At 65.9% G+C, this 221,475-nt stretch carries 219 protein-coding genes and 1 tRNA gene (2 of these 220 only partly in view); 91 read left to right on the top strand and 129 right to left on the bottom strand.

The genetic code is table 11. From position 1 onward, the window contains the following. Positions 1 to 820: the 3' portion of an AI-2E family transporter gene (locus ACZ1I5_RS17895; protein WP_465170594.1), read on the top strand. Its footprint begins 260 nt before the window's first position; 820 of the gene's 1,080 nt are visible here — the last part of the coding sequence; its start codon lies beyond the left edge, outside the window; its stop codon occupies positions 818 to 820. On the opposite strand, the gene ACZ1I5_RS17890 is transcribed toward ACZ1I5_RS17895, so the two are convergent. The 3 genes from ACZ1I5_RS17890 to ACZ1I5_RS17880 all read right to left on the bottom strand — a co-directional run bounded on the left by ACZ1I5_RS17890 (position 814) and on the right by ACZ1I5_RS17880 (position 6,803). Continuing rightward, the gene (locus ACZ1I5_RS17890; RefSeq protein ID WP_465170593.1) at positions 814 to 2,187 is read right to left on the bottom strand and encodes an efflux transporter outer membrane subunit; all 1,374 of its coding nucleotides are present in this window, start codon (positions 2,185 to 2,187) and stop codon (positions 814 to 816) included. The two genes, ACZ1I5_RS17895 and ACZ1I5_RS17890, sit on opposite strands and share 7 nt — an antisense overlap. Positions 2,188 to 2,419: 232 nt before the next feature. After that, on the bottom strand, positions 2,420 to 3,604 hold the full coding sequence (locus ACZ1I5_RS17885; RefSeq protein ID WP_465170592.1) for an efflux RND transporter periplasmic adaptor subunit: 1,185 nt from the start codon (positions 3,602 to 3,604) through the stop codon (positions 2,420 to 2,422). Next, a complete protein-coding gene (locus ACZ1I5_RS17880; RefSeq protein ID WP_465170591.1) occupies positions 3,597 to 6,803 on the bottom strand; it encodes an efflux RND transporter permease subunit in 3,207 nt (1,068 codons plus the stop codon). Before ACZ1I5_RS17880 ends, ACZ1I5_RS17885 begins: the two co-directional genes overlap by 8 nt. Positions 6,804 to 6,935: 132 nt before the next feature. On the opposite strand from ACZ1I5_RS17880, the gene ACZ1I5_RS17875 reads away from it, so the two are divergent. Beyond that, the gene (locus ACZ1I5_RS17875) at positions 6,936 to 7,850 is read left to right on the top strand and encodes a LysR substrate-binding domain-containing protein (RefSeq protein ID WP_465170590.1); all 915 of its coding nucleotides are present in this window, start codon (positions 6,936 to 6,938) and stop codon (positions 7,848 to 7,850) included. Positions 7,851 to 7,852: 2 nt separating this feature from the next. Here the strand turns inward: ACZ1I5_RS17875 and ACZ1I5_RS17870 are convergent, their stop codons facing one another. Beyond that, a complete protein-coding gene (locus ACZ1I5_RS17870; RefSeq protein WP_465170589.1) occupies positions 7,853 to 9,256 on the bottom strand; it encodes an epoxide hydrolase family protein in 1,404 nt (467 codons plus the stop codon). Between the two features lie 149 nt (positions 9,257 to 9,405). Between ACZ1I5_RS17870 and ACZ1I5_RS17865 the strand changes: the two genes are divergently transcribed. Both ACZ1I5_RS17865 and ACZ1I5_RS17860 read left to right on the top strand, forming a co-directional pair. Further along, positions 9,406 to 10,818 (top strand): cupin domain-containing protein, encoded by a 1,413-nt coding sequence (locus ACZ1I5_RS17865; RefSeq protein ID WP_465170588.1) that lies wholly within the window; start codon positions 9,406 to 9,408, stop codon positions 10,816 to 10,818. A 25-nt stretch (positions 10,819 to 10,843) separates the two neighbouring features. Then, positions 10,844 to 11,365, top strand: a complete 522-nt coding sequence (locus ACZ1I5_RS17860; RefSeq protein ID WP_465170587.1) for a hypothetical protein — start codon at positions 10,844 to 10,846, stop codon at positions 11,363 to 11,365. A 284-nt stretch (positions 11,366 to 11,649) separates the two neighbouring features. Here ACZ1I5_RS17860 and rtcR read toward each other — a convergent pair whose 3' ends face one another. Then, on the bottom strand, positions 11,650 to 13,230 hold the full coding sequence (gene rtcR, locus ACZ1I5_RS17855; RefSeq protein WP_465170586.1) for an RNA repair transcriptional activator RtcR: 1,581 nt from the start codon (positions 13,228 to 13,230) through the stop codon (positions 11,650 to 11,652). 261 nt (positions 13,231 to 13,491) lie between these two features. Between rtcR and ACZ1I5_RS17850 the strand changes: the two genes are divergently transcribed. From ACZ1I5_RS17850 to ACZ1I5_RS17825, 6 genes are all read left to right on the top strand, one after another. Beyond that, positions 13,492 to 13,569 (top strand) — tRNA-Pro (locus tag ACZ1I5_RS17850). Positions 13,570 to 13,586: 17 nt separating this feature from the next. Next, positions 13,587 to 15,134 (top strand): vWA domain-containing protein, encoded by a 1,548-nt coding sequence (locus tag ACZ1I5_RS17845; protein ID WP_465170585.1) that lies wholly within the window; start codon positions 13,587 to 13,589, stop codon positions 15,132 to 15,134. Between the two features lie 739 nt (positions 15,135 to 15,873). Continuing rightward, positions 15,874 to 17,100 carry an RtcB family protein gene (locus tag ACZ1I5_RS17840; RefSeq protein WP_465170584.1) on the top strand — a complete coding sequence of 409 codons (1,227 nt, stop codon included), beginning with the start codon at positions 15,874 to 15,876 and terminating at the stop codon, positions 17,098 to 17,100. A 35-nt stretch (positions 17,101 to 17,135) separates the two neighbouring features. Beyond that, positions 17,136 to 18,152, top strand: a complete 1,017-nt coding sequence (gene rtcA / locus ACZ1I5_RS17835) for an RNA 3'-terminal phosphate cyclase (protein ID WP_465170583.1) — start codon at positions 17,136 to 17,138, stop codon at positions 18,150 to 18,152. Positions 18,153 to 18,953: 801 nt separating this feature from the next. Then, positions 18,954 to 19,832 (top strand): ABC transporter ATP-binding protein, encoded by an 879-nt coding sequence (locus tag ACZ1I5_RS17830; protein WP_465170582.1) that lies wholly within the window; start codon positions 18,954 to 18,956, stop codon positions 19,830 to 19,832. Between the two features lie 14 nt (positions 19,833 to 19,846). Then, positions 19,847 to 23,431, top strand: a complete 3,585-nt coding sequence (locus tag ACZ1I5_RS17825) for an ABC transporter permease/M1 family aminopeptidase (protein ID WP_465170581.1) — start codon at positions 19,847 to 19,849, stop codon at positions 23,429 to 23,431. Positions 23,432 to 23,434: 3 nt separating this feature from the next. Here the strand turns inward: ACZ1I5_RS17825 and ACZ1I5_RS17820 are convergent, their stop codons facing one another. From ACZ1I5_RS17820 to ACZ1I5_RS17785, 8 genes are all read right to left on the bottom strand, one after another. Beyond that, on the bottom strand, positions 23,435 to 24,190 hold the full coding sequence (locus ACZ1I5_RS17820) for a SagB/ThcOx family dehydrogenase (RefSeq protein WP_465170580.1): 756 nt from the start codon (positions 24,188 to 24,190) through the stop codon (positions 23,435 to 23,437). Further along, positions 24,190 to 25,488, bottom strand: a complete 1,299-nt coding sequence (locus tag ACZ1I5_RS17815) for a YcaO-like family protein (RefSeq protein ID WP_465170579.1) — start codon at positions 25,486 to 25,488, stop codon at positions 24,190 to 24,192. Before ACZ1I5_RS17815 ends, ACZ1I5_RS17820 begins: the two co-directional genes overlap by 1 nt. After that, positions 25,485 to 26,594, bottom strand: a complete 1,110-nt coding sequence (locus ACZ1I5_RS17810) for a TOMM precursor leader peptide-binding protein (protein WP_465170578.1) — start codon at positions 26,592 to 26,594, stop codon at positions 25,485 to 25,487. The genes ACZ1I5_RS17815 and ACZ1I5_RS17810 overlap by 4 nt, the downstream gene beginning before the upstream one ends. Then, positions 26,572 to 28,428 (bottom strand): RiPP maturation radical SAM C-methyltransferase, encoded by a 1,857-nt coding sequence (locus tag ACZ1I5_RS17805; RefSeq protein ID WP_465170577.1) that lies wholly within the window; start codon positions 28,426 to 28,428, stop codon positions 26,572 to 26,574. Before ACZ1I5_RS17805 ends, ACZ1I5_RS17810 begins: the two co-directional genes overlap by 23 nt. Positions 28,429 to 28,504: 76 nt before the next feature. Continuing rightward, positions 28,505 to 28,924 carry a hypothetical protein gene (locus tag ACZ1I5_RS17800; protein WP_465170576.1) on the bottom strand — a complete coding sequence of 140 codons (420 nt, stop codon included), beginning with the start codon at positions 28,922 to 28,924 and terminating at the stop codon, positions 28,505 to 28,507. A gap of 191 nt (positions 28,925 to 29,115) precedes the next feature. After that, positions 29,116 to 29,586, bottom strand: coding sequence for an SRPBCC domain-containing protein (locus tag ACZ1I5_RS17795; RefSeq protein ID WP_465170575.1), 471 nt, complete (start codon positions 29,584 to 29,586; stop codon positions 29,116 to 29,118). Beyond that, on the bottom strand, positions 29,583 to 29,897 hold the full coding sequence (locus tag ACZ1I5_RS17790; RefSeq protein WP_465173992.1) for an ArsR/SmtB family transcription factor: 315 nt from the start codon (positions 29,895 to 29,897) through the stop codon (positions 29,583 to 29,585). Before ACZ1I5_RS17790 ends, ACZ1I5_RS17795 begins: the two co-directional genes overlap by 4 nt. A 14-nt stretch (positions 29,898 to 29,911) precedes the next feature. Further along, a complete protein-coding gene (locus tag ACZ1I5_RS17785; protein ID WP_465170574.1) occupies positions 29,912 to 30,361 on the bottom strand; it encodes a VOC family protein in 450 nt (149 codons plus the stop codon). Between the two features lie 105 nt (positions 30,362 to 30,466). Between ACZ1I5_RS17785 and ACZ1I5_RS17780 the strand changes: the two genes are divergently transcribed. After that, on the top strand, positions 30,467 to 31,099 hold the full coding sequence (locus ACZ1I5_RS17780; RefSeq protein ID WP_465170573.1) for a hypothetical protein: 633 nt from the start codon (positions 30,467 to 30,469) through the stop codon (positions 31,097 to 31,099). A 46-nt stretch (positions 31,100 to 31,145) separates the two neighbouring features. Here ACZ1I5_RS17780 and ACZ1I5_RS17775 read toward each other — a convergent pair whose 3' ends face one another. The 3 genes from ACZ1I5_RS17775 to ACZ1I5_RS17765 form a co-directional block, all read right to left on the bottom strand. Beyond that, a complete protein-coding gene (locus ACZ1I5_RS17775) occupies positions 31,146 to 32,564 on the bottom strand; it encodes an efflux transporter outer membrane subunit (RefSeq protein ID WP_465170572.1) in 1,419 nt (472 codons plus the stop codon). Positions 32,565 to 32,692: 128 nt separating this feature from the next. Continuing rightward, on the bottom strand, positions 32,693 to 35,875 hold the full coding sequence (locus tag ACZ1I5_RS17770; protein WP_465170571.1) for an efflux RND transporter permease subunit: 3,183 nt from the start codon (positions 35,873 to 35,875) through the stop codon (positions 32,693 to 32,695). 4 nt (positions 35,876 to 35,879) lie between these two features. Continuing rightward, entirely contained in the window at positions 35,880 to 37,085 is a 1,206-nt protein-coding gene (locus ACZ1I5_RS17765) for an efflux RND transporter periplasmic adaptor subunit (protein WP_465170570.1), read from the bottom strand. Positions 37,086 to 37,486: 401 nt separating this feature from the next. On the opposite strand from ACZ1I5_RS17765, the gene ACZ1I5_RS17760 reads away from it, so the two are divergent. After that, complete coding sequence (locus tag ACZ1I5_RS17760) at positions 37,487 to 39,412, top strand: hybrid sensor histidine kinase/response regulator (RefSeq protein WP_465170569.1); 1,926 nt, start codon at positions 37,487 to 37,489, stop codon at positions 39,410 to 39,412. Between the two features lie 26 nt (positions 39,413 to 39,438). Here ACZ1I5_RS17760 and ACZ1I5_RS17755 read toward each other — a convergent pair whose 3' ends face one another. Next, on the bottom strand, positions 39,439 to 39,669 hold the full coding sequence (locus tag ACZ1I5_RS17755) for a hypothetical protein (RefSeq protein ID WP_465170568.1): 231 nt from the start codon (positions 39,667 to 39,669) through the stop codon (positions 39,439 to 39,441). A 244-nt stretch (positions 39,670 to 39,913) separates the two neighbouring features. Here ACZ1I5_RS17755 and ACZ1I5_RS17750 point away from each other — a divergent pair, with 244 nt between their 5' ends. The 3 genes from ACZ1I5_RS17750 to ACZ1I5_RS17740 all read left to right on the top strand — a co-directional run bounded on the left by ACZ1I5_RS17750 (position 39,914) and on the right by ACZ1I5_RS17740 (position 45,020). Further along, on the top strand, positions 39,914 to 40,702 hold the full coding sequence (locus ACZ1I5_RS17750; protein WP_465170567.1) for an alpha/beta hydrolase: 789 nt from the start codon (positions 39,914 to 39,916) through the stop codon (positions 40,700 to 40,702). 105 nt (positions 40,703 to 40,807) lie between these two features. Next, positions 40,808 to 42,292 (top strand): ATPase domain-containing protein, encoded by a 1,485-nt coding sequence (locus ACZ1I5_RS17745; protein WP_465170566.1) that lies wholly within the window; start codon positions 40,808 to 40,810, stop codon positions 42,290 to 42,292. A gap of 7 nt (positions 42,293 to 42,299) precedes the next feature. Beyond that, a complete protein-coding gene (locus ACZ1I5_RS17740; RefSeq protein WP_465170565.1) occupies positions 42,300 to 45,020 on the top strand; it encodes a PAS domain S-box protein in 2,721 nt (906 codons plus the stop codon). Positions 45,021 to 45,048: 28 nt separating this feature from the next. Here the strand turns inward: ACZ1I5_RS17740 and ACZ1I5_RS17735 are convergent, their stop codons facing one another. From ACZ1I5_RS17735 to ACZ1I5_RS17665, 15 genes are all read right to left on the bottom strand, one after another. Beyond that, a complete protein-coding gene (locus ACZ1I5_RS17735) occupies positions 45,049 to 45,399 on the bottom strand; it encodes a hypothetical protein (protein WP_465170564.1) in 351 nt (116 codons plus the stop codon). Between the two features lie 73 nt (positions 45,400 to 45,472). After that, entirely contained in the window at positions 45,473 to 46,696 is a 1,224-nt protein-coding gene (locus ACZ1I5_RS17730) for a hypothetical protein (protein ID WP_465170563.1), read from the bottom strand. Between the two features lie 102 nt (positions 46,697 to 46,798). After that, positions 46,799 to 47,320, bottom strand: coding sequence for a hypothetical protein (locus ACZ1I5_RS17725; RefSeq protein ID WP_465170562.1), 522 nt, complete (start codon positions 47,318 to 47,320; stop codon positions 46,799 to 46,801). A gap of 76 nt (positions 47,321 to 47,396) precedes the next feature. Continuing rightward, the gene (locus ACZ1I5_RS17720; protein WP_465170561.1) at positions 47,397 to 48,281 is read right to left on the bottom strand and encodes a sulfotransferase domain-containing protein; all 885 of its coding nucleotides are present in this window, start codon (positions 48,279 to 48,281) and stop codon (positions 47,397 to 47,399) included. 172 nt (positions 48,282 to 48,453) lie between these two features. Beyond that, positions 48,454 to 48,630 carry a hypothetical protein gene (locus ACZ1I5_RS17715; protein ID WP_465170560.1) on the bottom strand — a complete coding sequence of 59 codons (177 nt, stop codon included), beginning with the start codon at positions 48,628 to 48,630 and terminating at the stop codon, positions 48,454 to 48,456. A gap of 14 nt (positions 48,631 to 48,644) precedes the next feature. Beyond that, on the bottom strand, positions 48,645 to 49,079 hold the full coding sequence (locus tag ACZ1I5_RS17710) for a Bbp16 family capsid cement protein (RefSeq protein WP_465170559.1): 435 nt from the start codon (positions 49,077 to 49,079) through the stop codon (positions 48,645 to 48,647). 146 nt (positions 49,080 to 49,225) lie between these two features. Next, the gene (locus ACZ1I5_RS17705; RefSeq protein WP_465170558.1) at positions 49,226 to 50,248 is read right to left on the bottom strand and encodes a major capsid protein; all 1,023 of its coding nucleotides are present in this window, start codon (positions 50,246 to 50,248) and stop codon (positions 49,226 to 49,228) included. Positions 50,249 to 50,251: 3 nt separating this feature from the next. After that, entirely contained in the window at positions 50,252 to 50,872 is a 621-nt protein-coding gene (locus ACZ1I5_RS17700) for a hypothetical protein (RefSeq protein WP_465170557.1), read from the bottom strand. Then, a complete protein-coding gene (locus ACZ1I5_RS17695; protein ID WP_465170556.1) occupies positions 50,862 to 51,182 on the bottom strand; it encodes a Bbp19 family protein in 321 nt (106 codons plus the stop codon). Before ACZ1I5_RS17695 ends, ACZ1I5_RS17700 begins: the two co-directional genes overlap by 11 nt. Before the next feature lie 193 nt (positions 51,183 to 51,375). Further along, the gene (locus ACZ1I5_RS17690; RefSeq protein ID WP_465170555.1) at positions 51,376 to 53,043 is read right to left on the bottom strand and encodes a portal protein; all 1,668 of its coding nucleotides are present in this window, start codon (positions 53,041 to 53,043) and stop codon (positions 51,376 to 51,378) included. Positions 53,044 to 53,045: 2 nt separating this feature from the next. After that, the gene (locus ACZ1I5_RS17685; protein WP_465170554.1) at positions 53,046 to 53,237 is read right to left on the bottom strand and encodes a hypothetical protein; all 192 of its coding nucleotides are present in this window, start codon (positions 53,235 to 53,237) and stop codon (positions 53,046 to 53,048) included. A 60-nt stretch (positions 53,238 to 53,297) separates the two neighbouring features. Continuing rightward, positions 53,298 to 54,878 carry an alkaline phosphatase D family protein gene (locus tag ACZ1I5_RS17680; RefSeq protein ID WP_465170553.1) on the bottom strand — a complete coding sequence of 527 codons (1,581 nt, stop codon included), beginning with the start codon at positions 54,876 to 54,878 and terminating at the stop codon, positions 53,298 to 53,300. Positions 54,879 to 54,919: 41 nt separating this feature from the next. Continuing rightward, positions 54,920 to 55,534 carry a glutathione S-transferase gene (locus ACZ1I5_RS17675; RefSeq protein WP_465170552.1) on the bottom strand — a complete coding sequence of 205 codons (615 nt, stop codon included), beginning with the start codon at positions 55,532 to 55,534 and terminating at the stop codon, positions 54,920 to 54,922. Further along, positions 55,531 to 55,896: a reverse transcriptase-like protein gene (locus ACZ1I5_RS17670; RefSeq protein ID WP_465170551.1), complete on the bottom strand. Its 366-nt coding sequence runs from the start codon at positions 55,894 to 55,896 to the stop codon at positions 55,531 to 55,533. Before ACZ1I5_RS17670 ends, ACZ1I5_RS17675 begins: the two co-directional genes overlap by 4 nt. A 54-nt stretch (positions 55,897 to 55,950) precedes the next feature. Beyond that, a complete protein-coding gene (locus tag ACZ1I5_RS17665; protein ID WP_465170550.1) occupies positions 55,951 to 57,681 on the bottom strand; it encodes a GGDEF domain-containing protein in 1,731 nt (576 codons plus the stop codon). 390 nt (positions 57,682 to 58,071) lie between these two features. Between ACZ1I5_RS17665 and ACZ1I5_RS17660 the strand changes: the two genes are divergently transcribed. Then, positions 58,072 to 59,058: an alpha/beta fold hydrolase gene (locus ACZ1I5_RS17660; RefSeq protein WP_465170549.1), complete on the top strand. Its 987-nt coding sequence runs from the start codon at positions 58,072 to 58,074 to the stop codon at positions 59,056 to 59,058. Between the two features lie 47 nt (positions 59,059 to 59,105). Further along, a complete protein-coding gene (locus tag ACZ1I5_RS17655; protein ID WP_465170548.1) occupies positions 59,106 to 59,255 on the top strand; it encodes a hypothetical protein in 150 nt (49 codons plus the stop codon). Positions 59,256 to 59,274: 19 nt separating this feature from the next. Here ACZ1I5_RS17655 and ACZ1I5_RS17650 read toward each other — a convergent pair whose 3' ends face one another. Then, positions 59,275 to 60,150, bottom strand: coding sequence for an OmpA family protein (locus ACZ1I5_RS17650; protein ID WP_465170547.1), 876 nt, complete (start codon positions 60,148 to 60,150; stop codon positions 59,275 to 59,277). A 44-nt stretch (positions 60,151 to 60,194) separates the two neighbouring features. Beyond that, positions 60,195 to 60,563, bottom strand: coding sequence for a hypothetical protein (locus ACZ1I5_RS17645; protein ID WP_465170546.1), 369 nt, complete (start codon positions 60,561 to 60,563; stop codon positions 60,195 to 60,197). A gap of 187 nt (positions 60,564 to 60,750) precedes the next feature. Between ACZ1I5_RS17645 and ACZ1I5_RS17640 the strand changes: the two genes are divergently transcribed. Continuing rightward, entirely contained in the window at positions 60,751 to 62,220 is a 1,470-nt protein-coding gene (locus ACZ1I5_RS17640; RefSeq protein WP_465170545.1) for an ATP-binding protein, read from the top strand. 17 nt (positions 62,221 to 62,237) lie between these two features. Here ACZ1I5_RS17640 and ACZ1I5_RS17635 read toward each other — a convergent pair whose 3' ends face one another. The 4 genes from ACZ1I5_RS17635 to ACZ1I5_RS17620 form a co-directional block, all read right to left on the bottom strand. Then, positions 62,238 to 63,137: a hypothetical protein gene (locus tag ACZ1I5_RS17635; RefSeq protein WP_465170544.1), complete on the bottom strand. Its 900-nt coding sequence runs from the start codon at positions 63,135 to 63,137 to the stop codon at positions 62,238 to 62,240. A gap of 12 nt (positions 63,138 to 63,149) precedes the next feature. After that, complete coding sequence (locus ACZ1I5_RS17630; protein WP_465170543.1) at positions 63,150 to 63,770, bottom strand: TetR/AcrR family transcriptional regulator; 621 nt, start codon at positions 63,768 to 63,770, stop codon at positions 63,150 to 63,152. A 79-nt stretch (positions 63,771 to 63,849) separates the two neighbouring features. Then, entirely contained in the window at positions 63,850 to 64,314 is a 465-nt protein-coding gene (locus ACZ1I5_RS17625; protein ID WP_465170542.1) for a DUF5991 domain-containing protein, read from the bottom strand. A 52-nt stretch (positions 64,315 to 64,366) separates the two neighbouring features. Next, positions 64,367 to 64,756: a hypothetical protein gene (locus ACZ1I5_RS17620; RefSeq protein WP_465170541.1), complete on the bottom strand. Its 390-nt coding sequence runs from the start codon at positions 64,754 to 64,756 to the stop codon at positions 64,367 to 64,369. A gap of 260 nt (positions 64,757 to 65,016) precedes the next feature. Between ACZ1I5_RS17620 and ACZ1I5_RS17615 the strand changes: the two genes are divergently transcribed. Beyond that, on the top strand, positions 65,017 to 65,742 hold the full coding sequence (locus tag ACZ1I5_RS17615) for a zinc-ribbon domain-containing protein (protein WP_465170540.1): 726 nt from the start codon (positions 65,017 to 65,019) through the stop codon (positions 65,740 to 65,742). A gap of 126 nt (positions 65,743 to 65,868) precedes the next feature. After that, positions 65,869 to 66,072: a hypothetical protein gene (locus ACZ1I5_RS17610; RefSeq protein WP_465170539.1), complete on the top strand. Its 204-nt coding sequence runs from the start codon at positions 65,869 to 65,871 to the stop codon at positions 66,070 to 66,072. Between the two features lie 207 nt (positions 66,073 to 66,279). Here ACZ1I5_RS17610 and ACZ1I5_RS17605 read toward each other — a convergent pair whose 3' ends face one another. Together ACZ1I5_RS17605 and ACZ1I5_RS17600 are read right to left on the bottom strand one after the other, a co-directional pair. Then, on the bottom strand, positions 66,280 to 67,458 hold the full coding sequence (locus ACZ1I5_RS17605) for an alpha/beta hydrolase (protein WP_465170538.1): 1,179 nt from the start codon (positions 67,456 to 67,458) through the stop codon (positions 66,280 to 66,282). An 18-nt stretch (positions 67,459 to 67,476) separates the two neighbouring features. After that, a complete protein-coding gene (locus tag ACZ1I5_RS17600) occupies positions 67,477 to 67,881 on the bottom strand; it encodes a winged helix-turn-helix transcriptional regulator (RefSeq protein WP_465170537.1) in 405 nt (134 codons plus the stop codon). Between the two features lie 72 nt (positions 67,882 to 67,953). Here ACZ1I5_RS17600 and ACZ1I5_RS17595 point away from each other — a divergent pair, with 72 nt between their 5' ends. Next, a complete protein-coding gene (locus tag ACZ1I5_RS17595; protein ID WP_465170536.1) occupies positions 67,954 to 68,547 on the top strand; it encodes an NADPH-dependent FMN reductase in 594 nt (197 codons plus the stop codon). A 48-nt stretch (positions 68,548 to 68,595) separates the two neighbouring features. On the opposite strand, the gene ACZ1I5_RS17590 is transcribed toward ACZ1I5_RS17595, so the two are convergent. Next, positions 68,596 to 70,995, bottom strand: coding sequence for a TonB-dependent receptor (locus ACZ1I5_RS17590; RefSeq protein ID WP_465170535.1), 2,400 nt, complete (start codon positions 70,993 to 70,995; stop codon positions 68,596 to 68,598). A gap of 407 nt (positions 70,996 to 71,402) precedes the next feature. On the opposite strand from ACZ1I5_RS17590, the gene ACZ1I5_RS17585 reads away from it, so the two are divergent. The 3 genes from ACZ1I5_RS17585 to ACZ1I5_RS17575 all read left to right on the top strand — a co-directional run bounded on the left by ACZ1I5_RS17585 (position 71,403) and on the right by ACZ1I5_RS17575 (position 73,656). Beyond that, complete coding sequence (locus ACZ1I5_RS17585) at positions 71,403 to 72,599, top strand: alpha/beta hydrolase family protein (protein WP_465170534.1); 1,197 nt, start codon at positions 71,403 to 71,405, stop codon at positions 72,597 to 72,599. Between the two features lie 335 nt (positions 72,600 to 72,934). Beyond that, a complete protein-coding gene (locus ACZ1I5_RS17580; protein WP_465170533.1) occupies positions 72,935 to 73,435 on the top strand; it encodes a hypothetical protein in 501 nt (166 codons plus the stop codon). Beyond that, positions 73,435 to 73,656, top strand: coding sequence for a helix-turn-helix domain-containing protein (locus tag ACZ1I5_RS17575; protein ID WP_465170532.1), 222 nt, complete (start codon positions 73,435 to 73,437; stop codon positions 73,654 to 73,656). Before ACZ1I5_RS17580 ends, ACZ1I5_RS17575 begins: the two co-directional genes overlap by 1 nt. A gap of 12 nt (positions 73,657 to 73,668) precedes the next feature. Here the strand turns inward: ACZ1I5_RS17575 and ACZ1I5_RS17570 are convergent, their stop codons facing one another. Then, the gene (locus tag ACZ1I5_RS17570; protein ID WP_465170531.1) at positions 73,669 to 74,571 is read right to left on the bottom strand and encodes an HNH endonuclease; all 903 of its coding nucleotides are present in this window, start codon (positions 74,569 to 74,571) and stop codon (positions 73,669 to 73,671) included. Positions 74,572 to 74,776: 205 nt separating this feature from the next. On the opposite strand from ACZ1I5_RS17570, the gene ACZ1I5_RS17565 reads away from it, so the two are divergent. Then, positions 74,777 to 76,135, top strand: a complete 1,359-nt coding sequence (locus ACZ1I5_RS17565; RefSeq protein ID WP_465170530.1) for a choice-of-anchor tandem repeat GloVer-containing protein — start codon at positions 74,777 to 74,779, stop codon at positions 76,133 to 76,135. A gap of 306 nt (positions 76,136 to 76,441) precedes the next feature. Here the strand turns inward: ACZ1I5_RS17565 and ACZ1I5_RS17560 are convergent, their stop codons facing one another. The 3 genes from ACZ1I5_RS17560 to ACZ1I5_RS17550 all read right to left on the bottom strand — a co-directional run bounded on the left by ACZ1I5_RS17560 (position 76,442) and on the right by ACZ1I5_RS17550 (position 79,168). Then, positions 76,442 to 76,720 carry a hypothetical protein gene (locus ACZ1I5_RS17560; RefSeq protein WP_465170529.1) on the bottom strand — a complete coding sequence of 93 codons (279 nt, stop codon included), beginning with the start codon at positions 76,718 to 76,720 and terminating at the stop codon, positions 76,442 to 76,444. Between the two features lie 190 nt (positions 76,721 to 76,910). Beyond that, on the bottom strand, positions 76,911 to 78,557 hold the full coding sequence (locus tag ACZ1I5_RS17555; RefSeq protein ID WP_465170528.1) for a terminase: 1,647 nt from the start codon (positions 78,555 to 78,557) through the stop codon (positions 76,911 to 76,913). Then, complete coding sequence (locus ACZ1I5_RS17550) at positions 78,554 to 79,168, bottom strand: terminase small subunit-like protein (protein ID WP_465170527.1); 615 nt, start codon at positions 79,166 to 79,168, stop codon at positions 78,554 to 78,556. The genes ACZ1I5_RS17555 and ACZ1I5_RS17550 overlap by 4 nt, the downstream gene beginning before the upstream one ends. A 44-nt stretch (positions 79,169 to 79,212) precedes the next feature. On the opposite strand from ACZ1I5_RS17550, the gene ACZ1I5_RS17545 reads away from it, so the two are divergent. Next, positions 79,213 to 79,458 carry a hypothetical protein gene (locus tag ACZ1I5_RS17545; RefSeq protein WP_465170526.1) on the top strand — a complete coding sequence of 82 codons (246 nt, stop codon included), beginning with the start codon at positions 79,213 to 79,215 and terminating at the stop codon, positions 79,456 to 79,458. A 614-nt stretch (positions 79,459 to 80,072) separates the two neighbouring features. Here ACZ1I5_RS17545 and ACZ1I5_RS17540 read toward each other — a convergent pair. From ACZ1I5_RS17540 to ACZ1I5_RS17530, 3 genes are all read right to left on the bottom strand, one after another. Beyond that, entirely contained in the window at positions 80,073 to 80,750 is a 678-nt protein-coding gene (locus ACZ1I5_RS17540) for a transposase (RefSeq protein ID WP_465170525.1), read from the bottom strand. 124 nt (positions 80,751 to 80,874) lie between these two features. After that, positions 80,875 to 81,720 (bottom strand): IS3 family transposase, encoded by an 846-nt coding sequence (locus tag ACZ1I5_RS17535; RefSeq protein WP_465169739.1) that lies wholly within the window; start codon positions 81,718 to 81,720, stop codon positions 80,875 to 80,877. Positions 81,721 to 81,743: 23 nt separating this feature from the next. After that, entirely contained in the window at positions 81,744 to 82,154 is a 411-nt protein-coding gene (locus tag ACZ1I5_RS17530) for a transposase (protein ID WP_465169738.1), read from the bottom strand. 351 nt (positions 82,155 to 82,505) lie between these two features. Here ACZ1I5_RS17530 and ACZ1I5_RS17525 point away from each other — a divergent pair, with 351 nt between their 5' ends. Then, entirely contained in the window at positions 82,506 to 83,897 is a 1,392-nt protein-coding gene (locus ACZ1I5_RS17525; RefSeq protein ID WP_465170524.1) for a radical SAM/SPASM domain-containing protein, read from the top strand. Between the two features lie 543 nt (positions 83,898 to 84,440). Here ACZ1I5_RS17525 and ACZ1I5_RS17520 read toward each other — a convergent pair. The 3 genes from ACZ1I5_RS17520 to blaOXA all read right to left on the bottom strand — a co-directional run bounded on the left by ACZ1I5_RS17520 (position 84,441) and on the right by blaOXA (position 86,805). Then, positions 84,441 to 84,833: a hypothetical protein gene (locus ACZ1I5_RS17520; protein ID WP_465170523.1), complete on the bottom strand. Its 393-nt coding sequence runs from the start codon at positions 84,831 to 84,833 to the stop codon at positions 84,441 to 84,443. Then, on the bottom strand, positions 84,800 to 85,903 hold the full coding sequence (locus ACZ1I5_RS17515; RefSeq protein WP_465170522.1) for a hypothetical protein: 1,104 nt from the start codon (positions 85,901 to 85,903) through the stop codon (positions 84,800 to 84,802). The genes ACZ1I5_RS17520 and ACZ1I5_RS17515 overlap by 34 nt, the downstream gene beginning before the upstream one ends. A 62-nt stretch (positions 85,904 to 85,965) precedes the next feature. Then, entirely contained in the window at positions 85,966 to 86,805 is an 840-nt protein-coding gene (gene blaOXA, locus ACZ1I5_RS17510; RefSeq protein ID WP_465170521.1) for a class D beta-lactamase, read from the bottom strand. Between the two features lie 106 nt (positions 86,806 to 86,911). Between blaOXA and ACZ1I5_RS17505 the strand changes: the two genes are divergently transcribed. After that, the gene (locus ACZ1I5_RS17505; protein WP_465170520.1) at positions 86,912 to 87,778 is read left to right on the top strand and encodes a LysR substrate-binding domain-containing protein; all 867 of its coding nucleotides are present in this window, start codon (positions 86,912 to 86,914) and stop codon (positions 87,776 to 87,778) included. Between the two features lie 91 nt (positions 87,779 to 87,869). Here the strand turns inward: ACZ1I5_RS17505 and ACZ1I5_RS17500 are convergent, their stop codons facing one another. Then, a complete protein-coding gene (locus ACZ1I5_RS17500) occupies positions 87,870 to 89,021 on the bottom strand; it encodes a helix-turn-helix transcriptional regulator (RefSeq protein ID WP_465170519.1) in 1,152 nt (383 codons plus the stop codon). Between the two features lie 164 nt (positions 89,022 to 89,185). On the opposite strand from ACZ1I5_RS17500, the gene ACZ1I5_RS17495 reads away from it, so the two are divergent. From ACZ1I5_RS17495 to ACZ1I5_RS17485, 3 genes are read left to right on the top strand one after another with little or no spacing between them, the layout of a single operon-like run. Continuing rightward, the gene (locus ACZ1I5_RS17495) at positions 89,186 to 89,533 is read left to right on the top strand and encodes a hypothetical protein (protein WP_465170518.1); all 348 of its coding nucleotides are present in this window, start codon (positions 89,186 to 89,188) and stop codon (positions 89,531 to 89,533) included. Between the two features lie 49 nt (positions 89,534 to 89,582). Beyond that, positions 89,583 to 90,332: an energy transducer TonB gene (locus ACZ1I5_RS17490; protein WP_465170517.1), complete on the top strand. Its 750-nt coding sequence runs from the start codon at positions 89,583 to 89,585 to the stop codon at positions 90,330 to 90,332. Between the two features lie 39 nt (positions 90,333 to 90,371). Next, complete coding sequence (locus ACZ1I5_RS17485; RefSeq protein ID WP_465170516.1) at positions 90,372 to 90,887, top strand: hypothetical protein; 516 nt, start codon at positions 90,372 to 90,374, stop codon at positions 90,885 to 90,887. Between the two features lie 67 nt (positions 90,888 to 90,954). Here the strand turns inward: ACZ1I5_RS17485 and ACZ1I5_RS17480 are convergent, their stop codons facing one another. Next, a complete protein-coding gene (locus tag ACZ1I5_RS17480) occupies positions 90,955 to 91,839 on the bottom strand; it encodes an alpha/beta fold hydrolase (RefSeq protein ID WP_465170515.1) in 885 nt (294 codons plus the stop codon). Between the two features lie 129 nt (positions 91,840 to 91,968). After that, entirely contained in the window at positions 91,969 to 92,421 is a 453-nt protein-coding gene (locus ACZ1I5_RS17475; RefSeq protein WP_465170514.1) for an Rrf2 family transcriptional regulator, read from the bottom strand. 116 nt (positions 92,422 to 92,537) lie between these two features. On the opposite strand from ACZ1I5_RS17475, the gene ACZ1I5_RS17470 reads away from it, so the two are divergent. The 3 genes from ACZ1I5_RS17470 to ACZ1I5_RS17460 all read left to right on the top strand — a co-directional run bounded on the left by ACZ1I5_RS17470 (position 92,538) and on the right by ACZ1I5_RS17460 (position 95,322). Further along, positions 92,538 to 93,329 (top strand): class I SAM-dependent methyltransferase, encoded by a 792-nt coding sequence (locus tag ACZ1I5_RS17470; RefSeq protein WP_465170513.1) that lies wholly within the window; start codon positions 92,538 to 92,540, stop codon positions 93,327 to 93,329. A gap of 78 nt (positions 93,330 to 93,407) precedes the next feature. Next, complete coding sequence (locus ACZ1I5_RS17465) at positions 93,408 to 94,307, top strand: diacylglycerol/lipid kinase family protein (RefSeq protein ID WP_465170512.1); 900 nt, start codon at positions 93,408 to 93,410, stop codon at positions 94,305 to 94,307. 280 nt (positions 94,308 to 94,587) lie between these two features. Then, complete coding sequence (locus tag ACZ1I5_RS17460; protein WP_465170511.1) at positions 94,588 to 95,322, top strand: hypothetical protein; 735 nt, start codon at positions 94,588 to 94,590, stop codon at positions 95,320 to 95,322. 32 nt (positions 95,323 to 95,354) lie between these two features. Here ACZ1I5_RS17460 and ACZ1I5_RS17455 read toward each other — a convergent pair whose 3' ends face one another. The 7 genes from ACZ1I5_RS17455 to ACZ1I5_RS17425 all read right to left on the bottom strand — a co-directional run bounded on the left by ACZ1I5_RS17455 (position 95,355) and on the right by ACZ1I5_RS17425 (position 102,172). After that, complete coding sequence (locus tag ACZ1I5_RS17455) at positions 95,355 to 96,788, bottom strand: hypothetical protein (protein WP_465170510.1); 1,434 nt, start codon at positions 96,786 to 96,788, stop codon at positions 95,355 to 95,357. Positions 96,789 to 96,902: 114 nt separating this feature from the next. Then, positions 96,903 to 97,487, bottom strand: a complete 585-nt coding sequence (locus ACZ1I5_RS17450) for a hypothetical protein (RefSeq protein WP_465170509.1) — start codon at positions 97,485 to 97,487, stop codon at positions 96,903 to 96,905. Positions 97,488 to 97,924: 437 nt separating this feature from the next. Then, on the bottom strand, positions 97,925 to 98,404 hold the full coding sequence (locus tag ACZ1I5_RS17445; RefSeq protein WP_465170508.1) for a hypothetical protein: 480 nt from the start codon (positions 98,402 to 98,404) through the stop codon (positions 97,925 to 97,927). A 590-nt stretch (positions 98,405 to 98,994) separates the two neighbouring features. Continuing rightward, complete coding sequence (locus tag ACZ1I5_RS17440) at positions 98,995 to 100,272, bottom strand: hypothetical protein (RefSeq protein WP_465170507.1); 1,278 nt, start codon at positions 100,270 to 100,272, stop codon at positions 98,995 to 98,997. A 67-nt stretch (positions 100,273 to 100,339) separates the two neighbouring features. Further along, entirely contained in the window at positions 100,340 to 100,804 is a 465-nt protein-coding gene (locus tag ACZ1I5_RS17435) for a LexA family transcriptional regulator (RefSeq protein WP_465170506.1), read from the bottom strand. An 11-nt stretch (positions 100,805 to 100,815) separates the two neighbouring features. After that, on the bottom strand, positions 100,816 to 101,289 hold the full coding sequence (locus ACZ1I5_RS17430; protein ID WP_465170505.1) for a hypothetical protein: 474 nt from the start codon (positions 101,287 to 101,289) through the stop codon (positions 100,816 to 100,818). Next, positions 101,261 to 102,172: a hypothetical protein gene (locus tag ACZ1I5_RS17425; RefSeq protein ID WP_465170504.1), complete on the bottom strand. Its 912-nt coding sequence runs from the start codon at positions 102,170 to 102,172 to the stop codon at positions 101,261 to 101,263. The genes ACZ1I5_RS17430 and ACZ1I5_RS17425 overlap by 29 nt, the downstream gene beginning before the upstream one ends. 402 nt (positions 102,173 to 102,574) lie before the next feature. Between ACZ1I5_RS17425 and ACZ1I5_RS17420 the strand changes: the two genes are divergently transcribed. Further along, the gene (locus tag ACZ1I5_RS17420; protein ID WP_465170503.1) at positions 102,575 to 102,904 is read left to right on the top strand and encodes a hypothetical protein; all 330 of its coding nucleotides are present in this window, start codon (positions 102,575 to 102,577) and stop codon (positions 102,902 to 102,904) included. A gap of 101 nt (positions 102,905 to 103,005) precedes the next feature. Here the strand turns inward: ACZ1I5_RS17420 and ACZ1I5_RS17415 are convergent, their stop codons facing one another. Continuing rightward, on the bottom strand, positions 103,006 to 103,473 hold the full coding sequence (locus ACZ1I5_RS17415; RefSeq protein ID WP_465170502.1) for an NUDIX hydrolase: 468 nt from the start codon (positions 103,471 to 103,473) through the stop codon (positions 103,006 to 103,008). A 288-nt stretch (positions 103,474 to 103,761) separates the two neighbouring features. Here ACZ1I5_RS17415 and ACZ1I5_RS17410 point away from each other — a divergent pair, with 288 nt between their 5' ends. Both ACZ1I5_RS17410 and ACZ1I5_RS17405 read left to right on the top strand, forming a co-directional pair. Continuing rightward, entirely contained in the window at positions 103,762 to 106,749 is a 2,988-nt protein-coding gene (locus tag ACZ1I5_RS17410; protein ID WP_465170501.1) for a TonB-dependent receptor domain-containing protein, read from the top strand. A 328-nt stretch (positions 106,750 to 107,077) separates the two neighbouring features. Then, positions 107,078 to 108,568: a DUF4403 family protein gene (locus ACZ1I5_RS17405; protein ID WP_465170500.1), complete on the top strand. Its 1,491-nt coding sequence runs from the start codon at positions 107,078 to 107,080 to the stop codon at positions 108,566 to 108,568. Positions 108,569 to 108,784: 216 nt separating this feature from the next. On the opposite strand, the gene ACZ1I5_RS17400 is transcribed toward ACZ1I5_RS17405, so the two are convergent. Then, complete coding sequence (locus tag ACZ1I5_RS17400) at positions 108,785 to 109,810, bottom strand: hypothetical protein (RefSeq protein WP_465170499.1); 1,026 nt, start codon at positions 109,808 to 109,810, stop codon at positions 108,785 to 108,787. Positions 109,811 to 110,081: 271 nt separating this feature from the next. Here ACZ1I5_RS17400 and ACZ1I5_RS17395 point away from each other — a divergent pair, with 271 nt between their 5' ends. Both ACZ1I5_RS17395 and ACZ1I5_RS17390 read left to right on the top strand, forming a co-directional pair. After that, complete coding sequence (locus tag ACZ1I5_RS17395; protein WP_465170498.1) at positions 110,082 to 110,666, top strand: hypothetical protein; 585 nt, start codon at positions 110,082 to 110,084, stop codon at positions 110,664 to 110,666. 118 nt (positions 110,667 to 110,784) lie between these two features. Next, entirely contained in the window at positions 110,785 to 111,933 is a 1,149-nt protein-coding gene (locus ACZ1I5_RS17390) for an AAA family ATPase (RefSeq protein ID WP_465170497.1), read from the top strand. A gap of 78 nt (positions 111,934 to 112,011) precedes the next feature. On the opposite strand, the gene ACZ1I5_RS17385 is transcribed toward ACZ1I5_RS17390, so the two are convergent. Continuing rightward, on the bottom strand, positions 112,012 to 112,620 hold the full coding sequence (locus ACZ1I5_RS17385; protein WP_465170496.1) for a hypothetical protein: 609 nt from the start codon (positions 112,618 to 112,620) through the stop codon (positions 112,012 to 112,014). Between the two features lie 170 nt (positions 112,621 to 112,790). On the opposite strand from ACZ1I5_RS17385, the gene ACZ1I5_RS17380 reads away from it, so the two are divergent. After that, complete coding sequence (locus ACZ1I5_RS17380; RefSeq protein WP_465170495.1) at positions 112,791 to 113,126, top strand: hypothetical protein; 336 nt, start codon at positions 112,791 to 112,793, stop codon at positions 113,124 to 113,126. A gap of 184 nt (positions 113,127 to 113,310) precedes the next feature. Next, positions 113,311 to 113,799: a hypothetical protein gene (locus ACZ1I5_RS17375; protein WP_465170494.1), complete on the top strand. Its 489-nt coding sequence runs from the start codon at positions 113,311 to 113,313 to the stop codon at positions 113,797 to 113,799. 845 nt (positions 113,800 to 114,644) lie between these two features. Here ACZ1I5_RS17375 and ACZ1I5_RS17370 read toward each other — a convergent pair. The 7 genes from ACZ1I5_RS17370 to ACZ1I5_RS17340 form a co-directional block, all read right to left on the bottom strand. Further along, entirely contained in the window at positions 114,645 to 114,794 is a 150-nt protein-coding gene (locus tag ACZ1I5_RS17370) for an ATP-grasp domain-containing protein (RefSeq protein ID WP_465170493.1), read from the bottom strand. A 16-nt stretch (positions 114,795 to 114,810) separates the two neighbouring features. Further along, a complete protein-coding gene (locus tag ACZ1I5_RS17365; protein ID WP_465170492.1) occupies positions 114,811 to 115,530 on the bottom strand; it encodes an ATP-grasp domain-containing protein in 720 nt (239 codons plus the stop codon). 79 nt (positions 115,531 to 115,609) lie between these two features. After that, positions 115,610 to 116,425 carry a LytR/AlgR family response regulator transcription factor gene (locus ACZ1I5_RS17360; protein WP_465170491.1) on the bottom strand — a complete coding sequence of 272 codons (816 nt, stop codon included), beginning with the start codon at positions 116,423 to 116,425 and terminating at the stop codon, positions 115,610 to 115,612. Next, positions 116,422 to 117,561, bottom strand: coding sequence for a sensor histidine kinase (locus tag ACZ1I5_RS17355; protein WP_465170490.1), 1,140 nt, complete (start codon positions 117,559 to 117,561; stop codon positions 116,422 to 116,424). Before ACZ1I5_RS17355 ends, ACZ1I5_RS17360 begins: the two co-directional genes overlap by 4 nt. A gap of 83 nt (positions 117,562 to 117,644) precedes the next feature. After that, on the bottom strand, positions 117,645 to 118,127 hold the full coding sequence (locus ACZ1I5_RS17350) for a hypothetical protein (protein WP_465170489.1): 483 nt from the start codon (positions 118,125 to 118,127) through the stop codon (positions 117,645 to 117,647). Then, positions 118,124 to 118,570 (bottom strand): helix-turn-helix domain-containing protein, encoded by a 447-nt coding sequence (locus ACZ1I5_RS17345; RefSeq protein WP_465170488.1) that lies wholly within the window; start codon positions 118,568 to 118,570, stop codon positions 118,124 to 118,126. Before ACZ1I5_RS17345 ends, ACZ1I5_RS17350 begins: the two co-directional genes overlap by 4 nt. Before the next feature lie 165 nt (positions 118,571 to 118,735). Next, entirely contained in the window at positions 118,736 to 119,611 is an 876-nt protein-coding gene (locus tag ACZ1I5_RS17340; RefSeq protein WP_465170487.1) for a TolB family protein, read from the bottom strand. Between the two features lie 248 nt (positions 119,612 to 119,859). Between ACZ1I5_RS17340 and ACZ1I5_RS17335 the strand changes: the two genes are divergently transcribed. Further along, a complete protein-coding gene (locus ACZ1I5_RS17335) occupies positions 119,860 to 120,336 on the top strand; it encodes a GNAT family N-acetyltransferase (RefSeq protein WP_465170486.1) in 477 nt (158 codons plus the stop codon). On the opposite strand, the gene ACZ1I5_RS17330 is transcribed toward ACZ1I5_RS17335, so the two are convergent. Beyond that, positions 120,308 to 121,639 (bottom strand): YceI family protein, encoded by a 1,332-nt coding sequence (locus ACZ1I5_RS17330; RefSeq protein ID WP_465170485.1) that lies wholly within the window; start codon positions 121,637 to 121,639, stop codon positions 120,308 to 120,310. The two genes, ACZ1I5_RS17335 and ACZ1I5_RS17330, sit on opposite strands and share 29 nt — an antisense overlap. Positions 121,640 to 121,769: 130 nt before the next feature. Here ACZ1I5_RS17330 and ACZ1I5_RS17325 point away from each other — a divergent pair, with 130 nt between their 5' ends. Beyond that, positions 121,770 to 123,056, top strand: a complete 1,287-nt coding sequence (locus ACZ1I5_RS17325; RefSeq protein ID WP_465170484.1) for a chymotrypsin family serine protease — start codon at positions 121,770 to 121,772, stop codon at positions 123,054 to 123,056. 547 nt (positions 123,057 to 123,603) lie between these two features. Further along, positions 123,604 to 123,729, top strand: coding sequence for a hypothetical protein (locus ACZ1I5_RS17320; RefSeq protein WP_465170483.1), 126 nt, complete (start codon positions 123,604 to 123,606; stop codon positions 123,727 to 123,729). Here the strand turns inward: ACZ1I5_RS17320 and ACZ1I5_RS17315 are convergent. From ACZ1I5_RS17315 to ACZ1I5_RS17305, 3 genes are all read right to left on the bottom strand, one after another. Further along, positions 123,689 to 123,931, bottom strand: coding sequence for a hypothetical protein (locus tag ACZ1I5_RS17315; RefSeq protein ID WP_465170482.1), 243 nt, complete (start codon positions 123,929 to 123,931; stop codon positions 123,689 to 123,691). The genes ACZ1I5_RS17320 and ACZ1I5_RS17315 overlap by 41 nt on opposite strands. Positions 123,932 to 123,934: 3 nt before the next feature. Beyond that, positions 123,935 to 124,204, bottom strand: coding sequence for a hypothetical protein (locus ACZ1I5_RS17310; RefSeq protein WP_465170481.1), 270 nt, complete (start codon positions 124,202 to 124,204; stop codon positions 123,935 to 123,937). A gap of 108 nt (positions 124,205 to 124,312) precedes the next feature. Beyond that, complete coding sequence (locus tag ACZ1I5_RS17305) at positions 124,313 to 124,507, bottom strand: hypothetical protein (protein ID WP_465170480.1); 195 nt, start codon at positions 124,505 to 124,507, stop codon at positions 124,313 to 124,315. Positions 124,508 to 124,922: 415 nt separating this feature from the next. On the opposite strand from ACZ1I5_RS17305, the gene ACZ1I5_RS17300 reads away from it, so the two are divergent. Both ACZ1I5_RS17300 and ACZ1I5_RS17295 read left to right on the top strand, forming a co-directional pair. Further along, positions 124,923 to 125,225: a hypothetical protein gene (locus ACZ1I5_RS17300; RefSeq protein ID WP_465170479.1), complete on the top strand. Its 303-nt coding sequence runs from the start codon at positions 124,923 to 124,925 to the stop codon at positions 125,223 to 125,225. A gap of 277 nt (positions 125,226 to 125,502) precedes the next feature. Then, a complete protein-coding gene (locus ACZ1I5_RS17295) occupies positions 125,503 to 126,507 on the top strand; it encodes a proline iminopeptidase-family hydrolase (protein WP_465170478.1) in 1,005 nt (334 codons plus the stop codon). A gap of 6 nt (positions 126,508 to 126,513) precedes the next feature. On the opposite strand, the gene ACZ1I5_RS17290 is transcribed toward ACZ1I5_RS17295, so the two are convergent. Both ACZ1I5_RS17290 and ACZ1I5_RS17285 read right to left on the bottom strand, forming a co-directional pair. After that, a complete protein-coding gene (locus tag ACZ1I5_RS17290; protein WP_465170477.1) occupies positions 126,514 to 126,987 on the bottom strand; it encodes an SRPBCC family protein in 474 nt (157 codons plus the stop codon). A 25-nt stretch (positions 126,988 to 127,012) separates the two neighbouring features. After that, positions 127,013 to 127,876, bottom strand: coding sequence for an NmrA/HSCARG family protein (locus ACZ1I5_RS17285; RefSeq protein ID WP_465170476.1), 864 nt, complete (start codon positions 127,874 to 127,876; stop codon positions 127,013 to 127,015). 104 nt (positions 127,877 to 127,980) lie between these two features. On the opposite strand from ACZ1I5_RS17285, the gene ACZ1I5_RS17280 reads away from it, so the two are divergent. After that, positions 127,981 to 128,874 carry a LysR family transcriptional regulator gene (locus ACZ1I5_RS17280; RefSeq protein WP_465170475.1) on the top strand — a complete coding sequence of 298 codons (894 nt, stop codon included), beginning with the start codon at positions 127,981 to 127,983 and terminating at the stop codon, positions 128,872 to 128,874. Between the two features lie 89 nt (positions 128,875 to 128,963). Here the strand turns inward: ACZ1I5_RS17280 and ACZ1I5_RS17275 are convergent, their stop codons facing one another. Then, a complete protein-coding gene (locus ACZ1I5_RS17275) occupies positions 128,964 to 130,253 on the bottom strand; it encodes an HWE histidine kinase domain-containing protein (RefSeq protein ID WP_465170474.1) in 1,290 nt (429 codons plus the stop codon). 295 nt (positions 130,254 to 130,548) lie between these two features. Between ACZ1I5_RS17275 and ACZ1I5_RS17270 the strand changes: the two genes are divergently transcribed. Continuing rightward, positions 130,549 to 131,475 carry a ThuA domain-containing protein gene (locus ACZ1I5_RS17270; RefSeq protein ID WP_465170473.1) on the top strand — a complete coding sequence of 309 codons (927 nt, stop codon included), beginning with the start codon at positions 130,549 to 130,551 and terminating at the stop codon, positions 131,473 to 131,475. Positions 131,476 to 131,580: 105 nt separating this feature from the next. On the opposite strand, the gene ACZ1I5_RS17265 is transcribed toward ACZ1I5_RS17270, so the two are convergent. Together ACZ1I5_RS17265 and ACZ1I5_RS17260 are read right to left on the bottom strand one after the other, a co-directional pair. Beyond that, entirely contained in the window at positions 131,581 to 132,282 is a 702-nt protein-coding gene (locus ACZ1I5_RS17265; protein WP_465170472.1) for a VIT1/CCC1 transporter family protein, read from the bottom strand. Positions 132,283 to 132,586: 304 nt separating this feature from the next. Beyond that, a complete protein-coding gene (locus ACZ1I5_RS17260; RefSeq protein ID WP_465170471.1) occupies positions 132,587 to 135,574 on the bottom strand; it encodes a TonB-dependent receptor plug domain-containing protein in 2,988 nt (995 codons plus the stop codon). Positions 135,575 to 136,496: 922 nt separating this feature from the next. Between ACZ1I5_RS17260 and ACZ1I5_RS17255 the strand changes: the two genes are divergently transcribed. Further along, on the top strand, positions 136,497 to 136,847 hold the full coding sequence (locus ACZ1I5_RS17255; RefSeq protein ID WP_465170470.1) for a PadR family transcriptional regulator: 351 nt from the start codon (positions 136,497 to 136,499) through the stop codon (positions 136,845 to 136,847). Between the two features lies 1 nt (position 136,848). After that, positions 136,849 to 138,033, top strand: a complete 1,185-nt coding sequence (locus ACZ1I5_RS17250) for an HAAS signaling domain-containing protein (RefSeq protein WP_465170469.1) — start codon at positions 136,849 to 136,851, stop codon at positions 138,031 to 138,033. Between the two features lie 64 nt (positions 138,034 to 138,097). Here ACZ1I5_RS17250 and ACZ1I5_RS17245 read toward each other — a convergent pair whose 3' ends face one another. Both ACZ1I5_RS17245 and ACZ1I5_RS17240 read right to left on the bottom strand, forming a co-directional pair. Next, positions 138,098 to 139,078 (bottom strand): hypothetical protein, encoded by a 981-nt coding sequence (locus ACZ1I5_RS17245; protein ID WP_465170468.1) that lies wholly within the window; start codon positions 139,076 to 139,078, stop codon positions 138,098 to 138,100. Positions 139,079 to 139,117: 39 nt separating this feature from the next. Continuing rightward, entirely contained in the window at positions 139,118 to 139,738 is a 621-nt protein-coding gene (locus ACZ1I5_RS17240) for a DJ-1/PfpI family protein (protein ID WP_465170467.1), read from the bottom strand. A 138-nt stretch (positions 139,739 to 139,876) separates the two neighbouring features. Between ACZ1I5_RS17240 and ACZ1I5_RS17235 the strand changes: the two genes are divergently transcribed. From ACZ1I5_RS17235 to ACZ1I5_RS17205, 7 genes are all read left to right on the top strand, one after another. Beyond that, positions 139,877 to 140,218 carry an ArsR/SmtB family transcription factor gene (locus ACZ1I5_RS17235; protein WP_465170466.1) on the top strand — a complete coding sequence of 114 codons (342 nt, stop codon included), beginning with the start codon at positions 139,877 to 139,879 and terminating at the stop codon, positions 140,216 to 140,218. A gap of 4 nt (positions 140,219 to 140,222) precedes the next feature. Next, positions 140,223 to 140,699, top strand: coding sequence for an SRPBCC family protein (locus ACZ1I5_RS17230; protein WP_465170465.1), 477 nt, complete (start codon positions 140,223 to 140,225; stop codon positions 140,697 to 140,699). A 17-nt stretch (positions 140,700 to 140,716) separates the two neighbouring features. Then, a complete protein-coding gene (locus tag ACZ1I5_RS17225) occupies positions 140,717 to 141,403 on the top strand; it encodes a DNA alkylation repair protein (RefSeq protein ID WP_465170464.1) in 687 nt (228 codons plus the stop codon). A 153-nt stretch (positions 141,404 to 141,556) separates the two neighbouring features. Next, positions 141,557 to 142,165 (top strand): glutathione S-transferase family protein, encoded by a 609-nt coding sequence (locus ACZ1I5_RS17220; protein WP_465170463.1) that lies wholly within the window; start codon positions 141,557 to 141,559, stop codon positions 142,163 to 142,165. A 180-nt stretch (positions 142,166 to 142,345) separates the two neighbouring features. Next, complete coding sequence (locus tag ACZ1I5_RS17215; RefSeq protein WP_465170462.1) at positions 142,346 to 142,636, top strand: hypothetical protein; 291 nt, start codon at positions 142,346 to 142,348, stop codon at positions 142,634 to 142,636. A 76-nt stretch (positions 142,637 to 142,712) separates the two neighbouring features. Continuing rightward, the gene (locus tag ACZ1I5_RS17210) at positions 142,713 to 143,549 is read left to right on the top strand and encodes a TIGR00266 family protein (RefSeq protein WP_465170461.1); all 837 of its coding nucleotides are present in this window, start codon (positions 142,713 to 142,715) and stop codon (positions 143,547 to 143,549) included. 157 nt (positions 143,550 to 143,706) lie between these two features. Beyond that, positions 143,707 to 144,342: a hypothetical protein gene (locus ACZ1I5_RS17205; protein WP_465170460.1), complete on the top strand. Its 636-nt coding sequence runs from the start codon at positions 143,707 to 143,709 to the stop codon at positions 144,340 to 144,342. A gap of 358 nt (positions 144,343 to 144,700) precedes the next feature. Here ACZ1I5_RS17205 and ACZ1I5_RS17200 read toward each other — a convergent pair whose 3' ends face one another. From ACZ1I5_RS17200 to ACZ1I5_RS17165, 8 genes are all read right to left on the bottom strand, one after another. After that, positions 144,701 to 145,018, bottom strand: a complete 318-nt coding sequence (locus ACZ1I5_RS17200; protein ID WP_465170459.1) for a hypothetical protein — start codon at positions 145,016 to 145,018, stop codon at positions 144,701 to 144,703. Positions 145,019 to 145,308: 290 nt separating this feature from the next. Next, entirely contained in the window at positions 145,309 to 145,680 is a 372-nt protein-coding gene (gene arsC, locus ACZ1I5_RS17195) for an arsenate reductase (glutaredoxin) (RefSeq protein ID WP_465170458.1), read from the bottom strand. Then, a complete protein-coding gene (locus ACZ1I5_RS17190) occupies positions 145,677 to 146,339 on the bottom strand; it encodes an aquaporin (protein ID WP_465170457.1) in 663 nt (220 codons plus the stop codon). The genes arsC and ACZ1I5_RS17190 overlap by 4 nt, the downstream gene beginning before the upstream one ends. Beyond that, positions 146,336 to 146,674, bottom strand: coding sequence for an ArsR/SmtB family transcription factor (locus ACZ1I5_RS17185; RefSeq protein WP_465170456.1), 339 nt, complete (start codon positions 146,672 to 146,674; stop codon positions 146,336 to 146,338). The genes ACZ1I5_RS17190 and ACZ1I5_RS17185 overlap by 4 nt, the downstream gene beginning before the upstream one ends. Then, complete coding sequence (locus tag ACZ1I5_RS17180) at positions 146,674 to 147,102, bottom strand: ArsI/CadI family heavy metal resistance metalloenzyme (protein WP_465170455.1); 429 nt, start codon at positions 147,100 to 147,102, stop codon at positions 146,674 to 146,676. Before ACZ1I5_RS17180 ends, ACZ1I5_RS17185 begins: the two co-directional genes overlap by 1 nt. A 61-nt stretch (positions 147,103 to 147,163) precedes the next feature. Further along, on the bottom strand, positions 147,164 to 148,528 hold the full coding sequence (locus ACZ1I5_RS17175) for a PepSY-associated TM helix domain-containing protein (RefSeq protein ID WP_465170454.1): 1,365 nt from the start codon (positions 148,526 to 148,528) through the stop codon (positions 147,164 to 147,166). Between the two features lie 216 nt (positions 148,529 to 148,744). Continuing rightward, on the bottom strand, positions 148,745 to 151,081 hold the full coding sequence (locus ACZ1I5_RS17170; RefSeq protein WP_465170453.1) for a TonB-dependent receptor family protein: 2,337 nt from the start codon (positions 151,079 to 151,081) through the stop codon (positions 148,745 to 148,747). A gap of 66 nt (positions 151,082 to 151,147) precedes the next feature. After that, positions 151,148 to 151,546, bottom strand: a complete 399-nt coding sequence (locus ACZ1I5_RS17165) for a hypothetical protein (protein WP_465170452.1) — start codon at positions 151,544 to 151,546, stop codon at positions 151,148 to 151,150. 232 nt (positions 151,547 to 151,778) lie between these two features. Between ACZ1I5_RS17165 and ACZ1I5_RS17160 the strand changes: the two genes are divergently transcribed. Continuing rightward, positions 151,779 to 152,225 (top strand): hypothetical protein, encoded by a 447-nt coding sequence (locus tag ACZ1I5_RS17160; protein WP_465170451.1) that lies wholly within the window; start codon positions 151,779 to 151,781, stop codon positions 152,223 to 152,225. A gap of 77 nt (positions 152,226 to 152,302) precedes the next feature. Here ACZ1I5_RS17160 and ACZ1I5_RS17155 read toward each other — a convergent pair whose 3' ends face one another. After that, positions 152,303 to 152,647, bottom strand: coding sequence for a DoxX family protein (locus ACZ1I5_RS17155; protein WP_465170450.1), 345 nt, complete (start codon positions 152,645 to 152,647; stop codon positions 152,303 to 152,305). A 35-nt stretch (positions 152,648 to 152,682) separates the two neighbouring features. Then, the gene (locus ACZ1I5_RS17150) at positions 152,683 to 153,060 is read right to left on the bottom strand and encodes a DUF4267 domain-containing protein (RefSeq protein WP_465170449.1); all 378 of its coding nucleotides are present in this window, start codon (positions 153,058 to 153,060) and stop codon (positions 152,683 to 152,685) included. 98 nt (positions 153,061 to 153,158) lie between these two features. Here ACZ1I5_RS17150 and ACZ1I5_RS17145 point away from each other — a divergent pair, with 98 nt between their 5' ends. After that, the gene (locus ACZ1I5_RS17145) at positions 153,159 to 153,728 is read left to right on the top strand and encodes a TetR/AcrR family transcriptional regulator (protein ID WP_465170448.1); all 570 of its coding nucleotides are present in this window, start codon (positions 153,159 to 153,161) and stop codon (positions 153,726 to 153,728) included. Between the two features lie 24 nt (positions 153,729 to 153,752). Here the strand turns inward: ACZ1I5_RS17145 and ACZ1I5_RS17140 are convergent, their stop codons facing one another. Continuing rightward, complete coding sequence (locus ACZ1I5_RS17140) at positions 153,753 to 154,154, bottom strand: cupin domain-containing protein (protein ID WP_465170447.1); 402 nt, start codon at positions 154,152 to 154,154, stop codon at positions 153,753 to 153,755. Between the two features lie 167 nt (positions 154,155 to 154,321). Between ACZ1I5_RS17140 and ACZ1I5_RS17135 the strand changes: the two genes are divergently transcribed. The 5 genes from ACZ1I5_RS17135 (at position 154,322) to ACZ1I5_RS17115 (ending at position 156,674) form a co-directional block, all read left to right on the top strand. After that, a complete protein-coding gene (locus ACZ1I5_RS17135; protein WP_465170446.1) occupies positions 154,322 to 154,930 on the top strand; it encodes a class I SAM-dependent methyltransferase in 609 nt (202 codons plus the stop codon). Positions 154,931 to 154,975: 45 nt separating this feature from the next. Next, positions 154,976 to 155,512, top strand: a complete 537-nt coding sequence (locus ACZ1I5_RS17130) for an RNA polymerase sigma factor (RefSeq protein WP_465170445.1) — start codon at positions 154,976 to 154,978, stop codon at positions 155,510 to 155,512. After that, the gene (locus ACZ1I5_RS17125) at positions 155,509 to 156,117 is read left to right on the top strand and encodes a hypothetical protein (protein ID WP_465170444.1); all 609 of its coding nucleotides are present in this window, start codon (positions 155,509 to 155,511) and stop codon (positions 156,115 to 156,117) included. Before ACZ1I5_RS17130 ends, ACZ1I5_RS17125 begins: the two co-directional genes overlap by 4 nt. 1 nt (position 156,118) lies before the next feature. After that, entirely contained in the window at positions 156,119 to 156,250 is a 132-nt protein-coding gene (locus tag ACZ1I5_RS17120) for a hypothetical protein (RefSeq protein WP_465170443.1), read from the top strand. A 94-nt stretch (positions 156,251 to 156,344) separates the two neighbouring features. After that, the gene (locus ACZ1I5_RS17115; RefSeq protein WP_465170442.1) at positions 156,345 to 156,674 is read left to right on the top strand and encodes a hypothetical protein; all 330 of its coding nucleotides are present in this window, start codon (positions 156,345 to 156,347) and stop codon (positions 156,672 to 156,674) included. Between the two features lie 147 nt (positions 156,675 to 156,821). Here ACZ1I5_RS17115 and ACZ1I5_RS17110 read toward each other — a convergent pair whose 3' ends face one another. Continuing rightward, positions 156,822 to 158,594 (bottom strand): tetratricopeptide repeat protein, encoded by a 1,773-nt coding sequence (locus ACZ1I5_RS17110; RefSeq protein WP_465170441.1) that lies wholly within the window; start codon positions 158,592 to 158,594, stop codon positions 156,822 to 156,824. A gap of 133 nt (positions 158,595 to 158,727) precedes the next feature. Here ACZ1I5_RS17110 and ACZ1I5_RS17105 point away from each other — a divergent pair, with 133 nt between their 5' ends. Together ACZ1I5_RS17105 and ACZ1I5_RS17100 are read left to right on the top strand one after the other, a co-directional pair. Then, positions 158,728 to 159,399, top strand: coding sequence for a class I SAM-dependent methyltransferase (locus ACZ1I5_RS17105; RefSeq protein WP_465170440.1), 672 nt, complete (start codon positions 158,728 to 158,730; stop codon positions 159,397 to 159,399). A 58-nt stretch (positions 159,400 to 159,457) separates the two neighbouring features. Next, entirely contained in the window at positions 159,458 to 160,546 is a 1,089-nt protein-coding gene (locus tag ACZ1I5_RS17100; protein ID WP_465170439.1) for an NHL repeat-containing protein, read from the top strand. Positions 160,547 to 160,689: 143 nt separating this feature from the next. On the opposite strand, the gene ACZ1I5_RS17095 is transcribed toward ACZ1I5_RS17100, so the two are convergent. Together ACZ1I5_RS17095 and ACZ1I5_RS17090 are read right to left on the bottom strand one after the other, a co-directional pair. After that, complete coding sequence (locus tag ACZ1I5_RS17095; protein WP_465170438.1) at positions 160,690 to 161,724, bottom strand: aldo/keto reductase; 1,035 nt, start codon at positions 161,722 to 161,724, stop codon at positions 160,690 to 160,692. A gap of 184 nt (positions 161,725 to 161,908) precedes the next feature. Beyond that, on the bottom strand, positions 161,909 to 164,833 hold the full coding sequence (locus ACZ1I5_RS17090) for a TonB-dependent receptor domain-containing protein (protein ID WP_465170437.1): 2,925 nt from the start codon (positions 164,831 to 164,833) through the stop codon (positions 161,909 to 161,911). Between the two features lie 283 nt (positions 164,834 to 165,116). Between ACZ1I5_RS17090 and ACZ1I5_RS17085 the strand changes: the two genes are divergently transcribed. Both ACZ1I5_RS17085 and ACZ1I5_RS17080 read left to right on the top strand, forming a co-directional pair. Continuing rightward, a complete protein-coding gene (locus tag ACZ1I5_RS17085; protein ID WP_465170436.1) occupies positions 165,117 to 166,244 on the top strand; it encodes an aldose epimerase family protein in 1,128 nt (375 codons plus the stop codon). A 725-nt stretch (positions 166,245 to 166,969) separates the two neighbouring features. Next, the gene (locus ACZ1I5_RS17080; RefSeq protein WP_465170435.1) at positions 166,970 to 167,104 is read left to right on the top strand and encodes a hypothetical protein; all 135 of its coding nucleotides are present in this window, start codon (positions 166,970 to 166,972) and stop codon (positions 167,102 to 167,104) included. 317 nt (positions 167,105 to 167,421) lie between these two features. Here ACZ1I5_RS17080 and ACZ1I5_RS17075 read toward each other — a convergent pair whose 3' ends face one another. After that, positions 167,422 to 167,829 (bottom strand): MerR family transcriptional regulator, encoded by a 408-nt coding sequence (locus tag ACZ1I5_RS17075; RefSeq protein WP_465170434.1) that lies wholly within the window; start codon positions 167,827 to 167,829, stop codon positions 167,422 to 167,424. A 72-nt stretch (positions 167,830 to 167,901) separates the two neighbouring features. On the opposite strand from ACZ1I5_RS17075, the gene ACZ1I5_RS17070 reads away from it, so the two are divergent. Then, the gene (locus tag ACZ1I5_RS17070) at positions 167,902 to 168,672 is read left to right on the top strand and encodes a MauE/DoxX family redox-associated membrane protein (protein WP_465170433.1); all 771 of its coding nucleotides are present in this window, start codon (positions 167,902 to 167,904) and stop codon (positions 168,670 to 168,672) included. A gap of 169 nt (positions 168,673 to 168,841) precedes the next feature. Here the strand turns inward: ACZ1I5_RS17070 and ACZ1I5_RS17065 are convergent, their stop codons facing one another. Together ACZ1I5_RS17065 and ACZ1I5_RS17060 are read right to left on the bottom strand one after the other, a co-directional pair. Continuing rightward, positions 168,842 to 169,336 carry an SRPBCC family protein gene (locus tag ACZ1I5_RS17065; protein WP_465170432.1) on the bottom strand — a complete coding sequence of 165 codons (495 nt, stop codon included), beginning with the start codon at positions 169,334 to 169,336 and terminating at the stop codon, positions 168,842 to 168,844. Positions 169,337 to 169,408: 72 nt separating this feature from the next. Continuing rightward, the gene (locus tag ACZ1I5_RS17060) at positions 169,409 to 170,038 is read right to left on the bottom strand and encodes a retropepsin-like aspartic protease family protein (RefSeq protein ID WP_465170431.1); all 630 of its coding nucleotides are present in this window, start codon (positions 170,036 to 170,038) and stop codon (positions 169,409 to 169,411) included. A gap of 456 nt (positions 170,039 to 170,494) precedes the next feature. Here ACZ1I5_RS17060 and ACZ1I5_RS17055 point away from each other — a divergent pair, with 456 nt between their 5' ends. Continuing rightward, positions 170,495 to 170,689: a hypothetical protein gene (locus tag ACZ1I5_RS17055; RefSeq protein ID WP_465170430.1), complete on the top strand. Its 195-nt coding sequence runs from the start codon at positions 170,495 to 170,497 to the stop codon at positions 170,687 to 170,689. A gap of 51 nt (positions 170,690 to 170,740) precedes the next feature. Here ACZ1I5_RS17055 and ACZ1I5_RS17050 read toward each other — a convergent pair whose 3' ends face one another. Together ACZ1I5_RS17050 and ACZ1I5_RS17045 are read right to left on the bottom strand one after the other, a co-directional pair. Further along, complete coding sequence (locus ACZ1I5_RS17050; protein ID WP_465170429.1) at positions 170,741 to 171,010, bottom strand: GlsB/YeaQ/YmgE family stress response membrane protein; 270 nt, start codon at positions 171,008 to 171,010, stop codon at positions 170,741 to 170,743. Positions 171,011 to 171,131: 121 nt separating this feature from the next. Continuing rightward, positions 171,132 to 171,335: a DUF6771 family protein gene (locus ACZ1I5_RS17045; RefSeq protein ID WP_465170428.1), complete on the bottom strand. Its 204-nt coding sequence runs from the start codon at positions 171,333 to 171,335 to the stop codon at positions 171,132 to 171,134. Positions 171,336 to 171,496: 161 nt separating this feature from the next. Between ACZ1I5_RS17045 and ACZ1I5_RS17040 the strand changes: the two genes are divergently transcribed. The 4 genes from ACZ1I5_RS17040 to rarD all read left to right on the top strand — a co-directional run bounded on the left by ACZ1I5_RS17040 (position 171,497) and on the right by rarD (position 174,586). After that, a complete protein-coding gene (locus ACZ1I5_RS17040) occupies positions 171,497 to 172,519 on the top strand; it encodes a potassium channel family protein (protein WP_465170427.1) in 1,023 nt (340 codons plus the stop codon). Positions 172,520 to 172,681: 162 nt separating this feature from the next. Beyond that, complete coding sequence (locus ACZ1I5_RS17035; protein WP_465170426.1) at positions 172,682 to 172,816, top strand: hypothetical protein; 135 nt, start codon at positions 172,682 to 172,684, stop codon at positions 172,814 to 172,816. Between the two features lie 35 nt (positions 172,817 to 172,851). Then, the gene (locus ACZ1I5_RS17030) at positions 172,852 to 173,220 is read left to right on the top strand and encodes a hypothetical protein (protein ID WP_465170425.1); all 369 of its coding nucleotides are present in this window, start codon (positions 172,852 to 172,854) and stop codon (positions 173,218 to 173,220) included. A 457-nt stretch (positions 173,221 to 173,677) separates the two neighbouring features. Continuing rightward, on the top strand, positions 173,678 to 174,586 hold the full coding sequence (gene rarD, locus ACZ1I5_RS17025; protein ID WP_465170424.1) for an EamA family transporter RarD: 909 nt from the start codon (positions 173,678 to 173,680) through the stop codon (positions 174,584 to 174,586). 27 nt (positions 174,587 to 174,613) lie between these two features. On the opposite strand, the gene ACZ1I5_RS17020 is transcribed toward rarD, so the two are convergent. Then, a complete protein-coding gene (locus ACZ1I5_RS17020; RefSeq protein ID WP_465170423.1) occupies positions 174,614 to 175,786 on the bottom strand; it encodes a serine hydrolase domain-containing protein in 1,173 nt (390 codons plus the stop codon). Between the two features lie 142 nt (positions 175,787 to 175,928). Here ACZ1I5_RS17020 and ACZ1I5_RS17015 point away from each other — a divergent pair, with 142 nt between their 5' ends. After that, positions 175,929 to 177,041, top strand: a complete 1,113-nt coding sequence (locus ACZ1I5_RS17015) for an extracellular catalytic domain type 1 short-chain-length polyhydroxyalkanoate depolymerase (protein ID WP_465170422.1) — start codon at positions 175,929 to 175,931, stop codon at positions 177,039 to 177,041. Between the two features lie 43 nt (positions 177,042 to 177,084). Beyond that, positions 177,085 to 177,504 carry a GFA family protein gene (locus ACZ1I5_RS17010; RefSeq protein ID WP_465170421.1) on the top strand — a complete coding sequence of 140 codons (420 nt, stop codon included), beginning with the start codon at positions 177,085 to 177,087 and terminating at the stop codon, positions 177,502 to 177,504. Positions 177,505 to 177,651: 147 nt separating this feature from the next. Here the strand turns inward: ACZ1I5_RS17010 and ACZ1I5_RS17005 are convergent, their stop codons facing one another. The 7 genes from ACZ1I5_RS17005 to ACZ1I5_RS16975 all read right to left on the bottom strand — a co-directional run bounded on the left by ACZ1I5_RS17005 (position 177,652) and on the right by ACZ1I5_RS16975 (position 182,774). Further along, the gene (locus ACZ1I5_RS17005; protein ID WP_465170420.1) at positions 177,652 to 177,927 is read right to left on the bottom strand and encodes a hypothetical protein; all 276 of its coding nucleotides are present in this window, start codon (positions 177,925 to 177,927) and stop codon (positions 177,652 to 177,654) included. Between the two features lie 268 nt (positions 177,928 to 178,195). Continuing rightward, positions 178,196 to 178,600 (bottom strand): low affinity iron permease family protein, encoded by a 405-nt coding sequence (locus tag ACZ1I5_RS17000; RefSeq protein WP_465170419.1) that lies wholly within the window; start codon positions 178,598 to 178,600, stop codon positions 178,196 to 178,198. Between the two features lie 112 nt (positions 178,601 to 178,712). After that, positions 178,713 to 179,084: a hypothetical protein gene (locus ACZ1I5_RS16995; RefSeq protein ID WP_465170418.1), complete on the bottom strand. Its 372-nt coding sequence runs from the start codon at positions 179,082 to 179,084 to the stop codon at positions 178,713 to 178,715. A gap of 204 nt (positions 179,085 to 179,288) precedes the next feature. Beyond that, entirely contained in the window at positions 179,289 to 180,182 is an 894-nt protein-coding gene (locus ACZ1I5_RS16990; protein WP_465170417.1) for a hypothetical protein, read from the bottom strand. 3 nt (positions 180,183 to 180,185) lie between these two features. After that, positions 180,186 to 181,181: an SPFH domain-containing protein gene (locus ACZ1I5_RS16985; RefSeq protein WP_465170416.1), complete on the bottom strand. Its 996-nt coding sequence runs from the start codon at positions 181,179 to 181,181 to the stop codon at positions 180,186 to 180,188. A gap of 2 nt (positions 181,182 to 181,183) precedes the next feature. Further along, positions 181,184 to 181,930: an NUDIX hydrolase gene (locus tag ACZ1I5_RS16980; protein WP_465170415.1), complete on the bottom strand. Its 747-nt coding sequence runs from the start codon at positions 181,928 to 181,930 to the stop codon at positions 181,184 to 181,186. Between the two features lie 235 nt (positions 181,931 to 182,165). Then, a complete protein-coding gene (locus ACZ1I5_RS16975) occupies positions 182,166 to 182,774 on the bottom strand; it encodes an FMN-dependent NADH-azoreductase (protein WP_465170414.1) in 609 nt (202 codons plus the stop codon). A 110-nt stretch (positions 182,775 to 182,884) separates the two neighbouring features. Between ACZ1I5_RS16975 and ACZ1I5_RS16970 the strand changes: the two genes are divergently transcribed. Both ACZ1I5_RS16970 and ACZ1I5_RS16965 read left to right on the top strand, forming a co-directional pair. Further along, positions 182,885 to 183,802, top strand: coding sequence for a LysR family transcriptional regulator (locus tag ACZ1I5_RS16970; RefSeq protein WP_465170413.1), 918 nt, complete (start codon positions 182,885 to 182,887; stop codon positions 183,800 to 183,802). 52 nt (positions 183,803 to 183,854) lie between these two features. Continuing rightward, a complete protein-coding gene (locus ACZ1I5_RS16965) occupies positions 183,855 to 185,558 on the top strand; it encodes an SDR family oxidoreductase (RefSeq protein ID WP_465170412.1) in 1,704 nt (567 codons plus the stop codon). A gap of 120 nt (positions 185,559 to 185,678) precedes the next feature. Here ACZ1I5_RS16965 and ACZ1I5_RS16960 read toward each other — a convergent pair whose 3' ends face one another. After that, the gene (locus tag ACZ1I5_RS16960) at positions 185,679 to 186,221 is read right to left on the bottom strand and encodes a GNAT family N-acetyltransferase (RefSeq protein ID WP_465170411.1); all 543 of its coding nucleotides are present in this window, start codon (positions 186,219 to 186,221) and stop codon (positions 185,679 to 185,681) included. Positions 186,222 to 186,334: 113 nt separating this feature from the next. On the opposite strand from ACZ1I5_RS16960, the gene ACZ1I5_RS16955 reads away from it, so the two are divergent. Next, positions 186,335 to 187,345, top strand: a complete 1,011-nt coding sequence (locus ACZ1I5_RS16955) for a M28 family peptidase (RefSeq protein WP_465170410.1) — start codon at positions 186,335 to 186,337, stop codon at positions 187,343 to 187,345. Positions 187,346 to 187,347: 2 nt separating this feature from the next. On the opposite strand, the gene ACZ1I5_RS16950 is transcribed toward ACZ1I5_RS16955, so the two are convergent. Both ACZ1I5_RS16950 and ACZ1I5_RS16945 read right to left on the bottom strand, forming a co-directional pair. Beyond that, positions 187,348 to 188,706 (bottom strand): pectate lyase family protein, encoded by a 1,359-nt coding sequence (locus ACZ1I5_RS16950; RefSeq protein ID WP_465170409.1) that lies wholly within the window; start codon positions 188,704 to 188,706, stop codon positions 187,348 to 187,350. Between the two features lie 17 nt (positions 188,707 to 188,723). After that, on the bottom strand, positions 188,724 to 191,993 hold the full coding sequence (locus tag ACZ1I5_RS16945; RefSeq protein WP_465170408.1) for a TonB-dependent receptor domain-containing protein: 3,270 nt from the start codon (positions 191,991 to 191,993) through the stop codon (positions 188,724 to 188,726). 421 nt (positions 191,994 to 192,414) lie between these two features. Between ACZ1I5_RS16945 and ACZ1I5_RS16940 the strand changes: the two genes are divergently transcribed. Continuing rightward, the gene (locus ACZ1I5_RS16940; RefSeq protein ID WP_465170407.1) at positions 192,415 to 193,059 is read left to right on the top strand and encodes a hypothetical protein; all 645 of its coding nucleotides are present in this window, start codon (positions 192,415 to 192,417) and stop codon (positions 193,057 to 193,059) included. 299 nt (positions 193,060 to 193,358) lie between these two features. On the opposite strand, the gene ACZ1I5_RS16935 is transcribed toward ACZ1I5_RS16940, so the two are convergent. Then, positions 193,359 to 194,597, bottom strand: a complete 1,239-nt coding sequence (locus ACZ1I5_RS16935; RefSeq protein WP_465170406.1) for an esterase-like activity of phytase family protein — start codon at positions 194,595 to 194,597, stop codon at positions 193,359 to 193,361. 37 nt (positions 194,598 to 194,634) lie between these two features. Continuing rightward, positions 194,635 to 194,853, bottom strand: a complete 219-nt coding sequence (locus ACZ1I5_RS16930) for a hypothetical protein (protein ID WP_465170405.1) — start codon at positions 194,851 to 194,853, stop codon at positions 194,635 to 194,637. Positions 194,854 to 195,099: 246 nt separating this feature from the next. Between ACZ1I5_RS16930 and ACZ1I5_RS16925 the strand changes: the two genes are divergently transcribed. Continuing rightward, positions 195,100 to 195,477, top strand: a complete 378-nt coding sequence (locus tag ACZ1I5_RS16925) for a hypothetical protein (protein WP_465170404.1) — start codon at positions 195,100 to 195,102, stop codon at positions 195,475 to 195,477. Positions 195,478 to 195,724: 247 nt separating this feature from the next. On the opposite strand, the gene ACZ1I5_RS16920 is transcribed toward ACZ1I5_RS16925, so the two are convergent. From ACZ1I5_RS16920 to ACZ1I5_RS16905, 4 genes are all read right to left on the bottom strand, one after another. Continuing rightward, positions 195,725 to 196,231, bottom strand: a complete 507-nt coding sequence (locus tag ACZ1I5_RS16920; RefSeq protein ID WP_465170403.1) for an FKBP-type peptidyl-prolyl cis-trans isomerase — start codon at positions 196,229 to 196,231, stop codon at positions 195,725 to 195,727. A 65-nt stretch (positions 196,232 to 196,296) separates the two neighbouring features. Beyond that, positions 196,297 to 196,683, bottom strand: coding sequence for a type II toxin-antitoxin system VapC family toxin (locus ACZ1I5_RS16915; protein ID WP_465170402.1), 387 nt, complete (start codon positions 196,681 to 196,683; stop codon positions 196,297 to 196,299). Further along, positions 196,680 to 196,994 (bottom strand): type II toxin-antitoxin system Phd/YefM family antitoxin, encoded by a 315-nt coding sequence (locus ACZ1I5_RS16910; protein WP_465170401.1) that lies wholly within the window; start codon positions 196,992 to 196,994, stop codon positions 196,680 to 196,682. The genes ACZ1I5_RS16915 and ACZ1I5_RS16910 overlap by 4 nt, the downstream gene beginning before the upstream one ends. 82 nt (positions 196,995 to 197,076) lie before the next feature. Beyond that, positions 197,077 to 197,682, bottom strand: a complete 606-nt coding sequence (locus tag ACZ1I5_RS16905; protein WP_465170400.1) for a DUF4142 domain-containing protein — start codon at positions 197,680 to 197,682, stop codon at positions 197,077 to 197,079. Between the two features lie 196 nt (positions 197,683 to 197,878). Between ACZ1I5_RS16905 and ACZ1I5_RS16900 the strand changes: the two genes are divergently transcribed. After that, the gene (locus ACZ1I5_RS16900; RefSeq protein ID WP_465170399.1) at positions 197,879 to 200,098 is read left to right on the top strand and encodes a hypothetical protein; all 2,220 of its coding nucleotides are present in this window, start codon (positions 197,879 to 197,881) and stop codon (positions 200,096 to 200,098) included. A 29-nt stretch (positions 200,099 to 200,127) separates the two neighbouring features. On the opposite strand, the gene ACZ1I5_RS16895 is transcribed toward ACZ1I5_RS16900, so the two are convergent. After that, a complete protein-coding gene (locus tag ACZ1I5_RS16895; protein WP_465170398.1) occupies positions 200,128 to 200,877 on the bottom strand; it encodes a Crp/Fnr family transcriptional regulator in 750 nt (249 codons plus the stop codon). 384 nt (positions 200,878 to 201,261) lie between these two features. On the opposite strand from ACZ1I5_RS16895, the gene ACZ1I5_RS16890 reads away from it, so the two are divergent. Next, entirely contained in the window at positions 201,262 to 201,540 is a 279-nt protein-coding gene (locus tag ACZ1I5_RS16890; protein WP_465170397.1) for a DUF6894 family protein, read from the top strand. Next, the gene (locus tag ACZ1I5_RS16885; protein ID WP_465170396.1) at positions 201,537 to 202,256 is read left to right on the top strand and encodes a Crp/Fnr family transcriptional regulator; all 720 of its coding nucleotides are present in this window, start codon (positions 201,537 to 201,539) and stop codon (positions 202,254 to 202,256) included. The genes ACZ1I5_RS16890 and ACZ1I5_RS16885 overlap by 4 nt, the downstream gene beginning before the upstream one ends. Positions 202,257 to 202,890: 634 nt before the next feature. On the opposite strand, the gene ACZ1I5_RS16880 is transcribed toward ACZ1I5_RS16885, so the two are convergent. The 3 genes from ACZ1I5_RS16880 to xth all read right to left on the bottom strand — a co-directional run bounded on the left by ACZ1I5_RS16880 (position 202,891) and on the right by xth (position 204,664). Next, positions 202,891 to 203,241 carry a DUF3147 family protein gene (locus tag ACZ1I5_RS16880; RefSeq protein ID WP_465170395.1) on the bottom strand — a complete coding sequence of 117 codons (351 nt, stop codon included), beginning with the start codon at positions 203,239 to 203,241 and terminating at the stop codon, positions 202,891 to 202,893. 289 nt (positions 203,242 to 203,530) lie between these two features. Beyond that, positions 203,531 to 203,704 carry a hypothetical protein gene (locus ACZ1I5_RS16875; RefSeq protein ID WP_465170394.1) on the bottom strand — a complete coding sequence of 58 codons (174 nt, stop codon included), beginning with the start codon at positions 203,702 to 203,704 and terminating at the stop codon, positions 203,531 to 203,533. A 186-nt stretch (positions 203,705 to 203,890) separates the two neighbouring features. After that, positions 203,891 to 204,664, bottom strand: coding sequence for an exodeoxyribonuclease III (xth, locus tag ACZ1I5_RS16870; RefSeq protein ID WP_465170393.1), 774 nt, complete (start codon positions 204,662 to 204,664; stop codon positions 203,891 to 203,893). Between the two features lie 73 nt (positions 204,665 to 204,737). On the opposite strand from xth, the gene ACZ1I5_RS16865 reads away from it, so the two are divergent. The 3 genes from ACZ1I5_RS16865 (at position 204,738) to ACZ1I5_RS16855 (ending at position 206,525) form a co-directional block, all read left to right on the top strand. After that, on the top strand, positions 204,738 to 205,364 hold the full coding sequence (locus tag ACZ1I5_RS16865) for a YbhB/YbcL family Raf kinase inhibitor-like protein (RefSeq protein ID WP_465170392.1): 627 nt from the start codon (positions 204,738 to 204,740) through the stop codon (positions 205,362 to 205,364). Then, on the top strand, positions 205,364 to 205,966 hold the full coding sequence (locus tag ACZ1I5_RS16860) for an alpha-ketoglutarate-dependent dioxygenase AlkB (RefSeq protein ID WP_465170391.1): 603 nt from the start codon (positions 205,364 to 205,366) through the stop codon (positions 205,964 to 205,966). Before ACZ1I5_RS16865 ends, ACZ1I5_RS16860 begins: the two co-directional genes overlap by 1 nt. 169 nt (positions 205,967 to 206,135) lie before the next feature. Beyond that, on the top strand, positions 206,136 to 206,525 hold the full coding sequence (locus tag ACZ1I5_RS16855; protein WP_465170390.1) for a c-type cytochrome: 390 nt from the start codon (positions 206,136 to 206,138) through the stop codon (positions 206,523 to 206,525). Between the two features lie 27 nt (positions 206,526 to 206,552). Here ACZ1I5_RS16855 and ACZ1I5_RS16850 read toward each other — a convergent pair whose 3' ends face one another. From ACZ1I5_RS16850 to ACZ1I5_RS16835, 4 genes are all read right to left on the bottom strand, one after another. Beyond that, a complete protein-coding gene (locus ACZ1I5_RS16850; RefSeq protein ID WP_465170389.1) occupies positions 206,553 to 206,711 on the bottom strand; it encodes a hypothetical protein in 159 nt (52 codons plus the stop codon). A gap of 193 nt (positions 206,712 to 206,904) precedes the next feature. Further along, a complete protein-coding gene (locus tag ACZ1I5_RS16845) occupies positions 206,905 to 209,373 on the bottom strand; it encodes a DUF5117 domain-containing protein (protein WP_465170388.1) in 2,469 nt (822 codons plus the stop codon). Between the two features lie 160 nt (positions 209,374 to 209,533). Then, the gene (locus ACZ1I5_RS16840) at positions 209,534 to 211,126 is read right to left on the bottom strand and encodes an amidohydrolase (RefSeq protein ID WP_465173991.1); all 1,593 of its coding nucleotides are present in this window, start codon (positions 211,124 to 211,126) and stop codon (positions 209,534 to 209,536) included. 44 nt (positions 211,127 to 211,170) lie between these two features. Next, a complete protein-coding gene (locus ACZ1I5_RS16835) occupies positions 211,171 to 214,188 on the bottom strand; it encodes a TonB-dependent receptor plug domain-containing protein (protein ID WP_465170387.1) in 3,018 nt (1,005 codons plus the stop codon). Between ACZ1I5_RS16835 and ACZ1I5_RS16830 the strand changes: the two genes are divergently transcribed. After that, positions 214,187 to 214,420, top strand: coding sequence for a hypothetical protein (locus ACZ1I5_RS16830; RefSeq protein WP_465170386.1), 234 nt, complete (start codon positions 214,187 to 214,189; stop codon positions 214,418 to 214,420). The two genes, ACZ1I5_RS16835 and ACZ1I5_RS16830, sit on opposite strands and share 2 nt — an antisense overlap. A 243-nt stretch (positions 214,421 to 214,663) precedes the next feature. Here ACZ1I5_RS16830 and ACZ1I5_RS16825 read toward each other — a convergent pair whose 3' ends face one another. Then, positions 214,664 to 215,158, bottom strand: coding sequence for an Lrp/AsnC family transcriptional regulator (locus tag ACZ1I5_RS16825; protein ID WP_372850024.1), 495 nt, complete (start codon positions 215,156 to 215,158; stop codon positions 214,664 to 214,666). Positions 215,159 to 215,269: 111 nt separating this feature from the next. Beyond that, a complete protein-coding gene (locus ACZ1I5_RS16820; RefSeq protein ID WP_465170385.1) occupies positions 215,270 to 215,896 on the bottom strand; it encodes a L,D-transpeptidase family protein in 627 nt (208 codons plus the stop codon). A 127-nt stretch (positions 215,897 to 216,023) separates the two neighbouring features. Here ACZ1I5_RS16820 and ACZ1I5_RS16815 point away from each other — a divergent pair, with 127 nt between their 5' ends. Both ACZ1I5_RS16815 and ACZ1I5_RS16810 read left to right on the top strand, forming a co-directional pair. After that, entirely contained in the window at positions 216,024 to 216,695 is a 672-nt protein-coding gene (locus ACZ1I5_RS16815) for a murein L,D-transpeptidase catalytic domain family protein (protein WP_465170384.1), read from the top strand. A 106-nt stretch (positions 216,696 to 216,801) separates the two neighbouring features. Beyond that, positions 216,802 to 217,374: a hypothetical protein gene (locus tag ACZ1I5_RS16810; protein ID WP_465170383.1), complete on the top strand. Its 573-nt coding sequence runs from the start codon at positions 216,802 to 216,804 to the stop codon at positions 217,372 to 217,374. 11 nt (positions 217,375 to 217,385) lie between these two features. Here ACZ1I5_RS16810 and ACZ1I5_RS16805 read toward each other — a convergent pair whose 3' ends face one another. Then, positions 217,386 to 220,289 (bottom strand): M16 family metallopeptidase, encoded by a 2,904-nt coding sequence (locus tag ACZ1I5_RS16805; RefSeq protein ID WP_465170382.1) that lies wholly within the window; start codon positions 220,287 to 220,289, stop codon positions 217,386 to 217,388. A 270-nt stretch (positions 220,290 to 220,559) separates the two neighbouring features. Between ACZ1I5_RS16805 and ACZ1I5_RS16800 the strand changes: the two genes are divergently transcribed. After that, a protein-coding gene (locus tag ACZ1I5_RS16800; protein WP_465170381.1) for an alpha/beta hydrolase crosses the window boundary here: on the top strand, positions 220,560 to 221,475 show its 5' portion. The gene runs 50 nt beyond the window's last position; only the first 916 of its 966 coding nucleotides appear in the window; its start codon is at positions 220,560 to 220,562; its stop codon lies off the right edge, out of view.

The following is a 221,475-nucleotide window of genomic DNA, read 5'->3' as shown; positions in this document are numbered from 1 at the left end:
CATCGCCCAGGCCGCGCGCGAGGCGCATGATGTCTCGGTCTGGATGACCCAGGCGCAGACGAACGGCCTGCCCTTGCCGGCATGGGTGGCGAAGGTGCCCGTCGGCCGCGAGATGCTGACCAATTGGTGGGAGACGAACCTCGCCACGCCCGAGGGCGCGATCCATCAATTCCATCAACTGCGCGCCGTCGCCGACACGCGCCTGATCGGCACCAATGTACTGCACCGGCTGGTGATTTTCGGCTTCACCCTGCTGACCTTGTTCTTCCTGCTGCGCGACCGCGACGCGATCATCGCGCAGATGCGCCGCGCCGGAGACCGGCTGTTCGGGCCCACCGGGGAGCGCGTCGGCGAACAGGCGCTGCGCTCGATCCGCGGGACGATCGATGGCCTCGTCCTGGTCGGCATCGGTGAGGGCGCGGTGATGACGATCGTCTATATCGTACTCGGCGTGCCGCATCCCCTGCTACTCGGCGCAGTGACGGCGGTGGCGGCGATGATCCCGTTCGGCGCGGCATTGGTCTTCGCGATCGCCGGCGCCTTGCTGATCGGTCTCGGCTCAGTCGGCGGCGCGGTCGCGGTGATGGTCATCGGTCTGGTCGTGGTCGGCATCGCCGATCACTTCATCCGCCCCGTGCTGATCGGCGGCGCGACGCGGCTGCCCTTTTTGTGGGTGCTGATCGGTATTCTCGGTGGCGTCGAGACCCTGGGATTGCTTGGCCTGTTCATCGGCCCCGCGACGATGGCGGTGCTGGTGATGTTGTGGCGCGAGTTCCTGGAGGCGCCGGGACAGGCCGAGGAAATTCCCGCGACTCAGTAAACCCCGCCGACTGCCTGCACCGTCGCCACCGCGATCTGCAGCCGGTTGGTGCGCACGTCGAGCAGCGACCGTTGCGCGTCGAGCGCCGCGGTCTGGGCGGTCACCACTTCCAGATAATCCGATGCGCCGTCGCGGTAGCGGATCAGCGCCAGGTCGCGGGTGCGCTCGGCCGCCGTCGTTGCTGCCTGCTGGTCCGCCTCCTGCATGGCGAGATAGCGGGCGCGCGCCAGGTCGTCCTCCACTTCGCGAAAAGCGGTCAGCACGGTCGAGCGATAGCTGGCGGCCGCCTCGTCATAGTGCGCGCGGCTGATCGTCACCCGGGCGCGGCGGGCGCCGCCGTCGAAGATCGACAGCGCCGCGGAGAGTGGACCCAGCGCCCAGAAACCATTGGGGGCGCTGAAGATTCCGCTGTTCCCGGCCTCGAATCCGCCCGATCCGCCCAGCGTAAGCGATGGATACAGCGCGGCGCGTGCCACTCCGATCCGGGCATTGGCGGCGGCGATACGCTCGGCCGAAGCGATCACGTCCGGGCGGCGCTGGAGCAGGTCGGAGGGCACGCCGACCGGAATCACCGGCGGCGCGAGCGGCATCCTGGCCACGGCCAGCGAGAAGCTGGACGGGGACTCGCCGACCAGGATCGCGACGGCATGTTCCAGTGCGGCGCGATCGGCCGCGACTGACGACAATTCGGCCCGGGCGCTCGACAGGATCGAGGAAGCGCGGCTGACGTCGATGCCCGACGCGATGCCGCCGGCATGGCGCGTATCGGTCAGGTCATAGGCGCGCTGGAACGCGGCGACCGTCTGCTCCAGCAGGGTGATTCGCGCATCGAGCCCGCGCATCCGGACATAATTGTCGGCGAGCGATGCTTGCAGACCGAGCCGGACGGCGGCGAGATCCTGCGCACTGGCGCGGGCGTCGGCGGCACTGGCCCTGATCGAATTGCGCACCCGCCCGAACAGGTCGATCTCATAGGCAAGCGACGCGCCGACGCGCAGATCCGTATCGGTCGCCGCCGAGCCCGATCCGAACGGCCGTCCGGCGGAAATGCGCGAGCGCTCCGCGTCCGCGCCGACATCCACGCTGGGCAGCGCTTGCGCGCCTGTTTCGCGCAGGGCGGCGCGGGCCTGGTCATAGCGGGCAACGGCGGCGGCGAGATCCGGGTTGGCCGCTTCGATGCGGGCTTCGAGATCGTTGAGGGTAGGGTCGGCGAACAGGGTCCACCATTTGCCGGGTTCGGGTGGTGTGGTGGCGATGGGCTGCCACGGGCCGAGTTCCTTGTACGCGGCCGCGGCGGGGCTGGGGGGGAGGGCCTCAGGTGGGGCGAGCGAACAGGCGGTGAGAGTCGTGGCGAGCAACGCGGCCAAAAAGCCCCTCCCCTTCAGGGGAGGGGAAAGGGGTGGGGGCGTGCGTCTGCACGCACCAAAAAGATTCGTTGCCTCAAGCTCCGAAGCGCCGAGCAGGGGATCGACCCCTGCCCGCCGCTGCCCCACCCCAAACCCCGCACCGGGTGAAGAGCGCCCCGCGCTCTTCAGGCCATGCCGGGGGCATGGCCGACCCGGTGCGCCTGAAGGGGAGGGGCGTAGAAGAAAGCCCACCTCAACTCGCCGCACGGCTAACCCCCGGCTTGGCCGTCCGCACCGCGTCGCCCGACTGGAGCGAGTCCGGCGGATTGTCGATCACCCGGTCATTGGCGTTCAGACCCGCGCTGATCTCGACATTGTCGCCATTGTCGCGGCCGATCGTGATCGTCTTCAGCAACGCCTTGCCGTCCGGCCCCAGCACCGCGACCTGAGTGCCGTCCGCCCCGATGATCAGCGCGCTCGGCGGCAGGCGGACGCCTGCGCCCGGGCTGCCCGCACCAAGCGGCAGCTTGACCTGGGCATAGGCGCCCGGCTTCAGCGCGCGGTCGCCATTCGCCGCCTGGAATTCCATCAGCACCGTGCCTGATTGCGGGTCGACCGCGCCGGCGCTGCGCACCATCTGGATGTCGAAATCGCGTCCCGGATATTCCGGCACGTTCAGCGACGCGTGCAGGCCCGGATGGAAGGCGCCCGAATAAGGCTGGGGCACGCGCACATAGACGCGCATCCGCCCGATATCGGCGACGGTGAACAACGGCGTCGACGCGGCCGTGCCCGCGGTGACGAGCGCGCCGATCTGAGTCGACCGGCTGGTCACCACGCCGGAAAAGGGCGCGACCAGCCGCGTGAAGCCCTGCAGCGCGCCGAGCCTGCGGACATTCGCGCTCGCCGCATTGGCGATGGCGGTCTTGGCGGCGAGATCGCCGATCTTCTCGTCGGTTTCCTGCTTCGACACCGCGTCCTTCGAGAGAAGATTGTTCCAGCGCGCGGCGGTCGACTGGGCAAGCGCGCGATTGGCCTGTGCGGTCTGGAGATCGGCGCGGGCGGCGGCGACCTGCTGGTCGACTTCGGGCGCGTCGAGCACCGCGAGCACCTGCCCGGCGCGGACCGGGTCGCCGATATCGACGAACCAGCGGCTGATATAGCCCGTCGTCCGGGCATAGATGGCGGCGCTGTTATAGGCCTGGACGCTGCCGGGCAGGGTCAGCGCATCGGCCTTTTCCGCAGGTGTGGGCCGGATGATCGTGACGACGGGGGTGGATTGCGCCTCGGTCCAGGTCGTCAGGCTGCTCTCGGCGCGCATCCGGGTGACAATGCCGAACGCGACGACCAGCAGCGCGACCACCACCGCGACGATCGCATAGGTCCGCAAATGGCTTTTGGGTCGCGTATCGGGCGTATCGGTAGCGACGTCAGGCATGCACTTCCTCCAGCGCGGCGCCCGTGGCGGCGCGCCTGCTTTTCTTTTCCGCATCGCGGCGGTGCGCAATGCTGAAGATCACCGGCACGAACATCAGCGTCGCGATCGTCGCGACGATCAGCCCGCCGATCACCGCGCGGCCGAGCGGCGCATTCTGCTCGCCGCCTTCGCCCAGGCCCAGCGCCATCGGCAGCATGCCGATGATCATGGCGAGCGCGGTCATCAGCACCGGGCGGAACCGCGTCATGCCTGCCTCGAGCGCGGCCTTCATCGCCTCGCCATGTTCCGCCAGCCTCTCGCGCGCGAAGCTGACCACCAGGATCGAGTTGGCCGTCGCCACCCCCATGCACATGATCGCGCCGGTCAGCGCCGGCACCGACAATGTCGTGCCGGTGATGAACAGCATCCAGATGATGCCGGCGATCGCGCCCGGCAGCGCGGTGATGATCACGAACGGGTCGAGCCAGCTCTGGAAGTTCACCACGATCAGCAGATAGATCAGCAGGATCGCGCCGATCAGGCCGAAGAACAGGCCGGAAAAGGCCGTGTTCATCGTCTGGTACTGGCCGCGCAGGGTGACCGTCACGCCCTTCGGCGCCTGGTCCTTCATCTGTTTCAGCACATGGTTGATGTCGCCCGCCACCGCGCCGAGATCGCGTCCGCTGGGCGTCGCGAAGATGTCGATCGCGGGGGCGATATTGTAATGGGAGACGATCGCGGCGGCATTGCCGCGCGACACGGTGGCGATGCCGCCCAGCACCTGCGACCCGGCATGGCCGGCACCGGTGATCGGGATGTTCTGCAATTCGCTGAGCGAGCCGACGCGATATTCCGGCGTCTGCGCGACGACTGAATAGGACACGCCGTTTTCCGGGTTGAGGTAAAAGACCGGCGAGGTCTGGCCCGATCCGGCGAGCGCCCCGGCCAGGCCGTTGGTCACGTCGCGTTCGGTCAGGCCGAACTGGCTGATCCGGCTGCGATCGACCGCGACGCGCATCTCGGGATAGCGCGCGCTTTGCTGGATGCGCGCATCGGCCAGGCCGGGGATCGTCTGCAGCCTGCGCAGGATGTTGCGGGCATAAGCGTAGTTGGCGGCCTGGTTGCGCCCGCCGGTGATCTGCACGTCGATCGGTGCCGGCGCGCCGAAGTTCAGGATCTGGCTGGTGATGTCGGCGGGCAGGAAGGAGAAGGTCGTGCCCGGGAAAGCGCGCGGCAATTCCTCGCGCAGCTTGCGGACATAGCCTTCGGTCGGGGCATGGTCCTTCGACAGCTGGATCAGGATGTCGCCGTCCTGCGGCCCGATCGTGCCGGAATTGTTGTAGACCAGGTTGATGCTGCTGAACGCCAGGCCGATATTGTCGACGATCGAGACCAGCTGGTCCGCCGGGATGATCTGACGGATGCGGCGCTGGATGCGGTCGAATTCGGCCGAGGTCTGTTCGATGCGCGAGCCCACGGGTGCGCGGACATGCAGCGTTATCTGCCCGGCATCGACCGAGGGGAAGAAATTCTGTCCCAGGAACGGCACCAGCAGGAACGATAGCAGGACGACCGCAAGGAAGCCGATCACGAACCGCCGGCCGGCGCCCAGCGCCCGCTCGAGCAGGCTGCCATAGCCGGCGCGGATCCGCTCGAACCGCGCCTCGAACCCGCGCTGGAACCGCACCATCGGGTTGCGCGAGGTTGGGCTGCCCGCCTCATGGATATGCCCCGGCGCATGCGGCTTCAGCAGGAACATCGCCATGGTCGGCACCAGGGTGCGCGACAGGATGAACGACGCGATCATCGCGAACACCACGGCGAGCGCCAGCGGCACGAACAGGAAGCCGGCGATGCCCGGCAGGAAGAACATCGGCACGAACACGATGCAGATGCACAGCAGCGAGACGAACGCCGGCGTCACGATCTGCGCCGCGCCGTCGAGGATCGAGGGGACCACGCCCTTGCCCTGCTCCATGTGCCAGTTGATGTTCTCGATCGTCACCGTCGCATCGTCGACCAGGATGCCCACCGCCAGGCTGAGCCCGCCGAGCGTCATGATGTTGAGCGTCTGCCCGGTCGCCGCCAGCGCGATCAAGGCGGCCAGGATGGCGAGCGGGATCGAGATCGCGATGATCACCGTCGAGCGCCACGATCCCAGGAACAGCAGGATCATCAGGCTGGTCAGCGCGGCCGCGATCGCGCCTTCCCTGACCACGCCGTTGATCGCTGCCTTCACGAACAGCGACTGGTCGCCGATCGGCACGATCTTCAGCGTGTCGGGCAAGGTCGTCTGGATATTCGGCAGCGCGTCCTTGATGCCCTGGACGATCGCCAGCGTCGAGGTCGCGCCGTTCTTCAGGATTGTCATCAGCACCGACCGCGATCCGTCGACATGCACGACATTGGTCTGCGGCGCGGTGCCGTCGCGCACATGGGCGATGTCGCGCATATAGATGGTGCCGCCATCGACCACCTTGACCGGCAGCGCGTTCAGCTCCTCGATCGATCCCGGCGCGTTGTTGAGGCGCACGGTATATTGATAGCCGCCGATCTTCACGAAGCCGGCCGGGTTGATCTGGTTCTGCGCGGCGATGGCGTTGGTCACGTCCTGCGCCGACAGCCCCTTGGACTGGAGCGCCTGCGGATCCATGTCGATCTGGATCTGGCGCGATCGCCCGCCCGAGGGATAGGGGATGGCGGCGCCCGGCACCGTGACGAGGCCGGGGCGGATGCTGTTCTGCGCGAGATCGAACATGCGCCCTTCGGACAGGCCCTTGCCCGACAGGGCGAGCTGCAGGATCGGCACGGTCGAGGCATTGTAATTCAGGATCAGCGGCGGCGTGGTGCCGGGGGGCAGCTGGCGCAGCACCGATTGCGACACCGAGGTCACCTGCGCGGTCGCGGTGCGGATATCGACGCCGGGTTGGAAATAGATCTTCACGATGCCGATGCCGGGCATCGACTGGCTCTCGATATGGTCGATGTCGTTGACCGTGGTGGTCAGGATGCGCTCATACGGCGTGATGATCCGGCCCGACATGTCGTCGGGCGACAGGCCGGCATAATTCCACGCCGCCGCGATCACCGGCACCTTGATCTCGGGGAAGATGTCGACCGGGGTACGCGCGGCCGAGAGTATGCCGACGATCGCGATCAGGATCGCCATGACGATGAAGGTCAGCGGCCGCGTCAGCGCGACCTTGACGATTCCGATCATTTGGGTCCGATCATGGCGGATCTCCGGGCCTGGGGAGGCGCAACAACTGAGTCTTCCGGCGCCGAATGGGCCTTTGCTGCACGTGCGTCCAATATGATTTGACCCCGGATCAAGACGTGGGACATATCGATTATGGAGCTTCGCCACCTGCGTTATTTCGTTGCCGTCGCCGATGCGCTGCACTTCGGCCGGGCGGCGGCGCAGCTCGGCGTGTCGCAGCCGCCACTCAGCCAGCAGATCCGCGCGCTCGAGGACCTGCTCGGCGTGCGCCTGTTCGAACGCAGCAGCCGCAAGGTCGCGCTGACCGAGGCGGGCCGCGTCTTTCTCGACCAGGCGCGGGCGACGCTGGCCCAGGCCGAGCATGCTATCGACGTCGCGAAGCGCGCCGCGCGCGGCGATTTCGGCAAGCTCGCCATCGGCTTCAATCCGTCCGCGCCCTTCGTGCCCGCCGTCGCCCGCGCGATCTTCGCGTTCCGCCAGCTTTATCCCGATGTGCGGATCGAGCTGTTGGAGCTGTCCCCCGGCGCTCATGTCGCGGCACTGGCGGCCGGCGATATCGACATCAGCTTCCTGCGCAGCCCGACGCCGCCGGTGGTGCCACCCGGCATCGTCGCCACGCATGTGCTGGAGGAGCGGCTGTTCATCGCCATGCGGTCGGACCATCGTCTCGCCCGCAAGACCAGCCTGTCGTTCCGCGATCTGCACGGCGAGCCGATGATCTTCTACGCGCGCGACCAGAAGGGCAGCTTCGCGACGAATTTCCTCGAAATGCTTCATGCGGAAGGCGTCGACCCGCTGGTGGCGCAGGATGTGCGGGAGATTTCGACCATGTTCGGCCTGGTCGTCGCCGGCCTCGGCGTCGCGGTGCTCGCTGAATCGCTCTGCGCGCTGCAGCCGGCGGGCCTCGCCTATCGCGCGCTCAGGGGCAAGAAGGCGATCTCGTCGCTATGGATCCTCAGCGCGAAGGATGCCGAAGGGCTCGCCGCGCGGCAGTTCCTGGCGGTGCTGGAAGACGCGGGGCAGCCGTTGGACCGCCCCGCGCCATGACGTCAGCTGCGCAGCGACCGGAAGGTGGCGCGCAGGTCTTCAGTGAAGGCCTGGGGCTGTTCCCACGCGGCGAAATGCGTCCCCCTGGCGTGGCGCTTGTAGAAGACGAGGTTGGGATAGGCCTTGCGCGTCCAGCTTTCCGGGGCCTGGTAGATTTCGTCGGCAAAGGCGCTCACCCCGGTCGGCAGCTCGATGCCCTTGGGCGCGAAAAACGCCAGCTTGCTTTCCCAATAGAGCCGCGCCGAAGACACTGCGGTGTTGGTCAGCCAGTATAGCGTGATATTGTCGAGGATATCGTCGCGCGTCAGCCCTTCGCGCGCGCCGTCGAACACGCGGGCGATCAGCTTGTAGCTTCTGATGTCGTGATCGAGCATCCACGCGGCGAGGCCGACCGGCGAATCCGCGAGCGCGTAGAGCGTCTGCGGCCGTCCCGCCATTTCCTGCGCGTAACCCAGGCCGTGCGCGTAGAAATCGACCAGCTGGTCCCACGCATATTTCTCGTCCGCCGACAGGCCGGCCGGTTCGGGACCGCCGGGCAGCAGCGCGGAGATGCTGTCGGGCACCGTCGCCGGCATGTTGGTGTGAATCCCGACCAGCCCGGCCGGCTTCTGCAGCGCCATCTGCTCGGTGACGGCATTGCCCCAGTCGCCGCCCTGGGCGACATAACGGGTATAGCCAAGGCGGGTCATCAGCACGCCCCAGGCCCGCGCGACGCGTTGCGGGTCCCAGCCGGTCGCGGCCGGCTTGCCGGAAAAGCCATAGCCCGGAAGCGACGGGATCACGACGTCGAACGCATCCGCGGCGGTGCCGCCATGGGCGGTCGGGTCAGTCAGCGGGCCGATGACCTTGAGCTGCTCGATGATCGACCCGGGCCAGCCATGAGTGATGATGACCGGCAGCGCACCGGGATGCTTCGACTTCACATGGATGAAGTGGATGTCCAGCCCGTCGATCGCGGTGATGAAGGCGGGATAAGCGTTGAGCTGCGCCTCGGCGCGGCGCCAGTCGTGATGATGCTGCCAGTAATCGGCGACCTTCTGCATCGTCGCCAGGGTCACGCCCTGCGTCGTATCGCTCACCGTCTCGCGCTCGGGCCATTTGGTGGCGGCGAGACGGCGGCGAAGATCGGCCAGCGCTTCGTCCGGCGCGCGATAGTGAAAGGGACGGATCGACGCGTCGCCGGCCGCTTCGCTGGTTGCCGTGGCGGCACCGATGACGAAGCTGGCCGAGGCGGCCATCTCCGCCTGAGCGGCGCCCGGCGCCGGGGCCTGCGCATCGGCATGCCCGGCAGAGGCTGGCGCGGTGGTTTCGGCATGCGCGCTACCGGACAATATCGCGCCGAACGCACCTACCATGGTCGATGCCAGGAGCTGGCGCCGACCGATCGAACTCCATAACAAGCCCATGATCATTCTCCCCGTTCAGGGCGGGCAGGAATGATGCGTTCGCTTCGAATAGGACCCAGGTGACAGCGCACGCGCTACGGTCCCCGCCCGTGCGGGTATCGTGCCTGACGCCGGCCGAGTCGGTCAAATCGGATCGATCGCACCGGACGTTGTCCGGTCGGCATGTCGTGCCCGGTTGCGGTGGACGCTGGCCTGGACGCGGCCATCTGGAATCCCGATGCATTGACACCCGCTCGGGCCGCCGCGAGGATCGGCCTGTCGGCAGCCAGGCTCCGAGCCGTGTGACGAGGAAGTATCTCGTGGTAGAGTTGACGGACCCGACCGCTGCTCATCGCTGGCCCGCGACAGCAAAAACGGGTGTGTCGAGCGCGATCTCCCTGGCGTGGCTGCTCGACCCGGTTTCGCCCGCGACATTCGTGGCGGACCATTGGGAGCGCGCGCCGCTGTTCGTCAGCCGCTCCAGTCCCGGCCATTATGCCTGCCTGCCGGGCCTGAACGAGGTCGATGAACTGATCACCGCGACCGCGTCGCGCTCCCCGGGCATGACGGAAGATGTGCGCATCATCAGGACCGATGAAAAGGGAGAGCTGTCGGTTCGGCCGCCCCGCATGCTCGAAAACGGATTGCCGGATATCCAGGCGATGTACCGTGACTATCAACATGGCTGCTCATTGTCGGTCAATCATCTGCACCGCCGATCGGCTTCGCTTGCCCGGCTCTGCGGCCGCCTGGAGGAGGATCTCCACCATCCGATCGGGGTCAATCTCTATCTTACGCCGCGCGGATCGCAGGGTTTCCAGCCCCATATCGACACGCACGACGTTTTCATCCTCCAGGTCCATGGCACCAAGGATTGGTATTATGCCGAGCCCGACGATGCGCTGCCGCTGCCGTCCATGAAGCCGCCATGCCATCATCGGCTGGACAGATATCGCAAGATCACGATGCAGCCCGGCGATCTGCTGTACCTGCCGCGCGGATTTCCGCACTTCGCCAAGGCCACCGCAACGTCCTCGCTTCACTATACGGTGGGGCTGGAGCCATATCGATGGATCGACTTCATGTATGATGCGCTCCAGGAAATGGCGCATTCGGACGTCGCATATCGTCATGCCCTTCCCCCCGGCTTTTCCGATCGGCCGGTGGACGGTGCCAGCCCGCGCGCCTTTGCAGGCGAGCTGGTCCGCCAGCTGCAGGACGACGGGTTCCTGGCGCGTGTCGGGCAGCGGCTGGAGGCGCGAAGGCTTCGGCCGGGCAAGGCCACGCCGATCGGGCATTTCGCGTCCATCGACGCGGCCGAACATCTTGCCGCTGAATCCGTCCTGGTCCGCGTCCCGGGCGTCCATTGCCGAGTCCGTCGTACCGAAGATGCGGCCATTATCGATTTCACCGGAAACTTCGTGTCTGGTCCCGATTTTCTGATGCCCCTGCTCCAGTTTATTGCCGAGAATCGCGCGTTTGCTGTAAAGGATTTGCCAGGTACGCTGGCGATGGCAGACAAGCTTGATTTGATTCGGCGTCTGATCGGCGAAGGCCTGCTGCACATCATCCGTACCCGCTAACTCGGACGTCCAAGGAGGAAGTGCCATGAGCAGCGACACAACCCCATATCAGCAGCCCGGCCCATCACATCAGTCCGGCAGAGCCAAGGGCCCTATCGCGGGCGACGACCTGCCCAACGACGCCGAACTGGTGTTCAGCGAATGGCTGGCGAGCCTGGAATATCAGGATGGTCGATATCATGAGAAGGTCATCGGATTGCTCGCCCGCGAGGCGATGAAGGACGAGGCTTTCAGGCACAAGGTCGTGGCCGATCCGGCCGGCGCCTTGTACGATCTCGGATCGACCCTGGCCCTGCCGGAGGATTTTTCGATCAGGTTCCTGGAAAATACCGACAAGGAGCTGAACGTCGTCCTGCCGCCGCTCGCCTCGACGATAACGGACTATCTGGAAACGCTTGGCCGGGAGGACGCCGATTATCCGATAGCATTGCGCGATCGCCTCCAGTCGCGCACCGCCGCGCGGATGCCCACGCTGTTTCAGGACGACTGGAATCTGAGCGACGCGGGCGATGATCTCTCTTTCCTGATGATCGCGCCGCCTGGCTGACCCCTTCGGCGCGTCATCTCGTCGCCGCGCTGGCTGCCGATATCGTCGGCCATCGAGGCGACGCGGCCTAGAGTAGCTTGCATTACATCGGAGCCACCACCACCCGTTCGTCCTGAGTAGCCATCGAGGTGCCGCGCAGCGGCGTATCGAGAGGGCGTATCGAAGGACAGGTTCCGCGCGACAACCTGTCCTTCGATACGGGCTCTCGATACGCTCCTGCGGCGCTACTCGATAGCTACTCGAGACGAACGGCAGGGACCGGATCGACCTGAAGTCATCTCGCTCTAAGCGTGTGAAACGGCGGCCCAGTCCAGCCCGAACCGGCTCAGATATTTGCGCAGCCGGTCGGCGTCATTGGCGCTGCTTCGCCGTGTGCGTGACGCGGCGAAGAGGGTGCGGCCGGCTTCGGACAGCGATCGGCTGGTGCGGCAGACGCGAATGGTCTCGGCGAGCTGAACGCGGTCGAACGGGTCGATGTCGGCATCGAGCAGCTGGGCGAGCACACCCAGCCCGTCGTCGGTCTGGCCCGACCACAGGCGCTTGAGCCGGATGATTTCAGCTTCGACGCAGTCCAGATCGATCCGCCCCTTCGGCGAGAGCGTCGCCATGCGCGTCACGCTGGCGGCAAGGTCGCGAAAATTGCCGGGCCAGCGCGCATCCGCGCCGGTGGCGAACGCCAGATAACGCTGGCGGGCTTCCTTGTTGAAGCTGGCGCGATCCCCCTCGCGCTCGGCGAAGCGATCGAGTTCATAGTCGAGATTGGGCTCGATATCCTCGCGCCGGTCGGCAAGGCCGGGCAGCGTGAAGGTCCACAGGTTGAGCCTTGCGTAGAGATCGTCGCGAAAGCCGCCGGCCGCCACCGCGTCGCCGAGATCGCGGTTGGTGCCGGCGATCAGCTGGAATTCGGATGCCGCTTCCTTGTCCGCGCCTACCGGCAGGAAGCGCTTGTCCTCGATCGCGCGCAGGATCATCGCCTGCTCGTCCAGCCCGAGCTCGCCGATCTCGTCGAGGAACAACATGCCCTTGTCGGCGGCGCGCAACAGGCCGGGGCGGTCAGCGACCGCGCCGGTGAACGCACCCTTGCGGTGGCCGAACAGCGCCGACATCGCGCCGTCGCCCTTCAAGGTCGCGCAATTCACTTCGACGAACGGCCCGGCGACCTGGTGTTTCAGCTTCTTGAGTTCATAGATGCGGCGCGCGAGCAGGCTCTTGCCGGCGCCGGTCGGGCCCATCAGCAGGATCGGCGCCTTGGAGCGCAACGCGACGCGCTCGATCTCGTCGATCATGCGGTTGAAGGCGGCATTGCGGGTGTCGATGCCCGATTTGAGGAACGAGGTGCTTTCGGCGCTGGCCACCGCGAACCGCGTGGCGATGCTGTCGTAGCGCGACAGGTCCAAGTCGATCGTGTTCCAGATCCCGGCCGGGTTGAGCGACCCGCGCTCGGGCTGGGTCTGGAGCAGGCGGCCGGGCAGATACCGCGCCTCGGTCAGCAGGAAGAGGCAGATCTGCGCGACATGGGTGCCCGTGGTGATATGGACCAGATACTCCTCGGTGTCGGGATCGAACGGCTCCGCGCGGGCGAAGTCGAGCAGCTTGCCGTACACTTCCTCGAAATCCCACGGGTCCTTGAAGTCGAGCAGGCGCATTTCGACCGTGGTCTCGGGCGAGACCGCGGCAATGTCCTCGACGACATAGTCCGCGAGCCGGCGATGGGCGCTGCCGTGCAACAGGATGAAGCGATCGACCCTCAGGTCTTCGTGCATGGTCAGGCCCACGCTCGGCCGCCATTTATTCCAGCGCGACGGCCCGAACTTGGCGGCGTCGAGCGTCGAGCCCAGGAATCCGATGACGGTGAGCGGCTTCATTCTTATCCCCTAGGATAAATTCATATCTGTAGCGATAAGAAAATGGAAGACGCCGCAGCGGTGGTCGCGCCCGGACGTCGCTATTATGGCCAATAATATCATGCATTATCAAGTGATTATGAAATTCTTGGCCCGGCCTCGGTCGAACTGGCACGCGATCTGCTCTGTATCCGGCATCGAGCGAGGCGATATTTCGACCTCCTCGGTAGCGGAGCAGAGCAGGGGCGGCCGGAATGGGCCGGCCGCCCCGAAGGATTTTCACAGGGCGTAGCTCAGGCTGCGCAGAGCACCGGCCTTGGGCGCCGGGGGTCGCAGGTTCAAATCCTGCCGCCCTGACCAGTAAGAGGAGTTGGACGATGGCCAACAAGGGACTTTTTGCGTCGGCGGTGGCGAAGCTGTTGCCGCGCACCGACACGGTGAACCGCGAAGGAGCGCCGTCCTATGCCTATGGGCCCCGGGAAAAGCTCGCGCAGCTTGCCGCGACCGGAACGCTGGCGGACAATTTTTACGGCGCGGCGGAGACGCAGCTGGCCGAGGTGCTCGATGCCGCCAGGGCGGTCGATCCCTATTTCGTGGCACAGGCCGCGATCTACGTTCGCAAGTCGGGGGCCATGAAAGACATGCCGGCCTTGCTGGCAGCCCATCTTACGGTCGCCGATCCCGATCTGTCGGTCGCGGTGTTCAATCGGGTGATCGACAACGGGCGGATGCTGCGCACTTTCGTGCAGATCATGCGGTCGGGCCAGGTCGGACGGACGTCGCTCGGCTCGCGGCCGAAGCGGCTGGTTCAGCGCTGGCTGGAGCAGGCAACCATGCCGCAACTGATGGCGGCGGCGACGGGCAAGGATCCGTCGCTGGCGGACGTGGTGCGGATGGTACATCCCAAGCCGGCGGATGCCGCGCGCAAGGCCTTTTACGGCTGGCTGATCGGGCGTCCCTATGACGTTGCCGCGCTGCCCGCCGAGATCGCCGCGTTCGAGGCCTGGAAATGCGACGGCACGCTGCCGTTGCCGCCGGTGCCGTTCGAATGGCTCACTGCTTGCCCGCTGACCGCGGTGCAATGGGGCGAGCTTGCCGGCCGCATCGGATGGCAGGCGCTGCGGATGAACCTCAACACGCTGGCGCGCAATGGCGCGTTCGACGTGGCGGGAGTCACTGATGCCGTTGCCGCTCGACTGACGGATCGCGATGCGCTGCGCGCCGTGCGACCCATGCCTTACCAGTTGATGGTGGCGCTGGGTCAGGTCGGCGATGGCGTGCCGCTCAAAGTCCAGGCGGCGCTGGAGGAAGCGCTGGAGCTGTCGCTCCGGGGCGTGCCGAAGGTGCCGGGCCGGATCGTCGTCTGCCCTGACGTGTCGGGGTCGATGGGGTCGCCGGCGACGGGATACCGCAAGGGTGCCTCGTCGAAGGTCCGGTGCATCGATGTCGCGGCCCTGGTCGCGGCGGCGATGCTGCGGCGCAACCAGGATGCGCGCGTGCTGCCGTTCGAGCAGCGGGTCGTGAAGCTGAAGCTCGAGGCCAATGCCCGTGTCGCCGTGAATGCGGCGAAGCTGGCGGCGGTCGGTGGGGGCGGGACGAACGTCTCGGCGCCGCTGGCGATGCTGAACGCCGAACGCGCGACCGTCGATCTGGTCGTCATCGTCTCCGACAACGAGTCGTGGGTCGATGCCGGCCGGCGCGGCTCGACGGCGACGATGGCGGAGTGGAACGAACTGAAGCGCCGGAATCCGGCCGCCAGGCTCGTTTGCATCGACATCCAGCCATACGGGACCACGCAGGCGAAAGGCCGGGCGGACATCCTCAACGTCGGGGGATTCTCCGACGCCGTATTCGACACGATCGCGCGCTTCGTCTCCGGCGAGACGCGCGACTGGGTCGGGATCATCAAGCAAGTGGAGATATAGGAACAGGCCGTGGCGAATGCCGACGGGATTACATTGCGCCAAGGGGAAACCCGAAAGTCCAGAGTAGAGCGCCCGGGAAGCAGCGATGCCGAACGGGAGATGGGGTTCGAGTCCCCCCGTTGCAGCGGTAGCTCAAGGACGTTCTCGTCACTCTTGTCGCCACGGCCCATTAAACGTCACGGCGAATGCCGGGAAGGACTACACTATGACTGCGGGTGTCGCGGGTGCGAGTCCCGCCCGCTCGAAAGAGCGGTAGCTCAGTCTGGATAGAGCACCGGTCCCCTCGGGGGCGGTCTTTCCCAATCCTCGTCGCCGTGGACGAGATCAACATGGCGAATGCCTGACGGACTACATCGACTCCTAATCGCCAGGTCGCGGGTTCGAGTCCCGCCGGGCCTTTCACGGGCCCGTAGCTCAGTTGGTAGAGCGGGGAAGTCCGTCAAACACCTGGTCGCCATGACCTAATTGAAGCTGGCGAATGCCGGCGGGACTACATCGGTAAAGGCCGAAAGGCCGAGCGGTTCGAATCCGCCCCGGAAGCAATTCCGGGATGTCCCGCCTCACTTTGTCGCCGGCACCGAAATTCAGTCGGCGAATGCCGGCGGGACTACAGGATAGAGCACCTGCCGGAAGGCAGGAGGTCGGCGGTTCAACGCCGCCTCCGGGCAACCGGATAGCTCAGGGAAATGTCTCGCCATGCCTCGTCGCCGACACCATGATTGAACCAAGGGAGGTCGCGATGACCGAGACGACATATGACTACCAGCACGTCGAAGGCGGCGTGCCGATCAAGATGTGGACGCGCGGCGTGCCGGTCGAAGACGGTGCGCGGGCGCAGCTCGCGCGCGCGGCGCAGATGCCGTTCGTGTTCCGGCATGTCGCGGTGATGCCCGATGTCCATATCGGCATCGGCGCGACCGTGGGGTCGGTGATCCCGACCAGGGGCGCGGTGATTCCGGCGGCGGTCGGCGTCGACATCGGCTGCGGCATGATGGCGGCGCGCACCTCGCTGGTCGCAAGCGACCTTCCGGACAATCTGGAGGCGATCCGCTCGGCGATCGAGCGGGCGGTGCCGCACGGCCGCGCCGTGGGACGCAGTAAGCGCGACACCGGCTCATGGGGCGATCCGCCGCCGGCGATCGTCGAGGCCTGGGCGACGCTCGTCCAGCGCTTCGATCGGCTCACCGAGAAGCATCCGCGGCTGAAGAACACCAACAACCTGGTGCATCTCGGCACGCTCGGCACCGGCAACCACTTCATCGAGCTGTGTCTCGACGAGAAGCAGCGGGTGTGGGTCATGCTGCATTCGGGGTCGCGCGGCGTCGGCAACGCGATCGGCACTTTCTTCATCGAGCTGGCCAAGCAGGACATGCGCAAATGGCACATCAACCTGCCTGACCAGGATCTCGCCTATTTCCCGGAAGGGACTGACCATTTCGACGAGTATGTCGAGGCGGTCGGCTGGGCGCAGGACTTCGCCGCGCTCAACCGGCGCATGATGATGACCAATGTCATGCGCGCGCTGCGGAGCCAGATCGCCAAGCCGTTCGAGGCGGAGATGGAAGCGGTGAACTGCCACCACAACTACGTCCAGCGCGAAAATCACTTCGGTGAGAACGTGCTGGTCACGCGGAAGGGGGCGGTGCGTGCGGCAAAGGGCGTGATGGGCATCATCCCGGGATCGATGGGCGCCAAGTCGTTCATCGTGCGCGGGCTGGGCAACCCGGAATCGTTCGACAGCTGCTCGCACGGCGCCGGTCGGGTGATGAGCCGGACCGCCGCCAAGAAGCTGGTGACGCTCGACGAGCATATCGCGGACACCGCGGGCGTCGCGTGCCGCAAGGACGAAGGCGTCATCGACGAGACGCCCAGGGCGTATAAGCCGATCGAGGCCGTCATGGCCGCGCAGGCGGACCTGGTCGAGATCGTCCACACGCTGAAGCAGGTGGTGTGCGTCAAGGGCTAGTCCCCTGGCGCACACCGCCCCATACGAGAAATAGCATGATCATCATCGATGGATCGGAAGGCGAGGGCGGGGGGCAGGTGGTGCGCAATGCGCTCGCCCTGTCGCTGGTCACCGGCCGGCCGTTCCGCATCGCCAATATTCGTGGGCGTCGCGAGAAGCCCGGCCTGATGCGCCAGCATGTGACCGCGGTCGAGGCAGCGCTGACCATCGGCGGCGCGGTGTGCGAAGGCGTGTCGGTCGGATCGTCCGAGCTGAGCTTCACGCCCGGGCGGGTCGTGCCCGGCGACTATCGCTTCGCGGTCGGCACGGCGGGCAGCACCGGCCTGGTGCTCCAGACCATCCTGATGCCGCTGCTGCTTGCGGACGCGCCGTCCCGGATCGTGCTGGAGGGCGGCACGCACAACATGATGGCGCCGCCCTTCGAGTTCATCGAGCGCGCGTTCCTGCCTGTCATCAACCGCATGGGGCCGCACGTCTCCGCGCGGCTGACCCGGCACGGCTTTTTCCCGCGCGGTGGCGGGCGGATCGACATCGACGTCACGCCCGGGAAGTTGACGGCGATGGAGTGTCGCGATCGCGGCAGGCTGACCGCCGTTTCCGCCACGGCGCTGTTCGCCGGCCTTCCGTTCGACATTGCCGAACGCGAGATCGGGACCGCGCGCAAGCTTCTGCCGGACTGGCCGGAGGAGGCATTCTCGGTGCGGCAGCTGCCCGCCGAGCAGGGGCCCGGCAACGCGCTGCTGCTGGAGGCGGCGTTCGAAAACGTCACTGAAATCGTCACGGGCTTCGGCAAGCTGGGCGTCTCGGCGGAGTCGCTGGCCAGGACCGCGGCGCACCGCATGGCGGGATTCCTGGCGTCGGATGCCTTTGCGGGCCCGTATCTGGCCGACCAGTTGCTGTTGCCCTTCGCGCTGGCGGGTGGCGGCAGCTTCACGACGGTCAAGCCGAGCCAGCATGCCCGCACCGCTGCGGACGTGATCCGGCTGTTCACCGGCCAGCAGTGGGTGTTCGAACAGCAGCCCGGTGGCAGTCATCTGGTGCGGCGGAGCTAGGGCGGTTTCGAGCTGGTGTGATTCTCACCAGCCTCTCGAACCGGAAGTCCGTCCACTCTAAACCTGCCGTCATGCTGAACTCGTTTCAGCATCCAAGGTGCAAACAACCGATGCCGACGCTTGTTGAGCGTTGGATGCTGAAACGAGTTCAGCATGACGGAGGTCAATATTATCGAACGACCTTCAGTTACAGGACACCAGTCCCGTTCGCCCTGAGCTCGTCGGGGGGGCGCTGCCGTCTGGCCGCGCTTCCCCCGTCGATTCAACATTCTCGCTTCCCGGTCCATTCCCTGTCGCGATGGGGGCCTGTACCTGGCCGGAGCGCCGACGGGCGGGAAGATGATCCCCAGTCAAAAACATAGGGGTCGCGAAATTCATTACTTGCCAATATTATTGTCCGGCGCCGGCACGATGGATCTCACGGCGAACCGCCGCCATCATTGGCGAGCCGGCGGCGTAATGCGTATGAAGTCGACGTTCACGCCGCGCCCAGACTCGAAAAACGCCCCCTGCTTGATGCCTCTTATAATTCGCCTCCGCGGCAAAGGCGATCTTGTGGTGATCTGTCGGCAGTTGAAGAGATACCTGCCTGTACTGATCCTTTACCTCGACGGCCCGGCCAGTTGCCCTGTGCGATTTCTGCCTTTCGCATCGCTCAACGAGGGGAGGTGCCGCCAGGGCAAGGAACCCTCGCATAATTCGCTCAAGTATAGATGCGCTCGCGTCGATCGCGCGCGCCCGCTTCAACACTGCTTTACAAGCCCAACACACCTGCTAGCCTTCCCCCAAGCGGAGGGAATCATGCTGAAGATCGAGAAGCTCACTCATGTCTATGGCAATGGCACGCGCGCGCTCGACGGCGTCGACCTGACCATCCCGCCCGGCATGTTCGGGCTGCTCGGCCCGAACGGCGCCGGCAAGTCGACCCTGATGCGCACCGTCGCGACCCTGCAGACGCCGACCTCGGGCTCGATCAGCTTCGACGGCCTCGACGTCATCGCCGAACCCGAGAAGCTACGCCGCACGCTCGGCTATCTCCCGCAGGATTTCGGCGTCTATCCGCGCGTCTCGGCCTACGACATGCTCGATCACATGGCGGTGCTGAAGGGCATTGCCGGCCGCGGCGAGCGCAAGACGACGGTCGAGGGGCTGCTCCACCAGGTCAATCTCTGGGACGTGCGCAAAAAGGCGCTGGCCGGTTTCTCCGGCGGCATGCGCCAGCGCTTCGGCATCGCCCAGGCGCTGATCGGCGGGCCGAGGCTGATCATCGTCGATGAGCCCACCGCCGGCCTCGACCCGGAGGAGCGCAACCGCTTCCTCAACCTGCTCGGCGAGATCGGCGACGATGTCGTGGTGATCCTGTCGACGCACATCGTCGAGGACGTGGCCGATCTCTGCCCGCGCATGGCGGTGCTGGCCAACGGGCGCATCCTGCTCGAGGGCGCGCCGCTCGACCTGATCGAGGCGACGCGCGGCAATATCTGGAAGAGGACGATCGATCGCCACGAACTCGATGGCTATCGCGAGCGCTACCGCGTCATTTCGACGCGCCTGTTCGCCGGAAAGACGATCATCCATGTAATGGCAGATGCGTCGCCCGGCGACGGGTTCGAACCGGTGTCGGGCGGGCTCGAGGATGTCTATTTCTCGACGCTCGATTCTTCGCGTCGCGCGGCCTGAGCGGGGTATCCGGCATGTTCGGCGGCGTCTTCGGCTTCGAGCTTCGCTACCAGATGCGCAACCCGGTCTTCTGGGTCGCGGTGGTCGTCTTCTTCCTGCTCTCGTTCGGCGCGACGACGATCGACCAGATCCAGATCGGGTCGGGCGGCAACGTCCACAAGAACGCGCCCTTCGCGATCGCGCAGGTCGTGATCATCATGTCGCTCTTCTACATGTTCGTCTCGACCGCATTCGTCGCCAATGTGGTGGTGCGCGACGACGAGACCGGCTTCGGCCCGATCGTGCGGGCGACGCGGATCACCCGCACCGCCTATCTGCTCGGCCGCTATACCGGGGCCTATGTCGCCGCCGCGATCGGTTTCCTCGCGGTGCTGGCCGGCATCTGGGTCGGCACCTTCATGCCCTGGGTCGACAGCGAAGTGCTCGGCCCGAACGTCTTCTCCTATTATGCCATGCCGTTCCTGTGGATCGGCCTGCCGAACCTGCTGCTGACCTCCGCCCTGTTCTTCGCGCTGGCGACCGCGACCCGGTCGATGATGGCGACCTATCTCGGCGTCATCGCCTTCCTGATCCTGTGGACCATCGCCAGCGTCGTGCTCGATCGCAACCCGGCCTATGAACTGGCGGGCGCTTATGGCGAGCCGTTCGGCATCGGCGCCTTCTCCTATGCGACCAAATATTGGACGGCGGCGGACCGCAACACGCTGGTGCCGCCGCTCGACGGCATGCTCCTGTGGAACCGCGCGGTCATCGTCGCGATCGGGCTCGGCGCGCTGGCGCTGGCGACCGCGACCTTCCGCTTCGGCACCAAGGCCTCGAAGGCGAGCCGCCGCGCGCTCAAGCTGCAGCTCCAGGTCGACGCGCCGGCACCGTCCGGCCCGATCGGTCCGCTGCCCGTGCCCGGCTTCGGGCGCGCGACCGCGCTGGCCCAGCTCCGCGCGCGTACCCGGCTCGAGCTCGGCCAGGTGTTCAAGAGCCCGGCCTTTTTCGTGCTGATGGCGCTCGGCCTGTTCAACGCCGCCGGGGCGATGGTCGATTTCGGGGAGCTGTTCGGCACGCCCGTGCTGCCGGTCACCCGGGTGGTGATCGGGCTGCTGCAGGGATCGTTCGGCATCATCCCGCTGATCATCGCGGTCTATTATGCCGGCGAGCTGGTCTGGCGCGATCGCGACCGCAAGATCCACGAGATCATTGATGCCTCGCCGATCCCGGACTGGGCCTATGTCGTGCCCAAGGTGCTCGCGGTCATCCTGGTGATGTGCTCGATCCTCCTGGTCAGCGTCGTCGCCGGCGTGGTGGCGCAGCTGCTTCACGGCTATGGCGAGTTCGAGCTCGGCAAATATCTGCTCTGGTACGTGCTGCCCGACACGATCAACTTCACCCTGATCGCCGTGCTCGCCGTGTTCATCCAGGCGCTCAGCCCGAACAAATATATCGGCTGGGGCGTGATGGTGTTCTATTTCATCATCGTGCGCGTCACGCTGCGCAATCTCGGCTTTGGCGACGCGCTGTACAATTACGGCCAGTTTCCGCCCGTGCCGCTGTCCGACATGAACGGCATGGGCAAGTTCTGGATCGGCGCCTGGTGGCTCCGGCTCTACTGGTCGGCCTTTGCGGTGATGCTGCTGGTGCTTGCCCATGCCCTGTGGCGCCGCGGTACGGAGACGCGGCTGCGGCCACGGCTGAAGCGTTTGCCGCGCCGTCTCGCTGGTCCGGCCGGGCTGGTCGGTGCCGCGGCGCTCGCGCTGTTCGTTGCCAGCGGGGTGTATATCTTCATCAACACCCATGTGTGGAATCACTATACCACCCAGGTCGCCGACGAAGCCTTCATGGCCGATTATGAAAAGGCACTGCTGCCCTATCGGAAGCTGCCCCAGCTTTCGGTGACGGCCGCGCGCGTCGCGGTCGATCTGCGTCCGCAGGAACCGGGCCTCACCGCTAGGGGCGTGCTCACCCTCGTCAACAGGACGTCCGGCCCGATCCGCGACGTGCATGTGCGCATGGGCGATCAGGTGACGCGGATCGGGTCGTTCGTCATTCCGGGGGCGACGCTCGTCCGCGACTATCCGAAATTCCAGTACCGCATCTATCGTCTCGCGGCCCCGCTCGCGCCGGGCGGCACGACCAGCCTGACCTTCCGCACCGAACGCACTCAGCACGGCTTCCGCAACAGCGGCAGCGACACGCGCGTCGTGCAGAACGGCACCTTCGTCAACAATTTCGAATTCGTGCCGTCGATCGGCATCGACCAGAGCGGCATGCTGCAGGACCGAGTCAAGCGCCGCAAATACGGCCTGCCGCCGGAGCTTCGCCCCGCGAAGCTGGAGGACATGACCGCGACGCGCTTCAACCAGCTCCGCACGGACTGGATAAAGACCGACATCACCGTCACCACCGATGCCGGCCAGACCCCGATCGCGCCGGGCTACAAGGTCAGCGACACGACAGCCAATGGGCGGCGCACGGCGCGCTTCGTCGTCGATGCGCCGATCCAGAATTTCTATTCGGTCCAGTCGGCGCGGTACGTCGAGAAGCACCGGATGCATGATGGCGTCGATCTCGTCGTCTATTATGACGCGCGCCACGGCGCCAATGTCGATCGCATGCTCGCCGCTTTCGCGCACGGGCTCGATTATTATCAGCCCAATTTCGGCCCCTATCAGTTCCGTCAGGCGCGCATCATCGAGTTCCCGGATTACGCGCAGTTCGCTCAGGCATTCGCGGGCACGATGCCCTATTCGGAAGGCATCGGCTTCATCGCCGATCTCTCCGATCCGGAGAAGATCGATTACGTCACCTATGTGACCGCGCATGAGCTGGCGCATCAATATTGGGCGCATCAGGCGATCGGCGCGGACATGCAGGGCTCGACCATGCTGACCGAGACGCTGGCACAATATTCGGCGCTGATGGTGATGGAGAAGCTGTACGGCCGCGACCAGATCCGCCGTTTCCTGAAATTCGAACTCGATCGCTATCTGCGCAGCCGCGGCGGCGAAGTGATCGAGGAGCTGCCGCTCTACCGGGTCGAGAACCAGCAATATATCCATTACCGCAAGGGCTCGCTGGTCATGTACCGGCTGAAGGACGCGCTGGGCGAGGCGCGGGTCAATGCCGCGCTGAAACGCTATCTCGAACGCTTTCGCTTCAAGGGCGCGCCGTTCCCGCGCTCGCTCGACCTGATCGCCGAGTTCCGCAAAGGGGCGAGCCCCGAGGAGCAGGCGCTGATTACCGATCTGTTCGAACGCATCTCGCTCTACGACATCAAGACCAGGGCTGCGGTCGTCAAGAAGCTGCCCGACGGCCGGTTCGAGACGACCCTGACGGTCGAGGCGCACAAGCTCTATGCCGACGGCAAGGGCAAGGAGACCGAAGCGAAGATGGCCGAGACGGCGGAGTTCGGCCTGTTCACCGCGATGCCGGGCCGCGGCGCCTTTGCGAAGAAGGACGTGCTGCTGCTCCAGCGCCTGCCGCTGAAAACGGGCACCCAGACGATCAAGCTGGTCACGGCGAAGAAGCCGGCCTTTGCGGGTGCGGATCCCTATAACGTCCGGATCGATCGCAACTCCGACGACAATGTCATCGCGACGACGGAGTGAGGGTCAGGGCGTCTTCGCGAAACCGGCCGCCACGGCATAGACCACGCCCTCCCGGTGCGGATCGAGCCCGATCAGCCGGTTGAGCGCGCCGTCGCGAAAGCCGCCCATGCAAAGCGTCGCCAGCCCCAGTTCGACCGCGGCGAGGCAGAGATTCTGCGCGACATGGCCGGCCTCGAGCAGAATGTAGCGATAGCCCCGCGGCCCATATTTCTTCTGCGACCGCGGAAACACGGCGCCGATGCAGACGACGATATTGGCGTCGATAATGAACGGCCAGGTGTAGAAGATCGTCGCTGCCTCAGCCTGCCAGTCGCCGGCACGCACCAGTTCGAGCGCAGGCCCGCGCGCATCGAAATGATAGATGCCGTCGGCCAGTCCCTCCACCTCGCGGAGCAGCAGATACAGCTCGAGCGGATAAAGGCCCCCCGCCGAAGGAACGCCCCGCCGGAGAAAGGCATGGCCGCCCTCAAGTGCGGCCCGGTCGACGATGCCATAGGCCGCGTGCAGCAGATCGGAGAGCATCTGCCCGCTCATCGCCCGGGGCTCGAACGCGCGCACCGAATAGCGCGCCGCCGCCAGCGCCACGACGCTACCCGGGACAGGCGGCGGCAACGGGATACGCGCCGCCTCCAGATGATCCTTGAATTCCTGCGCGAAGGGGGCTCCGCGATAGGCCTGTTCGTTCAGCCAGGGCTCGGAATTGAGGTGGAACAGCCGGGAAAGCTGCATGGGATCGTCGACCGGCAGCATCGCAGCCATCAGGCCAGGGGATGGGGGCAGGGGTTGAGCGTCGCCTCGGTGCGCGCCGCGTCGCGCAGGCCCCAGGCGACCGGCGCGTCGAACAGTCGCGTGCCGCCCAGCCGGGCCTCGCCATGGCCGAAATGGATCGGCTGGAAACCCGTGGCGATGCAACGGACGACGCGGATGCCGGTCGCGACGATGTCGGCCCCGGTGATGTCGACATAGGCGACCCGAGCGCCCGCCCGGACCAGCCCGTCGACGACCAGATCGAGCGCCGCCGCGGGATCGGCGGTCTCTGGCCGGGGGAGATCGTCCAGCGCCACGCTGTCGCCCAGGTCGAGAAAGTCGAACTCGCCCAGGTTGCGGCGGAGCGCATGGAAGGCGGGATGATCGTCCAGCCCGCGCACATCCTCATAGCTTCTGAGCCGCTCGGCATGGTCGGACTGCCCGGAGCGCGCCGCTTCGCTCGGACGCGCCTGGCAGGCCTCGAACACGGCCTTGTCCAGCGCCGCGACCGGATCGACATCGCAGCCCATGCCGATCACCCGTGCCGGGCCGGTGCCGGCCAGGTCGTCGAGCACGGCGAGCATCACATAGGGCACCTGGTCGGTCGCCAGGCGATAGAGCCGCAGCTCGACCCCGTGCAGCCGGTAATGCCGCGCGATCGAGGCCGCGTGGCACCCGTTCTGCGGTATCGCGATCCGCGTTGCCGGCAGCTGGTTCATCCAGCCGATCAGCAGCGCATCCCGCTCGATCACCTCGTAAAAACCGCTCAGGATCGCCCGGGTCAGATCGGCCCCTGCGGCAAGCCCGTTGGAGGTCGTCGCGGTGACATGGTCGGCCGCCAGCGGCATCGGCGTGACGAGATAGACCAGCCCCGCCGGCAGCGCGACCTGCGTGCCCGCAGGCAATTCCACGCCCCGGATCCAGGATATCGGCACCTCGGGCGACCAGCGAGCATAACGCGCGTCCGCCTCATATTGTGCTTCCGAATAGAGCACGCAGTCGGCCGGCGTGATCGCATCCGGCTCGGCCGGGCCGGTCCACACGCGCGCCGCGTCCCAGTGATAGGCGCTATAGCGTTCCACCGCCTCGCCGATCGCCGAGAGCTTTGCCTGAGTCTCGGTCGCGCCCTTGCCGCCGCTCAGCCGTTCCGCCGCCGGCGCGGCGCGGAAATCGAAATGCGACAGCATTGCGGTGAACAGATGCGGCGGCACCGGCTCCTCGGCCCCGCGCTGCTGATGCGCGACCTCGGTGATGATGCCGGTCCTGCTGCTGACCAGCAGCTCCATCGTCCGTTCCGCACCGGGGTTCATGCCGCCGCGCCCGTATCGCAGACCGGGCAGCCGGGCTTTTTCAGCACGACATGCTTCTCCTGCCGCAAGGTGAGCAGGCTGGTCACGATCAGCCGGCCGTTGAGCGCGGGCTCGGCGATGCCGGTCAGGATATTGACGGCCTCGGCCACCAGCATCCCGGCCAGGATCTCGGCGCCCCAGGCCAGATTCTCGCGCCTCGCGCCGAGATCGCGGCGCAGCCGGTCGAGCCGCCGCTCCAGCGCGAAGCGCGTCTGCGGATCGGCCGCCGTCGCCACCTCGCGCATCCGGTAGCACATATAGCAGGGGCCATCGGGCGAGGCGTCGAACCCCGGCCCGGCAACGACCTCGCTGCCTTCGAGCGATCCCGTCAGCCAGGCGACCCCGGCGCCGCGACACGCCCGATTGAGCTTCAGCGCGAGATTGAGTTCGCCGGACTCGAGGCAGGAGATGACGAGATCGCTGCCTGCGACCAGCGCGGCGATCGCCTCGCTGTCTTCGGGGCGGTCGCCCGCCCATGCGATCATCGGGTCAGGCATCGTAGCGGCCAGGCGCTCCGCCACCAGCTCGGCACGGTTGCGGCCATTGTCGTCCTCAGCGAACAGCCCCGAAAAATAGGGTGATGTCGCGTCCGCCATAGCGGGATCGATACACAGGATTTGCCCCACGCCAGCGGTGGCGAGCAGCCGCGCGACGCTTGCGCCGGCACCGCCCATGCCGAATATCACAACCTTCGCTGCGGTCAGCCGCGCCTGCGCGCCGCGCCCGTCAGGCGCCGTCTCGTCGAGATAGCCGAGCTGAGTCGCCAGCCGCGCCGGCGGCTCCTCGGCCGCCGCCGCACCGTCGATCAACAACCCCTGTCCCGCCAGCATCTCGATCGCTGCCTCCAGTTCGTCGCGCGGAAAGGCGGAAGCGGCGGAATCGCAGATCTCGTCCACACTGCGGGTGCCGTCGAGCAGGGGGAAGACGATGCGCTCGAACTCGCGAAAGGATCGCCCCTTCATGGTCAGCGACCGGCGCCACGACACGAAGCGGAGCTGCTCAGCGCCCGATGGGTCGGGCGGCTCGGTCCAGGTGAGGAAGCAGCTAGGCAGCAGCGGTTTCTGCAACCCGGACCTCCTGCAGGTCGGCCGCCGGGCGATCCCGGAATACGGCAAGGCTCAGCACCCGGTCGCCATCGCGCGCGACCAGCCGCCGCGCGTCGAAGTCGGCGACGATCGCCTCGATCCCCGCTTCGTCGATGCCCAGGTCCCGGGCGAGATGCGCCACGGTCGCGGCCCGGTCGCACCGTGCATAGACAAGCGCCGCAAGCCCGGCAAAGTCGTGGCGCGCCGCCACGGCCGCTGACCGGCTGTCGAAGATGGTCAGGCGATCACCGGCGAAATGCGCGTCGAGCCGCGGCGGCTCGGCGGCGGCGCGACCGTCGATCCATCGCCGCGTCTCGCGCTGCACCGGCGCCAGATAGGTCTGCGGATCGCGCCGGTCCGGGTAATCGAAATCGAAGAAATAGGCGAGTTTCGACAGGTCGCGCCGGCCGAGCGGGAAGACGTAGAAATAGGCCTGGGCCGGGCGCAAATTGGTGAAGCCGAACCGATCGGGCTCGCCGTGAAACGGGCTGAACCGGTCGAGCCGCACCATGCCGCAGGAACAGGGCGGATCGAGATGCGTGAGCCGCGGGATCAGCGCGGCCATCCGCTCATATTCGGCCGGGTCCTCGCCCGGGAAGCCGCCCAGGATATTCCACGACACCTCGATGCCGACCTCGCGGCACCAGCGCATCAGCTGGATGTTCTGGAATCCGGTGCAGCCCTTGCTCATCAGGGTCAGCACCGCGTCGGAGAAGCTTTCGATCCCCGGCTGGATCTGATTCACCCCGCCCGCACGCAGCTTGACCAGCTGCTCGAGCCGCAGATTGGCCTTCACTTCGTAGAACAGCTTCAGGTCGTGCGGCGACGCGGCCAGGCGCGCAAACAGCGTGTCGATGTAGCGCAGGTCGAGGATGTTATCGACGCAGCCGATATTCTCCGACTCATAATGGGTGAGCAGATAATCGATCTCCTCGAACACCCGGTCGGGCTTCTTGGACCGGAACACCATGGTGTCGCCGTTCAACCCGCAAAAGGTGCAGTGATGCTTCGCGCCCCACCAGCAGCCGCGCGAGGATTCGAAGACGAGATGGCCCTTGAACAGCCCGGCCAGCGCCGAGGTCGCGAGATTGCCGAAATAATCCTCGAAGTCGGGATAGGGCAGGGCGTCGAGATTGGTGACGGCGGGCGACCGCGCCGGCAGCGTCACCTGGCCCTGTTGCAGCACGCCGCCGATCGGCTGCGGATCGGCACCGCCCAGCAGGCGATCGAGCAAGGCGGGAAAGCTCAGATCGGCTTCGCCCGAACAGACATAGTCGATCCACGGAAAACTGCTGATCAGCTGCAGCCCCATCTCGCCTTCGCAATTCGCCCCGCCGAACACGATCACCGGCGGCGCGGGCAGCGCCTTCAGCCGGCGCGCCACCGCCAGGCAGGCGCAGGTCTGGTGGAATACCGTCGAGAAACCGACGATACGCGGGTCGCGCGCCATGATCTTGGCGACGCAATCTTCGAGGAAGCCTGCGACTTGCGTGCGCACCCGCATCAGCGCGGCGATGAAGGCGGGGTCGCCGCCCGCCATCGGCCCGAAGATATCGTCGAAATAATCGGCCGGCGCGGGGATGTCGTCGCCGAACAGGTCGTCCGCGAACACCCATTCGCCGAGCAGCATGTTGGGCGGGAATTCGGAGGCGACGCGCTGATAGTCGCCAATGCCCATCAACCCCGCAAGATCGAGGTTGAAATAGATCGCCTCGGCTGAATGGCCCGCGCGGCGGACCTCGGGTATCAGCAAGCTGACTCCCATTGAGGGCCGCCCCACATCGGCGAACGGCATGATGGGAAAGACGACATCCACGCGCCGTACTCCCGCTAACCGCTCACCGTTTGTTCAGACCCTGCCCCGCGACTGCCGTCTGGAGCAGACACCGGGCTCAACCGCCCAGCGTGCCGAAGCCGCCGCCGCTGATCGGCCCGCCCGGCAGGCCGCCGCCGCATTCGTTGATGCACTGTTCGATCGTGCACGCGCGAATGGTGCATTGCTGGACGACGGTACAGGCCCGGATGGTGCATTGCTGAACCACGGTGCACGCGCGGATGGTGCATTGCTGGACCACGCAGGGATGGACGATGCATTGCTGCACGACACAGCTCGTCACGCACGGTTGTGGTTGCGGCACCGGCGTGAGCGCGGTCGCGCCTCCCTCGGCGCTAGGCGCCACGCCACCGTGTATCAGGGATGCGACCTTGTGATAGGCACGCATCTCTTCCTCCGAGACGTGCAGGCCGCTCAACTTGTCTTCGAGCGCCGCAAGGCGCATCTCGAGAGTCTTCTCGTCGCTTGTTTCAGCCATGGCTGCCTCCATCAGTGTTCAGTAGACACGACGACACAACAGCGCCAAGTTATTTGGCGCGAGTCGTTTTTGCTGGATTGCGGCTATAGTATCAGTTTCGGGAATGTCTTCAACAGAAAGCGCAGAAAAGCGATTGGAAACTATAGCAAGATTCCAACCTATCTTGTCGCTTCTGTCCAATCGCTGGCTGATTAGCCTTCGGCGTCGGCCTTGAGCGCGGCGAGCAGCTTCTGCCACCACTGGCCATGACGTTGCAGGAAGGTCATGCCGACCATCCCATGCCGCGCCGCATGCGGCGCCGGGACACTGTCCCAGCCGAGGTGCTCGACGGTGACCCGCGTCTCCGCGCCGATCGCCTCGAACCGTACATCGACCCGGGTCGACTGATCCTTGGTGAAGCTCGCCTGGCGCCAGGTCAGGCCGAGCCGAACGCCGGGCTCCCAGGTCGTCACCCGCCCGATCTCGAATACCGCGCCGTCCGCCTGGGTCTCGGTGAAGCGCCCGCCCTCCATCGGTTCGATCGCCAGCGTTCCCGGGCCGGCGCGAGTGAAGGCGAACAGCTGATTAGGCCGCCACCAGAGATGGATCTCGCGCGTGAACGCCTCGAACACGCGGTCCGGCGTGGCCGCGATGCGCAGCGCGACCAGGATGCGCGAACTCACGGCCGCGCCTCGACATGCGCCTTGAGCGCGGCGAGCTGATCCGCCCAGAGCTGTTCGGTCTCGTCCACCCAGGATTTGAGCCCCGCCATCGATCCCGCCTTCAGCGCATAGATACGCACGCGCGCGTCATAGTCCGGATGCACTTCCTCGATCAGCCCACCCGCCTTCAGGGTGCGCAAATGCCGGCTGAGCGCGGCGGGGCTGACGCCGACACTCTCGGCCAGTTCCCCGGCACGGTGCGGCCGGTCGCGCAGCAGCTCGACCACGCGCCGCCTTGTCGGGTCGGCGAGCGCGGCAAGCGTGCGATCGATCGCGGTGGCCGCGCTCAGGAGAACATCTCGATCTTGAGGCCGGTCGCCTTCTCCGACTCCTCGACCGAGAAGGGCCGCTTGTTCTGCGCGAAGGTCCAGACATGCCCTTCGGGGTCGCGGGCGCGATAGGTGCGGTCGCCATAGAATTGGTCGGTTGGTTGCTCCACGATCTCCGCGCCGGCCTCCACCGCGTGCGCGCAATGCGCGTCGATGTCGCTGTCCAGGTTCACATGCAGGCCCTGGCTGTTCTTGCCGCCGATGCTCGCCGGACTGGCGGTATAGTCGGCCCATTCATTGCCGATCATGATATAGCCATTGCCGAAGCTCAGCTGGGCATGGACCATCTTGTTGTCGGGATCGGTGATCAGCATCGCGGGCTCGAACCCGAACGCCTTTTCGAGCCAGGTGAAGGCCGCCAGCGGATCGCGGTAGAAGATGGCGGAGGCAAGCGAGGCTTGAGTCATGAGATCATCCTTCACGAGTCGAGAAATATTTAACGTTATAGGCAAATATATTCACGCACGTCAAATTCGCGCGCGCCGCCTATGATCGTGCCAGGGAGATGTCTCATGCGGATCATGCTCGCCACATTGGCGATGGCCATCGCGGTACCGGCCCCGGCGCAGGACCGCGCGGCCTTGGTGGGTGTCTATGACGGCCACCAGACCGAGATGGGCGCCCAGCTCAGCCTGACCGCCGATGGCCGCTTCGAATACGGCCTGGTCTATGGCGCGCTCGACGAGGCGGGGCAGGGGAGCTGGGTGGTGAAGGACGGCCGCGTGCTGCTGACCAGCGACCCAGTCACGCCGCCGCGCTTCGTCTCCACCGGGCAGAAACCCGCGCCGGCCGGCACATTGCGCCTGTCGCTCGAGACGCCCAAGGGCGTGTCGCCGCACTATTTCGATGCGGTCGTCACCTCGGCGAAAGGCACCACCAAAGGCGGGCAGTTCACCGAGGAGGGCCTGTCGCTGCCGCTCGACGCGGCCGACCCGCCAGTCAGCGTACGGCTGTTCCTGCCGATGTTCGATCTGGCGGGCGATATGGTGCCGATCGATCCGACCCAAGGCTATTGGCTGAGCTTCCGCTTCGAGCCGAACGACATCGGCAAGGCCGATTTCCGCGAAACCGCACTGACGATCGACAAGGGCGACCTGGTGTTCGACCGCTTCGGTCGCACGATCCGGTTCAGGAAAGTGGAGTAACTATCTTCCCAACCACTCGCAGACGAAATCGCCGATGCCGCCCGCCCTAAGGCGTCGTCGGATCGCGCCGCACGGGCACCGGCGCGTCCTGCCAGCCGCCGCCCAGCGCCTTGAACAGGCTGATCTGCGCATCCGCCACCGCCGCGTCGGATTGGGCCAGCGCGGCGCGCGCATCGGCGCGGTCGCGCTCGGCCTGGATCAGTAGCAGGAAGCTGTCGGCGCCGTAGTCGAAGCGCATCCGGGAAAGCCGCGCCGCCTCGGTGCTTGCCTGGGCGGCGCGGGCAAGCGCCGCATTCCGGTCCAATGCCCCCGCATAGCGGGCCAGTGCCTGTTCGACTTCCTTCAGCGCGGTCAGCACCGTTCCGTCGAAGCGGGCGAGCGATGCGTCGGCGCCCGCCTCGGCCTGGCGGACACGCGCGCGCGTCGCGGTCATGTTGGGGAAGCTCCACGAGATCAGCGGCCCGAGCGACCAGGAGAAACCGGCCGGCTTGAAGATGTCGCCGGGCTTCTGCGCGCCGAACCCGACCGCGCCAAGCAGACGGATCGAGGGATAGAGATCGGCCGTCGCCACGCCGACGCGCGCCGTGTCGGCCGCCAAGGTGCGTTCGGCCGCGCGAACGTCGGGGCGACGGGCGAGCAGCGCCGCGCCGTCACCGACCGGCACCGTCACGGTCACGCGGGGCGGGGCGGTGCATTTGTCGGCATCGGCATCGATCGCTTCAGGCGTATGGCCGGTCAGCGCCGCCAGTGCGTAGAGCGCGGCGCGGCGTTCGGCCTCGAAGGTCGGGATCTGCGCCTGGGTGCTGGCGAGCAGCACATCGGCGCGTTGTACGTCGCGGCGGGTGCCGCGCCCGGCTTCGAACAACGTATTGGTCAGATCGAGCGTCTGCTGCTGCAGCTTCACCGTCTCGAGTGCGACCGAGCGTTGTGCAGCATTCGAGCAGGCCTGGGCATAGGCGCGTGTCGTCTCCGCCGCGACCGAGACCCGGGCTGCGTCGAGCTGCGCGGCGGCGGCATCGGTGTCGCCTCGTGCCGCCTCGATCGCGCGCGTCACGCCGCCAAACAGGTCGATCTCATAAGAGGAGTCGAAACCAAGCGAGTAGAAGTCGGTCTCGAACGCCTTGCCGGTCGGGCTCTGCGTCGCCGCGGTGCGGCTGCGCGTCGCCTGGGCACTGAGATCGGTGCTCGGCAACCGCGCGCCGCGCTGCTCGGACAGCACTGCCCGCGCGCGCGCGAGGTTCGCCGCGGCGGTGCGGATATCGGTATTGTGCGCCAGCGCGTCGGTGACGAGCCGGTCGACCACCGGATCATTATAGAGCTGCCACCAGTGATCGGGCAGCGGCGTCGCGGCGACGCTGTTGCTGCGGATGGTCTCGGCGAATCCGGCGGCCGAACTGCTTGGCGTGGCGGGGTGCTTATAGTCGGGGCCGACGGTGCAGGCGGACAGGGCGAGGACGCTGGCCACCACCCCTAATGCCTTCCCCGGCGAAGGCCTGGGTCCAGTTGGGATAGCTTCTCGATCAATCGCTGAGGTTCGCCCAACTGGACCCCGGCCTTCGCCGGGGAAGGGGAATGAAGCGGAATAAGAACGCATCATGCCGGCTCTCCCGCAGGCTCGGCATGCGGCGGCTCGGCCTTTTTGTGCGGGATCTTGCTCGACACCCAGTCACCCAGCTTGCGGCTGATGACATAGAAGCTCGGTGTGAACAGCAGGCCGAAGGTGGTCACGCCGATCATCCCGAAGAACACCGCGACGCCGAGCGCCTGGCGCATCTCGGCGCCCGGGCCGGAGCCGATCACCAGCGGCAGCACGCCAAGGATGAATGCGATCGAAGTCATCACGATCGGGCGCAGGCGCTGCTCGGCGGCATGTTCGGCGGCTTCATGCATCTCCATGCCCGCTTCCTCGTTCTGGCGGGCGAATTCGACGATCAGGATCGCGTTCTTCGCCGCCAGGCCGATCAGCACGACCAGGCCGATCTGGGTGAGGATGTTGTTGTCCCCGCCCATCAGGTTCACGCCAAGGATCGCGGCGAGCAGGCACATCGGCACGATCAGGATGACGGCGAGCGGCAGCACCAGGCTTTCGTAATTCGCCGCGAGCAGCAGGAACACGAACAGCACGGCCAGCCCGAACACCAGGCCGGCGGTATTGCCCGCCTGTTGCTGCTGGAACGCCAGCTCGGTCCATTCGAAGCGCATGCCCTTGGGCAGGGTCTCCTCCGCCAGCTTCGCCATGGTCTTCAGCGACTGGCCCGAGGAGAAGCCGCGCACGGTATCGCCCTGGAATTCGGCCGAAGGGTAGAGGTTGTAGCGCACCACACGGTACGGGCCGCTGTCGTTCTTCAGGGTCATTACCGCATCGAGCGGCACCATCTGCCCGCTGGCGGAGCGGGTGCGCAGATGCCCGACATCCGATACCTGGTCGCGGTACGGCGCATCGGCCTGGGCGGTCACCCGATAGGTACGGCCGAGGAAGTTGAAGTCGTTGATATAGGTCGAACCGAGATAGGTGCCGAGCGTCGAAAAGACATTCTCCACCGGCACGCCCAGCTGCTCGGCCCGCTCGCGATCCACATCGGCGAACAGGCGCGGCGTGCGCGTGTTGAAGGTGGTGAAGGCGCTGGTGATGCCCGGCGTCTGGTTCGCCTTCATCATCATCGCAAACGCGGCGCCTTCCAGCGCCTTGTAACCCATGTTGCTGCGGTCCTCGATCAGCATCTTCCAGCCGCCGCCGGTGCCGATTCCGCGCACGGGTGGCGGCGGCACGACCAGGATATTGCCGCCGTTGATACCGCTGAACGCGCCGCGCAGCTCGTTGGCGATCACATCGGCATTCGCGCGGTCGGCATGCGGCTTCAGCGGGATGAACATCGCGCCCGCATTGGGCGCGGTCGAGAAGGTCGCGCCGTCGAGGCCGGCAAAGGCGACGGTGGCCTCGCTCGCCTTGTTGGCCAGCGCGATCTTGCCCGCCTGAGTCATGATCTCGGTCGTCCGTTGCAACGAAGCGCCCGGCGGCAGCTGGATGACGGCGATCAGATAACCCTGGTCCTGCGCCGGGATGAACCCGGTCGGCGTCGCGGTGAAGCGCCACCCGGCCAGTCCGATCAGGCAGACATAAACGATACCGACCAGCGCGAGCGCCCGCACCGCACGCGCTGTGAACTTGCCGAAGCGCGTGCCGACGCGTTCGAAGCCGTGATTGAAGCCGCGCGCGAACCGGCTCGGCAGGCCGAGCACACCCGGGCGCGGTTCGCCCTCATGCTTCGGCTTCAGGATGATCGCAGCCAGCGCCGGCGACAGGGTCAGCGACACGAACGCCGAGATCACTGCGGCCGACACGATGGTAAGTGCGAACTGCTGGTAGAACTGGCCGGAAATGCCGGGGATGAAGCTGGTCGGGATGAACACGCCGCACAGCACCAGCGCGATCGCGATCAGCGCGCCGGACACTTCGTCCATCGTCTCATGCGCTGCTTCGCGGGGTGTTAGCCCCTTTTCGTGCATCAGGCGCTCGATATTCTCCACGACCACGATCGCGTCGTCGACGACGATACCGACGGCGAGCACCATGCCGAACAGCGACAGATTGTTGAGGCTGAAGCCGAACACGGCAAGCATCGCCAGCGATCCGACCAGCGACACCGGCACCGCGATCAGCGGGATGATCGTCGCGCGCCAGCTCTGCAGGAACAGCAGCACGACAAGCGCGACCAGGATGATCGCCTCGATCAGCGTGTGATACACCGCCTCGATCGACGCCTGGATATATTCGGTCGGGTTATAGGGAATGCTGTACGCCATCCCCTGCGGGAAGCTCTTCGCTGCCTCGGCGATGTCGGCGCGCACGGCCGCCGCCGTGGTCAGCGCGTTCGATCCCGGCAACTGAGTGATGGCGATGCCGATCATCGGCTTGCCCGAGAGGAAGGCGTTGATGCCGTAATCCTGCGCGCCGATCTGCACCCGCGCGACGTCGCGCAGGCGGGTCAGCCGCCCCTGGTCGTCGCGCTTGACGATGATCTCGCCGAACTGTTCCGGGGTGGTGAGTCGGCCGGTGGCCTGGATGCCGAGCTGGAACGCGGTGCCGCCCTGGTTGAACGGCGGCGCGCCGACCGATCCGACCGCGACCTGCGCGTTCTGCGCCCGGATCGCGGCGACGATCTCGTCGACGGTCAGGTTGCGCGACGCGGCGCGATCAGGGTCGACCCAGACGCGCATATTGTAATCGCGCCCGCCGAACGCCCGCACGCCGCCGACGCCGGGGATGCGCGCCATGCGGTCGATGATCTGCGTCGTCGCATAGTTGGAGACATATTGCTGCGGCAGCGAGCCGTTGGGCGAGGTCAGCGCGATCACCATCAGGATGTCGGGCGAGTTCTTCAGCACGGTCACGCCGACCTGGCGGACCTCGGCCGGCAGGCGCGGCTCGGCGGTGGAGACGCGGTTCTGCACCAGCACCTGCGCCTGGTCGACATTGACGCCCTGCTTGAACGTCACCGTGATCTGCAGCGATCCGTCGCCGGTGGCGGACGAGGACATGTAGAGCATGTTCTCGACGCCGTTGATCGATTCCTCGAGCGGCGCGGCCACGGTTTCGGCCAGGGTCTCGGCGGTCGCGCCGGGATAATTGGCGGTGACCACCACGGTCGGCGGCGCGATCTCCGGATATTGCGCGACGGGCAGGCCGGGATAGGCGACCAGCCCGAACACGACGATCAGGATCGACATGACGGCCGCGAAGATCGGCCGCTCGATGAAGAAATGGGGGAATTTCACGGGATCAGTTCGCCGTGGCTTCGGACGGCGGCGGGGCCGTGTCCGGTTGCGATGTGGGCCCCGTGTCAGCCGCCTGCGGCTTCATCACGATCTTCTTCGCCTTCACCGCGGCGCCGGGCTGCAGGGTGGTGATGCCCTCGATCACCACCTCGTCGGTCGGCGCCAGGCCAGTCTTGATGACGCGCAGGCCCTCGACCTGCGGCCCGGTCTCGACCGGTCGCGGCGATGCCTTGCCGTCCTTGCCGACGACATAAACCAGCTTGCGGGTCTGGTCGGTGATGATCGCCTCGTCGGGGACGAGCATCGCCCTGTAGGTGCCCGAACCGAGCAGGCGCGCCCGGCCGAACATGCCGGGCGTCAGGAAGCCATCGGGATTGGCGATCACGGCATGCGCGCGGATCGTGCCCGAATTGGTGTCGATCGCATTGTCGACGAACTCCATCCGCCCGCGCCAGCGATAGCCGCTTTCGTCAGCGAGCTGGACCTGGACCGGATTGGGCGTGTTGCGGGAGGACCCGCGTTCGCCCGTGCGCGCCTGGCGGATATATTTGAGGTAAAAGCTTTCCGCGCCCTCGAAGGAGAACCAGATCGGATCGGTCGAAACGACGCGGGTCAGCACCGTCGTGCCCTCGGTCGCGAAATTGCCCTTGGATACGCGCCGGTCGGATACCAGGCCGGTGATCGGCGACCGGACGGTGGTGAAGCCGAGGTTCAGCCGCGCATTGCTGACATTGGCCTGCCCCGCCGCGAGATCGGCCGCGGCGCTGCGCACATTGGCCTGCTTGGTCTCATATTCTTCCTTGCTGATCGCCTGCGCGGCGAGCAACTTGTCGGCGCGGGCAAGCTCGGACCGGGCGTTGATCAGCGCGGCGTTCGCCTTGGCCGACTGCGCCTGGGCCTGGGCGAGCGCGGCGGCATAGGGACGCGGGTCGATCGTGAAGAGCGGCTGGCCGGAGCGGACGCGCTGCCCGTTGACGAACAGTACCTGGTCGATCGTGCCCGACACGCGGGGGCGAAGCTCGACATCCTGGATCGCCTCGAACCGGCCGACATATTCGTCCCAGTCGACCACGTCGCGCTGCAGCGGCACGGCAACGGTGACCTGGGGCGGCGGCGGCGCGGGCGGCTTGCCGCTGCCCGAACAGGCAGACAAGGCGAGCGCCGCAGCGGAAATGAAGGAGGCCGAAGGCCAGCGGAAAACAGTCGGCATCGGTTGGCTCATCCCCTTGTCGGCCAGCTTCTTCTTTTTCCGAGCATCCCCGCAATGATCCTGGGTCTCGCGCCCGGCACATAGTCGTGGTGCAAGTGCGAACGTTGCGAGCGGTTTGCAAGGCCGATCCAGCCGATTTCGACCCCATATTAGCGCTAACATATTGCGGAGGAAGTGTAACTTTCTTTCCGCTTCTTTTCCCAACAATTCTCGTCGACCGGAAAATCGCGACCAGTGTGTCCATCGGGCGGCTCGCTCGGCCATATCGCGCGCTTCAGCAGGACGATGCAACAGGCGGCCCTTGGCAACCGCAGGCAACCGTGTTGCGGGATGCCGCAGGAACAATCCTGCCGGCGGCTGGTTCTCCTTTTCTTGGGCATCGGCCGGAGGGGGCTGGAACGATGGTAAGCGGGGAGGGCGAGGCGCAGCCGACGAGCAGGTTCGAGCTGCTCGTGCAGAGCGTTACCGACTACGCGATCTACATGCTCGACCCGAGCGGGGTCGTGACCAGCTGGAATGCCGGCGCGCAACGCTTCAAGGGCTATACCGAGGAGGAAATCCTCGGCCATCATTTCTCGCGCTTCTATACCGAGGAGGACCGTGCCGCCGGCTTGCCGGCGCGGGCGCTCGCAACCGCCCTGAACGAGGGACGGTTCGAAGCGGAGGGGTGGCGCATACGCAAGGACGGGACGCGTTTCTGGGCCAATGTGGTGATCGATCCGATCCGCGATACGGACGGCACCTTTATCGGCTTCGCCAAGGTGACGCGTGACCTGAGCGAGCGGCGGAAGGCCGAGGAGGCGCTGCGGCACAGCGAGGAGCGATTCCGCCTGCTCGTCCAGAGCGTGACCGATTATGCGATCTACATGCTCGATCCGACTGGCCTGGTAACCAGCTGGAATGCCGGCGCGCAACGCTTCAAGGGCTATACCGAGGAGGAAATCCTCGGCCATCATTTCTCGCGTTTCTATACCGAGGAGGACCGCGCCGCAGGGCTGCCCGAAACCGCGCTCGACACCGCGGCGCGCGAGGGCAGGTTCGAGGCGGCCGGCTGGCGCGTGCGCAAGGACGGCACGCATTTCTGGGCGTCGGTCGTGATCGATCCGGTGCGCGACCCGAAGGGCCGGCTGGTGGGCTTCGCCAAGATCACGCGTGACCTGACCGAGCGCCGCGAAGCGCAGCAGGCGCTGGACCTGGCGCAGGAGGCATTCTTCCAGTCGCAGAAGATGGATGCGATCGGCAAGCTGACCGGCGGCGTCGCGCATGATTTCAACAATCTGCTCGCCGTGATCATCGGCAGCCTCGATCTGGCCCGGCGCCGCATCCCCGAGGGAGCGGATATCGGCCGCTTTCTCGACAATGCGATGAGTGCGGCAGAACGGGGGGCGACCCTCACGCAGCGCATGCTCTCCTTCGCGCGCCGGCAGGAACTGAAGCTCGAAACGGTCGATGTCGGGAATCTGGTGCGCGGCATGGCCGAGCTGCTCCAGCGGACGATCGGTGCGGGAATCAGCATCGACACCGAATTCCCGCTCCGCCTGGCGCCCGCCCGTGCCGATCCGTCCCAGCTCGAGCTGGCGGTGATGAACCTGGTGGTGAACGCGCGCGACGCCATGCCAGACGGCGGCAGAGTGACGATCGAGGGCAAGCAGAAGCGGATCGGGCGCGGTGCGGGGCTGCAACCCGGCGATTATGTCCGCCTGTCGGTGGTCGATCGCGGCCAGGGCATGGACAAGGTGACGCTCGCGCATGCGATGGAGCCGTTCTTCACCACCAAGGGTGTCGGCAAGGGCACCGGCCTGGGCCTGTCGATGGTGCATGGCTTCGCCGAACAATGCGGCGGCCGGCTGATCCTGAAGAGCCGCCCGGGCAAGGGCACCAAGGCGGAACTGTGGCTGCCGCTCGCGACGGCGGTGGCGGATGCCGATCAGCGCGACCAGGCGGCGGCGCCTCATATGGCGATGGAGCCGCTGGTGGTGCTGGCGGTGGATGACGATGCGCTCGTCCTGACCAACACGGCGGCGATGCTGGAGGAAATGGGTCACCGGGTGCTGCGGGCCGCGTCGGCGCGGGAGGCGCTGGCGATTGCGGCGCGGGAGACGGTCGACCTGGTCGTGACCGATTACGCCATGCCGGAAATGACGGGCGCGGACCTCGTCGCCGCGCTCCCTGCCTCGATGCCGGTTCTGATCGTCTCGGGCTATGCGGAAATTCCCGCCGGCGGAGAGGCGATCGGCGCCAGGCTGACCAAGCCATTCCGCGAGGAACAGCTTGCCGATGCGATACGGGACCTGATGCTCCAACGCGAGACGACGGTCGAATCATGACAGGCAAGGACGCGCGCCGGCTTTCGTTATTTGGCGGCGGCGACCTTGTTCGCGACTCGGCTGCCCGATGCAGCCGGACCATGGGCCGCGGTGCGGGTCAGCTCGGTTTGCACCTCGTCGGCCCGGATCCGGTCCAGCAGGAACCACACTGCGGCGGACAGCAGGAAAAGCAGCGCGAAGGTGATCAACACCGGCACTGCCTCGCTGTCCTGTGCCGCGACCGCCTGTTTGGGCTGGTCGTCGGTCTGATCGGTCATACCGTTCCCCATTATCTGGCGGTGCAACGATGCTGCATTCCGCCGGTTCCCTCCGGGAATCGAGCGTATGCGGTCCGCAGGGGTTGAATCCCCGTCACACCGCGATCGCCGATGCCCCTTAATAGGGTCATGAGCGATATAGAAAGCCAAAGGCGTCGGAATGGTATCGCCGGGAGACGAAAATGCGGCAAACCCGTCCCTCGCCGGGCTTGAAACTTCCGGCGCGAAGAATCGTTCGACCCTGATGACCGCAACCGAATACGACTGCCTCGTCGATCGCAAGTCCCTCCCCGATACCGCCGTCCATGCCATTCGTGAATGCTGGTTCCTCGCCCGGAGCCTGGTTCCCGCCGGCAAGACGTTGCGGCGCCGCCTCGCCAACCGGGGCGGGCCGCGCATCCTGCTGCTCCCTGGCCTGTTCGCGACCGATGCGGCGATGCGGCCGATGCGCATGGCGCTGCGCTATGCCGGGTACCGCGCCTATCGCTGGGGCCTGGGGCGCAACATGGGCGCCTCGGCCGATCTGTTCGAACGCCTGGACGCGCGGCTCGACCAGTTGCAGCGTCGCGACGATCGTCCGGTGATCCTGCTCGGCTGGAGCTTTGGCGGGCTCATCGCGCGCGAATATGCCAAGGTCGCACCGCACCGCGTGCGCGCCGTCATCACCCTTGGCAGCCCCTTTTCCGGCGATCTCAGTACGACGATGCTCGCGCGGGTCTATGAATGGATCGCCGGCCACCGCGTCAGCGCGCCGCCGATCCAATGTACCCTGTCGGAAAAGCCGCCGGTCCCCACCGCCGCGATCTGGTCGCGCTGCGACGGCGTCATCCCCGTCTTCGCCGCGCGCGGTGCCGCCGGGGAGGCCGACCACCGAATCGAGGCCGGGTGCGCGCACCTGGCCTATCCGTCCGACGACGGCGCGCTGGTAGCGGTGCTCGACGCGATCGCGCGCTGCTGTCCGGACGAGGCGATCGTGCCGCCTGCTTCCCGGCCGGTATTCACCGGCATGGACATCCCGGGACTTCCGGCCTGATCTACCGACATGCCTCGATGTTAAGGCGCCGCGCACCGGCTGCGTCTAGACCGCGACATTATCTCGCTTGCGTGCTGGTCCGGCGCGGCGAACAATGGAGCCGACATGACTCTTGAAAAAAAGGCGGCGACCGGCGTTGCCGGACTGGATGACATCACCGCGGGCGGCCTTACCCGGGGCCGCCTCTATTTGCTCGAAGGCAGTCCCGGCACGGGCAAGACCACGATCGCGTGTCAGTTCCTGATGGCCGGTGCCGCGGCCGGGGAACGCTGTCTCTATATCACCCTTTCCGAGACCGAGGAGGAGCTGCGCGAAAGCGCGGGCTCCCATGGCTGGGTGTTAGACGACAAGATCGAGGTGTTCGAACTGGTACCGCCCGAAAGTCTGCTCGACGAGGATCAGCAGCAGAGCCTGCTCTATTCCTCCGATCTCGAGCTGGGCGAGACGACCAAGCGCATCTTCGAGGCGTTCGAACGCACCAGGCCCGACCGGGTCGTGCTGGACAGTCTGTCGGAGATCCGCTTGCTCGCCCAGAGCTCGCTGCGCTATCGTCGCCAGATCCTCGCGCTGAAGCATTATTTCTCGCGCCGCGGCACGACCATCCTGATGCTCGACGACCTGACGACCGAAATGCTCGACAAGACCGTGCACAGCGTCGCGCACGGCGTGATCCGCCTGGAGGAATTGTCGCCCAATTACGGCGCAGAGCGGCGCCGCCTGCGCGTGGTGAAATATCGGGGCCAAGCTTTCCGCGGCGGCTATCATGATTTCGTGATCGATACCGGCGGCGTGCGGGTCTTTCCGCGGCTCGTCTCGGCCGAGCACAAGAACAGGTTCAGCCGCGATCTCGTGGCGACCAGGCAGGCGGCGTTGAACGCGTTGTTGGGCGGCGGCTTCGAACGCGGATCTAGCACCCTCATCATCGGCCCGGCCGGTACCGGCAAATCGTTGCTGACCCTGACTTTCGTCGCGGACGCGGTCGCGCGGGGCGAGCATGCCGCGATGTTCATCTTCGACGAGGAAATGGGCCTGCTCACCTCCCGCGCCCGGGCCCTGGGAATCGATCTCGACGCGATGGTCGAAAGCGGGTCGCTGACGCTGGAACAGGTCGATGCGGCCGAACTGACCCCGGGGGAATTCTCCCAGCGCGTGCGGAACTGCGTCGAGACGCACAAGGCGCGTACCGTCGTGATCGACAGCGTCAACGGATACCAGGCGGCGATGCCGGAGGAGCAGGCGCTGATCCTGCACATGCACGAGCTGCTGCAATATCTGAACCGCCAGGGTGCGACGACCTTCCTGACCGTGGCGCAGCACGGCCTGGTCGGCGACATGAGGGCGCCGGTCGACGTGACCTATCTGGCGGATACCGTCATTCTGCTGCGTTATTTCGAAGCCGCCGGGCGCGTGCGCCGCGCGATCTCGATCGTGAAGAAACGCACCGGCGCGCATGAGGACACGATCCGCGAATTCCGGATCGGCAGCGAGGGCATCACGCTCGGCAAGCCATTGACGGAGTTTCAGGGCGTGTTGCGCGGAGTACCGTCGCTGATCGGTTCCACGCCACACGACGGGTTCGCCGACGAATGAGACCTGTGTGACCGGCATATCGGCCCAGCGCGCGATCGTTCTCGCCCCGCATGGACGGGACGCGACGATCGCTGCGACCATGCTACGCGAGGCCGGGATGGAGGCGGTCACTGCGGCAGACCTTCCGGGCCTGGTGGCGGAACTGCAGGTGGGCGCCGGTTTCGCGCTCGTCACCGAAGAGGCATTGCGCGGGGCGGATCTCCATCCGCTCGACGCTTTCCTGCGGATGCAGGAAGAGTGGTCGGATTTTCCCTTCATCCTGCTCACTCAGCGGGGCGGCGGGCTCGAGCGAAATCCGGCGGCGGTGCGGCTGCTCGAAACATTGGGCAACGTCACGTTCCTGGAACGGCCATTCCATCCCACCACGCTGATCAGCCTGGCCAAATCGGCAGTCCGCGCGCGGCTGCGCCAATATGAGGCGCGGGCGCGGCTGGCGGAGATCAATGCCCGTGAAGCGCAGTTCCGCACCTTCGCCGAAGCCATGGCCAACCATGTCTGGACGTCGCCGCCCGGTGGCGGGCTTGACTGGTTCAATCAGCGGACGCTCGATTATACCGGTCTCGCCCCGGCCGACCTGATCGGCGCTGGCTGGACACGCACGGTCCATCACGACGACCTGCCCGATGCCGCCGCCCTATGGGCCTCCTCCATCGCCGCCGGCACCGACTACGAGACCGAGTTCAGAATCCGTCGTGCCGATGGCGAATATCGCTGGCACCTCGTCCGCGCGCTGCCGATCCGCGCGGAGGACGACACGATCCTGCGCTGGATTGGCACCAATACCGACATTCACGAACAAAAACTGTCCGAGGTTGAAAGCCAACGCGACCGCGACCGGCTGTGGATGCTGTCGCAGGACCTCATGCTGGTATGCGATTTCCATGGCGTCATTACCGCGGTGAATCCGTCCGCTACGCGGCTGCTCGGCTGGAGCCAGGACGAGATGGTCGGCCGGAGCATCGTCGATTTCCTCCATGCCGACGACGTCGCCACCACGGCGAAGCAGATCGAGACGCTGTCGGCCGGCGCTCCCACGCTGGCCTTCGAGAATCGCTATGCCCGGAAGACGGGCGGCTATCGCCTGCTGGACTGGACCGCTGTGCCCGATGCCGGGCGGATCCACGCAGTCGGCCGCGACATCACCGAGGAACGCAGTCTCGCGCGAGACCGGGAGCGGATCTGGAACCTCTCGCCGGTGATCAAGCTGGTCGTGTCCACCTCCGGCGAAGTCCATGCGGTGAATCCGTCCTGGACCAAGGTGCTCGGCTGGACCGAGAAAGAGACGATCGGCCGCATGGTGACGGATTTCGTCGCGCCCGAGGATCTGCCGAAGAGCAGGGGGGCGCTGGAGGAATTCTCCGCTGGCGTGCCGATGCTCGAGGTCGAGCGAATCTATATGCACAAGGATGGTGGCCGACACCGCATCGCCTGGATCACGGTGGCCGATGGCGGCACGCTCTACAGCTTCGGCCGGGACGTAACCGCGGAACGCGAAGCGGCCGACGCGCTGGCCGAAACCGAGGCGGCGCTCCGCCAGTCGCAGAAGATGGAAGCCGTCGGCCAGCTCACCGGCGGCATCGCACATGATTTCAACAACCTGCTGCAGGGTATCACCGGCAGCCTGGAGATCGTCCAGCGCCGGCTCGATGCCGGGCGACTCGACGGGGTCGATCGTTTCATCGGCGGCGCCACCAATGCGGCGAACCGCGCGGCCGCGCTGACGCACCGGCTGCTCGCCTTTTCGCGCCGCCAGCCGCTCGATCCACGCCCGGTCGCCGCCAACCCGCTGATCGAGTCGATGGAGGATCTGATGCGCCGCACGCTCGGCGAGCAGATCGATCTCGATTTCATCCTGGCGGACGATCTGTGGCCGATCCTGTGCGATCACAACCAGCTCGAGAACGCGATCCTCAATCTCGTCATCAACGCGCGTGACGCGATGCCCGATGGCGGCCGGTTGACGATCGAGACCTCCAACGCCGATTTCGACGAGGCGTTCGCCGAGCGTCATGGCGAGCTGAACGCCGGCGAATATGTCTGCATTCGGGTGACCGACACCGGCAGCGGCATGGACGCCGATACTATCGCGCGTGCCTTTGAGCCCTTTTTCACGACCAAGCCGCTTGGCCAGGGCACCGGGCTCGGCCTGTCGATGATCTATGGTTTCGCCCGCCAGTCCGAAGGCCATGCCTCGATCGAGAGCGAGCCCGGCGCCGGCACCACCTTCAGCATCTGCCTGCCGCGCTACGAGGGCGCCGTCACGGTCGACGAGCCGGTAGCCCGTTCCGCCCCGGCCGAACCGACGGGCGCCGCCGAAACGGTGCTGGTGGTGGAGGACGAACCGGTGGTGCGCGGCCTGATCGTCGAGGTCCTGACCGAGCTCGGCTATCAGGCGATCGAGGCTGGCGATGGCCCGGAGGGACTCGAAAAGCTCCGCTCGCGCGACCGCATCGATCTGCTGATCACCGATATTGGCCTGCCCGGCCTCAACGGCCGGCAGATCGCCGATGCCGGGCGGGAGCTTCGGCCGGGCCTCAAGGTTCTGTACATGACGGGCTATGCGGAAAATGCAGCGCTTGCGCCCGGCTTTCACCAGCCGGGCACCGCGATCATCACCAAGCCCTTCGCGATCGAAGCGCTCGCGGCCCGGGTACGATCGATCATCGAGGCACCGGCCGGCGCAGACGTGGACGCCGCGCTCGATCCGGTACCCTCAGCGGCCGGATAAGGCTCGAATGGACGAAGCCCGTCCGGGGTCAGGCTTTGGCGCGCTTCGTCGTCGCGCCCGCGCGCGGCTTGGTGGTGCGGGCCGGCTGGCGTCGCGCTCGGCGGGCAGGGGGCGTCTCCACTTTCCGGCGGCCATAGAGCAGCGCGCCGGCGATCGCCGCGACGCCAAGCCCGATCGCGGCCCCGATCGCGATGGTATTGGTCGACAGCGCGTCGGACAGTGAAAAACGCTCTCCGAAAATATACTGCGCCTTATCGTCATCCTCCCGGTGCTCGCTGCCCATGGTGAAGAAGGCGGGCTCCTGCGTCTCGTCATGGGGCTCGGGGTGCAGCGGATAGGGCGGCACGGCTGCGTCGGGAAGCGGGCGTTGGTGCGTCATGACAAGGCCTTCTTGCGTCAGTGAATGCCCATCAACGCGTCGCGCCCGCTCCGGTTTCCCCCGGTCGCGCGGGTCACTTCGGCTGGTCGATCCACACCGTCCAGTATCTTCCCAGCGCCGCGCGCGGCCCCTTGATGGCGGCGAACGCCTGTTTGGCCGCGTCGCCCTGGCCGCTCAGCGCCAATGCCGCGCCCAGCCTGGTGTTGACGACATCGGCATCGACCCCACCCTTGGCCAGCGCGACCTTGTACAGCTCGATCGCGGGGGCATAATCGGCGTAGCCGAAATAGGCGTCGGCCATGGCCAGCGCGATCGTCCCGGTGCCGTTCGGTCCCTTGGCCTGCGCGGCGCCGGCGGGCAGGCTCGCCCGGTCGCTCGCGATCTTGGTCTTGACCACATCGTTGAACTCGCGCGCGGTCATGTTGGTCGCCATCACGATATCGCCGCTCGCCACGCCCTCCGCCAGCACCGCCGACGCCTCGCCGGGCAGCTTCTGATAGGTGTTCTCGACATAGGACAGATAATCGCCCTGTCCCTTCATTGCCTTTGCCGCGCGCAGCAGGCGCATCAGGTCGATGACATATTGGGTGTCGATGTCGTTGGTGTCGCGATAGCCGATCAGCGCATCGCGCCAATGCGTCGCGCTGGGATAGGCGACGACCCGCGCCCGGCCGGCCCGCTCGACGGCTGATCCCTGTTTCGCCTGATAGGCGATGCCGAACGCGCGGGAATACCATTCGTCGGGCACGGGCACGCCGCCGGGTTTCGCTTCGACCGCCCGCTCCAGCACCGTGACGGCCTCGTCCGGCTTCTTCTGCGCGATCTTCGTTTCCATCAGCAGCGCATAGACATTCGCGTCGCTGGCGCCCGCGGCGATGGCGGCGGTCAGATATTTGTCCGCCTTGGCCATGTCCTGGTTGTTATAGGCGATCTGGCCTGCCGCGAGGTTGAATGGCACGACATTGGCGGCTGGCAGGAATCCGCTCGCCAGCACTGCCTCGATCCCCTGCGCCTGGACGGCGACGTCGTTCTGCGCCTTGCCGAGATCGAGCCGGAGCGATCCGATCATGAAGCGGTCGTCATTGCTCTGGGCAAGGCCGTCGGCCTGGGCGAGCTTGGCGGACGCGGTGGCGAAATCGCCCTTCTTGATCGCTGCCTGGGCGTCCGCCAGCACCGGTCGCGCTTCCTTGGAGAGCTTGGGCGCCGCGGGCGCGGGCGCCTTCTGCGCGACGGCAGCGGCCGGCGCGGCGCCGATCATGGCAAGGCAAAGAACGGATCGTAGCGCGACCTGCTTCATATCAACCTCTCCTCGGTGGAGCCGGCTGTTATCCGCCGTGCCCTGCACGGCCGCATGAATGCACTTTTTGGGCGATTCTGCCAGTGGTGCCTTCGTCCGGCCTCAGGCGATCGGGCACATCCCGCCGCGCATCAGGGCGACGCCGTTGGAGAACCAGCGGCTGGAATCCTGCATCGTCGCGGTGTCGTGGTAACAGGCCTCGCCCGTCTTCGCCGCCGGATCGAACAGAAAGGCCCAGTTCCGCCCGCTGCAATCCTGCGCGTCGCATCCCGCCGCGACGACCTTCCCGCCCCGCGCATAGATCGGCTTTTCAGGTCCCCTGGATTCGCTGAAATGCGCGCGCGTCACATTGTCGTGCACGGCGTCGAGCAAGGCCTTGGAAACATCGGTGCGGTCGAAGAACAGCACGCCACCGACCGGATCATTGGGGAATTTGCCGATATAGGCCGTCGCCGAGGTCTCGGGCGTCTGGCCGGGCATCGGCGTCGCGGTGACATCGCCCGGCGGTACGAAGCCGGCGGCATTGGCGGGCGGCTCGTCCTTGCTTGCCGCGCCGCCGCAGCTCGCGAGCAGAAACAGGGGGAGGAAGAGGGGTACGATGCGGGCGGCAGGTCGGTTGCTCATGATCGGTCAACGCCCCGGCCCGCCCGTCGGGCCCCTGAAATCGCCCGACCCGCCCGTCGGGCCCGAGAATGGATCGTCAGACCGCGCGCACGCCGCCGGCCAGCCAGCGCGCGCAGATCGGACCAAGTTCGTCCACGCTGCGCGTCTCGTAATCGATCACGTCGCGCAGGCTGAGCGTATCGCGCCAGCGGCCATTGCAGCCCCTGTTGATGAAGGTCTCCGCCCCGCCGTCCCAGAAGATGCCGCTCAGCGGCGCGGCCTTGGTCGCGTTCGCCTTCATCCATGGGAAAGTGCAATGCTCGACCATCGACGGGAAGTGCGCGGGATTGATCCGGATATCGAGAAAGTCGGCGATGCGCCGCATTTCGCCCGTCAGGTCGCGCTTCAGATCCTCGAAATGGACCAGCATCACATTGGGCTGGTCCTTGATCGCCCACCAGCCGCGCAGATTCTCCCAGAACGGCCAGAAAGGTTCGCCGTCATGGTCGAGCCAGGTGCGGAAATATTGGCGCATGTCCGGGTCGGCGCGCTGGATCGGCGGCCCGACCCGCCCGGGCGTGTCGTTGAGCGCCGCGAACCACGCGGCATTGGCCCTGGCATGGTGGTTGTGCATGCTCCAGATCACGTCGCGGCCGTCGCGCGCCACATAGAGATATTTGGCGCGCGGGCTGAACACGAGCGCGTCGACCGGCAGGTGCGTCTTGAGGAAGCGCCGATGCTGCTGTGCCTCGACTGCCTCCAGCTTCGCCTCCTTGGGCGGCACGCGCAGGTCCAGCCAGGGCGACAGGTCCGATACGCTCACCTCCGGATCGCCGGCGAAGATCAGCTGCCCGACGATCTGCTGCATCCAGGTGCTGCCGGACTTGCCATAGCTTGCGATGACCACGTCGTCGTCGCGGAACGCGAAGTCGTTCCAGGCCGTGGAATCGAAATGATGGTTGTGGAACTCGCGTGTCTTCATGGGCGCGCGAGGGGCGAGTTGCGTTGCCATGGGTGCTCCGGCTGCAAAGGAAGTCGCGTCCGGGTGCGGGAAATGGCGGGTGTCGACAATGTCGTTGCGCTCAAGAATCGACCAAGCGACCAGCGCGTATTTCGTCGCGGGAACGGCCTGGATCACCGTCCCCGCGACAGGCTCACTGCGTGTTTTCCTCGCGCTCGGCTTTCGCCGCGCCGGCGTATTTCTTCGCCGGGCTCACCAGCTCCCAGGCGGCGCCCGGCGGCGCATCGGTGGTGAAGGGCTGGCCAGGCCGGTAGAGTTCGCCGCCGGTATAGACGATGTGCGGCGCGATATAGGTGGAGGGCTGCTTCATGGTCGGTGCTCCGGTCATGGGTTGGTCTGGTTGCCCGCGGTCACCCCGGCGGTGATCTTGCCCAGCGTCGGCGCGGTGCCCACGACCGTGTATTTGAGCCGCAGATAGCGCTCGTCGGTACCGACCGGCAGCTCGTCGGGAAGCAACAGGGTCGCGCCGACCGCCAGCTGCGCCAGCGTATAGGCGGGCGAGGTCCATACCGTCTTGGGCGTGGCGAAGCCGACATTGTCGTCGGTCTCGATGCCGATGCTGAGCGAGGTCAGATTGTTGAAGCTTTCGACCACGCTCGCGCGGATCGAGACCTCCTTGCCCTTGCCGACATCGCGGGTGATGGCGGCGGCGGCGCCGAACACGGTGCCGGTCGCGCCGAGATCGATGATGTTGGTCGAGGCCGCCGTGGCGGTCACCGCCTGGGCATTCGAGAACAGGGTGCTTGCGTCGTAGATCATGGTTATTCTCCTGAATGGCGTGGTTCGTGGCTTTATCGGCATCCCTCCTCCCGTTTGGGCTGAGCCTGTCGAAGCCCTGCTCTTCTCGTCGGAAGGAAGGGCAGTCCTTCGACAAGCTCAGGACGAACGGAGGAAAGCGGTGCGCATCAGGAAACTACGCTCTCCGCATTGTTCAGCGCATCGGTCTCGCGGATCGGCATGCCGCGGTACGACAGCACTTCCTCGCCCTGCAGCTCCATCGGCTTGAGCATCAGCGCGCCGTTCGACGCATTGGTGCCGGCCGCGTCGAGCGCCTGCAGCATGTCGCGGTTCATGTAGATGACGGTGCGGCCCTGCGCCGCGACGTTCGACGCCATCTTGGCCGCGCGTCGGCCCTGCAACTTGTAGCAGGCCTGGCGCATGAGGCCGTAAAGGTCGACCGATCCGGCGGCCACGTTCGACACGTCGATGTTCGCGATGCGCGCATTGTAGCGCCAGTCGCGCACCGCCACGCCGATATGCTGGCGGAACAGCTCCTCCTTCACATAATAGATATTGCCGTTGCCGTCGCTCGTGCGCTGCTCGCCCTTGTCCTCGCGCGTCACGCCGGCCTTGGTGCCCTTGGGGTGGATCAGGGTCGTATAGTCGTCGCCCCAGGTCACGAACCAGATCGAGGTATTGTCCGAACCGACACCGCCGCCATTGATGATCTGGCCGCCCGCGCCGCCGCCGCCGAGCGCCGAATAGCGCGCGGCCAGGCCCTTGAACCGCTCCGGGGTGGTCGTGGTGTTGTGGTAGAAGAAGCCGCGCGACACCTCCTGCGCCATCGCCTCGAGATAGGCGCGGCCTTCGGACAGGCGCACGCCGCCCGGATTGTCGGAGATTTCGAGCAGCCGGGTGTCGACGGTCGACAGACCCTCGACGAAGCCGGTGGTATCGTCGACCTGCTGGGTCGTCGACTTGGACTGGGGGATGCCCTGGTAGAGCCGGCCCCAGGCCACATCGGGCAGGCCGGTGCGGATGGTGTGGCGGTGGACGGTGCCCATGTTGCAGGGCGCGGTCACCGCGTCCTCCATGATCGGGTTGAGCTGCCGCAACACCTCGACCACTTCGCCGAGCTGGCCGTCGGCGCCGCCGGCGCCCTTGTAGAGATCGATCAGGTTGAGGAATGAATTGCCGATGGTCGCCATGTCTTACCCTCCTTTGGGTGTGTCTTCGGGGTAGAGCGTCTCCGCCCTGTCTCGCTTCGAATGATGGATGCCCGACGAGCGTTCGAAGCCGTCCTCGCCGATGGCCTTGCCGACCCGCTGAAAGGCGCGGATCATCTCGGGGTGGTTGCCGAGGCCACTCTCGTCGAGCAGCGTGCGGAACGCGCTGCCCTTGCCGAAGCCGAGCGCGTCGAGCGCCTTGGCCGCGGTGCCGATCGTCGTCGACCAGTGCTGGCCGCCGATCTCCGGATCGTTGCGCGCGCTGTCGAGCCACGCCTTGCGCTCGGCCTGGACCTGGCCGAGCACCTGGCGCTGGTGCCGGTCGAGCAACCCTTGCGCGAACTGCCCCGCCACCGGCATCAGCTTGTTGGCCTGGTCGTTGGACAGGCCGAGGTCGCGGAACACCGGCGTCGCCAGTTCGATCGCGACGGGGTCGAGCGTCAGGCCCTCGGGCGCGGTGAGCTGATACTGGTCGGGAATGCCGGCATCGGCGTCGGGCGTTTCGCCGTCATCCTCTTCCGGAAGGGTTTCCCCGCCATCGGCAAAATCATCGCCAAGGGCGGAAGGCTCGAAATCGTCGAAGCCGTTGTCCGCCTCAGGCGGCATCGTCTCCGAGTTCTGCGTAGATGTTTCGTGGTTCAAGGACATTCTCCTTGCGCATCGAATGCGCCAGTTCGTGCAATGTTTGAATCAAGGTCGCCGCGGGGATTCCGTCCGGCAGGGCGACCGGTTGTGCGGCGTCGAAATCGCGCAGAATCTCGAGCGCGAGGCTGCGCCGGCCCTCGAGATAGAGGTGCCGCCCGTCAGCGACATTCGCGGTGGTGTCGAACACCCCGGCGCGCTGCACGAGCGACAGCAGGAACCGCCGAAACGGCGCGCTTTCGAGCAGGATGAGCTTGTCGGTCTTTTCGATCATGGGGAGCGCTCGCTTTTCTCCCTCTCCCCCTGTGGGAGAGGGAAGGGTGAGGGGCAGTGAGGTTCGACACTTCTCAACCCCCAGCCGTCACCCCGGACTTGTTCCGGGGTCCATGGTGCCGCCAGAGCCTCGGGTGGTGGTGCATGCGGACCGGTGGACCCCGGAACAAATCCGGGGTGACGAGGTCTTGGCGCTACTGCCCAGGCCCAGGCCCAGCCGGCCCAGCCTGTGCGCCCATCTGCCCCAGCATCTGCATCGCCGCCGCGCCGTCCTTGGCCGGCCCGGCCATCGCGGCCATCTTCGCCATCTGCGCTTCCTGCTCGCGGCCCTGGCGCAGCGTGCCGGCGTCCTCGACCGAACGGATGATCCGGGGCGGCGCCCCGGCGCGATCGGCATAGTCGTCGACGATCGCATCGACATCGAGCCGGTCCGCCGCCTCGGGGAAGCGCCCCGCCAGATTGCCCACGAATGCCACCGTCCGCTCGATCTGGCCGAGCCCGACCATTCGCTGCATCTGGGCGAGGATCGACACGAAATCGACCTTCACTGCCTGCCCCTGGAGATGCTCGGGCGCCGGCGGCAGCAGACCCCGCCTCGACATGATGCCGAAGGTCCGGTCGATCGCCACCTCGAGCTTCTCGTTGTTGACGCGCTCGATCACCGGGCCGAGCTGAGTCAGCTTCTCCTCGTTGCGGCTGGCGATCTCCTCGACATTGCGCGGCTGGATGCCGTCCATGTTGGTGATCGCCATGAACAGGTCGGCATAGGTCAGCCGGTCGATCGCTTCGGTACAGCGCATGACGTCCTCATTGATCGCGCCGATCGCCGACGGGTTGATCGTGTAGGGCACGATCACCCCCGCCGCATCGATCGCACTGGCGGACACGATATTGCCTGCCCTGCCGGTCAGCTTGACCGTCGCCGGCACGATCTTCTCCGGGCTGATCAGGAACTCGGTCGCCTGGGTCTTGCGCCTGGTCTGGAGCTGAAGCTCGCGCATGTCGGGCAGGGCGTCGAAGCCGGGCGACGTGCCATAGGTATCACCCCCGATCGTGTCCCAGCGCGGTGCCCAGAAGGGTTGCTCCTCATAACCGGAAACGCGCAGCACCCGATCGGCGCGTCCGTCATTCTCGTCCCAATAGACTGATCGCCAGGGCTTGCCGCGCGCGGTCATCACGCCCGGCACCCGCTCGTCATTCGGTTCGATCGCCTGGACTACCGGAATCTGCTCGTCATACCGGCCATTGGCGTGGCAATTGCGCACGAAATCGCTGGCATGCTCCAGTCCGAAGGACTGGACGAGCTGATGCACCGACATGGAGCAGCGGCGATACAGCGTATCCGGCACCATCGCGTCGCTCAGCGCAATCCAGTACTCGCCCGCGGTCAGCGTATGGCACACCGCGCCCTCGCGGTCATGCTCGACCATCACGCAGGCGTCCGTGCCGAACAGCCCCATCTCGGCATAGCCGGCCTTCACCGCGCCGTAGAAATTGGTGCCGGCGAGGAAGTCGTACATCCGCCGCTCGACCTCGCTCAGCCAGTTTTTCACCGCGCCGTCTCCGGCGAGGTCGGTGTCGAACGGCGTCAGCCGGAACCATGGCCGGGACGGCGAGGAAAGCCCGCTCGTCATACCGCCGGTCAGGGTGCGAAAGCTCAGGATCGGGTGTCCGTTGAAGATGGCGGCATTGGTTCGCCTGAAATTGCGATTGTTTTCCGAGGCGAGAAACCGCGAGCGCGAAGGCTGCGCGCATCTCGCGATGTCCGCCCATTCTGCCTCATAGGGCTGGCGCGCCGCCTTCAGCGCGGAAAGGCGCCGGTTGCAGCGTTCCTTCACGGAGCGGGGGAGGGCAGGGGCCATCATCAGCCTCCCAACACCGTCGTGGTCGACGGTCCCGATCCCTGGCCGAGCATGCCCTGGAACACCGACGCCATCATCGCGCGTCGTCGGCGAACATCATCCTCGACGCGCGGCGCGGTGGCGCCGCCATCGGGCAGTTTGAGCGCCTGGCGCTCGGGAATGGTTTGCGGCTTGGGGGGCTTGGGCGTGCACATGCAGTGCGGAATAGGGGAGGTGGGACAAGGTTTGAATCGACGCCCCGGCGCCTTTGGCCCTTATGACAGGGAGCTGTGAAGCCCGGGCTGGCGCGGGTCGAGCGCGAAGCGGGCAATGTCCCTGATCGCCGAATCCTCCCTGCGGCTGTCGGTCAGGCCGCGAAAGGTCACGCTGCCGCCGGTCGGCGTCAGCTCGACCCGGCCATAGCCGCGCACCTCATTCTCGGTGAAGCCGATGCCGTTCTCGCCGGCCAGCGCCTTCAGGCTCGGGTCGTGCATCAGCGAGGTGATCGATCCACCGACGAACTCGGCCGAGATCGGCGGACCGTCGGGCTTGGCCGGATCGCGGATCTCGGCGGCGGCAAAGGCGTGGATGTCACCGCCCAGCGCCAGCGGATTACTGGTGCCCGCCTCGACCCAGCGCCGGAAGATGCGGTCGCGCGCCGCGGGAAAGCCCGACCAGGTATCGGCCGGATATTGGCGGCCGCGTTCGGGATGGTCCTCGTCGATCCGCGCCTGCTGATGCATCAGTGTCTGCTGGGCGAGGATGTTCCAGGTCGCGCGGGTGGTGCCCAGCCGGTCGTCGAGCCAGCGCTCCTGGCGGCGGCCCAGCATCGAGCGGTCCGGATTGGCCAGTTCGGGACAGGCGGTGACCAGGCTCAGATATTGCTGGTGCGCCTCTGCCAGGCCGGGCGGCTGGCAGGCGGGCAGGCCGCGATATTGTCGGTCGTCGAGGATCTGGAACTGGGCGAGACGGCCCCAGTCGAGCGTGCGATACAGCTGCATGTCCGGCCCGTGCGGGCGCGTCGCGGCGCGTAGCGGCTGGTGCTCGTAATAAGCCTGATAGGCGGCGGCGCGGCGGAGCAGGACCCTGGCGGGGTCGCTGTTGTTGGCGTCGCGCGCGTTGCCATAATCGTTGGACACCTCATGGTCGTCCCAGGTCAGTACCCAGGGTGCCGCCTGGTGCGCAGCCTGCAGCAGCGGGTCGAGCTTGTAGGTGGCGTAACGCACCCGATATCCGGCCAGGTCTTCCGGTTCCGCATTGCGGTGGAGCCGCACCGCGTCCTTCTTGTTGGGCGCGCCTTCATAGATATAGTCGCCCAGGAACAGGATCAGGTCGGGATCCTCGTCGATCATGTGGCGATAGGCGGCATAGAACCCCGCCTCATATTTCTGGCAGGACCCGAAACAGAGGCGCAACCGGTCCACCGCCGCGCCGGGCGCAGGCGCAGTGCGGGTGCGCCCGACCGCACTCTTCTCGCCGCCGGCGATGAAGCGGTAGAAATAGCGCGAGGCCGGGCGCAGGCCGGTCACCTCGACATGCATGGCATGGCCCCAGATCGGCTCGGCGCGGGCCGTGCCCGATCGCACGATGCGGGCGAACGCTTCGTCCTCGGCCACTTCCCAGCGCACCGGCACCGCGACCGGCGGCATCCCGCCATCGCCGGCCATCGGTTCCGGGGCCAGACGCGTCCACAAGACGATACCATCGGCGGCAGGATCGCCCGAGGCGATGCCGAGCGAGAACAGTCCCTGCGGCAGGCGCTGCGCCCCGCGCGCGCCGACCGATATCAGCGCGGCCGATCCGCCCGCCCCGGCAAGAACCGCGCGGCGGGTGAGGCTGGTGTCGTTCTTAATCATGCTCGCCCTATCGGATCCTCATGTTGCGAAGCTGTGACACTTCATGACCAGATGACCGGCGCGTCGCCGGGCGTCCAGGCTTTCAGTCGCACCATCGCCCGCTCGAACAGCGCCGAGCTGGTGTGCCGTTCCAGCCAGTCCCGCACCTGCGGGATCGCCTGCGCGTCGAACCAGACCCGGTCGACCGAGGCGAATTGCCGCACGAACGGAAAGATCGCGATATCGGCCAATGACCGCGCCTCTCGGCACAGGTTCTTGCTGTCCTCCAGCCGCTCCTCCAGCTCGTGCAGCATGCCCAGTCCGGCGCGACGATGCCGGATCGGGTCGGCATCGTGCCGGTCGGCATATTTGTACCGATCGAGATGATGCTTGAACTGTTCGTCAAAACTACCGATCAGCGCGGCATCGTCCCCGGCCAGCCAATCCTCCGGATCGGCGCGCCCAAGTGCCCACCGCATGATATCGATGCTTTCGTCGATCACCTGCCCATCGGTCAGGACAAGCACCGGCACGGTTGCCTTGGGTGACGCCGCGATCATCGCCGCCGGCTTGTCCCGCAGCACGATCTCGCGAATCTCGAAAGGCGCCCCGCTCGCCAGCAACGCCATGCGTGCCCGCATCGCATAGGGGCAGCGGCGAAAGCTGTAGAGGATCACGCGTGCAACCGGGCGAGCGCGATGCCGGCGAGATTCTGCGAGCGCTTGATATGCCGGATGCGCGGCGCCGCGGGGGCAAGACTGCGAAACGCGTCTAGATGGCCGATATGGGCGCCCCGGCACTTCGCCTCTCCATTGGCCTGGTTCACCACCGCGAGCGAATCGCCGAGGAATTGCGGGTCAGCCAGGCCAAGCTCCCGCGCCAGGCGCACCGCGCGGATCAGGGCAAGCCATTCGGCCTCCATGCCCGTGCCCGGCCCGAGATCGCGCTGGATATGCGCCCTGCCGCCGATCACGACCGCGGTTTCCATGCCGCCCGGCCGGCATCCGCCGTCGAAGAAGATTTTCACGCGCGGTGGCATGCCGGAGGTTTAGCCGCGAATGTGTCGCGGGGAATAGCCGTTGGCGGGGCGGCCCTAATAGGGTGCCCGCAGCACGCCTGGCGTCTTGGGCGCGTCGGTCGGCATCGCCGTGAAGCGGCGTACCACCACCCGGTCGCGGCCCTGCTGTTTCGCGGCATATAAACCCCGGTCCGCCAGCCGGAAGAGCTGCTGAAAATCGCCCGGCGCCTGGGTTTCCGCGACGCCGATGCTGGCCGTCACGATGCGATCGCCGATCGCCCCGCCATGGTCGCATGCCGCGATCTCCAGCCGCACGCCGTCAGCGAAACAGGCGAGCGCGAACCCCTCGATCCCCGCGATCATCAGGCCGAACTCCTCGCCGCCCAGCCGGGCCACCGCGCACATCGGCCCTTCCCAGCGTTCGAGCCGCTCGGCGATGCAGCGCAGCACCCTGTCGCCCGACTCATGGCCATGGGCGTCGTTGACTGACTTGAACCGGTCGATGTCGATCAGCAGCAGGGCGACCGGCATCATATCCGCCCGCGCCTGTTCGAGCAGCGGTTCGATCGTCTCGAGGAATCCGCGCCGGTTGCGGAGGCCGGTCAATGGATCGCGCCGCGCCAGCTCGTTCGCCAGCGCTTCCGCGGCACGCGCATGGTCGCGCTCGATGCGGAAATGGGCGAACCGCCGGCTCGCGGCCAGCGACAGCCACAATGTCTGCCATGCCGCGGCGAGCAGCACGATGATCTTCGAACCGCCACCCCAGAAGGCGTCCTCGACATTCACGAACTGGATAAAGGCAAGGGTCGCCATCGGCAGCGCCCATGCCCAGGCAAAGTCGCGCGCCTCACGGCTGCCGCGCCGCCAGGCCCAGGTCAGACAGGCAGTGACGAGCACCAGATCGACCAGGATGAGCACGTCCATGACGTTCCCGAACAGGTCGATCGCCGCGCTGCGGATAAGCGCAAGCGGCACGCCGAGCACACCGACGGCGACACCAAGCGCCAGCGTCGATCGTCCCGCCCAGCGCGGCAGGGCGCGATCGTCGAACGAGGTGACGACCGTCACCGTCGCCAGGGTCAACGCCAGGCAGGCGAGGAACGTGCAGATCTGCGCGGAGACCGTGCCGGCCATGCCGGGGACCGCGATCAGATGCATCTCCGACCAGATCAGTCCCCAGAGCAGCATACACCCCGCCCAGGCGCCCTGCCAGGCGAGGAACTGCCGCCGCACGGCGAGCGCAAGCGACAGATTGTAGATCATGCCGATCAGCAACAGCGTCAGCGCCGCACCGATCACCGCGCCCAGCGCGGCGGACTGGACGCCGCTATCGCCGCGTTTCAGCAGGCGGATACGCAGCAGATGGTGGCTGGCGAGCTTGTCGAACCGCATCGTCACCGCGACGAGCGGCGCGTTCCGCACCGGCGCCTCGAAGGCGATCTGCCCACCCGCGCGCCAGTGCGATCCATAATCGCCGCTGCGCACCTGCTGCCATTGCGCGGCGCCGTCGGCATAGGAGAACAGGACGGCGAGCCGGTCGAAACGGGATTGATGGACCATCAAGACCATGTCGTTGCGATCGTCCGGCAGGCGGGTGAGGTCGGCGCGCAGCCACAGGCTCTCATCCTGATAGCCGGCGGGCGCCCCGTCACAGGCGAAACGCAGCGACGACAGCCCGTTATCGGCCAGGCGTTGCGTGGAGACGGCGTGGCACAACGGGGCGTTGAGCTTCAATGTCTCGGCGCTGGCCGGAATCGACCAGCACGCGACGACCATGGCGGCCAGCGCAAACCGCAGCCGGGCCATTGCCCGATATGCTTCCCCCATCCCCATCATGGTTTACGCTATGCACCGATCCGGTGTTAAAAGTCTTACTTCTACCGTGTCTTGACGGGGAGCGGGGATAAAAAAGGCCGCCCTTTTCGGGGCGGCCTTTCCATTGTCAGCCGGTCACGGCTGGAAATCAGGCGCGCGACGCCCCCGCGCTGGAGGTCATGCTCACATGATTCGCCGTGGCCGGCTTACGACAATGAGACATCAGACCACCTCCTTTCCGTTGTTGAACAGTGATTTGTATATGGGCGCGGTATATTCCGGATCAAGGCTGGCGCGCGCGAACGGCGCGGGGATTCGGTAGTTCCCGAAGGGCCCGCCGCACGTGACAGAGCCGGGCGGCTGTGAAAGGATGGTGCGGCCATGAAGCGCCAGGAGAGTCATCATGTCGATCGGCCGATGCCCCGGCGCAATGCGCCAGTGATAGCCGCCGCCGTCGCGGCGGGCGCGGCGGCCCTGGTCGGCGGGCTCGCGCTGTTCTCGCGCGCCGCCACGCGCCGCATCGAGCGCGACGTGCCGCCCGACGGCCAGTTCGTCATCATCGACGGGGTGCGCCTGCATTATGCCGATCGTGGCCATGGCCCGGCCATCGTGATGATTCACGGGCTCGGCGGGCAGATGCGCAATTTCGGCTATGCCCTGGCTGACCGACTCGTCGCCGATCACCGCGTGATTCTCGTTGACCGTCCCGGCTCGGGCTATTCCGCCGCGGCGCCCTCGGCCGCCATCGCGGCCCAGGCCAGGCTGATCGCCGGACTGATCGACTCGCTCGACCTCGAATCGCCGCTGGTCGTTGGCCATTCGCTCGGCGGCGCGGTGGCGCTCGCTCTGGCGCTCGATCATCCTGACAAGGTCGGCGGCCTCGCCCTGATCGCCCCGCTGATTCAGCCGCAGGACGAGGTGCCGGCGGCGTTCCGTGGTATCGCCATCGCGTCGCCCGCGCTGCGCCGCGCCGTCGCCTGGACGCTGGCCACGCCGGTAGGGCTGCTGTCGGGCAGCAGGGGCGCGGTGGCGGTGTTCGCGCCTGAGCCGGTTCCGCCCGACTTCGCCACGCTCGGCGGCGGCCAGCTCGTGCTGCGTCCCGGCGCCTTCCACGCCGCCTCGACCGATCTCGCCGCCGCGCGCGCCGACATGGCGGCGCTAGCGGCGCGCTATGGCGATCTCGCCGTGCCGGTCGCGATTCTGTTTGGCAGGGACGACCGGATTCTCGACCCGGCGATCCACGGCGCCCGGATCGCGGCCGATGTGCCCCGAGTCGCGCTGACGATGATCGATGGCGGCCACATGATCCCGATCACTGCCGCGGAGGCCGTCGCGCTGTGGATCCGCGAGCGCGTCGTGCCGCGTTGAGCCTGGCGTGGAGGATTCGTTAATCTCTTGCGGGTAGACTGCACGGCATGAAGTTCGTGCTCGCCGCCATTTTCATGCTCGTAATGGGCGATCTCGCGTTTGCGCATGGCGCCAACACGACCGCGGTGACGCAGGCCGCGCTCCGCTTCTTCCATTCCGCCGGGGAAGAAGGCCGCGCGTCGATCTTCTCGCGCTAACGGCCCTCTCCCTTGAGCGTTATTGCGGCGTAGCGGCCACCGCCTGGCCGAGCTGCTGCCCCACCAGGGTGATCTCGACACGGCGGTTCTGCTGGCGGCCCGGCGCCGTCTTGTTGTCGGCGACGGGCTCGCTTTCACCGTGCCCGACCGCTTCGATCCGTGCACCATCGACGCCCATGCCGCTCAGCGCGGTGCGCACCGCTGCGGCACGCGCCTGGGACAGCTGCTGGTTGGACGCGTCCGACCCTTGCGCGTCGGTATGCCCGTCGATGCGGATCTTCACCGCGGTATTGGTCTGCAGATATTGGGCAAGCGGCCGCAGCCGCGCTTCGGCGCCGGGTTTCAGCTCGGCCTTGCCCGTCTCGAACACCACGTCCTGCAGTACCAGCGTCGCGCCCAAAGCGGTCTGTTTCAGCTGAAGATCCGCCAGCTGCTTGCGTGCGGCCTCGGCATCGGCCTGCGCCTTCGCCGCATCCGCCTGAGCCACGGCGGCATCCTGCTGCGCGCGCGCGGCATCGGCCCGCGCCTGCTCCGCCTGGGACTGGCTCTCGGCCAGCCGCTGCTGGTTCGCGACGGCGGCATTGGCCGCGCGGTCCTTGGCGATCGCGGTCTGCGCATTGGCGCGCGCGGCGGCGATCAGCGCATCGATCCGCACGATCGAGGCGCGCGCCCGTTCCGCCTTGTCCTTGTCGAGATCGTCGGCCAGCGCGGGCAGCGATGCCGTCGCCTCGTCAAGCTGGGCCGCGCCGTACCGGGCGACGAGCGGGTCGGCGCGCGCCGCCTCGATCTTGGCGCGGTACTGGTCGACCACGATGCGGTCGGTCTTGTCGGCAAAGGCCGGGGTGGCCACGGCCATCGCGGCACCGGCCATCAGCGTCATCATTAGGGTACGCATCACTCTGTCTCCTCAATCGGGATAAGCCTGAAGCCCGGAAACGCTTATTGCGGTACGGGCGCCGGCGGCACGGGGGCCAGCGCGGTTTCCTGCGCATGCGCTTCGTCCTGCGCGGCCTGTTTCTGCTGAGTCGCGGCAGCCAGATCGGCCAGCGCGCTCGCCTCGGTCGCCGCCGCGATGGTCTTGTCTTCCTTGCTCAGGCTCCATTGCAGCCGGGCCTCGGCCAATGCTGCGCTCGCCCGTGCCTGGATGTCGGCCGCGCGGCCGTCCATCGGGGTCTTGTCGTTCATGCTGATCTTGGCCTCGGCGGCGGCGATCGTGGTTCGGGCGGTATCGCGCTTGCTGGCCAGCGCCGGCGAGGCCGACATCATGGCCGTCACGGCAAGCGCCGCGCCGATGATCTTCGCGTTCATGGCAACACTCCGTTTGTCGCCCCCGCGCTTCAGGCCGTCATAATAGTCGAGGCGGGCGGATGGTTCCGTTTGGAGGGCGGTCAGATCGGGATTGGTCGGTCGTGCAGGCGTCCTCTCCCGGGCCGGACGGGCGCGGCCCACCGCTAAGCACTTGCCCTGGCGCACTCCGATCCGCCAAGGGCAGCGCATGACGTTTCAGGTAGATATGGGCACGGACGGCTCGGGCAAATCGGTCCATGTCGATCTGGAGGAGCTGCTCGCCACGCGTCTGCTCGTCCAGGGCAATTCCGGCTCGGGAAAATCCTATCTGCTCCGCCGGCTGATGGAGCGCAGCGCCGGCCAGGTGCAGCAGATCGTGATCGATCCGGAAGGCGATTTCGTCACCCTCGCGCCGTACGGTCATGTGGCGATCGAGGCCGTCGATTATGCGGTGGGCGAGATCACCCGCTTCGCCGCGCGCTGCCGCGAGCACCGCACGTCGGTGGTGCTGAGCCTCGAGGGGCTCGAGATGGAAGGGCAGATGCGCTGCGCCGCCGCCTTTCTGAACGGCCTGTTCGATGCCCCGCGCGAACATTGGTACCCGGCATTGGTCGTGGTCGACGAAGCGCAGATCTTCGCCCCCGCCGCCGGCGCCGAGGTGAGCGAGGAGGTCCGCCGCGCCTCGCTGTCCGCCATGGCCAATTTGATGTCGCGCGGGCGCAAGCGCGGGCTGGCCGGCATCATCGCCACCCAGCGCCTCGCCAAGCTCAGCAAGAATGTCGCGGCCGAGGCGAGCAATTTCCTGATGGGCCGCACTTTCCTCGACATCGACATGGCGCGCGCGGCCGACCTGCTCGGCATGGAGCGCCGCCAGGCCGAATCGATCCGCGATCTCTCGCGCGGCACGTTCCTCGGTCTCGGCCCCGCGATTTCGCGCCGGCCGGTGATGGTGAAGATCGGCGCGGTGGAAACCAGCGCGCGCAGCTCCAGCCCGGTGCTGACGCCGCTGCCCCAGGCTCCGTCCGACGACATGATGACCTTCCTGCGCGACGGCATCGAGGAGCCGGCGAGCACCTTGTTCCCGTTGCTCCCGCCTGGCGTCTCGCCCGCGCCGCGTACGCCGCCCGCCGCCCAGCTGCTGCAGGATCTCGCCGCCACGCCGCCGCGCGAGCATGACAGCGCGCCGGAGCAATCGCCCGAGGAGCTGGAGGAGGTCACTGTCCAGGTGCTCCGCGCGATCATGGACGATCCCGAGGCGACGCTCCGCAGTGCCGCGGTGCTGTTCCAGGATTTCCAGGTCCGCTGCCGCATGGCCGGGGTGAAGCGCAGCCCGCTCGACCCGTCCGCCTTCGCCCGCCGCCTCGCCGCGGCGCGCGCCGGCATCTTCGACCGGCTCGACGGAGAATGGCAGCAGGCGCTGGAGCAGGCGGGCGACCTGCCCGACGACATGCTCGGCGCCTTCCTGCTCGTCGCCCGCGCCGCGCGCGAGGGCGAACCCTGCCCGAGCGACGAGGAGGTCGCGCGCACCTATGGCACCAGTTCGCTCGGCCGCGCGCGGCGGGTGATGAGCTATATCGAGGGCCGCAACATCTTCGTGACCCGCGTCGACCTGTCGGGGAAGCGATCGATCACCATCCCCGGCCTGGGCTGGACGACCGCTGCGGCTGAGGTTGGCTAGCCCCGCCGCGCGCCGGATCAGAACGGAAAGCCGTTGAACGCCTCGAGCGCCTTCGCCCCGGTCAGCCGCTTGCACAGGCTTTCCAGGGGCCACAAGGCCAGCACGATGCCGACCCCCGCCAGCAGGAAACCGATCAGGAAGGGGGCGGCGGCCGGGTCGTCCCAGCTCGAACCGGCAATGCCGATACTTGCCGTCTTGACGCCGATAAAGATGGCGAGACACAGGGCGAGCTCGACGAGCAGGAACAGCAGCAGGACGAGGGTCTTTCCCCATCCATGGGACGATCGGCTGCGCATACGCTCCGCCTCGCGCCACTGCGCCGCCCGCTCCCGCTGTGCCGGTGTCAGGACGCGCTCGAACCGCCATTTCATGATGGCGACCGTGACGCCGGCGACGATCGCGACGATGGAGAAGACGACGGCCGAACTCGGCGTTGACGCCGTCTGCGTCGAGGCGGTCACGATCACCGCGAAGACGCCGAGAAGGATTGTCCCGTAACCCGGCCAGCGCGCGACATCGACCTCGCCGGGTGGACCGACCGGGCGGCGATTGACCAGCGCGCGCGCCGGCGCGCGGGTGGACCAGACATGGGATCGATACAGGGCCAGGCCAATGGCGGACACGATGATCGCCCCGATCCCCGCGCGAATCCAGGCGGCCCCCTCTGGGTCGAACCGTGCCGCGAGCAGCACCGCCGCCAGAATGCCGAGTGCCATGGCGGCAAGGTGCAGCAGCAGGGAGTGCCGGCCTGCCCGGACGAACGTGTCGCGCTCGGCGACCGTCACCGGGATCGGCGCTCCCCACCCGTCGCGGCGATAATGATAGTCCTTTCCGGTCCAGTCGAATTGCGGGGCGATCCCGGCAAAGCGGTCGATCGGCCCGATCCCGGCCGGGCGAAGCGGTGCGGTGCGCGTCATGGCTCAACCTCTCTAGCTGTCGGGGGCAGCGCCCTGTCCCACCAATGCCGCCGCGATGCTCTCCCGCACGCGGGCGAGCGCGACGGCCTCCACATCCGTCTGTCCCATCGCGGCCCAGGATCCGGTAATCGCGAAGCTGCAATGGCCGTGCACCGTGGCGACGAGCGATCGCGCCAGCGTGCCGATCGCTTCGTCGGGCGCACGGCCGAGCGCAGCGGCGACCTCGGCCACGACGATGCGCATCAGCCGCCCGCGGGTCTCGTGCTGCGCGGGGGTGATCGTCTCGGCGGCGGGCCGGTGGTCGTAAATCGCGGCCCAGCGGCGGGGATTGTCGCGGGCGAAGCGGAAATAGGCCTCGACCAGCGCGGCGATCCGGTCGTCCTGCGCGCGCGCCTCGGCCAGGCTGGCCTCGAGCGTATCGGCCCATTCACCGAAGGTGCGCGTGCTGATCGCGGTGACCAGTCCATCGACATTGCCGAACACATTGTGGATCGTGCCGATCGAATAGCCGATCCGCTTCGCCACCTCGCGCGCGGAGAAATCGGCGTACCCGACCTCCGCCATCAGCGTGTCCCCGGCGCCGAGGATCAGTTCGTACAATTCTTCCCGGCTGTGATCGAAGCGTCGGCCCAAGGTCGGTTTCCCCCTTTGTCGATGGGCGGCCACGCCCGCCGGCGCGTGGCCGGCGGACGTCCCGCGTGGTGATGGTGGATCAGCCGGTCCGCCGGAACAACCGGCCACGGCGCGGCGTGGCGTCGCTCGACGGGCTCAGCGCCTGCAACTGGGTGACGATCCCGCCGCCCGCGCGCGTCATGGTGAACAGCGGCGCACCCAGGGCATAGCCGCCGCCACCCATATTGTCGGGGCCGAATTTGTAGAATTTGATGATCACGGAATTGCCCTGCGGCGTTGCGGTACACTGCATCTGCCGGTTGGTCTGATATCCCTCGCCGCGCAGCAGGCAACTGGTTGATCCGTTGCCCGGCCCGAGCGCCAGCGTGTAGGTGACGAAGATGGCGATGCTGTCCGTCGGCGACGATCCGCCGACCCGGCCGAGCGGTTCCTCCCAGACATAGCGGCCATACCATTCGGGCAACGGCTTGGCCGCGGCAGCGGTCGGGGCCAGGGCGGCCAGGGCCAGGCCCAGCGCGACGGTGCTCTTGATCCTGTTCAACATGATTAGTCTCCCGTTTTCAGCAAGCGTATAACGTACGAACCGCGTCCGGGGCTCAGTAGCTGTGGAGCGGCATGCGGCCGGTGAGCGGTGTCACGGCAAAATCGGTGCCGCCACGCGGCGACGGCCACAGCGCGATCTGGAAGCGCTGCTTGGCGGCACAGGCATTGACCGTCCACTCCTCGAAATGGCCGCCACGAGCGACGGCCGGCATGGTCGGCGCGACCGGCGCATAGCCGCGCGGCATCACCTGCATATGCGCCGAAAAGACGAAGGAGCAGCCGCCGGTCGCCCTGGAATAGGCCGAGATCTGGCGGAGCACATCGACGGCGAGTTGCGGGCTGGCGAGCGTGCGCCCAGTGGTCTTGATCGGATAGGCGGCGGCCGGTTGGCTGGCCATCGCGGTCATGGCGGCAATCGCGCCAAGGATGATGCTGGGCTTCATGGTCGTTCTCCTTTTCGGGCCGCCGACGGGCGGCCTTTCGCGGCGTCCTGTGCCACGGCCTTAAATTAATCACTGTTCAATTAACGTCAAATGAACGGTGATTAATTGAAGCTCGACTCATCGCCGCGAAGGGGCATTACGTCGCGTCCGGGGCGAATCGGCGATCCGCGGCGGGGGTGTCGCCGGTTCGTGCCGGGGAACGATCCGCGCCGGCCGTGCGTCGTGACAGCCATAACGGCGACACTGCGAGGAGAGCGACGATGGCCTTTTGCAGCCAATGCGGTTCCCAGCTTCCCGACGGCGCGCGCTTCTGCGCCAAATGCGGCGCATCGACGGACGATGCGGCTGCCACACCCCCACCCGCATCCGGGTATGCCCGACCCGAACCGCTCGCACCCATGGTCGCGCCGGCGGGGGGCGGCGCGCGGCTGATCCTGCCGCTCGTCATCGTGCTCGCCATATTGGTGATCGGCTATCTACTATGGAGCCAGCGCGAGGGTACGCGCCCGATCGCCGGCAACGAACAGCAACAGGCGGCCGCGCCCGGCGCGGACGGCGCGTCCGATCGCGGGCAAGAAGCGGCAGACGGCGCGGTGGCCGATAGCCCGGCCCAGCCGGAGCGCGCGGTCGACGCCGCGCGCCGCGATGCCGACCGGCTGACCACGCCGCCGCCCTTCACCCCCACCTTCACCACCGCGGCGGCGCTGGATTCCGCCTTTTTCAGCGATCCGCGCGGCGCCGCGCTGCGCTATGACGGTCCTGTCCGCGTCTCGGGCATCATCGCGACGATGGTCACGCCCGGCCCGACCCCGGCGCTGTCGCTCGAGGGGCGGTCGCGCTTCAACCACATGATCGTCAACTTCCCGCGAGGTTATCGCGAGCGCCTTGCTCCCCTGGCGAAGGGCATGGCGATCACGGTATCGTGCGGTGGCGTGCAAGCACTGGCCGGCACCACGATCCTCAACGATTGCGCGCTGGAACCCTGAGATCGCCCTTCGCTCCGGGCGGTTCGTTGGCATGCCATGACGCCTTTGTCATGCCGCCGTCACCGCCCGGGCGCTCGCTATGGCCTAGCGTCCTCAGCAGCCGACCAGATCGGCAGGAGGAATGTCATGATCCGCACGTCACTGTTCGCCATCGCCTCGCTCGCCCTGCTCTCCAGCACCCCCGCGCTCGCCGCGCCGTGCAAGGACGCGAAGGGCAAGTTCGTGAAATGCCCGACCGCGCATGCCGCCGCCGGCGGCGTGACGAAGGACGCCAAGGGCAAATGCCACTTCGCCTCCGGGCCGAAAAAGGGCCAGTTCACCAAGTGCTAGTGTCCTGAACCCAAAGTTCGTCTTATTATAAACCTGCCGTCATGCTGAACTCGTTTCAGCATCCAATGTGCAATAACCAATGCCCTCGCTTGTGGAGCGTTGGATGTTGAAACGAGTTCAGCATGACGAAATCTAGATATTTATCGAACGACTTAAGTTCAGGGGCTAGGGCCAGTCCGCCGGCGTAGCGATGCTCGCCCCTCGCCATCACTTCTTCACCGCGCACCGCGCGATCGCGCGCTCGAGTCCCAGTCGGCTCGGCCCGCTCGCGCAATCGGGCGGGCTGGCGATGTGGAGCGTCATCACGCCCTTCTCCGCCGGCAGCGGCCTTGCGCCAGGCGCGAGCAACTGGCGCAGCACTGCCCGGCCTTCGGGCGTGTCGATATGGTTGCTATGGCCCAGCGGCCTGCCGGGAATGTCGGTCCCGTCGATCACGGTCAGCTCGCCCGGTGCGCCGCGCGGATCGGGATAGCAGCGCGGCTCGGCGATGAGCGGCCCCTTGCGCCGGCGCAGGCGGAAGGTGCAGCCGACATCGCCCGCGCGCGGATTGCCGTGCACGGCCCAGCTGCTGCGCAGCGGCAGGTCCTTGCCCGAGGCGAACAGGGCGACGCGCCGCCCCGGCCGCACCACGTCGGGCGCCATGTCGCGGTCGAACAGCTCCCGGTCGATATCGGGTGACGCAAGCACCAGGATCTTCACCCGCGCCGCGAGATCGGGCGCGCCGGGTTTCTGCGACAGCGACTGGAGATGGCGCAGCCCGTCGATCGCGATCTGGTTGCCCATCGAATGCGCCACCAGCACCAGCTCGGGTGCCTGCGCCGCGAGATCGGCCAGCACCGTATCGAAATAGGCCTGGGTCCAGCGCGCATTCTCCTCGTCCCAGGTATATTTCGCGATCGTATGCTGCGACGGCCAGAGGAACGCCACCACCGGCCCGTCGAAACGCGCGGCCATGGCGATCTGGTCGGCCTGCGACAGCGCCTCCGCCACGGTATTGTTGTACCCATGGACATAGAGCAGAATCCGACGCGGCGGCGCCTGGAGATCGCGCCGCAGCCTGTCATGCCAGGCCGCGTCGGCCGACAGCTTGAGATTGGGCAAGGTCGGCGTGCCCGGCGTGGCGAAACCATAGCGGATCGGCTCGATGGCCGGCGCGCCATAGGGGCGGAAGCTGCCCCGCTCGACCGACAGCGAAAGCGGCTGATCCGCCCGGCAGGCGGGCATGCCGGTGGCGACGAAATAGACTGGCCCCTGCGCGGTGGCGGGATCGGCGGTCTGGCCGGTGCAATCGCCCGCGACCGGGCCATAAGCGGGCGGCACGGTGATGCAGCCGGCCAGCGGCAGGGCGGCCAGGGCGAGCGCCAGGGTCAGGAGTCGTTTCATCATGGTGTCTTTCCCGCCCTACTACGCGCTGGCGCGCCGGATCGCATAGGCCGCCCGGGCCGCGTCCATGCGCGGCGTATTCACCATCACCCATTCGGCAAGCGCCCGGACCGGCACGAGAAACTCGCGGCCCAGATCGGTCAGCGCATATTCCACCTGGGGCGGCGTCACCGGCGTCACGGTCCGCGAGACGAAGCCATGTTCCTCCAGATCGCGCAGCGTCGAGGCGAGCATTTTCTGGCTGATCTCGCCGATCTCGCGCCGAAGCGCGTTGAACCGGCAGGGGCCTCTGCCCAGCACGCGCACGACCAGCATCGACCATTTGTCGCTGGTCCGCGCCAGCGTCCGGCTGATGTGCTCGCAGGCCGCGCCGTGTCCCGCATCGCAGGCCAGGGCGGTTTCCGCCGGGTTAGCTGGTATCGCCAAGGTGCCTCCTTCTCAGTAACGATCACTCTACGTAATCAGGTTACCTCAGGAAACCACCTACTGCGAGGTACCATGACTGCCAAGCCCCGGATCGCCCTCATCATCGGTTCGACGCGCCCGACGCGCTTTGCCGAGACGCCCGCGCAGTGGATGCTCAAACAGGCCCAGGCGCGCGACGACATCGAGGTCGAGCTGATCGACCTGCGCGACCATCCCATGCCCTTTTTCGACGAAGCCATGTCCAACCTCTGGGCGCCGAGCCAGAACCCCGAAGCGGTGCGCTGGCAGGAGACGATCGGGCGCTATGACGGCTATATCTTCGTGGTCGCCGAATATAACCACTCGCTCACCGGCGTGCTCAAGAACGCGCTCGACCAGGCGTACAAGGAATGGAACCGCAAGCCCTTCACCGCGATCGGCTATGGCGGCACCGGCGCCACCCGCGCGGTAGAGCATCTGCGCGGCATCGGCGTCGAGCTGCAGATGGTCTCGACCAAAAGCGCCGTCCATATCGGCGGCGGCGACTTCATCGCGATCCACCCCTATTTCGGCAAACAGCCGATCGAGGCGATCGAGGCCAACCTGATCCCGTCCGCCACCGCCGCGCTCGACGAGCTGGTCTGGTGGGCCAGGGCGACGATGGCGGCGCGCGCGGCCGACGCCTGAGGGGGCGGCCCGGCTCTTCCCCGCAAGGAAGAGCCGGGGCAGCCGACCTCAGAAGGCGGCGCTGATCGTGCCGAACACCTGGCGCGGCGCAGACGAGTGGAACACCAGGATGGTGCCGGTCGCATCGTCGGGCGCGAACACGCTGCTGTCGAAATTCGACGCATAACGCTTGTCGGTCAGGTTGGTGACGTTGAGCGACACCTTGGCGCCCTTCAGCGGGCCATGGCTGCCGAAATCATAGCCGACGCCCAGATCGACGGTGGTGTAGCCGGCAAAGCTCTGGTCGTTCGTATAGGTGTAATAGCGCCGGCCGGTATATTTACCCTGCACCGAGCCGAAGAAGCCGGCATATTTCACGCTGACCACGCTCGACAGCATTTCCTTGGGCGTATCGACCTGCTGCTTGCCCGCGGTCGCCTTGATCACGCAGGTGGTGGTGCACCAGTTGAGATCCTGGTCATAGGTCGACTTGTTGTACGAGGCCGAATTGTACCAGCTCAGCCACGGCGTGGGCTTCCACAGCACGCCAAGCTCCACGCCCTTGCTGGTGACGCTGCCGGCATTGTGGAAGGAATTGCCGCAGCCCGGATTCTGCTGCTGGTTGGTCGGGCAGGGGTTGTACTGCAGCAGGCGGTTCTCGAACTTCACATAATAGCCGGTCAGCGACGCCTGGAGCTGGCCGCTGACGAAGCGATAGCCGCCCTCGACGCTCTTCGAGGTTTCCGGCTTCAGCGTCTTGCCCTGCACGTCCCACACCGCCTGCGACACCGATTGCGGGCCGAGTTTGAAGCCGCCCTGATACATCGCCATGTTTTCCGCATAGCTGGCGAACACCTCATGGCCCGGCGCGATCTTCCACCGCACGCCCACTTCGGGCAGGAAATTGTCCTTGGCGACCAGCGTGCCGCTGGCGAACTGGCTCGACGCCGGCGGTGCCGCCTTGGCGATGCCGCGCATCGCCTCGGCATCGGACTTCGCGTAGGTGCTCTTGAAGCCGAAATCGACGCTCAGCGCGTCGTCGAACAGCCTGACCGTGTCCTGGACGTAGAATTGCTCGGTCTTCCAGGTGGTGCGCTGCACCCATTGCGCGGTATCCGGCTGGCCTTGCAGGAACTTCGCCAGGCTGAACGGGCCGGTGACGTTGGTCCAGATATAGCGCGCGGCGCTGCTGACATTGTCCTCCACCCAGAAACCGGCCTCGAGCTGGTTGAAGCCGAGCTGCCAGCTCAGGCTGCCGATCGCGCCGGTGCGGTCGATGGTGTAGCGCGTGTCGCGGATCTGCACCGGCAGGTCGTCCGCGGTCGAGGTCGTGCCCTGAGTCGACCAGGCCGTGATGAAATTATTGCCGGCGCCCTTGTCGGTATGGTGATAGATCTGCCCGCGCACGCTCAGATTCCTGGTCAGGCTGAAATCGCCGGCGATGTAATAGAGATTGTCGTTGCGCAGGATCTGGCCGTTCGTGAACGTGACGTCGGCGCGCTTTTCGGGCAGCGTCGAATCCACGCATTTGGTCGGCGCGGTCGGCGCTGTCACCGAGCAATAGGCGCGGTCGACATAGGCCTGCCAGTTCGGCGCATAGCCGCCCCAGTCCCAGCCGAGCCGCCCGAGCATTTCCTTCGACAGATAGGCATCGTCGGCCTGGTTGGTGCGCGACAGGTCGACAAAGGCCGTGATCGTGCCGCCGTCGAACGCATATTTCAGCTTGGCGTTGAGCTGCTTGCCGGTCGACTTGTTATAGGCGCCCTGGTTCACGAACAGCTTCTGCTCGCTATACTGGCCGGAGAGATAGGCCGAGAAGCCGCCATGCTCGCCGGTGTCGACGCGCACGAAGGCGCGCCGGCTGTCCTCGCTGCCGATGGTGCCGTTGGCCGCGATGCCCATCTCCTTGTGCGGATCGCTGCTGAAATAGGTCAGCGCGCCGCCGAGATTGCTGGTCGAGGGGATGGCGAGGCCGGCGATGCCGGTGGCGAGATCGGCGCGGCCGAGATTCTCGGAGATCAGCGCGCGGCTGATGGTGAGGCCGTTGTAATTATTATAGGCGCCATCGCCGAGCGGCATGCCGTCCAGCGTGTAGCCGAGATGCGTGGTGTTGAAGCCGCGCACCTGCAGCGACAGCGACTGTTCGTTGACGCCGAGCGCATCGATCGACTGCGCGCTCACGCCGGGCAGGAAGTTCAGCGCTTTCTGGACGCTGGTGCCAGGCGGCAGCACGTCGAGGTTCGAGGGCAGCAGGGTGAGGACCGATCGCGTCGCGCCGCTGCCGACGACGACGATGTCCTCGGGCTCGCCGCTGTCCACGGCGACGGCGTCCGGGCCGACAGCGGCCGTCTGGACCTGAGCCGTCTGGGCCTGCGCGGCGGCCGGCACGAGCGCGGCCAGCGCGGCCGAGGCCATCAGAACGGCATAAGCGTGGCCGCGGCGCAGCCGGCGGCGCGAAAGTTCGATCATGATCATTCCCCATCTCACGGCCAGAGGGGCCGCCCGCCCGCGCAGCTAGGCGGCGCGCGCGACACTATCGTTACGGGCGAGTGACGTTTTCGTGACGGCGCGCGATGCGAGGGGTGTGTTGCTGAAGGGCAACGACCCGGCGCGGTGCCGCTGCGGGATGGCGCGACGCCGTTCCCGGCGATTGACCGGCACCGCCATCATGGGCGAGTGACCGAAGCGCGCCGGATAGCGTCCACCGACTCCGAAAGGCCATGCTCCATGAACGGCACTATCGCCTCATGTGCGTCCCTGCCGATGATGCCGGTCATGGCGCGGGCGGAGGTGGCGCTGGCGTGAACGCGGGGCAGGCGCGACCCGCGAGATTCGCGCGCCCTGTCCGGCGGGCTGCCCTTGCTCTGGCTGCGCTGGTGCTGCTGGCGCTGATCGCCTGGGTCCTGGTCTTGCCGACGCCGCGGTTTGCGAAGCCCGGTGGGCCTTATGCGATCGGCAGCCGCATTTATTATTGGACCGATCCGTCCCGACCCGAGCCGTTCACCGCCGATCGCGGCGATCATCGCCGCGTGGTGGCGCAAATCTGGTATCCGGCCTCCGGGCCGGGAAAGGTGCAGCGCTATATCGACCGGCGCGAAGTCCTCGACGCGATCGCGGGCCGGTACCGGCTCCCGCCCTGGCTTCTCGGGAGGCTGAAGGACGCGCCTACGCATGCCGGCCAGGATGCCTGCCCGGACGGACGGCGGCATCCGGTGCTGATCAATCCGACGGGGTTGTCGGGGTTCAGGGCAGCAAGCCTGTTCTGGATCGAGGAGCTCGTGTCCTACGGCTATGTCGTGGTCACCCTGGATCAGCCGGGCACGGCCGCGGCGACGATCTTCCCCGACGGCGCGACGGTGCCGCTGGTCGCGGACTTCACGGCGTTCAACCGGTACATGCCCCTGGCGCTGTCGCGGCAAGGCGATCGCGGGCTTGCGATGAATGGCGTCGCCTTGCCAGGCGGGATCATCCCTTTCCTCGCGCAGGATCTCAGCTTCGTCCTCGACCGGCTCGGCAGGCTCGATCGGGAAGACCCCGTTGTCGCGAACGCGCTGGACCTGACGCATGTCGGCGCCTTCGGCATGTCGCTCGGCGGCTATATCGTTCCCGAGGCATGCCTGCGCGACGCCCGATTCCAGGCGTGCGTGGCCGTCGATGCGGGGAAGAGCGCCACCGTCGTGCGGCGCGGGCTGCAACAGCCCCTGATGATCATCAGCCGGGACGCACAGGTCATGCGGGAGGAACGCAGCCGGGCGGGCGGATGGCCCGAAGCCGAAATCGCCCATACCATCGCCAGCCAGCGGGCACTCTTCGAGCGGAACCGCGGCGATGCCTATTATGCGACCATGAACGGCATGTACCATCTGAACTGGACGGACGCGCCGCTCTGGTCGCCGCTCGTTCGGCTGGCGGGGCTTGCCGGCCCGATCGATCCGCGTGTCGGATATGAGATGACCAACGCTTGCACGCGCCTGTTTTTCGATCGGTATCTGCGCTCGGACCGCAGCGCCCGGGTCTGTGGAAAGTTCGTCGGCCAGCCATCGCTGCGACTGGAATTTCACGCGCGGACATAAACTGCCCTGCGCGTTTACGGACAGGCATTGCGATCCAGGGCCGCCGTCAGGGCTCGACAGGACCGGCCGACCTTTCGCTCTCCCGACTCACATCCGTCGCGCTGGCGTTCGGGCTGGAGCTTGCCACCCCTGGACGATGCGGCCCTCCGTTCCCGCCGATATATCGATAATCGATATTATCGATTGACGATAAGGCGACTCGGCATTATTGATTATCGATATCGAGCGTATCGATGTTCGATAGGAGGAGGCACTCGATGAACCGAAATGCCATTGCCCGATCCGACCTTGCGGCGACTGCCGCCGCCTGACCGCAACCCTCAAGGATACAGACCATGTCCCGCATCTTTTCCGATCCGCTTCTGTCGATTACCCAGAAGCTTCTCCGGGTGCTTTCCGTCCTGTTGTTCTTCCTCGCCGGCCTGGTTCTGGCGATCGCCCTGATCGGCCTGATCTTCGGCGTCCATACCAGCCCTTATGCAACGACATCTCCTGGCGGGGACGATTCGCCGCTGCTGTTCCTGGCGATAGCGGCACCGCTGGCCATCTATGGATGGTTCCTGCTGACGCTCGAGAAGATCGTCGGCTCCGTGAAGGCCGGGTCACCGTTCGTCGCGGTCAATGCCGACCGGCTGGCGCGGATGGGCTGGATCGCGCTTCTGCTGAAACTGGTCTCGCTGGCCGAATCCGGCCTGATGCCCGCCATGCCCTATGCCCTCCGCTTCGCCTCGCGTCTTTCCGGTCCCGATGTGCTGGTGATCCTGGTGCTGTTCATCCTGGCGCGGGTGTTCCGCCAGGGGGCGGCGATGCATGCCGATCTGGAAGGAACCATATGATGGCGGAAGCAGGCGACCGCATCAGGGTCGATCTCGACGACCTGCTGTACCAGCACCGGATGACGCTGACCGAACTCAGCAACCGCATCGGATTGACGCTGGCCAATCTGTCGATCCTCAAGACCGGCAAGGCCAAGGCGATCCGCTTCTCGACGCTCGAAGCGATCTGCCGCGAGCTGAAATGCCAGCCCGGCGACCTGCTCCGCTACGATCCGGAGTGAGCCGTGCGGAGCTCAAACCTTGAAGCAATGGTCGCGGTGCCATTGCAGAAAATGCGGATGCGGACGATCGGCCGGGCGCAGCGGCGGCAGGGCATGGCCGCTCCTGTTGATCATCGCGGTCACGCCGTCGGGATCGTTGATCTGCCGCGAGACGAGGATCTTCAAATCATCGTCCAGGCTGATCAGCCCACGATCGAACATCCAGTGGACGGTGCCGGACAAGGCCAGGCCGTTGGTGACGATGTCCGGCCCGCTCGCCTCGACCGGCCGGATATGTGCCGCCTGCACTTCGGCCCGGCCGCCGCCGTTGATCAGCTTCAGCCCGGTGATGGCGCAGCGCTCGTCATAAGCGCGCAGCACGACCCGGCGAAAGATGCGATCCCGCACGATGCGCGAGCCATAATAGCCGATGCGATCGCGTTCCTGCTCGAATGGGAAAGGCGCCCGCTCCTCCTGCAGGAGATTGGGGGCGAGCGCAGGATCGTCGTCGCGCGGCAGCAGCGTGTCGTCACCGCCAAGGCCAAGCTCGATGATGCGGTTGAAGTCAGCCGCGGAGATCGGCCGGACCGCCGATTGCGCCCGGCCGGAAATGGCGCCGGCATCGTTCAGCAAGCCGCGCTCGACCGGATCGCCGGGGCTGCCGAACGGCACGGGGTTGGGGAAATCGAGATAACTGCCCGGCTCGATCACCGCAATGAACATGTTCGGCGTGCCGGGGTCGGGAATGATCCGCCGGACCTTGGCGACGGCGAAATAGCCGCGCGTGCCGCGCACCTTGCGGGGTTCGTAATAGAGGATCCAGTTGCCCTCTGTTTGCCTGGCACGGGTGAGATAGGGGCGGGGAAATTGGTAGCGCTCGGCGGGGCTGTCTTCGTAGATCGAGTCTGCGCGGTGGATGAAGACGCCGAAGGCCATGGGAGGGTCATAGCTGGGAATTGGGGGGACCCAAAGGGCGATGATGGGGGTGTTTGAGACTGATACAGGAACGGGGCCAGCTATGCGCCGGTTGCGGACATTTCCAAGATCCAAATCGCTCGCCGAACCTCAAGCTATTGCGATTGAAAGCATTTGATTGCCGTGAAGAGATGATGCAACGGGACAGCCCTAAAGGGGAGGCTGTATGCGTAAGGCGAATTTGTGGGTTGGCTGTTGCATCCTCCTCGCAAGCTGCGGCGGTGGCGGCGGCAGCACGGGTGGGTCTGGAACCGTCACGCCTGCGCCAAGCCCTACCCCTACTCCTACTCCGTCGCCGACGGTGACGCCCAAACTTACCTACCTATATTCCTTCGGATCGAACACGCCTGACGGCTATCAACCGAACGGCCCCATGCTGCAGGCGAGCGACGGCAATTTCTACGGAACTGCCAATGGGGGACCGAACAGCTGCCGGCCGGGTGCCACAATTCAATGTGGAGTCATCTTCAAGATCACGCCCGATGGCCAGGAATCGATCCTCTACGCCTTTGGGAGCAGGCCCAACGACGGTTACACACCTTACGCGCCGCTAATCCAGGGAAGCGATGGCGCCATTTACGGAACTACCGCCAATGGCGGGGCGTATGGCGGCGGCGGGACGGTGTTCAGAATAACCCTGGGCGGTCAATACAGCATATTATATTCTTTCGGCGCGACCCCGGCGGACGGCATTGTGCCGAACCGCGTGATCCAGGCCAGTGACGGTAATTTCTACGGCACGACCTCCTCTGGCGGTGCTAACCATTGCAACCAAATTCCGCAGAGCGGCGGCAATTGCGGTACTGTGTTCAAGCTGACGCCGGGCGGTGTGGAAACCGTGCTCTATTCATTCGGAGGATCGGCGTCTGACGGCGTGCAGCCCGGTGGTTTGACTCAGGGGAGCGACGGCAACTTCTACGGCACGACGCAAAATGGCGGCGCCAATAGCTGCAGTACGACAGGTGAAACGCACGATTGCGGGACCGTGTTTAAGGTCACTCCCGGCGGTGCAGAAACAATCCTCTACTCCTTCGGGAATGGATATAGTTCCGGCTTCCTGACCCCGGATGGAATAGCGCCCGGCGGTGATCTGGTGCAGGGCAGCGACGGCGCATTTTACGGCACTACCGTGTCGGGCGGCCAGGGCCGCTGCGGGGGATTTTTCGGCTGCGGGACGGTGTTCCGGATTACCCCTGCAGGCGCCCTAACTGTCATCTACGCCTTCTCCGTCAATTCGCGGGCGGACGGCAGTGGTCCCTTTGGCCTCATCATTGGGCCTGACGGAAGCTTCTATGGCACCACATCCTCAGGCGGGAGTTTTTCGTGCGACTCTTGCGGGACGGCTTATCGCCTGACGCGGTCGGGCGTGCTCACGACGCTATATTCTTTCGGCCCGGTAAATCAGGCGCCAAACGACCCCAGTGCCGGTCTTGTGATGGGCAGGGATGGTGCTCTTTATGGTACAACGCGATCAGGCGTTGTTGGGTCAACCGGCGGCGGAACAGTGTATAAGTTGACGCTATAGTAACGAGAATATCCGGACTGCCGCAATGGTGCTTCAACGCACGGCGGTAGTAGATTTGGATCTAGGAAGGCGGGATCGATCTGCCGTAGTCAGTCCAGTAATCGACGAAGGTCGCCGCAATGCCGGGGGGCTTAAACAACGGCAAAATTCGCTGCCGAATCCCTTGGATCGAAGCGTCGGGCGGGGCATCGAGCCCCGCTCGACGCTGCCCCACCCCTTGCCCCTCCCCTGAAGAGGAGGGGTTAAGATAAAAAACGGCGCAGGGGTTACCCCCGCGCCGCTCTCTCAACCAGCCTCCCGGCCGGATCAGTGCTTCTTTTTCTTCTTCTTCCCCGCATCCGCGCTCTCGTCCGGCGCCGGGGTCGCCGTATCGGCTGACGGGTCGCTCGGCGGCGGGGTGGTGGTGGCGCTGTCCGGGGCCGGTGCCGGCGTCGTCGCATCAGGTGCGGGCGCGGGCTGAGTCTGCGGCACCGGGTCCGTCGGGGGGATGGGCGTGGTCGTCGGCGGGGTGCCCGGCGGGGTCTGTTGCTGGGCGGTGGCGGGCAGGGCGATGGCGAGTGCCGCGCCGGCGATGGCCGTGCTCAAGATCCTGATATTCATGGTCTATCCTCTCGGGTAATGATGCCCCTGTGCCGATGGACATGGCGCAGCGCGGCGGTCGTTTCGACCCTGACTCGACGGACCGAGCCAGTCGCGGGGCGTGCGGAAATCACCGGATCGGTTCGTCCCGCGCGGCGGTTCGGCTCGTCGTACCCGATCCCTCAACGCCAATCCCTCAACGGATATCGCGGTACAGGTCGTACGAGTCATCGCGCAGGTCGCGGTAGAGATCCTCCTCCCATTCCGGCCGGCGCACGCGGCGATCGTGCCGTGCTTCCTCCCAGGTATCGACCTTCATCGAACGGAAATTGGCGAGGCACACCGCGTCGCCGGCATCGGGCGAGCGGCCGAGCAGCGCCTTCATCTCGTCCTTGGAGCGCACCAGGATGCCGCGCGCCGTCGCGCTCCAGTGATAGGCGGCGAGATCGGCGCGCAGCGACGGATCGTCGGGCAGCGCGATCGGCTCGGCCCCTTGCGGGTCGAGCGCCTCGCGCAGGCGCCACACCATTTCCGCGCGGACATTGACGAATTTCAGCCGGCCGTCGGCGGTGCCGTGCCCGCTCGCCGAGGCAGCGTTGACCGCGATCGTCTGCACTCCGTTCTCGGTCAGGAAATTGGCGGTGGTCAGGCCCCATCCGATCACGTCGACATGCACCACCGCGCGGTCGCGGCGGTGGCGGATGACATGGCCGGCGGTGATCGGCCCGCCCGCATCCTGCGGAATCTCGCGGCCGGGCACGCGGATCAGCGGCGCGAACCAGCTGCCGTGGCGGCAGGAAATGACGAACGCGTCGCGCCCGCCCACCGCCACGTCGACGCCCATCGACTCCATCGGCGGCAGCCAGTCGCGCGGGGTCCAGCGCGCCATCGCGGCGTCGATCCAGGCGGTCGGGATGACCTGCCAGTCGTCATCCTCCACCCCGGCGGTGAAATCGCCGGTCAGCATCTGCGACCGCAACGGCTCGGGCATCGCCTGCAGCGTGTCGACATAGCCGGTGCGCATGTAGAAATGATTGTCGGTCACCCGGCTCGGCACGAAGGTGCGCGAGCGCGGCGTGACGATCTTTTCCGCGCCGAAATCCGCCGGGTCGAAATCGTAAAGCGGCTCGCCCTTGAAGATCACGAAGGGATCGGCGCGCGGCATCTCCCGGTCGTGCCCGCGAAGGGTGGTGAACCAGCGCAGCTCGCCCGGTTCGGCCGGATGGGGATGTTTCGGATCGAGCCAGGGCGCGAAGAAATCGAGCACCCAGCGCCCCTCCGCATTGGTCGGCGGGTTGAACGTCATCACCACGCGGGCGCGCTGGGCCGGGTCGCTGGTGCGCGCCCAGCCCATGGTGAAGCGCACCTGCGCCTCGCGCATCTCGGTCGCTTCGTCATAGGCGATCAGGTCGTGCGGGCGGCCCTGCCATTTGTGATGATCCTGCGGGCCGTCGAGCCCGCCGAACTCGATCAGCCTGTCGCCGGCGCCATCGGGCAGGCGCCACGCGCTGCGGCTCTGGTTGAAGCCAATCGTCGATCCCAGTATCTCGCCGATGCGCTGGATGATGCCGCCGGTCTGTGCCTTTTGCCGGCGCAGGATCAGCGAGCGGCGATGGCGGGTGAGCGCCAGGCCGGCGACCAGATCCGACTTGCCGCCGCCCGCCGCGCCGCCATAGCCGGTGACGTCCGCCTCGCTTTCCAGCGCCTGGGCCTGCGCGCCGGGCTGCGGGCGCCACGGCTCGGCCAGGCGGTCGCTCGCGGTGAGCCCCAATATCTCCGCGCGCTCGCTGGGGGTGGCGCGGCGCAGCAGCGCGTCGAGCCGGGTGGGATCGGTCTCGGTCATGCATCATCCTCCGGTGCGATATCGTCATGCTCGATGATCGATGCGTCGCCCCAGCCCGGGGCGTCCCCACCATCGCCGTCGAGTAAGTCCCCGCCGGGGTCGCGCGCGGCGATCGTGGCGAGGATCGAGGAAAGCCGCACCGCGATCGCCGTCGTGTCGACGGGCGCGGCGGCGGCGCCTGGGGCCGTAACCCCGGCCCCGGCGCCCGTGCTCCCGATTGTCGTCAGCCCGGCCATCCCGCCGATCCGGCCGTCCATCCCGCCGAAGCGCAGGGGGTACCAGCGCGCCAGGATGCGCATGCGCGTCTCGATGCGCAGGCGCGATCGCGCGATATTTTCCGGGTTGCGCTGGGGCGGCGCGTCCGCCTTCGCGTCCTTGCGCTCCAGCCAGTCGTTGCGGCTGTCGTCGGCGATCTCGATCATCTCGTCGACCAGCGCGTCGAAGCCCAGCGCCCGCGCCCGCGCCATGCGCGCGGCGAAGGCATCGTCCTCCATCCAGCGGTACACGGTGCTGAAGCGGATCTTCTGGTCGCGGCACAGCTCGCGCAGGGTGATGCCGCGGGAAATCCCGTCGATGATGGCGTCTTCGAGGGTGGTGGTGCGACGTTTCATCGCGCCGGATTAGGGCAGGGCGGTGCTGAGTTGAATCGACGGGGATGGCGACTGTCGAGAGCGGGCCAGGCCGCTCCCGCGCAGATGACTTACTGGCTTGGGAACAATTTCATCAGCAGACCGATCGCGGCGAACAGCATCAGCTGGCACAGATAGGAAAAAACGAAGGTCGCACCGAACTCAAGGATAAGATGCTGATTCCCGATAACTCTGGGATCGGCGACATGAAGGTCGTTATCCCCGGTCCGATACAACATGAAGGTCGTCAGGCCCGCCAAAATCAGAGATAATGGAAGCGCAAGGAGCGACGATCTTGAAATTATCCGAAACATCCCCCGACTCCTGTTCCTGCTTCTTTCTCCACCCGCCTTGAATCCGAATCACGTCCGTCGACGGAAACGTTGCCCGTCGGATCCACGCCTCGTTCTTGTAGATGATTTACGCCCCTGCGCCATAGGCGCAGAGCTTTTGCCACCGTTGTTGTTGAATATCGTGGCGAGATTGTCCGCGATGCGACTGGCATTCTATCGTCATGCGAGCATCTTTCGCGATGATGGACGAATAGGCGACGATGCGAGAGCGATGAGCTAGTCGCCTCGCCTCGTCCCACCACGGATCAGCGCCGGATAACGTTTCTCCATATAATCGTCGTCCAGGAACAGACCGTTGTATTTCTTTAATTACGGTTAATCACGTAATTACGGTGACAGTGCACTTTTAGCGACCTTCCTAATTACGGTGACAGTGCACTTTTAGCGACCTTCCGCCCGCGCCTTGCCGGTGCAAGCGTCCGGCCGCTTTCCCGCTCCAGCGCGTAATTACGGTGACAGTGCACTTTTAGCGACCTTCCGCCCGCGCCTTGCCGGTGCAAGCGTCCGGCCGCTTTCCCGCTCCAGCGCGGGAATTACGGTGACAGTGCACTTTTAGCGACCTTCCGCCCGCGCCTTGCCGGTGCAAGCGTCCGGCCGCTTTCCCGCTCCAGCGCGGCAAGGAACGCAGCATCGCCCACCGGACGGCCGATCGTCTCGGCTTTCCGCAGTCTGGCAATCTGCTCCTCCTCTTCTCCGGCCGAAAGCAAGGCGCGGAAGTCGGGCTGGCGCTCCAGCACCGGTGCGACCGCCGTCACTCCATCGTCCGCGACGCGGCCCAGATGCGCATGAACGCTCGACCACGGCCAGTCGGTCGCCTGTGCCACCAGGCCTGCGCGGACCGGATTGAGCGCGACATATCGCAGCGCCGCGCCGAGATGCGCCTCGTCCATCGCGACGCAGCCGAAGCGCCCCTGCCAGAAATGCCCGGTCCGCTTCAGCCGGGCATGGACATGGCCCGCATAGCGCCGGTGCACCGCGGCCAGCGCGCGCCGCAGACCGTCCTGATCGGATGGCACAAGCACGAGATGCACATGGTTCGGCATGAGCACCCAGGCCCAGACCTCGACCCCGGCCGCCGCGCAATGCTCGGCGAGGAGATCGCGATAAAGCGCATAGTCCGCGTCGCTGAAGAAGGTCTGCGCGCGGCCATTGCCGCGCTGCGTCACATGATGGGGATGACCCGGAAAAACCGCGCGTGCCAGGCGTGCCATCCAGCCATGCTATCGCTGGCGAACTGTAGACGCAATTAGTGCACTGTCACCGTTATTCCGAGATCGTCGCGCATGGAGTGCACCCCAGTGTTGAGACACGATAATTAGGGACAGCGCGTTGCTGTCATGGCGAGGGGCTGCTGCGCAGCACCCCTGGCGACATTTCTTCATACTCGTCCGGTGACAGATAGGCCAAGGCGGAGTGCAGGCGCTGTCGGTTGTAGACCTGCTCGATGAAGGCGCCGATCTCGGCCCTGGCATGCGCGAGATCGCGGTAGTCTGCGCCGTTTACCTGCTCCTGCTTCAGCGTCTTCATGAAGCTCTCGGCCATCGCATTGTCATACGGGCAGGCGATCCGGCTCATGCTGGGCAGGATACCGACGGCCTCCAGACGGGCGATGTAATCGCCACACGCGTACTGAACGCCGCGGTCGGAGTGGTGGACCAGCGCACCCGATACGACCGGGCGCCGCTCCAGCGCCATCGCAAGCGCATCGAGCGCCAGCTCCGCGCGCAGGTGATCCGCCATTGCCCAGCCGACCACCTTGCGACTGAACGCATCGAGGATCACCGCGAGATAGACGAACGCCTCGGCCAGGCGGACATAGGTGATGTCCGCCACCCACAGCTGATTGACGGCGGTGGGCATCAGATGACGCGCCAGGTTGGGCCACACCCGCCAGCCATGGCGCGAGTCTGTGGTGGCCGGCCGGAACAGTGGCTTCCTCAGGCACAGCAGGTTGTCCTCCCGCATCAGGCGAAGCACGCGCTTGTGGTTGATGACCCAGTCATCGCGCCTGAGCAGCGCTACGATCCGGCGATAGCCGTAATGCCGGTGCGTGATGCAAAGGCGTTGCAGCCGATCGCGCAGCGCCGTCTCCTCGACCTTGGGGGCGCTATCGTGCCAACGCCGATAGAAAGCGGCCCGGCTCACCAGAGAGAGCCGGCACAACTGCTCCACCGACAGCATCGATCCACAGCCTTGCAGACCTGTCATCGCCTGAATCTGGGCGATGACCCCGTCACGCCATTGCCGTCGCTCGGCTGACGTGACGCCTCGATACGCTGCAAGGCACCCCTGAAAAAATCCAGCGCCACCTGCTGCTCGCCGACCTTGCGCTCCAGCTCGGCAATCTGCTGCCGCGCTTCGCTCAGGTCACGCGCGCGCGCCGCCGGACCTCGCGCCAGCGCCATCGCTGCCTTCTCCACGCCGTTGGGGCGGCCGGGGCCATCGCGTAGCGCTTCTTCGCCACCATCGCGAACCGCATCACGCCAACGGTACAGGATCGTCCGCTTGATCCCCAACTCGCGCGATAGCGCCGTCCCGCTCTCGCCCGCCGCCATGCGAGCGACCACCTCCAGCTTGAACGCTCGGCCAAATCTTCGTCGAACAATCTTGGACATCAAACCCTCCTCCAAAAGGGCTGTCCCTAATTTTACTGTCTCAATCTAGGGGTGCACTCCACGCATCCGCTGACGGATTTGGGCCATGGAAAGAGCGAGCATGCGCAGCGCGTAAATATCGGACATCCGCGTGGCCTTAGACGTGTCGCGGCAGGTGGATCAAGGCGGATCGGCGCGCTGTCGGCACCGTCCGAGCGATACAGGCTTCCGCGGCACCTTCTCTTCGAAGCCGCATGGTGCCAGCGTCGGCGCCTCGATCCGCATTTACGCCGACCGATAAACCGTGGCGAGAGCGTGACATCTATGACACCAACGGCATGATGAATATGGGCTCATCAGCTGGGGCATCTCATGGATCTTGGATTTAACTACAGCACAGACACGCGCATCCTATTCAGTGGGGAAATATTATCGTTAGATAGATCAATTGACCGAACGGGGTTTGGAGAATTCCTATCAAGAGTTGATCAATTCGTTGAAGATAATTATTGGCGTTTGCGAGAAACTATAACTGCCGTACAGGCACAGTCATTGCTTTTGAAAATTTCTAATCTATTAGTTTTGAAATACGAGTATCGTTATCGACACACAATTTTAATTGGCCACCCTATAGGAACGCAAGTAGATCCCAGTAACTCATGCGGTCTTAAATGCCCAGGATGTGTACACACTTCGAATAAAAACAAGAATTTTATATGGCCCGCCGGAACTTTATCTCCTGATATATTCAAATTATATCTTGAAGAACATGGCCCTTACATGTTTCAAATATACTTTGCAAATTACGGTGAACCATTCTTAAATAAGAATTTTGACAGTCTTGTTACAATGGCCAGACGTTACGGACTTTCCGCATTCACATCATCCAGCCTTTCTGTGCCGAAATTCGATCCGGATTCGATCGTACGTTCCGGCCTGAATTTCCTTATTGTCTCGATAGATGGCGCAAGCAGTGCGGTATACCGCCAATACCGACGCGGCGGAAATTTCGACACTGTCTTAAAAAATCTTCGCTCCTTGGTTCGAGCAAAAATAGAGAACAATAGCTATACTCCGATAATACACTGGCAGTTCTTGCGATTTGAGCACAATAAGCACGAGTCTGATTCCGCGGTCGCGCTGGCACAGGAAATTGGCGTAAATCAAATTTGCCTAGCAAAACCATTCGGCGTAGCCTGGGACGACCCGACCATAGTGCCCGCAATCGACTTGGACACTGAGACTATCGTTTTTGCGCATGACGGAGACCAAGCAGCAGCAGCACTGGATGCAATCCTCTCGGATCTGGACGGCGAAGTTATTGGCAGCCACTTCGATCGTACGTGGACCCAGCGATGGCATCTTGCGGGCCGTCCGACAGGCCTGTCGCGACCGGCTGGCAATGGGGCACCGGGCTGCGAGTGGCTTTACAAATCGGCCTCTTTAGACGCGACCGGCCGCGTCATGCCATGCGCTCGTCCGCCTGCGACCGATGCCCGCTTGGTGTTTGGAAATACCGGGAAGACCGATATCTTCAACGGCGCCTTGCATCAGAGGGCACGGCGCTTCTTTCGCAATCCCCCCCCGCCTGGAACGCCGGTCGCCGTCATTCACGATCAAGAAATGCCATATTGTGAGATCTGCGAGCATGCCAACACGAAACTAGATATCGACACTCGCGAAATCGTTGCCAATCAAATGGCGATGAGCGGGTTGTACGGCCTCGTAAGCGAGCAGGCTCGAATGGCTTTGACGGACTGGTGATTGGTAAGGCGCGCATCCATCCTCCATCTCGTCGGCATACGGCCCAGCCGGAGGAAGTCCGAGAGGTACAGGCGATAGAGACGAGGCGGATGAAGCCGAGATAGCTATCGGCAGTTTTTCATATCGGGCGTCGAGATCTCGAGCGTCATGTCGATTATCTCGCGAGCAATGATCTGCTGGCGGGGACGGTTACCTTGCCACGGTCTTACAGATAGCGCGTTACATCATTAGAGGAGTCGCGCCACTCGTGTGGCAGTATCTAAAATCAACGATTAGGAAATTTACTTAATAGCATACCGAGCGCGACGAATGTCACAAACTGACATACGTATGATAAAATGAACATCGATGAGAATTCTAAAATTAGGTAATTGTAGTCAATGATATTTGTATCAGAAATATATATTTCGTTGTTATTATTGTCCTGACACAATAGAAAAATCGCCATGAAAGAAAGTGGTAATGATAACGGGAGAGGGTAGAGTGCTGATCGATATATTATGTTAAGCATGCTCCACTCCCGTATCTCGCCTTCTTAAGAAACTACGGAATCCGGATCGTTCCTGTTGACGGTAGAGTTGTCTGTCTGATCCATGATTTTTCCCTGTATATGGATTTCACCCTCGCGCCATAGTCTGATACCTTTTTAGCATCGGTGTTGTTATAAATCGTGGCGATTTTCGCGATGTCTGTGCCGGGCATCGCATTCAGAATTGCTTTGAGCAATTTCGTGCCGCCTTCGATGTTTGACCGGGCATCCCGAAGGCTGACATTCGAGCCCCAGGCGCTTCCCCAGTATGCGGTATTGACGTTCATTGGCCGGATGCTCTTGTTGGCATGAATCATGTCCAATGGGGCATCATACCAGCCATGCGTCGTTTCCATATAGACGATGGCACGGATCAAATCGGCATCGACTGAATATTTCCTCGACATCTCGACGTTATATTTTTCGTTCCGGTCCACTTCGAAAATTCCGGAATCTCACCGATTGGTGCGCGTGCGGAGGCTTTGGGGTTGTCGGCAATCGTGATGCGACCTGTTCTGCCGCCGCCAAGAAGGATATCCTTTCGCGTAATGGGCGTTGCCCGCTGGCGGGCGGCTCGGTCGATGGCAGCTTGGTCCTTGGTGAATGCTTCGAGACTCCGGTCGAGATCCGTCCCTTTCAACTCCCCGTGTCGGGAGCCGACAAGCGACACCCGCCGCTGTTGGAATCGGCGGGCTTTTCTCGCGGATTTGCGATTGGCCCTGGATCGCACTGGGGCGTTGCGGGTCGGTAGTGTTTCCAACCATTGTTCCATCTCGGCATAGCGTGCAAATTGGGTGTCAGTAAGCGACCCGATCTCAGCAATGCGCTGTGGATCGGCTGCGACGACGATGTCTGGTCCGGCCTCGTCGGTCAGCTCCGATACCGCCTGCGCCGTTGCATTCTGGCGCGATAAGCTGGAAGCCCGGGCGTTGGCAGGATTCTCCGCAGCTGCGTCATAACGCATCGCAGATACCGTTTCCGATGAGGACGCCACTTCGGGCGTCGCACCCAGCACCTTGTACCCGCCTTCCTTCCACCAGCGGATCGCCTCGTCGGCGGTGTAGGTGAACGGCACCAGGCCCTCGGCGATCAGCGCATGGCCGAAATATTTGTCCACTTCCTCATAGGTAGCGGCGCGCGTGCCGCCGGTGACCTCGTCCAGGTCGTCCATCGTCCGCGAGAACAGCGCCATCGCCATATAGCCACCGTTCCGATGCCGCAGGCTGAGATGATCCGGCACCTTCCAGCTCGAGATCGGGCCGTCCCACGGCGAGGGCGGCGGCGGGGGCGGTCGTTCCGGGCGCGGGCGGGCGAGGTGCGCATTCTCCGCGATGAAGCGGTGCATCCATTGCTCGTTCGTTTCCTCCTCGGGCGCGGGCGGCGCCTCGGGCGGGATGGTCGCGGCCCCGTCGTCCGGCGCGCCGGCTGGGTCGGGCATGCTGGCGGGAATATCGTCCTGGGGGTCGGTCGGGATCATGGGCGCCTCCTCGAAAGAGGGCGCATCTGCGCACCATCGCGGCCTCTTTTGAATCGATCCGCCTATCCCGCCAGCCGCCCGATCGTCGCGAGCAGCTCGGTGCGCGCGGTGAAGCCGCCGGGCTGGTCGGGCTGGGCCGTGACCAGGAACTGGGCGAAGGTCACGCGCCGCTTGCCGCCCGGTCCGCCCTTGTCGGCCCAGCCGACGAACCAGCCGAGCTGGCGCGTCCGGTCCTCCCGTCCGGCGGCATCCCTGAAGCGGCCGCTGCCGGTCTTGCCATGTACCCGCCAGCCACCGCTGCCGTCGAACACCGGCAGGATCGCCCCGGTCAGCGCGCAGGCCCGCGGCGACAGCACTGTCCCCGCCAGCATCCGCCGCAGGAACGCGACCTGCTCGTCGGGCGAGATCGTCAGCGAGGAGCCGAGCCAGGCATGGGTCAGCCCGTTCGCCTTGCCGGGATCGCCGCTCACGTCGCGATTGCCATAGTTCAGCCGGTCGACATAGGATTTGAACCGCGCCGCGCCGAGCCGCTGCGTGATCTCGCGCGAATACCAGATGACGGAGTCCTTCTCCCAGCGCGTCGGGTCGGTGCGCGCCTTGTCGATGTCGCGCACTGCCTCATGGATGCGCGGGTCGTAATCCCAGGCGGGGGCATGCGCGTCCTTCAGGATTCCGGCGTCATACCCCATCAAGGCCAAGGGAATCTTGAAGGTCGAGCAGGGCGAGAAGCGCGCGGCGCACTGGCCGGAACGGTGCAGGACGCGGCCCGTCGCCTGATCGACCAGCAATGTCGCGCGCGGCGGCCGGGCGATGATCGCCTCCGCCGCCTTCGGCAATCCGGCGATGGCGGCGCCTGTCCCGAGGAGAAGATGGGTGGTGAAGGTCCGCCGGTCGATCGTCATGGTCGCACGCTCCTCAAGCTGATGCAGCGCAGGCTAGGGCGAGGTCCGGTGCGCGCGCAAAGGATCAAAGCTGGCGGGAGCCCCTAGATTATCTTATGGCGCGGCCATGGTCCGCCCGCATCTGCCGCTCAATGCCCTGCGCGCGTTCGAGGCCGCCGCGCGGCACCTGTCCTTCACCCGCGCCGCGATAGAGCTTTGCGTGACCCAGGCCGCGGTCAGCCACCAGGTAAAGGGGCTCGAGGGCCGGCTCGGGGTGCAGCTTTTCCGCCGCTTGCCGCGCGGCCTCGCGCTCACCGACGAGGGGCTGGCGCTGCTCCCCGCGCTCGCCGACAGCTTCGATCGCATCGCCGAACTGGTCGAGGGCATCGGCGGCGGCATGGCGGTGCAGGTGCTGTCGGTCGCCGCGGTCGGCACCTTTGCGACCGGCTGGCTGCTGCCGCGCCTGCCCGGTTTTCGCGCCGCCCATCCGCGCATCGATCTGCGCCTGTTCACCAACAACAACCGTGTCGATATCGCCGGCGAGGGGCTGGATGTCGCGATCCGCTTCGGTGACGGCGCCTGGCACGGCACGGAGAGCCTGGCGCTGTTGGAAACGCCGCTCACCCCGCTCTGCGCCCCCGCCATCGCCCGCACGCTGTCGGCACCGCGCGACCTGCTCGCCGCCACCTTGCTGCGTTCCTATCGCCCCGACGAATGGCCGCGCTGGTTCGCCGCCGCCGGCGTCGCCGCGCCGCCGCTGCACGGGCCGGTCTTCGACAGCTCGGTGACGATGGCGGAGGCAGCGATGCAGGGCGCCGGCGTCGCGCTCGCCCCGCCCGCGATGCTCGCCCGCCAGATCGAGCAGGGCATGCTCGTCCGCCCTTTTCCGCAGGAGGTGACGACCGGCCGCTACTGGCTCACCTGGCTCAAATCGCGCGCGCCCAGCCCGGCGATGCTCGCCTTCCGCGACTGGCTGCTGGCGGAGGCGGGATAGCGGACAATCGAGACTGCTGTAAACGCCTCGCGGACGGCGATGTGCCACTCGCGTACCGCCATCGCCTTGATCTCGGCGGCGCGCCTGCCGTTTAGGACACGCGCGAGAGGGTCGCGACCAGTTCGGCCTGCCGCGAAACGCCGACCTTGGCAAAGACCGCTTTCAGATGCTGGCGGACGGTGTGTTCGCCGATCGCCAGATGATGTGCGATCAGCTCGATCGTCAAGCCTTCACCGATCATCGAGGCGATGTCCGCTTCGCGTCCGGTCAGCGCGAACAGCTCGATCAGGTCCTGCCGGCGGATACGGCGCGGCCGGTCGAGGTCGGTCAGCGTGACGAGCGTCGCCGGGCGGAAGATATCGAATAGATCGTCTCCAGGCGCGATCGGAAGCGCGCGCAGCACCAGCCCAAGTGGCGTGTGGGGGGCTGCGAGCCGCGCGGGCCTGGGCGGTTCCAGGCACCGTCTGGCCCCGCACGCTGCCGCGACGAACCGCTCGACCAGATGTCGGTGCTGCGGTTGAACAGCGGCCAGTCGACCGCGACGGACAGCGAGCACCCCCGCCGAGCGTAACAGCGTCTCGAATCCGGCAGAACATTCGATCACTTGCCCGTTGCGGTCCAGCAGCGCGAACGGCCGATCGGATTCGAGCGCGGCATAGGTGACCAGATCGCCGCTCAACCGGTTCGCCGAAAAGAGCCGGGCCATTGCGACGATATTGAGCATGTGCGGGGTGAGCAGCGCGAACAGCCTGCGATGCGCATCGGTGGAAGGACCGTGCGCTTTGGCATGGTTGACGGTCAGAAAACCGACCTGACCGTTGTCGCCCAGAATCTTGCTGCCAAGGAGGTGGTAATAGGGCGTCCGTTCGAGCCAGTCGAGAAACTCAGCCCGGTCCGGATCGTCTTCGAACAGCAGCCGGCTGTCGTCGGCGACCTCGCCGACCGCCATCGCCATGCCGCGCGCGACACGCGGGTTGATGTGGAAAATGCGGTCCTCGTACTCGCGGCGTATCGCGTCATCGAGGCCGCAGGTGTTCTTGATGACGACGGCACCCGTGGTGGTGTCGGTGAGTTCGAGCGCGCAACACGCCGCCCCCACCCCGGTTTGCAGCGCCACCATCGCCGGATCCCACCGCGCCGGGTCGAGTGCAGCTCCAGCGAACCGGCGCACGATATCGGCGACGTCTTCATCGCCCAAGCTCACGGCCTGATTCTGATCGGCACCGTCGATCGCCTCCCCCAAACAAGGGAAGCATACACCAGTCACGCGCCTTAGAAAGGCGCCACGAGCACGGCGTTTTACGGTCGCTGTCCTCCCTCCGGTCCTGATCGGAGACCGAAACCGTCCTGCCGGAGCGATTATTTCTTACGATTCAACCTGCTATCGAACAAATTGGGGGAACATACATGAGCAAGAGTTTCTTTGTCCTTTGCGCTGGCTTCATCGGCCTTGCGACCGCGGTGCCGGTGGCGGCGGAACGCACGCCCCGGTGCGAACAGTTGTCGGCGACGATCAGCTCCCCGGCGCCAAGTGGGGGCGCGCTTGCGACGCTCGAACATACCGTCGCCGTGCTCCGCGCAACACTCGCGATGATCGACGAGCCGTGCGGTGCCCCCTATATCGTCAGCACTGACCAGGGCGCCATCGCCCAGGAACGCGCGCGCGTCTATGCGGCATGGCGGCAGGCACGTGCGAACTGCCTACAAATCACGTCCGGTACTCCGCGGAGCGACAGCCCGTGCAGCGACGAGTGACGTCGTATCCCCCTGTCGGAACAGCGCGGGTCATCGAAGGTGACGGGACATGATCGGGAATAAGCGACCGCGGCGGATCGAGCCGCTGCCTGTGGTGGCGATTCTTGCCGCGCTGTTGGCGAGCGCGGCCACTCCCGCATGGGCAGTGGATCGAGCAAGCTGCCGTGCCGAAGTGCGCAACCTGACGGCGGCGATCCCGGACGGGCTGACGTCCTCATGGGCCGAAATTGTGCAGTCGCACTATGACGCGGTCAATGCGATCCACGATCGGGACGCGCTGGATGCGAGCTTGAGGCGAGTATGGGCGGAAAGCGACGCTTATGACCGCGATCCGGACCCCGATGGCGACGGGCTCGCGATCTCGCCGGCGGCGTTTTCTGCGGATTCGATCCTGCAGAACTGCCTGCACATCGCGCGAAAGGTCGAAATCGAGGCAGCCCTCGGGACAGAGGAGGTTGGCACCGCCGACACGCCCGACGTTTCCCCCGCCGCCGCCGATCGATCGTCCGGACCGACCAAGATCGATGCGTCCGAACCGTGGTTCGGCATCGACGATTTCCCCGCCGCCGCGATCGAAGAACAGCGGCAGGGTGTGGTGCGCTACGATCTGACGATCGATGCCGGCGGGTTGGTCGCCGACTGCCGCGCGAGCGGTCTGCCGGGAAGCCCGGATCTGGAGGCGGCGACCTGTGCGGCGGTGCGGAGCCGCGCGCGCTTCCACCCGGCGACCGACGAGGCGGGCAACCCCACGAACGGGCGAATTGCTGGCAGCGTCCGCTGGACGATTCCAGCCCCCTGACGACGGTCACCAATTCTGTCGAAAACGAAGGAGATCACGATGCGGTCCTTGTTGCGTACCTGCGCCATGGCATTGTTGCTGGCCCCCGCCGCTGCCCCGGCACGGCAATTCCCGGTAGATCCAGGGGTTCTTGCCGCTGAATATGACGAAGGCATGGAGGAATATGTCGCGGTCTTCGAGATCAGCGGATGCAAGATGATCGTGTCGCGGATCTACGACGACAATGTCGATCGTTTCATTCAGTCGCAAGCAAGCTGGAGCGGCGGTTGCCGCAACGGGTTGGCGCACGGGCCGGGTGTGCTGAAACTGTGCATCAAGGAGGGCAACGCCTATATGCATTGTCCGAAATTCGACCTGACCATGAAGAATGGCGCGTTCGACGGTCGGGTCAATTATTACATGGACGAGAAAACCACCTCGCCTGCGACATGGTATTACAAGGACGGCTGCACCAACCAGTCCGAAGACCCCGCGGTCGATCTGGAGGCGTGCGACATGCGCATCTACCGGAGCTTCCAGGCCCGGTTCGGTCATAGGTCCGCGTCATCCCGCTGAGAGCATCGTCGGCCCGTACGGGCCGGCGGCCGATCAGCCCCACACTGCTGCTGACGGAGGCAGCAGCCTAACCCCGCGCATGCTCCAGGATCAGCCCGGCGATGCGGTCCAGCTGCGAGGGCGGCAGGTCGTGCGCCATCTCCTCGATCACTTCCAGCCGGGCGCCCGGCACGCGGCGCGCGATATCCTCGCCATTGGCGAGCGGCACCAGCGGATCGGCCGCGCCGTGAATGACGAGGGTGGGCGCGCTGATCGCGGACAGGCGCGCCGCGCGGCTGCCATCGGCGATCACCGCGAGCAGATGCCGCTGCCCGCCGCGCGGATGATAGGCGCGGTCGAACGCCCGGCCCGCCATGGTGCTGAACGCGTCGGGCGCCCGGGCGGGGTCGGGAAAGGAGATCAGCGCGAGGGTCGCGGCGCCCATCGCGACCGCCTGCTCGCGGCTCGGATTCGGGTCGCGCCGGGCGATCATCCGGCGGCGCAGCGCGGGGGTCGGGCCAGGCAGGCCGGGCGCGCCGCTCGACGACATGATCGCGGTCAGGCTCAGCACGCGCGCCGGATCGGAGGCGGCGAGGATCTGCGCGATCATGCCGCCCATCGACACGCCGACGACATGCGCCGCCGGAATTTCCAGCGCGTCGAGCAAGGCGACCGCGTCCGCCGCCATGTCGGCCAACGCATAGCCATGGCGGAACGGCAGGCCGATCCGCCGCGCGGCAAAGGCGAACAGGGGGTTGGTGACGGGCGCGTCGTGCAGATGCGTCGACAGGCCGATATCGCGATTGTCGTACAGGATCACCCGATGCCCCGCCGCCGTCAGCGCCGCGACGAAAGGATCGGGCCAGGCGATCATCTGCGTGCCCAGCCCCATGATCAGCAGAATCGGCGGTCCGGCCGGATCGCCTCGTTCCTCATAATGGATCTGGACGCCATTGGCGGGGATGGTCGGCATGCAGGCCCTTTCGGCGGTGGCGGCCGGGAGCCTAGCAGGGATTTGCGGGCGACCGAAAGCGGGCGCTGACCACTGGCCGATCGCCGGCCCTGGCCGGATGGGAACGCAACCGGTCGACCCGGCCTTGATTCAATCCCGGATTCCGCCCGGCTCGGGAGTCGCCCCGCATCGCGCATCGAACGCCGCCGCCAGCTCGGCCAGGCTGACCGCGCCCAGCCGCGCCAGCAGCAGCGCCTCCGCCTCGCGCAGCGCATCGTCGATCGCGACGTTCACCACCTGCGCCACCGCGCAGTCGGGATTGTCGCTCTCGTTGCCGATCGCGAACAGGGTCGGGCCGCCCACCGCGCGGTGGATGTCGAGCAGCGACACCTTGCTCAGGTCGCACGCGATCGACCAGCCGCCGCCATGCCCCTTTTCCGACCGGACATAACCCGCCTCGCGCAGGCCGGCCATCGTCCGCCGCACCACCACCGGATTGGTGCCGAGCATCCGCGCGATCGTCGCGGATGTGGCGGGCCGATCGTGCCGCGCCATGTGGAGCAGCACGTGCAGCATGCGCGAAAGCCGGCTGTCCGTCCTCATCGCGCCTGTGTCGCGATTGTCGGCCGCGCTGGCAAGGCGATCATGACTCGACACATTAAAAGTTACATGAGATAGAGTCTCATCGCCGGCCCCGTCCGGCCAGCCACGGAGCCGTGATGAGCCTGAACCTGAACGATGCGCGTTTCTGGGACGCGCTGTCCGATTATCAGAAGCTGGCTCACGCCTTCACCTCGACCTATGCCGAGGCGGCATGGCGGGCGGCGACGCTGCGCAAAGGCGCGACGGTGCTCGACATCGCGTGCGGCGCGGGCGCGCTGGCGCTGGTCGCCGCGCGCGACGGGGCGCAGGTGCTGGCGACCGATTTCTCGCCCGGCATGGTCGCCGCCGTCCTGTCGCACGGCCTGCCCAATGTCGACGCGCTGGTGATGGACGGCCAGGCGCTCGACCTGCCGGACGCGTGCTTCGACGCCGCCTTCTCGATCTTCGGCATCATGCTGTTCCCCGACTGGCGCCGGGGCCTGGCCGAAATGGCGCGGGTGGTGCGCCCTGGCGGGCTCGGCTGCGTGGCGAGCTGGAAGCACGGGTCGGGCGCGGCGTCGAACCTGTTGCTGGCGGACCGCGTCGCGGCGCTCTTCCCCGACATCGCCCAGCCGGCGCCGGTCGAGGGCATGAACCATTTCCGCGACCCGGTCCGCTTCGAGGCGGCGCTGTCCGCCGCCGGCTTCACCGAGGTGCGCATCGTCGAGACGAGCAGCGACTATCCGGTCGACGCGGCCGCGCTCGACGATCCGGCGCGGCTGTTCCAGTTCAGCCCGGTCTGGCCGCTGCTGGACGCGGCACAGCGCGCGGCCGTGCTGGCCTCGATCCGGACCAGCGTCGAGCAGGCCGGCGGCGTCCTGCCGGTCCCGTCCGCTGCCCTGATCGCGATCGGTCGGCGAAAGATCTGATACGAGTTGCCCGCCCGAACCGCATGCCGGTCGTGAAAGCCCGGCCCCGAACTCCGTCGACGCTCGTTCAGTCCTCACATGACCGAACCGACCCCAGCCAGCCCGCCCCCGATCCGCAGCGCCGCGATGATCGTCAATGCCCGGTCGCGAAAGGGCAAGGCGCTGTTCGACCGCGCCTGCGCGCGCTGCGACGATCTTCCCTTTCCGGTCGACGCCCATGCCGTGGAAGATCCGTCGACGCTCGAGCATGTCATCGAGCGAGCGCTCGCGAAGAAGCCCGACCTGCTGATCCTGGGCGGCGGCGACGGCACGATCAGCGGGCTGGTCGATCATATCGTCGGCACGCAGATCGTGCTCGCGGTCCTGCCGCTCGGCACCGCGAACAGCTTCGCCCGCACGCTCGGCATCCCGATGGATGTGGACGGGGCCCTCGACGTGATCGCGGGCGGGAAGCGGCGGCGGATCGATCTCGGCATGATCGACAGCGATTATTTCGCCAATGGCGCCGCGATCGGCATCGCGCCGCGCATCGCTCAGTCGGTACCGCATGCGCTGAAGAAATATCTCGGCCGCGCCGGCTATCTCGGCTGGGCCGCGTGGGAATTCCTGCGCTTCCGCCCCTTCACCCTGATCGTCGGCGAAGGCGAAGCGGCGGAACGGCTCGCGGTGGTCGAGGTGCGCATCTCGAACGGCCCCTATCATGGCGGCACGGAGGTGAACGAACAGGCCGAGGTGGATAATGGCAAGATCGTCGTCCAGGCCGTGACCGGCCATGCCAAGCGCCGCCTGATCAAAAACTGGGCGGCGAGCATCCTGCGGCTCGATGCCCGGCATGAGACGGTGCGGCATTTCTCCGGCACCGAGCTCCGCATCGCGACCGAGCCGCCCATGGCGATCTCGATCGATGGCGAAGTGCTGGCCAGGACACCGGTGAACGCGCGGGTCGCTGCAGGGGTGATCGAGGTGCTGGTGCCGTGAGTCGGGCCGGGACATCGACCGCCGCGGCCATCGTGATCGCGGCTGGAAATCGCCCGTGACCCGTCACCGCCGGCTTGCGGAACATTGAGGGAACGTTGTACGCTGATCTCCTGAGCGCACGAGGATGGCGGCAATGGATAAAAGGCATCGGCGTGGAACCAGGTGGTTCGGGTTTGCGCGTCCCACGGATTGGATGGCGATTGCATGCCTCCTTGCGCTCGTGTCGACAAACCCCGCCCAGGCACGGGAGCGGCGGCAGACGACCGAGCAGCTAAGGACGATGACGCTTCAGGAGGCAAACCGGATGGTGCGGCGGGACATGCTGTCCATTCTGGAGCCGGCTGAAAGGATCGTCCCGATCAATCGTCGACAAATCCGCGATGTCGACCTGACCACCCGGTCGGTCGGCACCGAATTCGAGGGCATCTGTCGCCGTGATCTGGTCAGGCTGAAATATGCTCCCGAAAAGGAGGGCGAACCCTATGAGAAAGCACAGCTTCGGCCATATGCCATCGAGGCATGGCGGACCTTCCACATCGTCCGCCTGCCAAAGATCGAGCGCGACGCCAAAGTCGGGAGCACAACGCTGATCTGGCAACAGGCGTGCTCCGATGTCGATAAAAAGTGGCGTGAGCGCGAGGATGCGGATCCCGACGACGCATCGGACCGGGCAATGTGGTTCCCGGCGCCCGACGCGTTCCATGCGGTGCAGGCCGGCTTCGCGCTCGACATGGCACTTGCGGCGGTCAAGGCTGGCACGCTCAAGGCCCAGCCTTGCGAGCATGTCGTTTCGTCGGAGGTTCAAAGCTGCGAGGCGGCCATTCTCAAGGCTGGCAGCGTGTTTGACATGGGTGGCGTCACCTCGTGCCCGGGCGGGACGGGCGTGATCTGTTATAAGATTGACTTCCTCCGCTCCGGGACTGAGCTGACGATCATCGCTCGCGGTGACGATGAGAGGCTGCAGCCTTCCGACATCCTCTCGATCTCCGTCGCAGGTTTCGTGACGCTCGGTTAAGGGAGAAGCTTGCTTAAATGACTACAGGGTTGTCATCGCTTTTTTGCTTCCTTCTTTTTCTTCTCTTTTGGAGCAAGGAATCTTTTCTGAGACATGTTCAGATTGCTTCTCAGTGAGTATCGTTCGTTGCCATTGAATGCTTGTGAAGGGGCTGTGAAGATCAGCTGACCCTTCACCATCTCATGCCATCCGATCTGTCCATGATAGACAGTCGCCATAGGGATCCCGTATTTCTTCAATACGGTCGTGTCGCCGAAGCCACGATTTTCGGACGGATTGTCCACCATTCCGACCGCGTCGTCAGGATGGCCGTGTATTCCAAAGATCACCTTTCCTGGACCTGAGGGCGTTCCTTTATGATATAAGTCCCCGGCCTCGCCGCTCGCCACACGAACTTCGATCGTGCCGTCCGGCATAAGGTACCCATAGGCGAGTATTTCCTTCGCTCCCGCCGCGACTGCCAACATTGTGACGTGATCTATCGCCGCTTGTCGGATCTTCGGCGTTACGATGATATCCCGTCCGGACAGGCGGCCGATATCGTCCTTGTCGATATCGGCCGAGATAACCCAATCCGCTCCGGCCTTATGGGTTTCTATTGGAACAATGGGTGGCGGCGGACCGGCCAATTTCGGAGTCCCGTCCCTTCCGTTCGAGGCTGGAACATCACCTTGCGCGGGCCCGGGCGCGGGCGCGGGCGCAGGGCCGGTCGCCGGACTGGAGGGTGATACGGATAGATTGGCCTGATCGTTCGCCGGGGATTTGCGCGGCCCAAGCACGTCTGCGCTGAAAGGATCGACGCCAGGATCGCTCGCGACTTGAGGCGGATCGACGCCGTCGTCGACTCCCATGCCATTGAAGTTCATATCGATAAGTGATCTTTGTGCCATGTTGTCTCGTGGCTCGGACATCGCGTCACCGCTTGTCTGGCCGCTTGCAGGCGACTCCGGTACAATGTCGGGCGCACCCCCCAACACTTTGTACCCACCGGACTTCCACCACCAGATCGCCTCGTCGGCGGTGTAGGTAACGGGCACCAGACCTTCGGCGATCAGCGCATGGCCGAAATATTTGTCTACTTCCTCATAAGTCGCGGCGCGCTCGCCTTTGGTGACCTCGTCCAGGTCGTCCATCGTCCGCGAGAACAGTGCCATCGCCATATAGCCCCCGTTCCGGTGCCGCAGGCTGAGATGATCCGGCACCTTCCAGCTCAAGATCGGGCCGTCCCACGGCGATGGCGGCGGCGGGGGCGGGCGCTCGGGGCGCGGGCGGGCGAGGTGGGCGTTCTCCGCGATGAAGCGGTGCATCCATTGTTCGTTGGTCTCCTCTTCGGGCGCGGGCTGGGCGTCGAGCTGGCGGTTCGGATCGGCCGGTTGCGGCGCGATGGCGGGTCCCGGGTCAACCGCGTCCATCGTCTCGGGATTGCGGGCGTTCGGGGTCGTGAGGGGATCGATGCTGTCGGCCATGAGGCTCTCCTGAATGTCCCCACCGCCATGGCGCGCGTACCGACAGAATCGAAGGGCTTCAGACCAGTCTCGCCACTCGCGCGGCACGGGCTGGATGACCTTATCTCTTCATCATCACTGTATCTCCTCGACGACTGGCGGCCTGTCGTTGCACGCGAGATCGTCCAGCTTCCGCCATTCCTCCACTTCCATCTCGTTCCGCGTGATCATCACATCCGCATAGGTATCCATCTGGGTGGTAACGCCAGGGCGAACGATGACCCACACGTCCCGGATGTGCGCCATCCGGGGGCATCCGCTGACACGGGTATTCTCCAGCGCCTGCGCCAGCCATTGGCGGGACTGGGGCCAATGCGGGAACAGATAGTTCATGGCCTGAAAGAAGGCAGGAGGAACCTCTGCCCTGATACTCGTCTCCCCATCCTCGGCGATGTTGAACAGGATGGGGTTCATTTCCAATCGATCGATGGGCGACGGGGAGTCATCCGGCTCGACCATGAAAATCAGGCAATCCGGTCTCTGGTTCGTTCCGTTGAAGCACGGGTCCATGCTGTGCAAAGCCGCACGCAGCATGGTTGCGGGTTTGTCGATCCCCGAGGCCACTGCATCGTTTTTTTCCGTCGGAACGAATATCAAGGCGACGACCAACAGCGCAGCGCAAAGAGCCACAAAAACTGCAGGCCGGGCCGTGGAACGCATAAATCGTCTCGCTCATCCAGAATATGCCGAACGTGAGGCCGCCCTGTCTCTTCCAGTCACCAAACAACCCAACTGCACAATATGAGAATTATGATCTCTGTTTGTTCTCATTTGGTCAAGAGATATCTCTCGAATGCGAACGTCTAGAAACCTTTCAGACCGAAGGAGCGCCATCTCAACGGCGATATGAACGCCTGTGGGATTACTTTCTGGGATAACGGTGACACGTGCAATAACCACTTAATTCTGCGCCATTATGGCTTTTGGTATTAAGTCGCATTTGAGGGCGCGAGGGCGTATCTGCGCGTGACAATAGAGGGGTAATTGCACGTGTCACCGTTACGGATTGCAGCCCGGCAAGTGCATCCACCTCCCCTGTAACATATCTCTGTTTGTGAATCTTTGGAGTTCTCTTGTTTATCGCTGCATAAGCGAAATTATTTCGTCGATGATTTTGGATATTGCTCAGGTATATAGTAGCATTTCATGTCGCTATCGGCTTCTCCGGAGCCGATAATACGATACAAGGATTCGGGCGGAATATCAGTTTTTTTAATATCTTCCTGAGATAGGCAGAAATATTTTTCTGTCGCAATGGCTCCCAGGGCATGGTATTCCCCATCTACGAGATCAAAGACCACTGCATATTCTTCATTGAGAAAAATATATTGTGGCATATGCGCATTCATCCTAACATTAAAAGTACGACCGGAAAAATCACCGCTTACTAATGATATTGTTTTCATCTTTACGAGATAGACGCTATCATTCGGTATTTCTTCATAAGGATCCGGTCCCAAATATTTCAGGATTTTAATGGGCTTTGCGAGGACGATGGATGTTTTGGCCTTGGGTTCCGTTGCGCCACATAGCAGGGTTGCCAATACCGATACAAAGAACAGGCGGATGAGCTTCATTCCACGCTTCCTCGCAATCATCAATGATCCAAGTAACCAGACCTCAATAATCCTGTGACGGAAATCCTTCAGATCGGAATGTCCCGCCTCTCATTATGCTGACAAGAAAGCGCGAGGTAGTTCCGATCTCCGCGCAGCCCGCACCCAGGGAGGCTGTTCCCGCTTCATTGATCCCTTTTTGTTCCGTGCCTGTCAAGAGTTATCATGGTTTGGGCTCTCGAAGTGACCGGGTGTCGGTCTCGCCGAATAAAATGGCAGGCGCGCCCGATACTCACTTGGGCATTCCGGCGTATCGGATAGCCTTAAAAACCCCGCTGCTCATCATTCTTCCGACACCGATTTCCGGGGCTTTCGATTGTCCGGTCTCAGGATTCGTCTCCCCGCGTATCATCGTTACCTGATGAATAATGGGAGACTTCGCATTGTCCTCCACCACAAAATTAGGGACAAGCCAGCTTTTGACCACATTCGCATCGCGAGGACCCGGAACTTCACTAAAGCCATCGCCAACGGTGTGGGTGTGGATAACAAAGGCGCGTGGCCGGGATTTGCCCCACACCGCGACATTTTCGGGGAATCTGGGTTTAAGATCAATTACGCTTCCTCCGAGTGCCGGAAGTATCTTTATTGCGGTCACTACGTATCTGCTTGTGCTTGAGTCCCATTCGACCATCAGATATTTTTCGACCTGCCGGTTTTTTCCCCCCCGCTCGAGATTTCGCTAAGACTGGCGCAATCGCCTTTACGAATGCGATTGCTTCGGGATCGGCCGAAATATCGATATTCGCAATTGCCGGGATTTCAGGCGCAGCGTCTACAGCCTTCTGATAGTCGCGGTCGTTATTCAGCCCTCCTTTGCCTTTTCTGGTATCGGGTTCTACTGAAGACAATAGTCCATTTTGCAGGGCAGCAATGAAGTCGCTCTGCGGCAGATATGCCCCGGTAATACGATTTGCCTGATTGTCCTTAAAGGTATGTCTCTTTCCCATAGAGATTGGAGTCGCGGTTGGTTTGGTCGCGTCCTTTGCAGGGCTGGCCGGTTGTACAGCGGTCTGGTTCCCGGCCGGGCTAGGCGCGGCCTGTGCGGTGGTCCTAGGTGCGGCCGGTGCAGTGGTAGCGGGAGCTGCAGGCGGCGATGCCGGTATGGCGGCCGGGCTCTGCTGCCCGGCCGGGACGCTTGCGCCTGTCCCGGTTTGGGGCGGATCGACAACATTGTCGATCGCCACGCCATTAGTGGTCATATTGTTGGAATTCACATCGACAGGCGGCCGGGTCGACGCGTCGCCTTGCGCGTCCGGCGCTGAGTCGTTGGTCATATACGTGGCGTTCGCCGCACTGGCCACCGGTGACGGGGTTGGCGCTGCTTCGGGCGCAGCGCCGCCCAACACCCGATACCCGCCCCCTTTCCACCACCGCGTCGCCTCGTCGGGCGTGAAGCTGAACGGCACCAGCCCCTCGGCGATCAGCGCGTGGCCGAAATATTTGTCCACTTCCTCATAGGAGGCGGCGCGTGTGCCGCCGGTGACTTCGTCCAGGTCGTCCATCGTGCGCGACATCAGAGCCATCGCCATGTAGCCGCCGTTGCGGTGCCGTAGGCTCAGATGGTCCGGCACCTTCCAGCTCGAGATCGGCCCGTCCCAGGGCGAAGGAGGCGGGGCCGGCGGCCGTGGGGGGCGCGGGCGGAGCAGATGCTGGTTCTCCTCGATCAGGCGCATCATCCATTGCTCGCTCGTCTCGTCCTCCGGCTCCGGTCGAGCTTGGGGCGGGCGGTTGGGATTGGCCACGACCGGCGGTTCGGGGTCCGGCGCCACGATCCTCTCGGGGCTGGTGGGGTTCGGGCTGGTGAAGGGATCGATGCTGTCGACCATGAGGCTCTCCTGAAGGTACCGCAGCCATGGCGCGGAAACCGGCAAGGTTGAATCGATCGGCCGCGCTTCAGCCCAGCGCCGCCACCCGAGCGGCAAAGGCTTCTTCGCGCGATTGCCAGCCGGCCCAGACCAGCTCGGCGATGAAATCGTCGAGGGTCATGCCCTCGCCGCGCGCAGCCTTGATGATCTTCATCGCCATGTCGGGGTCGCGCGCCTTCACCATGTGCAGCGAGGCGGAGGGCATGCGGCCGGGCCGCTTCTTCGTGCGCCAGTGCGGCGTCTTGTTGGTCACCGGCGCGGTCGCCTTGCCCGTCGCCAGCACGGTGATGCGCCGGGTGCGCTGATAGCGCTCGACCCGGATCAGCCCCTTGCGCTCGAGCCGCTGGACCAGATGGACGGTGGTGCTGATGGAATCGCAGCCGCAGCGTTCCTGCAGCTCGTCGCCGGTCGGCGCGGCGCGCCCGGCCTCGGCCGCCTCGGTCACGCAGGCGAGCACTTCGCGCTCCCAGGGCGAAAGGGACATGTCGTTCATCTCGGTCTCCTTCAGGCGGAAAGCGGCGCGGCGATCTGCGCCAGGCGCGCGCGTTGTGCCGCGGTCATTCGTTCGGTTTCTGGAGGCTCCCCTTCCGGTCGCCAGTCGCGATCGTGCGTGGCGATCAGGGTGCGGATGCGCGACAGCTCCCAGCGCCGCACCGCCACGCCCGTGCAGCGCTCGCGGATTTCGGCGACCGAGGGGAAGAAGCGGCATTCCCTAAGCGCCCGCGCACAGGCCGCGCCGAGCACATCGGCGGGGATGTCGCCCAGCCCCTCGGCATAGAGCGCGAGCCGCGCCTCGGCCTCCTGGTCGCTCGCTTTGCCGGCGGGAAAGCCGAGCGCGAGCTTGCCGATCATCCGCCGGATCTCGCGAGGGTTTGCCGGGGCCAGCTTCGCCTCGGTCGCCGTCGCCAGCGCGGCCAGCGCGCTGCGGTCGGCGGGCGAGCAGACATGGCTAAAAGCCGGCGCTTCCGTCACCAGCATCGCGAGCCTCGGATCGCAGCACGGCACGGACGAGAGGGTTTTGCGGCGCGCCGGCGGCGCCGGCAGTTGTGGATCGTGAGCGGCGGTTGCCATGGCGGGTTCCTGAGTCGTCGCGGGGATCGAAGATCTGCGCCCAGCCCTTCTCGGCGGCATGGGCGAGCAGCCTGCCCGGCGGCCAGGCGTCATCGGCCTGGGCGGCGAGATCGCGGAGCAGCTTGCGGTAGGCCGCTTCGGTCATCGCCAGCCGCTTGGCCCGCCGATTGGCGAGCAGATCGCGCCAGTCCGCCGGGTCGCAGCCGGTGGGGCAGGGGAAGCGCCGCGGGGCGGCCTCGCGCGGGGAATCCCCCACGGGTGCATGGGGGATGGGATTAATTTTTGGGGTCCGGGGGCTTTTATCAAGGGAAGGGGGGATGGCACCGGTCACGGCCGCCGGGGCGTCATGTGACGCGTTACCGGCGTTATCCTCGTCCCCTTCCGTCGCGCGGTGACCCGAGACCGTTGCAAGGACGTCGCCCTCTCCCCCCGTCACCCCGGACTCGTTCCGGGGTCCATCGTTCCGCAACCGCAACGGCGGCTGCGCTTGCGGAACGATGGATGCCGGAACAAGTCCGGCATGACGGAGAGAGTTGGGCCCCGGTTCGCTTTCCTCGCCAGGGCGGTCAGCCTCGCAAGCCGCACCGCCGGCCTCCACCCCGTCGAACAGATCCCCCGTCTCCTCCCCGAACAGCCGCTCGCGATAGCGCCGCTGCCGCCGCGCATTGCCGGCACGCTGCGCCTCGCGCCGAGCATCCTCGCGCGCGGCATCGGCCTTGACCGCCGCGACGATCACCTCGGCCGAGGCGCCCGCCGCGAGCATCGCCTCCAGGATCGCGGAATCGATCATGCGCGGTCATCGTCCCGCGCGGCAGGACGGGCGGGAGCGCCTGGCGAAGCCGCGAGCGGACACCCCGCCATCTGGCAGCTCCGCGCCTCCGGATGCCACCCCGATATCCCGCAAGGCGCACAGCGCCCGCCCACCGCATCGGTGCCCACGCCAGGGCATTCCCGCAAAGCATCCTGCTGGTTCACGACTCGCTCCGCTCTATTTGTTCCTATTATGTTCTCATAGGAAATTTCCTACATTGCAAGCGCGAATTGATTCAACTCGTGTGCAACCAAGGGTAGCGAGCCTGTGAACAGGAGTTCTGCAAGAGCGGCGCGTCCCGACGGGGCAGCGGCCGGATGGTGCCGACAGCGCGCCGATCCGCCTTGATCCACCCGCCGCGACACGTCTAAGGCCCAGCGGATGTCCGATATTTACGCGCTGCGCATGCTCGCTCTTTCTATGGCCCAAATCCGTCAGCGGATGCGCGACGATCTCGGTATCGCCGGGATGATCGACAGCGGCGATCTCATCGTCAAGACGAAGAAAGGGTCGCTGTTCGGCCGCGACGCCAGCGGCGATTTCGGCAACGACCTGCGCCAGCGCATCCTCGAGGCGCAGGAATTCCTGGAACGCGCCGCCTTCGCCGTCACGGACGAGGCGCTGGTCGAAGCCTATGAGGCCACCGGCGGCACCGGCGCTGACGCCGATCTGCTGTGGCGCGAGATCCGCCACCGCGGCCTGGTCGACTAGAACGGGGGTATAACCCCACACCGTTCGTTTCGAGCGACGTCGAGAAACGGTGATCGAGCGCCCGGCTCGGTTTCTCGACAGGCTCGAAACGAACGGTTTTTTTACGCCCCCGCCAGCTCCTCCAGCCGGTCGAGCAGGGGGCGCTGGCTCGCCAGCATCTTGGATCGCGCCAGATCGATGGTGAACCAGTCCGCCCGGTCGACCTCCGGGATGGTGATCGTCCGGCCGCTGCGCGGTGGCCATTCCATCTCGCATTCGGTGCTGACGATGCCCGCCGGATCGAGATCGCCCGCCAACGCATAGGCCTCGACCCATTTGCCGCCCGATTGCCGGATCCGGCCGAGCGGTTCGAGCAGCCCGGTCGCGTCGCTGCCCAGCTCCTCGCGGAATTCGCGCCGCGCCGCCTCGGGCGGGTCCTCGCCCGGTTCGACAGCGCCTTTCGGGATCTGCCACGCGCCCAGGTCGCGCGCGGCCCAGAACGGCCCGCCGGGATGGACGAGGAACACCTGCAATGCTCCGCGCCGCCTGCGATAGAGCAGGATGCCGGCGCTCAGGCGAAAGGGCGGCATGACAGGGGTACCCGCTTTCCGATCGAGCGGCGGTTCGAAGCCGCTCTTGCCGGACTATCGGGCACGCCACGCCCCGCGGCAAGAGCGGGACGTTCGGCCCGTCTCGCGCTACGCTCGCCCCCGCGCTGCGTGGCGCCGGCCGCTCAACGGGCGCGTGCAGCGGCCGAACGGCCGAAATCGGCCCGCCGGACACTCGCCGACAGCTTTCCGGCGTTGAACCGCCCCGCCATTGGATCGGCCACCTCGCGCGCCCCTTATTCGCCGGATAACGAAAAAGGGGCCATTTCCATGATACGCACTCTACGCGCTCGCCTGCTCGCTACCGCCATCGCGCTGACCAGTGCGGGCAGCCCAGCCATGGCGCAGGATCAGGCGCAGACGCCCGGACTCGCGCCCGAACCGCAGGCCGCCGAGGCGCCCGCACAGAATGACATCGTCGTCACCGGCTCGCTGTTCCGCCGCACGGACGCCGAGACGCCGTCGCCCGTCACCGTGCTGAGCACCGTCGATCTCGACCGGCGCGGCATCTCGACGGTGCAGGATGCGATCCAGCAGCTCTCGTCGAACAACGGCCCGGCGCTGACCAACAGCTTCACCGCGAACGGCGCCTTCGCCGGCGGGGCCTCGGCGGTGTCGCTGCGCGGCCTGTCGACCAGCTCGACCCTGGTGCTGTTCGACGGCCTGCGCGCCGCCTATTTTCCGCTGGCCGATGACGGCACGCGCAACTTCGTCGATCTCAACACCATCCCCGACGACATCGTCGACCGGATCGAGGTGCTGCGCGACGGCGCCTCGTCGTCCTACGGCGCGGACGCGATCGCGGGCGTGGTCAACATCATCACCAAGCGCAAATTCACGGGCATCAGCGCCCGGGCCGAGGCCGGCATCAGCCAGGACGGCGTCGGCGCGAACCAGCGCCTGACGCTCACCGCCGGCACCGGCGATCTCGATGAGAAAGGCTATAACGCCTATGTCAGCGGCTTCTATGTGCACAGCAAGGCCGTGTTCAACCACGACCTGCCGGCGCCGTTCAACTCGGACGATGCCCGCGGTATCTGCTTCAACGGGACGTGCGGGCCCAATCTCGTGCTCAACGGGCTGAACGCGGCCGGGCTGCCGGGCAATTTCACGCCGACCAGCGATTTCTACATCCGCGCGCTCGACGCCAACAACGCGCCGGTCGGGCGGTTCCAGCTGCTCAATCCGGCACGGGGCTGCTCCTATGGCGCGACCTATCGGCTGACCGCGGCGGATCTCGCCGCCAACGCCACCAACCCGACCGTCCTGTGCCAGGAAGACCAGATCAACCGCTACGGCGTGGTGTCGCCGGATATCGAACGCTTCGGCGGCTCGGCGCGCTTCACCGCGAAGATCGGCGATTCGGCCGAGGCCTATGCGCTGTTCAACTTCCAGCAGAGCTCGACCTTCTTCACGGGCCTGCCCCCCGCGATCCGCGCCAACGCCAATGCCGGCATCCTCTACCGGCGCTTCTCGACCGTCAGCAACAGCCCGGCGAACGCGCCGGGATCGGGCCCGCTCACCCTGCCGGTCTATGTCTGCGCCGCGCGGGTCAATTGCGCCACCGCCGCCGACCGCCGCCTCAACCCGAACAACCCGCTCGCGGCGCAGGGCCAGGCGGTGCTGCTCAGCGGCCGGATCGGCGACACGCTGACGCAGAACGCCACGCGCAGCCGCGTCTACCGCGCCGCGATCGGCATCAATGGCACGATGTTCGACAGCTGGACCTACAATATCGACGCGACGGCGATGCACAACGACTTGCGCCGCACCACCAACGGCTTCGTCTATATCCAGCACCTGCTCGATGTGATCGCCGATGGCAGCTATAATTTCGTCAACCCGCAGCAGAACAGCCAGGCGATCCGCGACTATCTCTCGCCGCAAGGCATCGCCGATTCCTCGTCCGATCTCTACCAGGTCCAGGCGGTCATCGGCACCGCGCTGATGGAGCTTCCCGGCGGTCCGCTCCAGCTCGGGCTCGGCGCGTCGATCCGCTACGAGGCGATCGACGCGCCCAGCGGCAATGGCGATTATAACGGGCCGACCCAGCGTTTCTTCACGCTGAACGCCTTCGGCACCACCGGCACGCGCAAGGTCTATTCGGCGTTCGGCGAGCTCAATGCGCCGATCCTCGACATGGTCGAGGCCAATCTGTCCGGCCGCTACGACAAATATTCGAGCGGCCAGAACGCCTTTTCGCCGAAGATCGGGGTGAAGTTCACGCCGTTCAAGCAGCTGGCGATCCGCGGCACCTATTCGAAGGGGTTCCGCATCCCGAGCTTTGCCGAGGCGAACGCGTTGCCGACCACCGGCTTCGTGCCGTTCAGCATTGCCGGCGCGCCGGATTCCTTCCTCCAGCAATATGGCTGCACCCGCGCCACCTCGACTGCCTGCCCGAATTATCTGAGCGCGGCGGCGGTCGGCCAGACGACGCTCGCCACGCCCGATCTGAAGCCGGAGAAATCGCGCAGCTTCACCTTCGGCGCGGTGTTCCAGCCGATCCCGGACCTGACCTTCACGGTCGATTATTTCAACATCAGGAAGACCGGGGCGATCACCACGCCGCCCTATCAGCCGGCGATCAATGCCTATCTGCTGGGCCAGCCGATCCCCGCTGGCTACACCGTCATCGCCGACGCGCCCGATCCGTTCCACCCCAATGCCATCCCGCGCATCGCCTTCGTGACGACCAGCCTGATCAATTCGGACACGATCAAGTCGGAGGGTATCGATGTCTCGGCGATGTATTCCCACCGGTTCAGCGACAAGGTGAAGTTCAGCTCGTCGCTCGAGGCGAGCTATATCATCAACCTCAGCACCACCTTCGCCGACGGCACCACCGAAAGCTATGAAGGCACGCTCGGCAATTTCGTGCTGACGGCCGGGTCGGGCACGCCCGAATGGCGCGGCAGCTGGCAGAACACGCTGCAGGTCGATCCCTTCACGATCAGCGCCACCGCCAATTATGTCAGCGGCTATAATCTGTCGGCGGAGGACCAGGGCGGCGTTTCCGGCGATTGCGGCCTGTCGAACGGCTTCACGCCGTGCGACGTCGGCCGCTACATCACCGTCGATGCGGTCGGCAGCGTGCGGGTGAACGACCATTTCACCTTCTACATCAACGTCATCAACCTGCTCGATACGCTGCCCTCGGTCGATCCGGTGACCTACGGCGCGTTCAACTACAACCCGGTCCAGGCCGGCAACGGCATCCTCGGCCGCCAGTTCCGCGCCGGGGTGAAGGTCAGTTTCTGATGGCCTGGAACTGAATAGTTTAACTCCGTCATGCTGAACTCGTTTCAGCATCCAATATGCAACAACCAATGCCGCTGCTTGTGGAGCGTTGGATGCTGAAACGAGTTCAGCATGACGGCAAGTTTGTAATGGAACGACCTTCAGATTCAGGACACTGGACCAGCACGACCGCCGGTGCTCGGCGCCTCTGCGCGAATCCTCTTTGCTGACGTGAAGCTCAATCGGTCCCGGAAACCAGCGCGCGGATACAATCCCCGCCCGAACGATTATCGTCTTGTGATTGCCACTGGGGTATCATCGCACGGCCGGAACAGGCCAGGGGAAGATGATGCGCGCCGCACCAACCGGGATGATCTGCCCCGCTCTCCTGCTCGCCGCCCTCCTGCTCACGGGGTGCGCGCGCAAGGACGCCGGCAACCTCGCGCCGCCGCGCGATGAATCGACAGCCGATTTCCCCATCCAGACCTCGACCATCGTCGTGCCGATCGGCGTACCGCTGGCGGAGATCGAGGCGGGGCTGAACGAGCGCGTGCCCCGCGCGCTCTGGCACATCGACCGCCCCGGCGCGACCTGCGTGCCGGCCAAGCGCGTCGAGCTGCTCGGCATCCGCGCCAAGGTCCTGCCCCGCATCGCCTGCCGCATCGTCGGGGAGGCCGTGCGCGGCCGCATCCGCCTGTCGGGCAGCGGCAACCGGCTGATCGCGACGCTGCCCGTCTCCGCGACGATCAGCGCGGAACGGATCGGCGGCATCATCAAGCGCGAGACGGCGACGGGCGCCGCCGAGGTCCGCGCGGTCGTCACCCTGGGGCTCGATCGCGCCTGGCAACCGACCGCGAAAGTCAGCATCGATTATGACTGGACCGAGCCGCCCGGCATCGACTTCCTCGGCCAGCGCATCAAGCTCGTCGAAAAGGCCGACCGCAAGCTGCAGGGCGTGGTCGCCGGGCTCGAGCGCGACCTGCCGAAGGAACTGGCGAAGATCCGCACCCGCGAACGGCTCGAGGTGATCTGGCGCAAGGCCTTTACCTCGATCGAGCTCAACCGCGACAAGCCGCCCGCCTGGATGCGCATCACGCCGCAGCGGCTCGGCTTTGGCGGCTACCGCATCCGGAACGGCCGCCTCGAACTGTCGCTCGCGGCCGAGGCGCTGACCGAGACCTTCATCGGCAACCGCCCGCCCGATCCGGTGCCGACCGCGCTGCCGCCGCCGGCGGGCAAGCTGGGCAGGGATGGCTTGCGCTTCTTCGTGCCCGTGCTGGCCGATTACGCCCAGCTCGAACCCGTCGTCCTGCGCGCGCTGCGCAAACGCGCCGCCAGGGGCATCGTGCTGTCAGGGGTCGGCCCGGTCGACGCGACGTTCGACAAGGTCACCGTCTACGCCACCAGCGGCGGCCGCATCGCGGTGGGCATCAGGGCTCAGGTCGCGGTGAAGGGCAGCGCCCTCACGAAGACGCACGGCGTGGTCTGGCTCACCGGCGTGCCCTATAACGCGCCGGGCTCGCAGCTCGTCCATGTCCGCGACCTCGCCATTGCGGGGCAAACCGATCGCGAGGCAGTCAACCTGCTCCTCAACCTGTTCCTCGATCCCCAGGTCGTGGCCGAAATCCGCGACGCGCTCGCCCACGATTTCGTCAAGGACTATACCCATGTCCTGCAGGCCGCCCGCAAGGCGATCGCCAGCCGCCGCGAGGGCGATTTCACGCTCGCGGCCAATGTAACCGACGTGACGCACGGTGAGATCAAGGTGACCGGCCAGGGCCTGTTCCTGCCCGTGCGCGCGGACGGGACGGCGTCGATTACTTATGATCCGGGGAGGTGAGGAGGGTGCGGGGAGGGTGGTGCCGGATGGCGAAAACGGGTTGGCTGGAACCACCTCTCCCCGTTCGGGCTGAGCTTGTCGAAGCCCTGCTCTTCCCTTCGCGGCAAGAACGTTCGGCGTTGGTGGATAGCCGACGGTCCGCTTAAATACGCGAAATAGCACAAGCGTACGGTCGCTTCTATTCGAATTATACTGGATGATGGATCGAACGAACGTTCAGCTCTTATCAGGAAGAAGTTCCAAAGCGTTCTTAACCGAGTTTAAGTAGGACAAGCGACCACGGCGCAGCGCCATTCTGACAGGCGTTGAGTTTTCGAACATACGAGTATAAAGTTCGCCGCACATATCGCTTTCGGCCATGACTGCCGCGCGTGTCAGGGGTAAGGCTTTGAGCCATTCCTCCTTTCCTCGGCCTTTATTGTCAAACAAATCGGATATTTCCTCTTCTAAATCCTTTATGACCGTGTCGAGTGCTTCAACATCACTGCGTGCGCAACCCCGCTCATCTAGGCAGTTTGGAAAATGACTTGGCGCGTGGGCTGTTATTTTAGATTCGAGAACTTCTACACAGCTGATGGCGAACCTGCACCATTCCAAGGCTCGGCTGGGCCCGAGTGTATCGCGCATCACATAGGAGCCGCTAATCTCGATTCCGATCTCATGCACGAAGGCATTTCGAAATTCAAAAATGCGTTGGAGTCGTTCTATCCCACCTCGACCTTCATCAAATAAGCCATGCGACTCAGATTCCGCGTTGATGAGATCGTGAACCTTATCGGGTATCGAGATTTGCTCGAATATGCGCTTCATAATTGATAAGTAGCGATCAGCGCTTGCTACGGTAGTCATTCCGCCAAGTAATTGTGCGGCTGAAACGTTGTTCTCGACCATTTGAGCCATCATGCGAGCATTTGCCAATGGCTTGAGATCATCTTGTCCGATTGCACTTGGCATGCAAGAAAAAAGGTCTGTCAGTCGAGAACGCGCGTGCCATTCCAAGCACGTTACAATGCCAACGGCATAGAAACTGAAAGCTTCAATCTCGCGGAAAAGGTGCCAATCTCCGTCGTTTTCCTCTTCATGCTTCTTCGCAATTTCGATTGCTGCATCAACGCGTTCGATGTCGTTGGCCAACACTTGAAGGCGGCTCAAAGCAGTAGCGGCGTTAAAGTTGCCCTGTGCGATCCCAAGCGCATAGCGATTGGCGAACTCAATACCGTGATGGACATCGTCGTTTGCCATATCGCCTAACCAGATGCCCGCCAAAAGGTGTAGATGCATCGCTGAACGAGGGTCCGCAACTGGGTAGCGCATCGTTGACGCCGAACGGCGATCTTAGGGCGCTTGCTGCCGGGCAGCTTCGTCGCGAGACTTGGCCCTAATTTAGCCGTTCCAGTCTCCAAAGGGGACGGGAACGGCGAAAAGTTGGTGGAAAGCGGCTTGACCGCTCTCGCGCGTCGGTAGCCTGATTGCACATGTTGACCGGACCCTCTCGCCCCACCAACAACAGGGCATGTTTGAAGAGCAGCCTGCCGCCCGCGCGGATATGACCGCCGGAGCGCTCTACGCCGTCATTGGCGAGGCTGGCTGGATTTACTACGGACAGGTTTCTCCGGAGAAGAAGGTTGGCTTCTTCCACCGGCGCGATCGACTACCGGCTGCGCCCGATGCTGTGTTGGGCGCCCCGCTCATGGCGGTGGTCAGCGTAGCCTACCCGTCGATCACGCGAGCGATGCGAAACGGTCGGTGGAAGAAGTTGGGTCGGTTTCCCGTTGTCGACCTACTTGCTGCGCCACGCCCCTCGGTCCAATGGCCTGTCGGCACGCTTGATGTGACCGTCTGGGTGGGAGACGAGCCAGACCACGAGACGCGCGTGGAAGACCCGGCGATCCAGGACATGGAGTTGATGGCGGTATGGGATGCCGTCGAACACATCCCGGCAAGATTGACCGCCGATTTCGGGACGGAAGAAGCCGAGTGGCATGTCGGTGGCCCGATCTGGCGGGAACGACGTATTAAAGAGGAGATGGCAGCGCGCTTTACAGACCAGCCATGGCACAAGCTGCCAGTTGACTGGGTGCCTGCCAACGTGTGCTGACGTCCGCTTTCCACAATGATTTTTGGGGCGCCGATGGTCGCTATGGGGCGTTCGCGCCCCGGCGCCTTACCTGCCGAGAAGGTGGAAAGCGGCCCCCTTGCCGGCTAACACCGGCGGCATGATTACCTGCCTTGCCGTGTCCGGATATCGCTCCCTGCGCGAGGTGACGCTCTCATTGGGGCGGCTCAACGTCATTACCGGTGCGAATGGAAGCGGGAAATCGAGCCTGTATCGAGCCCTCAAACTGCTTTCCGACGTGGCTCAGGGTCGGGCTATCGCCTCCCTGGCAGTGGAAGGTGGCCTGGCGTCGACGCTCTGGGCGGGCCCCGAGAAGTTCAGCCGCGAGATGCGCAGTGGGACGCAGCGGGTTCAGGGCACCCGGCGAAGCGGGCCGGTCAGCCTGAAGCTGGGCTTCTCGTCGGAGGATTTCGGCTACGCCATTGACCTTGGGCTGCCGATCCCGTCGCGAACGCGGTTCGACCACGATCCGGAAATCAAGGTCGAGACGGTGTGGACAGGGCCTGCCCTTGGACGTGCGAACGTCGTCGCCGATCGGCGTGGCCAGCTCGTTCGCGTTCGCAGCAGCGACACGGGCATTTGGCGCGACAGCTTCGGCAATCTGCCTGCCTTTGACAGCATGATGACGCATTGCGCCGATGCGTCCGATGGTCTCGAACTGCTGCTCCTGCGCGAACGGATGCGTGCCTGGCGCTTCTATGACGATCTGCGCACGGACCGGGATGCGCCTGCCAGACGACCCCAGGTCGGCACCTTCACGCCCGTTCTGGCGGGTGACGGCTCGGATATTGGCGCCGCGATTCAAACCATTATCGAAATCGGCGATGGCGATACGCTGGAAACCGCCATCGCTGACGCCTTTGACGGCGCCGCCATCTCCGTCGGCGACCGTTTCGAGGTGGAGATGCAACAGCACGGGCTTCTGCGCCCCCTGGTTGCTGCCGAACTGTCGGACGGCACGCTGCGCTACCTGCTGCTGGCCGCCGCCCTGCTCTCGCCTCGGCCGCCGGAGCTGATGATCCTCAACGAACCGGAAGCAAGTCTCCATTCGGACCTCCTCGATCCGCTCGCGCGGCTGCTGATCAAGGCGTCGGAACGCTGCCAGATCATCGTCGTGTCGCATGCGTCCAGGCTGGTCGCTGCGCTTGAGCGGCACGCCCAGAGCACCCTGATCGAGCTTCGGAAAGAGATGGGCGAAACCATCGTGTCCCAGGCCGAAGGTCCGACCTGGACCTGGCCATCGCGGTGATCGGCGATCTCGGTTCGACGGCAACGGCGTGTGTGACGCCGGCTTCCGGAGCGCCCAAGATGAGGCAGGAGATGACGGCTAGCTGCCGTTCAGCCGCTCAAAGGAAAACACGCCGCCATCGTGGTCGTCCATCAATTCGATGTTGGCTGGATGCGTCTCGTCGTCGAGATGCAGCTTCAGCGGGGAACCGTTGCGACGGACCACGAACCCTTTGGAAGAGGCGCCGACATAGACCGACGGCAAAACATACGGCCCCTGCTTGTCGCTCTCGATGACGTAGCTGACTTGCTGTTTCGATATGGTCATTTGCCCATCCTTCAGGATGAGCATGCCGCAACAGGTATTCGCGTAAGATCCATTCGCGATGGAGAGGGGCAAGCTTGGTTCGTTGACGGGCATGGTAAAAAGAGCCGCGGCATAAGCTGCCCATGCAGCAAACCCGACGATCATCAGCCGCTTCAGGTTGCGGACATGGCGGTTCAAGTCCGCGTCGTTCAACTGCTTGTAGCGGTTGCCGCCGGTGAATTTCCAGAGCCCCCGCATCGGAAAAATGGAAGACTTCTCCACCGCGAGAAATGTCGCCGGATGTCGGTCGATCAGGACGTCCCGCACCTTTTTCAAATACCAAAACTGTAAAATGCAGCAGATGAAGAACACGCCGAAGGGAAGCAGGATCAGAAGCGGCATAGCGCGTTGTGACAGGCGAAATTAGCCCTGTAAATGAAATGACGACGGCCCCTGCCTATGAACCGAAAGCCGCAGTGATGGCCGATGCCCGCAACTGGATCGCCAGCCGATAGTTTGATGATCGAGCCGAGCGGAGATGAGCTGGCCAACCTCTAACGGGAGCAAGATCCGTGGCCAGAGCAATCATATCAGGCGCGGCACTCTCGCTGGTTCTGGCGGGATGCGGTGCGATCTCGGGGCCGAGCGACAAGCAGATCGAGGACCTGGCGCGGCAGGAGATGATCAGCAACCCGGGTACCGACGATCCGGCGCAACGCGCCGTGATGGTCGCGGCGGCACGCAACGCGACGGTCTCGAAAAAGGGGATCTGCAACACTTCGAAGCCCGACATCTACGCCTGCATGGTCGACGTCACCGTCAAGCTGCGGGGCGCGCCCGAAACCAAACAGACCATGGTGGTGCAAATCGGGAAGAGCGCCGATGGCGGATGGAAGGTGGTGGAGTAGCGGCTTGCCCGCACGCCACCTGCGTCCTCGAGCTGCGTGAGCGTGTGCGGAGCTTCGGAAGCCGATCGTCTGTCGCCCCTGAAGCTGTCGTTGCGTGAACGGCCGAACTCGGGTGGGAAGCGGACAGTCTGCTTGCAAATGCGACCGGGTGGAAACCGGACGTAAGTCGCGCTAGCAATTGCTCATGTCGAACTCGCGCCAGATGGCCGTCACTTTTTGGGCGTCGCGCCAAACCGTCAGAGCAGGCGGACTTATTGGTGTAGGGTTCGCAGCGGCTTCCGATTTGCTGCTGGTGACAACTCATGATGGTCGCGGAGTTGTAGATTGCACCACGGGAGAGCTGCTGGCTCGGGACGATAATCCGCTCTTCCCGTTCGATGAAGACACGCGGACCGCGCAAGGGGTGGGACCGCTTGCGGGTCAGCAAATTATGATTGCAGGGCCGATCTACGGCGGCACTCTTCCGACCGAGACGCAGGACGGTTGGCGCTTGTCGGGACGGTTGACGAACAGCAGTGACGATGTCGTTATCCTGCTCCCTCCAAAGGAGGAAACCGGTGAACCATCCACATTCACCGGCTTCGTGCCGGAGGTTCGCGTGTTTGGGTTCTCACCGACCGGGCGTTCCTTCGTCATCGGAACTGGCGCGGAAATCTATACCTTCGCCCGCTGACAGCCGCTTTCGGGCCAGTGCTGATCAGCGCTGATCGTCTTGTTTTGGGGCGGAAGCGGTCGCTAGTCGATTGGCCAAATCTCAGTCCCGATCGGGACATCAGCTTTTTGGATACCCTTGAGAAGGCAGCCCCACCGGCGCTCCTTAGGGGGAGGCGTTTGAAATATTTCCCCCATGCGCAGCACGGCGCTGGTGGTCGAACCATCTGGTCGCTTCAGCAGAACCGCTCCTTCCGGACGCGCAGGGCCATCAGCGATAAGAGGACCAGGCACAACGATCAGCCCGCCCCAAGCTTCAATGTCAAAGACATCATCGACAGTAACGATCGGCTCCATTGCCTGATCTTAGATCAACCTGAAACGTACGCAACTTGTCGACAGGGGCGGCTGGTGCTGGGAGAACGATGGAGGCTCCGCTGCCTCTGATCGATTCAACCGCGATCCGAATCGGTGCACCATAAGGCTGGCCGGAGAGTGACGAAAGTCCGGCGCGCTCTTTCTCATGACGGTCGCGGCATCATTGCCTCATCCGTCCCCGCCAAGGCGATACGCCCCTGTTAACGGCACGGACCTTCCCTGTTCCGCGGGACGCTTACGCTGTTATCCGCGAACAGGGTAAACGACCATCAGCATGTTGAAATATAAGTAAAATATCTCCAACAAAATTGGAAATATCAGGGAAGAAAAAAATCTCTTCCCTGTTCCGACCCTGTTATTGGCCAGGAACAGGGAAAGCGGGGCGTCCGTTCACCGTCGGCGGTCCACGGGATTCGGGCACGGCGGACCCGGGATGAGAGCGCCAAATGTCCGGCATGGTGGGGAGCGGACGTTCGTGAGCTGATAAGCTCATCGCGTGATCGCGGCGAGCGCGCCAAAGATGGGCTGTGCGGCTTCGATGTTTGGCAGCCCGGACACCTGCCCATCACCAACCTCAAGCAACCACCAACGACCATCGGCATCGCGGCCAAAGTCAGCCGATGCGAACCGACTGGGCACGTTGGCTGCAACACGCTCAATGACGTCTGCTGGGGGAGCGCCCAGCGAGCTCGCCGCTTTGGATCGGGCTGCAATCGACCACCTTTCGGTCTACGATGAAGGCGCGCCACTCATATGCAGGGCCGCTCTGCGGTAGTAGGGGAACATAGGCTTTGAACACCACGCCGCCGACGAGGCTTTCGCCTTGTAGCTCGCAAAAGCGAGTCAGCACCCGATTCACTTGCTCGGTGTCCGAAGCGTCACTGATGTAGCAAGCCTCACTCCAGTAACCTCCCGCCTGAGACTTCACCCAATCTTTGATGACGAGCGCCGACGTGCCGAATTGGGCAAGCACCTCGGCGCGACGCTCGGCGTCGTCCAGATCGGCTTGGTCGAGCCAAGCAGTCTTCGGCATCCACTCCGCGAGCGCGGCATAAGAACCGGGAGCATGGTGACAAGCGACATACTCGGCGGGTGTCGTCAGCAGGGTGACGTTGCGTTCAGTCAGCGCCGTGAACAACGCCGCATAGGCCTCAGCGCTGAGCATCCAACCACGATACACCGCCCTCCCAGCCTCATCGAGGCGGGTTTTACGCAGCGCAGCTTTTGGATCGATGTGCCGATCGAGATTGTCATGATCGAGCCTCGCAGAAGTAAAGCCTGCCAAAGTCGCAGGCTCTACCTCGCGTAGGTATTCTGGCTCAACGGACCGATCATCTAGCGGGTCTACACAGAAGATCACGAACGGGGCTGTCATTCCGCCACTTATGCCTCCCCCATTCCAAACATCAAATCTCCGCTTCTGGGACGAAACCCGTCGTCCCGCTTCACGACTCCTATTCCACCCCCACACCCCCAGGCCCGTCCCGCTCCAGCAACAACTCCCGCAGCCGCTTCGCATGCACCCGCCCCGCGGCAATCCGCGTCCCGCCCTGCAGGATCACCTCGCGCCGCCCGGTCGGCGTCCGCCGCACCTCGGTGATCCGCGACAGCCGCACCAGAGCCGCCCGGTGCACCCGGATGAACTGCGCCGGATCGACCCGCCCCTCGAACGCGCGGATCGACAGGCGCAGCAGATGCGAGGTCGCGCCGGTATGCAGCCGGACATAATCGTCCTCGCTGCTCACCCAGTCGACCAGGTCGAGCGGCACGCGCGTCAGGCTGCCGGTCGCGCCGCGGATCCACAGCTCGGTCTCATAGGGCGACCGCGCCTTGGCGTGGAACTCGGCGCGCAGATCCTCGATGATCGCGCGCATTTCCTGCACCTGGCCGACCGAGCTGTCCGCCGCCAGCCGCGCGCGTGCGCGGTCGATCGCCTCGCGCAGCCGCGGCGGGTCGATCGGCTTCAGCACATAATCGACCGCCGAGACCTCGAAGGCGCGGATCGCGAAATGGTCGAACGCGGTGATGAAGATCACCGCCGGCGTCACGTCCCTGGGCAGCCGGTCGAGAATGTCGAACCCGGTCCCGTCGCGCAGCCTGATGTCGAGCAGCGCGATGTCCGGCCGTTTCTCCGCGATCAGCGATACCGCCTCGTCGCAGCTCATCGCCGATCCCAGCAACGTCGCGCCGGGAATGCCGCCAAGCACGATCTCCAGCCGGCGCAGCGCCAGCGGCTCGTCGTCGACGGTGACGATGCTGAACGCGCTCACCGCGCCAGCTCGAACGGAATGGTGACGCTCACTTCATAGGCCCCCGGTCCGCGCACGACCGACACGCGCTGCGCCGGCCCATAATGTTCGGCCAGCCGCTCGCGCACATTGGCGAGGCCGATGCCGTTGGTGCAGGAGACGGGCGTGGAAGGTCCGACCGTTCCCTTATTGCCCACCCGCACCACCAGCTGCTCCCCGTCGCGCTCGGCCGACAGGCGGATCGCGGTCGGCGGCATCGACTTGGCGACGCCGTGCTTGATCGCATTCTCGACCAGCGGCTGCAGGATCAGCGCGGGCACCGCGGCGCGGCGCAGTGCCTCGGGCAGGTCGATCGCGACGCTGAGATCGGGATAGCGCATCTGCTCGATCGCCAGGTACCGGCGGTGCACGTCGAACTCATGCTCGATCGGCACGTCGATCAGCGGGTCGATCGACAAAGTGGAGCGGAAGAAGGTCGACAGCCCGGTCAGCATCTTCTCCGCCTCCGCGCTTTTCCCGTCGAGGATCAGCGAGGAGATGGAATTGAGGCTGTTGAACAGGAAATGCGGGTTGATCTGGTTGGAAAGCGCGCGGAGCTTGGCATTATGCGCCAGGTTGCGCAGCTCGGCCGATCGCCGCGCTTCCTCCTTCGCGTCGAAGCTGTATTCGATCGCCAGGTACAGCCCGGTCCAGGCAATGAAGAACCAGGACCAGAGCGACAGCACATGCGCGGCGTCGTTCCAGCTGATCACGATCATGCGCAGGGTCCGCCCGTCGAACGCGGCAAAGGCGAAATAATTGAGCCAGGCGAAGAGCTCGGCGACCAGCGGCGCGGTGACCGCGAGTGTCAGGGCGCGGGTGCGGAAACTGCGATGCGACAGGCGGCGCAGCAGCCGGTGCATCAGGTAGCAGACCGAGATGCCGATGCCGTAGACGAGCCCGCGCACCCCGGCCACGGCGAGCTGGTGCGGGTTGCCCGCCAGATAGCCGAAAAAGGTGAAGATGGTGAAGCTCGCCCCCCACATGGCAAGCGTCACCACCAGCTTTGCCCTGGCTTCCGCCCGGGTCTCGACGCGGCCCCCCGTCCGGCCATCCCGCACGTCCGACTCCTCGACGTAAAAGGGCTCGCGCCCGGCATTGGGGGTCAGACCGTCCACGCGCCAGGTGTCGCAAATCATCCCCGGCCTGTCGACTGACGCTCACCCCCTCGGAATCGACGTTCGGCCGCTCGGGCGCCGGCTCAGGCCGTGACGACGACCGGTTCGACACCCCGGCCGAGGCCGCGCAGCGTGATCATCGCCATCGGGATGCCGACACAGACGATATGCGCGAACAGCGCGCTCGCCACGCCGCGCGGCTTCAGGCTGGGGAAGGCCTCCGGCCAGCGCAGCGGCAGCACGATCCAGTACATGACGAGATACAGCGCGACGCCGTAAGCGATACCGGCGATCAGCGGATGCGCCGCGACCAAGGGCAGGCGCCACGCGGCGGTGACGAACACCCCGACCATCACCGCCATGATCGCGAAATGCACCGCCAGACCGGCCAGCGCGGTCGGCACGCCGCCGCTGTTCATGCCCTCGCCGAACGGCCCGCTCGCGACGCTGTGCAGCACGTCGATAGGCGAGGTGCCGCGCAGGCCGGCAAAGACGATCGCGTAGAGGATATCGAGCGTCCCGCAGATCAGGGTCGCGCTCAGGATGGTCCTGCCGATCGCGGTCATGCGTGTTCCCTCCCCGGAGCCGCCGGCCAGTGCTCGCCGCAGATCCACAGCGATGTCGATCCCCGGATATCGGGCTCGACCCGCAGGCGCAGCCCCCAGCCACGCACCGTCTCGATCGGATCGGGCGCCCCCGCCGCGGCGAATCTGCGCCGGATGCGATAGACATGGACCTCGATGGAATCGCTGCCATAGCCCAGCCCGCGCAGGGTCGCCGCGATATCGGCATGAGCCGCGCGACCCCTGCGCACGAGCAGCCCGAGCATCGCCGCCTCGGTCGGAGAAACCGGTATCGCCACGCCGTGACGCAGGATGCCGGCCGGCCCGGCGGTGGTGGCCAGCGCCCCCCGCCGCGCCGCGACGCCGCCCTCTTCGATCACCGGCCGCCAGATCGCCGGCGCGGCCGCCGCGCGGCGGGGCCTCTCGGGTATCGCATGTGCGTGCATCGGGCTCTCCCACCGCGGCTTCTGCCGCAGAACAGCCGGTGCCGCGCCGAAACCCAAGCCTTCAGCGGTCCAGCGCCATGATGGCGCGGGCAAAGGCCAGGCGGTTCGTTCGAACGGTCGTTTCGCGCGGGCGAGGCGCAGGGGGCGCCCATATTCTCGATCCCGTCAGTCGGGGTTGTCGCCTCGCATGGCGGACAGCACCGCCGCCAGGTCGGTCGACCACAGGTCGAGCCGCGTATCGCCGGGACCGCAGGCGGCCGACCAGTGGAACGTGCCCGCGTGCGAGACCGACGGCCCGATATTGAGCCCCGCCGAACAGTTGATCGCGGGCGGCAAGGGGCCATCGTCCCGCCAGGCGCCCGCGCGCAGCGTCGCCAGATGCAGCGTCGTTCCGGCTTCGCCCTCGGCATCGCCGCGCGTGAAGATGATCTGCCGGGCATCGCCGGCAAAGGTCGCGTCGAACTCGTCCTCGCCGGTCTCGATCGCCGCGCCCAGCCCGGCAGGCGCGCCGATGCCGCCCGGTCCGACCGGCGCGAGATAGAGATCCTGCCGGCCCGATCCGCCCGGCCGGTCCGATGAGAAGAGCAGCATCCTGCCGTCCGGCGACAGCGAGGGCGCCCATTCCTTGCCTGGCGTGTTGACCATCGGGCCGAGCGCGCGCGGCGTGCCATAGCGGCGGGTGCGCGGGTCGAACGCGACGCGGTACAGATCGTCCCCGCCCGCGCCGCCGGCCCGGTTGGAGAAGAACAGGACGCTGCGCCCGTCGGGCGCGAAGGCCGGGTCGAAATCATTCGCGGCGCTGTTGAACGATACCGGCACCGGTGGGGACCACCGTCCCCCGACCAGCCAGGATTCGACGATCTCGAGCGCCCCCCGATTGACCACGCCCCACAACCGGTGGCGCCCATCGGGCGAGACGGCGAGCCGCACGTCCGACATCGGCGTGGAGATGGCGAGCCGCTCCACGGCGGGGGTGGCCGCCGGCGCGGCAAGGGCGGTCGCGGCAAGCATCGAGGCGAGCGCGAGTCGATGGGAGGTCATGCGAGGATCATTCCCGCGGTACCGGCGCCAGGCAAGCGCTGGCCGCGCCGACGGTCATATCGTGTCGGTCAACGTCGCCCGAAACGCCCTCCCTTGCCCTTCCCCGGCGGAGGCCGGGGTCCAGTTGGGGGAGGTTCGGAAATGAGCGCCCCACCCAGTTACTACGGCCTTCCCAACTGGGCCCCGGCCTCCGCCGGGGAAGGGCAAGTGGGTGGCGCAACCGCGCCTGTCACGACATGATCGCCACCATGACCGCTCCCATCACTCTCCGCCGCGCTGGAGCCGCCGACGCCACGACCATCCGCGCGCTGGTCCGCGAGGCCTATGCGCCATGGGTCCCCATCATCGGCCGCGAACCCCGGCCGATGAGCGCCGATTACGACCAGGCGGTGCGCGATCACCGTATCGACCTGCTCTATCTGGGCGACACTCTCGCCGCGCTGATCGAGACCATCGACGAGGCCGATTGCCTACTGATCGAGAATGTCGCGGTATCCCCGGCCTTCCAGGGCAGAGGCCTTGGCCGCCACCTGCTTGCTCATGCCGAGGCGCTGGCGGCCTCCGCCGGCCATGCCCGCATCAGGCTCTTCACCAACAAGCTGATGGAGGCGAACCAGCGCCTCTATGCCAGCCTCGGTTACGGTTTCGACGGCGAGGAGGCCTTCCCCGGCGCGATTGCCGTGCACATGAGCAAGCCTATCGGCCCGGTTTCCGGTCGGCCTTGATCGCCACGCTCACCGTCACTCCGGCCTTCACATCGGTGGTCGCTTTCCATTCGCCCTGGCCGACCCCGAAGACGGTGCGGTCGATCACCGTCGATCCGCGCATCGTCGCGACATCGCCGTCGATCGTCAGGGTGAAGGGCAGGGTCAGCGGCCGCGATACGCCGCGCAGCGAGAGCGTGCCGATCGCCTCGTAGCGATCGCCCGAGCGGTGACGGAATCTGGTGGCGGCGAAGGTCGCGGTCGGATGCGTCGCGGCCGCGAACCAGTCCGGGTCGGGCAGCGCGCCTTCGGTATCGGCGACGCCGGTCTTCGCCGAGGTCATGTCGATCGTCACCTTGACCGAAGACGCGTCGAGCGCGGCCGGATCGAACAGGATGACCGCATCCCAGCTGCCGAAGCGCCCGTCGACCGGCCCCTCCGACCAGCTCGTGGCGAACGACAGCGACGAGGCGGCGCGCCGCACCGTCCAGCGCGACGGCGCGACCGGCGTCGCCGTCGCTTCGGGTGTCGGGCTCGCCTCGGGCGTCGGCGGCGCGCCAGGCGTGATGGTCGGCGAGGGCAGGGCGGCCGGGACGGCCGCGGCGACAGGCACGGGCGTCGCGGCGGGCGCCGGCTCGGCCAGCGGGGTCAGCCGGATCAGCGTCGCGATGGCAGTCAGCCCGATGATCCCCGCGATGGCGACCAGCGCCGCGGCGCCGAGCGACCTAGCCGGCACCGGAATCATCCGCGCCAGATCGCCGCCGCGCTCGAGGAACTGATGCTTCAGCGCGCCCGCGACGTGCAGGAACAGCACGGCATAGGAAATATAGATCAGCGCATGATGGCCGATCTCCGCCGCTTCCTCGACACCCGCCTTGGTCCCGGGCGCGAGGCCGGGCACGCCGGGCACATGCGGCCAGGGAATGGTGCTGAACAAATAGGTCGGGATCGCCGTCTTGCTCGCCGAGACGAGCAGCCAGCCCGTCAGCGGCAGGCCGAGCAGCAGCCCATAGAAGCCGACATGCACCGCGTGGGCGAGCCGCTTTTCCCAGACCTTCATCGTCGGCGGAAAGGGCGGCGGCGGATTGGCGATGCGCCAGGCGAGCCGGACCAGGGTCAGCAGCAAGATGGTGATGCCGACCGACTTGTGCAGCTGGAACACCGCAAAGGCCTCCGGCCCGCGCGGCCCGTCCATCCGCCAGCCGAGCCCGATCTGGACCGCGAAGCACGCCGCGATCGCCCAGTGCAGCAGGATCGCGCCGGTCGCATAGCGGGCGGGCGGCGGCGGGGCGACGCTGGCGGGCTCGATCGGCGTATCGGTCATGCAAGGCTCCGCGGGAGGGGGCGTATCGGTACGATAGCGGCGGCACCGCGCCGGGCAAGCGTGCGCAGCCGCTATTCATCGCCCCCGCTATTCATCGCCGGTGCATTGGGGCATCATTATCATCATGAGCATGCGCCACGCTGCCCTTCGCGCCGCCATCGCCGCCGTCCTGGCCACCCTTTCCGTTTTTCCCGCCGCCGCTCAGGTGCCGGCCCAGATACCGGCCGCCGCGCCACAGGCGCAGCTCGTGCCCGCCGCCGTCCCGGTGGAGACGCCGGCCGCGGCGCTGGCGCAGGACGCGGCCGACTATGCCCGGCAGAACCGCGTGCCGCTCGACGAGGCGATCTTCCGCCTGCGCGCGCAGCAGGAAAGCGTCGCGGCGACTGACCGGATCGCGTCGCTCTACAAGGATCGGCTCGCCGGCATCTCGATCGAGCATCATCCCGAATATCGCATCGTCGTGCTGCTTACCGGCGATCAGCCGGTCGAGGACGAGGCGGTGGTCGCGGGCGGGCGCACCATCGGCATCACCTTCCACACCGGCGCGCCGGCGACGCGCGACCGCATCGTCGCGGCGATCGAGAAGCACCAGGCTGAAATCCGCGCCGCGCTGCCGCGCCCGCCCGGCATGGGCGTCGATCCGCGTACCGGCGAGCTGGTCGTGATGGTCAATGGCGCCGATGTGGCGGCGATCGATCCGGTCGCGCTCAGGCAGAAGCTGACCGATCTGGCCGGGGTGCCGGTGCGCATCCGCATCCTCGGCCGCGACGCCAACAGCGCGATGGATGTGGGCGGCGGCTCGCGCGTGGTGGGGATCAACCCGGTGGACGGGCGGCGCTACGCCTGCACCACCGGCTTCGTCGTGACCGACGGCGCGCGCACCGGCGTGGTTACCTCGGCGCATTGCCCCGACACCCTTTCCTATGTCGATCGCGCGCGGCACGAGACGCCGCTCCAGTTCATCGGCCAATGGGGCTGGGGGTTCCAGGACGTGCAGGTTCATGTCAGCAACGAGGCGCTTCGCCCGCTTTTCTATGCCGATACCGCGAAGACCGAGGCGCGGCCGCTCACGACCTGGCGCAACCGCATCAGCACGCGCGCAGGCGACGTCGTGTGCCACCGCGGCGAGACGACGGGCTATAGCTGTTCGCAGGTCGAGCTGGTCGATTACGCGCCCGCCGGCGATCTGTGCGGCGGCGCCTGCCTGCCGACCTGGGTCGCGGCGAATGGCCCGGTCTGCCGCGGCGGGGACAGCGGCGCGCCGGTATTCAGCGGCACCGTCGCCTTCGGCATCGTCAAGGGCGCGAGCTACCGCGCCGACGGGAGCTGCATCTTCTATTATTACATGTCGACGGATTATCTGCCGCCCGGCTGGTCGCTGCTGCACGGCGACGGGGCGGGGCGTCCCAGTCCCTGAAGACGAACAACCCCGCCAGCGGGGGGGGGGGAGCTGGCGGGGCGTTCTAGATCTGAAGCGGCACGAGGGGGGACAGGAAACCGCTTCGGGAATAAGAACACCCAAGCGGAAAACTGGTTCCCGAGATTTTTCGAAAAATCGAGCGCGCCTGGCGCGTGTTCGAGTTGGGTATCTACCCTCTCCGTTCCCCCTGAGCTTGTCGAAGGGCTGTCCTTTCTTCTGCGGAAGAGAAGAGCAAGGCTTCGACAACCCCGGATCAAGTCCGGGGCCGAACGGGGAGGGGTGATTCCAGCCAACTATGTTTTGCTCGGCACCGGAGACGGCGCAACCTCGTCCAGCTTCTGCTCGAATATCGCCGTCGCCTTGGGGCCGAAACAGACGAACGGGATATGGGCGATCGCCCGTGGTTCCTCGGCGAGAAAACCAGTCCCAGTCGGTCGCGCCGTATCGCATGGCTTTTCCTGTCGCATCCGCGCGCCCGGAACCAAGCCCCGGAACCAAGCGCGGCATGCCATCGTTGCCATGCCGTGGAAACGAGGAAAGCGCCATGGTGCTCGACCCCGACGAATCGCCTTTTCATGTGGTGGAGCAGCGCGGGTTGAGCCGCGGCGCGATGGCGACCGTCCTGCTGGTCATTCTGGTCGTGATGGGCGCGCTCGTCTTCCTGAGCTGACTGGTTCGAGCGGCTCGACCGACAGCTCGAGCATCAGCGCGACCAGCCGGTCGTCCAGGCTCTCGTCATCTACGTCCCAGCCGTAGCTCGATCGCAGCGCCTGGCCGGTACAGGCAAGCTTGTCGCGATCCGGCGGGACGGGGATGGCCGTCTCGGCCGACGCGGCAGCGCGGCCGCGCCAGGAGGCGATGCGGCGCCACATGCCTTATCGTGACGGGATCGGCGGATAGGACGGGCTGTCTGCCGGACCGGAATCGGCCAGTTCGAGACGATCGGGCGATCGCTCGGCCAAGGCCGTCCGCGATCCATAGGCGCTGCCGGGATAGATATCGCCCGGTGCCTCATATTGACGTTGCGTATAATAGGGATCCATGCCGGCGGTGGTGTAGGCGCTGGCCAGAACGCCTGCCGCAACGCTGCCGGCAAGGCATGCCGCCGCGATGGCGATCTTCGGTACCTTGCCTGACAGGTCCACGGCCGATTCTCCCGGTTCGGGCAAGGAAACGACCGGCAACCAGACCTGTTCCTTCCGTTCGCTGTGCTGGTCGTCGGGCGGGACGGGCCGAGCCCCCCGCGACGCGCGTCAGGCGGCCTCGGCCGCCGGCCCGCCCTCCGGGTCGTTGGCGCGTTCGAGATAGGATTCGGCGATCAGATAATGCGCGTGCACCACCGCCGGGTGCTCGGCGCGTTGCGCCAGTTCCAGTTCCTGTTCGGCCCGCAGGATGTACCAGGATTCGTCACGTTCTTCAGCCGGAACGACCGGCGCCTTCTCGCGCATTTTCGACAACTCTCAAGGGGGTTTCCGCTCGCCCCCGAAGACGCCCGGCCCGTGGATCGGTTCCGCCGGAATCGACGAAACGCGGCGGATGCGACGGGCCGCTACAACCGGCAACAACCGCCAGAGTGGCTGTAGGCGCTGTTGTTTTTCCGGCATGTTCGGAAGGATTACAGGTAGGTCAGGATATGGCCCGGTTCGATGTCGGGGACGTTGCCATTGGCCACGTCAGCAGGAGGTTGATGGCGCAGCAGCAGTCGAACCTGAATAGCGAACAGGTGCTTTTGACGGCGAAGTGGAACAAATGATGAAGAGCATCCTGGCATCCCTGCTGGCGTGTACGAGCGCCGCGCTCGCCGCGCCGCTCACCCCCAGCTAGTTGAATGACAGGCCGGATGACTATGACGGGAGCGCCGTCGTGGTGAAAGGCTATCTGGCGATAAGCGCGGGAGGGCATGTATTATACAGCGCGAAGTCCGATCTCGATCTGTTTTCCGACCTTACCAAGGTCACGGATCTCAAAAGTGCCCTGCACCGATGTCTGACGATCTATTACACGCCGGCCCTGAAGAAGAAGCTGATGGCGCGGAACATGGCCGATGTAGTGCTGAAGGGCAGGTTCCACGCCCATCATATTAAGGAGGATGTCGTCGACCCCGGCGCCTGTGTCGGGCCCACGGCCATGGTCGTCGAAGAGATTCTTCCGGAAAAGGCCGGCTGATCCATCGCCCTGACCTGCCCATCCGCGATAACGGGGCTCAATGACGAGGCGCGCGAGACGACCAACGGGCGGATGTGCATCGGGTGAGGTGCCTTGCTCCGTGCGTGATCGCGGGCGACGGCCGGCATACGCGATCGCGTTAACACCATTTAACCGCCGCATCGTTTGTTGCGTCTTGCGACTCCGCGCGAAAATCATCAGGGGCGCGGGCGTCATCGGCGTGGCTGAGTCAGCCCGCCGGTTGGTTACCGTTTCGACGACATCGAGGAGCAGCATGATGAAGTTTGTTCTGGCCGCAGCGATCGCGCTGGCCGCAGTTCCGGCGACGGCGCAGGACGTGCCGCGCACCTATCTCGATTCGACCGGCAAGGCGGATCAATGGTCCGGCGGCGTGCGCATGGTGCCGATCAAGACGCCTAAGGGCGAGTTCAACGTCTGGACCAAGCGGGTCGGCAACAATCCCAAGCTGGCGGTGCTGCTGCTCCATGGCGGCCCCGGCGCGACGCATGATTATTTCGAGCCGTTCGACAGCTTCCTGCCGCGCGAGGGGATCGAATATATCTATTACGACCAGCTCGGTTCGGGCCGGTCCGACAAGCCGACCGACACTGATCTGTGGACGCTCGACCGCTTCGTCGACGAGGTCGAGCAGGTCCGCGTCGCGCTGGGCCTGACCAGGGACAATTTCTGCGTGCTCGGCCATAGCTGGGGCGGCATCCTCGCGATCGAATATGCGCTGAAATATCCGGCCAACCTGAAATGCATGGTCGTGTCGAACATGATGGCCTCGATCCCGGCCTATAACGCCTATGCGCAAAAGACGCTGATGCCGGTGATGGACCAGAAGCTGCTCGCCGAGGTGAAGGCGATCGAGGCGAAGGGCGACACGGCGAACCCGCGCTACATGGAAATCCTGGGCCCGCTGCATTACGAGCAGCATATCCTGCGCCGCCCGGCAGCGGAGTGGCCGGAGCCGCTCAACCATTCCTTCGCGCAACTCAATACCCAGCTCTACACCTTGATGCAGGGCCCGAGCGAGCTCGGCGCGAGCGGCCGCCTGGTCAATTGGGACCGTTTCGCCGACCTGGCGAAGATCACGACGCCCACCCTCGTCATCGGCGCACGCTACGACACGATGGACCCGGCCTATATGGCGGCGATGGCGAAGAAGCTGCCCAACGGCCAGTTCGCGCTGATGCCGGAGGGTAGCCACATGGCGATGTACGACGACCAGCAACGCTATTTCGCGGCGCTGACGGGGTTCCTGAAGGCGCGGGAATAGGGCCCCCTACAGCCTAGCTTCCGCGAGCAGCTCCCGGGTTCGCTTCAAGGTCGACAATAGCGCGGCCTTATAGCCCTGCTCGCTGTCGAACTGCGCCTGCTCGGCCTGTTCCTCCGGGCCGTCGGGCGCCTTTCCGCGCAAACCGAGATAGCAATAGAAACGCAGCAGCAGCGCGCCGCTGTCGTCTTCGAACAACTCGTTGACGATCGCGCCCTCGCGCGGGCCGCTGGCCTGGAAGAAGGTCACCTTGCTCCCCGGTTCGAGCGTGATGATCTCGCGCAGGTCGAGGCCGCCGATGGTGGCGTCGCGCACGAAATGCGTCGCGCTTTCCTCCACCACGTCGCAGCGTGTGCAGAGTCCCGGCGGGAGGAACAGGCGCGCGTCGCGCGCCTTGCGGACCAGGCCCTTCCAGGCCTGGTCGCGGGTCAGGGGGATCTCGCCTGCCGGGTTCACCGAGACGGTGGCTGTCGAATACATCATGGTCGTGTTCCTTCTGGCGGGGGTTTCAAGCCGCGCTCTCGGCGGCGAAGTCCCGGTACGTGCGCAGCGGGCGGCCGAGCATCGCGGTGAGGCGCTCGACGTCGCCGGCATCGGGGATCATGCCGTCGGACTGGAAGCGCTCGGCCATCAGTCGCATGTCGAATGCGGTCCAGCTCGGCAGATGGTGCCGGAGGTTCTGCTCGAACCCGGCGGTGTCGTCGCCCGGATAGACGACCGGGCGGCCCAGCACGTCAGACCAGATCGCCGCGACGTCCGTGCCGGTCAGCGTGTCGGGGCCGACGAGGTTGAACCGTTCGAGCGGCAGCGGCGCGGCGGCGCGCTCGCGGCGGAGCAGCTCGAGCGCCGCGATCTCGCCGATGTCGCGCGTGTCGATCATGGCGAGGCCCTTGCCGCCGATCGGCATCGGGTACACGCCGTGCCCCGTCACCACATCCTTGATGGTGAGGTCGTTCTGCATGAAATAGGCGGGGCGCAGGATGGTGGCGTTGAGGCCCATCTGCTCGATCATGCGCTCGGCGGCGAACTTCACCGCGAAGTGCGGCACGTTCACATACAGGTCGCTGTGGATCACCGAGAGATAGACGATCCGCTCGATGCCCGCCTCGCGCGCTAGGTTGAGCGCGACCAGCGCCTGGGTGAATTCGTCGGCCGCGACTGCGTTGAGCAGGAACAAGGTGGACACGCCCGAAAGCGCGTCGCGCACGGCAACGACGTCGAACAGGTCGCCCCTAGCGATGGCGACGCCCGCCGGGAGGTTGGCCTTGCCGGGATCGCGGACGAGCGCGCGGACGTCGGCGCCGCGCCTGACGAGCTGGTCGACGACCTGGCCGCCGATGGCGCCGGTAGCGCCGGTAACGAGAATGGTCATGGGTGGTCTCCTGTGATTTTGCCGAAGAGGCACCTTTCAAATAGTGTTCCGTATTTCTTCCAATAGACGCTATATTTGGACGCATCGTCTCATTGGTGGAACGGATGGACCTTCTCGCCCTCACCGATTTCAACCTCGTTGCCCGGCATGGCGGCTTCGGCCGCGCGGCACGTGCGACCGGGCGCCCCAAGGCGACGCTGTCGCGCCGGGTCGCCGATCTCGAGGCGAGCCTCGACCTGCGCCTGTTCGAGCGTGGGTCGCGCGACCTCCGGCTTACCGAGGAGGGACGCGCGCTGTTCGAGCGCTCGGGCGCGCTGCTGACCGAGCTCGACGAGACGGTGGCGGCGATCGCCTCGGGTGGGGAGACGCCGCGGGGCCGGCTGCGGATCAGCGCGCCCTTGCTGTTCTCGCAAACCGCGATGGGGCGCCTGGCCGCGGGTTTCGCGCTGCGATATCCCGATGTCCGGCTCGAGATCACGACCGAGGACCGCGCCGTGGACATGGTCGAGGAGGGCTATGACCTGGTGATCCGGGTCAATCCCGACCCGGACGAGACGCTGGTCGGCCGCGCCTTTCTGAGCGATCGGCTCGTTGCGGTCGCGAGCCCGACCCTCGTGCGACCGGCTGACGGGTCAGCCGTCCCGGCGGTCGCGCGCGGATCGGTCGATTCGGCGGCGATCTGGGAGATCGAGACCGCGAGCGGACCCGAGACCATCAGCGTCGCGACGGTGCTCAGCCTGTCGTCGCTCATCATGGTCCGCGATGCGGTGCGGGCCGGCGTCGGCGCAGCCCGGCTGCCGATCTCGCTGGTCAGCCATGATCTGGCGGCCGGCACGCTGACCAGATGGGGAGACGTGAGCGGGCCCGAGATCAGGCTATGGGCGCTCTACCCGTCGCGGCGGCTCCTCAGCGCACGCGTAGCCGCCTTTCTCGATTTCCTGAAAGAGGCATTCCCGACCGGAACGCCCGACGAGCTTGCTGCCTATGTCGCCGGATAGGTGGGCGCGCTCGCCCGATCGGACATCGATGCGATGATTCAGATCGACGCAACCGCGGCTGGGGGCAACAGCGTCTCTTTGGCGGGAGGCTAGGCCGCAGCCATCGCTTCCGGCTCCGCGGCTTTGCGGCTTACGGTCACGGCGTCGAGGGGCACGTCCATCGTGTAGACGAAGCCGCTGGGCCTGTAGTCGAGCGCGACCTGGCCCTTTAGCTGCTGGCCCAGCGACGTCATCATCCGCGTGCCGAAACTCTTGCGGGTCGGCTCGCTGACGAGCGGCCCGCCGGTCTCCACCCATTCGAATTGAAGGCGATCGCCATCGACCCGCCAGGCGAGATGGACCTGACCTTCGGGAACGGACAGGGCGCCGAACTTGGTCGTGTTGGTGCAAAGCTCGTTCAGCGTCATCGCAAAGGCGATCACGGAACTCGACGTGATGCGGATATCCTCGCCGGAGATGCGGAATCGGCCGCTGCCCTGGTCGAACGGCTCGATCGCGCTGCGGATGGTGCTGTCGATCGTCGCGTTTTCCCAGCTTACCCGGGTAAGCAGATCGTGCACGCGGGCGAGCGCCGCGAAACGCCCGTCGATCGCGGCGCTCGCATGCGCCATGCTGGGCGCGGTGCGCAGGCTCTGATGGGTGATCGCGCCCACCGTCGCGAGCATGTTCTTGATCCGGTGGTGCAGTTCCGCGTGGATCAGGTGCTGCAGCTTGTCGGCCGCCTCGCGTTCCTCGGCCTCGATGCCGGCCTGGACGAGCAGGGCGCTGGCGTCGATCCCGGCCTGCTCCAGCGCCAACCTGAGGCTGTCGTTCTCGGTGGTGAGCGCATCCTTGAGTGGCTGATTCTCGTCGATGATCAGTTGCTGCTTCTCGGTATCGAGCACGGTCTTCAGGAGCAGGGCCTTGGCATCCATGCCTGCCTGCTGAAGGCGATGGCGAAGCTCCTTGTTCTCCGCGGTCAGGGGGTCGTCCGCGGCGATCAGGGCGGGCATGACTTTCAGCACACCCGCGCCGACCATTTTCTGGAGCTCGAGAATCATCTGCTGGATTTCGAGCGGCTTGGGGAAGAACCGGCTGTCGACCGGCTTGTCGGCATCCGTCACCGCGATCTGCCCGGAGACCAGCACGATCTTGATGTGCGGCCAGCGCGAATGGACCGCATGAGCGAGCTTCAGGCCGTCCATGCTCCCCGGCATCTGAATGTCGGTGAACAGCAGCGAGATATCGTCGCGCGATTCGAGGACCTGCATCGCTTCGTCGGCGCTTACGGTCTCGATCGGGGTGAAGCCGGCGTCCTCGACGATATCGACCGCACGCATGCGCAGGACCATCTCGTCCTCGACAATCAGGACGATCGGTGTGGGGCCAGGCGCCGTCATGGAAAATACCTTCGGGTGCTCCGCTCTTCCCGACTGGGAGACGAAAGGCCCGGCATGGGCGTGGGCGGCGGTGCCGTGACTGTCAAGCAATGCCGGGAATCCGGAGGCTTCCGGGAACGTGCCGCATGCGAGCTGTCGATTGCCGTCAGCGGCGAGGAACCGTCTCAATCCGCAAGCCAGTCGCAGAAAGCCCTGTTTCATTGTGCCACCGACCCAGCTAGGTTGCTGCACGAATCATATAGTATATTTGATTGCCTGATCCCGAAGCCGGGGCTGGCGCATCGGGGGAGAGGGCATGCTGAAGTCGGTGGTGATCCGTGTCGGTCGTTCGATCGGTAGCGCGGCGGGGTTCGTAGCGCTGGTTTTGCTGGCCGCGAGCGGGGACGCGGCGCCCGCCGCGCCGGCCCAGGCGGAGGCAGCGCCGCCCAAGAAGATCCTGTTCCTCGCCGGCCCCAAGGAACATGGCCCGCCCGGCCGGCACGAATATGAGAAGGACCTGCGCGAGCTCGCCTGGTCGATCGATCATGCGGGCAATCTGAAGGGTCTGAAGACCGAAGTGATCGTCGGCCGGCCGCCGCGCGACCTGAGCGTCTACGAAGATGCCGCCGTCATCGTGATCGACGGCAATGGCGACTGGCTCAAGCGCGAGACGGGCATGCTCTTTCCGCAGGCGCAGGACACCAATGGCCGCGTCTATGACGCCGAGGCGACTGCCTGGCTGAAGAGCTTCGACGAACTGATCAAGCGCAAGCATATCGGCGTCGTCATGTTCCACTACACCATGTGGATCGATAACTGGGCGGGGCGGGCCTATGTGCTCGACTGGCTGGGCGGGACGTGGATTCCCTATGCCTCGCACAATCCGGTCGACACCTGGGCGGTGAAGCCGCTGGCGCCGAAACACCCGGTCCTGAGCGGGGTGAAGCCCTGGACGTTCCGCGACGAGATGTATTCGCGCTATTTCCTGTTCACCAATCCGAAGCGGACCGAACTGCTGTCGGGCATGCCCAAGGACCCCAAAAATGGCGGGCCGGACCCGATCTCCTGGGCCTATGAGCGGCCGGACGGCGGGCGCGCGTTCGTGTGGGGCGGGTCCGACTTCCACGACAATATGCACGGGTTCGCGGACTATCGGCGGTTCCTGCTGAACGGCATCGTGTGGGCGGCGGGCGCCGATGTGCCGCGCGGAGGTGTCGTTTCGCCCCCGCCGCCGGAGATGTGAGGGGCGCGCGCGGCGTTCAGCCGCCCGCCGATGCGACATCCCGGCGCGGTATTGCCGCGCCGATACGCGCGCTTATCGCGGCCGTTCGACCAGCGCGGCGATTGGCTAGACTGCGGTGCCGACGAGCTTGCCGATGCCGGCGGTCAACGCCATGGCGAGGGCGCCCCAGAAAAAGACTCGCAGCACCGACCGCATCACTGGCGCACCGCCCGCCCTGGCCCCCAGCGCGCCGAGCAGGGCCAGGCACAGCAGCGACACGCCGGTGACGAGCGCGATGATCGAGCCGGCCGGCGCGACCGTCACCGCCAACAGTGGCGCGGCGGCCCCGACGCTGAACGTCGCGGCGGAGGTGAACGCCGCCTGTAATGGCCGCGCCGTCGAAACCTCCGAAATGCCGAGTTCGTCACGGGCATGGGCGCCGAGCGCGTCCCTTGCCATCAGCTGGTCCGCGACCTGCCCGGCGAGCGCCGGGGTAAGACCCCGCGCGACATAGATGCCGGCCAGTTCCTCGCGCTCGAAGCCGGGCTGATCGCGAAGTTCCCCGCTTTCGCGGGTAAGGTCGGCCTTTTCGCTATCGGCCTGGGAGCTGACCGAGACATATTCGCCTGCCGCCATCGACATCGCGCCGGCGACGAGAGACGCGATGCCGGCCAGCAGAATCTCCGGCCTGGCCGCAGAGGAAGCGGCAATGCCGACGATCAGGCTGCCGGTAGAGACGATACCGTCATTGGCGCCAAGCACGGCCGCGCGCAGCCAACCGACGCGCGAGACGGTGTGGCGTTCGGGATGGAGCGGCAACCGAGACATCTGCGCGTTATCGCAGCGCCCGGGGACCGTTGCACTACGTAAAGTACCGAAGCCGTCATCGCGCCGGCATCGTTTCGATCAGACGCGCAAAAAATGCCCGGACCGCGAGGCCCGGGCACTCAGTTTTACGCAATCCTGCGCTGACATCCATCGAGGGAATCGGCTGAACGTCAACGCAGGGTGAGGTTGCCCTCCTGCGCATCGCGGCCGCTTCGGCTGGCCAGTCTAGAGGAACGGCCGAAGCGATCGTGATCCGGACCGGTTGGGGCGGCGCCAGCGCGGCACCGCCCGTCCCCGGAATTGCTTAGAAGTCGACCTTCGCGCCGACGCGGAACGAACGGCCCAGGATGCCGGCTTCCGACACCACCGGGTTGTACAGATACGCGCCATAAGTCGTCGCATCGATCGATGCCTTGCGGTCGGCAACGTTCATCACGTCCGCATAGAGCGTGAAGCGATCGGCGACCTTGACCTGCCCGTGCAGGTCGACCGAGACGAACGACTTCACGTTGCACGCCTGATAGGCTTCGCCGTCCAGGTTGGTCGGGACGAGGCTGCAATCGCCGGCGGTGCCGCCCTGATCCTCGGCCGAATAATCGTAACCGCTGGTGTAATAGGCGGTTGCGGTCAGCGACCAGGGTCCGACGTCCAGCGTGTTCTGCCAGTTGCCGCGCCAGCGCTGCGTGCCCGAGCCGGCAGTCAGGTTGAAGTTGCCCAGCGTGCCCGCATAATGCTCGGTATGGCCGTCCGGGAAGCTGGTGTTGAGGTCGATGATATAGGTCGCCTCGGCATCCGTGGTGAACTTCACGTTGGAGCCAAGGTTGAACACGCCGCGCGCGCCGAAATCGAGGCCCGAGGTGTGGATCTTGTTGGCGTTGATGAAGCTGCCCTGCGCAAAGGCAACACGCTTCTGCGCGTTCGGATGATCGACGTCGGCCTCATCCTGGATGATCGTCACGCCGTTATAGCTCAGCTCGCCGGTCGCGTAGTAGTTGTCGATCGCCGACTGGAAGTTCACCGCGGTGATCGCGTTGGTCTTCTGGATGTTGTAATAATCGACCGTGAAGCTGATGTTGTGGACCGGCTCGAACACCGCGCCGACGGTGAAGTTGCGCGACTTCTCCGCCTTCAGATTCGGGTTGCCGACCGTGGTCTCGCCGATGCTGTAGGTGGTGAGGTAGTTGTTGAACTGGCCGGTCGGCGTCAGATGCTGGCTGCTGAAGCTGGTCGGCAGGTTGCCCGGCGTGACGGTGACATAGCCCGAGGTCGGCAGCGCGCCGGATTCGGCGAAGCTCGGGATACGGAAGCCCTTCGAGAAGGTGCCGCGGATCGCGAGCTGCTTGATCGGCGTGAACTTGGCGCCGATCTTCGGCGAGAAGTTGCTCTGGCCGCTGCTGTAATGGTCGTACCGGCCCGAACCGTTGATCTCGAGAATGTCGAGCACCGGCGCGTTGATTTCGAAATAGCCCGATTCGACCTCGCGCTTGCCGGTCGCGCCAAAGGCGTTCAGGCGGAAATAGCGCTCGGTCGGGCCGGCATAGTCCGGGTTGCCGCTGGGATCGTACAGCGATTCGTGACGGAAGGCGCCACCGACGGCAACCTGCAGCGGACCGCCGGGCAGCTGGAAGAAGTCCCTCGAGACGGTGCCCTGGATCTGGTAGAGATGCGAGTTCTGGTGGTTGATCTGGGTCGGCGTCAGATAGTCGAGCGCCGCCTGGCTGGTCTGTTCCGGATGCACGAAGTTGTACGAGCCATCGGCCACTTCATCGAGCAGATGCTGGATATAGACATAGCCCTTGGCCGTCGTCTTCAGCTTGCTGATCATCGCGGTACCGTCGATCGCATAGTTCCAGTCGCCACCGAACGTGCCGTGCAGGCCAAGCGCCCCGCGGAACACGTCGCTCTGCGACGAATTGAACTCGATGCTGGTCGGCAGGCGGCCGGCGATGCGTGCCACCTGACCCTGTGCCGCGAACGGGTTGTTCGGGTTCAGGGTGCCGTTGGCGGCGGTGCAGGCGGCGGTGGTGCCGCGCGCGCAGATATAGACCGGCAGGGTGATGACAGTCGCGCCGGCCGAGGTGCTGTAGGCCGGGAAGTCGATGCCCGCCGGAGCGTTCGCCCGGAAGATGCTGGCGAGGCCGGTATAGGCCGAATAGCTGTGCTCGTAATTGAACTCAGCGGTCAGCTCGCTGCCGCCCAGCACGTTCGCGGTCAGATGGGCGGAGCCGCCATAGCGGTGCATCTCCGGCTCGATCTGGCCGTAATCATGCGTGACGTCCTGCTGGCAGACGGTGCGCGGCGCGGTCGGGTTGTTGGCGTACTCGGTGTCCGTCAGCGTGTAGGACGTCAGGTTGCCGCAGCCGTTGAGCAGCTGATAGCGGCCGAGCGCGGTGGTGTTGGTCGCATCATAGGGGCGGACGATGAACGCGTCGGGCGCGGTCGACAGGCCGTTATAGATGCCGTTGGTGACGCCGTTCGCGATGTTGTTCGGGCCGCAGACGCCGGCATGGCAGAGGCGGGTCTGGTCGTCGGTGTTGAACGGATAGTCGCGGTCGCGATTGTACAGCGCAGACTGGTCCAGATAATGGCCGCTGACATAGACGTTATAGCCCTGCTCACTCAGGTCGCCATAACCGAAGGTCGCGCTCAGGCGATGGTTGGCGGCGTCGCCGCGCTGGCTCACGCCGGCCTCGGCGGCGGCGTGGAGACCCTTGATCTCTTTCTTGGTAATGATGTTGACCACGCCGGCGACGGCGTCCGCGCCATAGGTCGACGAGGCACCGTCCTTCAGCACGTCGACGCGCTCGACGATTTCGTCGGGGATGGTGTTCAGGTCGACGAAGTTGCGCGTGCCGTCGTCAGCCAGCGGGTAATAAGCGGCGCGCAGGCCGTCGAACAGCACCAGCGTGGACGAGGTGGTGAGGCCGCGCAGCGACACCGACGACGCACCGCCGGCGAACGCGCCGTTCGCGGTGAAGCTGTTGGTCAGCGCCGGGCCGTTATTGGCGGCGAGCGTCTGGATAGCGGCCTGCACCGTGGTGATGCCGCGCTTCGCGATGTCGTCCGCGGTCAGCACGGTGACGGGCGAAGGCGTCTCCGTGTCGGTGCGGCGGAACAGCGTGCCGGTGACGACGATGTCCGCGCCGCCGGTATCGGCAGCCTGGTCGGTCTGGCCGGTGGCAGGGGCGTCCTGCGCGAAGGCGGGCGTCGCGGTCAGCGACAGGAAGGCGGCTGCCGTGGCGGCACCCGCAAGCAACCTGGCTTTGCGCAGGGAGGGAGTGGCATTGATCACAGAGAAAGCTCCTCACTGATTCCGCAGCCGGCGCGCGATCGCGCCGCCTCGAGCGGACTTATGTTTTCAAGTCTCTGGGACCATGCATCCCGGCCCCCCGAGACATGATGGAGCGGCAATGAAACCGGCCAGCGGGCGCTGTAAAGAATGTGTAGTGCCGGCCAGTTTTTTCGGGTGACGACGTGCCTGAAAAGCCACGAAATCTGTTAGTTAATCCGAACCGGGCCTATGCGCGTCACGTGATGAAACGGCATGGCATGGACCAGAAACGGTCATAAGCAGATGCCGTAATAATCAAATAAAACGGCCTCATTTTTCATCTCAGCCTGTCGCCATTGGGGAATGGCTCAGCAACATTTCCTTACAAAAGGGACATGTGTGCTGGCGTCGGACTCCCGACGGCCTTTCGGTGTCCTGGACACCGCATCATAGGGGAGCGGATCGTCATGCCTCGACACGGACTCTTGCAATAAATCGCCGGTAGGCGAGGCTGTCGATGGGGTCGAAAGTCGGGTTCTGTCTGAGCCTGGGCGGGGCGGTCGGTGTGATGGCCGTCGCAACAGGCCCATAATAGGACCGTTACAGCCCTAATATCTCGATCGCCTAACCGCTCGTCGTGCCAAGATTGACGCCAGATGAACCGAATTCGGGCCGCAAGCGCATATAGGGCCGAATAAGACACAAAAATATGGCGTCGGGACGAATTGCATAGACGACGCCATATGTCTCAATCCTCACCAGGTGACGCAAACATGACAAATTTGTCATGTTTGCCGACAAGAGCAGCAGAAAATCGGCCGAAATGGTCCTTTGCGTTCGGCCCTCATTGCCGCCCTCCCAAAAAAGCCGACTCCGCTTGACTCATTATCACGCTATGTGACATACACTGTATATCACACAGTGTATGTCAGGCAGCATGTAGATGACCATCGACCCCGATCTGTTCGAATCCATGCGGATGGAACTCCGCCGCGGATCGCTGGTGCTGGCGGTGCTCGCCCGGCTTACCGAGGAGCGGTACGGCTATACGCTGCGCCAGGCGCTGGCTGCCGACGGGCTCGAGATGGAGGAAAGCACCCTCTATCCGCTGCTTCGCCGGCTGGAGACGCAGGGGCTGCTCCACAGCGAATGGCGCGAGGAGGAGAAGCGCAGGAAGCGCTTCTATCGCCTGTCGCCGATGGGCGTCGCGATGCTTGCCGCGCTCACCACCGAATGGCGCGGCATCAACGCCTCGCTCGACAAGATCCTTCCCCTCTCCGGCGAAAGGCCCTGACATGGACATGCTCGAAACCTATCTCGACGCGGTCGCGGCGCAGCTGCCGCGCGACGCCGCCGACGACATCGTGGCCGAACTGCGCGACACCCTGCTCTCCCAGTTCGAAGAGCGCGAGGAAGCGCTTGGCCGCCCGCTGACCGACGAGGAGCGCGAGGAGGTGCTGCGCGCGATGGGCCATCCGCTCGTCGTGGCGGCACGCTATCGCAAGGGGCCGCAGATGCTGATCGGGCCCGAGCTCTTTCCCTACTGGCTGTTCGCGGTGAAGGCGGGGCTGCTGATCATGGCGGCGGTCTATGCGCTGACCATGATGCTGAAGTTGATCGGCAGCCCGCTCGATGCGGGGCAGGCCGTCGCGCAGTCCTTGCATGGCCTGTTCGGCGCCGGGCTGACCGTGATCGGCCTGGTGACGCTGGCGGGCGCAATCTGCGAGCATTTCGGATTGCGGCCGCCCTATCTCGACACGTGGCGGGTCAGGGACTTGGAGATATTGAAGTTCGGCGATCCGGCGCGCTGGGCGAAGCATCTCGGCATCGATGCATCGGCGAAGAAGGCCGATCGGGACGAGCCGGCGGATTCTCCCCGTGGCAGTGCAGGAATGCGGGCACCCGAAGAGCGCCCAGCGCCGGGACCGCGGGTGAAGAAGCTGCGCGGCTGGCCGGGATCGGATGAGTTTTTCTCGCTGATCGGTGGGTTGGTGCTCGCTGCCTGGTGGGCCGGCCTGCTGCACATCCCGGGTCTCGCGCGCTACGATCTCGACGGCGGCACGGTGACGGTCGCGGGCGCGCCGATCTGGGCCGAGCTTTATCTGCCGATCCTCGTCTATGTGCTGGTGCAGGTGGCGGTCGACGCGGTCGGCGTCTTGCAGCCCGCCGCGGTCCGGCTGCGCGCCGCGCTGCAGATTCCGGTCGCGTTGGTCGGCATTGCGCTGGCCTGGACGATCCTCAATGCCGGCACCTGGTTCATCCTGAGCCGGGCGGGCGTCGACGTCCCGGTCGGTCGAAACGTCACCCTGGTCAGCGTCGAGGCACTGCGCGGCATGCACGGCCTCGGCCACACCCTGCAGGGTACGGCGACCGGCATCGGCGTGATCACGGCCTGGGTGCTGCTCATCACGATGATCTCGCTGGGGTTCAAGATCGGCAAGAGCCTGTGGCTGCTCTTCGCCTCGCGCCGCTATGCCTGAATGGTCCTGGAAAAGGGGTCAGAGTGATTTAACGAAAAATCACTCTGACCCCTTTTTGATTGAGTCACGAACAGGACAGGCGGATCTGTTGCGCGGGCTTGTCGAACAGGATCGACGAGCAGCCGGACAGCGCGTCAGCGCCCAACATGAGCCGGTCGCGTTTCGGGTCGTGCTTGCCCTTGGCGACCACCACCACTTCATCGGGATCGCTCTTCGGGGCATCGGCCTCGGGGATGTCCTTGGTGCTCCCGCCGTCCGCGACGCGCATAGCGAGCGTGCTCAGCTGGAGATGGCCGATCGGGAAGGGGCGGTCGAGCGTCAGCGTGCGGACCGGGCGGGCGATGCCGAACGCGATGATCGCGGGGGTGGCCTCGCCCGACAAGGTGCCGCCGAACAGGGCGGCGAGGCGCTTGCCCGCGCCGGCATTGGCGATGCTGCGCGGCTTGCGCGGGTCGAAGCCGACCCTGAGCGGCTGACCGCCGACCGCGATCGTCGCCGTGCTGACGAACCACCCGCCGAACAGGCCATTGCCGGTCATGGGGAGCGTGACCATCCGTTCGCCCGGCCGGGGCGGCCGAAGGTCGAAGCGCACGATCTCCTCGGGCACGCCGGCCGGGCCGATCGCCGCATCGGCGCCTTCGGCAAAGGGTCGCGGCGTCCATCCGACACGGTTCTTTTCGGTGCGTTGCCCCCAATCGATCCGCGTCACTTGCGTGCGTCCGATGACGCGTTCCGTGCCGATGACATAGGCGACCCCGAAACCGAGCACGCCGCCACCCTTCAGGTCGGCGCGCGCCGCATAATCGGCCGTCATCAGCAACAGGCCCGGTGCCGCGGGATCGATCCTGAGCTTTCCGGGCGCGCCGTTGATCGTCACGTTCCCCGCGCCGTCGCCGGGGACGACGCGTTCCGTCGCCGGGGCGGAGGCGCCGACCAGGAGCAGCGCCGATGCTGCCGCGATGAATGATCTCAAGGTGCCACCCTCCCGCTGACCATGGGGAAAGCTCGCCTTCAATTGCGGCGTGAGCATGTCGCGGGCGCTCATCAGGCCGTCGCGCAACCTTCCGCACGCCCCGAACCGGCGTCACGCCGCGATTTGCGTGGCTCCGGGCAGGAACGGGCCGACCACCGCCAGTGCCCGCCTGACATACTCGTCCTTCTGCCCGACCGGCGCGACATAATGCATCGCCGCTTCGGCATCGGCCATGCCGGCGCCGCGCGCGATCATCCAGGTCGCGAGATATTGCGCGGCGAGGCATCCGCCCGCCGTCGCGACATTGCCGTGAGCCACGAACGGCGCGTCGAGCACCTCGACACCGGCCTCGATCACCCAGGGCCTGGTGGTGAGATCGGTGCAGGCGGGCAGGGTGCCGACCAGGCCGAGCTTCGCCAGCAGCAAGGTGCCGGAGCATTGCGCCCCGATCAGCTGGCGTGCCGGGTCGAGCGCGATGCGCGACAGCATCTCCGGATCGGCGGCGATCTCGCGCGTCCTGATGCCGCTGCCGATCAGTACCGCATCGGCCTCGGCGGCGAAGTCGAGCGGCCTTTGGCGGCGGACGGTCACGCCGTTCATCGAGATCACTTCCTCGGTCGGGCAGGTGATGTGCGCCGCCCAGCCCTTCGCGCGCAGCCGATTGAGGATGGCGGCCGCGACGAACGAGTCGAGCTCGTTGAATCCGTCGAACGTCAGGACCGCGATCTGCACGATGATCTCCTCAGGAGTCGAGAAGGGCGCTTTAGCAAGTAGCGGCCCGCGGTGAAACACGCGTAACCGACAGCCACTTGACTACCTGTGGCGATGTATATAACTAATCGGTTATTGAACTGACAGGTTATAAAACAAATGACGCCGCAGCATCTCGACGCTACCTTTGCCGCCCTGGCCGATCCGACCCGCCGCGCGATCCTCGCGCGGCTGGCGACGGGGGAGGCGACGGTGGGCGAGCTCGCTCATCCGTTCGCGATGAGCCAGCCGGCCATCTCGAAGCATCTGAAAGTGCTCGAACATGCCGGGCTGATCCGGCGCGGGCGCGACGCGCAGCGCCGGCCGTGCCGGATCGAGGCGGGGCCGCTGAAGGAAGCCAATGCCTGGATCGAGCGCTACCGCTCGATCTGGGAGGGCAATTACGAGCGGCTCGACGCCCTGCTCGCCGAGCTGAAAACCACCGATAAGCCCAAGGAGTGACGTGATGCCGACCCCCGTTGACGTGACGACCCCGTCCGACCGCGAGATCGTGGTCAAGCGCCGCTTCGATGCGCCGCGCAGCCTGATCTGGGATTGCCATACCAGGCCCGAGCTGATGCAGCGCTGGATGCTCGGCCCGCCCGGCTGGACCATGCCGGTGTGCGAGATCGATCTGAGCGTGGGCGGCGGATATCGCTATGTCTGGCGTAACGCGGACGGGCGCGAGCTCGTCTCGCAGGGCGAGCATATCGAGATCGCCGCGCCCGGGCGGCTCGTCACCACGGAGCGTATGCAGGGATTCGACGGCGCCTCGGTCAACACCATGGTGCTGAGCGAGGAAGGCGGGGGCACCTTGCTGACCCTGACCATGGTCTTCCCGACCAGCGAGATCAGGGACGCAGCGCTGCGCTCCGGCATGGCCGACGGCATGGCGATGAGCTACGATCGCATCCAGGAGATCGCGGACGAAAAGGTCGGCTGACCATGACGGCGGGGGCCATGTCGGATCGGGTTGCCGCGGTGTTGCGGGCGCTGCAAGGCGCGGCGTCGGCGCGGGTCCGGGACGAGATGGGCCCCCGTTTCGGCATCCACACCGACAAGGCGATGGGGGTGCCGATGGCGGCACTCCAGGCAATCGCGAAACCGCTCCATCCCGATCACGCGCTGGCCGCCGCTCTGTGGGAAACAGGGTGGTACGAAGCGCGGATGGTCGCCTGCATGGTCGACGACCCCGGCCAGGTGACGCCGGCGCAGATGGATGCCTGGCGCATGGATTTCGACAATTGGGGGATCGTCGACACGGTCTGCGCCAGGCTGTTCGACCGGGTGCCCTGGGCCTTTGCGAAGATCGACGACTGGGCCGGGCTGAACGACGAATTCGGGCGCCGCGCCGCGTTCGCGCTGCTGGCGTGCTGCGCGATCCACCGTCGGGGCGGGGATGCCGACTATCGGCGCGGGCTGGCGCTGATCGAGGCGTACGCGACCGACGATCGCAATTTCGTGAAGAAGGGTGTCAACTGGGCGCTGCGGGCGATCGGCCTGAAGGCGAGCGCGGCATTGCAGGCCGAGGCGCGGGAGACGGCGGCGCGGCTGGCCGCCTCGCAGGACCGGGCGGCGCGGTGGAACGGAAAGGATGCGCTCAGGGCGTTCGCGAAGGCGGATGGGAAGGTGGCGAAGGGGGCATAACCCTCCCGTTCGTCCTGAGCTTGTCGGGCCGACGGCGAGCGAAGCTCAACGACTGTTCTTCCCCCTTCGTCGAGAGAAAGAACAGTGCTTCGACAAGCTCAGCACGAACGGAAGAGAGATGTTGGTAGACCGACAGCACCAAGGAGTACCACCATGATCACCATCTACAATTTCGCCGGCGGCGCGCGTGGGCTTCGCGTCGCGTGGCAATGCGAGGAAATGGGGCTGGCCTATACGCCGGTCTCGCTGACCTATCCGACGCCGCCCGACTATCGCGCGAAATATCCGCCGGGGTCAGTGCCGTTCCTCGAGGACGAGGGCGGCGTCGGCCTGGGCGAATCCGTCGCGATCATGCTCTATCTCGCCGAGTGCTACGGCCCGACGCCGCTGCTGCCGCGCGCTCCCGCGGCGCTGGCGCGGGTGCTTCAGTTCACCGTCTTCGCCGAAAGCGCGATCGGCGGCACGATGAACGCGCTGATGGCGGCGAAGTTCGGGGCGCCCGAGGCGGACAAGACCAACTGGTCGGTGCGTCTGGGAGAGGGGAGTGTGGCGAGCGGTCTTGCCTATGTCGCCGCGGTGCTCGGCGACCGGGCGTTCCTGGTCGGCGACGACATCACGCTCGCCGATATCGCGGTGGCGCCGGCGCTCGGCATGTGGCGGGCGGCGCTGGGCCGCGAGATCCCCGCACCGCTCGAGGCGTGGCGCGCGCGGCTGGCGGAACGGCCGGCCTATCAACGGGCGCGGGCCGCGTTCCCACGCTGACCCGTGCGCGACCAACCAAGTCCAATTCGGACCCATATCCGCCCATTTACCGCTATCTCAAGCGCGGGGCGAGGGCGGAACGCTTGCGACTTTATTTCCCGTTCGGCCCTTTCGCGGTTTGCTTTAAATAGCGTTTAGGACCTATATTGGCGCTCGGAGTAGGGGCTCCGAGGGGGGGGAATGAGGAAGGTTTTCAAACGGAAGGCGGCCGTCACGGTCGCGTTCCGGCCGGAGGTCGCACCTGATTTGCGGGACGGTGCGCAAAAAGCGATCCTGGCGGGGCGCTACATGATTTTCGGTGGCGCGGAGGAAGGCACGGCGACGCTGTTGCTGAGCGGCGAACCGCGACTGGTCGCGATCGTGCGCAAGGCAGCCGAGGAGCCCGGTCAGGCGCCGGCGTTCGACGTGCTCGCGGTGCGCGAGGCGCAGGCCGATATCGATCGCGAACGGGAAGAGCTGAGCCGGCTTTAGCAATAGGGCGGCAACGCAGTGGCGAATCGTGATGCTTCCCGGCTAGGCTCCGCGCCAACCATCGGGAGCCTTTGCCATGACCAATCCCAGCCCCTGGGCGCATCACCGCAGCGCCGGCATTGCCGACGACATCGATTTCGAAATCAAGGGCCAGGAACTGCAGTTCCTCGAGATCGAGCTCGATCCCGGCGAGAGCGCGGTGGCGGAGGCTGGCGCGCTGGTGTGGAAGGATGCCGCGGTCGGCATGACCACGGTGTTCGGCGACGGCAGCGGGGATAGCGGCGGCAGCTTCATGGGCAAGCTGCTCGGCGCGGGCAAAAGGCTGGTCACGGGCGAGAGCCTGTTCACCACCGTCTTCACCCATAACGGCTCGGGCAAGGCGCGCGTCGCCTTCGCCTCGCCCACCCCGGGCGCAATCCTGCCGCTGAAGCTGTCCGATTATGGCGGGCGGCTGATCTGCCAGAAGGACAGTTTCCTCGCGGCCGCCAAGGGCGTGTCGATCGGCATCGAGTTCCAGCGGCGCATGATGACCGGCCTGTTCGGCGGCGAAGGCTTCATCATGCAGCGGCTCGACGGCGATGGCTGGGTGTTCGTCCAGATGGGCGGCACCGTGGTCGAACGCCAGCTCGCGCCGGGCGAACAGCTCCATGTCGATACCGGCTGTCTCGCTGCCTATACGCCGGGCGTGGATTTCGATCTGGTCGCGGCCGGCGGCGTGCGCAGCGCGCTGTTCGGCGGCGAAGGCCTGTTCTTCGCGCGGCTGACCGGGCCGGGGCATGTGTGGATCCAGTCTCTGCCCTTCTCGCGCCTGGCCGGGCGCATGCTGGCGGCGGCGGGCAGCCGCGGTGGCCAGAATCGCGGCGAGGGATCGGTGCTGGGCGGGCTGGGCGACCTGATCGGCGGCAACAACTAGGGTCGATTCAAATCTTTTGCCGCCAAGCCTAGCCACCTCCTGAACCATATTCCAGCCCCGCCGCTTATGGAATGGCTGGAACATTTGTAGTACAGATGGGTCGAATCAGACGCGGAGTGGGGCAGATGGGGCGCCAGTGGTTGGTTTGGGTAGCGTCGTGGCGTTACTCGCGCTTGCGGCGTGCGGCGACGAGAAGCCTCCACGTGCCGCGCCCGATGGCTCCCAAGGTCGCGCATCGCCCGCCCCCGGTCAGGTGGTCACATCCGCCGCGGCGCGCCCGCCCGTAACGGTGCCAGATGCCGCAAATAGCGCCGGGGCGGATCGAGCGAAGGAAGAGGTGCAGGAAGTGCCATTGCCGGCGAGGCCCATCCCCAAGGTCGGCGATATCGTGCCGAACGATTGGGCACCGCTGGAGGGCGGTTGGTCCCATACTGGCAGCGGCCTCTGCGGTTTGGAAGGCGATGATTGCGGCGTCGACCACTATGACCAGCTGGAACCCGGCGGTCCCAATATCGGCCACTCTCTCTATGTGGTCACGCAGGTTGCGGAGCGAGCCGCCTCTGGCGGCATTTCGAAGGGGCGCGTCACCCTTGTCTTTTATGCTCGCCTCACCGAGCTGGAGTCGAAATTCTGTTCCATCGGCGGTCGTCCAGCGGTCGTCGCGTTTGCGGACCATAATTGGCAGAACGGCACCGCGTACATCACGGACGGCAAGACATTGCAGATCAGGCGGTGGCGCGACAAAGCGCCGCCGGATTGCCCGCCACCGGAGGATCCGGAGGAGCGGGACTAAGCCGCACTGCCCGCGCGGTTCGATCCTGCGACGAGGGATGAAGCGCGGTGTCGATGTATTACGCTATATGTATGATCCAGTGGATGTCTCTACTCCCGCGACGAGGTCGTTACTTGGGAGATGACCGAAATGACGCGAAGAGGAAAATGGACGCCCCTCACGGCATTCTATAGCTCCATGTTCGGTCCGTTCATATTTCAAGCTGACGCCGTGAGATGATGGTTTCCATGACGCGCTGGCAATCCGTAATACTGACTGCGCTGCCTATCCAGTGCCGCGTTGCGCGGAACGGCTGGACGACGCGATGCGCAGGATGGTGAAGGATTTGACGTCTCCCTGAGCGGACATCTCGCCCCCCTCAGATCAGCCGGACGTTTTCGCCATTGCCGTCCTCGCCCGTGCTGTGAAAGCCATCGGGCGGCGCGAGATCGTCGAGCGCATCGGCGTCCATGTCGGGCATCGAGCCCTCGCCGGTCAGGTCGATCAGCGCCTGATCGAGCCTGAGCCCGACGGCGATCAGGCCCATCTCATCGGCCATGGCGAGCGCGGCGCGGATCAGCTCGGCGAGATCGGCTTCGGCCTGGCCCGCGGCCCCACGATAGGTGACGCTCATGCCGGGATGGCCCGACGCTGGCAGGAACTGGGGCAGGAACTGGCCGACCGAATCGGCTGGCAATGGATACGCATGAACATGGGCCCTCTTTTCCCTTCGATGCAGCGATATGAAGGGGCGTGCAACGGGTATCATACCCGATTCGGGACTCCGCGGGCCTGTTGATGCCCGTGAAGGGCGCGTTGCGTTACTTTCGTTCCTCTTCGATATGCCGGATATGATTGGCATCAGGGCGAAGAAAGACTTTCGTTATACAGCGTCTGTTGGGCGATCGCGAGAATTCCAGTAGCCTGAGATGGACGGAATCTCCGAACTTTTCCTCCATAATGGACGCGATCATGGCGCCCGCGTCTTCAGGCCGGCGTCTGGTCGAGCAGCGCCAGTACCGTCTCGGACGGGCGGCACAGTTTCGTGCCTTTCGGCGTCACCACGATCGGGCGGTTCACCAGGATCGGGTCGCGCAGCATCGCCTCAAGGATCGCCTCGTCCGGCACCGCCGGGTCGAGCAGGCCCAGCTCGGCCGCGGGCGTGCCCTTGTCGCGCAGCAGGTCGCGCGGGGTGGCCTGCATCGCGGCGAGCAGGTCGTCGAGTTGGCCTCGCGTCCAGCCGGTATGGCGATAGTCGATCACGACGGGACTGTGACCGGCCGCCTCGATCATCGCCAGCGCGTTGCGCGACGTGCCGCAATCGGGGTTGTGATAGATGGTGACGGGAAATTCGCTCATTGGGGACTCTCCTCGAGCAGCCAGCCGAAGACGATCACCGCCGCCAGGGCACCGGCGATCTGGCAGGCGATGAACAATGGCACCGATCCAGGGGCGATGCCGGCGAAACTGTCCGACAGGCTGCGCGCCACCGTCACCGCTGGGTTGGCGAAGCTGGTCGATGCCGTGAACCAATAGGCAGCGGTGATGTAGAGGCCGACCGCCATCGGTGTCGCCTCGGGCCGCGCCCGCTGCGTGGCGAGGATCGTACCGATCAGGCCGAAGGTCGCGACGGCTTCCGAAAAACCCTGGGCCGGGCCATCGCGCAGCCTGGTCGAGACCTGCAGCAGCGGCTCGGCGAACATCGCATGCGCGGTCCAGACGCCCGCCACGCCGCCGGCAAGCTGGGCCGCGACATAAAGCCCGGCCATGCGCGCCGCGATGCCCCGTTGCAGCAGCACCACGAGCGTCACCGCCGGGTTGAAATGCGCCCCCGACACCGGCCCGAGCATCTGGATCAGCACCACCAGCCCCGCCCCGGTCGCGATCGCGTTGGCGAGCAGGGCGATGGCCATGTTGCCGCCGGCCAGCCGCGCACCCATGATGCCCGACCCCACGACGATCGCGAGCAGCAGTGCCGTGCCCAGCCCTTCCGCCGCGAGGCGGCGCGCCGCTGTCACGCGCAGCAGCTGGGTTGCGCTAAATCGGGCAGGGGTGCGCAGATCTCCGGCCGGCCGGCGCAGCAATCCTCGATCAGGAAACCGAGCAGGCCGCGCATGCCCTCATAATCCGCCGAATAGATCACTGAACGGCCGTCGCGCCGCGACCGGATCAGCCCAGCATGGCCGAGGATGGTGAGGTGGCTCGACAGGGTGTTGGGCAGCGCGCCGACCTCGCGCGCGATATCGCCCGCCGCCATGCCCTCCGGACCGGCGCGCACCAGCAGGCGGAACACGGCGAGGCGGCTGGCATGGGCAAGGGCGGACAGCGCCTCGACGGCGACGGGCAGCTGCATCAGCAACAAGCCTTGGCGGGGGCGCCAGCCGCCGCGGCTGGGATGACTTCGTCCTCGCCATAGGAGGTCGCGTCGCCATGCGTGAAGAAACTCTCCCAGCGCACGCCGGCGGTGTCGGTCACCCAGCTCTTGTCGGATTTGGCGTAGCAGCAGGTGGTCGCTTCCTGGTCGAACGTCGTCTCGCCCGCTGCCTTGAGCCGTGTCGCGAGTTCGCCCAGTTCGTCGGCGCTGTCGACCTGGATGCCGACATGGTCGACCCCGGTAGCGCGGGCGCGCGACGAGATGGCGAGATTCACCCGCGGGTCATCGAGCATCCATTTGGCATAATCGGGCTGCACCACGATCGGCGCTGCGCCGAACAGGGTGGTGTAGAAACCGATCGCCGGCTCGATCTCGGGCACGCTGATATGCAGATGCAGGCGCTTCATCGCGGGTCTCCTCTTGCTTCGATATTTCGAATATCGCCGAAATATCGATTCGACAAGCGGTTTATGCCGGTCTCAGCCCGAGCCAGTGCCGCGCGCCCGGCAGGTGCCGCAGGACCAGGCGTTCGGCCAGCAGCACCGCAACCAGGGTCACGCCGAGCAGCGGCAGGAACAGGCCGAGCCCGACCAGCAGTACGACGAACCCGATCGCGACGGCGCGCGGCGCCAGCGCGGGCGGGGCGCCGAGCACGTCGCCCGGCCGCCGGTGCCACCACATCACCACGCTGCTGACCGAGAGCAGGATCAGCCCGAGCGCGGTGGCGAGGTTCATCAGCTGGTTGAGCCAGCCGAACAATTGCCCCTCATGCACCGCGACGCCGTACCCCACCATCCGGTCGATCAGCCGGCGCTGGGCGAAGTCGGAGCGGGACAGCACCGCGCCGCTCGCGCCGTCGAGCGTCAGGTCAGTGCGCATCGGGCGATTGGCCGCATCCGACTTGGCGGTCCAGGGCGCGCCCGTGCCGGTCGGCGGGGCGATCAGCACCGGCGCGGCGAGGTTCAGCGGCGTCACGGTCGCGATCAGCCGGTCGAGCGGGGCGTAGGAGCCCATCGGATGGGCCATTGCCATGCCGCCATGTTCGGCATGCTCGCCCATCATCGCGCGCGTGCCGGCATCGGCGGTGGCACGCGCCTTCAGCTCGCCGGCGCTCCCCGTCGTCCAGTCCTGCTTCACCATCTGGCCTTCGGCGACGGTACGGATGGTCTTGAGATACCCGCCCCAGCTCTTCGCCCAGGGCAGGCCCGACAGCAGCATGAACAGCGCCAGCGCCGACACCCAGAAACCGGTGACGCCGTGCAGGTCGCGCCAGAAGCGCCGCCCGCCCGATCGCAGCCGCGGATACAGCACGCCGCCCAGCCCGCCGCCGCGGGGCCACCACAGGAACAGGCCGGACAGGATCATCACGATCGCCCAGGAGGCAGCGAGCTCGACCAGATAGGAGCCGGCCGTGCCGGCGAGCAGCTCGCCATGCAGGCGGAAGACGATGCGCATCAGCCTTTGGTCCTCGTCGACCGTCTTCAGCACGGCGAGCGATTGCGGATGGACATAGACCCGCGTCTCCTGCGCCCCCGCGCCGACGATCACCTGCACGGCCTGGTCGGGCGTGTCCGGCAACTGATAGCGGTGGAGCACTGACCCCGGCACCGCGCGCACCGCGGCGGCGGCCTGCTGCGCGGCGGTGGCGCGGGGGCCGGTGATGTCGAGATGGGCATAGGGCCGGTCGATCAGTGTCTCGATCTGCGGGCGGAACAGATAGATTGATCCCGTCACCGCCAACCACAGCACGAACGGGATGCAGAACAGTCCGGCATAGAAATGCCAGCGCCAGATGGCGTTGTAGCCGGGCCAGCGGCGTGGGGTGGTGCTCATGAGTGAGGTCCTTGGAGGCGAAGTTTCTTCAGCCCCTCCCGTTCAGGGGAGGGGTAGGGGTGGGGGCGCGCGTCTGCGCGCTCAAAAAGAATCGTCTCGCCAAGCTCCAAAGCGCCGATCGGGGCATCGAGCCCCGCCCGGCGCTGCCCCACCCCCAACCCCTCCCCTGAAGGGGAGGGGCTGAAAGTTTACGCTCGGCCAAGCCGCGTCGCATCTTCAAAACCGCGTCCTCACGCCAGCGTAGATCGTGCGCGGCTGCCCCGCATAGATCGAGCCGGTGGTGGTGGAGAGCGCCGAGGCCGGGTTCTCGATCCCGGTGGTGGCGTTCAGGCTGTTCGAGATGACCGAGGCCGAGCCGACATAGGTCCGGTCGAACAGATTCTGCACCGAGGCATAGAGGCTGATCCGCGACCACCAGGCGTCACCCCTGGGCGGGTCGTAATGCAGGTTGAGGTTGACCAGCGTATAGGCCGGCATTGCCAGCAGATTGCTGTTGTCGATGACGTAGCGGCCCCGATAGGTCACCTCGGCAAAGCCGCCCAGCCCGGCCAGCGGGCCATGCGGCTGATCGTAGCCGGCGCGGCCGTTGACGAAGGTCGGGATCACGCCGGGAATGGCCTTGCCCTCACGGTCGAGCAGTTTCGAGAAACCGCCCGCGCTCAGCCGTTCGGTGAAGTCGGTATAATGATGGTCGTTATAGCTGTAGCTGCCCTCCAGCTTCACGCCGGAAACGGGCCGCCAACTCAGCCCGAGCTCGACCCCGCGATGCACCGAGCGCGGCACGTTGGAGGTATAGGCAAGCAGGCCGATTCCGGCCGACTGGCTGACCAGCTCATTGGTGAACCACTCATAATAGCCGGTCACTTCGGCCTTCAGCGTATCGCCGAGCGCGATCTCCGCGCCCACATCGACCCCGGTGTTCCGCTGCGACTTGAGATCGGCATTGTCGCCCGGCACGCCGGCCGCGGTAACGAACAGATTGCCCGCCTGGGGAATGCCATAGCCGGTACCGACCCGGGCGTGCAGCCGCACCGCATCGATCGCCTGCCAGAACAGCGCCGCTTCCGGCGCGACGTTGGAGAAATGTCGCTCGGCGGGGATCAGGCTGAGCACCGGGTTGCCGCCGACCGGGTAGCTGTACGCGGTCTGCCGCACGTCGATGATCGATCGTTCCACGCCGATGCCAGCGATCAACTGGAGTCGCGGCGTGATCTGCACCTCTTCCCGCGCCCGGGCGCCCATGTTGCGGATGTCGCCGAACACCGTCTGGGTCGGCGCGCCGAAGCCGTTGCGGCCGGCGGGCGTCTTGTTGAAGCTGAAGCTCTGGTTGTCGAGATAATTGTAGAACAGGCCGACGAAACTGGTGGCGTCCATGCCGAACAGTGTGCCCCGATTGGTCACGTCCGAAGTGATGTTGTAGCTGTCGAGCGTGCCCTTGAACGGGGTGGCGCTGGTCGGCTGGTTGACCACGCGGCTGTCGAAGGTCGCCTGGGTGCGCCAGGTCGTGTCCGGGCCGAAATCATGCTCGTAACGCGTGCCGATAATCGTGCGCCGGTCGTTGCGGGCGAGATCGCCCTCGGCCGCGGTCTGCGCAATGCGCGCGCCGTTGATGCCGTTGACCAGCACCGAGATGGTGCCGCAGCCGGGTGCCGCGGTCGCCGCCGCCGCGCATCCCTGCTGGTACGGATTGGCGAGATACTGGTTGTAGGAAAGCCGGGTCGACAGGCGGAACTCGCCTTCATTGTAGATCAGTTTGGCCGCGACCCGGTCGTGGTCGCCGAGCGCATAGGTGCCGTACGCGTTGATCGTACCGGTTTCGTAGCCGCTATGCCCGGTCGCCCCGTCGGCCCGGACGAAACTGCCGAACAGGGCATATTCGTATTTCGGGCCGGCACGGCCAATGGTGGCATAGACATTGGCATAACCGTCGCCGCCGGCATCCGCGCCGGCCTCGATCCCGTCGATGTCGCGCCCGCGCCGGGTGCGGAAATTGACCGCGCCGCCCAGCGCATAATTGCCGTAGCGCGCCGACGACGGCCCGCGCACCACATCGACCGCGCCATAGGCATGCGGGTCGGTCAGGTCGAACCGGGCAAGGCCGTCGGGCTGGGTGACGGGGAAATCATCCTCGAACACCTGGATGTTGCGCGCGCCGAAGCCGTTGCGGGCATTGGAGCCGCGCACCGACACGCTGACGTCGCGTGGGCCATTGCCCTGCGTGACGGCGACGCCGGGCGAGAGCTTGACGATATCGGCGATGGTGGTCGCGGGCGTGTTGCGGAACACCGCGGCGTCGATGGTGGTGACCGTCTGGCCGGTGACCTGCGTGGTCAGCGACAGGGCATGGCCGGTGACGATGATGTCGTCCGTGGCGGGCGCTTCGGCGCGATCCTCTGCAACGGCGGGCGCCTTCTGGTCTAGCGTGGCGAGCTGCACATCGATCTCGGCGCGCTGGCGCAGCAGGTCGGCGCGCTTCTGGTCAATACTCGTCTGGGCGGATGCCGCCGACGAAAGGGCGATGGCGGACGCGGCCGCGATCAACAGGGTCTTCATGGGAAATTATCTTCCTGATCGGCACGCGCCCCGCATCGGCGGCGCGCGCTGCAAAAAAATGGCGGATCAGGAAGTAGCGGGCGGTCCTCGCAGGGGCGGACGCAGATGGGCCGGCGATGCCGCCGGCAGGGGGACGACGAAGCGCGCGCCCATGACCATGACGAACAGGATGGCCAGCGCGAGCAGGACCGGGTCGGCTGCCGCGAGCGTCGGCGCGGACAGGCCGGAGAAAGCGCAGGGCATCTCCGCCTTGCTCTGCTGATGGTCCTGGCCCTGTTCCTTGCCGGGAATCGGCATGGTCATGGTCATCGGCCCATAGCCGGAGCAGATCTGGATGATCATGCTGTTGCCCGACATGCCCGGCATATAGCCGGCCGGGATCAGCAGCTTCATCAGCAGCGCAGCCGCGACGATCCACCCGGCAAGGGCGCGATGGCGCAGGAAATGGCGGCGGAGCGCGGTCACGTTTTTCGCCTAGCGGCGGCGGATGGCTTTGTCGATTTCAATGCGGTGGCATTTCCGCGCGAGGCCTTCTCAAATATCGCGCGCGAACAGATCGCAGCCGGAACAGATTAATAGGTGCTGCAAGTCGCGTTCCGTGCATATTCAGTTGCTTATCCCTATATGGAAAGCAAGCCGGCACGGGGCGACGTTCAATTCGGAAACGTCTTCGCGCCCGCCCCCGAGGAGTGAACTGATGAAATCCCTGTTTGCCAAGGCGGGCCTTGCGCTCGCGCTGAGCGCCACCGCACTGACCGTCGCTGCTCCTGCCGAGGCGCAGCGTTATGGCGGGCGCTATCGTGGCCATGACAATACCGGCACCGCGATCGTCGCGGGCGTGGCCGGCCTGGCGATCGGCGCGGCGCTCGCGTCGAACGGCAATCGCGACCGTTATTATGACGATGGCTATTACGACCAGGGCTATTACGGCCCGGACTATTATGACCGTGGCTATGCCTATGACGGTTATTACCGCGCGCCTCCGGTCGTGATTTACAACGACCGCTATGTCGACCGTGGCTATTACAACCGCGGCTATCGCGGCTATGATCGCGGTTATCGCGGCGGCTATGGCCGTGGCGGTTACGGCGGCCACGGTGGTGGCTATGGCGGCCATGGCGGTTATGGCGGCCATCGTCGCTAAGGCCTGACATTCCCTATCGACGCTGCACGCGTTGACTCCCTGCCGCCCGGCCAGCGATGGTCGGGCGGCTTCTTGCGTCACCCGGCGAGCAGCGCGAGATCGAGCGCCGACAGCGCGGCCAGGACGAGGCCCGGCGCGATATGGCGATAGTCCCGGTGCCGGATCACGGTGGCGACCGCGGCAACGCAGATCGCGGCACCCAGCCCAAGGCCGGCAACGCGTATGGCCGGCACCATGATGAGCGCGGCCGCCAGCACCTCCAGCCCGCCGGTCACGAGATGCCACCAACGCGGATAGCCCCAACGGACGAAATCGTCCCTGATCGCGTCCGAGCCAATTGCATTGACGACGCCGGCGCCGAAAAAGGCGAGCGCGAGAAGCCAGGACAGTATATCGGTGGCGGGCAGGCCGAACAGGGTCATGATGTGCTCCGGGATGTCGTGAAAGGGATCGGCGTTCAGGCCAGGAGCAGCGCCGCGCCAGCGGCCAGGGTGACCGCGGCGGTGGCGCCGTGGATGCCATAGGCCGCCGCGCGGGTGCCGCCGTTGCGCAGCACAATCGCCGCGTCGCCGATCGGGATGATGCTGGCGGCGATCAGAAACGCGCCGAGCAGGTGCGGTGCGCGGTTGGCCAGCAGGATCCAGATGAAGAGTCCCGATGCGATGTCGCGCACGCCCTTCGCGTACAGCCAGGGCGCCGATGACAGGGCCTGTTCCCCGGCCGGAACGCCGTATCCGGCGGCGGCCGTTCGCGGCGCCACGAGGAAGCGCGCGCCGATGAAGATGATGCCGGCGCCGATCGCGCCGGCCATGATGGATGCAAGGGTGCTGACCATGGTCTAATCTCCTGTGGTCACGGAATCTAGCAACGCTAGATAATATGTCAATGAATATCTAGCATTGACAGAATAGCGAGCATCGGCGAGACAAGCATATGTCCGTGACAGACCGCCGCCAGCGAGAGCGCGCCAGCCGCCATGATCTGATCCTGGCGACGGCGCGCGATCTCGCCGAGGCCGAGGGGTGGGAGGCGGTCACCACGCGTCGCCTCGCCGATCTCGTCGAGTATAGCCAGCCGGTGCTCTACAGCCATTTCGACGGCAAGGACGCGATCGTCCGCGCCGTCGCGATCCAGGGCTTTGCCGAGCTTGCCGACCGGCTGCGTCAGGCGCGCGCCGACCTTTCCGAGCCCGGGCCTGTATTGCGGGCGGTGTGCGGCGCCTATCTGGCCTTCGCCGCCGACCGGCCGGCGCTGTATCAGGCGATGTTCGTGCTGCCGATCGACCTAAGATTCGCCAGCGACGACTCGCCCTCGGCCCTGAAGGCGGCCTTTGCCGAGCTGGCCGGCGCGATCAGGCCGTTCGACGCCGATCCGGATCTGCGCACCGAGCTGGTCTGGGCCGCGCTGCACGGCCTGGCGGTCCTGTGCCGCGGCGGCCGCATCCTGCCCGAGGGTCAGCAGGCGCGCCTCGACCTGCTCGTCGGCCATCTCGGCGAACGCTGACAGGGCATTCAGGCGCCCGGCCGTTCATTCCACGATCGTGGTGAGCGGCTTGCCCTTTTCCAGGACATAGGTCGCCAGCTCGGCCGCCCCGGTCGTGCCGGTGTTGCGCGCCGCGTGCACGGTACCTGCCGGAACGAACAGGACCTCGCCCGCCTTGAGGGGGACAATCCTGCCCGCTACCTCATAATCCAGCGCGCCTTCGAGCACATAGATGATCTCCTCGCCGGGATGCGTGTGGCGCGGGAAACTGCTAGACGGGGCGAAGTCGACGCGCGCCTGAAGCACCTCCCGTCCGGGCAGGCCGAGATCATGTCGCTGAAGGTCGGTACGCGTGGTGCCGGTGGGGCGGGTCTGCACGGGCGCCGGCGATGCGCCCCCGGCGAGAAGGATCGCGGCGGCCGCCAGGGTGAGGGGGATCGCTTGCATGGTTTGACCTCTCGATGTGAGGCGAACAGTCTGGACCTGGCCGTTCCCCTTTGCGAGCGCGAATAGGGATGCCTGGACGATGGCGATCGGGCGGGTCGAGCGTGCGGACATCGGCTGTTCCCTTCGTCGCCATCTGATAGGATCCCGGCGAGAGGGAGTTCGCCGCCATGACCGTCGATCGTTCTGAAGGTTGGGACGCCATCGCCGAACAGTTCATGGCCGCCCGATCGGCCATCGGGGCGGGGCTGGTGCGGTCCTGGGCTCGCGACGCGCTGCCCCCGGCGACCGCCATCCTGGACGTCGGTTGCGGCTCGGGCGTGCCGATCGCGCAGGCACTGGTCGAGGATGGTTTCACGGTCTTCGGCGTCGATGCGTCGCCACAGTTGATCGCGACGTTTCGCCGCCGCTTTCCATCGATGCAGGCTGCCTGTGAGGCCGCGCAGGACAGCATGTTCTTTCACCGCCGCTTTGCCGCCGCCATTTCCGTCGGCCTGTTGTTCCTGCTCGATATGGACGACCAGCACCGGGTTCTTCACGGCGTGGCACAGGCGCTGGAGCCGGGCGGACGGTTCCTGTTCAGCGCGCCGCGCGAGGCGTGTGAATGGCGGGACGTGCTGACCGGCCGGCTGTCGCGCTCGCTCGGCCGGGAGGAATATGAACGCCTGCTCGACGCGTCGGGACTGCGCCTGCTCGATTGTCGCCTCGACGAGGGCGAAAACCATTATTTCGACGCGGTCAGGCCCTTATCGCCCGGCAAAGCGCTTTTGCGTCTGTAAGATTTCCCGCTGCCGCTCGACTATAGACTCGAACGGAGGGAATGGATGGACCAACGCCGCGCCACCCAGGATCGGGACGCTCGCTATGCCGATGCCGCGCGCCGCTATGGCGCGGCGATCGAGCGTCTCGCGCGCGGCTATGAGGCGGACGCCGAGCTGCGGCGCGATCTCGTCCAGGAGATCCACGCCGCCATCTGGCGCAGCTATGGCTATTTCGAGGGGCAGTGTTCGGAACGGAGCTGGGTCTATCGCATCGCGCATAACGTCGCGGTCACGCATCTCATCGCCCGCCGGCGCCTGAAGCGCGAAAGTCTTGCCGGGCTGCACGAGATCGAACTGCTCCCTGACGGCGGCGATCTCGAACGGGAGGCGGCCGGGCGGTGGCTGGTCGAGCAATTGCTCGCGACGATCCACCGGCTCGCGCCGGCGGACCGGCAGGTCATGCTGCTCTACCTCGAAGATCTGAGCGCTGCCGAGATCGGCGACGTGACCGGCATGTCCCCCGGCGCCGTCGCGGTGCGCATCCACCGCATCAAGGCATTGCTGGCCAGGCCCTATGCCGAAAAAGGAGCTGCCGCATGAGTGAGCCCGATATCGTCAAACAGGCGTGGCAGGCGAGCGCCGCCGATCCGGCCCTGCCCGATCTCGCCGCGGTGCGCGCCGGTGTCGACCGCTTCTACGCCCGCGTCCGTCGCCGCAACAGGGTCGAATATGCCGCGGCGGTCGTCGTCGTCCTCGGCTTCTCGGCCTATGTCCTGTTCCTTCCCTCGCTCGCGATGCGGATCGGGTCGGCGATGATCATCATCGGCACCCTGTTCGTCGTGCGGCAGCTCCACCGTCTCGCCGCGGCCACACCGCCGCCCGAACGTGCCGCCGCTGAGCCGATCCTGGTCCATCAGCGCGCCCAGCTCGCCCGCCAGCGCGATGCGCTCGCCGGCGTGCTGACCTGGTATCTGCTGCCCCTGGTCCCCGGCTTCCTCGTCTTCACGATCGGCCCCGTGCTGGAGCATGGCGGCGTGGCGGGCCTGCTGCATGTGCCGCTCAAGACCTGGATCGTGCTGATCGGCGCGGCGCTGGCCTTTGCCGGCGTGTGGCTGCTTAACCGGCGCGGCGCGGCGCAGCTGCGCGCGCAGATCGACGACATTGATACGTTGCTGGGGGATACACTGCTGGGCGGGAAGGAATGAAATGACGAACGGGAAACGAAAGCTGCTCGCGCGCGGTGTCGCCGCCGGCGCGATCATGGGAATGGCCGCGGGCCTCATCATCGCCCTGTTCGTCGCGCTGAGACCGGACCTCTTCGCGGCCCTGATGAGGTGACTATCGGCGATGATGCGCGAACGCGACAATGGTCCGGTCCGGAACATTCACGGCCGAACCGGCGTTGCGCCTCCAGTTAAATCAGGAGGATAGCATGGCCGATACGAGATATGACGACCGCGAGACCGTGGTGGTGGAACGACGCGGGATGAGCGGCGGCGCGATTGCCGGCATTGTGCTGGTGGCCATCGCCCTGGTGGTCGCCCTCCTGTTCGCGACGGGTTTCTGGAGCGCCGACGTCAAGGACGGCGCGCTGCCCAAGGTCAATGTCAGCGCCGATGGCGGCAAGCTGCCGGACGTCGACCTGAAGTCGAAGGAAGTCGTGGTCGGCACCACGCAGAAGACGATCGACGTCCCCAAGGTCAAGACCGAGAAGGAAACGATCGACGTGCCGGTGGTCGGCGTGAAGGACGACAAGAAATAGGATTCGGTACCGTCACCTGACGTGCCTTTGTCCGCCCGGCCAGCAATGGCCGGGCGGATTTTTCATGGGTCTGTTCGGCGACAGCAGCGCGACACCGCCGACGCGGTTGCATATGCCGCAATTGGTAACCATCGGCCGCCGCCGGGTTCAGTGGCCCGTAGGCGGCGGGCCGCCGGCGGAGGCGAACAAGGCCCGCGCCGCGGTCTTTTCCGGCGAGTCATAGGCGCCGTAGAGCACCGTATAGACCACCCGGCGGGCAAGGTCGGCCTTGCCCTGGCGGAGCAGCTCCTCGGCGAGATACAGGCGCGGCGCCGGCGCGGCCGGCACGCTGCGGATGACCTTCGCCATGCCCAGCATCGCCGGGTCCGGAACCCGCTCGCCGGCGCGCGCGAAGCTCTGGAAATAGGCGATCAGCGGCAGGGGGGCGTCGCCGTCGAGTTCGATCGCGCGCGCGATCGTCTTGCGCGCATCGGCGAGCGTGGCCGATCGGTCGGTCGCGGGCCCCGTAACGGCCTGGCCGGTCAGCGCCACGCCCTTCCAGGCAAGGGCGCGGGCATTGTCGGGCGATCGGGCGAGCACGCGTTCGGCGTCGCCGAGGCACGCGCCGTCATGGCCGCTGCGGCATTCGGCCTCCGCCGCGAACAACAGGGCCTCGCTGTCATAGGGCAGGCGCGCCACCGTATCGCGGACCCGGGCGAGCCAGGCTTCGCGGCGCTGCGTTTCCGTGGCCGAAAGTGTTGTGGCGGTGCTGCTCCCCGTCGGGATCGTGGCAAGGTGCGTGCCGAGCTCGACCCGCGCCTCGACCAGCGCTGCGCTCCCGGGCGACAAAGAGGTGACGATCGGGTCGGCAAGCGACGTCTGGGGCGGATCGGCGCGCGCAAAGGATTTCTGCGCCGCGACATATTTCACCATCTCGCGCTGGAGCTTGCCCAGATCACCGAAAGCCCTGGCGGCCTCGGCCATCGGCACCCCGCGGTGGATCGCCGTCATATAGTCGCGAAACTGCTGGCTGCGCTCCGGTTTCAGATTGGAGAACAGGAAATAATGGGCAAGCAGCCAGGCGTGATAGGGCGACCAGCTCGCCCGCCGGCCGGCGGCGTCGAGATAACGGCCCGACAGGACGTCCCCGACGTTCAGATCGCCATAGGCTCGCAGTACCAGCTTGTAGTTTTCGGGCGGCAGGGCGTAGTCGATCGCGCCATTGTCGCGGATCCGCACGGTGGAGAACAGCGCGCCGACCCCGTCGAGATACCAGCGAGGATAGGCCGCGGGATCGGCGGTGAGAACGAAGCGCTGCGCGAAGGCGGAATAGAGCAGTTCTTCCCAGGTCCGGACGGCCGGCGCGTGATAGGGCACGTTGCCGCTGCACTCCCGCGCGCCCTCCGCCATCGAATCATCGCAGTCGAGATTGTAGGCGCGGTTGGTGTTGAGCTCGATGACCTGGTCGTTCCGCGCAATGGCGAGCACTTCGCCGTCCTCGCGCGGATCATAATAGGTCCGGTCGGGAAAGGCGGCGAGATACGGCCCTTCTTCCGCGCGCAGATTTTCGAGTTCCATGGTGCTGAATGCGGCTGGCGTGTCGATCAGGGTCACCTGCAGCTTCGCCGTCTCGTCGGGCTGGCCGCCCTGCCGATAGAGGCGCGACATCAGGGTATAGAGCCGCTCGAGATTGTTGGTGATGCGGGCGATATCGCCCATGCTGTCCTTGCTGAAGACGATCAGATGGTCGGACTCGGCCCGTTTCCAGCTGCCCTTCTTCTTGTCGACGACGCCGGTGACGACGACGTCGGGGCTGCCCGCTTGCCCGCTGGTCGCGGCGGGCTGCCGCGACGGGGTGGGGGCTTTGTCGGTCCGTCCCTGGGCGATGACGGGCGATGCGAGACACAAGAGCAGCAGAACGCACGACCGACTGACCGACATTGCACAATCTCCGGGGCTCATCCCGTTGAACTGTCTAGCAGATCGGGGCGGTCATGGACCAGATCATGTTTGCTCCGGTCTGGTTCAATCGCATCGATTGACGCGCCAAAAATCATGCATCATGATAAGTTGCATGACTCGACCTTTCAGCGATCCGGCGGCTGTGGCGCGCTATACGGAGGGACCGCCCCGGCAAGTGCCCGGTCTGGCCGATCTTCAGCGCATGGCGATGCTGCTCCTGTCGGAACAGGCACCCGATTCGGCGGATATTCTGGTTCTCGGCGCGGGCGGCGGGCTCGAGCTGAAGATGTTCGCGGAAGGACGGCCGCGGTGGCGTTTGCTCGGCGTCGATCCGTCGGCAGCGATGCTTGATCTGGCGCTCGTCACCCTGGGGCCATTGGCGTCGCGCGTCCGGCTGCTGCAGGGCTATATCGACGACGCGCCACCGGGGCCGTTCGACGGGGCGGCGTGCCTGCTGACGCTTCACTTCCTTGCGAAGGAGGAGCGGCTCCGTACCCTGAAGGCGGTGCGACGGCGGCTCGGGCCGGGTGCGCGGTTCGTGATGGCGCATTACAGCTTTCCGCTGGCCCAGGCGGAGCGCTGGCTGTCCCGATCGGCGGCGTTCGCCATGTCCTCCGGCATTGATCCGGCACGGGCGTCGGCCTCGGCCGCGGGTATCATGGAACATTTGCCGGTCCTGTCACCGGAGGAGCACGAGGCGCTGCTCCGGGAAGCCGGCTTCGACGATGTCGGGCTGTTCTATGCCGGGTTCGCGTTTCGCGGCTGGGTCGGCACCGCCTCGTAAACGGTACGGGGGCCGCTATACTCGTCCGGCGCCGCAAGAGCGCCCAAGGGAGAGAAAGATGCGACGATGGTGGATCCTCCCCTGCCTGATGCTCGGCGCGCTGTCGCTGTCCGCTGCGGCGCCGCCGCGCGTTCCGGTCTTTCGGGCCGACACCCAGTGGCTGAAGCTGCCGCCGGCGATGAAGCTCGGTGAGATCACCGCGGTCGCGGTGGATTCCCACGACCAGCTATGGGTGCTGCACCGGCCGCGCAGCCTGGCGAAGGAGGATCAGCCCAGTGCCGCGCCGCCGGTGATGCTGTTCGACCGGAACGGCGCCTATCTTCGCGGGTTCGGCGGGCCTTCCGCTGCCTGGGAATGGCCGGCGATCGAGCACAGCATCGCGGTCGACAAGAGCGGGCGCGTGTGGATCGCGGGCAATTCCCGCACCGATCCGGCGGCGGGCGACGACATGCTGCTCGAATTCGCCAATGATGGGACGCTGATCCGCCAGATCGGCAAACGCGGGGCAAGCAAGGGCGATCTCGATACCGCCAACCTGCACGCGCCGGCCGACATCCATGTCGATGATGCCGCGCACGAAACCTATGTCGCCGACGGCTATGTCAACCGCCGGGTGATCGTGTTCGACAGCGAGACCGGCGCGTTCAAGCGGATGTGGAGCGGCTTCGGCAAGCCGCCCCCAGCCGATCCCGCCCCGGCATTGCGCGCGGTGGGTGCGCCCTTCACGCCCGAGAGCGGGGAAGGGCCGCAGGGCTTCAGCGGGGTGCATGGCGTCGAGCTGTCGCGCGACGGGCTGGTCTATGTCTCCGACCGCAACAACCAGCGGATCCAAGTCTTCACCAAAGCCGGCCGCTTCGTGAAGCAGGGCTTTGTCGACCGCAACATGGCTTCGCCGCAAACGGCGTCCGGCATCGCCTTCTCGACCGATGCGAAGCAGCGTTATCTGTACGTCGCCGACTGGGGCAATTCGGCGGTGCTGGTGCTCGACCGCGCCACGCTCGCGACGATCGGCAAGATCGGCGGCAAGGGCACCGCGCCCGGCCAGTTCACCGGCCCGCATTTGATCGCCACCGACAGCAAGGGCGTGCTGTATGTGGCCGAGGTGCAGGGCCGCCGGATGCAACGGCTGGTGCCGACAGGGCAGTAGCGGCGTCACATTCATTCTTCGTCATGCTGAACTTGTTTCAGCATCCATGCGCGGTCACTTGACTCACGGGTGACACTCTTGTGTCACCGGACCGCGCATGGACCCTGAATCACGTCCAGGGTGACGGCCGATATGGTTGAGCGTCAGCCCTGGCCCGCCTCATTGAGCATCGGGAAGCTGCGCTGGTGCCAGACCGGATAGGCCGGCGTCTGCTCGCTCGCCGCATCGAGCGAAGCGACCTGTTCCGCGGTCAACGCCCAGCCGGTCGCGCCGATATTCTCGACCAGCTGCGCCTCGTCGCGCGCGCCGATGATCAGCGTCGAGACGGTCGGGCGGCCGAGCAGCCAGGCAAGCGCGACCTGGGGGATCGACTTGCCCGTCTCGTCCGCGACCGCGTCGAGCGCATCGACGATCTTGAACAGATGCTCGTCCGCGAACTGTGGGCCGGTGCCGGCGATATCGTGCGCGCGGGTGCCGGGCGCGGCGGGCTGGCCACGGCGGATCTTGCCGGTCAGCTTGCCCCAGCCGAGCGGGCTCCACACCACCGCGCCGACGCCCTGGTCGCGCGCCAGCGGCAGCAGCTCCCATTCGTAATCGCGGTGGAGCAGCGAATAATAGGCCTGGTGCGCGACATGGCGCGGCCAGCCATGACGGTCCGACGCGGCGAGCGACTTCATCAAATGCCAGCCGGAGAAGTTGGAGGCGCCGATATAGCGGATCTTGCCGTCGCGGACGAGCTGGTCGAGCGTCGCCAGGGTCTCCTCGACCGGCGTATTGTAATCCTGGCCGTGCAGCTGGAACAGGTCGATATGGTCGGTCCCGAGCCGCGTGAGCGCTGCGTCGACCGCGTCGATCAGATGCTGGCGTGAGGAGCCGAAGGCGTTCGGGCCGTCGCCGGCCGCGCCCGGAAAGGTCGCCTTGGTCGAGATCAGCAGCCGGTCGCGCTTGCCCTTGATCGCGTCGCCCAGGATCGTCTCGGCGAGCCCCGAGGAATAGACGTCGGCGCTGTCGAACATCGACACGCCGTGGTCGAGGCAGACATCGATCAGCCGCGCCGCGCCGCCCGCATCGGTCGATCCCCAGGCCTTGAAGAAGTCGTTGCCGCCGCCGAACGTGCCGGTGCCGAAGCTGAGGGCGGGCACGCGAAGGCCCGAGGCACCAAGACGCCGATATTCCATGGCCGAAATCCCCTGTTCCAGAAGCGACTCGCGAGGGTCCATGCGGTCCGCGGCGCGGCATTGCCGTTACAGGGCTTTCCCCGGTTTTGGCAGGCTCCGACTCGAAAGGTCCACGCCCCGCATCGCGAAAGACAGAACGGGCGTCCGGCATCATTGCCGGACGCCCGCGAAAACCCGTGCGCCGTCAGAATTTGAAGCGCACGCCGGCAGTGAAATAACGGCCGATCGCATCGGCATAGGCCACGTTCGGGTAACGAAGGCCGATGCTGCCGGTGAAGCCGGAGGTCTGGTAGATGCCGCCCTTGGCATTGAAGACATTGGCGACATTGACGAAGGTCGTCACCTGCGAGTCCGAACCCAGATCATAGGACAGGTTCAGGTCGCTCTGGAAATAGGCCGGCACATCGGGAATGGCGAAAACCTGGGTCGGGTTGCCGGTCCATTTGATCGACGAGGCGAAGCGTTCGAGGAAGTCGAAGCCGAACCGGCCGATGCGGTAATTGACAGTGAAGTTCACCTTGTCGCGCGGCTGGGTCTCGGTGCCGGCGGCGTTGGTGATGACCGCGCCCGGAATGGTCTCCGTGGTCAGCGTCGGCTGGTGAGTCCAGAGCGCGCGCAGGTTCAGCCGGCCGCTCAGCAACGCGGTGGTATAGTTCGCCTCGACGTCGAAGCCCTTCGCCTCGATCCGCGCGATATTCTGGCTGAGCGAGATGTTGAGCGTCGGGAAATTGGCCGGCGAAGTGCTGTTGTACGAGATCGGCCGTACCAGCAGCGCGCAATAGGGCGAGGACCCGTCCGACGCGAGGCAGAGCGACTGGACGATCGGGTTGGTGCCCGCGACCGCGCCGATCGCATTGTCGATCTTCACATGGAAATAATCGAACGACAGGCTGAACCCGGGCATGAAGCGCGGGGTGAGCACGGCGCCCGCCGTGAAGTTCTGCGCGACCTCCGGCTCGAGGTTCGGGTTGCCGCCGGCCAGGGTGTTGAGCTGCGCCGCGACGCCGGTCAGCGGATCGGTGACGCCCGATGCCGAGATGACCTGCGCCTGGTAGAGATCCCACAGGGTCGGCGCGCGGAAGTCGCGTGAGCGGGTGGCGCGCAGCTTGAAGTCCTCGCTGACCTTCCATTCCAGGCCGAGCTTCCAGGTGCTCGACGAGAAATTCGCCTTCACATTGCCGTTGCCGACCGCGTCGTAGCGGGCATAGCGATACGCCCCGTTGAACGCGAGCAGCTCGACCAGCGGCAGGTCCTTCAGCAGCGGGACATTGACCTCCACATTGCCCTCGTAAATGTCTTCGCTGCCGATCGCGCCCGACTGGACTTCCTTGAAATGCCCGAGATTGGATACGGGATAGGACGCCGTCAGCGCATTGCCCGCCGGCCCGAGGCGCAGATATTGCGGGTTGAAGCTGTTGTCCGGCACGCTGGTCGTCACGCGCAGGCCGGCCCGGCGATAGGCACCGCTGACCGCGACCTTGACTGGCCCGGCCCAGCCGTCGAACGCGGTGCCGGTGATGTTCAGGCCGAAATCGTCGAGCGTGTTGCGCGCGCTCCACGACGTGTCCTCGAAGATGAAGTCCTTCGCTGCCTGCGATGCGCGGCCCTCACCGAACAGGTTGAGCGGCACGCAGCCTGGGAAGGCGCCGGGCGCGGTGATGCTGACGCGGCACACGGTGTTGCCCGTCGCCGGATCGCGCACCGCATCGACCGCGGCGTAGAAGTTCATGCTGTTGACGTTGTTCTGCGAGGTCAGCCGGGTGCGGTTGAAACCGTGGGTATAATGCGCGTCCCAGGCGAAATCGCCGAACAGCCCGCCTTCCAGCCCGGCGGTCGCGGAGAAGGAATTGATCCGCGTCTCGAGCGCGAGGTCCTTCATCAGATCGCTGTCGAAGCGGTTGATCGCGAAGCTGCTGGTGTTGCTGTTGGTCAGCGCGGTCTGCTGCGCCGCCGTCAGGAAGGCGTTGCCGCTATAGATCCACAGCGGATAGGAGCCGGCCGAATTGTTCGGCGCACCCGCCGTCGCATTGGTGATGTTGGTATAGATCTGGCTCGCGCCGAACGAGCGGTTCTTGGCGTAGCGCGCCGAGACATAGCCCTTGATCGTGTCGCTGAACTCATAGTCGAACCGGCCGAACGCCTGGGCCGACTTGAAATTATAGAGTAGCCATTCGTTATGGACATAGCCGCCATCGCCGCCGACCGCGGCATTGGCGGTGGCCGTCGCGGTGCCCGGGTTGAACGCAGCCAGCGAGCCGTCGGGGAGGAACTGCATGCCCGCGAACGGCCCGGTGCGGACCAGGCCGCCGGCCGAGGCGTTGCTCTGCCGCGCATTGTAGACGAGCGTGAACGGGCTGGCCGCGGTGCCCGCGCCGACCACCGCCGGATAGAGATTGCCGTAAGGGCGGTTGGCGGTGTCGTCGATGCCGTTGCGCTTGTAATATTCGCCGCTGAGCTCGAGATGCCCGCGCTCGCCGATATTGATGCCCCAGGCGGCACCGCCGCGCACCGAGAAGGCGTCGCCATAATCCGAGATGCCGGTCTGCAGCAGGCCCTTGATCCCGACATATTTATTGTCGGTGATGAAGTTCACGACACCGGTTACCGCGTCGGACCCGTAAACGGCCGAGGCGCCGCCGGTGACCACCTCCACGCGCGAGATGAGCAGCTGCGGCAGCATGTTGGTGTCGACGGTGGTGTCGAAGAAGGTGCCGGGCACGCGATTGCCGTCCTGCAGGATCAGGGTGCGGATCGGGCCGAGCGCGCGCAGGTTGAGGAAGTTGCCGGGCGTGCCGAAGCCGCGCCCATTGGCGTTGACCGCGTTGTTGGGCGTCGAGGTCGAATTGAAGGCGGGGAGCTTGTTGAGGCCGTCCGGGATGCTGGTCGGCGTGGTCGCCTGGAGCAGCTGCGCATTGACCACCGTGACTGGCGTGGGCTGGTTGTTGCCGTTCTGGATGCGCGATCCGGTGACGACGATGTCGGTGCCGGGCGTGGCGGGCTGGTCGTCGGGCGCGGCGGGCGCATCCTGCGCGGCGGCGGCCTGCGCAAAGGCGGGCACGGCCGTGCCGGCGAGCATCGTCGCGGCCAGCAGCGCGAGGCGACGAGTCACGACTCGATTCTTGACAGAAATCATATTTTCTCTCTCCCCGATGGGCGTCCTCCAGCGGGAAGCTGGAGTCGCGTCGTTTATTATTGGAGCCTCTGACCGCACTTGGCCGCCGTCGACATATCTTGCATACATTGACAACTGTCTGTGTACAATATGGCGGATTGCATTCTGGTGCCTTATTGTCAGATTTAATCGCATCCAAAACGGTGCAAACCCGTCCGGCCAATCCGATTGGTGCTGACCATCGGCCACGCTAGGATGGGCGCCAAAAGGGGAGGTCGTCTTGAATCCAGCGAAGTGCTTGTTCGCCGTCCTGCTCGCCCTTCCGCTCGCCGCCGCGGCGCGCCCGGCGGGCCCGGAACGGCGCGATTTCGGCGTCACGGCGGAGGGCCAGAAGGTCGACCGTTACGTGCTGCGCAACGATCGCGGCACGCGGCTGGGCGTGCTGACGCTCGGCGCGGCGATCGACGAGATCAGCGTGCGCGACCGGACGGGCCATATCGCCAATGTCGTCATCGCGCTGCCCGACGTCGCGGCCTATGAGGCATCGCCGACCGTCGGCGCGGTGATCGGGCGCTATGCCAACCGCATCTCGCATGGCGGCTTTTCAATTGACGGTGTGCGCTACCCGCTCTCGCCGGATCCGACCGCGATCGTCTCGCATGGCGGGCGCAAGGGTTTCTCGTCCAGGGTATGGACGGCCGAGCCCTGCACCACTGCCGGCTGCCGCAGCCTCACGCTGCGCTATCACAGCGCCGATGGGGAGAATGGCTTTCCCGGCGCGATGGACGTCGCGGTGACCTATACGCTCGGCGCCGACGATGCGGTGCGGATCGACTATGTCGCGACCACGACCAGGCCGACCGTCATCAACCTGACCAACCACAGCTATTTCAACCTGGGCGGCGACCGGGCGGGCAGCGTCGACGACCAGCGCATCCAGATCGTCGCGGACAGCTTCGCGGTGATCGACGACAAGCGCAATGCGGTCGGCGAGATACGGTCGGTCACCGGCACCCCGTTCGACCTGCGCAAGCTAACGCGGATCGGCGAACGCGTTGCCTCGAACGATCCGCAGATGCTGCTGGGCAATGGCTTCGACCATAATTTCGTACTGACCAAGCCGGCGGCCGACCCCATCCCCGTTGGCGCGCGCGCCTGGGACCCGGCGAGCGGCCGCACCCTGGAGATGCGCACGACCCAGCCGGGGGTGCAATTCTACACTGCCAATCACTTCAACGGGAAACAGATGACGCGTGACGGCCATATGCTGCGCCAGGGCGCCGGCTTCGCGCTGGAGACGCAGCATTATCCCGACAGCCCGAATCAGCCCGCTTTCCCCTCGACGATATTGCGCCCGGGCGAGACGTTTCGGTCGACGACGATCTACAGGTTCGGCGTCCGGCGGTAGCGAAACCGGGCTGGAACCCCACCCCCGATTTGGCCCCGGACGCTCACCGGATTGTCGAAACCATGCTTTAGCGGAAGAGCTCAGTTCTAGGACAAGCCGAGGGCGAGCGGCGCAGCATTTCGGCTCTATTCCGGCTCGATCGATACATGTCGCGATGCTTGGGCGAAATGTCGGCCGGCGACGATCATCCCCGCTAACGAAATGCCCTGTCTAGCGCGTTATGCAGCGCCATTTGCGATCGACGCGTTCCATGCTGCGGTTACAATGCAGGCAGTATCCGCGCCATACTCCAGAAACCTTGCGCGCCTTGCGTCGGTCAGGCTCATGCTTTCCGAACGCACACTTCAAGCGCCCAAATACGCTGGGTTTTGACGAGTTCACTCATGATACTCCCTGAACAGGCAAGACGAGCCGACAGCGGATATTTCCGGTCCGCCGGCGTCGACGTGCCCGGCGGTCCTAATCTGCATGAACTGCGGTTGCAATATTGTTGCGGGAAAGGGTGCAGCATGAATTAGTCCTAATTACCCCAGGACCGGCTCGAATTCGGTACACGAGATGAGGAGAGCAGGCCCCAACGCAGTCGCCGGAGCGACCTCCTTCCGACCTGCCAATGCTTGGAAGAACGATGTTGCCGGGACGGAGAGCGCCACAGGAACGGGGAGGCCGATGGCGCGTTGGGGTCGATAGATCGCTTCAGGGCGAATCATCAAGGGAGTAGAGTCATGGCCGAGATCAACAGCGACGAAAAGGTCGTGGTCGCAAAGAGCAGCATCAATATCGCGAACATCATCATCGCCATCGCGGTGTTGATCGCGGTGCTCGGTCTGTTGAAATATATCGGTGCTTCGCCCTTCTGATCGATACGGGCCGGTCGCCGCCGAAATTTTTCGGATCCACAACCTGCTGGAATCCGGACTGCTTGTCGATTTGTCCACAGGATTCCGTTTCGGGGTCGGAACGCGAAGGGCGCGTCGTCGTTGATCGTTTCGCGAAAGCGAAAAGGGGAAGCGATGAACTATGCTGTAGCGGCCGTTCCTGCGGCCTTCAGATTGCGTCCTGGCTCCACCTGCCTGCGCGCCGCCGGCTCAGGTTCGGGCGAAAGCCTGTGCACCCGGCCACGCGGTCATCTCGGGCCGTGCCGGCACATGCCGGCGCGGATGATCGAACTCGCTTCCTAAGCCCGGTCGAACGCGTCGAGGATCGGGCAGGGGCCGCTTGCGCTGGTGTCGCACGCGTGCGCCAGCCGCTTGAGCGCAGTGCGCGCCAGCTCGAGCTCGGCGATCTTCTCGTCGAGCGCGGCGAGCCGCTCGGTCGCGAGCCGCCTCGCGCGGTCGCGGTCCTCAGTCGCGTCGAGCGCGAGCAGCTCGCCGATCTCCTCGAGCGTGAAGCCAGCGCCCTGCGCCGAGCGGATGAAGCGCAGCCGCCGCACATGATCCGCGCCATAGCGGCGGATGCCGCCGGCCAGGCCTGACCCGCCGGTGCGTGCCGGCTCGTCGATCAGGCCGCGGCGCTGATAATAGCGCACCGTTTCCACGCCGACGCCACCTTCGCGCGCCAGCCCCGCGATCGTTATCTCCGCCATCGCTTGACTCCGTACCATGGTCCGGACCCCATATGGGCCGGGTCCGCCCGCGAGCAAGGGCGCTGGAGATGCATGATGACGACCCGCCCGGCCGGACAGGCCACCCTCTACCGCATGGTCATGCCCGATCATGTCTGTCCCTGGGGGCTGAAGGCTAAGGACCTGCTCCGCCGCCAGGGCTATCAGGTGGACGATCGGTGGCTCAGGACGCGCGAAGAGACCGATGCGTTCAAGGCCGAGCACAATGTGAAGACCACGCCGCAGACTTTCATCGATGGCGCGCGGATCGGCGGCTATGACGACCTTCGCCGCTTCTTCGGCAAGCCGGTGCGCGATCCGAATGCGGTGACGTATCGCCCGGTGATCATGCTGTTCGCGATGACCGCGCTGATGGCGCTGGCCGCAAGCCAGGCCGTGTTCGGCACCCCCTTCACGATCCATGCGGGCGAGTGGTTCATCGCCTTCAGCATGTGCGTGCTCGCCTTGCTCAAGCTGCAGGATGTCGAGCGCTTCTCGGCGATGTTCCTGAATTACGATCTGCTGGCGAAGCGCTGGGTGCCGTACGGGACGATCTATCCTTATGCCGAGGGCCTGGCCGGCGTGCTGATGGTCTCGGGCGCGCTGACCTGGCTGTCGGCGCCCATCGCGCTGGTGATCGGCGGGATCGGCGCGGTCTCGGTGTTCAAGGCAGTCTATATCGAGCGGCGCGACATCAAATGCGCGTGCGTCGGCGGCGACAGCAAGGTGCCGCTCGGCTTCATCTCGCTGACCGAGAATGTGATGATGGTTGCGATGGCGCTGTGGATGCTGTTCGGGGCCGGCGCGATGACGATGGAGGGCTAGAAGTGGGCACTCCACCCGTTCGTCCCGAGTAGCCATCGAGCTTGTCGAGATGGCATATCGAGGGACAAGCGTATCGTGCTCCACCTGTGCCTCGATACGAGCTCTCGATATGCCTTCGGCTACTCGATCTCTACTCGGCACGAACGGGTGGGTTTGTGCCTTCGGGGCCCTATTTCTCCGCTTCGGCCAGCGCCTTCATCGTCTCGATCGCGCCCTGGAAGCGCGGGTTGACGCGGTCGAACTGGGCCTTGCGCACCTCGTCCGAGGGCATCAGCGCGGCGTCGTAGATCAGCGTGTAGACGATGCGCGACTTGCCCGTGCCGGCCGGCTCGACCGCGAGCGTGCCGTTATAGGCGAAGGTCGCCATGCCGCCGGCGGTCTGGCCATAGGTATAGGAGTGCGCGGTGCTGGCGACCATCGGTTCGAGCGTGGTGTCGTTCAGACGGCGGATCGTGCCGACATCGCCGCTACCCGAGACGATCTCGCATTTCACCTTCAGCCACTCGGCGATCGCGCAATAGCCGCCGACCCGCTTCCACACTGCGTCGGCGGAGCGGTCGACCAGGATCTCCTTGCGGATCACGACATAGTCGGATGCCGCGGCCGGCGTGGCGGCGGCCATCAGGGCGACAAGGGCTGAGGCAGGGGCGGCACGTGCGATCATCGGTCATCCTGTCCGGTGGTTTCCGCGCCTTCCTATGGCGATTGCCGGAGGATGCCAAAGTGATTGTTCGAGTCACGCCGTGTCGGGTTTCACCGGCTGGGGATGGTTCGGCTCGAGGATCAGCGTCTTGCCCTCGACCCGCCAGGATTTGAGCCGCGACAGGAAGTTCATCCCGATCACGTCGGTGTCGCCGAAGGCGGGGGAGACCACCACGGCGAGGTCGCGCGCGACGATCGTGCCGAAGCGCAGTTCCGGGATCGTGCCGGTCAAGGCGTTGACCGTGCCATTGGCGGTGCGCAGCACGACCGGGAAGGGGGTATCCTTCACCTCTACCCCGGCGTCGGCCGCGGTTCCGGCGGAGAGCGCGGTCACCGTCGCGCCGCTGTCGACCAGCATCCGACGCTCGACCCCGCCGATGCGCGCATGCACCCAGAAATGCCCGTCATTCGCCATGCGGATTCGCACTTCCTTGCCGACCACTTCCTGCTTGTCGGCCTGGAGCAGGGCGGCGACCTTGGCGAGATCGGGATCGAAGCGCCCGCGGTCGCGCACCAGCATCACCACCAGCCCGCCGAGCACCAGCCAGATGACCAGCGTGGTCAGCGTCCGCACCACCGGCATGCGCCGCCCGATCACCGCCGCGATCAGCAGCCCGGCGAGCAGCAAGTAGAGCGGCGCGGTGGCGCCAAGATCGGGGAGCATCCTGCCTCTTCGTCCATTCGGCTATCGTCGAACGCGTAAATATCCAGCCGTCACCATGTATGAAGCCTGACCGTTCCGCGAAAGGCTGGCGGCATTCGTAGCGAAGCGCCCGCATCGGAGTGGCTGGACGACGCGCAGCGTAAGCGCTTCCCTAAAATGCCGTCGGCCGACGGAACAGTTTCAGGGTCGGATCGTTCAGGCCACGCCAACCGCATCGGGCTCACACCTAGTCGGGGGTAAACCAGGCCGGTTCGGACAGCATCGTCCGGCCTGGTTTCATTTCCCACCCGTTTTCTCCGCCAGTTCCGATGCCGTTTCGGCAGCGCACCATCGTGCCTTTGCCGCGGTTCGCCGAACCCGTGCGTGTCGTCCGCTTGATCACCTCACCAGCTTGTGATTGAGCAACGCGCAGGCGGGGCGGGGGCCCGGCTTGAGCAATGACGAGCGGGACGATTGATGTTTGGTGCGATCGCTTTTGCCTATGGCCTGCTGACCAGCTTCGTATTGTCGGGCGCAAGTCTCAATCGGAAGAAACGGCAGCCCAATCCGCCGGTCCTGGTCTATGTCGGCCATGTCTGTTTCGGCTGTTCCGCCGGGCTTTCCGTCCTGCTGTTCTGCCATGCGGGGCGGCTCTGGCTGCTCGGCGGCTGAACGCAAACGGGGCGGCCGAAGCCGCCCCGCGCCGTTGGTTTCGGGAACCGGTTAGCGAACCGATCCGCGACGTACCAGATTGACGATCGCGAGCAGCACGACCGCGCCGAGCAGCGACACCAGGATCGTCGAGATGCTGTACCCACCGCTGGTGATCGGCGGAACGCCGAGCAGCGGCGACAGAAGGAAGCCGGCAAGGACCGCGCCGACGATGCCGACCACGACATTCAGGAAAACGCCCTGCTGCGCGTCGGTGCGCATGATCATGCTGGCAAGCCAGCCAATGACGCCGCCGACGATCAAAAGTATAATGAGACCCATCTTGCTCTCCATGACCAATGAAACAGCGCGGAGGCTTTCGCGGGCGCGCCGGGCTCTTTCATGAGACCTGGCAACATAACGGACGGAATCGCCTGGCGTTCCTTCCCCTGTAACGAAGTTGTTACAGGCCGAGCAAAAGCTGGTTCACGTCCTGCGCCGGTTCGTCGGCGTCCAGCCCCTCCAGGATCGCGCGGGCGAGCGTTTCCGCCGCCCGCGCGCGGAGCCGCGGATCGCGGACGGCGATGCCGATCCGCGCCCAGGCGGGCGCCGCCAGGATGACAGGGGCGAGATCGGCTGGGGCAAGGTCTGCGGCGAATCGGCTCATGTCTCGAAGTTAGATCAAAACGGGAACATCGGAAAGCGCCAAAATGGTGATATCCCGAGGGGATGTCGCAGACGGCGTTGGCGGGGCGGCGATCCGGCGGCGTTAGGCGAAGCGCCGGCAAGCATGCTTCTTCTTCCCGCGCCGGCGCGTTACACGGTGTGATGTTGCGCGGCCCCGCTCCCAAGGACAGCTTCCTCAACCTGCGCCGCAAGAGCCGGACGCCGATCTGGCTGTCGCTCGTCTGGCGGGTGCTGCTCGCGCTCGGGCTGATCGGCATCGCGCTGTCGGTCCATTGGCTCGACCGGGATGGCCTGCGCGACAATGTCGACGGCCATGTCACCTTTCTCGATGTGCTCTATTTCACCATGATCACCATCACCACGGTCGGTTATGGGGATATCGTGCCGGTCACCCCGCAGGCGCGGATGTTCGACACCTTCGTGGTCACGCCGGTGCGGCTGTTCGTATGGCTGATCTTTCTCGGCACGGCCTATGATTTCCTCCTCAAGCGCGTCTGGGAGAAATGGCGTATGAGCGTGATCCAGCGGCAATTGAGCGGCCATTTCGTCGTGGCCGGCTATGGCACCAGCGGCGCGGAGGCAGTGTGCGAGCTGATTCGCCGCGGCAAGCCGGCGGACACCATCGTGGTGATCGACGAACGCGCCGCGGCGCTGCGCCTCGCAGAGGAATGCGGCGCGGCGGTGCTGGAGGGCGACGCCACTCGCAACGCGACGCTGGAGGCTGTCAAGATCGACAAGGCGCGCGCGATCATCATTTCGGCCGGGCGCGACGACACCTCGATCCTGATCGTGCTGACCGCGCGGCGCCTCGCGCCCGACGTGCCGATCAGCGTCATCATCCGCTCGGAGGACAATGAGGCGCTGGCGAAACAGGCCGGCGCCACCACGGTGATCAACCCGGCGAGCTTTGCCGGGCTGCTGCTCGCCGGGTCGACCCACGGGCCGCACATCGCGGACTATATGGCCGATCTCGCGGCCGCGGACGGCCGCGTCGCGTTGCACGAACGGCCGGTCACGGCGGAGGAGGTGGGCCGCCCGCTGGCCCAGATCGGCACCGGCCTCGGCATGCGCATCTATCGCGGCGACAGCGTCTTCGGCTTCTGGGAAATCGAGGCGGGGCGCCTCGAAGCCGGGGACTCGATTCTGGAGGTGGTGCCGCGTTAGAATCCTTGCGCGCGACCCGGCGATCACGCCTTTTAGAGCATTGGGTACGGAGCTGGCGCCAACAACGTTCAATTTGATGACAATCGCGTCATTTTTGTTGGAACTGCCATCACTTTGGTGCATTGTTGCTGCGAGAGGATACAAGCCGAAAAGGTCGCTTAAATGAGCAAAGTGATGCTGCCGCACCAGCTTGATTTGCTGCGGGGACACGCCAGGCTTTCCGGCGTCGTGGGTTTCATGATTGCCACGATCTTGTCATTGGCGATCTGGGTGGTGCTGCTTCTTCTTATTCTGTGAGATGACCAGAGGACGGCGTCATACCGCGCCGCCTCTTGACCCAGATCATTGCGCTCCCGTTTCCGTGGGTGGATGCTCCTTCACGAGGAGACAGGCCTGTGGAGATTTCGTGGAACGAGGATGCAGTCGCAGCGGTTCGCCCGCGCGACGGCGACAGGGCGAGCGGAGATCTGGAAGTCGTTGCGCAAGGGTCGCTGACGCGCGTACTTGATAGCATTGCTGCCGGCTTCGCGGGGGATATCCCGCGCATGCGCATTTCCTTTCCCGAACGCTGCAAGCCGCCCTTCCGCTATGAGGGGGCCGAGATCGCCGCGCTGCTGGCGGAGCGCAGACGCGTCGCCGCGCTTGCATCGTCCGTCGCGACGCCCACCCAGGCCAGGCGGGTCCGGCCCCTGGTACGATAACCGTCCTTCGTATCTGGAGTATCTTGCATTAAATCGGTGCCACCAACACCCGTTCGTCCTGAGTAGCCATCGAGGAGCCACGTAGCGGCGTATCGAGAGGGCATATCGAGGGACAGGTTCCGTGCGACAACCTGTCCTTCGATACGGGCTCTCGATACGCCTTCGGCACCTCGATCCCTACTCAGGACAAACGGATCGGATTTAGCGCTCGCTCTAGCGGGCCCCAGCTGGACCGACGGCATGCGCCGTTTCCCGCGGCGGTCGCATGACGGTGGCATAATCGGATCGGTCAGGGCCGGTCGATAACGGGGCCATCGCAACCCCAAGGAAAAGTGCGGGGGCAAGCGGGTTGCCATGGCGGCCGATGCCGACCATTTGCCTGCCTCCTCCACTCCGTCTGCGGCGCAACGCCCCGGGCACAGGCAAAACCTTGACCGACCACGCTCCATCCCCTTCCTTGGCGCCCGCGGGCACCGGCATCATGCTGGGCGTCGCCGCCTATATAGTCTGGGGCGTGCTGCCGCTGTACCTGAAGCTGCTGCAGCATGTGCCGGCCAGCCAGATCCTGGCGCATCGCATCCTGTGGTCGGTGCTGATGCTGGTCGTCGTCGCGCTGTTGTTCGGGCGCGTGCGGTCGATCCTCGCGGCGGTGACGCGGCGCACGCTGCTGATGCTGATGGCCAGTGCCCTGCTGATCGGGGTCAACTGGCTGGTCTATATCTGGGCGGTGCAGAATGCCCATGTGCTCGATGCGAGCCTGGGCTATTTCATCAATCCGCTGGTCAATGTCGCGCTGGGCGTGGCGGTGCTGGGGGAACGGGTGCGGCGCGTCCAGGGCGTGGCGATCGCGCTGGCGGCGGCGGGGGTGCTGGTAATGGCGCTGTCCAACGGCAGCAGCATCTGGATTTCGCTGGTGCTGGCGCTGACCTTCGGCATCTATGGCCTGATCCGCAAGGTGGTGGCGATCGACGCGCTGGGCGGGCTGCTGGTCGAGACGATCCTGCTCGCGCCCTTCGCCTTCGGCCTGTTGCTGGTCGCGCATGGCGGCGGCGAGGGCGCGTTCGGCCGCGAGACCGCGACCGACCTGTTGCTGGTCGTGGCGGGCGCGGTCACCGCGGCGCCGCTGCTGCTGTTCGCGGGCGCCGCGCGGCGCATGCCTTATGCGGCGCTCGGCCTGCTGCAATATATCGCGCCGACCTTGCAGTTCCTGCTCGCCGTCTTCGCGTTCGGCGAGCATCTGCGCCCGCACGACCTTGCCGCCTTCGCGCTGATCTGGACCGGGCTGGCGGTCTATGCCTCGGACAGTATCCGCGCGACTCGGGCGGCGGCGCGGGATGTTGTCGGGCTTCGGCCCTCGACCCGGTAGATCGGTCGTCGTCCGCCGCCGAACGGCTCAGGATTTCCCCGCATGGTCGCCATATTCCCAGTCATAGGGAGTGCCGGTTTCGCCCAGGATGAAGCGGACCAGCGCGGGATAGGCCGCCTCGGCCCGCACGTCGTTGGACAGGATCAGCACGCAGCGCTGGCCTCGTTCCAGGCAGACCATGGTGTTGCCGGTCTGCTCGTCATGCCCGCCCTTGAAGAAGCCATGCCCCTGCGGCCCGTCGAACACGATCACGCCAAGGCCCGCCGCCAGCCCCTTGCGGCGCTCGGCCACCGGCAGATCGGGCGCGAGATTGGGGAATTGATGCGCGGTCGCGATCGGCAGGCTCGGCTTGACCATTTCGGCGCGTGAGGCCGGGGACAAGCCGTCGCCGCGCACCAGCGCCGCGACGAATGTCGCAAGGTCGGCGATGCTGGTGTCCATCGATCCGGCGGCGCGCACCTTCGACCGTTCGTCATGCTCCACCACTTCGCCCTTGTCGTTCCAGCCATCGGCCAGGTTGGGGCGGAAATCGGGGCGCCAGGTGAGGCTGGTGCGCGTCATGCCCAGCGTCGCGAAGATCGCATCGGTCAGGCCGCCGACATCGAGGCCGAGGCCCTGGGCCTTCCGGCCATGCTCGATGACGAACTGCAACAGGCTGAACCCTTCGCCCGAATAGCTGAACTGCGTGCCCGGATCGAAATGGATACGCAGCTTTTCATCGGGTTCGAGGAACCAGAAATTGCGGAAGCCCGTGGAATGAGTCAGCGCCATGCGCGGCGTGATGCGCCGCCAGCGATCGTCGCCCGCCAGGTCCTTGTACGGACCATATTTGCCCGGCGCGATCGCCGCGCTGTCATAATCGGGCAGGGGCCGGTCGAGATCGGCGGCGAACGGCGTATCGAGCGAGAGGACGCCGCGATCGACCAGGGTCAGGGTGGTATAGGCCATCACCGTCTTGGTCAGCGAGGCGCCGTACATCACGGTATCGGTCAGCAGCGGATCGCCCTTGGCATTGCGGATGCCGTACGCCTGGACATGGACCACCTTACCCTTGTCGATCACCGCGATCGCCATGCCCTTCGCGCCGGTCTCCGCCATGGCGGCGCGGGCTCGCGCGTCGATCGCCTTTGCTGACGGGAGGCGTTGGGCGCTCGCGGGGGTGGCGATCAACGCCATCAGGCAAAAGACCAGGGTTCGCATGCCGCGGAATCTATCCGCGCCGGGGCCGCGGGGCCATCGGAAGTTTGACGCGGGCAATGTTTATTGTGCACCGCAGCAACAAACCGGCCTATGATCCGTTGAGCAGGTGCGGACGACTCGTTCGCCCCCTGGGGGACCGATCATGCGTACGCTTTCCGACACCATCACGCGGCTCGCCGCGGCCCAGGCCGGCATGGGGCAGGCGTTCGCCGGCGGCGCGGACCGGCTGACCGACATGGTCCTCACCGGCGCCAATCCGGGCCAGCTCGCGGCGCGCATCCATGTTCCCGAGGGATTGCGGCCCGGTGCGCCGCTGGTCGTGGTGCTGCACGGCTGCACCCAGAATGCTGCGGGCTATGATCACGGATCGGGCTGGTCGACGCTCGCCGACCGGCACGGCTTCGCGCTGCTCTATCCGGAGCAGAAGCGCAGCAACAACGCCAATCTCTGCTTCAACTGGTTCGAACCCGGCGATGTCGGCCGCGACGGCGGCGAGCCGCTGTCGATCCGGAACATGATCGGCCAGATGATCGCGGAGCATGATCTCGATCCGTCACGGGTGTTCGTGACCGGCCTCTCGGCCGGCGGTGCGATGACGGCGGTGATGCTCGCGACCTGGCCCGAGCTGTTCGCCGGCGGCGCGATCGTCGCCGGGCTGCCTTACGGTACGGCAGCGGGCGTGCCCCAGGCGTTCGACCGGATGCGCGGCCATGGCGGGCCCAAGGGTCAGGAACTCTCCGCGCGAGTCCGCCAGGCCTCGGACCATGACGGGTCCTGGCCGATGCTGTCGGTCTGGCACGGCACTGCCGATTCGACCGTCGCCGCCTCCAACATGGAGGATATCGTCGAGCAATGGCGCCTGCTCCAGGGCCTGGACTCGGCGCCGGCGCTGGCCGAGACGATCGGCGGCCACACCAGGCGGACCTGGACTGACGCCAAGGGCCGCGTCCGGATCGAGGCGCATGCCATCGCCGGCATGGGACACGGCACGCCGATCGCGCCGGCCGAGGGATGCGGCGCGGCCATGCCCTATATGCTGGATGTCGGGATCTGCTCGACGGGGCACATCGCCGCTTCCTGGGGCATTGCCGATGCCGCGCCGGCGTCTGCGCGCAAGGCACGGGCCGTGCCGCGCCAGGATCGCCCGGTGCCCGTCCGGCCCCGGCGCGTTTCCACCGCGGCCCCGCAGGTGGAAATATCCGGCGTGAAAAAGGTGATCGAGGATGCGCTGCGCGCCGCCGGGCTGATGCGCTAAGGCAATGCTTGCCGGGGCTTCGGCGCTCTCATAAAAGTGCGCCATGGCCGGTACCGTCTCCATCACCGGCGGCTGCCTGTGCGGCGCAGTGCGCTATGAGGCGGTCGCGGCACCCGATTATGCCGGCTATTGCTGCTGCGGCGATTGCCGCCGCGCGTCGGGATCGGCCTATATCCCGTTCATGGGTTTTCCGGCTGCTGTGCTGCGCTTCAGCGGCGAGACGACGCAGGTCCGCTCGCCCGCGTTTCGCGGCGGGGAGGCAGTGCGCAACCGATGTGCGGACTGTGGCAGCCTCGTCTTCGGCGGCGTGGTCGGCGAGGACGAGTCCCACACCATCTATGCCGGCACGCTCGACGATCCGTCCCTGTTCACGCCGACCATGGTGCTGTTCGATCGCGACCGCCCCGACTGGGCGGTACTGCCGCCGGGGATGACGGTCTTCCCCACCATGCCGGACTCCTAGCGCGAAGCTTAGTCAGCTGGAATCACCTCTCCCCGTTCGCCCTGAGCTTGTCGAAGGGCTGTTCTTTCTTTCGAGGAAGAGAAGCAGGGCTTCGACACCCCCGGATCAAGTCGGGGGCCGAACGGTGCAATCCAGCTCGAAAACGCTTTAGCTGCTGTCCTCGGCGGAAGGCGGGCTCTCGGCGGATGCCGCGACGATATCGATCCGCTGGCGGGGCGTGTGCTGGCGGTCCCTGCGGTTCTTCGACCGGCGGCGCCTGCGCGACCGGGCGAGGCGGGCCCTGACCATCGGCATCAGCATGGCGGCGCCGCCGGCGATCACGGTGATGACGCCGAAGGCGATGACGGGAAAGGAAAAGACCATGCCGCTCCCCTGTTCGAGCGACGTTGCGGCATGGCGCGACCAGCCAGTTGCCCCCGGCATCGTCGCGCGATCCACGCCCGTCGCGCCGCATCGTCCCATAAATCGCAGCGCGGCGCGAGAGGGAAGGGCGATGGCGGCAAATGGTACGGCTGAAAAAGAGAAGAGCCCCGGCCGAATGGGGGGGTGGCCGGGGCTCTAGGCAGGCGCGACCGGGAAGCGCCCGCAAATGCTGATTAACACAAATTAATTAATTTTTGGTGAATTTGTCCCCCTTTCGGGAGGACTGCCACCGATGCGCTGGGAAACGGATGAAATCCCACCGATTTTTTCATCGACGGGCAAGCAGCTCGTCGACGGTTTCCTCGACGGATTCAGCATCGTCACCCTGGACTTCGCGTTCGAGCGCGGTGCGGATCGCGCAGATCTGCGCGTCGGTCAGATGCTCGATGCCGACGAACTCGCCCCGGGCATTGTCGAGCGCGCGCAGGATCTCGTCGAGCTTCGCCTGGATCGCCGCGCCGTCGCGATTCTGGCTGTTCTGGATCAGGAACACCGCCAGGAAGGTGAGTACTGTCGTCGCCGTGTTGATGACGAGCTGCCAGGTATCGGAATAATGGAAGATCGGGCCCGATACCGCCCAGACGATGCAGCACAGGGTGGCCAGCAGGAAGGTCGAGGGCCACCCCATGATCGTCGCGCTGCGCGACGCGATGTTGGTGAAGAAACTGTCCAAGGGGGCACTCCCGGAATAAAAGCTGTCCGGGAAACGACTCGTCTCCGAAATAGTGCCATGCGTCGCGCAGGCGCCCGGCGCGGGGAACGCGCTCGTCGCTGGATCGAACCCCTCAGCCAGTCTGTCGGCAGCTGATCGTCTTCTGCCTGGCTGAATCGGCCGGCGCTTTTACGGGGCCTTCGATCAAGGTCCCCTCATCGCCGTTGGTCTGCCACATCAGGCTGTGGCCGGGCGTGCGGCCGGTTTCCGATCGATATCTGGCGGTGGCGGTGTCGGACAGCATGTTGGTCAGCTGGAACGTCTTCGCATCGATCGTCAGGCGCAGCACGTCCCAGGCGAGATCGTGATCGACCGTCAATGTCACGCCACCCGTGCAGCTGTAATGCATGGTCCCTTCGACCTTGCTGGCATCGCGCTTCAATACTGCCGAGCCGCCATTGGCGGTCGGCGGCAGGGCAATGGCGTTGTCGACCGGGATGTCCATGGCCCTGACCGCGGGAGCCGGCGCCGGGCCTTGCGTGGCGCTCTGCTCGGGCGCGGACGGACTGCATCCGGACAGCAGAAAAGGTGCCGCCAGAACCGTAACCAACCACCCACGCATCGACTGACTCTCCCGGATCAGGCGCCGTCTCCGGTAAAGGCGCCCTTGCCGGGCCCCGCTACAGGGTCGGGCCGCGACATACCAGGCTCAGCCGGTGATCAGGTTGAGCGCCCGGCCCGCGGGGCCGATCGTCACGCGCCGGCCCCAGTCGAACGACAGGAAATCCTGCTCGATCCCGTCAGCGAAGATCACCCCGCCGTCATTCATCCGCGAGGTGACGGCCAGCGGGGCATCGGTCAGTCGCCCGGCGCGCAAATTGGTGCCGGTCGAGATACTGGGAAAGGGCTCGCGCACGAAATAGGCGACCGCGCGTTCCTCCACGCCGATCGCGAGCGGCTGGTGCGTCGCCTCCATGATCGACCGGGCCCAGCCGGTCGCGCCGGTGCCCGACGCGACGATCAGCCCGCTCGACGACTGGTCCTCCTGCGCCGAACCCGCGGCCAGGCTGTAGCGCGCCGATTGATGGCTGCGATGCCCGACGAAGATCTCGTTCAGCGCGAGCAGATGCTCACCCGTGTCGAGCGTCGCGGCGACCATGGTGCGGTGCTGGGCGCCGGCATCGCCCGCCATGCCGGCGGGCAGCAGCCGGCCCAGCCGGTCGATCGGCACGCGGACGAGCACGCCGTCATACAGGTCGGGCGCGGGGTTGATGCCGAACACCGGCTGGCCGGTCAGATATTTCGCCACGTTCGCGACCAGTCCGTCCTGCCCGACCGCGACCACCGCGTCTTCCGGTCCGAACAGGAACCGGTCGAGATCGGCACGGTGGACCAGCGCCTGGCGCCAGGTGTCGGGCACCGCCGCCCGCGCCGCGCGCAGGGTGGCATGGAGCTGGTCGTGGTGGCGCTCGAGATCCTCGATCCGCTGCCCGCGCGTCGTCAGGAAGAAGCGCGCCTGCTCGCGCGTCGCATGGCGCGCGAGCAGCAGCTCATAATCGGTTTCCCGCGTCACGAAGACCGCGCGAGGCGTGATCGTGGACATCGCTCATGCCGCCGGCAGGGTGGCGGGGAGGGCAGTCGTGTCGCGCCTGAACTCGCCCATCAGGGTGGCGAGCAGGTCGGGCGTGACGTTCAGATGCTCGATCGTGTCGAGCTTGCCGGCCAGCTCGCGCGCGGCCAGCCCCAGCATCACTCCGGGCGGCAGGTCGCGATAGATCGCGATATGCGCGCGCTCGGTCTCCGCCCTGGCGCTTTCCACGGTGCGGATGCGCTCGGCCTCGGCCGCCGCCTCGATCTGCTGTGCCTCGGCAAGGCCGGTGGCGCGGTCGCGCGCGTTGCCGGTCTCCTCGGCGATCAGCTGCTTCTCGCGCCGCGCCAGCTCGGTCTTGTTGGCCAGTTCGTTTTCGGCGATCGCACGTTCCTTGTCGACCGCCAGCGCCCGGCGCTCGAAGGTCGCCTCATCGGCCTTTTGCTGGAGCGCCTCGAAGGTCGGCGTCTGTAGCGCGCGTTCCAGCTCGCTGGAGGGCGCGAGATTGGTCAGCCGGATCGCGGCGACGCCGATGCCGATCTCGGCCAGCGCCGGATCGCCGCCCAGTGCTGCCTCGAGGGCCTTGCGCAGCGGCTCCGGCCCCGCATCGAGCAGCGCCCGCACGGGCGCCTGGGCCAGATATTGCAGCGCTGCCTGGTTGACGAGGCCGGCGAGCCGGGTCTCGATCTGCTGGATCGGTTCGCTCTTCAGCGCGCCGTTGAACACGCCGATGGTGAAATCGACCCGGCTCGCCAGCAGCTCGGGGTCGGTGACATGCCAGGTCAGGGTGCCCTGCACTGCGACCGTCTGGAAATCCTGGCTGCGGCCCTTCACGAACAGCGCCATCTCACGGTCGTCCATCGGCAGTTCGGCCAGGCTCGCGGTTTCCGGCCGGAACCAGAAGACCAGCCCGCGCCCGCTCTGCCGCATGCGGCCGTTGCGATAGCGGATGACATGATTGCTCGCATCGCTGCGCAGCTGGGCGAGGAAGCCGAAATTGCGGATATAGGCCATGGTCATTCTCCTCGTGGAAAGGGGGAAGCGGGTGTGCGGTGGCGGAACAGTTCGGCCGGGCGGAACGACGCGCCCGTCTCGCGCTCGCCGGTCGGCTCGAGCCAGCCGCGGTCGAGCATGCGGCGGCGAAAACCTGGTTTGTTGAGCTGGGTGCCGAGGATCGCCTCATGCACGTCCTGCAGCGCGCGGAGCGTGAACCGCTCGGGCAGCAACGCGAAGGCGACCGCCGAATAATCGAGCTTGCCGCGCAGGCGCAGCATCGCGAGGCCAAGGATATCGGCATGGTCGAAGGCAAGGGACAGCGCCGCGCCGTCGGGCGCGTGCGCCGCGACCGGCCCGCCGCTCTCGCCGGCCCAGGGCACGACGATGGTGGCGAGCATCAGCTCGGGCGCTGCCGTGAGCGCGGCGGCGAAGCGCTCGGCGGGCAGCAGCGCGAAATAGGCGATGCTGACGATGCGCATGCGCGGATCGCGATCGACCGCGCCGAAGCTGTAAAGCTGCTCGATCCAGGCGCCTTCCATATGCGCGCGGGTCGCGAGCACGCGGCGCGCGGCATCGTCCAGGCTCTCGTCTGGCTTCACGAAGCCGCCGGGCAGCGCCCAGCGGCCGAGATGCGGATGGTCGGCGCGGCGCACCAGCAACGCCGCCGGCGCGCCGTCCACCACACTCATCAGGACAAGATCGACCGCGACCGACAGCGGCTCATAGACGGTGGGATCATAGTCCCGGAGGAAGTCCGACTCGTCCACGGCGCGGCACCTTATATCCAACTCGCATATTACTTATGCGCGAGTCGGATATAAGTGTCAAGGACCGCCAAACTTCTACCTTCCCCGGCGAAGGCCGGGGCCCAGTAGGGAAGGTCGACGTAACGGAGCGCTACGCCAGCCAAAGATCGTCCCCAACTGGATCCCGGCCTCCGCCGGGAAAGGAGGAAGATAGCCGCGAGCGCCTGGGAGACCAGCGCCCGCGGAACCTCGGCCCTTACGCCGCCAGCTTGCGGATTTCCGCTTCGGCGCTGTCGATCGCCTGCTGGCGCTGCGGCTCGCCCATCGCGACGCCTTCGGCGCGGATGAAGCTGATGTCGGTGATGCCGAAAAAGCCGAACACGCCGCGCAGATAGGTTTCCTGATGGTCGAGGAACGCCGCCTGGGTGTCGGCGCCGTAAAAGCCGCCGCGCGACGAAGCGATGATCACCGTCTTGCCGCCCGCCAGGCCTTCGGGACCATTGGCGCCATAGCGGAAAGTGCGGCCGGCGACCGCGAGGCGATCGATCCACGCCTTGAGCTGGCTGGGGATGCCGAAATTATACATCGGCGCGCCGACCACCACCACGTCCGCATCGAGGAATTCCTCGAGCGCTGCCTGGCCCGAGGCGAGATCGCGCTGGAGCGGCTCGGCTTCGGGCACCGCGCCCTGGGCCGCGGCGAGATGGAGGCCGGAAAGATGATCGACGGGGTCGGTCGCGAGGTCGCGGCGGACGATCTCGATGCCGGGGTGCAGCGCCTGCTGCTGTGCGACGATCGAGGCCGAGAGATGACGGCTCACCGAGCCCGGGCCGAGAATGCTTGAATCGACATGGAGGAGCTTCATGATGGTGTCCTTCGCAAACGAGGAAAGTGATTGCGAAGCGCCAGATATGGACTCGTTATATAGCGCAACAGCCTATATATTCATCTGGATACCATCTGGAAAACCGATACATGCTTGACGCCGTCTCGCTCGATCAGCTCCGCACCTTCCTCGCCGCGGCCGAGGAGGGCAGCTTCTCCGCGGCCGGACGCCGGCTGGGCCGCGCCCAGTCCGTCGTCAGCCAGACGCTCGGCACGCTCGAACGCCAGATCGGCGTGCAATTGTTCGATCGCAGCGCACGCTATCCGGCGCTGACCGAGGCTGGCAGCGCGCTGGTGCCCGAGGCGCGGGCAGTGGCGGGGCGGATGGATTCGTTCAAGGCGCGCGCCCGCGATCTCGCCGGCGGGCTGGAGGCCGAGCTGTCGGTCGCGGTCGACGTGATGTTCCCGATCCATGTCTTCGCGCATGCCGTGCGCGATTTCCAGGCGACCTTTCCGCACACGCCGCTGCGCGTGAATGTCGAGGCATTGGGCGCCGTGGTCGAGCCGGTGCTGGAGGGACATGCGGCCTTTGCCGTGGTCGGCACCCTGCCGCTCGTGCCCGAGGATTTCGTGCAGGAACGGCTGCTCTCGATCCCGCTGATCATGGTGGCTGCACCCGAGCATCCGCTGGCGCAACGCGCCGGGCCGATTCCCCGGGCCGACCTTGCCGAGCATGTCCAGCTCGTCCTCACCGACCGGTCGGAACTGTCGCGCGGCAAGGAATTCGGCGTGCTCTCGCCCAGGACGTGGCGCATCGCCGATCTCGGCGCCAAGCATGAATTCCTGCGCGCCGGCCTTGGCTGGGGCAGCCTGCCCGAGCCGCTGGTGCGCGCCGATCTCACCGACGGCCGGCTGGTCGAGCTGGTGCTGGAGGATGGCTGGCCGGAGGGCAATGTGCTGCCGATGCTCGCGGTGCACCGCAAGGATACGCCGCCGGGCCCGGCCGGGCGCTGGCTGATCGAGCGGCTGAAGGATACGGTCGCGCAGTGCCCCGGCGGGCATGACTGAAGGGACCCGCATCGCCGTTGCGATCGGCCGTTATTGATCCGGTAAGTGTCGGATGCCATTGCGCTTTGCTGACACGGAGCACGGCGTTGCGTACAACCACGATCATCAGGATGGATGCCAGAAGGGGACGGCGCTGAGCCGGGTCCTGATCCTTGGCGGCTATGGCGGGTTCGGCGCGCGGCTCACGCGCCGGCTGGCGGGGCGTGGCTATCATATCCTCGTCGCGGGCCGCAATCCGGACAAGGCGGAGGCCTTTTGCGCGGAGGTCGACGGTACCGAGCCGGTGCTCGCCGACCGCAACGGCGATCTCGATGCGCTGCTGGCCGAGCATCGCCCCGACCTGCTGATCGATGCGGCCGGACCGTTTCAGAATAGCGGCTATGGCGTGCCGCTGGCCTGTGTGCGGGCAGGCATATCCTATCTCGACCTCGCCGATGCGCGCGACTTCGTGACCGGGATCGCCGCGCTCGATGCGGCGGCGCAAGTGGCGGGCATGACGATCATTTCCGGCGCGTCGAGCGTCCCGGCGCTGTCCGGCGCGGTCGCGCGCCGGCTCGCAAAGGGCATGGACCGGGTCACTCAGGTCGATGTCGCGATCAGCGCGTCCAATCGCGCGACCGCCGGCGCGTCGGTCGCCGCGGCGATCCTGTCCTATGTCGGACGACCGATATGGCTGTGGCGCGGCCAGTGCTGGACGTCCGGCTGGGGCTGGCAGGAATTGCGGCGCGAGACCTTTGCGGTGGCGGGCGTGCCGGCGGTACGCGGTCGCTGGGTCGCCTTGGCCGAGGTGCCCGATCTGGACCTGATGTCCGGCATGCTGCCGGGTGGCCCGGCGGTGACCTTTCGCGCCGGCACGGAGATTGCGCTCCAGACCATCGGGTTGTGGCTGCTGAGCTGGCCGGTTCGCTGGCTCGGCCTGTCGGCTGCGCCGCTCGCGCCCGTCCTGCTGCCGCTGCAGCGCCTGACCAGGCCGCTGACCAGCGATCGCTCCGCCATGTCGGTGCGTCTGGCGGGGGAGGATGAGGCCGGGCTGGTCGAACGCCGCTGGACCCTGATTGCCGAACGGGGCGACGGCCCCGAGATCCCGACGCTCGCCGCGGTCCTCATCGCCGAGGATATTCTTTCCGGCCGCATTCCGGCCGGGGCGGGGAATGCATCGCGCTTTCTCGATCTCGCCCGGTTCGAACCCTTGTTCGAGACGCTCGCCCTGCGCCACGAGACGATCGAAATCCGCCTGCCGCCACCTCTTTACCGGCGCGTGATCGGCCCGGCCTTCGATGCGCTGCCGGTCGCGGTTCGCCGGGTGCATGAGGTGTGCCGCGACGGCGGCGCCTCGGGCGAGGGTCGGGTGGAGCGCGGTACCGGGCTGGTCGCGCGGACGGTCGCGCGGGTCATGGGCTTTCCGCCGGCGGGGACGCATCCGCTGCATGTCGCCTTTGCCGAACGGAATGGCGTGGAGACCTGGACTCGGTCCTTCGGCCAGCATGTTTTTTCCAGCCGGCTGAGCCAAAAGGGTGCCCGGCTGGTCGAGCGGTTCGGGCCGCTGCGTTTCCATTTCGATCTGCCCTCGGACAACCAGGGTCTCCGCATGGAGATGCGCCGCTGGACCTGTTTCGGCCTGCCCCTGCCGCTGGCGCTCGGCCCGCGCATCCAGGCGCGCGAATGGCAGGAGGGCGAGTCTTTCCGCTTCGAGGTGACGGCCGCGCTGCCGCTCATCGGGCTCGTGGTGCGGTATGACGGATGGCTGGCCACCTAGTTTCGCCCGTCACCCCGGACTTGTTCCGGGGTCCATCGTGCCGCAAAAGCAACGGGTGCGGCGCCTGCGGAAACTTGGATGCCGGAACAAGTCCGGCATGACGGAGAAGCGACGCGGCGTTCAGCCCCCCAGCGGCCCGCCCGCGAAATCGTCCTTCGCGATGGCATAGGTCACATGCCGGATCACCGCGTCGCCCATCCGATATTCCTGCACCCGGTCGGTCAGCACGCCGCCGATCTTCTCCACCGCGCGGCGCGATCGGAGATTGTCCTCGCCGATGCGGAAGATGACGCTGTCATAGCTGCCAAAGGCATGGCCCAGCATCAGCCTCTTCATCTCGCGGTTCCACCCCCCGCCCCAGCGCTCGCACGCGACGAAGGTCCAGCCGATCTCGACTTCGCCGGGTTCGGTGAACAGCTCCGAATAGCGCGAGAAGCCGAACACCGTGCCGTCGGCGCGGTCGCGGGCGACCAGCCCGCCGCGATCGGCCAGTGCCTCGTCGAAGAATTTGCGGAACACCGGCTCGCGATAGCGTTCGCGCATCGGGTGCATCGCCCAGATTGCCGGGTCGGACGCCACCGCGAACAGCGCCTCCCAATCCTCCGGCACCTGCGGCCGCAAGCTGAGCAGGTCGCCTGACAAGGTCGGCTGGAAATCGAACATCGCGTGGCCCTCCCGTGGCGACATGCTCTGACGCCGGAACAAGGCGATGTCGTGGCACCGGTTTGGCATTGGTTGGTGCGCCTGTTAGCCATGTCTGCCAGGAAGGGGCGCCAATGATGGACGACACGAGCATTTGGCGGACCCGGCTCCTTTCGCTCGCGATCGTGGCCGCGATCTTCCTGCTTCCGGTGGCGACGCTTCTGTGGCTGACGGCGGTGCCGGGCACTTCCTATGCCGGCCCGCTTCCTCCGCTGACCGCCGGCGAGGCGCAGCTTGCCGCCAGGCTGCGCGGTCATGTCACCGCCATCGCCAGCGTGCCGCATAATGTCGAGCATCCGATCGAGCTCGAACGCGCGGCGCGGCATATCGAGGGGGCGCTGGCCGGCATGGGTTATACCGTGCGCCGCCTGAGCTTCAGCGCCGGCGGGGAGCGGGTGCGCAACATCGACGTGGTGATCGAGCCCGCCAAATCCGACGCGAAGACCCTGGTGATCGGCGCGCATTACGACAGCGCATTCGACGCGCCCGGTGCGAACGACAATGGCAGCGGCACTGCGGCGGTGCTCGAACTGGCGCGCAGCCTCGCCGATCTGCGCGGCAAGGCGGCGCTGCGCCTCCGGCTGGTGCTGTTCGTCAATGAGGAGCCGCCCTGGTTCCAGACCCCGCTGATGGGCAGCGTCGTCTATGCCGCCCAGTTGAAGCGCGGCGGTGAACCGGTGCTGGGCATGATCAGCCTGGAGACGATCGGCTATTACAGCGATGCGCCGCACAGCCAGCATTATCCCTGGCCGCTCGGCATGCTCTATCCGGAGACCGGGAATTTCGTGGCGTTCGTCGGCACGACCGACGCGCGGGGTTTCGTGCGGCGGACGGTTCGGTCGTTCCGCGAGGTCGCGCAATTCCCCAGCGTCGGCGGCGCGGCACCCGGCTTCATCCAGGGGGTGGACTGGTCGGATCACTGGGCCTTTTCGGGCGAGGGTTTCCCGGCATTGATGGTCACCGACACCGCGCCCTTCCGCTATCCGCATTATCACAGCCTCGCGGACACGCCCGACAAGATCGATTATGACCGGCTCGCGCGGCTGGTGTCGGGGCTGGACCAGACGATCAGGTCGATGCGGTAGGGTCAGCGCCGGGCCGTCGCCAGTTCCTCCAGCCATGTATCGAGATGGCTATAGCCTCCGCCCGCCGGCCGCGCGGCATCCGCCGGATCAGCCGGATCGAGCTTGTGGGCGCGCTCCCAGCGATCGGGCAGGCCGTCGCCATCGCCGTCGCGCCACGGCGCGCCGGGCGGCAGGTCCGGCCAGCCGCCGACCTGCTTCTGGCTGTTGATGATCCCGCCGGTGCCCGCCGTGACATCGCCCACGATCCGCACATCCACCGCGTCGCGCACCAGCGACGCGCCCGCCCGCGCCAGCACTGCCTGCTCGCTCTCGGCCCAGCCCTGCGCCCGCACCGGCCTTATGGTGAGCGCCGCGATCCGGTTGGCCGGGTCCTTGATGCCGGTGACCAGGCTCATCGGATCGGCCGGCACCACGCCGTTCATCGCATTCCCCGCGAACAGCGATCTGGCCAGCGGATCGCCCTCGTCGAACGCGATCGCCGCCTTGCTCGACGGGCCGGTGCGATAGCTGTTGTCGATAAAGGCATAGGCGCTGTGCGACGCCTTCTCCCCGCTATCGGCATTATAGCCCGATCGCGCACCGCCCCAATTGTAGAAGAGGTTCGACCGGAACTCGATGCGCGGCCCTTCCGGGTCCTGGGCGGGCGGCATGTAGTTGCCCGGGCGCGGCATGCGCTGGATATGGTGCGCCCAGAGATTGTGGTGGAAGCTGATCTCCGCGCCATGCGCCGCGCGGATCAGCGATCCATAGCCATGCTCGCCCTTGGCGTGGATCGACCCGTCGAGCGATTCGGCGATGATCGACCATTGGATGGTCACGTCGCGGATATCGTCCTCGGGCTTGCGCTGCGGAATGCCGACCGACAAGGTCTCGTCGACCGACCAGCTCGCCGAGACATGGTCGAGGATGATCCGCCGCCCGCGCTCGACCGTGATGGCATCGGTCTCCACCCCCTCCTCGTCGCCGAGCCGCGACCGGATGAAGCGGATCACCACGTCATCGGCGTCGACCAGCAGCGGCTGGCCGCGCAGGGTGATGCCGCCGCCGGGCGCGGTCTGGCCGGCAATGGTCACGCGCGGCTCACGGATCTTGAGCGGCTTGAGCAGGGTGATCGTCCCGCCGATATCGAACAGAATCACGCGCGGACCGCTAGTCTCGACCGCGGCGCGGAGCGAGCCCGGCCCGGCATCGGCCAGGTTGGTCACCCGCAACACCTTGCCGCCGCGCCCGCCCGCGGAGCAGGCACCCGCTCCCTCGGCGGTGGGGAAGGCGCGCTGGCATGTGTCATGGGCCGCCGATGCCGGTGCCGCCCCCGCTCCCGTCCCCGACAGCGCCCCCGACAGCACGGCGCCGATCGCCATGATCCGCATCGCCCGCATCAGAAGATGAACCGCACGCCGCCGGTGATGATCCGCCCGGTGCTGGCATAGGTCTGGGTCACCGGGTTGGCGGCATACATGGTGCGATATTGCTGGTCGTTGGTCAGGTTGCGCCCCTCCAGCGTCAGCTTGGCGAAATCGGTCACGTTCACGCTGATCGCGAAATCGACGTTCAGCGTGTCCTCGTTATAGCCGAAATCGGCCAGCACCGGCGAGTTGCAGGCAGCCCCGGCATTGGTCGTGGTGCCGACGCTGCAGGTGCCCGTCGCGAGCGGGAAGCGGTTGACATAGCGCTTGCGGTACGCGCCGGAGACGCGCGCCGACCAGACCTTGTTCTCGTAATAGAGCGTCGCATTGAACGCGTCGGGCGAGGTGTTGAGGAAGGGCCCTTCGGCAAAGCTGTTCTGCGCGGTCGCGGCAGTGCCGGTCTGGGTGGTCGAGAGCACGGTGCCGGTCAGATAGTTCAGCTTCGACTCGATATGCGTGTAGTTCGCCGCGATGCCCATCTTGTCGAAGGGCGCGGGCAGGAAGAAGAAGTCGGTCTGGAGATTGACCTCGACGCCCTTGATCGTGCCGCCCGGCGCATCCTGGAACTGGCGGATCGCCCAGGTGCCGCCGGCCAGCGTATAGGCCTGCAGCGTCGGACTGGTCATCGCCGCAACCAGCTGATTGTAGATCGCCGGCTCGAACACCGAGGAGAGCGGCGCCTCGCCCGCGATCTGCTGCGGGAAGGAATCGATCTTCTTGCTGAACAGCGCCACCGCGATCAGCCCGTTGTTGCGGAAATAGCGTTCGAAGCTGAGGTCGAAATTGGTCGCGCGGAACGGGTTGAGATAGGGGTTGCCGACCGTGACCGCCGGCGCCGCGCCGGCCGCGTTGAGGCCGCTGGCGAAAGCGGTGGTGCCCGGCGTCAGGCTGGCGAGCTGCGGACGCGAGATCACCTGTGCCGCGGCGAAGCGGATCAGGAAATTGTCCATCGGCTCGTAAGTGATGTTGGTCGAGGGCAGCCAGTCCCAATATTCGTTGCGCGCCGTCACCGGGATGCCGAGCACCCCGTCGGTACCGCCGACATTGCCGAGGCCGTTCACCCGCGTATTGGCGATGCGCATGCCGGCATTGCCGCGAAGGGGGCGGCCGAACGCGTCGACATTGAAATCGACCTGGAAGAAGCCGGAAATGTCCTTCTCGGTCACCGCGTTGCGCTGGCGCCCGTCCGCCACGGCACGGTAATCGCCCCATTTGTTGATGCAGTTGCAGTCGATGCCGAAACGCTGGCGGAACTTGTCCAGGTCGGGCGCATAGAAGCTGGTCGGCGTGCCCTGAGTCACCTGCAGCCCCTGGCCGAAGCCGACCGTCTTGCCGAGATCGGTGATCGCCAGGTTGGATTCGAGCAGGGTCGGGTTGATCGCCTCGATGTCCTGGCTGCGGCGGCCCTGGTCGCTGTCGAAATCGAACTGCTTGAACGTCCCGCCGAAGCGCAGGGTCATCTCCGGCAGCGCCTCATAGGTGAAATTGGCGCGCGCGACGCGGAACTCGTTGTTCACGAAGGTCTTGAAATAGCGGATCGTCGACAGGCCCTTGACCAGCGTCCAGCTCGCCGGCGCGGCGACGTCGAAGCCGGGGTTGAAGATCGGCATCCTGTCCCCGCCGCGATCGTCGAAGATATAATTGTCCCGGTCGATCGCGTTGATCTCGGCGAGCAGCCCGGTCGCGCTGAATTCGGACCGCGACCAGCCGATCGTCCCGTCCAGCTTCAGGTCGTCGCTGATGTCCTGGCGGAAATTGAGCGTCGCCTGCTTGAACTCGGTCGATCCATATTGCGCGTCGGAGGAGCTGCGCCAGTCGACATCGTCGAGCAGCAGATAATCCGCCTGGCCCGCGCCGTTGACATGCGCGCCGCGGATCTTCGTGTTCGGGCGGCCGATCAGCTCGTTGTAATAGCCGGTCAGGTTGGCGGTCGGCACGCGCCCGACCGAGGTCGCGGCGTTATAATAGTCGTACGGGTTGAGGTTGTTGGGATTGCGGCTGTTGAGCATGCCGGCCAGCACGCCGCCATAGAGCGCGTCGCCGCAGTCGATCGTCGCGCTCTGGGTGCAGGTGGGGTAGAGCGCGACGCGGTCCGCATTGCCATTGGCCGTGCCGGCGGCGCGCAGCGTGTTCTGGGTGACGCGGGCATTGGTGCCGTTGCGGTTCAGGCCGATCGTGGTGATCGCGTCGGTGATGCTGTCCTGGTCATATTTCGAATAGACGAAATCGGCGATGATCTCGGTGTGGCTGGTCGGCTGCCACTGCATCGTCGCGGTCGCGCCGATCCGTTCGTAGCGCAGCTCCTGCCGGCCGATCGAGGGCAAGGCGGGGATGATCGTGGTCGGGGTGATCAGCGCATAGGCCGCCGGATCCGACCCGAAGGTCGCGCCGGTGCCCGCCGTGCTCGGCCGCGCGAAGCCGAAGGTGTTGGGCGTGACGCCGTTCAGCTGCGAGTTGCGATAGGTATATTCGAACGCGCCGATGCTGCGGCGATAGGAATCGATCTGCTGTTCCTGCTTCTGATAGGCGCCCGACACGAGGATGCCGAACGTGTCGGTCAGCTTGATCGAGGCGAGGCCGGTCAGGCGCGGGTTCCATGACTTGCCGTTCTCGCGATATTCGCCCTCGGCGCCGAGCGCGAAGCGATTGCCCTTGTTGGCGAGCGGCCGCCCGGTGGTGAGATCGACGATCGCGCCGAGCGAGCCTTCGTCGTTCACCGCCGCGGTCGTCTTGGTGATGGTCACGCCCCCGAACAATTCGGAGGCGAAGGTGTTGAAATCGAACCCGCGGCTGCGGTTGGCGCCCGCGTCCGAGGTATTGCCGCCCGCGACATTCTGGGCATCCGCGCCGTTCAGCCGCACCATCTGGAAATCGCCGCCCAGGCCGCGCACCGTGATGGTGCGGCCCTCGCCATTGTCGCGGTCGATCGAGACGCCGGGCAGGCGCTGGATCGATTCGGCGAGATTCGCGTCGGGGAATTCGGCGATGTCCTCCGCGGTGATCGCGTCGATGATCTGGTCGGAACGGCGCTTCAGCGACAGCGCGTTCTGCAGCGACGCGCGAAAGCCGGTGACGACGATGTCGCCCTCGTCCGTGCCGCTGGTCTCGCCCGCCTGCGGCGCCGGCACGGGGTCCGCCGCCTCGCCATAAGCCGGCATGGCCATGGCCAGCATGCCCATTGCCGAGCCGACCATCCATCGAGTGCGCCGTGATGCGGCCGTGCCGCGCGTGTCCAAGGTCATCCCGTCTCTCCCGAGCGGCCGGCGGATCATTCCGCCATGCCGTGATGTTTCGGGAATGACAGCGGTGTCCGTTCCGTAGCGTTCGGGCCAGGCCATTACCCGACGGCCTGTTTCCGATCCCATGACCCGTCACGGGCCTCCACTACGGTATTAGACATTGTTTTCAGCGTGATACGTGAAGCTCTGATCGTCTCCGCGTTACCACTACCCCCACTGGCATCCCCACCCCGTCAGACCTGCGATTATCTCGCAGTGCCATTTTGACACCGGTATCATCTCGTTGCGATCCGCCGCTGTCAAGAGCCAACAACCGCCGTATCTGCGGTACAGCGGAAGCGGTCGCTCTGCCTTTGTCCGGCCCCGCATCTCGGCTAAATGAGCAGGCGCACGGCGAACGGGCCGGTGCGGGAGGGGAGGAGTCATGACGATCGATCGCATGGTGCGGCACTGGCGGCCGCTGTTGCTGGCGGCGGGGCTGGCGGCGTTGCCGGGCGCGGTGACGGCGCAAGCGCAGGTGGCGCCACCACCGCCGGAGGCGCGCGCCGCGCCCGTGCTGAACGACGGCGCGCATGATTTCGATTTCGAGTTCGGGCGGTGGAAGGCGCATATCGCGCGCCGCGTGAAGCCGCTGACCGGGTCCCGGACCTGGGTCGCGTATGACGGCATCTCGGTGGTGCATCCGCTCTGGGGCGGCAAGGCGAATATCGGCGAGCTCGATATATCGGGTCCGGCCGGGCGGATCGAGGGGATGAGCCTGAGGCTCTACGACGCGGCATCGCGGCAATGGAAGATCCGCTGGGCGAACGGCGCCGACGGGGCGCTGGGCGCGCCGATGGTCGGCGGCTTCGCTGATGGCCGGGGTCTGTTCTACAATCAGGAGGAGCTGAACGGCCGCGCGATCCTGGTACGCTTCATCTTCTCGAACATGACCGCCACCCGCTTCCGGATCGAACAAGCCTTTTCCGACGATGGCGGCACGAGCTGGGAGGTCAACTGGATCTCCGATTTCACCAGGCTGCCGGACGGGGATCGGGGGCAGCCGGGGCGATGGGGAGCGGATGGTTGACGCGATGGTAACGCTACCAGTTGCAGTTTATGGATGCTGCAATGCAATATTTGCACTTGCGATAAAACCTGCTGCAGCGCACAAAGATCGTGCCTTTCAGGCATCCTCTCCTAAAACTTTCACGGCCGGTCTCGTACCGGCCTTTTTTTTGTCCGCGATTCGGCTATGGAGACTCGCCGTCGTATCGCCTCAAACAAGAAACGAAACACAACAGGAGTGGGGAAGCCGCCGGAAAGACCGGCACCGGCGACGCGACAGCGCGGGGGATCGAGCAGCCAAAGGCGCTCTCCCCCGCATTTTCATTCCATCAACACATTGGCGGGCAAGGCGATTCGCCAGAAACGCGTCGTCACCCCGTCCACCCCGAAATCATTGTCGTTGACCAGCAACAGCGAGTCGGTGGACATCAGGGTCACGCCTTCCAGATCGGCGTCGATCCCAGGATGGTCGTCCGTCGAGAAGACCAGGGTCTTGGCCAGGTGCGGAAGCGATTCGCCCGCGGCGCTCCGTTCCTCCACCGTCGGCCTGGTGGCGATATCGAGCTGGCACGGGTCGAGCGCGCGCTTGTCGTCGAGCGTGACGGCGTAGAATTTGCTCGTGGCCGATGCGCGTTCGAGCACGAGCAGGGTGCGCGGTCCGGTCATCGCGATGTCGCACAGCTTCAGGTCGGCGCGATCGACATCGCCGATCGCCGAGTCGCGCCGGAAGCTGCCGGGCTTGTCGAGCCGGTAGAGGAATTGCCGGGTCACCGCGCCGGTCGCCACCTCCATCTCCCACAGGCGGACATGCCGCGCGCGGCGATGCGTCTGCTCGTCGGGATGCGCGAGCGGGCTCTGGAAGGCGAGGTAGAGGCGGTGCCCGTCGGGTGAGAGCGCCAGCGCCTCGAAGCCGCGGTTGAGCGCGCGGCGCGCGGCGATCGCCGGCAGCGCCTCGACCACGGGATAATCGGCCCCACGAAACGCATCGCCGCACCCTTTGGGCACCCAGCGCACCAGCACCAGGCCGTCGGCGGCGACATGGAAGATCGACGGGCCATATTCGTCGGCGATCCAGAAGCTGCCGTCGGGCGCCGCCGCGATACCTTCGGTATCGGCGCCGGACGGATCGGGCGCGATTGGGGTGCCATGCACGTCGAAGGCGGGTTCGCTGAAGGGGCCCGGCACCGGCAGGCCGGACAATGGCCGCCCGCTACGATCGCGCAGCGCGATGGTGCGCAGGCAGGTCACCCGATTGCCCTCGACGCGCAGCTCGGAGATGGCCGGGCCGATGCCGGGAAAGGGCATGATCTTGGCGCCGGCCAGATCGGCAAGGTCGTCAAGGCCCTCCAGCCCGTACCGGTCGATCGCAAAGGGGATCTTCATGTTGGGCCCACGATCGCCGACCGCCCACACCACGCCCGGCGCATCCCCCGCCCGCCGTGATAGCCCCGACCCGAGCCCGCGCGTGACGCGGAGCGTGCCGCCGGGCAGATCGAGCGTGCCCAGCAGCTCATCGGCATAATCGAGACGGACGGCATGGACGGAATCGCGATGGGTCATCGCCCCGCCATAGCCGCTTTGCGGCCGTGAAGCCCGTTCAGCGTTCGCGCGGCCGATCGACCAGGCCGAAGATCGCCGGGCCTTCGATCAGCATGCCGACGCCGGGCAGGCCGGCCAAGATGCTGAAGGCGGCGAGCAGCAGCTCGACCGTGGTCACCGGATGATTGTCCGGCGGCATGGTCACCAGCAACCGCAGCGCGATCACCGCCGCCACGCTCGCCATCACCATTGCCGCTCCGATGTACCGGGTTCGCATCGCCATCGTCCCTGCGCCCCGATTGGCGCGCGGCCGAGATGGGCCCGGCGGGCGTTAAGCTTCGAGAGCGAACCACGGCTTCCGCATTAAGCCGGCATTGGCAGGCACCGCCGGTCATGGCGCTCGGCGCTGAGGCGATCCCGGTCGAGCGTGCGCGGGAGCGGCTCCGCGCTGGCTGAACGCGCACCGGCCCGATGCGTTTTCATCTTCACGCCGCCTGCCGATTCCTGCGACAAGCATCGCATCATGATGGAGTCGCCCGCGATGAAGATCCCGATGTCTGCTTGCCTCGCTCTCGCGCTTGGCGCCTGCGGTCAGCCCGCCCCGCAGCAGAACACCGCCGCGCCGGCCACGCCCCAGATCGATTATCTCGGGCGGATCAACGCGCTGGCGCCGAAGCAGCGCGATGTCGTCTTCTACCGCGCGCTCGACGATGCCGGCAGCGATTGCCAGTCGGTGTCGAGCTCCGAGCCGCGCCCCCCGGTGCAGGGCCGCCCGGCCTGGACGGCGCATTGCGAGGACGGGCGCGACTGGGTCGTCATCCTCCAGGAAAGCGGCATGCTGCAGATCGCGACCAAGGACGTCGACGCCGCGACGCCCGCCGGCAACGCGACCGCGCCTTAGAGAGGGCAGGTTTGTAACGGAACGAACTTCAGTTCCAGGCCTGCGCCTCTGGAGCGCCATGCGTTCACGGGACGCGCTCGCCACATTTTCCGTTCCCCGGCGAAGGCCGGGGCCCAGTTGGGGGACGATCGTGGCGGGTGCCGGATGCCGTCACATCAACCTTCCCAACTGGGCCCCGGCCTTCGCCGGGGAACGGGGAGGGCTAGCGCGAACTTCCTCCGGTCGATCACATTTAACGCACTCCGCTCTAACCCCCGGCAGGCGCCGCCCCGAACAGTTCGATCGTGAACAGCAAGGTCGCGCCGCCCGGGATCGGCCCGGTCGCCTCGGTGCCGTAGGCCAGGTCAGCGGGGATCGCGAATTCGAACGTATCGCCGACCGCCATCAGCGGCACGCCTTCCTGCCAGCCGCGGATCAGCCGGGGCAGCGGGAAGGTCGCGGGCGCGCCGCGGCCGACCGAGCTGTCGAACTCGGTGCCGTCGATCAGCTTGCCCGTATAGTGGATCGTCACCCGGTCGGTCGGCGCGGGATGCGGCGCGCCGGCGGGGCCTGCCTTGATCCGGCGATAGCGCAGCCCGCTGACGGTATAATGCCAGCCATCGGCTTCCTTCAGGCTGAGCAGATAGAGCATCTGGCGGTTGTGCCAGCTTGCATCCTGGCTGTTGACCGCATCGGGCGCGTCCTGGGCCGACGCCGCCGGCGACAGCGCCGCCATCACCACCGCTGCTGCCGCCGCCGTCCAGATCCTGCCCATCACATGCCCTTCGCGCTCATTGTCGTGGGCGTTCTATAGCCGGATGCGCGGTCAAGGGAATTGGATCAGGCAAGAACCGGCGCGATGTCGGTCCTGGCGAAATCGTCACCGACATAGAGCAGGCCGCATCCACGCTCCTTCGCCACTTCATAGGCAAAGCAGTCGCCGAAATTCAGCGCGGCGGGGTGGAGCCCCTTGCCCCATAGCGCATAAGCCTCGGCGACGCGTCGCGCCGATGCGGAATTCACCGGCGCGATCTCGAAGCCGAGGCCATCGATCAGCGCGGTCAATTCCTCGCCGACATTGCGCCGCGCCGCCACGATCAGCGCTTCGGCCATGGTGCCGGCTGAAATGATCAGCTCGTCCTCGCCTTCAAGCGCCGCGATACAGGCATTGGCCTTCGGCTCGTCGAGCAGGATCGCCATCAGTGCCGACGTGTCGACCGCGATCATCCGGGCAGGCCGTCATCTTCATACAGGAAATCCTGGCTGCGCGCGGCCGGCGGACCAGCCGTCTTTTTGGCCGCGGCAGACGCACGCAGGGTCTCGAGCAGGACCCGGCGCGCCTTGCGGTCCGGCACCGGATGGATCGGTACCAGACGGACGGCGGGGTGGCCATGCCGCGTCAGCACGACCTCGTCACCGGCTTCGGCACGGCGCACCAGCTCGGTAAGCTGCCCTTTTGCATCGGATACCGACACGCGCATCGTCCTGTTCTCCATGGACCATTGAATGGACCATATAGGAGAGAGATAGACCATCATATGGTCCATATCAAGGCTTGGGGAACCCCGGATCAGGTCCTGGCCGAACAAGGAACGGCAGTTTTCCCCGCCGTCCCCAGGATCAGCGCACTTCCAGCGCCTTGGCCATGTCGAGATGGCTCTTCACCACCGGCGCGATGTCGCCGGCCGCTGCCTTGAGCGGTGCGACATCACCGTCCTTCGCGAAATCCTCCATCAGCTCCAGCGCGTCGTCATGCGCGTCGATCTGCCCGTCGATATAGGCCTTGTCGAAATCGGCGCCCTTCAGCTTGGCCAGATCGGCCAGGTCGTCATTCTGCTCGCCGGTCAGGGTCGCATCGGGGGTGATCGCCGGGCGCGCCTTGGCCGCCGCCGCCTCGATCTTCGCGGTGGAGGCGGTGTGCGCCTTGATCATGTCGTTTGCGAACGCCTTGACCTGGGCGGAGGACGCGCTGGTCAGCGCGAGCTTCGCCGCCGCGATCTCGAACGCGTCGCTCTTTGCCGCGGTATCGGCGAAGGTCTGGCCGCTCGGCGTCGGGTTGAGCGCGGCGCTCACCGCATCGGCGGCGTTGGCGGCGCCATTGCCCAGATCGGTCATCGCCTCGCCGGCGCTGTTCTCGACAGTGTCGGCGGCCTGCTCGGTCTTCGGGCCACAGGCGGCGAGGCTCAGCGCCAGGGCGGCCATCGCGACGGAAGCGAGATATTTCATTGAAGGAGACTCCTTGGGTGCAGGCGGCTTCGAACGCCCGGACAAGCCCGCCGTTCCGCGACGCTCCGGTGCGGGGTGGCGTTGCGTCCGCTGTTCCGGCGCTGACCGGACGATCGTCATAACCTGCGTCAAGGGACGCCAGCTCACTGGAACCGCGGGGGCCGAATCCGGTTATGCGGCCGGAAGGGAGGCCGCCATGGCGACGCTGGTACGGACCGAGAAGCTGCCGGGCCTCACGCCGTTCGCGCTCGCCCTGCGCAAGGCGCTGACGACGGGAGGGTCGCGGCGCGTCGCGGGTTTCACCGCCGGCGGGCTGGCGATCGAGGTCCGCGCGACCGGCGATTCGCTGTGGGCGCTGATCCGGCGTGAGGGCAAGGGCGGCCTGGCGCTGCGGCTCGCCTTCGTGCCCGAGGGCGATTTCGACTGCACCATGCACAAGGCCGGGACGGACGAAGCCGCGCGGCTCAAGGTGACGAGTCCGCTCGGCACGCACGACATCGTCCTGCGCTCCGGCGGCGAGGCGCTGGAGCATCTGCGCGTCACGATATGCCTCACGCCGGCGACGGCGCTGCTCGTGCCGTTCCTGCCGCGCGATCTCTATCCGCTCGATGCGAAGGACGATCCGGCGGGCGCGGTCGGCCATGTCGAGGCGGCGCAGCGCGGGCTCAACAGCGGCCTGCTCTATTTCCGGATGGAGGAGCCGGCCTTCGGCAACATCCTGTATTTCCAGAACCTGACCGCGATGAACGACTATTATCTCGCGACCGGCACGAAGCCAGACGGGGCGATCGGCGGCGTCTGGCCCGAGCTCGGCTATCTCGTGCCGACGCCGATGCCGGGCGAGATGACGCCGGACAAGGCGCTCGACGCCGGCGTCACGGTCACGCTGTCGGATGCGATCCTCGTGTTTCGCCACGACGCGCCCCATGCCGAGGCTGAATCGGCGCGGCAATTCCTCCAGATGCTCGGGGTCGTCTACAAGCAACTCGACCTGCCGATCACTGACTATCGCGACTGGATATCCCGGTCCGAAGACACGTTGCGCGATCTCGACGAGGCGCCCGAGGCGATGATCCGCCATTATGGCCATCGCTATGTCCATCCCTATACCGCGGCCGAATATCCCGACATCATGGTGCAGATGTCACTGACCTCGGCGATCCATGACTGGGGCCGCTGGAGCGGCGCGCCCCACCCGCTCGAGCCGGAGTTCAAGGCGGGGCTGAGCCGCTTCTACGACCCGAAGCTGAAGACGCTGCGGCGCTATCTGCCCAATGTCGGCAGGGACAAGAACAAGGATGCGGTCGACAGCTGGTATCTCTACCACCCGATGCTCAATCTCGGCCGGCTCGCGCTGCACGGCGACGCGGCGATGCGTCGGCTGTTCCTGAAATCGGTCGATTTCGGCGTGAAGGCAGCGCGGCATTTCCACTATGACTGGCCGGTCATGTACGACGTCACCGACTTTTCCGTCATTACGGAGAATGCCGGCGACGATCGCGGCCAGACCGATGTCGGCGGCATCTACGCCTGGGTCATGCTCCAGGCCTATGAGCTGACCGACCGCCACGAATATCTGCAGGAGGCCCGCGCCGCGATCGAGGCGGCGATGGGCCGGCGCTTCAACCTCAACTATCAGGCGAACCTGACGGCATGGGGCGCGGCGGCCTGCATGCGGCTATGGCGCATCACCGACGATCGGCGCTTCCTCGACCAGAGCTATGTCTATCTCGCCAGCTTCTTCCACAACAGCGAGATCTGGGAATCGGAGATCGGCTTCGCGCGGCATTTCCGCAATTTCCTTGCCGTCACCTGCCTGCAGGACGCGCCCTATATGGCGATCTACGAATGCTTCGACAGCTTCGCCGCGTTCGAACATTATCTCGATGATAGCGGGCCCGATCTCGAGCCGGCGGTGCGCATGCTCGTCGCCGAATATTGCAAATATGCGCTCGACCGGGCGTGGTTCTATTATCCCGATGCGCTGCCGAAGGAGATGCTCGCGACCGAGATCCGCAACGGCCATATCGACCGCGCGCTCTCCTTCCCGCTGGAGGACCTTTACGCCGATGGCCAGCCGGCCGGGCAGGTCGGACAGGAGATTTACGGTGCCGGTGCCGCCTTCGTGTTCGCGACCCGCTCCTTCCACCAGGTCGAGGGCGCGCCGTTCCTGCTCCATTGCAACCATTTCATCCGCGCGCGCGAACGTCTGGCGGATCGGGCCCTGTCGATCTCGCTCGATGGCGGGGAAACCTGCCTCGCCGCGTTCAGCCTGGTCCGCGCAAAGCGCCGCAAGCTGCCCAGGACCCGGGTGACCATGGCGGGCGGCGATGTGATCCGCCCGAAAGCCGTGACCGCTGATCGCATCGACTATGTCGTGCCGGCCAATGGCCGGCTGGTGCTCAGCTGGGATTGATCACGGCCAGATGCGGGGACAATCCAGGCCTATTCTGGCGGCATCACCGTCTGGTCGAGATGCAGATAGAGCGCGCTGAAATCGGCCGCGGCTTTCAGGCGGTCGAGATCGTCGAAGCGGACATGGCGCTTGTCGCGCCGGATCAGTCCAAGCTCGCTCAGTGCCTTGAGCGTACGGTTCACATGCACGCTGGTCAGGCCGACCGCGTCGCCCAATTGCTCCTGGGTGAGCGGCAGATGATAGCCCTGGCCATCGGTCAGCCCCGCCGCTTCCATCCGCACGGATACCTCGCACAACAGATGCGCGACCCGCGCCTTGGCGTCGCGGCGACCGACATTCAGCACCCATTCGCGAAAGATCGACGCGTCGATCAGCGCGTCGGTCCACATCGCGCGGCCGATCGCCGGATGGCGCAGCACCAGCTCCTGCAGCGCCACGCGGTCGATCTCGGCCGTCTCCAGCCGGCTCAGCGCCTGGATGCTGTGGTCGGCGCGATTGAGGAACAGGTGCTGCAGGTCGAGAAAGTCGCCCGCCATATGGATCGAGACGATCTGCCGCGCGCCGGTCGCCGCCAGCTTCTGCCGGAAGGCGAGGCCGGAAAGCACGAAGCTGCAATGTTTCCTGGCCGGCTCGCCCTCGCGCAGCACATAGGCCGGCGCTTCATAGGTCCGCTCGGTGAAGGGCAGCGCCATGATCGCCGTGCGATCTGACGGGCCAAGTGCGGTACGGCTTTCCAGCTTGCGCACCAATTTGGACAGGGGATGATCGTCCGACGACATGCAGGCTCTCCGATGGGCGGGAGCTCACGCATCTCTCAGTCGCCGGACCCGGACTTAACCCAATGACGATGGTCCGGCTTTAACACATGCAGTGCGGCAACGGGAACAAAAGTTGGAAAAAACAACTACAACCTATGTTAAATGATAGTGACGTCGCCGTGCCGACGATATGAAAACGCCATCACCGGGATATGCGTTTGGGTTCCGGTGGCTGAGAGACAGTCGCGCGGATCGATCAAGGTTAAGGACCGTAACGGCGCGGTGCTCACTGCCTGCGCGCAGACGCGGTGGAGATCAGCCCGTCCGGCTGACCATTCTCCGGTCATGTCGGCACCGGGTGACCCCTGATGGCATGGCCCCGTCACATCCCCCGGAGCGAAAGCGGTGGTGCGGCGTTCGGGCCTGATGCCCAGATATTATTTCCACATCCATAACGGCACCGGCCTCACCCCCGACGAGGAAGGGCAGGAACTGTCCGGCCCGGACGAAGCGCATGACGCGGCGCTGGCCGGTATCCGCTCCATCCTCGCGGACGAGCTCGAAGGCGGCGAGATCGACCTCGACGGTCGCATCGAGATCACCAACGGCGACGGCGCCGCCGAGCGGACCGTGCCGTTCGGCGAAGCCGTCGAGGTGCGCCAGCCCGGGAAAAAGAGCGGATGATCGAAAAGCATCTGATGCGCCTGCGCGCCCGCGACGACGTCAGCGCTGAAGAGGAACAGGCGATCCGCGCCGCCATGCTCGAACCCCGCGAGGTGGCGGCGCGCACCACGATCATCCATGCCGGGCAATTGCTGTCGACCTCGACCATGCTGCTCGACGGGCTGATGTGCCGGTACAAGGACCTGCGCAATGGCGAGCGGCAGATCACCGAGCTGCACGTGCCGGGCGATTTCGTCGATCTGCACAGCTTCTCGCTGAAGCGGCTCGACCACAACATCATGGCACTGACGCCCTGCCGGATCGCGGTGGTGCCGCACGACCGGCTGACCCGCATCACCGAGGATCATCCGCATCTCGCCCGGATGTACTGGTTCTCGACCAACCTGGACGCGGCGATCCACCGCGAATGGGAAGTGTCGCTCGGGCGGCGCACCGCGCTGTCGAAGACCGCGCATCTGTTCTGCGAGCTGCATGTCAGACTCGGGCTGGTCGGGCTTGCCGACGAGACGAGCTATGACCTCAAGCTCACTCAGATCGACATCGCCGAATGCCTCGGGCTCACTGCGGTCCATGTCAATCGCACCTTGCGGGAATTGCGCGAACAGGGCGCGGTCGAATTCGGCAAGGGTCGCGTGACGATCGGGGACATGGCCCGGCTGCGCAAGATCGCCGAGTTCGAGCCGGGCTATCTCTATCTGGAACGCCAGCACCAATAAGCCGGCCGGGCGCGGTTTGTTTCCGGCAGGAACCACAACCACACCGTCATGCCGGACTTGTTCCGGCATCCAACGCGCCGCGAAAGCTGCACGGCGTTGGCGCGCGGCACGATGCCACGGCCACTGCCGACCTCGTTCGGCACCGTCCCGTGAAGAGAGCGGTTCACGCAGAGGCGCGGAGGCGCGGAGAGATCATGCCGAATCGCGCAGTTCCGACAATCTCCGCGCCTCCGCGCGAATCATCCTTCTTCGCGCAGCACAACGGTCAGCACGCACCCGGCACGCAGCAGCGCCGGGATCGGTCGGAACATCGGCACGAAGGCAGCACGTCGATTCAAAAGCGTGCGGGATCGTGGCAGCCTCGGCCGGAATCGCTTTCACGGCGATCACGCTCTTTGACATCGCCGGCATCTGTTGGAGAATCCGCTTTCCCTGTTCCGGGCGGCATCTTCCCTGTTATCCGGGCGCCGTTCGCTGTTATCCATAACAGGGATGGTGACCACATCTTGTTGATAAACATCGTCTTTATGACGGTCGGTCGACCGCTCGCAGCGGAAAAAATACTTCTTCCCTGTTCTGTCCCTGTTATGGCCGCGGAACAGCGAAAACCCGGCCCGAACCTTGTTGGAAATTCCTAGAGCCGCAGCCCGAAGCGCGGCCCGATCCACATCATCCCAAGATACAGCGCGACGGTCAGCGCGCACCCGGCGAACAGCGCCAGCCAGAACGGCACGCCGTGGCGCAACAGCGCCGGGATCAGCAGGAACATCGGCAGCGACGGCAACACGTACCAGAAGATCGCGCCGGCATGATCGGCCATGGTCGCGGCATCGGGCTTGTCGTGCCACAGCCACATCATGCCCAGCACCGAGACGAGCGGCAGCGACGCGACCAGCGCGCCGAAGCCGGGACTGCGCTTCGCGATCTCGGAGACCGCGGCGATGATGATGCCCGAGACAAGGGCCTTGATCGCGAGATAGAGCATGACGGCGAGCCTAGGGCGGCCAGCGCCGATCGCCTAGATCATCGTGCGGTAAATCGGAGCAGCACAGGCGCTCGCCTCTCCCCTTTTTTCGCTTCCCCGGCGAAGGCCGGGGCCCAGTTGGGGGACGATCGTGGCGAGGTGCTGTGCGTCGTTACAACCACCTTTCCAACTGGACCCCGGCCTCCGCCGGGGAAGGGCGATCGTGCGAATGCCTGGTCCACGTCCAGCGTTTGCCGCCATCAGGCGCCTTCGTTTCTATGCTTACATCGCCCGCAATCCGGCGCCGTGCCTATTCGGTCGCGCTGCGATCCGGTTCCGTCGGCGCATCGTCCCCGGCCAGGTGCGCGTAACGGCCGGCCAGGTCGGCATGGATCACGCGCGCGGAAGCGCCGGTCTTCGCGGCCGCTTCGCGCTCCTGCTCGGCGCGGCGACGGAAATACTCGCGATCGGTCTGATTCGGCATGACAACCCCCATCAGTCAATGCGGGGAGCTCTCCACCTGCTCTCGGTCGCCGACTCGCAACGGTAGGCCCGGCGATGGTCGAAACTAACATTTGCGAGCGTGGGAGTCTCTAGCATCGCTCCGATCCGGCGGAGCCCCTGCTCAGCCTGGATATCGTCGAATTCGGGCTGCCGGGCACCGGTCTGCTCAGTCCCCGATCTCTATCCACACCGGCGCATGGTCGCTGCTCTTCTCCCAGCCGCGCACGTCGCGATCGACCTCGGCTGCGACGAGCCGGGGCGCGACCGAGGGGCTGAGCAGCAGGTGATCGATGCGCAGCCCGGCATTGCGGGCATAGGCGTTCCGGAAATAATCCCAGAAGGTGTAGATCGTCTCGTCGGGGTGCCTGGTCCGCAGCGCATCGGTCCAGCCCTGGTCGAGCAGGCGGAAAAAGGCGGCGCGCACCTCGGGCGCGAACAGCGCGTCGTCGAGCCAGCGCTCGGGCTTGTAGACGTCGCGCTCGGTCGGCATCACGTTGAAGTCGCCGGCGATGATGACCGGCATGCCCGTCGCGAGCAACTCGGCCGCATGCAGGATCAGCCGCTCGAACCAGGCCAGCTTATAGTCGAATTTCGGGCCCGGCCGGGGATTGCCGTTGGGCAGATACAGGCCGGCGATCAGCACGCCGTTCACCGCTGCCTCGATATAGCGGCTCTGCTGCGGGTCGGGGTCGCCGGGCAGGCCGCGCCGCGTCTCGACCGGGGCGCCGACCCGGCTGAGCATCGCGACGCCGTTCCAGCTCTTCTGCCCATGCCAGATCGCTTCATAGCCCGCGGCCTCGATCGCGTCGGCGGGGAATTTCTCGTCCGGCGCCTTCAGCTCCTGCAGGCACACCACATCCGGCGCGCTCTCCTCCAGCCAGCGCAGCAGCACGGGCAGGCGGCCATTGACCCCGTTCACATTATAGGTCGCGATCTTCATCGGCGGCGTCCTTCCGTGGAAACCTCGCAACATCGGCGGGTTGATCCCATCTAACGCATGAAGGAGGCCGCCGATGCTCGAACATGTACCGCACTGGCTGGGGAGTCTGTTCAAGGGCGTGCGCGCCGGCCATGCCCGGCTGGTCATTGCCGATATCGACCTCGGCCTGACGGGCGATGCGATCGACCTGTCCAGCCCGGCCTTCGCCAATGGCGCGCGCCTGCCCGAGCGATTCACCGCTGACGGGGCCGGCGTGTCGCCGCCGCTGGTGTGGGGCCCAGTCCCGGAGGGCACGCTGAGCCTGGCGCTGATCGTCGAGGATCCCGACGCGCCGTCGCTGACGCCTCTGGTCCATGCGGTGGTCTGGGGCCTGCCCGCCGACGAGCACCGGCTGGCCGAGGGCGCGATCGCCGAGGACGGCGCGGGCGACGGCGATGGCCGCGATGTCGGGCGCAACAGTTTCTTCGCCCAGGGCTGGCTGGCGCCCGATCCGCCGACCGGGCACGGCTCGCACGATTATGTGTTCCAGCTCTTCGCGCTGTCGGAGACGCCGGCGCTCGGCGCCAATCCGGGCCGCGCGGCGATCGTCGAGGCGATCCGCGGGCGCGTGCTGGCGGCGGGCGTGACGACCGGCACCTATTCGCGCGGCGAGCAGGCGCCGACCGGCCCGGCGCGCCTCGGGCGCGCGGCGACGGCATAGTGGCGAGCCGGATCGACCTGTTCGGCATTCAGCCCGCGCTGCCGCCCGGCCTGCCCGCGGGCATCGACTATGCGCCGGACATCGTCACGCCCGATGAGGAACGAACGCTGGTCGAGCATCTCGACCGGATCGAGGTCACGCCGTTCCGTTTCCAGGGCTGGCTCGGCAAGCGGCTGACCACGTCGTTCGGCTGGCGCTACGACTTCGACGATGCCAGTTTCGGCCCGACCGAGCCGATCCCCGATTTCCTGCTGCCCCTGCGCGAGCGGGCGGCCGGTTTTGCCGGGCTGGCGGCGGACGATCTCGTCCAGGCGCTGATCGTCCGGTACGATCCCGGCGCCGGCATCGGCTGGCACCGCGACCGGCCGGTGTTCGAGCATGTCGTCGGCATCTCGCTGGAGACCCAGGCGACGCTCAGGCTGCGGCGGCGAACGGAACAGGGCTTCGACCGCGCCGCCCTGCCGCTCGCCCCACGCTCCATCTATCATCTGGGCGGGGAGGCGCGGCACGGCTGGGAGCACAGCATCGCCGCCATGGCGGTACGCCGCTGGTCGGTCACCTTCCGCAGCCTGTCGGCAAAGGGCCTGAAGATCGCCGGCTAGAGTCTTCGCGCCCTCACCGTGCGAGGGGCCCGAACAAGGGCATTGCAAGGTCGCGGCAAGCCCGCCTTAAGGGAGGAGCGCCGCGCGACTCTCCCGCTGGCCGGTCATCACCGGTTCAACTGGAATGCGCGAGGGCGAAGATCGTGACGTTGCGTATGGGAGCATCCGAATGAAGTATCTTGCTGGTCTGACGGCGATCGCAATGCTGGCCGGTGCCACCGCGGCGTCCGCCGCGCCGCCCGCCGATGCCGTGGCCGGGGCCGTGGTGTTCAAGAAATGCGCTTCGTGTCACAGCGTCGATCCGTCGGGCAAGAACGGTCTTGGCCCCACTCTGCGCGGCGTGGTCAATCGCAAGGCGGGCACCGTGGCCGGCTTCAACTATTCGCCGGCGATGAAGGCCTCGGGCCAGGTGTGGAACGACAAGAATCTCGCCCGCTTCCTCGCCGCGCCGCGCCAGGCGCTGCCGGGCACCAAGATGATCTTCATCGGGCTGCCCAATCCGCAGGATCAGGCCAATGTGATCGCGTTCCTCAAGCAGAATGGCGCTGGCAAGAAATAGCCCCGCCGCGCGGTCGCCGCGGATCGCTTAATCGTCCGATTGAGCCTGAAGCGACTTTTTGTGCTGCTGGAGCAGCTTCTCGGCCTTGGCCGAAAGCTGCTTGGTTTCCTCGATGCTCTCGCGCAACGCATCCTGCGTTGCTTCGATGCGGGCTATCTCGGCTTCGAGTTTTTGGTGCTTGTCCATTTTTCCCCACTTGGGGGCTTAATGCAGATCAAGGGACGATCGTTCCGCCAATTGTCGATAATGTGACGCAAATGCGACGAAGCGAGCCAATACCGTCGATATATCGTGTTGATCGGACTGGGTATTTATAACCGGTCCGGCTGCATCAGGTCGGGGCCCGGCCGATCGCCGGGCCCCGACACAAGGATTGGGATCAGCCCAAAGGTGGCCCCGGCGGCTGCGGGAAGCGCGAGCGCGGGCCCTTGCCCCAGCTCGGCGTCGCCGTCTTCGGCGCATTGGCCTTGGGGTCTTCCAGATAGTGCGCGATGTCCCGCGCGGTCTGGCGGTAAAAGGCCGTGGTCAGCGCATCGCCGCCGGGCCTGGTCCTGAGCGTCGTCGCCAGGGTCGAGAGCTTGTCGAGCACATAGGCGCGCGCCTCGGGCGCGGCGTCGTCATTGCCGCCCAGGATCATCATCGATTCCAGCGCGACCTGCTGCGTCACCCGGCGCAGCGCGCGGTCGGACGCAGTGGCGTCGGCCGCCGCGCTCCAGCTATGCGCGAGGACGGTGTCGACCATTTCCGGAAAGGTCAGCGTATCGGGCTGGCGCGCGCCGAGCGCGATCATCCGGGTCGATTTGGCCGCGTCGAACAGCGGTTCGACCACCATGCCGGCGAGGATGCGCGCGGCGCGCAGCTGGTCGAACACGTCGTCGGTCGACAGGTCCTCGAGGTTGTTGCCCGGATCGGGGGTGAGCTGCATCAGCAGCGATTCCGGCAAAGCGAGGTTCTTCGGCTCGATCGCCTCCATCAGCAGGCCGAGCGTGTCGCGCTGCAGCTTGGCCGGGATGAACTCGGTCGGCGGCAGGGTGTCGCCCTTGACCACGATGTTCTCATACAGGCCGCCGACATATTTCAGGCCGGATTCGATCGCGTAGCGATGGTGGAGATACGCCATCCACAGTCGCGTGTTGCGCAGCGACCCGACCGGCTCGTCCGCCTTCAGCATGCCCTGCCCGTAATTGGCGATCATGATCGCGCGCGCGGCCATGTCCTCGCGCAGATTCTCGGTCGGCGTGGCGCGGTCGTCATACCAGGTCCAGCGCGGATCGGTGTCGGGGACGTAGATGATGCCCTTGGCGCGCATGTCGGCGATGATCGAGTCCAGCCCGGCCTTTTCCGACGCGGCGGGGAAGGGGGTGTAGGCGTAGCGCACCATGTACGTGTCATAGGCGCCGATCTGCTTCTGGAAGCTCTCGCTGAGGTCGAGCTTGCCGTTCACCACCTTCACCCGGGGCGTCGGATATTCCATCACCGAGGCGCGGTTGTTGAGGCTCGACGCGAAGTTATGGCCGAAACCCTGGGCATGGCCGAGTTCGTGCGCGGTCAGCAGCGCCTGGCGCAGCAGCACCATGTCGCGCTGCCCCTTGGGCATCGCCGCCATCGCGTCGTCGCTCAGCAGATTGGGATCGGCGATGGTGATGCCGCTGCCATCGGCGGGCAGGCCGGCGCTGTAGACGTCCCAGTAATTGCCGACGGTGCGGATGCGGTGCGTGTCCATGCGCACCTTGGATCCGATCACTTCGCCGGTGCGCGGATCGCGATAGGTGCCGCCGCTCGAGAAGCCGCGCTCGTCGCGGTTGATCCACAGGACATAGGCGTAGCGGATGTCCATCGGGTCCATATCGGCCGGCGCATCGAGCGCGACGATCGCATTGCTGAAGCCCGCCGCCTCATAGGATTTGTTCCACCACAGCAGACCTTCCTTCATCGCATGGCGGATCGGGGCGGGGATGGCGGGATCGAAATAGATGGTGATCGGCTTGATCGGATCGCTGATCGCGGCGCTCGGGTCCTTCTTCTCCAGCCGCCAGCGGGTGATCCAGCTTTCCTCCGGGCTCTCGCTGAACGGCTTGGAATAATCCTGGAACCGCACCGCGCTCACGCCGATCCGCGGATCGGCCTCGCGCGGGGTATAGCCGGTCGGCGCGCGCAGGAAGCTGTGGTGGATGCGCATCGTCATCATGCGCGGATCGGGCGTCACGCCCGTCACCAGCGCGCCGGGATTGTCGGCGACGAAGGTCGCGCTGGTCTCGATCTCGGTATTGTCGGGAAAGGCCTTCATCCGTGCGGGGTAGAAGCTGCTCTTGCCGGCATCGAACTTGAAGCTGCCCTGGTTCGCGCGGCGAAGCTGCGCCTCCACATTGGCGGCATCGCGCATGAAGAAGGAGGTCGCGTCGACCACCACCTTGCCGCCGCTCTCGGACTCGATCGGCAGCGCGGCGAGGGTCGAGGTGGGGAAGCTGTCCGCCACGCCCTGCGCATGCGCGGCATCGCCGTTGAGCGAGCGGAAGCGCAGATTCTGCTCGTTGACCAGCACCTTGCCGCCGACGCGGGTGAAGCGGATCACCGCGCTGTCCATCACGCCGCGATCGAACGGCAGCTCGACCGATCCGCCGCCGGTCGCGGCGGAGACGTAATAGAGCACGTCCGCGTCGAACATCGGCACTTCGAGCAGCACGCGGCCCTTCGCCGCATCGAAATAATAGGGGATGAAACCATCGACGCGCGCGGGCAGCGAGGCGCCCTTTGCCGGCGGGTCGGCCGGGCGCGCGATGGCGGATGGGGAGAGCGCGACCAGGCAGATCGCGCCGAGCGAGGAAGTGAGCAGCTTCGCCTTGTTCATGGACCTGTTCCGATAGGAGGGGGTGATCTGTGTCGGTAACCCCTCCACCATCACCCCGGACTTGTTCCGGGGTCCATGGTTCCGCGCGCGCAACGACTGCGGTGTCTGCGGGACGATGGATGCCGGAACAAGTCCGGCATGACGGCTGGGGACGCGGGCGTTACTTCGCGGCAGGCGGCGGCGGCGAAGCGGCCGCCGGATATTTGACCCCCATCTGCTCGAGATAGCTGCTGTACTTGGTCGGATCGTAATAGAATTTCTCCATCTGCGGCCGCATCTGCGCCATCAGCTGGGTGTTGAGGTCGATCGCCGGCTTGTCCGCCGCGGTCAGCACCGGATCGTACTTCTGGTCCTTCTGCTGCACCGTGTTGAAATAGGTCTTGGCGTCGGCGATCAGCTTGGGCGTCGTCATCAGGTCGAGCACCGTCATCGCCACCGCCTTGGCGCCCGCCACGGCGCCCTTGTGCGCGATCGGGGTCGCCATCGCGATCGCCGCGGTGACGTTATGGCCGATCGTGCTGGGCACGTTGGAGGGGAAGCCGATCGTGATCGTCGGCACCGTCCACATGATGTCGCCGATATCGTCCGAGCCGCCGCCATTGGAGGGGCCGCGCGTCTCCGGCGTGGAGAGCGGCGCGATCGTGTCGAACAGCGGCTGGACCTTCAGGCCGTTGCTCTCCTGCACGGCCTTGGCGAAAGCCTGGTCGTCGGCGGTCCATTTCGGCATGCCGACTGCCTTGATATTGGCATAGGCGGCCTCGGCCATCGGCTTGTTGCCGAAATTGGGCGCGGCATAGCCGAGCACGCGCCGCGTGACCGTGGTGCCCGTCGCCATCGCCGCGGCTTCGGAGATGGTGTTGCCCGTCTCGTAGAGCTTGCGGATCGAATCGAAGGTCTGTTCGCGGAAATAATACCAGACCGATGCTTCGCCCGGCACGACGTTGGGCTGCCCGCCGCCATTGGTGATGACATAGTGCGAGCGCTGGGTGAGCGGCAGGTGCTCGCGGCGCATGTTCCACGCCATGTCCATCACCTCGACCCCGTCGAGCGCGCTGCGGCCCGCCCAGGGCGCGCCGGCGGCATGCGAGGTCTTGCCGTGGAAGCTGTATTCCACCGAGACCATGCCGTTATTGCCCATCTCGCCATAGCCGGTGCCGAAGCGATTGCCGACATGCGTGAAGATCGAGGCATCGACGCCCTTGAACAGGCCTTCGCGGACATAATAGGCCTTGGTCGCGAGCAGCTCCTCGGCGACGCCCGGCCAGATCATCAGCCGGCCCTTGATGTTGTTCTTGATCATCACGTCCTTGGCGGCGATCGCCGCGGCGACGATCAGCGGCATGCCGCTGTTATGACCTTCGCCATGCCCCGGCGCGCCCGGCACCATCGGCGTGATCTTCGGCGTGCCCGGCATTTGCGACAGGCCGAGCAGGCCGTCGATGTCGCTGCCCAAGGCGATCAGCGGGCCGCCTTCGCCCCAGGTCGCGGTGAAGGCGGTCGGGATGCCCGCCACGCCGCGGGTGACCTTGAAGCCCTCCTTCTCGAGGATGCCGGTGATGTATTCGGAGGTCTTGAACTCCTGGAAGCCCGGCTCGGCGAAGCTGTAGATCGAGTCGACCATCTCCTGCACCAGCTTGGCATGGGCATCGACATTGGCGGCGGCCGCTGCCTTGAGCGCAGGCTTGGCCTGGGCGTTGGCGGCGGTGGGAACGTAAAGCGCGGTGGACAGCAAGGCGACCGTCAATCCAACCATCTTCTTCATGTTGAAATTCTCCTGATCTTTTCTGGTCTTGGGGTTTAGAAATCGAACCGGACGCCGACCCGGAACACGCGGCCGAGGACATCGTAGAGGTTGCGGTTGGTCTGCGGATATGCCGGGGTATTGTTGCCGGTCGGGCCGTTGCCGACGAGCACCGGATCGGTATCGAGCAGGTTCTTGATCGACAGGAACGCCGTGGTCTTGGCGCCGGCAATCTCGAACTCGTGATTGACCTGCAGGTCGACATAGATCGCACCGGCGATGTCGTTGCGGTTCACCGTGCGGTTCGCCACGGTCGAGACCGGGCAATCCGTGCTGCAGACGATATAGCTGTTGTCGTACACGCCGCCACTCACGCCGCGGCCGACCAGCTGGAAGCCCCAGGGCCCGACATCGTATCCGGCGGTCAGGCGATAGGTCCAGTCGGGCAGGCTGCCCGAATTCTGGCCGGCTGCCTCGGTCGGCACGTCGACGCCATTGTCGGTGTAGAGGCTGATATTCTTGGTCACCAGCGCGCGCAGCGTCAGGGCGCCGGGGCCGATCGGCTTGCGATAGCTTGCCTCGAAATCGATACCCTTGGCTTCGATGCCGACGAAATTGGTCGGCTTCAGCTCGATGCTGGTGATGAGCAGGCCGGTGGTGGTGACGCCACGGCCGCCGGTGGTGGAAATGGCGGCACAAGCTGCGGCATTGCTCTGTTCATAGCATTGCGTGACCAGCGTCTGGGCACCGATATTGGCGATCGCCCCGCTGAGCTTGATCTGGAAATAGTCCACCGAGAAGGCGAGGCCGGGGATGAAGCTGGGCGTGAAGATCGCGCCGACGCCGTAGGTCTTGGCGACTTCCGGGCTGAGCGCCGGGTTGCCGACGGTGGATTCGTTGAACTGGTCGACGCGCTGGTCGATGCGCGTGCCATTCGGGACCGGCACGTTGACGGTATTGGTGCGGCCCGTGCCGGGCGCGAACAGCTCACCCAGGTTGGGCGCGCGGATGTCGCGCGAGATGGTGCCGCGGAACTTGACGTCGCGGATCGGCTGCCAGGTCACGCCCGCCTTCCAGGTGCTGACGGTGCCCGAGGTGGAATAGTCGGTCAGGCGGAAGGCGCCGTTGAAATCCGCGCCCTTGAACAGCGGCACGATGGTCTCGAGATAGGCTTCCTTCACATTATATTTGCCGAAGGTGGGCAGATAGTTGCCGTAGATCCAGGTGCCGCTGGTCACGCCATTGGCGACGCGCGGCTGGAACAGCGGATCGACCGATCCGGTCACCGATTCCTGACGCCATTCGCCGCCGAAGCCGAGCGAGATCGGGCCGGCCCAGAGATCGACCAGGTTGTTGGTGAACAGGTTGAACGCCGCCACGTCCTGCTTCAGCGTCTGCTTCCGGAGCGGTTGCAGGCCGTCATACAGGACATAGGCCAGCGCCTCGGGCGAAACGCCGCCCACGCCGATGCGGTTGATCGGCACGCAGCCATTGTTGACATTGGCGGCGGTCAGGCGCGACCGGCAGACGATGGTGCCGGCGGCGATGCCCGACGCGTTGCCGGCCGGCGCCACCACCGCGTCGGTGGCCAGCGCCATGCGATCGATGTTCCAGGCGTTGGTCAGCAGCTCGTTGGTCTTGGTGATGCCCTTCTGGTAATAGGCGTCCCAGTGCAGCTCGCGGTCGAACAGGCTGAAATCGCCGCTGGCACCCACGACATAGCGGAACACCTCGCGGGTATTGTCGCTGCCCTGGGGCGGGATGCCGATATTGCTGGTCCCGATCGTGGCCGTGGTGACCTTCGTCGTGTTCGCGGGGTTCGCGTTATAGGCGTTGACCTGGTTGAGGAAGCTGGTGGGCAGATAGGCGTTGACCAGCCCGCCATTGGTCGCGGACGGCGCGATCTGGATGGTCACGCCCGTGGTCGGCGTCTGCTGGTAATAGCTCTGGCCCTGGTAGCGGGTGTACGCCATCTGGCCGTACAGCTCGAACGCGGGCGAGAATTCATAGGAGATCCGGCCGAACCCGCTCTTGCGGTCCTCCGATGGCAGCAGGGTCGCGCTGCTGACATGGCCTTCGCGGCCGATCAGATAATCGCCGCCGACCATCCATTGCCCATTGGAGGGGCCGAACACGAAATTATTGACGGAGGCCTTGCCGGTCGCCGGATCGACCTGGCCGAAATAGACGCCCTTGAACGGCCCGGTGCTGATCAGGCCGCCTTCGGTGAACTGGCCGGTGCCGATCCCGCCCTGGATCAGGCGCGCCGGATAGCAAATCGTCGAAGCCAGCGCGTCCTTGCACGCGGTCTCGCTATAGGCGGGGTTGTCGATCTGGAAGAAGCCGCTGTCGTTCCAGTCGCGGTCGATGGACTGGATGCCCTTCTGGGTGAAATATTCGCCGCTGACCAGGACATGACCCTTGCCACCGGCAAAGGGGGTGCCGGCCGTCAGCGTGAACTTGTGGTTCGGGCCGTCGCTATAGGTGGTGACGCCATATTCGTAGCTGCCCTTGATGCCGGTATATTTCTTGTCGAGGATGAAGTTGATGACACCCGAAACGGCGTCCGAGCCATAGGCGGAGGAAGCGCCGCCGGTCACCACTTCGACCCGCTCGACCAGCGCCTGGGGAAAGGTGTTGACGTCGACCACGCCGCTGGTCGCCGAGGCGACCGAGCGCTGGCCGTCGAACAGCACCAGGGTGCGCTGCGACCCTAGGTTGCGCAGGTTGACCGACGCGACGCCGGCCAGGCCGTTGCTGAGCGAGCCGTTCGAGTTTGCCGCGGTCGAGCTGCCGCGTACCGAGGGAAGCGTGTTGACGAAGTCGGCGATGTTGGCCGGCGCCTCGGCCTGCAATTCCTTGCTGCTGATCACGCTGACCGGGGTCGGGGCATCATAGCCGTCGCGCACGATGCGCGATCCCGTGACGGTGATCTCCTCCTGGGGCGCCTCTCCCGCCGCTGACTGGTCCTGGACGAGGGTGTCGGCCGGTGCCGTGTCTCCGGCCGCCGGTGCCTTGTCCTCGACGCTTGCCATCATCGCCGGCGCTGTCTGCGCATTGGCGATGCCGGGCATGGCGACGATCGCCAGTGCCAGAATCCCGGCGGTCGAAAGGCTATGTCGCCTGAAAAGCCGGCGGTCGGAAGTCGTGTTCGCGCTGAATGAAATTGTCATGGTCGCCCCCGATTATTGTTACTCCCTGGGCAACCTCTCCCTTCACTCTGTCCCTTTTCGGAACATTGTCATTGAACGCTATAGTTACTGGCCGATGTATGTCGCGCGCACCTCACCTGCGACGCCGACCTGATGGTCAGCGCCCCGAATATGACTCGCGCAGTGCAGTCTCCCTGGTGAGGCAATTCTCTGCGGAATTGCCCTGACGCAAGATTAGCAGAGTTCAGATAGGAGATGTCGCTATTTTCACGCGCAGATTGACGATGTTTGCGTAGATTCTTTCACGAATTGTGCATCGAGCGCTGGTTCCGGGCGCCACCACTCGTCAGCTAGCCCGATTCCCGCGTTACCACCGAATCCGGTCCGAATCGCTCGCTCAGGCCGGGCCCTTGAGCAAGACGGGCGGAACCGAGCGCTGCGCCACTTCGCGCATGACGAAGCTGCTGCGGATCTTGGCGACATGCGGCAGCATGGACAGTTCGCTGCGATAGACCCGGTCGTAATCCTCGAACGACTTCACATGGATGATCATCAGGAAGTCGACATTGCCCGAGACGAAGCTGCAATAGGACATGGAGGGGCATTTCACGACCGCCGTCTCGAATTCCATCAGCACGTTTTCGGCCTGGGACCTCAGTTCGATCATCACGATCACGACGATGCCGAAGCCAAGCCGCGCCATGTCCAGATCGGCGGAATAACCGCGCACCGCGCCGCGTTCCTCCAGGATCTTGCGCCGCCGGGCGACGGCGGTGCTCGACAAATGTACGCGTTCGCTCAGCGCGACGTCGGAGGCGCGGCCGTCGCTCGCCAGTTCGCGGAGGATGCGATAGTCGATCGCATCGATGTCGGTCATGCCGGAATCGTTCACGCACTGTCCCCTTTGCGCATCATTTGATCGATTGTGCGTCGCAACATGAATTGATGCAACGCCGATGGCAATGCGGCTAGGGGATTCCGGCGAGAGAAATTGATCGAACCGCTACGGCGCGGGTGTCGTCCAGGCGATCGTCGATGTTGCAGCGCCGCGCGTCATTTCGGGCGAGACCGTCTCGGGTGCCGCCACGGGCGCGTCGATCACCGGCTCGACCGACAGGGGATCGGCATAATCGTCGGTGACGACTACCCGTGCGCCGAGCCCGATCACGCCATAGAGCTTTCTGGCGAAGGCGATGGGCACGCGGACGCAGCCATGGGAATCGGGATAGCCGGGGTTCCGGCCGGCGTGGATCGCGATCCCGTCCCAGGTGAGGCGCATCATGAAGGGCATGGGCGCGCCCGAATAAAGGTTGGAACGGTGCTTCGCGTCCTTCTCCAGGATGGTGAAGTCGCCGACGGGCGTATCGAAGCCTGGCGCCCCGCTCGAGATCGGGGACAGGCCGATCAGCGTCTCGCCGCGATAGACATGGATGCGCTGCAATGGGATGCTGACCAGGATCCGGATGTCGCCCGTGCCGCCCGCGTCGTTCCAGAGGAACTGGCCCGGCTCGAGCGCGGCGACCATGTCGCTGGTGAACGGGGCGCCGTCCGCCGCGCGCGCCGGCGTCGCGGTCCAGGCAAGGAGGAGCGCCGCGGCAAGCGACCAGATCGAACTCCGGGATAACGGCATGGGCACCTCGTCGTCGCGCATTCCCCCTTCGAGGCGTCAACGGCCATGGCGTGATTTGGTGCCGTCACTTTGGTCGGGAATTGAGGGGAAAAATCTGATAGCTTGCGCAGAGGAAGACCGTCGAGACATGTCATTGCGGGATGAAGAAGCGACGCCCACGCGGCGCACGATCTTGCGGACGGGCGCGGGCGTCGTCGGCGCGCTGACCGCTGCGCTGGTGCTGCCCGATCCGCTCGGCGTCGCCGCCGCGGCGGCATCGGGCGACTTTCCGCCGATCGCCGCGCCGTGCAAGGTCCGGCCCGCGCTGCTCGGCCAGGCGCTGGTCGCGCTCGACCGGCATCGCGACCGGATCGAGTTCGACGACCGCGTGGCCATCGTGGATTTCAGCGCGCCGTCCTCCCAGCCACGCTTCTATCTGGTCGATCTGCGCAACGGTGCCACCACCAGCTTCCTCGTGACCCATGGCAAGGGTTCCGATCCGGATCACAGCGGCTGGCTGCAACGCTTCTCGAACGACGATGGCTCGCTTTGCTCGTCCGAGGGCAGTTTCCTCACCTCCGATTATTATGTCGGCGATCACGGTGCCTCGCAGCGATTGCTCGGGCTGGATCCGACCAACAGCAATGCGGAAGACCGCGCGATCGTCATCCACAGCGCCTGGTACGCCAACCCCGAGCTGCTGCTGGTCCAGCCGATGCTGGGCCGGAGCGACGGGTGCTTCGTATTCGGCGAAGCGCAGATCGACTATGTGTTCGACCGGCTCGGGCCGGGGCGGTTGCTGTTCGCGGCAAAGATCTGACGCCCGGAAGTCTGAAGCATAGCCTCAACGATGGTGGCATCCCCTGTCGACGGCTGCGTCACGGATAGGCCAGAATGAAGCGGTCGCCTTACCGCAGGATCGCCACATGACCGCTCTGCTCCCCGCCGAACTTGCCTGGTATGTCACGGGCCGTTTCTACCGCACCCCCGATGGCTCGCTCGCCGATTTCGGCTATTTCCTCCATCTGCCGTTCCTCGACGTGCCGTTGTTCGACGGCCCGCGCAGCGAGACCACCGCGCATTTCACCTTCGCCGCCCGGCCGTTCGACGCGAAGGCGGTCGACAATGGCGCATTGTCGCTCGGGGTGGATCCGGTCGGGCAATTCTCGCTCTATCTGCAGCGTCGACCGGCCGGGACCTTTGACGATCCCGCCTCCTTTGCGCTGGGCGAGCGGATCGCGACGTTTCGCCGCGCCAGCCTGGTGGTGGGAACGACGGTGGCGGGTTCGTCGGTGCCGTTGATCGGCACCAACGTCTTTTCCGCGCGCCTGATCGACAGCCGTCCGTTCGATTTCGCCGGCGGCCGGCACGATCTGGCGGCGCATCTCGACGCGGGCGTGACGCAGTTCGGTACCTCGGCCGAGACGCCGATAACGCCCCCGCCGGCGGGCTATGATCTGGTGCTGCCCTTTACCGGATCGGCGATCCTGCTGGGCTGACCCCGCGCGTCTCAGCCGGCGCCCGGTCCGGCCGGCGGCTCGGGCACGACTTCCGCCTTCCAGGCAAGCTCCGGCCGCAGATATTTGCGCGCCAGTGCCTCGATATCGGCCGGCGTCATCGCCTCGAACTGGGGCACCGCGGTCAGCGTCTGTGGAATATACTGCGGCCGGTCGACGATATAGGTGAGCTGGTTGAGCCACCAGCCATTGGTATTTTGCGCCCGCCGCGCCGCCTCCACCAGCGGCTCGCGTGCCCGCTTCAGCTCGTCCGCGCTGATCGGCGTGTCGCGCAGGCTCGCGGCGATCGCGTCGACCGCCGCGAAGAAGGCCGGCAGCTTTGCGGGCGCGGTCTCCGCCTGCACCGAGATGGTGCCATAGCCCTTGTAACTGTTGGAATAGCTGGCCGATACGCCCGGTGCATAGGCCAGTGCCTGCTTCTCGCGTATCTCGTCCAGCGCGCGCAGCTTCAGGACGGCCGCCAGCATCTCGATGCGGCGGACCTCGGTCAGATCGTCGATCGCATCGGTCGCCGGCCAGGCGACATAGCCGAGCCCCTGTTCGGCGAGTCCCTTGTGCATGAAGCGGAGCGGTGCCGCCATCGGCGCGGGGAAATGCCGCTGGTCGGCGCCGGGTACGGGGATGCCGGGCGCCGGGCGCGGCGGCAACGCGCCGAAGGTGGTCGCGGTGACGGCGATCGCCTCGTCGACGGTCAGGTCGCCGACCATGGTGATATGGATCGGCCCGACCGACAGCAGCGCCTTCAGGCCGGGTCGTTCGGTTTCCATCGACCATCGCGACAGGATGTCGGGGGGCACCACCGCCGCGCGCGCGTCGCCGCCGGCCAGCAATTGCTTCGCCTGCACGGCGAATGCGCCCGACGGCACGGCCAGCGTCGCCTCATAGCTTGCCGGATAATTGGCCTTGCTCTGTTCGAACGCCTGGCCGCGATAGGCTGGGTCGGTCAGATAGGCCGCCATCAATTGCATCTGGAGCTGCAGGTCCACGCGCCGCGTGCCGCCGCTCAGCAGGAACTTGTCGCCGAGCGTGGCCAGTCCCGTGCCGACGACATGGCCGTTGAGCGAGCGGCTGATCTCGTCGGTCGTCATCTTGCCCAGCCCGCCCGATTGCAGGCTGCCGATCATGGTGGCGCGCGGATCGAGCGTGTCGGGGGGAAAGTTCCGCTCGCCCGTGCCGGTCAGCAGGTTGATGGAGATGGCGTCCTTGCTGAAACTGGTCGGCTTCACCGTCAGCGTCACGCCATTGGCGAAGGTGACAATGGTCGTCCCCAAATCGGCAATCTCCCGGCGCTGCGTGACGGTGCCGGGCTTGCCGAAATCGGTATAGGGCCAGGGCAGCTTGGCAACGGCGCCGGGTGCCGCGACCGCAACGGCGCGTGAAACCTGCAGCGCTGCCGTCACTGCCTTCTCGCCGCCCTCGATCGCGACGGGCGACATCACCATGGTCAGCGGACCGCCGCCGCTGAAAACCGGCTTCACCGCGTCGCTGACCTGCGCTGCCGTCAGCGTCTTCACCGCTGCTTCGAACAGGTCGAGATCCGTCCGGGGCGCGGTGAACACCTCCCGGTCGTTGACCGCGCCGACGATGCCGGCGGCCAGCCCGCGCGTGTTGCGGGTGGGCGCGCCCTTCACCGCATTTTCGAGCGCGGTGCGATAGGTGGTGATCTCGCGCTGCAGTTCGGCATCGGTCACGCCATAGCGAACGAGGCGGCGCTGTTCCTTGTCGACGGCCTCGAGCGCGGCCTTCCATTTGCCCTGCACGAACTGGGCGGTGAGCGTGGTGACGCCTACGCTGCGCACCAGTTCGGTCTGGCGGGCATTGGCATTGAGGAACGGCGCGTCGTCGGTGCGCGACAGTTCGGCAAGCCGGCGGTTGAGCACCGCCAGGCCGAGATATTCGATCGTGTTCCGGCGCCGCTTGGCGATAGTGTCCGGCCGCAGATCGGGTGGGCGGACCCAGGCCAGTGAAATGCCGGAGGAAATGCCGGGCTCGACCAGGATATGCGTTTCCGGCCCGCGCCCGGCGACAGTGCCGAGATCGGGGTCGGGGCCATCCGGCGCCCTGGGCTGCCAGTCGGCAAAGGCCGTGCGGACCCTCGTTTCCATCGACGCGACGTCGAAGTCGCCGACGGCGACCAGCGTTGCCCGCTCGGGGCGGTAATAGCTGTCGTAAAAGTCGGCGAAGCGTTCTCGCGGCGCCGTGCTGACGATCTTGAGCTCGCCGATCGGAAAGCGCGAGGCGACCTTCTGCCCCCTGGCAAGGATGTCGAGCTGCTTGCGCGAGATGCGCAGCGCGGGCGTGTTGCGCTGGCGCTCCTCGCCGGCGATCACGCCGCGTTCCTCGTCGATTTCCCTGATCCCCATCGTCGCTTCCGACACCTGCTCGCGCATCACGCGCAGCGCGGTGTCGACCGTCTCGTCATTGGTGCGCGGCAATTCGAGCTGATAATAGGTCTGGTCGAAGCTGGTCGCGGCGTTGAGATCCGCACCGAACGCCATGCCCAGCCGCTCCAGGATGGCGATCAGCTCGTTCTTCGGAATGTGCGTCGTGCCGTTGAACGCCATATGCTCCATGAAATGGGCAAGCCCGAGCTGGTCGTCCTTCTCCATCAGCGATCCCGCATCGATACGCAGGCGCAGCGAGGCCTGGCCGGGCGGGGTGGCGTTGTGCAGGATCGCGTAGCGCATGCCGTTGGGCAGGGTGCCGGTGCGGACCTCGGGATCCGCGGGCACATCGCTGGCCTTTTGCGGCCAGGGTTGCGAGGGCAGCTGCGTGGCTGTCTGCGAGATCGCGGCAGGCGCCGCCGTCGTTCCCTCGGCCTGTCCCGACAGCGGTCGCGCGGACAGCCCGGCCATCAAGGCCGTCATCAGCAGGAACAGGCGACCCGAACGCGACATCGATCGATCCTCACAAGGCGGCGGAGAAACCGTCCGTCCCAACAATGCGCCATGGCGACGCAAGGAGCGCATCTGAGCGCGCCAGCCGAACATTCATAGGCTGAACTTCCCGGGAGGCTTTGATTTGGCGCAGTCGGCCCACTCGACCTCTGCCGAAAGCCATGTCCTTCGCGCGCGATTCATCCCCTTGCGGCCGCACGCCGCCTTGCGAAGGCCGGACGGGCCCGTCTAGGTACCGGTCACAAGACAGCGAAAGCCGGGGTGGGTATGATGACGAAGGAAGGCGACATCGCCATCGACCCCGACGCCCAGGCTGTGCTGGACATGGCCGCGGCGGCGGGGCGGCGGCCGATGCACGAACTCGGCCTGGCGGAGGCGCGTGCGGCGATGCGCGCCGCCCGGCTGGCGCTCGGCGCCGAGCCTCCGGCGACGCTGGTGCGGGATATCGCCGCGCCGGGGCCGGGCGGTCCGATTCCGATCCGTCTGTACCGCCCGCCCGGGCTGCCGGCCGACGCCGTCATGCCCTTGCTGGTCTATTATCACGGCGGTGGCTGGGTGCTCGGCGATATCGAGACCGGCGACGCCCTTTGCGCGTCGCTCGCCTGCCGCCTTGGCATCGCGGTCGCGGCGGTGGACTATCGCCTGGCGCCCGAACACCCTTTCCCGGCGGCGGTCGACGACAGTTTCTTCGCGCTGCAATGGCTCGTGGATCAGTCGGCCGCCCTCGGGCTGAGCGCCGATCGGGTCGCGGTTGCCGGGGATTCCGCCGGTGGCAACCTGGCGGCGGTGTGCGCGCTGCTGGCGCGCGACCGGGGCGGCCCGGCGCTCCGCTCCCAGATCCTGCTCTACCCGGTGACGGATTGTTCGATGACCAGCGATTCCTATCGCCGCGACGCGTCCGGCTATCTGCTGACCGCCGAGACGATGCGCTGGTTCCGCGACCAGTATCTCGGCGCCGCCGATCCGGCCGACTGGCGCGCGTCGCCGCTCCATGCCGCGCGCCTCGACGATCTGCCGCCTGCGCTCGTCGTCACCTGCGGGTTCGATCCGCTGCACGACGAGGGACAGGCTTATGCCGAGCGCCTGCGCGCGGCCGGGGTGCCGACGCGTTTGCTGCCCTATTCGCGCCAGCTCCATGGTTTCGCCTTGTGGGGAAAGGTGGCGCGCGATGCGGAAACCGTCCTGT

The sequence above is a fragment of the Sphingomonas sp. BL-S-30 genome, from assembly GCF_055521475.1.
The sequence above is the reverse complement of the archived record's forward strand: the minus strand, read 5'-3'. Positions and strand labels throughout refer to the sequence as shown.

What these genes read in the sequence shown, in the direction of transcription:
- ACZ1I5_RS17885 (WP_465170592.1), bottom strand. Translation starts at nt 3,604, where the DNA reads ATGCCTGACGTCGCTACCGATACGCCCGATACGCGACCCAAAAGCCAT.
- ACZ1I5_RS17880 (WP_465170591.1), bottom strand. Translation starts at nt 6,803, where the DNA reads ATGATCGGAATCGTCAAGGTCGCGCTGACGCGGCCGCTGACCTTCATC.
- ACZ1I5_RS17875 (WP_465170590.1), top strand. Translation starts at nt 6,936, where the DNA reads ATGGAGCTTCGCCACCTGCGTTATTTCGTTGCCGTCGCCGATGCGCTG.
- ACZ1I5_RS17870 (WP_465170589.1), bottom strand. Translation starts at nt 9,256, where the DNA reads ATGGGCTTGTTATGGAGTTCGATCGGTCGGCGCCAGCTCCTGGCATCG.
- ACZ1I5_RS17860 (WP_465170587.1), top strand. Translation starts at nt 10,844, where the DNA reads ATGAGCAGCGACACAACCCCATATCAGCAGCCCGGCCCATCACATCAG.
- rtcR (WP_465170586.1), bottom strand. Translation starts at nt 13,230, where the DNA reads ATGAAGCCGCTCACCGTCATCGGATTCCTGGGCTCGACGCTCGACGCC.
- ACZ1I5_RS17845 (WP_465170585.1), top strand. Translation starts at nt 13,587, where the DNA reads ATGGCCAACAAGGGACTTTTTGCGTCGGCGGTGGCGAAGCTGTTGCCG.
- ACZ1I5_RS17840 (WP_465170584.1), top strand. Translation starts at nt 15,874, where the DNA reads ATGACCGAGACGACATATGACTACCAGCACGTCGAAGGCGGCGTGCCG.
- rtcA (WP_465170583.1), top strand. Translation starts at nt 17,136, where the DNA reads ATGATCATCATCGATGGATCGGAAGGCGAGGGCGGGGGGCAGGTGGTG.
- ACZ1I5_RS17830 (WP_465170582.1), top strand. Translation starts at nt 18,954, where the DNA reads ATGCTGAAGATCGAGAAGCTCACTCATGTCTATGGCAATGGCACGCGC.
- ACZ1I5_RS17825 (WP_465170581.1), top strand. Translation starts at nt 19,847, where the DNA reads ATGTTCGGCGGCGTCTTCGGCTTCGAGCTTCGCTACCAGATGCGCAAC.
- ACZ1I5_RS17820 (WP_465170580.1), bottom strand. Translation starts at nt 24,190, where the DNA reads ATGGCTGCGATGCTGCCGGTCGACGATCCCATGCAGCTTTCCCGGCTG.
- ACZ1I5_RS17815 (WP_465170579.1), bottom strand. Translation starts at nt 25,488, where the DNA reads ATGAACCCCGGTGCGGAACGGACGATGGAGCTGCTGGTCAGCAGCAGG.
- ACZ1I5_RS17800 (WP_465170576.1), bottom strand. Translation starts at nt 28,924, where the DNA reads ATGGCTGAAACAAGCGACGAGAAGACTCTCGAGATGCGCCTTGCGGCG.
- ACZ1I5_RS17785 (WP_465170574.1), bottom strand. Translation starts at nt 30,361, where the DNA reads ATGACTCAAGCCTCGCTTGCCTCCGCCATCTTCTACCGCGATCCGCTG.
- ACZ1I5_RS17780 (WP_465170573.1), top strand. Translation starts at nt 30,467, where the DNA reads ATGCGGATCATGCTCGCCACATTGGCGATGGCCATCGCGGTACCGGCC.
- ACZ1I5_RS17765 (WP_465170570.1), bottom strand. Translation starts at nt 37,085, where the DNA reads ATGCCGACTGTTTTCCGCTGGCCTTCGGCCTCCTTCATTTCCGCTGCG.
- ACZ1I5_RS17760 (WP_465170569.1), top strand. Translation starts at nt 37,487, where the DNA reads ATGGTAAGCGGGGAGGGCGAGGCGCAGCCGACGAGCAGGTTCGAGCTG.
- ACZ1I5_RS17755 (WP_465170568.1), bottom strand. Translation starts at nt 39,669, where the DNA reads ATGACCGATCAGACCGACGACCAGCCCAAACAGGCGGTCGCGGCACAG.
- ACZ1I5_RS17750 (WP_465170567.1), top strand. Translation starts at nt 39,914, where the DNA reads ATGACCGCAACCGAATACGACTGCCTCGTCGATCGCAAGTCCCTCCCC.
- ACZ1I5_RS17745 (WP_465170566.1), top strand. Translation starts at nt 40,808, where the DNA reads ATGACTCTTGAAAAAAAGGCGGCGACCGGCGTTGCCGGACTGGATGAC.
- ACZ1I5_RS17735 (WP_465170564.1), bottom strand. Translation starts at nt 45,399, where the DNA reads ATGACGCACCAACGCCCGCTTCCCGACGCAGCCGTGCCGCCCTATCCG.
- ACZ1I5_RS17730 (WP_465170563.1), bottom strand. Translation starts at nt 46,696, where the DNA reads ATGAAGCAGGTCGCGCTACGATCCGTTCTTTGCCTTGCCATGATCGGC.
- ACZ1I5_RS17725 (WP_465170562.1), bottom strand. Translation starts at nt 47,320, where the DNA reads ATGAGCAACCGACCTGCCGCCCGCATCGTACCCCTCTTCCTCCCCCTG.
- ACZ1I5_RS17720 (WP_465170561.1), bottom strand. Translation starts at nt 48,281, where the DNA reads ATGAAGACACGCGAGTTCCACAACCATCATTTCGATTCCACGGCCTGG.
- ACZ1I5_RS17715 (WP_465170560.1), bottom strand. Translation starts at nt 48,630, where the DNA reads ATGAAGCAGCCCTCCACCTATATCGCGCCGCACATCGTCTATACCGGC.
- ACZ1I5_RS17710 (WP_465170559.1), bottom strand. Translation starts at nt 49,079, where the DNA reads ATGATCTACGACGCAAGCACCCTGTTCTCGAATGCCCAGGCGGTGACC.
- ACZ1I5_RS17705 (WP_465170558.1), bottom strand. Translation starts at nt 50,248, where the DNA reads ATGGCGACCATCGGCAATTCATTCCTCAACCTGATCGATCTCTACAAG.
- ACZ1I5_RS17700 (WP_465170557.1), bottom strand. Translation starts at nt 50,872, where the DNA reads ATGCCGCCTGAGGCGGACAACGGCTTCGACGATTTCGAGCCTTCCGCC.
- ACZ1I5_RS17695 (WP_465170556.1), bottom strand. Translation starts at nt 51,182, where the DNA reads ATGATCGAAAAGACCGACAAGCTCATCCTGCTCGAAAGCGCGCCGTTT.
- ACZ1I5_RS17690 (WP_465170555.1), bottom strand. Translation starts at nt 53,043, where the DNA reads ATGGCCCCTGCCCTCCCCCGCTCCGTGAAGGAACGCTGCAACCGGCGC.
- ACZ1I5_RS17685 (WP_465170554.1), bottom strand. Translation starts at nt 53,237, where the DNA reads ATGTGCACGCCCAAGCCCCCCAAGCCGCAAACCATTCCCGAGCGCCAG.
- ACZ1I5_RS17680 (WP_465170553.1), bottom strand. Translation starts at nt 54,878, where the DNA reads ATGATTAAGAACGACACCAGCCTCACCCGCCGCGCGGTTCTTGCCGGG.
- ACZ1I5_RS17670 (WP_465170551.1), bottom strand. Translation starts at nt 55,896, where the DNA reads ATGCCACCGCGCGTGAAAATCTTCTTCGACGGCGGATGCCGGCCGGGC.
- ACZ1I5_RS17665 (WP_465170550.1), bottom strand. Translation starts at nt 57,681, where the DNA reads ATGGCCCGGCTGCGGTTTGCGCTGGCCGCCATGGTCGTCGCGTGCTGG.
- ACZ1I5_RS17660 (WP_465170549.1), top strand. Translation starts at nt 58,072, where the DNA reads ATGAAGCGCCAGGAGAGTCATCATGTCGATCGGCCGATGCCCCGGCGC.
- ACZ1I5_RS17655 (WP_465170548.1), top strand. Translation starts at nt 59,106, where the DNA reads ATGAAGTTCGTGCTCGCCGCCATTTTCATGCTCGTAATGGGCGATCTC.
- ACZ1I5_RS17650 (WP_465170547.1), bottom strand. Translation starts at nt 60,150, where the DNA reads ATGCGTACCCTAATGATGACGCTGATGGCCGGTGCCGCGATGGCCGTG.
- ACZ1I5_RS17645 (WP_465170546.1), bottom strand. Translation starts at nt 60,563, where the DNA reads ATGAACGCGAAGATCATCGGCGCGGCGCTTGCCGTGACGGCCATGATG.
- ACZ1I5_RS17640 (WP_465170545.1), top strand. Translation starts at nt 60,751, where the DNA reads ATGACGTTTCAGGTAGATATGGGCACGGACGGCTCGGGCAAATCGGTC.
- ACZ1I5_RS17635 (WP_465170544.1), bottom strand. Translation starts at nt 63,137, where the DNA reads ATGACGCGCACCGCACCGCTTCGCCCGGCCGGGATCGGGCCGATCGAC.
- ACZ1I5_RS17625 (WP_465170542.1), bottom strand. Translation starts at nt 64,314, where the DNA reads ATGTTGAACAGGATCAAGAGCACCGTCGCGCTGGGCCTGGCCCTGGCC.
- ACZ1I5_RS17620 (WP_465170541.1), bottom strand. Translation starts at nt 64,756, where the DNA reads ATGAAGCCCAGCATCATCCTTGGCGCGATTGCCGCCATGACCGCGATG.
- ACZ1I5_RS17615 (WP_465170540.1), top strand. Translation starts at nt 65,017, where the DNA reads ATGGCCTTTTGCAGCCAATGCGGTTCCCAGCTTCCCGACGGCGCGCGC.
- ACZ1I5_RS17610 (WP_465170539.1), top strand. Translation starts at nt 65,869, where the DNA reads ATGATCCGCACGTCACTGTTCGCCATCGCCTCGCTCGCCCTGCTCTCC.
- ACZ1I5_RS17605 (WP_465170538.1), bottom strand. Translation starts at nt 67,458, where the DNA reads ATGATGAAACGACTCCTGACCCTGGCGCTCGCCCTGGCCGCCCTGCCG.
- ACZ1I5_RS17595 (WP_465170536.1), top strand. Translation starts at nt 67,954, where the DNA reads ATGACTGCCAAGCCCCGGATCGCCCTCATCATCGGTTCGACGCGCCCG.
- ACZ1I5_RS17590 (WP_465170535.1), bottom strand. Translation starts at nt 70,995, where the DNA reads ATGATCGAACTTTCGCGCCGCCGGCTGCGCCGCGGCCACGCTTATGCC.
- ACZ1I5_RS17580 (WP_465170533.1), top strand. Translation starts at nt 72,935, where the DNA reads ATGTCCCGCATCTTTTCCGATCCGCTTCTGTCGATTACCCAGAAGCTT.
- ACZ1I5_RS17575 (WP_465170532.1), top strand. Translation starts at nt 73,435, where the DNA reads ATGGCGGAAGCAGGCGACCGCATCAGGGTCGATCTCGACGACCTGCTG.
- ACZ1I5_RS17570 (WP_465170531.1), bottom strand. Translation starts at nt 74,571, where the DNA reads ATGGCCTTCGGCGTCTTCATCCACCGCGCAGACTCGATCTACGAAGAC.
- ACZ1I5_RS17565 (WP_465170530.1), top strand. Translation starts at nt 74,777, where the DNA reads ATGCGTAAGGCGAATTTGTGGGTTGGCTGTTGCATCCTCCTCGCAAGC.
- ACZ1I5_RS17555 (WP_465170528.1), bottom strand. Translation starts at nt 78,557, where the DNA reads ATGACCGAGACCGATCCCACCCGGCTCGACGCGCTGCTGCGCCGCGCC.
- ACZ1I5_RS17550 (WP_465170527.1), bottom strand. Translation starts at nt 79,168, where the DNA reads ATGAAACGTCGCACCACCACCCTCGAAGACGCCATCATCGACGGGATT.
- ACZ1I5_RS17545 (WP_465170526.1), top strand. Translation starts at nt 79,213, where the DNA reads ATGGCGACTGTCGAGAGCGGGCCAGGCCGCTCCCGCGCAGATGACTTA.
- ACZ1I5_RS17540 (WP_465170525.1), bottom strand. Translation starts at nt 80,750, where the DNA reads ATGGCACGCCTGGCACGCGCGGTTTTTCCGGGTCATCCCCATCATGTG.
- ACZ1I5_RS17535 (WP_465169739.1), bottom strand. Translation starts at nt 81,720, where the DNA reads ATGCTGTCGGTGGAGCAGTTGTGCCGGCTCTCTCTGGTGAGCCGGGCC.
- ACZ1I5_RS17530 (WP_465169738.1), bottom strand. Translation starts at nt 82,154, where the DNA reads ATGTCCAAGATTGTTCGACGAAGATTTGGCCGAGCGTTCAAGCTGGAG.
- ACZ1I5_RS17525 (WP_465170524.1), top strand. Translation starts at nt 82,506, where the DNA reads ATGGATCTTGGATTTAACTACAGCACAGACACGCGCATCCTATTCAGT.
- ACZ1I5_RS17520 (WP_465170523.1), bottom strand. Translation starts at nt 84,833, where the DNA reads ATGTCGAGGAAATATTCAGTCGATGCCGATTTGATCCGTGCCATCGTC.
- ACZ1I5_RS17515 (WP_465170522.1), bottom strand. Translation starts at nt 85,903, where the DNA reads ATGATCCCGACCGACCCCCAGGACGATATTCCCGCCAGCATGCCCGAC.
- blaOXA (WP_465170521.1), bottom strand. Translation starts at nt 86,805, where the DNA reads ATGACGATCGACCGGCGGACCTTCACCACCCATCTTCTCCTCGGGACA.
- ACZ1I5_RS17505 (WP_465170520.1), top strand. Translation starts at nt 86,912, where the DNA reads ATGGTCCGCCCGCATCTGCCGCTCAATGCCCTGCGCGCGTTCGAGGCC.
- ACZ1I5_RS17495 (WP_465170518.1), top strand. Translation starts at nt 89,186, where the DNA reads ATGAGCAAGAGTTTCTTTGTCCTTTGCGCTGGCTTCATCGGCCTTGCG.
- ACZ1I5_RS17490 (WP_465170517.1), top strand. Translation starts at nt 89,583, where the DNA reads ATGATCGGGAATAAGCGACCGCGGCGGATCGAGCCGCTGCCTGTGGTG.
- ACZ1I5_RS17485 (WP_465170516.1), top strand. Translation starts at nt 90,372, where the DNA reads ATGCGGTCCTTGTTGCGTACCTGCGCCATGGCATTGTTGCTGGCCCCC.
- ACZ1I5_RS17480 (WP_465170515.1), bottom strand. Translation starts at nt 91,839, where the DNA reads ATGCCGACCATCCCCGCCAATGGCGTCCAGATCCATTATGAGGAACGA.
- ACZ1I5_RS17475 (WP_465170514.1), bottom strand. Translation starts at nt 92,421, where the DNA reads ATGAGGACGGACAGCCGGCTTTCGCGCATGCTGCACGTGCTGCTCCAC.
- ACZ1I5_RS17470 (WP_465170513.1), top strand. Translation starts at nt 92,538, where the DNA reads ATGAGCCTGAACCTGAACGATGCGCGTTTCTGGGACGCGCTGTCCGAT.
- ACZ1I5_RS17465 (WP_465170512.1), top strand. Translation starts at nt 93,408, where the DNA reads ATGACCGAACCGACCCCAGCCAGCCCGCCCCCGATCCGCAGCGCCGCG.
- ACZ1I5_RS17460 (WP_465170511.1), top strand. Translation starts at nt 94,588, where the DNA reads ATGACGCTTCAGGAGGCAAACCGGATGGTGCGGCGGGACATGCTGTCC.
- ACZ1I5_RS17455 (WP_465170510.1), bottom strand. Translation starts at nt 96,788, where the DNA reads ATGGCCGACAGCATCGATCCCCTCACGACCCCGAACGCCCGCAATCCC.
- ACZ1I5_RS17450 (WP_465170509.1), bottom strand. Translation starts at nt 97,487, where the DNA reads ATGCGTTCCACGGCCCGGCCTGCAGTTTTTGTGGCTCTTTGCGCTGCG.
- ACZ1I5_RS17445 (WP_465170508.1), bottom strand. Translation starts at nt 98,404, where the DNA reads ATGAAGCTCATCCGCCTGTTCTTTGTATCGGTATTGGCAACCCTGCTA.
- ACZ1I5_RS17440 (WP_465170507.1), bottom strand. Translation starts at nt 100,272, where the DNA reads ATGGTCGACAGCATCGATCCCTTCACCAGCCCGAACCCCACCAGCCCC.
- ACZ1I5_RS17435 (WP_465170506.1), bottom strand. Translation starts at nt 100,804, where the DNA reads ATGAACGACATGTCCCTTTCGCCCTGGGAGCGCGAAGTGCTCGCCTGC.
- ACZ1I5_RS17430 (WP_465170505.1), bottom strand. Translation starts at nt 101,289, where the DNA reads ATGCTGGTGACGGAAGCGCCGGCTTTTAGCCATGTCTGCTCGCCCGCC.
- ACZ1I5_RS17425 (WP_465170504.1), bottom strand. Translation starts at nt 102,172, where the DNA reads ATGATCGATTCCGCGATCCTGGAGGCGATGCTCGCGGCGGGCGCCTCG.
- ACZ1I5_RS17420 (WP_465170503.1), top strand. Translation starts at nt 102,575, where the DNA reads ATGTCCGATATTTACGCGCTGCGCATGCTCGCTCTTTCTATGGCCCAA.
- ACZ1I5_RS17415 (WP_465170502.1), bottom strand. Translation starts at nt 103,473, where the DNA reads ATGCCGCCCTTTCGCCTGAGCGCCGGCATCCTGCTCTATCGCAGGCGG.
- ACZ1I5_RS17410 (WP_465170501.1), top strand. Translation starts at nt 103,762, where the DNA reads ATGATACGCACTCTACGCGCTCGCCTGCTCGCTACCGCCATCGCGCTG.
- ACZ1I5_RS17405 (WP_465170500.1), top strand. Translation starts at nt 107,078, where the DNA reads ATGCGCGCCGCACCAACCGGGATGATCTGCCCCGCTCTCCTGCTCGCC.
- ACZ1I5_RS17400 (WP_465170499.1), bottom strand. Translation starts at nt 109,810, where the DNA reads ATGGCAAACGACGATGTCCATCACGGTATTGAGTTCGCCAATCGCTAT.
- ACZ1I5_RS17395 (WP_465170498.1), top strand. Translation starts at nt 110,082, where the DNA reads ATGTTTGAAGAGCAGCCTGCCGCCCGCGCGGATATGACCGCCGGAGCG.
- ACZ1I5_RS17390 (WP_465170497.1), top strand. Translation starts at nt 110,785, where the DNA reads ATGATTACCTGCCTTGCCGTGTCCGGATATCGCTCCCTGCGCGAGGTG.
- ACZ1I5_RS17385 (WP_465170496.1), bottom strand. Translation starts at nt 112,620, where the DNA reads ATGCCGCTTCTGATCCTGCTTCCCTTCGGCGTGTTCTTCATCTGCTGC.
- ACZ1I5_RS17375 (WP_465170494.1), top strand. Translation starts at nt 113,311, where the DNA reads ATGTCGAACTCGCGCCAGATGGCCGTCACTTTTTGGGCGTCGCGCCAA.
- ACZ1I5_RS17365 (WP_465170492.1), bottom strand. Translation starts at nt 115,530, where the DNA reads ATGACAGCCCCGTTCGTGATCTTCTGTGTAGACCCGCTAGATGATCGG.
- ACZ1I5_RS17350 (WP_465170489.1), bottom strand. Translation starts at nt 118,127, where the DNA reads ATGACCGCGATCGGCAGGACCATCCTGAGCGCGACCCTGATCTGCGGG.
- ACZ1I5_RS17345 (WP_465170488.1), bottom strand. Translation starts at nt 118,570, where the DNA reads ATGCACGCACATGCGATACCCGAGAGGCCCCGCCGCGCGGCGGCCGCG.
- ACZ1I5_RS17340 (WP_465170487.1), bottom strand. Translation starts at nt 119,611, where the DNA reads ATGACCTCCCATCGACTCGCGCTCGCCTCGATGCTTGCCGCGACCGCC.
- ACZ1I5_RS17335 (WP_465170486.1), top strand. Translation starts at nt 119,860, where the DNA reads ATGACCGCTCCCATCACTCTCCGCCGCGCTGGAGCCGCCGACGCCACG.
- ACZ1I5_RS17330 (WP_465170485.1), bottom strand. Translation starts at nt 121,639, where the DNA reads ATGACCGATACGCCGATCGAGCCCGCCAGCGTCGCCCCGCCGCCGCCC.
- ACZ1I5_RS17325 (WP_465170484.1), top strand. Translation starts at nt 121,770, where the DNA reads ATGCGCCACGCTGCCCTTCGCGCCGCCATCGCCGCCGTCCTGGCCACC.
- ACZ1I5_RS17320 (WP_465170483.1), top strand. Translation starts at nt 123,604, where the DNA reads ATGGTGCTCGACCCCGACGAATCGCCTTTTCATGTGGTGGAGCAGCGC.
- ACZ1I5_RS17315 (WP_465170482.1), bottom strand. Translation starts at nt 123,931, where the DNA reads ATGTGGCGCCGCATCGCCTCCTGGCGCGGCCGCGCTGCCGCGTCGGCC.
- ACZ1I5_RS17305 (WP_465170480.1), bottom strand. Translation starts at nt 124,507, where the DNA reads ATGCGCGAGAAGGCGCCGGTCGTTCCGGCTGAAGAACGTGACGAATCC.
- ACZ1I5_RS17295 (WP_465170478.1), top strand. Translation starts at nt 125,503, where the DNA reads ATGAAGTTTGTTCTGGCCGCAGCGATCGCGCTGGCCGCAGTTCCGGCG.
- ACZ1I5_RS17290 (WP_465170477.1), bottom strand. Translation starts at nt 126,987, where the DNA reads ATGATGTATTCGACAGCCACCGTCTCGGTGAACCCGGCAGGCGAGATC.
- ACZ1I5_RS17285 (WP_465170476.1), bottom strand. Translation starts at nt 127,876, where the DNA reads ATGACCATTCTCGTTACCGGCGCTACCGGCGCCATCGGCGGCCAGGTC.
- ACZ1I5_RS17280 (WP_465170475.1), top strand. Translation starts at nt 127,981, where the DNA reads ATGGACCTTCTCGCCCTCACCGATTTCAACCTCGTTGCCCGGCATGGC.
- ACZ1I5_RS17275 (WP_465170474.1), bottom strand. Translation starts at nt 130,253, where the DNA reads ATGACGGCGCCTGGCCCCACACCGATCGTCCTGATTGTCGAGGACGAG.
- ACZ1I5_RS17270 (WP_465170473.1), top strand. Translation starts at nt 130,549, where the DNA reads ATGCTGAAGTCGGTGGTGATCCGTGTCGGTCGTTCGATCGGTAGCGCG.
- ACZ1I5_RS17265 (WP_465170472.1), bottom strand. Translation starts at nt 132,282, where the DNA reads ATGTCTCGGTTGCCGCTCCATCCCGAACGCCACACCGTCTCGCGCGTC.
- ACZ1I5_RS17255 (WP_465170470.1), top strand. Translation starts at nt 136,497, where the DNA reads ATGACCATCGACCCCGATCTGTTCGAATCCATGCGGATGGAACTCCGC.
- ACZ1I5_RS17250 (WP_465170469.1), top strand. Translation starts at nt 136,849, where the DNA reads ATGGACATGCTCGAAACCTATCTCGACGCGGTCGCGGCGCAGCTGCCG.
- ACZ1I5_RS17245 (WP_465170468.1), bottom strand. Translation starts at nt 139,078, where the DNA reads ATGAGCGCCCGCGACATGCTCACGCCGCAATTGAAGGCGAGCTTTCCC.
- ACZ1I5_RS17235 (WP_465170466.1), top strand. Translation starts at nt 139,877, where the DNA reads ATGACGCCGCAGCATCTCGACGCTACCTTTGCCGCCCTGGCCGATCCG.
- ACZ1I5_RS17230 (WP_465170465.1), top strand. Translation starts at nt 140,223, where the DNA reads ATGCCGACCCCCGTTGACGTGACGACCCCGTCCGACCGCGAGATCGTG.
- ACZ1I5_RS17225 (WP_465170464.1), top strand. Translation starts at nt 140,717, where the DNA reads ATGTCGGATCGGGTTGCCGCGGTGTTGCGGGCGCTGCAAGGCGCGGCG.
- ACZ1I5_RS17220 (WP_465170463.1), top strand. Translation starts at nt 141,557, where the DNA reads ATGATCACCATCTACAATTTCGCCGGCGGCGCGCGTGGGCTTCGCGTC.
- ACZ1I5_RS17215 (WP_465170462.1), top strand. Translation starts at nt 142,346, where the DNA reads ATGAGGAAGGTTTTCAAACGGAAGGCGGCCGTCACGGTCGCGTTCCGG.
- ACZ1I5_RS17210 (WP_465170461.1), top strand. Translation starts at nt 142,713, where the DNA reads ATGACCAATCCCAGCCCCTGGGCGCATCACCGCAGCGCCGGCATTGCC.
- arsC (WP_465170458.1), bottom strand. Translation starts at nt 145,680, where the DNA reads ATGAGCGAATTTCCCGTCACCATCTATCACAACCCCGATTGCGGCACG.
- ACZ1I5_RS17185 (WP_465170456.1), bottom strand. Translation starts at nt 146,674, where the DNA reads ATGCAGCTGCCCGTCGCCGTCGAGGCGCTGTCCGCCCTTGCCCATGCC.
- ACZ1I5_RS17180 (WP_465170455.1), bottom strand. Translation starts at nt 147,102, where the DNA reads ATGAAGCGCCTGCATCTGCATATCAGCGTGCCCGAGATCGAGCCGGCG.
- ACZ1I5_RS17175 (WP_465170454.1), bottom strand. Translation starts at nt 148,528, where the DNA reads ATGAGCACCACCCCACGCCGCTGGCCCGGCTACAACGCCATCTGGCGC.
- ACZ1I5_RS17170 (WP_465170453.1), bottom strand. Translation starts at nt 151,081, where the DNA reads ATGAAGACCCTGTTGATCGCGGCCGCGTCCGCCATCGCCCTTTCGTCG.
- ACZ1I5_RS17160 (WP_465170451.1), top strand. Translation starts at nt 151,779, where the DNA reads ATGAAATCCCTGTTTGCCAAGGCGGGCCTTGCGCTCGCGCTGAGCGCC.
- ACZ1I5_RS17155 (WP_465170450.1), bottom strand. Translation starts at nt 152,647, where the DNA reads ATGACCCTGTTCGGCCTGCCCGCCACCGATATACTGTCCTGGCTTCTC.
- ACZ1I5_RS17150 (WP_465170449.1), bottom strand. Translation starts at nt 153,060, where the DNA reads ATGGTCAGCACCCTTGCATCCATCATGGCCGGCGCGATCGGCGCCGGC.
- ACZ1I5_RS17145 (WP_465170448.1), top strand. Translation starts at nt 153,159, where the DNA reads ATGTCCGTGACAGACCGCCGCCAGCGAGAGCGCGCCAGCCGCCATGAT.
- ACZ1I5_RS17140 (WP_465170447.1), bottom strand. Translation starts at nt 154,154, where the DNA reads ATGCAAGCGATCCCCCTCACCCTGGCGGCCGCCGCGATCCTTCTCGCC.
- ACZ1I5_RS17135 (WP_465170446.1), top strand. Translation starts at nt 154,322, where the DNA reads ATGACCGTCGATCGTTCTGAAGGTTGGGACGCCATCGCCGAACAGTTC.
- ACZ1I5_RS17130 (WP_465170445.1), top strand. Translation starts at nt 154,976, where the DNA reads ATGGACCAACGCCGCGCCACCCAGGATCGGGACGCTCGCTATGCCGAT.
- ACZ1I5_RS17125 (WP_465170444.1), top strand. Translation starts at nt 155,509, where the DNA reads ATGAGTGAGCCCGATATCGTCAAACAGGCGTGGCAGGCGAGCGCCGCC.
- ACZ1I5_RS17120 (WP_465170443.1), top strand. Translation starts at nt 156,119, where the DNA reads ATGACGAACGGGAAACGAAAGCTGCTCGCGCGCGGTGTCGCCGCCGGC.
- ACZ1I5_RS17115 (WP_465170442.1), top strand. Translation starts at nt 156,345, where the DNA reads ATGGCCGATACGAGATATGACGACCGCGAGACCGTGGTGGTGGAACGA.
- ACZ1I5_RS17110 (WP_465170441.1), bottom strand. Translation starts at nt 158,594, where the DNA reads ATGTCGGTCAGTCGGTCGTGCGTTCTGCTGCTCTTGTGTCTCGCATCG.
- ACZ1I5_RS17105 (WP_465170440.1), top strand. Translation starts at nt 158,728, where the DNA reads ATGACTCGACCTTTCAGCGATCCGGCGGCTGTGGCGCGCTATACGGAG.
- ACZ1I5_RS17100 (WP_465170439.1), top strand. Translation starts at nt 159,458, where the DNA reads ATGCGACGATGGTGGATCCTCCCCTGCCTGATGCTCGGCGCGCTGTCG.
- ACZ1I5_RS17095 (WP_465170438.1), bottom strand. Translation starts at nt 161,724, where the DNA reads ATGGAATATCGGCGTCTTGGTGCCTCGGGCCTTCGCGTGCCCGCCCTC.
- ACZ1I5_RS17080 (WP_465170435.1), top strand. Translation starts at nt 166,970, where the DNA reads ATGGCCGAGATCAACAGCGACGAAAAGGTCGTGGTCGCAAAGAGCAGC.
- ACZ1I5_RS17075 (WP_465170434.1), bottom strand. Translation starts at nt 167,829, where the DNA reads ATGGCGGAGATAACGATCGCGGGGCTGGCGCGCGAAGGTGGCGTCGGC.
- ACZ1I5_RS17070 (WP_465170433.1), top strand. Translation starts at nt 167,902, where the DNA reads ATGATGACGACCCGCCCGGCCGGACAGGCCACCCTCTACCGCATGGTC.
- ACZ1I5_RS17065 (WP_465170432.1), bottom strand. Translation starts at nt 169,336, where the DNA reads ATGATCGCACGTGCCGCCCCTGCCTCAGCCCTTGTCGCCCTGATGGCC.
- ACZ1I5_RS17060 (WP_465170431.1), bottom strand. Translation starts at nt 170,038, where the DNA reads ATGCTCCCCGATCTTGGCGCCACCGCGCCGCTCTACTTGCTGCTCGCC.
- ACZ1I5_RS17055 (WP_465170430.1), top strand. Translation starts at nt 170,495, where the DNA reads ATGTTTGGTGCGATCGCTTTTGCCTATGGCCTGCTGACCAGCTTCGTA.
- ACZ1I5_RS17050 (WP_465170429.1), bottom strand. Translation starts at nt 171,010, where the DNA reads ATGGGTCTCATTATACTTTTGATCGTCGGCGGCGTCATTGGCTGGCTT.
- ACZ1I5_RS17045 (WP_465170428.1), bottom strand. Translation starts at nt 171,335, where the DNA reads ATGAGCCGATTCGCCGCAGACCTTGCCCCAGCCGATCTCGCCCCTGTC.
- ACZ1I5_RS17040 (WP_465170427.1), top strand. Translation starts at nt 171,497, where the DNA reads ATGTTGCGCGGCCCCGCTCCCAAGGACAGCTTCCTCAACCTGCGCCGC.
- ACZ1I5_RS17035 (WP_465170426.1), top strand. Translation starts at nt 172,682, where the DNA reads ATGAGCAAAGTGATGCTGCCGCACCAGCTTGATTTGCTGCGGGGACAC.
- ACZ1I5_RS17020 (WP_465170423.1), bottom strand. Translation starts at nt 175,786, where the DNA reads ATGCGAACCCTGGTCTTTTGCCTGATGGCGTTGATCGCCACCCCCGCG.
- ACZ1I5_RS17015 (WP_465170422.1), top strand. Translation starts at nt 175,929, where the DNA reads ATGCGTACGCTTTCCGACACCATCACGCGGCTCGCCGCGGCCCAGGCC.
- ACZ1I5_RS17010 (WP_465170421.1), top strand. Translation starts at nt 177,085, where the DNA reads ATGGCCGGTACCGTCTCCATCACCGGCGGCTGCCTGTGCGGCGCAGTG.
- ACZ1I5_RS17005 (WP_465170420.1), bottom strand. Translation starts at nt 177,927, where the DNA reads ATGCCGGGGGCAACTGGCTGGTCGCGCCATGCCGCAACGTCGCTCGAA.
- ACZ1I5_RS16995 (WP_465170418.1), bottom strand. Translation starts at nt 179,084, where the DNA reads ATGGACATCCCGGTCGACAACGCCATTGCCCTGCCGCCGACCGCCAAT.
- ACZ1I5_RS16990 (WP_465170417.1), bottom strand. Translation starts at nt 180,182, where the DNA reads ATGTCCACGATCACGCCTCGCGCGGTCTTCGTGACGCGGGAAACCGAT.
- ACZ1I5_RS16985 (WP_465170416.1), bottom strand. Translation starts at nt 181,181, where the DNA reads ATGGCCTATATCCGCAATTTCGGCTTCCTCGCCCAGCTGCGCAGCGAT.
- ACZ1I5_RS16975 (WP_465170414.1), bottom strand. Translation starts at nt 182,774, where the DNA reads ATGAAGCTCCTCCATGTCGATTCAAGCATTCTCGGCCCGGGCTCGGTG.
- ACZ1I5_RS16970 (WP_465170413.1), top strand. Translation starts at nt 182,885, where the DNA reads ATGCTTGACGCCGTCTCGCTCGATCAGCTCCGCACCTTCCTCGCCGCG.
- ACZ1I5_RS16965 (WP_465170412.1), top strand. Translation starts at nt 183,855, where the DNA reads ATGCCATTGCGCTTTGCTGACACGGAGCACGGCGTTGCGTACAACCAC.
- ACZ1I5_RS16960 (WP_465170411.1), bottom strand. Translation starts at nt 186,221, where the DNA reads ATGTTCGATTTCCAGCCGACCTTGTCAGGCGACCTGCTCAGCTTGCGG.
- ACZ1I5_RS16955 (WP_465170410.1), top strand. Translation starts at nt 186,335, where the DNA reads ATGATGGACGACACGAGCATTTGGCGGACCCGGCTCCTTTCGCTCGCG.
- ACZ1I5_RS16950 (WP_465170409.1), bottom strand. Translation starts at nt 188,706, where the DNA reads ATGGCGATCGGCGCCGTGCTGTCGGGGGCGCTGTCGGGGACGGGAGCG.
- ACZ1I5_RS16945 (WP_465170408.1), bottom strand. Translation starts at nt 191,993, where the DNA reads ATGACCTTGGACACGCGCGGCACGGCCGCATCACGGCGCACTCGATGG.
- ACZ1I5_RS16940 (WP_465170407.1), top strand. Translation starts at nt 192,415, where the DNA reads ATGACGATCGATCGCATGGTGCGGCACTGGCGGCCGCTGTTGCTGGCG.
- ACZ1I5_RS16935 (WP_465170406.1), bottom strand. Translation starts at nt 194,597, where the DNA reads ATGACCCATCGCGATTCCGTCCATGCCGTCCGTCTCGATTATGCCGAT.
- ACZ1I5_RS16930 (WP_465170405.1), bottom strand. Translation starts at nt 194,853, where the DNA reads ATGCGAACCCGGTACATCGGAGCGGCAATGGTGATGGCGAGCGTGGCG.
- ACZ1I5_RS16925 (WP_465170404.1), top strand. Translation starts at nt 195,100, where the DNA reads ATGATGGAGTCGCCCGCGATGAAGATCCCGATGTCTGCTTGCCTCGCT.
- ACZ1I5_RS16920 (WP_465170403.1), bottom strand. Translation starts at nt 196,231, where the DNA reads ATGGGCAGGATCTGGACGGCGGCGGCAGCAGCGGTGGTGATGGCGGCG.
- ACZ1I5_RS16915 (WP_465170402.1), bottom strand. Translation starts at nt 196,683, where the DNA reads ATGATCGCGGTCGACACGTCGGCACTGATGGCGATCCTGCTCGACGAG.
- ACZ1I5_RS16910 (WP_465170401.1), bottom strand. Translation starts at nt 196,994, where the DNA reads ATGATGGTCTATCTCTCTCCTATATGGTCCATTCAATGGTCCATGGAG.
- ACZ1I5_RS16905 (WP_465170400.1), bottom strand. Translation starts at nt 197,682, where the DNA reads ATGAAATATCTCGCTTCCGTCGCGATGGCCGCCCTGGCGCTGAGCCTC.
- ACZ1I5_RS16900 (WP_465170399.1), top strand. Translation starts at nt 197,879, where the DNA reads ATGGCGACGCTGGTACGGACCGAGAAGCTGCCGGGCCTCACGCCGTTC.
- ACZ1I5_RS16895 (WP_465170398.1), bottom strand. Translation starts at nt 200,877, where the DNA reads ATGTCGTCGGACGATCATCCCCTGTCCAAATTGGTGCGCAAGCTGGAA.
- ACZ1I5_RS16885 (WP_465170396.1), top strand. Translation starts at nt 201,537, where the DNA reads ATGATCGAAAAGCATCTGATGCGCCTGCGCGCCCGCGACGACGTCAGC.
- ACZ1I5_RS16880 (WP_465170395.1), bottom strand. Translation starts at nt 203,241, where the DNA reads ATGCTCTATCTCGCGATCAAGGCCCTTGTCTCGGGCATCATCATCGCC.
- ACZ1I5_RS16875 (WP_465170394.1), bottom strand. Translation starts at nt 203,704, where the DNA reads ATGCCGAATCAGACCGATCGCGAGTATTTCCGTCGCCGCGCCGAGCAG.
- xth (WP_465170393.1), bottom strand. Translation starts at nt 204,664, where the DNA reads ATGAAGATCGCGACCTATAATGTGAACGGGGTCAATGGCCGCCTGCCC.
- ACZ1I5_RS16865 (WP_465170392.1), top strand. Translation starts at nt 204,738, where the DNA reads ATGCTCGAACATGTACCGCACTGGCTGGGGAGTCTGTTCAAGGGCGTG.
- ACZ1I5_RS16855 (WP_465170390.1), top strand. Translation starts at nt 206,136, where the DNA reads ATGAAGTATCTTGCTGGTCTGACGGCGATCGCAATGCTGGCCGGTGCC.
- ACZ1I5_RS16850 (WP_465170389.1), bottom strand. Translation starts at nt 206,711, where the DNA reads ATGGACAAGCACCAAAAACTCGAAGCCGAGATAGCCCGCATCGAAGCA.
- ACZ1I5_RS16845 (WP_465170388.1), bottom strand. Translation starts at nt 209,373, where the DNA reads ATGAACAAGGCGAAGCTGCTCACTTCCTCGCTCGGCGCGATCTGCCTG.
- ACZ1I5_RS16840 (WP_465173991.1), bottom strand. Translation starts at nt 211,126, where the DNA reads ATGGTTGGATTGACGGTCGCCTTGCTGTCCACCGCGCTTTACGTTCCC.
- ACZ1I5_RS16830 (WP_465170386.1), top strand. Translation starts at nt 214,187, where the DNA reads ATGGCGACGATCGCCAGTGCCAGAATCCCGGCGGTCGAAAGGCTATGT.
- ACZ1I5_RS16835 (WP_465170387.1), bottom strand. Translation starts at nt 214,188, where the DNA reads ATGCCCGGCATCGCCAATGCGCAGACAGCGCCGGCGATGATGGCAAGC.
- ACZ1I5_RS16820 (WP_465170385.1), bottom strand. Translation starts at nt 215,896, where the DNA reads ATGCCGTTATCCCGGAGTTCGATCTGGTCGCTTGCCGCGGCGCTCCTC.
- ACZ1I5_RS16815 (WP_465170384.1), top strand. Translation starts at nt 216,024, where the DNA reads ATGTCATTGCGGGATGAAGAAGCGACGCCCACGCGGCGCACGATCTTG.
- ACZ1I5_RS16810 (WP_465170383.1), top strand. Translation starts at nt 216,802, where the DNA reads ATGACCGCTCTGCTCCCCGCCGAACTTGCCTGGTATGTCACGGGCCGT.
- ACZ1I5_RS16805 (WP_465170382.1), bottom strand. Translation starts at nt 220,289, where the DNA reads ATGTCGCGTTCGGGTCGCCTGTTCCTGCTGATGACGGCCTTGATGGCC.